The following is a 204,787-nucleotide window of genomic DNA, read 5'->3' as shown; positions in this document are numbered from 1 at the left end:
CCGGTCTTATCTCAATGTCCAGGAGTTAGTTGAGAGTCGGCGATCAGTTGAACATACCCATCAAGTTTTAGAAACATTCAATAAAATTCTGAGTGGCATGGAGAATGCCCAGCGAGGATGGCGGGGCTATGTTTTTTTAAAGGACGATCGCGAGTTAAACATTCTCCGCACTGGTATTCAAGAAACCAATCGCGCGATCGCCCAGACTCGGCAACTGACTCAAGATAACCTTGGTCAGCAGCGTCGTCTTGATCAACTTCAGCCTTTAATTGCTAAACGGCTGACTGTGCTACAGCAATTTGTTGACCTTGTACGGCAAAACAAAGCTGATCTCTCCACACAACGAACCCTCCTAAAACAAACTTTGATTTTGCAGCAGGACATTCAAACCCGGCTACAAGAAATGGAGGGAGTCGAACGAACCTTATTGCAGCAGCGGGCAGCCGCAGTTGATGCTAACGTCGAGCGGTCTGCCCAAGTGAATGGGATTGGCTACATTTTGAGTTTCAGCATACTGACTGGAGTATTTCTCTTGCTTCAAAAGCAAATTTATACTCGTAAAAATGCAGAAACTGCATTGCAGCAAGTAAATGAGCAACTGGAAACAAGAGTTCAGGAACGCACAATGGAACTCGCCGAGGCAAATGTCTCTCTTGCAGCCGAGTTGAAGGAGCGCAAGCTAGCAGAGCAGTCACTCCGAGACAGTGAAAGACAGCTTCGTTTAATTACCGACGCTTTACCCGTACTGATTTCCTACCTCGATTCAAAGCAGTACTATCGGTTTAACAATCGAACCTACCAGGAGTGGTTTAAGGTATCTCAAAAAGATTTGACTGGGCAATCTCTGAAGCATGTTGTAGGCGAATTAGCTTATCAAACCATTTGCCCTTATGCAGAAGCTGCTCTGGCGGGACAGAAAGTGGACTATGAAGTTGAGGTTCCCTACCGAGATGATGGAGCTCGCTGGGTACATGCAACCTATATTCCCGATTTTGGAGAACAGGGAGAAGTTAAAGGCTATTTTGCGCTGGTCAGTGATATTAGCGAAGCGAAGCGCAATCAAGCTGAACGCCAACAGTCAGAAGAACAGATTCGCCGTAGTGAAGAACGCTTGCACCTGGTATTACAGAACATGCCAGTCATGTTAGATGCCTTTGATGAAGAGGGAAACATTATTGAGTGGAATCGAGAGTGTGAGCGGGTGACAGGCTATCGTGCCGATGAAGTGGTGGGCAATCCCCAGAGTATCGAACGGCTCTATCCCGACCCGGCCTATCGCCAGCAGATGATGCAAGCATGGAGCGATCGCGGCAATAATTATCGCCAATGGGAATGGGACATTACCTGCAAAGATGGCAGCATCAAAACCATTTCTTGGTCTAATATCTCTGATAAATTTCCAATTCCCGGTTGGGCATCCTGGGGGATTGGTGTGGATGTAACCGATCGCCAACAGGCAGAAAAACAGTTGCGGCAAAGCGAACAGCGCTTGAGTTTAGCCATTGAAGGGTCTGGAATGGCAACATGGGATGTGGATATCCAGGCTGACAAAGCGCTGTGGTCAGAGCAACACTTTAAGCTGTTAGGATACGACCCCGCACCGAATGGTGAGGTGATGTTGGAAAAGTGGCGTAGCCGCGTTCACCCAGAGGACATGCCAAAGATTAGGGAAGCCTCGACCCGATCGCAACGGGAGCGATCTCCTTACAGCATGGAGCATCGCATCATTCGTGCCGATAATGGGGAAATTGTATGGGTTGCTGCATTTGGTCGCGCCGTTTTCAACGAAGCAGGTCAAGCAGTCCGATTTGTGGGCATTCTGATAGATATTAGCGATCGTAAAGTGGCTGAGGAAGAAATCACTCAACTAAACCAAGCGCTTAACCGCCAGGTCAAACAGCTAGAAACCTTGCTTGAGGTAATTCCCATTGGCATTGGCATTGCTCAAGATCCAAATTGCAACCACATCAAGGTTAATCCTGCCTTTGCCAAGCAATTAGGCATTCCCTCTACAATCAATGCCTCGCTCAGCGCTCCAAATAAGGAAGCTCCTACTTTTAAGATATATCGAGATGGCAAAGAACTTTCTGCCGAAGAGCTACCGATGCAATATGCAGCAGCTCACGGTGTTGAAGTTATGGACGTTGAAGTGGATGTGGTGCATGAAGATGGAAGAGTTATTACCCTGCTAGAGTATGCTGCTCCCTTGTTGGATGAGCAGAGTCAAATTATTGGCTGCGTTGGAGCATTTTTAGACATTACTGAGCGCAAGCTCGCTAAGGCAGCACTCCAACAGATAAACGAGAAACTAGAAATTAAGGTTCAGGAGCGCACTGCTGAGTTGAACCAAACGAATGCAGACTTAATTCGCTCTAACCAAGAATTAGAACAGTTTGCTTATGTGGCATCCCACGACTTACAGGAACCTTTACGGGCAGTTACAGGCTACACTCAACTGTTAGCCAAAGATTACGAGGATCAGTTAGATGAAACGGGTCAGCAGTATGCTGCTTATGTAATTGAGGGGGCAACGCGAATGCAGCAGTTAATTCAAGATCTGCTGTTGTATTCTCGCATTGGCACCCGTGATCTGGTGCTTGCCCCGGTAGATTGCAACGCTGTGCTGAAGCGGGTACTGGATAATTTGCAGGTGGCGATCGCTGAAAGTAATGCCACCATCACCTCCGATTCCTTACCCCTGATCACGGCGGATAAAACTCAGCTAACCCAGCTATTTCAAAACCTGATTGGCAACGCCATCAAATTTCGGCGAGAGGAACCGCCCCATATTCATATCAGCTCTACCTGGAGCAGTGACGCAGGGCGATCGCATCACTCCGAACTCCAAACTCCAAACTCCGAAACTCAAACTACCATTTCTGCTGCTGAATCAGCCTATCTGTTCACCATTCGCGATAATGGTATTGGCATCAAGCCTCGCTATCTTGAGCGCATTTTTGAAATATTTAAACGTCTTCACACCCGCCGCGAGTTTCCTGGCACGGGTATCGGTTTAGCAGTTTGCAAAAAGATTATTGATCGTCACAACGGGCGAATCTGGGCAGAATCTGAGCCAGAAATTGGCACCACATTTTACTTCACACTACCTCCGTCCCCTTATGGCCGACCGAACCTTGAACTCAATCGAGATTCTACTGATTGAAGACTCGCCTAGCGATGCCAATCTGACGATGCGAAGCCTTCAGCAAGCCAAAATTACCAATACGCTGCACTGGGTCGAAGAGGGTGAGGCCGCGATGGATTTTTTGTACCAGCGTGGAGAATATGCTGATGCGCCCCGCCCCGATCTAATTGTGCTTGACTTAAATTTGCCTGGAATGGATGGGCGAGAGATTTTGGCAGAAGTTAAAGCAGACTCCGATCTAAGGCGAATTCCAGTGGTTGTCTTGACCACTTCATCCAATGAGGAAGATGTGCTTCGTTCCTATGATCTCAATGCCAATTGCTATGTAACTAAGCCGTTTAATGTGCAGCAGTTTATGCAAGTAGTGCAATTGATCAGTGATTTTTGGCTAACTGCTGTAAAGCTACCTCCAGAGTGATTTGACGACCACAGCAATGACGATACCCATCAAAAACTCGTGCCATAAATTGATTTATGCACGAAGTCTAATGAAAATACGGATGCTCAAACCTTAAGATACAGTCATTCTAAAGCCGAGATCTCAAAAAAATCACAGGTTGTAGAACTTTTGACAAGCAAGTTTAATGGACAAAACATTAATGCATATCTTGTTGGTAGAAGATAGCCCAACAGATGCCGATTTGCTAAGACAGGTATTTTGGCGCTCAGGCAAAAAAGAATGGCAATTGACGCATGTTGAGCGGCTATCAACTGCGATCGCTTACTGTCATGAAAACTACTACGACGTGGTTTTGTTAGACCTTGGTTTACCTGATTCGGATGGGTTAGAAACGGTTGCCGAATTTCGTTCGAGTGTGCCTATCATGCCAGTCGTTGTGTTGACCATGATGGATGATGAGGAACTCGCGCTGCAAGTGATGGCGCGGGGCGCACAGGATTATCTTGTCAAAGATCAAATTACGACCCAACTATTGATGCGCTCGATCCATTATGCGATCGAGCGAGAACGGATCTTTCAGCAACTTAAGAACAGTGAACGCAAAATTTTGAGTGCCTGGGAACAGGAGCAAGAACTGAACCTGCTGAAGTCAAGTTTCATTTCCATGGCATCCCATGAGTTTCGCACTCCAATGACAACGATTCGCACGTCAGTAGAATTGTTGCAAAATTTTGATCGCAAATTGACCGAGGAAAAAAGAACCGACTACTTTGAACGAATCAAAGTGGCAATTGGTCAGGTGACTCATCTGTTAGATGAAATATTATTGTTGGGTAGTGGTGAAGCAGGAGGGCTACGCTATCAGCCAGAGCCTCTCGATTTAAAGAAGTTTTGCGCTGACCTGGTGGCAGACTTACAGTTTAGCCACAGCCATGAATACGTTATTACGACTGAATATGCAGGTGATTGCTCTGATGCGGTCATGGATGCTGCGCTGCTGTGGCACATTTTTACCAATTTACTCTCTAACGCTATTAAATATTCTCCGAAAGGGGGCAGTGTCCAATTGAGCCTGCTGTGTCAATCGGGCACTGCTGTTTTTCAGGTGAAAGATCACGGCATTGGCATTCCTTTAAAGGATCAAAGCCATTTGTTTGAAACGTTTTACCGCTGTAGCAATGTAGGTAAGATTCAAGGGACTGGGTTAGGGCTAGCGATCGCAAAAAAGTGTATTGACTTACATCAAGGCACTGTTCAAGTCAGTAGTGAATTAGGAAAAGGCACTACATTTACGATTGTGTTGCCAATGAAAAGCTCCAACGGTTGACAGAAGAGTTGCTCATAGCCGTTTTCTAAATCCCTGACCGCGTGAGGCTTTCGACCAAAGCAGCAATTCACCGTCTTTTCCTCCGGCTGCAAGCTGATGACCTTGAGGATGCCAAGCCATACAGGAAAATCCATTTGGTGCTCCTTCCAAAACCTGGACGACCTGTTGGGCATGTTGCCAAAGGCAAAGCAAGCCGTCCTCAGCGGCGCTTGCTAACAGAGTGGTTTTGGGTTGAAAAGCGATCGCCCGCACCACTCCCTCATGCGCTTCCAACACCTGACTTGCCCAACCCACGGATTCATCGGGCGATCGCTGCCACGCCACAACGGTCTCGGAACTACAGGATGCTAGTAACGGAGCACTTGTTTGCGACCAGGTGAGTTGCCGCACCTTGCCCGGAAATCCCTGCATGACCCAAGGATTAGGCTGCCCCCACTCCATCACAGATAACGTGTTATCTAAGTTGCCATCTGCGATGTACTTGCCATCGGGTGACCAGGCGATCGCCACACTTGCCGAGGGAATTTCCAACACTTCTGGCTCAGCATCCCAGTCTTTGGCATTCCAAACCCGTGCTCCTTGATTGCCACACGCTGCCAAAAATTGCCCCTTGGGATGCCATGCCAAATCCATGACGGAGGAGGCTTCAAAGTTTAATGTGGTAATGACCTCGTTGGCAGTCGCATCCCACACCTGCACATAGCGACCCAGGCTAAAAGCCAACTGATTTGCTTTAGGATTCCACGCTAGCCGATCCACCCAAACCGGCTTATTTTCTAACGTTGTAATGAGTGTGGGTGAATCTGACAATTGCCACAGTTTTACCTGTCCATTTTGTCCACTTGCCGCTAAAAACTTGCTATCTGGGGAAATGGCAAGGCAATCGATTGATTGTCCGTTGTCCGCCTCTAAAAGTGTAAGATTCTGCGTCTCTGGGGAAAGAAGGATGATTTCGCCTGCCGCAGAACTTGCACTTAAGACGAGACCATTTGGCGACCAAGCGATCGCTGTCACATAGTCTGCTAGTGATCCCTGCCAGCGGAGTTGAAACTCCTCCTGCGCTTTGGTGGTCATACTAGACACGCCCGAAAGTTCTCTCGCAGTTTGGCTTCATCTAGATTGCGACCAATAAAAATGAGTTGATTCTTACGGGTTTCGATTGCTTTCCACGGGCGATCGCGCTTGCCATCAAACACCATGTGGATTCCTTGAAATACAAAGCGGTTGTCTTCACCGCTCATATTCAAAATACCTTTCATCCGAAAAATGTTGGGTCCTTGAGTTTGCAAAAGCTCACCCAGCCAATCATTAAACTTCTCGCCATCCAAGGCACCCATTTCGACGATCGCCACAGAACCGACTGTTTCATCATGCTCATGGGCAGATTCATTCAAAAACTCTGGATCAATTTCCAACGCTCTTTCGAGATCGAATGCCTGTACACCCAAAATGGCATCCATTTCCACCTCAGCATTTTGAGTTCGATAGATTTTTGCCATCACATTCATGGCTCGAATCCGCTCTTCCAAAGCCATCAACTCTTCAGCTGTCACCAAATCCGTTTTGTTAAGCAAAATCACATCAGCAAAGGCAATTTGCTCTATTGCTTCATCCGCATCCCAGTGTTGACTGATATGCTTCGCATCGACCACAGTTACCACTGCATCCAAACTCGCTTGGGCTTGCACATCCTCATCCATAAAAAAGGTTTGAATAACTGGCGCAGGGTCAGCAAGTCCAGTAGTTTCAATGACGAGATGATCAAATTTGTCACGCCGCTTCATCAGGTTGCCAATAATCCGAATCAGGTCACCCCGCACGGTGCAGCAGATGCAGCCATTATTCATTTCAAAAATTTCTTCGTCTGCATCGATCACTAATTGATTATCAATACCCACTTCCCCAAATTCGTTGACGATTACAGCAACTTTTTTGCCATGCTCGTGGGTCAAAATGCGATTGAGTAGGGTGGTTTTTCCAGCACCTAGATAGCCCGTCAGTACGGTCACCGGAACTGAATTGTCGAGATCAGCAGCAACCATAATACCAATGCCCGTAGCTTAATATGAAAACCGTTCTCATTATTATACTGATCATGCTTTGAGGCGAGTGGAAAACTCTGATCGGTGACCACATCAACGAGATCAGTTCATTCAGTTAATACAAACCCTCAGCAAGATATATTTCTTTAGGCAGTATTTTTATCTCTGTTGATTTTTTAATCTGATTTTTGAGCTATCGACATTATTAGAAAACGGTGCAACAAAACCGGATTCAACTACCACATAGATTTAGAGCGCGACAGATTCAGGCTAACTGCAATTATTTCCAGTGATCTAAGTCACATATTTTGTCTTCATATTTCACATCCTCATAGTCTTGCTAATCACCCGAAGCGTTCCATAAAGAGACGATAGTGGGATCACTAAATTCAACACAAACCCATGATTTCAATTTGTCTTTTACCCACTGCCTTACCAGAATTGTTTGCTCAAACTACCTCTACAGGTAGACTCACACTAGCCGATCGATATGGCATTATGGCCACAATTACCAGTGCAAGCTCAACTCAAGAAGATTTGCATTTGGTTGACAGACTGCTTTATGGACTCCGTCGAGGAAGAATTCAGATTGTTGATGACCTGTCATCTGTTCTGGTAAAGCAGTTCTAATCGGTTACTGGTGTGAAAGAAATTAACTGTTGCATGTGTACTATGAATACTATGGAAGGTCCAACTAAGCAGCTGATCGGATTTCTGCAAGAAGAGTTAGCAATCCCCTCGGACAAAATTCCTGGTATTGTTCAACAGTGTCAAAACTTAAACCGACTACCAGTTGTTTTATGGCAGCAAAAGCTGGTAACTATCACACAACTGGAATGCTTGCTCAAATGGCTAGAAGGATTTCTTGTTTCAGCCACTCCATACAAACTTTAGTTACAGGCAACTTTGTAGGAAATCTGCTTACTGAGCAACGCAATTGCTATAAACCGACCTGTCGTTGATTGCAATGGACGCATCTTTGTTGACCATCGTTAGCAGGGTGCGATTAGCGGCAAATTTTAGTCCCTCTCTCGCATCTAATGGCAGCAACTTTAGAGTGGTTTTTGCATCTAGCTTCAGTCTGGCTTTGTCTGGTCTAACAAACACTTCAAAGGTTTTACCATCTTCGCACTGATATTTGAAATTTTCCTCTTGAGCACGGGCTGGAGAGGTTGCAATTGTAGTGAGCAATGTCAAAATCAGAGCGCTGGCGGTAGTGATTTTCATGGGGTTTCCTCTTCGTACTCTTAGTTGATACGGCTAGATTGCCCATCTTGGACTTCGAGCGTGGTACTGCAAGCCAGAAACTTCATCCTTTGTTTTGCTTTAGTAAAGATTGCATCAATTTTTGGAAAAAAGTCTGCTGATATGGCAGCAGAGTAGTAAGAGCGTATTATATTTCAGGAACATATAAAGGTGAAAGCGTTGGCGATCGCTAGCATTCACTGCCCTCAAAACACTTGCAAGGGTGTATATAGATTATTAATGGGAACTGAGAGTCAGAGATAGGTGAAACGTCAACTGCCATTGAGCTCGCGTTAAGCCTATGATCGCTGCGCCTTAGAAAAATCGGTATGGATTAGAGAAGCGCCATCAAATTGGGCATTGGTCAGGTTTGCACAACGAAACAGGGTGCCGGGGGCCTGATGAATCTGGTGCCAGGTTAGCTTTAAGGACTGAAGCGTTAGCCAAATTAGGACAAGGGTGAGGCAGCCCAACAACAGTCCTCCCGCAAAATGCTGCGTGCTAAGAAAACCGATTGCCATAGCGCCTGTTAAAAATGCTGCTCCGTATCCCATGACTGTGCCTGCCATAGTTGCCGCAATTGCCCCGCTTATCCCACGCCATCGGTTTAACACCAGCCCAGTGAACACGCTGCTCACCACTGCCCCCGCGATCGCCCATTGGGGATTTTTTTCCATAGCAATACCTGCGTAATAAAATCCGCTCACTGCCGCTGCTATCATTGCCGAGAGAACAAGAGCCCAGTGATTTGCCCTAGAACGAGGCGGCCAAACGATTCGCAGTCCTGAAATAATTCCCGCAGCGCATAGACTGATGTAGAGGGCAAGCACGTATCCCCAACCGCGATCGCTGGGAGTTTGCCCTAACGCACCTGATCCCAAAAGACTCATAGCGTGACCAGAAATCAAAAAAACAGCGATCGCAATTCCCATCCAAATCACTTGCTGCCGAGCTGTTTGTCCCGTTTTCATCCGTTCAAAGTTTGCGCCTATCAATTCCGCTCCACTAAAGTCACATCCACGCAAATCTGCCCCGCTAAAATCGGCTCCATTCAGCGATTGCCCTCGAAAAGACTGATTTCTCAAATCTTGATTAGTGTATGAGCGAGATCGAGAATGCATAGGCTCAAAACTCAAATAAATCTCCCTTCCATGAACTTTCTTTTTAAGATCGTTCCTACTCTGGTGGGTATCAGCATATTATCCTTACCGATCGCTGGATTTGGCTGGATGGTGGCTCAACGTCCACCTCAATCTGACTTGAAGAAAATGCTGTTTCCGGGGGTTGAATATCGCCGTGAGTTTCGCCAGTTGCCACGTCCAGTGATGATTCACATCATTGCCCTTGATCTGACTGCATCCGGAATTCAAGCACTGGTCACACCTGGAAAGCTTGCCTCGGATAATCGTGAACTCAATGCCCGTACTGCTTCAGAATTTTTGCAGGATTTTAAGCTGCAAGTTGCGGTGAATGCCAGTTTTTTCTATCCTTTTGCGGAAGAGTCACCCTGGAACTACTTTCCTCACAGCGGCGATCGCGTTAATGCCGTTGGGCTGGCTATATCAAACGGCAGACTATACTCACCTGCGGAGTCAGGCTGGGCAGCATTATGCTTGATGGCACACCGCGCCCAAATCGTTGCCAATGGAGAGTGTCCAAAAGACACAACGCAGGCAGTCGCTGGAAACGCCATGGTGGTAGCGGAGGGGAAACCGACCGTATCAAAGACAAAAACGGCAGACAGTGACGGTATTTATGCTCGAACGGCAGTAGCAATTGATCAGCAGGGAGAAAAACTTTGGCTAATCGTTGTTGATGGTAAGCAGTGGTTGTATAGCGAAGGAGTGACATTGGCAGAACTGGCGCAGATTGCAATTCAGATTGGAGCAGATGCTGCGGTCAATTTGGATGGAGGGGGTTCAACTACCCTCGTGGTTGAAACTCCAACAGGCGCAACTGTGTTGAACTCACCCGTTCATACCAAAATTCCGATGCGAGAGCGCCCTGTTGCTAACCACTTGGGATTTTATGCTCGTCCAGCGCGATCGCCCTAAGACGACTCCAGCTAGCGCACATAGCAGCAGTAAACGTTATCAACATCAAACAAGCTTGTAAATAAACAATACCTATGCCCACTGCGCCATAATTCAGCTATTCTGACAGGAGATTCTCGGCTCAGTACTTTCGGTGAGTGAAACGCGGTCTATTTCTAGTTTAGGGATTTGGAGTCAACGGCTTTTGGCGGCGGTCTTGCTCGGTGGGCAGGTAATCGTCCGCTTATTCACCGGGCGGATTCATCGCCGGAATACGCTAGCGCAAATGGCGCTCGTCGGTCCCGCTTCTTTGTTGATTGTGCTGATGACTGCTATTTGTATTGGTTCAGTATTCACAATTCAGGTTTCTAGAGAGTTTATTAGTTTGGGTGCAGAAAGTGCCGTGGGAGGTGTATTGGCGCTCGCGCTCAGTCGCGAGTTGTCTCCCGTGCTTACAGCCGTGGTGCTGGCAGGTCGGGTTGGATCGGCATTTGCGGCCGAACTCGGAACCATGCGCGTCAGCGAACAAATTGATGCACTGTATGTGCTAAAAACAGATCCGATTGAGTATTTGGTCATTCCGCGAGTGTTGGCTTGCTGCATCATGTTGCCGCTGCTGACGGTTTTTTCGTTATTCATTGGATTAGGCAGTGGCTATCTTGTGGCAACCAATGTATACGGTATTTCCCAGACCCTATTTCTGGAATCAATCCAAAATTTTCTCGAACTATGGGATTTGTTTAGTGCTCCAATTAAATCTCTTGTTTTTGGGTCAATGATTGCGATTATTGGCTGTAGCTGGGGGCTAACAACCACTGGAGGGGCAAAGGGCGTGGGACAATCCACTACTACCGCTGTGGTAACCTCGCTGCTGGCAATTTTCATTAGCGACTTTCTCCTATCCTGGCTTATGTTTCAGGGCGTGGGCACTTCCACAATTCCTGGAACGTGACTTGGCTATCTTCTGCTCGCTGACAGCTTGGTAACCCCATACAATGGAAAAGTCAATCAATATAAATTGTGACTACTGTGACAACTGTTCCTTCTCCCATCCCTGACTCAACGATTGAACTGTTGCCGAGTTTTTGGTTGCCGATCGCCTTAGTGTTTTTGGCGTTGCCGCTGTTTTTGGTGCAGGTTTGGGTAAGTGGCGCGATCGCCCTCTTTGGTCTGTTCCTGTTTATTCAGGCTGCTACTTTAAGACTGCGGTTTACCCAATCCGATTTAGATATTTATCGAGGCGACACCTTAATCCGTCGATTTCCCTACCAGGAGTGGCAAAATTGGCGCATCTTCTGGACTCCGGTGCCCATTCTGTTCTATTTCAAGGAAGTCAACAGCATCCACTTCCTACCCGTTTTATTTGATCCTAAAATGTTACGAACCTGCCTGGAAGCACGCTGCCCTCGCATTTCCTAACTGCCATTCTCTTTCGTCCTTTACCCAAGCATAAACTGGTTATGACTCCCAATGAACTCCCTGTTGATACTGCAAAAAACGAAGAATCACTGGGGATTCAAGAAGCCTCTATGCGATCGCTGATCGATGAAGAAGTCACCTCTTTACCTGAACCTGATGAAACGGCTGAAGCGGCGATTCCTGACGATACTGTGATTGCAAAAGTGCCGTTTGGCGGAGTTGCCCCCGTGAATCTGGAACAGCGGATTGCAGAGTTGCAACGCCAGGAAAAGTCGTTGCAGCAGTATATTGCTCAGTTACAAGGACTGAAGTCTGAATTGCAAGGACAGGTGACAGCGACTCAAGGGGCGCTTACTTCTTTGCTTCAAGACGGCTTAAAAGATCTGGAACAGCGGAAGCGAGATTTGCAAATTACCGTAGAGCAGCTAGAGCGCCGTCAAGAACGGATTCGAGCTGAAATGCGAACCACGTTTGCCGGAACCTCTCAAGACCTTGCCATTCGGGTGCAAAGCTTTAAAGAATACCTGGTCGGCAGCCTCCAAGATTTGGCACTAGCCGCTGACCAATTGGAGCTAACCAAGTTTAAAGAACCCGAAAAGCTCCCCATAACCGTAGTCGCAGCGCCCGCCCAGCCGCCTACGCCCAAATTTGCCGATGAAAGCTTTCAAGCTCAAACCAAAAAGATCCGCAGTTTGATCGATCAGTACCGCAGCCGCCCCGATTATTACGGCCCGCCGTGGCAGCTACGACGCACGTTTGAACCGGTTCATGCAGAACGGGTTTCTAATTGGTTTTTTACCCAGGGTGGGCGGGGTGCCCTGCGCACTATGGGCAGTCGGCTGCAAAATATTTTGATTACCTCTGCCATTGTTTCGATATTGCAAGAGCTCTATGGCGATCGCCAAACCACGCTAGTATTAGCCGATTCTCCCGAACGATTGGGTGAATGGCGCAGAGGCTTGCAAGACTGTTTGGGCATTACTCGCAGCGATTTTGGTCCCGATCGCGGTGCCGCATTGTTTGAAGATCCCTTCGTGCTGTCTCAAAAAGCCGATCGCATGGTCAAAGACGGTTTGCTGCCGCTTGTGGTGATTGACGAAACCGAAGAGCAGATTGATTTAACCCTGTTGCAATATCCGCTCTGGTTAGCCTTTGCGCCCAATCCTCAAGCTCCTAGCTACTCCAATTACTGATCTTAAAAAGACAAAGGCTAGAAACTCAGAACCAAAAACGGGGTAATATCGGGTAAGTTTTTCTGAAAAATGCTCTCAAGTTCTAACTCCTAACACCCTTCTTATGGTTCTTTGGCTGACGCTCAACGGTTTGTTATTGCTAGTTGCCTATCTACTGGGATCATTACCTAGTGGCTATTGGGCGGGTCGGTTGGTGAAAGGGTTTGATATTCGGGAGCAAGGATCTGGCTCCACAGGTGCGACGAATGTGTTGAGAACAGTGGGCAAGCTGCCAGCGTTGATTGTGCTGCTTGTCGATATTCTCAAGGGATCAGCCGCGATCGCCCTGTTTCGCTGGTTGTATGGGTCTGAATTTGTCCAGCCATTGGTGCCAATGACTGTTGACCCATCCGTGTGGTTGCCCTGGATAGTCACTCTGGCAGGAATGGTAGCGCTGTTGGGTCACAGCAAATCGTTGTTTCTTAACTTTACGGGTGGCAAATCGGTAGCAACCAGTTTAGGCGTGTTGCTCGCTCTGAACTGGATTGTTGGATTGGGAACGCTGATAGTATTTTTAGCGGTTTTGGGTGTGACGCGGATTGTGTCAATTAGCTCAATTATGGGCGCGATCGCGGTGTCTGGGCTAATGGTCGCCAATCACCAACCGCTACCTTCTCTTCTGTTTGGAATTGCTGGCGGCGTTTATGTGATCTGGCGACACCGCACCAACATTCAGCGTTTGGTGGCAGGCACCGAACCCCGTCTTGGACAAACTTTGCCCGAAGTGACCACTCCACCCCAGCCCTAATTCACAACTCCTGGTTTTTCTTATGGCGCTTAAAATTATTGAGCATTTCGACAGCAGCTTTTCTTTAGAATCTGAGGCAAAAGCAGCACTATTTGCCCTCTTGACGGCGGAAACCTTTTTGCAAGAAATTTCTCAAACGGCTGGCTGTTCATCGGTCGAGTTCACACAGCTCTTGTTTCAGCCCATTCCTTACACGGCTGCCACGCCTAAAGGAATGCCGGCTGAATTTGAACCTTTCCATACTTCTACCGATCACATCATCATTAATGTGCCGCCCAATTTTATGTTTAAAGCAAAGATCTTCAAGCCCAGTCGGCTTTGCGCCATTTACCGAAAAGCAACATAGCGACTGACACATAGCATTGCTGTTATCAAGGGTGGCCGTATAAACGGTGCAGCAGTGCTTGGAAACTGTTAGGGGGCTATTGAATCGATACCTTGAGGAGCGCGATCGAGATCTTGATCTAGCCAAGAACTAGGATCTTCCTTTGGTTCTAAATGAGTCATCACATAGATTCCAGGTAAGGCGCGAATAATTGCCAGTTCGATCTCCTCGCACAGATCATGTCCAGTGTGAACGCTCCATTCACCGGGCACCAATATATGAAAGGTGACAAAGCTCCGGGAGCCAGCATTGCGGGTTTTCAGCGCGTGAAATAGAATACCTTGACGCTTGTAAGGTTCTAAAATTTCTATGATTTGGGCTTGGTCAGCGATCGAAATGGCGCTATCCATTAACCCAGTCCCCGTCTCTTGCAAGAGCCGAAACCCTGCCCAAACAATGTTGACCGCGACCACTAGAGCAATGATTGGATCAAGGATTAGCCAACCCGTCAATTTAACTAGCAAGATGGCGATCGCTACTCCGACGGATGTCCAGACATCGGTTAGCAAATGGTGGGCATCTGCACGCAGGGTAATGGAACGCAATCGTTTTCCGGCACGCAGCAATATCCAGGCAACGCCGCCATTGACTACGGTGGCAACAAAAGATAATGCTAACCCCAACCCAACTTGTTCAATCGGTTCCGGGTGAAATAGCCGTCCCCAAGCTGCGATCGCAATACTAATTGCCGCAATCACAATCAAAATGCTTTCAATGCCGCTGGAAAAATACTCCGCTTTGGTATGCCCAAAAGGATGATCTTCATCGGCAGGCTGCGCGGCATAGGAGAGTGCCCAAAACGCCACGACCGCTGCCACCAGATTTACCCCCGACTCCATCGCATCCGACAGCAGCCCCACAGAACCCGTCAGCAAATAAGCCCCTGTTTTCAACCCAATGGTTAAAATTGCAGCGGCGATCGACAGAAGAGTATAGCGACGGGCAGCCTTGGCACTCATAGCAGTCCTATTGATATCACTCGATGCTAGTTAGTTCACTGATTTAAAGCTTAGAATCGCTCTCCATGCTTATCATTGGCTCAGTCTGGTTTTTGTCACTCTGTTGTGCAGATTGATACTACAGGTGATGGACTGAAAGAGTCGTAAGGATGGCTGATAGGTTCTACACATCTTCTCCCAACTGCCGCAGTCGCTCCGCTAGTTGATCCGCCCGTTGCCGCTCTGTCTCCGCTTCGTTCATCGAGCGATCGCCCTTGCCATCATACCAGCTCAAAATTTCTCGCTGTAGCGGATCGTCGGGTAACTGACAGCGCCCAAGCCCTAAGCCAATCTCCGGCATCCAAAACGGCTCTCCCACTTGAAGCTTATAAAAACCGTCTACCAGTTTATAAACTTCAAATGGCAAATGTCCATCGCGCCGCCAAAACTGCGGATTGTAGACGATGGTGTACAACACACCTAACTTGGCATAAATTTCCAGCTTGTCGTCGTATTCACCGCCCGGAGTTTGAGAGACGACTTCCAACGTTAAGATGGGTGAAATTCCATTTTCCTCCCACAGAACGTAGCTCTTGCGTGATTTGCCACCCTTGCGCCGCTCTACTCCTAGACTCAAAAAGCCGTCAGGGACAATAGGAACCCTAGGATGTGCCCCGGTAGTGTGATATACGCCCATATCGACGGCAAAGAACCAATCGTTCCGATGTTTCCAGATGTATTCCAGCAGGAACAGCAACACATTGGGGACAAAATTTTGCTCCTCATTATCCACGGGAAAATCATCCGAATCGATTAATTCATCGCTGCTTGGCAATGTATGTTGCAGGTCAGATGACAGCATAGCCGCGTCTCAATAGTTAGGTTTATTCTAAAAGATTTTTGAGACCCTCCCGTACTGCTTTTGCTAAGGCATTTCTAATGCAACCGCGATTTACATTTCGTTCAACGATCGCTACTTGATTGTTCCACTGCTGCGATTATTCGGTATTAGCTTAGTCAGAAGAAAGTAAAGAACTGCGGCAGCAATGATGCCGTTGATTGGCTTAATGCCAGACGAGTAATAGGCGATCGCAGAGGCTACGATATAGGCGGTAATGCCAGACCAGTTAAAAGCAGGCTGTGGCTCGTCTAACGCCGGAAACTGTCCGCGTCGGTATAACCAGTAATCTGCCATCACCACCCCACCAATCGGCGGAATGAACGTTCCCAACAAAATTAAGAAGTTGATGAACTGTTTGCTTTCATAGATTCCACCCAAAGTCAGTACAAAGGCGATCGTGGCACCAATTAAAACGAAGAATGTGCGCTTTTGGGTGCGGAACATATGGCAAAATGCGATCGAGAACGCATAGATAGTATTGTCCTGAGTGCTCCACATATTGAGGAATAGCAGGATAAATCCAGGAATCAAAAGTCCCTGCTTTGCCATGACTGACACCATGTCAAAGTCCTGATAAACCAAAGCGCAGAAAGCACCCCCAAAAACAACAAAACCGTTGGCAATGAAGAAAGCCGCTAAGGTTCCTAAAGTTGCCGTTCGAGGCGAGTCTGCAAACCGACTCCAGTTAGTGGCTTGAGTTGCACCAGAGATGAATGTGCCAACGATAATAGTTAGGGCGGCACCGACACCCATTTGTGTGGTCGGTTGAATGGCTTGAGCGCCCGCAAAGCCGCCTGCCTGACCCACTGAGATCGATAGACTCCACAGCATCAAAATAATAATTGCAGGAACGGCGATGCGGCTATACCAATCCATGGCTCGATAGCCAATGTAGGCAGTAATGCAAAAGAAATACGTGAAAAATAGGATGATCAGCCAGTTCCAAGATTGTGGTACACCTGCCAGCTTATTCAGCAAATCCGCGATCAGCCCTGATCCCCAAGCATACCAGCCGATTTGGGTAAAACCGAGAATAAAATCTACCCAGCGAGACCCCACGCTGCCAAAGCTAAATCGCGCCATCAATACTGTAGAAAGTCCAGTTTTGGAAGCAATGTAGCCCAGTGCTGCGGCGTAGCCGCCGAGAATCAGGTTGCCCACCACTAACAGCCCGATCAAGTCAGGAAAAAAACGGAAGGCTGGACCAACTAATCCACCCGCAAAAAATGTCCCAGAGTAAAGCGTGAAGCCTAACAGCATAAACGCCATTGACAGCAGCGATCGCCTTGCTTCTGAGGGAACAGCCGTTAATGGATAGTCTTCGTTTGCTTGCGATTGAGCAACGGCTTGCGAATCATTGACCACACTCATCTTCCAGGCCTCCTTGATGAATTAGCTGATCGATGGAATGTATTCTGAGCCAGAAGCTCCGCAATAAACCGTGTTCTAAGCAACCGTCTAAATAGAGATTTTAGATGGATGAGTAGGCAAACGAAGGGAGTTTGTAGAACTTAGCTAGAAACCGGCTCTGTGGCAATCCAGGCTCGGAGGATTTCGGCAACTGTCCAAGCTTGAGCAATGCAGCCGCGCGGTTGCATGGGGGCATCTCCATCACAAATTTCGCCCAGGCTGCCAACGCCATAGTCAATCAGGTGATTCATCATCGGTTCTAAAAACTCACGCGCTTGAGCAGGGTTGTTGTAAACCCGCAAATGCGCGATCGCAAAGGGTCCCAATAGCCATTCCCATACAGTGCCTTGATGATAGGCTCCATCCCGCTGAATGGGAGAGCCACGATAGGTGCCTTGATAGCTGGGATGATTGGGAGCCAGCGATCGCAGCCCGTGAGAGGTGAGTAATGTTTGGGCGCAAGTATCCACTACACCTTTTTGTTGAGCCGCCGTGAGTGGACTTTCGGGGAGGGAAACGGCAAAAATCTGGTTGGGGCGCAGGGAGTCATCATCGCCCTCTGGACTATCAAGCAGATCGTAGCAGTATCCCAAATCAGCGATCCAGAAGCGGCTAAATCGGGCAAGGGCGCGATCCGCGATCGCCTCATATTCCTGATGGGGTTTGCCGACGCGACGCGCTAATTTTGCGATTGTTCGCAGCGCGTTGTACCAGAGAGCATTCACCTCCACAGGCTTGCCAATTCGGGGCGTGACGACCCAATCGCCTACCTTTGCATCCATCCAAGTGAGTTGCACCCCCGCTTCTCCGGCATACAGTAAGCCATCCGCTGGATCAAGGTGAATGTTGAAGCGAGTGCCGCGACAGTGCCAATCGATAATATCTGCCAAGACAGGAAAGAGTTCTTGAACCAGATCATCATCTTCGGTATCGGCATAGTAAGCGCGCAGGGCTTCAAAGTACCATAGGGTCGCATCTACCGTGTTGTATTCTGGCAGTTCTCCCGCATCAGGAAAACGGTTAGGAATCATGCCCTGATCGGCGTAGCGGGCGTAAGTTCGCAGGATGGAGCGGGCAATTTCAGGTTGCCCAGTGGCGAGGGTCAGTCCCGGCAGGCTAATCATGGTATCTCGACCCCAATCGCTAAACCAGGGATAGCCTGCAATTACGGTTTTTCCATGAGGATCTGCGGGAGATGAACGGTTAACGATAAATTGATCGGCTGCTAGCACTAACCGATTAGTAATGGCATCTTTAGATTCAACCGCACGGTTAGAGCGCCACAATCCCAGTAGTTTGCTGTCATGAATGCGGCGATTTTTGAGAGCAATTTCCCCATTCAGATCGGGCTTGCGTTCAGTGCTAGCTGCGATCGTTAAAGACTCGCCGACTGCCAAAGTCGCGTGCAGAGTTGCGACATGGAGATGATCTTCGCGATCGCCCAATCCCCGTTCTCGCTCCAGGGCTAGATCAAAGCCATAATACCAATCATGGGTAGGAGTCACCTCAGCGCGATCGCTCAGCAGTGTCAGTTGAGTGGCTTCGGGAAACGCCGCCACGCATATCCCGTGATCTAAGGGCACCACCGTCATCTGCCACCCCCCTCGCTGAGTTCGACTGTGATGGTCTCGGTAATTGACCAGCGCCTTAAGCACTAGCTTCAAAGGTTGTGACGCACGAAGCACCTGATATTGCACATAGGTCGTATTCGCCCCCATCTGCATCCAAATCCGTTTTTCAATCAGCGCATCGGCACAGGCATATCGCCAAGTCGGAATCGAGCCTTCCAATGCAAAGCGTTCAATCTGACGAAACCCTTGCGGTTCTACAGAGCCACCCGTCCACCGATTTGTATGAAGTGGATAGTAACGAGACTCATCTTGATTAGTTCCACTACTATATTGCACCGTTTCGTCTAGCTTCGTCAGCATCAGCGTTCGCCCTACGGGTGGATTCAGCGCCGCCACCAGCAAGCCGTGATAACAGCGGGTCAGTATTCCTGCCACGGTGCCCGATGCATATCCGCCAATGCCATTGGTCACCAGCCACTCCCGCGACTCTGCCAAATCTAGCCGTCCGCAGATTTCTCGCCCAAATTGAAGTTCCATCGGCATGATGCCTTCTCCGTGCACTCAACCGCCCATCCTAAACTATCGCCCGTCCCGATTATCCGCAAATTAGAACTTCAAGAAGAATTATAGGAAGGAGCCAAGAGAAAAGAGCCGAAATATCAACCTTGCTTCCGCTTTTTACCAATTTGTACCTTCTCTAACAAGAAAAAGTGTACATTCACTGGATAATGGTTCAGTTGTTTCGGTAAGCCTAGAAAGAACATGGGTCGCGCTAATAAAGTTGTGCTGGCATACTCCGGCGGAGTTGATACTTCGGTGTGCATTCCTTACCTAAAGCAGGAGTGGGGCGTAGAAGAGGTGATTACGCTAGCGGCGGATTTGGGACAGGAATCTGACATGGAGCCAGTCCGCGAAAAGGCTCTTAAGTCGGGCGCTTTAGAGTCTTTGGTGATTAATGCGACCGAGAGCTTTGTGAAGGATTATGCGTTTCCAGCAATTCAAGCCAATGCGCTGTACGAGAATCGCTATCCGCTATCCACGGCGCTGGCTCGTCCTCTAATTGCAAAACTGCTGGTAGATGCAGCCGAAAAATATGGTGCGGATGCAGTGGCTCATGGCTGCACAGGCAAAGGGAATGACCAGGTGCGGTTTGATGTTTCGATCGCGGCGCTCAATCCAAACCTGAAGGTGCTCACTCCAGCGCGGGAATGGGGCATGAGCCGGGAAGAAACGATCGCTTACGGTGAACGGTTTGGCATTCCGTCACCCGTGAAAAAATCGTCGCCCTATAGTATTGATGAAAACCTGTTGGGACGGGCGGTGGAAGCTGGCATACTGGAAGATCCCTGGATTGAAGCACCAGAAGATGTTTATACGATGACGACGGCGATCGCCAACACGCCCAACGAGCCAGAATATATAGAAATTGGCTTTGAAAAAGGCATTCCCGTTAGTATCAACGGCGCAACACCTGACGCGATCGCTTTGATTACCCAACTGAACGAAATGGCTGGCAAGCACGGTGTAGGTCGGCTTGACATGATCGAAAACCGCCTGGTAGGAATTAAATCGCGCGAGATTTATGAAACGCCTGCGATGTTGTTGCTGATTGATGCCCACCGTGACTTGGAAAGCTTAACGCTGACGGCGGATGTCGCTCAATATAAGCGCGGTATTGAGCAAACCTACACCCAACTCGTCTATAACGGGCTTTGGTACAGCCCCCTCAAAGATGCGTTAGATGCGTTTGTGCTAAGCACTCAAGAGCGGGTGACTGGAACGGTGCGGGTGAAGCTGTTTAAGGGAACCCATAGTGTGGTGGGGCGCAAGTCTGCTCACTCGCTGTATACACCTGATTTGGCAACCTACGGCAAAGAGGATGTCTTTGACCATCAGGCGGCGAAAGGGTTCGTCTATGTGTGGGGTTTGCCGACTCGCGTTTGGGCAGAAACAGGACGTAAGTAACATGAGCGATAGCCCCTCGGTCATCTTTTTAGATGCAGTGGGAACGCTGTTTGGGGTGCAGGGCAGCGTCGGTGAGCAATACGCCAAAGTGGCCGGTCGTTTTGGCGTAGATCTTCCTGCTGAAGCACTAAACCAGGCATTCTTTAAAAGCTTTCAGGCGTCGGGTTCTCCGGCTTTTCCGGCGTGCGATTCCTCGGAGCTAAAAGCTAAAGAATATGCCTGGTGGTTTGACATCGCGGTGGAAACCTTTCAGCACGTCGATGCCCTGCACCAATTTTCTGATTTTGAGGCGTTTTTTGCAGAGTTGTTTGCCTATTTTGCCGCGATTGACCCGTGGCAAGTGTATCCCGATGCGCCCATCGCCCTGAAACGCTGGCAGCAATTAGGCATTTCCCTTGGTGTTCTTTCTAATTTCGATTCCCGAATTTATTCAGTTCTGCAAGGGTTAAATCTAATGGATTTTTTTGAATCCATCACCATTTCAACTGAAGCCGGCACCGCTAAGCCAGACTCTCGAATTTTTGAGGTGGCATTGCACAAACACAAGTGCCAACCGCAAGACGCTTGGCATATTGGCGATAGTTTTACAGAAGACTATCAGGCAGCACAGAACGCCGGGTTGCGGGGCATCTGGCTGAGAAGAGCAAAGGGAACATAAAAAACCCTCTCCCTAGCTAAGAAGAAGGTCAAAGCAGAAAACAGGTTTTTAAGCACAGCTTTAAGCGCTGATGGTTGGCTCGTAGAGTAAATCGCGGGCTTTTGCCATGGTGGTCGCTAAACGATCCATTTCTTCGCGAGTATGCAAAGCGTTGACGGTAATCCGGACGCGGGGCTTGGCGATGAACCAAATAGGCGAAACCCAAACGCCATACTCCAATAGTTCTCTGGCGTAGATTTTAGGGTTAATTTCCGGGGGCAGCATGACGGGCACTACATTCGTTTCACCGATCGCCAGAAAATCGTGGGCTTTGAGACGCGATCGCAGATATTGCGTGTTCTCCTGCAACCGGGTCACCCGTTCAGGCTGATCGCGCACAATCCGAATGCATTGCAAAGCAGCAGCAGTCAGCGGTGGAGCTAAAGAGCAAGTGCCAATGGAGGTCGGCGATACACTCAGTAGGGGTTTGAGTTCTGCAATGTGGGTGCTGATTGCTGCTCCTACGGATGCACCAAACTTTGAAAACGTTGTCATAATCAGCGGAATCACCCCGCGATTGATCGCATCTTGGGGCTTTAAATTGAAATACTCATAAATGCCGCGTCCAGTGGCACCCAGCGCTCCGGTAGCATGGGCTTCATCCATGACCAATACGCTACCGGGATAGTTTGACAGTACGTCAATCATTTCGGGTAAAGGCGCAATATCGCCGTCCATGGAAAACACCGCATCGGAGACGACCATGATGCGATCGCCGGGACGAACATACCGCTGCAACTTACGAGCCAAATCCTGGACATCGCAATGGCGATAGGCGCGCACCCGCACCCGTGGGCTATGTCCAAACAGTTTTCCAGAGCGGGTTCCGGCATTGGCGATCGCTGAGACAATACAGCCGTGGTTCAGAACATCAGTCAAAATCAGCGTTTCGCGAGTGTGCTGAAAGCCTGGGACAGGAATTGCTAAGTGGCAGAAGGCATCCATCAATGCCTGCATTGCCATCCACGCATTCAAAAATAGCTGCGTGTGGGGTAAATGCTTAAAGGCAGACACTTCATCTTCTAACTGACGGTGTAAATCAATTCGACCGCTGAGAACTGAGCAGGAACTATTAGAAGTTCCATACTGCAAAATGGAGTCGATCGCCGCTTGTTTAACCGACTCGTCTTGAGTTAATCCCAAAACATCATTGGTGCAAAAGGTTAACACTACTTGGCGTTTGCCTGTAGCGTTCTCAATTTCAACCATATTTCCGTTTTTGCGATGGCAAATGTATTCATCAGGGTCAAGCCCGCTTTCATACCATCGTTGAACGTATTCTTTTACAACTTGCACAATAAACTCCTCTCACCTTTCTAGATAGCCTACCGCCTCTAGCTGAATAGTATAAGTTTCTCTGTCAATTACTTCTATGTACACCTATGCACTGTAGATGCTTAGAGATTGTCTGAAACTTGCTGTGCAGTTTGATTCTAACGCCCTCAATCGAAGTTTCAAGGTAGGTTCATCCACTATCCTGCACTTGAATAAAAGACGGCTGCGATCGCTTTTTGTGCCTACTCAGATAGAGCATTTTGGAAATTACTAGATGCTTGCAATAGATTACCGCAATCCCTAAGTGAGGAATGTATATCCTGATCAATGAAGTTAGAAGCTAAGGGACAGGAGCTAGGCAACAGAAGGGAAAGACAGAAAAACAACTCAAAACTCCGCACCCCAATTTACTACGTATTCCTACATTTGCTCTTGCACAACCTGGGTGAAGGAAGGATGATTTGGGAGGTAATTTTTTCCTGTGCAAGCATGACTAAGCTAACTCGGCGGAAGGTGTTGCTAACTGGATTGGCAGCGGGTACTGCAAGCGCGATCGCGACTCAACAGCATTCCATCCAAGCAGCTGAACCTCCTACACCTAACAAGAACAACGGAGAACCAAAAGGACCACCCGCATTATTTGATTATGATGGCGATCCGAATAGTCCTCCTAAAGTTGAAGATGGCTTAGTGCAGCCGACTGTTCCCTACGATCGCACCCTATCCAAGCTGATGATTCAGTGTTGTGATATTGCTTACGATCAATATGCGGCTGGCATCGCAAACCCTGCCTATGATGGCTCAATCAAATCTCTGAAAAGCTATACGCCTCTGTTGGATGGCTATACTGAGGTTGCAGCCTTTAAAGCACAGGAAGAACTACTAGGATTATCGCTTCAGGGCACTGTGATTCCTAAAATTTTGCAGCAATTGCCCCTCGACGCAATCGAACGCCAACTGCCTCAGGAAATTCGCGACAGACTTCCCAGAGCATTGCAGCGAGTCGCTAACCCTAGAAGTGTCTATTTGGGCTTTGCCTTAACCTCTAAACAGGGCAACATCATTGTGTTTCGCGGTTCTCAAACCTCTGATGACTGGATTTCTAATCTTCAAGTTAGACAAGTGGACTATGTGCAAGCGGGTGCAAAGGCTGCCAAAGTTCACAGAGGATTTCAGTCGTTTTATACCAATGTGCAAACGCAAGTGCAGGCGGCAGCCAAACTGTTGAATCCTGCCGCACCTTGCTACCTAACCGGGCATAGTTTGGGGGCTGCCCTCGCGACCTTTGCCGCTTCGGATTTATCAAGCTCTAGGATGAAACCCCAATTGCGGCTCTATACTTATGCATCTCCCAGGGTGGGCAATCTTGCATTTGCTGAATTTCTGAGTGGGGCAGTTCCTAATATGTATCGGATTTTCAACCTGGCGGATTCCGTGCCAGCAGTGCCTCCTTCTAAAACCCAAAATTCAGATTTTCGCCATGTTGGGCAAAACTGGTCTTTTCTCTATTACACCGGCGATGTTGCACCCAATCACTTTACTAGTGTGTATCGGGCGGCGATCGCCAAACAAGTGGAAACCAACATGCTGCCAGACTTCCCTGTGTGACTTTGGGTAAATCGGTCTAAAAACCGGGAGGTCGCAACTTTGGCTTTATCTCTCTTTTTGGGGATGTGAGTTATGGCAGAACAGAAAACACTGAAGAGGCACCGAACTTACTGAGGCTGTCAACCATGAATCAGTTAGAAACTATTGCGATCGCGGGCATTATCAGGTCTACTGGGGGGCGGTGGGCTTCATGAATTCAGCGACGGCGCAATCCTGCACAGCGTTGGCAGTTGTAGATGGTAAGGGAACTCAGGCGCAAAAATCAGTCTCCCCTCCAGGTACTGGCATCACTCGGAACAACTGGAGTACGGATTTTGTGGTGCCCAGCAGCCAAAGTTTTAGGCGTTATGTTGTTCGCATTGTGCCTAAAAATGGGGGTGAATATGATATTGCCATGTTTCTAAAATACAATAACGACACCGCAGATAAGGCTTTCGTGCGGACTCTGAAGCTACCCGAAGGCAAGCCTTACAACATTCAGGGGCCAGCGAGGCCTAATGCCACGCCTTATCAGGTAAATGCCAGCGTGGGTGGATTACGGGCGATCGGCAATACCTACACCGTTTCAGCGTTGGGCTGTTACTAAACAAGACCACTGGATAAAACAACCGCCTTGCCATCCAGTCATTCCTGATTCTGCATTTGTAATTGCTGAATGAGTTTCTGCGTCAGCGGATGCTCCGATAGCTGCGCCGTTTGCCCCGCCTGAATCACTTGCTGCAACAAGAACCGGAAGTTTTGCCGCCCCGTTTGGGTATTGGGATGGTTGTCTCCCAGTTTCTCGACCAGGATTGCCAGCGCTCTGAGGTACAGCGGTTCTGCCTCGCTGGTGCGTCCTTGGGATTTGTAGAGTAATGTCAGATTGTTGAGGCTGGTGGCGACATCGGGATGGTCTGCGCCCAACTGCTGTTCCCTGATTGCCAGTGCTCTGAGGAACAGCGGTTCTGCCTCGCTGGTGCGTCCTTGGGATTCGTAGAGTCCTGCCAGATTGTTGAGGCTGGTGGCGACATCGGGATGGTCTGCGCCCAACTGCTGTTCATAGATTGCTAGCGCTCTGAGGTACAGCGGTTCTGCCTCGCTGTAGCGTCCTTGGGATTGGTAGAGTCCTGCCAGATTGTTGAGGCTGGTGGCGACATGGGGATGCTCTGCTCCTAATCTGGTTTCTGCGATTTCTAAACTGTGTTGATACCAGGGTAGTGCCTCGGCGTAGGCTGCCTGTCCTTCATAGAACTGAGCAATTCGGGTAGAGGGTTTAATTACATCAGCATCGGTGAGCCAGGGATGGAGAGTGTCGGCGACTTCCTTCAGGTGGGGAATGACCGGGGCAAATTGCTCAATCTGCGATCGGGTTGGGTTTATTGGCATCTGATCTGCCACAGCTGACATCACCCGGCAGAATGCTTGCTTCATCTCTTCATCTACTGCCATTTCCGCCCGTTTTGCCGCAAAAAACTCGCGCAGCAGTTGGTGCAGTTGGTACGTGCCTTGTCCGGTGCGTACCAGCAGATGTAGGGAGACCAGCGACTCATCCCGCCGATCTTCTAACGCTTCTGGGTCTTCCTCCGGTAAACACGCTTCTACCAACGTCCAGGGAATCTCTGCCAGGGCAAACAGACTCAGCAATGCTGTCAACTGTTGCGCTAGCTCATCCAACACGTCCCAACTCAATTCAAAAGCGGCGGTGACTCCCAGAATTGCGGGCATTTCCGGGACGGCATCTTTCAGCGCTTTCGCGTTCAGCTTTTTGTCCTGCAAGCGTTGCCACAGGGTTGCCAACGATGTATCCGGTTTTCGCGCCAGATATCGCCCGACCAACTCCAAGCCCAGTGGCAAGTAGCCCAACCACTGACAAATTCGCTTGGCTTCATCAATTTGCTGGTCGATTCGTCCATCAAAAACGATCGCCCTTAGCAACTCGATCGCCTTCTCCTCCGACAGCACCTTGATTTCAAAATCCTGTACGGGCGATTGCAACCGCCAGCGAGTGGTCAGCAAAATTTTGAAGCGCGGGTCTACTGGCAGCAGCGGTTTGATGGCACCATAATTCTGGACATCATCCAAAATCACCAGCGTTTTCGCGTCTTGCCAGTTGCGCCAGTAAAACTTCACCTTCTCTGCCAGTTCAAAATCATCGTGTGGTTGCGGCATCGGCAGCGATCGGGCAAACAGCACAATTTGCGTTGCCACGTCTTCCCGTGCTTTTAACCAAACCACGCCACCCGGATAGGTTTTCTGCGCCAAATGTTCCCATGCATACTGCACTGCCAATTCGGTCTTGCCAATCCCGCCCATGCCAGAGATTGCCGAAATTGCCACAGCATTCTCTCCCTGCAATACCTTGTGCAGATCGATTAATTCCTGCTCTCGTCCAACGAAAATATCCGTGCCGCGTTGGTCAAGATTGTGTGTGGAGTTTAACTTTGCCTGTTCCCGTTCAGGCGGCTCCAGTCAATCTGTCGGCTTTACACCGTGGTAGTTGTGCGTTGTGAAAGTAATCGGTGAATCCTTAATCCCTTGAAGAATCGGTCCTTCAGTCCCGATATTTTGAAACCCGTCCCGCGCATTCTGCTGGACATTCTCCGCATTCACATCATCCATCTGCACGAGCACCTGATGGATTTCCTGAGCGATCGGCTGCACCATACCCACAAATTCAGGATTCTCCATTTCCTTTTGCAGGTAGTCCTGGATTTGCTTTAGTTCTGGCTCCGAACCTTTAGCTGCTGCTTCTAAAACCTTCTCGGTTCCTGGTTTGCCCTTAAAGCAGCGATTCCATACCGCCTGTCCCAACTTTTGAATCGGTGCAGATGCCGCTTCTGATACCTTTTCGCCCAGTTTACTCCCCATGCCTTCGTAGAGTTTATCTAAAATAATTTTTGCGATCGGGGTCGCCAACGCCAGGGTAATGACTTCCAGCATAAATTTATGGGTAATGAAAGAAAACTATCTCTGTTGTAGCCTCCGAAGTATAAATTTTCCACCCGATTTCAGGTTACTTTTGGAGATTTCGATCTGGAATTCTCGATCTAACTGGAAATTTGAGATTTGATTTGGCAACAGTCTTGCCCAAAACTAGAACTGTCTTGCTTAAAACCAAACTGTCGTAGTTCAGGATAGGAAAACTCCTGTTTGAAACCGCAACGGTCTCATTTGTAACCGGAACGTTTTAGCTTAAAACAAGAACTGTGTCGTTTCAACCAGAAACCAGCTCACTTAAAACAGGAGTGTTTTCACTTGAAACAAGACGATTGCTGTTTCAACCCGCATTATTCCTATTTGAAACAGGAATCGTCCTACCTGAAACAGGAACGTTCTCACTGAAAACAAAAACGTTCCCGCTTTAAACAAGAACGTTAACCATGAATTAAAACAGGAAGTAGCGCTGTGCCATGGGGAGGATGGTGGCGGGTTCGCAGGTGAGCAGTTGCCCATCGGCACGGACTTCATAGGTTTCGGGATTTACTTCCATGTGGGGTAGCGCATCGTTGAGCTTCATGTCGCGCTTGGTCAGTTGGCGAATGTTGGAAACCGCGATCGCTTTTTTCTGCAAGCCCAGTTCATCAGGAATCCCTTTTTTGAGCGCCGCTTTGGACACAAAGGTGAGGGACGTGTGGGCGATCGCGCCGCCATAGCTAGCAAACATGGGGCGCATATGCACGGGTTGGGGCGTGGGAATGCTGGCGTTGGCATCGCCCATTTGCGCCCAGGCAATCATGCCGCCTTTGATCACCATTTCGGGTTTAACGCCAAACATGGCAGGTCGCCAGAGGCAAAGATCGGCGAGTTTGCCCACTTCTACGGAGCCCACATGGTCAGCGATGCCGTGAGCGATCGCGGGATTAATTGTGTACTTGGCGATATAGCGTTTGGCGCGGAAGTTGTCGTTGCGGCTGGAATCTTCTGAGAGGTTGCCCCGCTGCACTTTCATTTTGTGCCCAGTTTGCCAGGTGCGGATAATTACTTCGCCGATGCGCCCCATTGCCTGAGAGTCAGAGGAGATCATGCTGAACGCACCGAGATCATGCAAAATGTCTTCGGCGGCAATAGTTTCGCGACGAATCCGGGATTCGGCAAAGGCAACGTCTTCCGCGATCGCCGGGTCGAGGTGATGGCAGACCATCAACATATCCAGGTGTTCGTCCAACGTGTTAATTGTGTAAGGACGGGTGGGATTGGTGGAAGAAGGCAATACATTCGCCTGACCGCAAACTTTGATGATGTCGGGCGCGTGTCCGCCGCCTGCGCCTTCGGTGTGATAGGTGTGGATCACACGATTTTTGAAAGCGGCGATCGTATCTTCCACAAAGCCAGATTCATTCAGCGTATCGGTGTGGATAGCAACTTGCACATCATACTCATCGGCAACGCTAAGGCAAGTGTCGATCGCCGCTGGAGTCGTGCCCCAATCCTCATGCAGCTTCAATCCCATCGCCCCCGCTTCTACCTGTTCCACAAGTCCTTCTGGTTTGCCGCTGTTGCCTTTACCCAAAAAGCCTAGATTCATCGGAAAGGCATCGGCAGCCTGCAACATCCGATGCATATACCAGGGTCCCGGTGTGCAGGTGGTGGCGTTGGTGCCTGCTGCCGGTCCGGTGCCGCCGCCAATCATGGTGGTAATGCCAGCAGCGATCGCCACTTCAATTTGTTGAGGACAGATGAAGTGAATGTGAGTATCAATGCCGCCCGCTGTCAGAATCATTCCCTCTCCGGCGATCGCCTCGGTGCCGGGACCAATAATAATCGTCACATTGTCCTGAATATGAGGATTTCCCGCTTTGCCGATCGCGTGAATTTTGCCATCTTTAATCCCCACATCGGCTTTGACAACGCCCCACCAATCCAGGATGAGCGCGTTGGTAATCACCGCATCTACCGCCCCATCTGCATTGGTGATTGGCGACTGTCCCATGCCTTCCCGAATCACCTTACCGCCACCAAACTTCACCTCATCGCCGTAAGTGGTGTAGTCTTGCTCCACTTCGATGATTAACTCCGTGTCGGCGAGCCGGACGCGATCGCCCACGGTTGGTCCAAAGGTTTCCGCATAGGCGCGGCGATTCATCCGATAGCTCATGGAGTGCCCTAATTCAATATAGAAAAATTTGTAGCCGTTTAGTTGTACCAGAATCGTCGCGGAAAATACTAATGCGATCGCAATTTGATTACATCGCTGTCAAAGCGCTCAAACATGAGCTTAACCAGACACTTGTTGCAGTTCTATCAGCATTTTGCGGAGACTTTCGAGCCAGTGGGGAGGATGAGTGCCGAGGAGGGCAGAGATTTTTTTGAGAGACAGGACGGAAAAAGCGGGACGAGGCGCGGGTAGGGGATATTCTTCGGTGGTGATGGGGATGACACGCTGCACTTGCAGCGGAAAGCCCATTGCTTGGGCTTCTTCGATAATGGTGACGGCAAAATCATACCAACTGCACACGCCACTGTTGGTGTAGTGATAAGTGCCTGCGGTTTCGGTGGTGAGTTGGGGGGCAAGGTGAGCGATCGCCAGTGCCAAATCCTTTGCCCAGGTAGGCGCACCAATTTGATCAGTAACAACGCGCAGTTCATCCCGTTGAGCACCCACCCGCAGCATCGTTTTCACAAAGTTGCCCTTACCTTGAACGCCGTAAACCCAGGCTGTGCGGATGATCATGTGTTTTGGACAGGCTGATCGAATTGCCGCTTCTCCTGCCAATTTAGAAGCGCCGTATACGCCTAAGGGATTGGTCGGAGCGGTTTCCAGATGAGGGCTGCTGCTTTTGCCGTCAAACACATAATCCGTGGAAATGTGAATTAATCCGGCTCCCACACTTTCCGCTGCTTCTGCCAAAATGCCAGTCGCTTTGCCATTCACCAAGGTTGCCAGATCGGGTTCGCTTTCTGCCTTATCCACTGCGGTGTAAGCCGCCCCATTGACGATAATAGTGGGCTGCAATTGCTCCACGATCGCGCGAATGGTGTCGGGGTTTGCTAGATCCCACTGGGTGCGATCAATGGAAGTCAATTCACCCAGGTGAGCTAAGGTCTGTTTTAGTTCTGCTCCAACCTGTCCATTTGCGCCTGTTAACAGGATTTTTGCCATAGAACATCACCAAATTGATAAGGGGGCTACGCTCAAAACTGACTTAACCATATTGCAAAGCAAATGAGAATAGGTAAAGAGATAAAAAGGAAGGAGATAGCCAAAATAAAGACTTTGCCAAGCTTGAATCTCCTACAAGTTGATGGCGGCATTGTATTGTTCAACAATCTGATCGATGACCGCTTGAATCGTCAAGCCGTCGGTGATGAGTTCGATCGCGTCGTCGGCTTTGCACAGGGGGGCAAGAGCGCGAGTGCTGTCTTTACGATCGCGATCGCAAATTGTCTGCTCCAACTCATCTAGGCTGACATCACCCATGCCCTGATTTTGTAAATCGCGCTGGCGACGACGGGCACGCTCTTGCACAGACGCAGTCAGAAAAATCTTCAGTTCTGCGTCGGGAAACACATTGGTGCCAATATCTCGCCCTTCGACCACAATTCCACCTTGCTTGCCATAGAGTTGCTGTTGCCGTACCAACGCCCAACGAACCGCAGATTGAGCGGCGATCGTAGAAACTTGGGAAGTGACTTCTAGGCTGCGAATCGCTTGAGTAACTTCTTGCCCATTGACGAAAATGGAGAGAGTGCGGAGTGCAGAGTGTGGAGTGTTGTTTTCTCCCTCTTGACCCCTCATCCCTGACTCCTGATCCCTAAACTCAATGTGACACTGGCTGACCAGTTCAGCGATCGCGGGTTCGTCGTCAAGAGCGATCCCTGACTGCATGACGAGCCAGGTGAAAGCACGATACATGGCTCCGGTGTCGAGATAAAACAAACCGAGGTTTTGGGCGACCTGTCTTGCTACAGTAGATTTTCCGGCTCCAGCGGGTCCATCAATCGCCACGATTGGTTTGCGATCGCTCAGCAGCACATTGTCGATTAGGCGAGTGGAGCCAATCCGGGCTCCCACTGCTAATAAGCCTGTGTCCTCAATTTGGGTTAGGGGAGTCATAGTCATTGGGTGAACCAGTTCAACGTATTCGGGGATCAGATCGGGTGCAGTTGTTAACACTGCCTTAACCGCCCCGATTAGTTTACTACCTAATCGCTCTCCAGCTTGAAAGGCGTGGGTCGCTTGCTGCAATGCCCGATAAATGGTAGCCGCTTGCTCTCGTTGAGTGTCAGTTAAATACTGATTGCGAGAACTGAGAGCAAGTCCGCTGGATTCACGGGCGATCGCACACGCCACAATTTCTACAGGCAAGTTCAGATCCTTAACCAATTGGCGAATGATGGCAAGCTGTTGGGCATCTTTCTGTCCAAAATAAGCACGAGTCGGCTGCACTATATTCAGCAGTTTAGTCACAATTGTTGCTACGCCTTGAAAATGCCCCTCTCTAGAACGTCCGCAGAGTTCGCTAGTCATCGCTAAAGGAGGAAGCACCTGAGTCAGGGAAGTAGATGCTGCTCCCATTTCTTCTGCATTGGGCACAAATAAAGCATCGACGTTGGCTTGTTCGCAGAGAATTTGGTCTTGTTTTAAGGTGCGGGGATAGCGCTGCAAGTCTTCAGTGGGTCCAAATTGCAGTGGATTTATAAAAATGCTGACGACAACAATTTTATTCTCTCGACGGGCGCGCTGAATGAGACTGAGATGCCCTGCGTGAAGAGCGCCCATGGTAGGCACAAAACCAATTTCTAGGGGCATTTTCCAACTATCGGAATCGCTGACTGGCTCCAGGTCATGCCGCCTAAAACGATAGGATTCCAAGTAGCAGCGTAAGCCAGATAGGGTTGTGAACAGACGCATTAAATGGTTTCCCCGAATGAAGTTGCGATCGCGACCTGATAAATCTTGGTTCAACGAGCCTGAAAAATTCTTGAAATTGCCTTTTTGTCTGACTCAAGGCCAACCGCAACCATCCTCATAAACTGTAGCCAGATTTTCTCTAGACAGCTATAACTTTTTTGACGCTGGATACGGCTAGTTCAAAAATCCAGTACCACTTTAAAAAGTCCGGCAATACAAGTCACCGCTTAGAATTGACCGACTTAAAATTGGTGTAAAAATAGTCGGGTTCTGTACGGCTCAAGTTGTGAAATGACGTTAGGATCTCGCCTGTACGTTCCTAAGCAACTATTTTATGAATCTTTCGACCCAACTGCTTCATATTCTTGGCTCTGGTGCATCTGCCTACATTTCTGCCCGGAACATGCGCGATTTGCAAACTCGCCCCAACACGCTTGCAGCCCTGCAAATGGCAGAATCTGGTTCTGTTCCTTTTCTAGAAGCGCTTGGTGCGCGGGCTGCTGCCGAAGGAGACGCTTGGCTGGCAGAACGGCTGGCTCGTCACGCCACGGATGAGCGTCGCCATGGTCAAATTTTTGCCCATGCGTTGAAGCAGTTAAATAAGCAACTGATTGACTTCAAATCTATTCCACAAACGACAACTGATGGAACGCCGGATGAACGTCGCCGCAGCCCATTTTTTGAGGCTTATTTCAGCGATTACTCCAGTGAAGAACTAAAACCCGAAAACATTGATTGGACCGTATTTTTTGCCAGCACTTACATCCTTGAACTAGATGCCAGCAAAGACTTTGTTCGGATGGCAAATGCCTTACCTGAAACCGAGCCCGCCAGTGTCAATTTGAAAAAAGGCATTCTCAGTGTTGCCCAAGATGAAACTGGACACGCTGCCTATCTGCGAGAAGCGCTGGAGCGGCAGTTGTCTCCGGCGGTGGTGGATGAGGCGATCGATCTGTGGCGCACCCGCAAAGTCAATGCCCTAATCGCTATGGTGGGTGGTTTCCTGCAAAAAGGAGGCAAAATGCCTGACCTAACGCAAGAAGGAATGCTCGATCGAGCTGAAGCGACTCCAGAGTTGGTGGGAGTTGGGGGTTAGGAGTGCGGGATCAGGAGTTCGGGGTGCGGAGTTCGCCATGTTTCCAAAGCTGCTGCGGTAAAATAAAAGGGAATTATTAAGGTTTGTAACGTATGCGGGTGATGGAATCAGCAGTGGCGGTGCCGGGGCAGTTTTGGGAATGGCGGGGTCAGCAGATTTATTACGTGAAGGCGGGAGAACGACACAGTGATCGCCCGCCTTTGCTACTGATTCACGGCTTCGGTGCCTCGACCGATCACTGGCGTAAAAATGTTGTTGGGTTAAGCGACGAATTTGAGGTGTGGGCGATCGACTTACTGGGGTTTGGGCGATCGGCAAAACCTGACTGGCAATATAGCGGCGATCTCTGGCGCGATCAACTGCACGACTTTGTGACTGAGGTGATGGGTCAACCTGCGGTGCTGGTGGGTAATTCGCTGGGTGGCTATGCAGCGTTATGTGTGGCAAGTCAGCGTCCGACTTCTGCGGCTGGGTTGGTGTTAGTGAACAGTGCGGGACCGTTTACTGACTTGAAAGCTACCCCGCCCAAACCTGATCCGGTTCGGGAAGTGATGGGTGCGGTCATACGCAGTTTGTTTCAGCAAGACTGGGCAAGCTACTTGCTATTTCAATATGTGCGGCAAAAGTTTTTGATTCGCAGAACGCTAGAAAAGGTGTATCTCGACCAGAGCGCCGTGACTGACCGCCTGGTGGAGGAAATCTATCAGCCTTCTTGCGATCCGGGTGCGCCGAAGGTTTTTGCATCGGTCTTTCGTACGCCCCAAGGTGAGAAGGTGGATGTGCTGCTCGGTCAGTTGACTTGTCCGTTATTAATGCTGTGGGGTGAGGGTGATCCGTGGATTAATGCGCGCGATCGCGGTGCCAAGTTTCGTGAGTACTATCCGCAGTTGACGGAATATTACTTGCAGGCAGGGCATTGTCCCCATGATGAGGTTCCTGATCAGGTGAATGAGCTGCTGCGATCGTGGGTGAGTGCGCTTTGAGGGCTTTACCATTTAAGGGTTTTGCCACATAGCGGCAACCCTGCGCCATTCTTTCACCACAAACGGCGGCACAGCGATCGCAACCTTGCTTTTAACAGCAGGCAATTCTAGCTTTAACGGTGCGTCTGATGTCAACCCGGTAACGACATCCAGGGCATCGTATTCACCCACATTTGTAGGAAATGGCGAGATCTGCGGCAAGGTATCGGTAGCCATCCAAGTTTGCTGCGGACTGGTAATTTGCAAATCTGCCGGATGTTCCAGTTCCCCGGAACCAGGAAAACCCACAACGCGCAGATGAATACTTTCCACCTGTCCCCCATGAACCCGCTTGAACAAAACGAATTGCCAAGCTCGATCGCTTTGATCTCGCAGGGTTTGCAGCGATCGAAACATCGTGTAGTTATCACTTTCAGGGTAAGTGTGCACCGACGCGATCGCCGGAGGGCTAAAGCTCAGTAGGAGACTCAGCACACAGATCATTTGCAAAAACTGTCTAGCACGGCTTTTCATTGCTTTACTCTGGACGCTCTTTTCTCTGACTCTATCGAAAAGCCAAAATAATGCGTAGACGGCAAAGACCTTTGGTAAGATCAAAAGTTTGCACGGAATTACGAAGCCGCAAGGAGATACCCCATCATGGCGCGAATGTATTATGACGCAGATGCCAACTTGGATCTGTTATCGGGCAAGACCGTTGCCATTATCGGCTATGGTTCCCAAGGACACGCCCACGCATTGAATTTGAAAGACAGCGGCATCAACGTGATTGTGGGCTTGTATCCCGGCAGTAAATCTGCTGGCAAAGCCAAGGATGCCGGAATACCCGTTTTGAGCGTGGATGAAGCCTCTAAACAGGCAGATTTCATCATGATTCTGCTGCCTGATGAAGTGCAGAAGACCGTTTATAAGCAAGAAATTGAGCCAAATTTGACCGAAGGAAAGGTGCTGGCATTTGCCCACGGCTTTAACATTCACTTTGCCCAAGTCGTGCCTCCTAGCCATGTGGATGTGGTGATGGTGGCTCCCAAAGGTCCAGGTCATCTCGTGCGCCGCACTTATGAGCAGGGTGAAGGCGTTCCGGCGCTGTTTGCGGTGTATCAAGATGCATCCGGTCAGGCACGCGATCGCGCGATGGCCTATGCAAAAGGCATTGGTGGCACCCGCGCAGGCGTGTTGGAAACCACCTTCCGCGAAGAAACCGAAACCGATTTATTTGGTGAACAGGTTGTACTGTGCGGTGGTTTAAGTGAGCTGATTAAAGCCGGATTTGAAACCTTGGTGGATGCTGGCTATCAGCCCGAACTGGCGTACTTTGAGTGTCTGCATGAAGTGAAGCTGATTGTGGACTTGATTGTGGAAGGTGGACTGGCAAAAATGCGTGACAGCATTTCCAACACCGCAGAATATGGCGATCTCACCCGTGGTCCTCGCATTGTCACCAATGAAACACGTGCTGAGATGAAGAAAATTCTGCTGGAAATTCAAAACGGGCAGTTTGCGCGGGAATTCGTGCTGGAAAATCAGGCTGGCAAGCCAGGGTTTACCGCCATGCGCCGCCGTGAAGCGGAACACCCAATTGAAGAAGTGGGCAAAGATCTGCGCGCTATGTTTAGCTGGTTGAAGAAGGCATAAGAATTATAGAGTAAGGGGTTGGGAGTACGGAGTCTATAAGATAGGGAGCAGAGCAGAACAGAGAAGTCATAAACCTAAACTCTACAGTTCACACTCCGTACTTTAAACTCCGCACTCCGTACGTTTCTTTCCGCACTTCGCACTTTCCCTCGTTATCCAAGAGCAAGGCTTAGTTTCATGACCGATGCGGCAGATAAACCAGTGCAATCCCAGTATTCCGTTACCATCTGGGAAACGATCGCGATCGCCTTAGCTGGCGTTTCCCTGGTGGCGATTGGGACAGCGGGGTTGGTCTACAAATTTTTTAGTAATGCGGCTAATCCTCAGCGGGCGACTTTGATTGCCCGTAGCCTGATGGATTATCAAATTCCGGGGGGTGCCCAAGGAGCGTTTGGGTCAAATTTTGGCGGGGCAAAGGTGGCGATCGTCACTAGCCCTGGATTTCCTAGGGATGGCAACTTAGTCTCACCCGCCAAATTGGCAGAACTCAAAGGGGTTGAGTTATTTATTGCTAGAGTGCCGCTAGATGTGGAAACTCCCGTTGGTAGCGTGGTTGTTCCTGATGTTTATGCTGCTAAACCTACTGATCCTTACGATCTTTTTTCGTCGCCTGATTTTTCTTTCTCTTACCGCTCTGGAGAAGATTTTCGGGCAACCACTGAAACAATCGAAGACAGGAAATTCTGTGGTTCTGTGGTGCCCGTTCGGATTCAAACGGGTGAGCTTATTTTGAGCGAGCAGCTTCCAGGTATCCCGGCAGCTAAATATGACGCGATCGCGACGTTTGAGAATAGTAAACGTCAAGTAACAGTGACCGCGATCGGGCTAAACGCGAAGCAAACCTCTAATACTGTTTTTAATTCTCTGAAATGCAAGTAGATATCCCTGATAGGTTGCTTGAGCTATTGTTCGCGATAACCTGATACTGGCTAGCCGTCATGAAGTTGCCGGAAGACAACCCTGGAAACACTACTGTTAATACTCAGGAAACGGGTGGCATTTGCGTTTATTAACTAGATGAATACCTCTCCACGTCCGATTTACTTAGATTGCCATTCCACTACGCCCGTTGATCAACGGGTTATGGCAGCAATGATGCCCTTTTTTACTCAATACTTTGGAAATCCTGCAAGTGTGAGTCATCAATATGGGTGGGAAGCCGAAGCAGCCGTGCAGCAAGCTAGAGAACAATTGGCAGCGGCGATCGCGGCAACACCAGAAGAAATTATCTTTACGAGCGGAGCTACGGAAGCCAACAACCTGGCAATCAAAGGCGTAGCAGAGGCCTACCTTGATCGCGGCAAGCACATCGTTGCTGTGGTGACTGAGCATAACGCGGTGCTAGACCCCTGCCGCTACCTGCGATCGCTCGGATTTGACATCACTTTTTTGCCCGTGCAGTCGAATGGATTAATTAGCCTAGCTGACCTGGAAAACGCCCTGCGTCCCGATACGATTTTAGTGTCGGTGATGGCAGCAAACAATGAAATTGGCGTGTTGCAGCCGATCGCTGAAATTGGCGCATTGTGCCATCAACGTGGAATTTTGTTTCATACGGATGCAGCTCAGGCGATCGGCAAAATTCCGCTAAATGTGAATGCAATGAAAATAGATTTAATGTCACTCACTGCACATAAAATTTACGGTCCGAAAGGCATTGGTGCGCTGTATGTGCGTCGCCGCAACCCACGAGTGCAGATTGCGCCTCAACTACACGGTGGCGGACATGAACGCGGACTGCGATCCGGCACGCTTTACACACCGCAAATCGTTGGTTTTGCCGCAGCGGTGCAGTTAGGTATTGATGAGATGGGTGCAGAAGCGGCGCAAACGTCCTACCTGCGCGATCGCCTGTGGCATCACCTCAGCCAGCTGGACAAGATTTACCAGAACGGGCACCCTACTCAGCGCCTGGCCGGAAACCTTAACATCAGCGTGGATGGTGTGGATGGGCAAGCACTACTGCTGGGATTGCAGCCTCATGTTGCCCTGTCTTCTGGCTCTGCCTGCACTGCCGCAAAATCGGCTCCTTCCCACGTCCTTCAGGCAATCGGACGATCGGATGCGCTTGCTTATGCCTCTCTGCGATTTGGAATCGGCCGATTCAATACGGAAGCTGAGATTGATCAAGTGGCAGAATTCGCGATCACAACGATCCAAGCCCTGCGGCAAACATCGATAGTCTCTTAACGAGGTGATGAGTTTAGGGAAACTCAAAACTGGTATGTGAAAAATTGGTATATGATTGTAAGTCCTTGCTTTTGTAAGCTGCCTTTAACAAAAGTTAAAAACTTGTCGTCTGTGGGTCGTCAGACCATTTTTGAAGCAGTGTGATACTTTTTTAGCCCTACTTACTACAGAAGCCGTCTAGTCCACAAGGAGATTTTCATGCCTCAACTGTACGAAACAATGTATATCCTTCGCCCTGATGCAGGTGAAGAAGCGGTCGGTCAAGCGATCGAAAAATATCAAACAATTTTGAAAGATAATGGAGCCGAAATCCTCGAAACCCAGCACCGCGGCAAGCGTCGGTTGGCATACGAAATTAATCGGCATCGGGAAGGCGTTTATATTCAAATGAACTACCACGGAAGTGGTAAAGAAATTGCCCCCCTAGAGAAGGCAATGCGTTTGAGTGATGATGTGATCCGTTATCTCACGGTGCGGCAAGACGCTCCAAAAGTAGAAGTCGTTGAAGAAGTAGAAGAGTAGCATTCACTCTAAAATATTTGCCCTACCGTTTGAAAATATTCAAGCCGTAGGGCTTTTTAATTGCTTCACAGGGCTAGCTTTATGCTAATTTGGGCTTTTCCAACGCTTTAACTGTTGAACTTCTTCAAAAGTTGATTGAAAAGAACTATAAATCAAGTATCAATTGCGATTGCAAGTGATACATTAGCTGCAACTAAAGGTGATACACCGTCGATTGTTTCTTGGCTTTTCTTCTGAGAAACTAGACGAATTATTTTCAAGCATTAACAACGGAGTAATAAAGCTGTGACTGAATCTATTGGAATAAATGTGATTGATCCTCAAGCAGAAGTGGCTCGCCTACGGGAAGAGTTACAAATGCGAGACAGCTTAGTGCAGCAGCTCTCCCAAGAACTGTTTCGGCTGGTAAAGGGAAATGCAGCCTTCATGCCAAGTTCAGAAGTATCTGAGCGGCATTTGGTGGAGGTGCGTGCTTTACGAGAGCAGTTAAAGGGTGTGGAGGAGCAAGTTTCGTTTTATCAAGGGCAAATTAGCGATCGCGATGGTGAGATCTACCAGCTTCGCCAGTCTGTACAAGAGTTGAGCGATCGCTCACGCATGTTGGAACAGGTTGTAGAAGAACTACCCAAAATCTATCGGCAAAAGTTTGCAGAGCGGCTTGCTCCAGTGAAAGAAAAAGTGGTTCAAATTCAGCGAGAAAACCGTCAACTACACGCCGAACTGCAAAGCGTTAGCTATCGCTTAGCCGTGCGAAACCGCCGCCAAACTCACTTGGATCTACCCAGCTTTCCTCGTCCAGGAATTGTAATGCCGAGCTTTGGGAATGCCTAACGTCCTGATTTTAGTCGATTCAGATCAAGCTCAGCCTTCAGGCTTTTCTGCGGCAACACAAATGATTGATGCGCTGCAAATAGCCATCAGGGATAACCAAGCAACTTCCAACACTACTGCTTTAGATCAGTCATCTTGGCAAGTGGAAGTTCGAGTTGCAACAACGTTGACACCCAATCAGTTTAGCCATGAGGGGTTAGGAGACTCGCTTCTCTGTCCGCTAACTTTGGCAGTACCAGAATGGTTAGAGTTTCCTGCACAGTCTGTTTATCAAGCCTGTCAAGATATTGAGGGTCTGAGACAGCGGGTTTTGCAATGGCAGTACAAAGTTGGAGAGGGCAATGGATGGTTGCCCATTGTGCTAACCGGCAAAGGACCTTTGTATGGTGAAGTAATTGGCGTGAAAGGCGCAGTTCCAGTGGGATCTGACCTCAACGCATCCCATTATTTTCAACCGATTCATTTGGTTGACGTGCAGCGGCAGGCGCTATATGGTTTAGCCCAGCGATTGCTGCGATCGCTGGCCGTGCCTCCTGCGGTTTATCTGCTGCAATTTGGCTTTCATGGAGAAACACTTCAGTTTGATCGGCTGATACCATTTCCCGCAGCCCCCGCGATCGCCAGCATCAATCTTCAAGAACCTGACCTTTTTGATTGCCATTGGCGCTGCCTCACCAACCAGCCCATTCTCGATCTCACTATTTCTGCTGTTTAAATGGATTGGACTCCTACTGCGGAATGTGCAAGAGGCTCCAGTTTGCAGCAAGTCCAGTGACCCAATCAACGACTAGTCAGTAATGGGTATGGCTCCCGCTTGACAATCACGTAGCCAGCGTCGAATCGCCTGGGCGGTTAACTCCTGAGTTGTCTCTCGGAGTGGACCGGCGTATCGATTATCTGTGGGATAGAGACCCCTACGAGAATACAGGATTGCGACTTGCCAACCTGAGGTTGGAGTGCGGGCTAGAAATAGCCAGTGGTAATGCTGATAGGAAGTGGGCTTTTTGCTGTCGTATTCCCGTTCTAAAACGGTGAAGAATGCTTGCTGCAATCCACCCTGGTTCGCATCAGTCGTGGTGCTGGTTACTACAGGCAAAGGCTCAATATTCGGCTGGGTTGCTGCGATCGCATAAGTAGGAAACTGATTACTTCGCTGATGGCTGAGACGGTTAATATAGCTTGGCAAATCACGAAGGAGTGCTTTTGTCAGCGGTTCTAGTTCCGTTGGGCAGGTGGTGGCTGGGCGAATGAGTGAAGTTCCAGTTCGAGGCTGGGCGGTGGCTAATGACTGACTATGGGCAGCAGACTGAACCGCAACACTGCTCAGGGTTAGGGCGATCGCACCCCAAAGATACTGACACCCACGCTGATTGATCATAAAACTCTTTGAAGGGTGTTTTCACATTTAGTCGTTTGTTTGTTGCATTGTGGCTCAAGCCAGCCTGCACAAGCAAGAGAAAACAATCATTTAGAAGTGGGCGATCGCGGAGGTGACAATTCACCCGATACTAAGTCTGTACGCTTGGAAAAACCCCGCCTAAACCTATGCAGTTTGAGTTTGTTCCGGTTGAGCAATTTTATTTTGCCCTTACGTTAGCAGTCAAAACCTTAGAAGAACTGACTACTCCAGGCTTAGCCGAAAAAGTTGGCATTCGATTAAAGCAGGAATATGGGCAATCGTCTACCGTTGCTGCTGCAACCCAAAACACTTATAACTACGTGTTTAAGGTTCAGGGCATCGACAATAGCCCAAATTCTGGCTTAGTTGTGACTATTGCTGACTGGCAAGGAAACCTGCGACTGAGCAGCGATTATGGTTGGACGTTGGATGGAGAACGCAAACCTGTTCGCACTGAAAAATTTAGCCAGCGCCCAGAATTTGCTCAGGAAGTGCAGCAGTATATTCAAGATTGGCTACAGGTGTCGCTGGTGGAAGCGTAGGAACAGGAGTTTGAACTCTACTACATTTATTCGGCAATCTTTTCAAGGATGACTTGATGGCTTTGATGAAGCAATTTGATTTTCTTGTTGAAAATTTTGAGAAATGCATCGATCGCAACTTTTGGCGGATCTTCTGTGATCTCTGGGGCAAACACAAACCCATAATCATCAAAGATGATGAATCCACCAATTTTCACTAATCGCCAGGTTAGCAAGGCATCTTCTAAAACGTCGCTGGCGATATGAGAACCATCAATATAAGCCAGATGATAAGTGTTTGGAATGAGCGATCGCAGCACTATTTGAGACTTACCTACCACCTTCCTAACTTTTTCAGGATCACCTGTTTTCTCAAGATTTCCATCAAATCGCTGTTCAATCGTTTCCAAGACCGTTTTATCCACTATTGCTTCATGTTCAGCGCTACCCTCAAACGTATCAATACAGGTGATTCGAGCGGTAGGATCAGTGGCGATGTTTTCTAGCATCCAACAGGTTGAGCGTCCTTCCCAACTGCCAATTTCTAAAATTCGCAGATCTAAAGATCCTTTCAACACCTGTAGAAACTGTTCCCAAACTAACAAGTTATGACTAAACCAATCTTGAGAAAACTGGTAGCCTTTCTGCCGATTATGCAAGGTGTATTTTACGTAGGTAAGCTCAGAAACTGCTTGGGTTAAATTTGCATCCAAATCAACTGATTTTTGTAAGTAAGTAAACGCTTCATCTAGTTTATTTTGAGCTTTTAGTACAGTTGCAACATTGTAGTGAATTCGGGCTAAATCTGATTGAGCGAGATTGGGGTTTACTTGAATGGCTTTCTTAAAAAATAGGGCGGCTTCGTCAAGATTACCTTGCTGTTGTTGAGCAGAGCCTAAATTGTTGTAAGACACTGCTAGAAACTGGCTAACTTGAGGCGCAGTAGCAGGATTTTCTTCTACACCTTTCTCACACAAGAAAAGAACTTGCGAGTATTTTTGCTGCATTAAAAGCTCTTGGGCAATCGCTTGCCAGTTCATCCAATGCATCGGCACGCGATCGCCCTGAAACTTGCCAACTTTTTCAAACAGATACTTTAGTCGCTCCTCTTCCAGCTTATTTGCTAACAAATGTAGCTCCCGATCTTCGGGCTTTATAGGTTCCGGCTGACAGAGTTCTGGAGGCGTTTGAAATTTTTTGATCTGGCGATCAAGATTGTTGTTGGGATAACGAATATACTCTGTGGTATCTAAATTGATGCGATAGATTTTGAAAAACTTGAGCAACCAGGAATAGTAGGGGATATCTTCTCGCCCAATGCGCTTATATACGGCAGCTTCAGGATAACCTTCTACAAATTCATGACAGGCTTTCCATAGGCAAAAGTTGATTGGCGCACCGTTTTCGATCGCCGATTTCCAATAGGGATGCAGCTTATCTTGGGTTGCAATTCCAGTTTTTACAATCCCTACAGGTTCGGGCGGCAACTCTATTTTTAGTGGAGGATTACTGCCAGGAATTGTAAAAGCATTGGGTGTATTTAGATCTGCCTGATGTCCTAATACTTTCAAGCAAACAAACACATGTTCTGGATAAAAAAGGTCATCTCCATCCATAAAAAAGATGACTTCCCCCTTTGCAATTTTGGCGCCAATGTTTCTTGCCGGTCCAGCCCCTAAGCTTTTTGCATGTTCAATAAATTGATAGTTACTTTTCTCACAAATGTAATCTCGAATGACGGCTGAAGATTCGTCTCCAGAGCCATCATTAATCAAAACAATTTCGGAGGTGATTTGCCGCTCTGGATCGGCATGTTCATAAAAGAAATTGATGCTGGCTTCAATGCTTTCTAAAGTTCTGACAATCACCTTTTCGCAATTGTAGACTGGGACAATAATGGAAAAAGATTTCATCATAAGGCTATTATCCAAAACCAAAAGAATTTGCTTGAAAGCTGAGGGCTAAGGGTGCATCCCATCGTGAGTTTGCCCTTATTTCCTATGAACGCTCAGCCGAACGGTGAGGAATGCAAAGGTGGAATCCACCCAATAGAAACCCAAGTGCTGAAATTTTAACTGTGAAACTGGGAATGTAAAGTTGGAGAATTTAGAATCGTTATCCGATGGGCAACACTTGCACATGATCGCCGACCGAAATTTGAGTTTCCTCTAACGGGATAACCGCCAGTCCGCTCGTTCCCGCCAAATTAATTAAATTTCCAGAGCTATGGCTACCCGTCGCTAGTTCAAACTCAAACTCCCCATCTACCAGCCGCAAATTGCCCCATAGGTAAGATTCACGCTTCCCGTCTGATTTAAGGGTGCTTAGCGATCTTGCCTTAACGAATTTTGGCTCCCAGGGTGAGGGCAAACCAGATAATTTTCGCAAAGCAGGCAGCACAAATCGCCAGCAAGAGACTAGGGCAGAAACCGGATTGCCGGGAAGACCAAAGTAAAGCAATTGTTTTTTTGAGGTTGGGGAGTCGAGTGAGGGAGTCTCTTTTCCTCTGCCTTTCTCGTGATCGAAGGTCGCTACAGTCAGTGGTTTTCCAGGCTTCACGGCAACGGCATGGATATGGATGGTGGCTCCTAGCGCTGCCAATATTTCATCGACGTAATCATAGTCGCCAACGGAAACGCCACCGGAGGACAGAACCATGTCAGCCGCCGCGATCGCCTGTTGAATAGCCGTCTTCAATGCTTCTGGCTGATCAGGAACGCTTCCCAACATCAGTGGTTCTGCTCCAGCTTGGGCGACCACTGCCGCAAGCGCGTATTGATTGGAATCCACAATTTGCCCTGGTTGTAAGGGCTGATCAATGCCGACTAGTTCGCTACCGGTGGAGAGAATGGCGACTTTGGGACGGCGATACACGTTGACCTGGGCACACTGGGCAGCGGCTAACACGGCAATTTCAGGAGCTTGCAACCGCAATCCGGGAGGTAACAAAGCATTACCTGCCTGATAAAACGCGCCGCGATCGCGGACAAAAGCATGATGCTGCGGGCTGGCAAAGATAGTGACGCGATCGCCCTCTCGCTGCGTCTCTTCTTGAATCACAATTGTATCCGCCCCTGTTGGCATCACTGAACCCGTCAAAATCCGGGCTGCCTGACCTGGCTGAATCGGTGTCTGCGGCTGATAGCCCGCTGGAATCTCTTCCACAATATCCAAGATCACAGGATTTTCGGCCGAACAAGTCTGCACATCGTCGTACCGCACGGCATAACCATCCATTGCAGAATTATTCCAGTGAGGAAAATCCAGAGAACTAGTCACTGTTTCTGCTAATATTCGCCCCGATGCATTCAGCAAACTTAGCGTTTCCACATCGTAAGCGCGATCAAAGGGCTGCACTAAATTTAAGATAATTTGTTCGGCTTGATTGACTGGCAGCATGGTCAGAGTTGAGAACTAGGAGTTAAAAGCCAAGAAAACTTTACCAGGTGTACGTTCGCACATTAAAGGCTCTTGCTCCTGACAATTACCATGAATTTTTCTAAAAAGCGTTCGGACTAATGCTATGACCTGTTGTATTGACTTGCTGTCAGCCTTGCCCACCGCTAAGCCCCAGGAGTTGTTTTCATGCCCCCTTTCTCCAAACGAATCGCGATCGGTTTTACTTGCTTATCGGTCAGCGTTACATCAGCATTCTTTGTCAAAACTATCAATGCTCAAGTGCCGCCGTCGGGAACCTTCACAGCGATGCAAGCCTGCCCTGCAACACAAGCCATCAACGGTAATAATCCTGGCAACGTCCAGCTTACACGGGGCACCAGTTATACTGCCATCGGCTTCAACAGTCCGCAGCGCCAGTTTGTGCTCGTAGCAGTGCGGGGGGCAACTCCCGAGCGACGCTGGGTCAGGGCGACCTGTGGTGAGTTTCAAGCGCTTGATGGCAGCCCTGTAACGCCAACCCCATTACCCAGCGCATCGCCGACTCCAGAACCGACGAACCCATCCAACTCGTCACTGCTACCGTTCTTTGATACAAAAACGAATCCGGTTGCAGTGGACTTTCCCAGAGGCGAACAGAAGGACATTTCGCCGCGTCCACCGCAGCTAAATGTGTTCGATCGCAAGATTTTGGAACTTTGCGGCGCTGGGTTTGATGCACCTGTGAGCGACGTTAAGTTTCGGCAGTTGATGACGTTTTATCCAGATGTCGTTCGTAAGCTGAAGCAGGCAACGGGCGGTGAACTAAAACCTAACCGCAACTCTGATAGCCAATTTTTGGATGATTTAACCGCCATCTGGTAAGAGCAGAAGGGCTTTAAGCACATTTTCTGCGGCGAGAAGGATGGTAAGAGCATCGGCGGGCTGCATTTTGTCGGTCGTTACCTGGAGTTGCAGCAGAACGGCATTGGCGGACGCATTCTCCGCGCTGGAAACGGCAGAAAGGCAATCCAGGAAGTGGTGGATGGTGAAATTTATACTTTTGGTGTGGCGATCGTGCAAAACGGTCGATTGATTGCAGACAATCCTGTCAAAGGCTATCCCTACACTCTCAATGCCCAGGAAATGTTGCTGGAAGCTACGCGTGGATTCAAGCTGTTTAAGTCCGACTCCAGCGAATCTAAGGGTTGTCTGCTGACGATCGCAGTACCGGGTACTACACCGCATCAAGCCGTGTTTGTCAAAAAAGCGGGCGCGATTCGCACGTTTTACCCTGACGCGACTCCCGACACAAACCGCAATGGATCGTGCGATCAACTACCCCGGTAAGAAACCATGCGAAAAAAAGAGACGAATGGCGCGATCGCAGTCCAGGCGATCGCAGGCACCTATGTGGTCCTCCTGGGCATTGATTTAGCAGAAGCGAGTAGTGCAGGTGTGCTGGGGTTTGCGATCGAGCGCATCGACCACACCGAAGACGAACGTTACTGGCTCAGGGGCTTCCGCACCTTTGAAGAGACTGATCCTAGTTTGCCGCCGGGTAGCCTGGTTTCGTCTCTAGAACATCCCATTCAGGCGTTTTTGTGGGGCGACTTCACCGCCAAGCCCAACCATGAGTACACGTATCGCGTTGTCGCTCTGCGCGGCAAACCCCGAAAGTTAGAGCAGAGCGACACCGTAGCAGTGAGGCTTAACACTGAAGATGAAGCGACGGGCACCCATGCTGTGTACTTCAACCGAGGTGTAGCGGGTTCGCAGGCGTATGCTCGCAAGTTCAAAAATCTGTCGCCGGACAAAGTGCCCAAAGGCAAAGCCTGGGAATGGCTGTCTCGCGGTCTGGTCGAAGCGCTGCTGGCATTTATAGCGGTTCTCTGTCGGATGAGGTGCAGTTGGGACAAAGCGGGGAAGGGATTTGAGGCTCTAGTTTGCACCTCACGGGAGCCGGAAACGCTATATTAAACAGGCAAAAGGCAGTCAGTATGAACTGCGGGCAGCGCTCTATGAGTTTCAATATCTCCCTGTACTGCAAGCGTTTGGTGCCGCCCAGAAAACGGGAGCCGCTGTCAAAATCATCGTGGATGCCAAACAAAATAGCCAGAACTATCCCAATCTGGCAAACCAGGCGGCGATCGCTGAAGCCAACATCAAAGCGCTCACGCTTCCCCGTGCTGCTAACCCCAGCTACATAGCGCACAACAAATTCATCGTTTTGCTTAAAGACCGTAGGCCTATTCAAGTCTGGACGGGTTCCACCAACATTACTGATGGCGGCATCTTTGGACACTCTAACGTTGGGCACGTTGTCCGCGATCCCGCTGTTGCTGCCCAATACCTTGCCTACTGGGAAGAGCTGAGCCAGGATCCTACGGCTGCCAAACTGCGTCCCTGGAATGACCAGCAAACGCCTATTCCATCCGGTTTGCCACCAACTGCAACGACTACAATCTTCAGCCCCCGTCGATCGCTCGAAGCGCTGGAATGGTACGCCGATCGCATGGAAGCAGCAAATACAGCAGTGTTCCTCACGGCTGCCTTTGGCGTGAACGATCTGCTGGCAGCGGTTTTAGCAAAAGACAAAGACTACTTGCGCTATGTCTTGCTCGAAAAAGAAGACGGCAACGTAGAAAGTTTGCGCCGCGACCCCGACAACCGGATTGCCGCTGGAGCCGCCGCGAAAGGTAGCACTTTCGATCGCTTCCTCAAAGAAAAAACGACGGGACTCAACACCCACGTCCGGTACATTCACACCAAATATATGTTGATCGATCCCCTCAGTGATGATGCGATCGTCATTACGGGTTCTGCCAACTTCAGCAACGCCTCAACTAAGAACAACGACGAGAATATGCTGGTGATTCGAGGCGATCGGCGCGTTGCGGACATCTATCTGGGTGAATTCATGCGACTCTTCATCCACTACTACGCTCGCTATGTCGCTACAGTGCAAACGGTAGAACCCGACGAAGCGCGATCGTTCCACCTCAAACCTAATGATTCCTGGCTCAAAGGCTACTACAAACCCGGTTCACCTAAACAAAAAGAGCGCCTGTATTTCGCAGGTTGAGAAGCGATAAAGATCCCTAACTTCCTAATTCAGCAACGGCTAATTTTCGTAGAACGCTATAAGGTGTGTCATCAATATACTTAAACTGGCATCAGAAAAACTAAGAAATGAACCCAAAAGAGAACAGGCGATAACTCAACGATATGCACTGCGAGAAGACCAGTGGGCGCGGATCAAAGAGTTATCACCAAGACGTCAGAGCTGTGTAGGAACTACTACAAAAGACAATCGATTGTTGATCGAAGAGGTGCTGTATTTCTACAGCAGATACAGTGCTTGCCAACAAAGCTGACGATGCGGACAAGCGGGTGGTTGAGACACTCCAAGCCCAGCGGTTTATCTCGCTGCTTCCGTCATGTGGCTTAATTGATACACTCCTTACACTATCTAAATGACGGTTAATTTTGCATGTTTGCGGAGGAATTAATAAATTTGTGCAAAAGAACTTGGAACATGAAGGCTGGATTTCCTATTATAGCTCTAAACACTTGTGTTAGGACGTAAGATAGAGGAAGGGAAAGCGTTAGATAATACCCACGCCTGTCCCCTATAGTGAAGACCTGCGCCAAAAAGCGATTGCGGCGGTTGAGCGTGGAGCCCGCAAAAGCGAAGTCAGCCGAATGCTGAACATCAGCCGCAACACGCTCGACCTATGGCCGAAGCGACAGGAACAAACTGGCACCTGCCAAGCAATCACTCATTATAGCCCTAAGCAAGGATATTAGGACAATACTTAAACGCGGCATCGACACAATTACGAAAGGTGTCAAACTCATCCCACCGTTGCCGCATCCAATTTTTGAGCACAAACCACCACTGCTCAATCTTGTTCAAGTCAGGAGAATAGGCGGGAAGATACCAAATCTCACATCCCGCCTTTGCCACAATTTCATTGATGTATTGAGAGCGGTGAAAACTGGCATTGTCAATCACAAGTGCATTCCCGGGTTGCAATTGAGGCAGGAGGCAGTGCTCTAACCACATCTCGAACAGGTCTCGGTTGCAAGACCCTTCAAAGGTCAAAGGCGCAATCAGGTTTCCCTCGCACAAGGCGGCAATCCAACTGACTCGTTCGGTACGTTTGCCCGACTTAAGCGCATAGAAGCGTTGACCCACCTCGCAGTAGCCATAGGGATACTCCTCTCGGTTATCAATGCCTGCTTCATCCACATACACCACCCCAGTGACTGACCTTGTCTTCAACTGCTCTTGAAAGGCTTGACGCTTCTGCTCATCGCGCTCTCGGTAGCCGTACGTCTTTTTTTTCGACTCAAACCCAGTTTTCGCAGCGCGTGACTGATGTTCTGCTGCGTCACCCCTTCGCCCCATAACTTCGCCATCTCCCCTTGAGTCTTGCCGCCATGGGCTTGGGCAAACTTACTAAATCGTTGCCAGTCCGTAATTTTATGTCGATTTCCCCGCTGATAATGGGTGACCGCTTGGCAGGTGCCAGTTTGTTCCTGTCGCTTTAGCCACAGGTCGAGCGTGTTGCGGCTGATGTTCAGCATTCGGCTGACTTCGCTTTTGCGGGCTCCACGCTCCACCGCCGCAATCGCTTTTTGGCGCAGGTCTTCACTATAGGGGGCAGGCATTGTATTATCTAACGTTTTCCCTTCCTCTATCCTACGTCCTAACACAAGTGTTTAGAGCTATAATAGAGCATTCATAAGAAATTCACGATAAGTTTAGTGTTTACACAGTCCCACTTTTCCCTACATAGCATCAAATGCAGTGTGCTCCAGTAGTTTCACGCAATTCAAGCGGATTAAAGAGTTGTGAGGTTTGTGTAAAGATGGTACATCACAACTAAGGTAATTACCTAACCCATGACGCACTTGAATGCCTATCAAGGAATTACTGGTAGAGAATCGTTAATGCCCAAAGTTGTGATTTAATACATGCAAAAGGAGCTAGCAGTTTCAATCTAGCTCCCCTAATATTTAGCCCCACACTATGGCATATAGCAATTGTAAAGTTGCTATGTATTCTTAAAAGGCTGGCTTATGGCGAATTAAATTCAGAAATTCTTCGCGGGTTTTTTGCTGTTCTTGAAACACGCCCACCATTGCACTGGTGACCGTCCAAGCGCCAGGTTTTTGTACACCTCGCATTGTCATGCACATGTGACTAGCTTCCATCACTACTGCCACGCCCTGCGGTTCAAGAATCAACTGAACTGCTTCTGCTATTTGACGAGTTAAACGCTCCTGCACCTGCAAGCGCCGAGAATACATCTCTACAATCCGTGCCAATTTGCTTAGACCCACCACTTTTTGGTTAGGAATGTAAGCAACGTGAACTTTGCCCATAAATGGCAACATGTGATGTTCACATAGGCTAAAAGCATCAATATCTCGTACTAAAACCATCTCATTGTGGCCTTCGTTGAAAATAGCCCCGTTCACGAGTTCTTCCAACGATTGCTGGTAGCCGCTGGTCAAAAACCGCATCGCCTCAGCTACCCGTTTTGGCGTTTTGAGCAAGCCTTCTCGTTCTGGATCTTCACCTACCCCTAGCAGCATGGTTCTCACTGCTTTCTGCATTTCGCTCTGTTGTTCGTCTGATGGAATATGCAGTTTTGGCTCTTGGGCACCATCTAAGGTGTTGCGATCAGGACGGAGTTCTAGATTTTTAGGAATCTCAGCAACAAGGCGATTGGAGTCACTGTTGGAACCGTTGGAAGCAGTAGTCATAATTGAACCAGAATTTGATGATGTGAAAGTGGATAAATTAACAGGAATCAGTGGTTGCTAATTCGGTTGAGTCAGCAAGCAAACTAAAACGTGCCAGCGTTGGGCATGAGCATGATCTCCTCTACGACTGCTTGCTCTGGTAAAAGAGCAGTGTAGAGAACCGATTGGGCAACAATTTCGGGTGTCAACATACGCGAACGGTCAAAATCCGCTTGAACAGTATCGGTATCCCAAATGGAGGTGTTAACTGAACCTGGAGAAATGGTAACGACTCGAATACCATTGGCTCGCTCTTCGATCGCAAGGGTTTTAGAGAGTGCCACCAAGCCAAACTTGCTGACGCAGTAAGCGCCCCAGTTGGAAAACACTTGATGACCTGCAACCGACGCAATGTTAATGATAGTTCCTCGTTGACGCTGGCGCATTCCAGGTAGCACTGCCTGAATGCACTGAAACACGCTCGTCAAGTTGAGGTCTAAAACCATTTGCCAATCTGAGAGAGGTGTATCTTGAAGCGACCCTGTGTAACCCATCCCAGCGTTATTAACCAGGATGTCGATCACACCAAAATCTTGAGCGATCGCGGCAAGCTGTTCACTCACATGAGAAACATCTGCCAAATCTACAGAATAGGCTTTTGCAGTCACACCGTGGTTCATAGCTGCTTTAGCAACTTCTTCCAATTTAGTTTGACTACGACTTACAAGAGCAACATGAATACCACTTTCGGCAAACGCAAGAGCTGTTGCTCTACCAATGCCACTACTTGCCCCAGTAATCAGGGCACGCCGTTGTTGAGACATGATGAAATACTAATGTCCTACGTCATGTAAAAGCTGTTCAGTTAACCACTCAAACATCTCTAGCTTGAGACAAAATCATTAGTACATCGTGAACCACTGATTGAAACCATATGAAATCTGTGAACTAACAAGCTATGGACTCTGGTATGCATCTGTCTGTCCACAAAAGTCTTGAACTTAAGTGGTGCTTCAACTCAGTGCAATCTGGCTGACTCACTGTCAAAACCGTACGCCTGCTACTGATAGATAGAATGCTTTCACTCTTCTAAGGAAAAATGAACCTGGAAAATGAGAGGTTGTAAACAAATGTAACTTTGCTAGTATACCACTCAGGTCTATAAGCTGTGTAGATACGATTTTTGTTTCTAAGCAGATAGCTCTGTAAATACACCCATCGCCCGAAACTTTTGGTAACGCAGATCCTGGCGCTGTTGGATAGTCATTCGGCTGAGTTCATCTAAATGCTTAATTAAAGAAGTCTTTAAAGTTTCTGCTGCATTTAATGGATCGGCATGGGCACCCCCAATCGGCTCAGGTAGAATCTCATCGATAATTGCTAAAGCTTTTAGATCGGTAGAGGTGATTTTGAGCGCGTCTGCTGCCTGAGGAGCTTTGGCAGCATCCCGCCAAAGAATGGCTGCACAGGCTTCAGGGGGCGCAACACTATAGATAGAATGTTCAAACATTAGTAGGCGATCGCCGACTCCAATTCCTAATGCTCCACCAGACCCGCCTTCGCCAATCACAGTGCAAATAATCGGAACTTCAAACCGAAACATTTCTCGCAGGTTCAATGCGATCGCTTCACCTTGACCAAAGGCCTCTGCATCCAAACCAGGCCAAGCGGCTGGAGTATCAATAAAGGTCAAAATTGGCATGCCAAAGCGATCGGCGTGTTCCATCAAACGCAGAGCCTTCCGGTAACCACCAGGGGATGCCATGCCAAAGTTTCGAGTGATATTGTCTTTGGTATCGTGTCCTTTTTGCTGCCCCAACATCACAACGGGACGACCTGCAAACCGAGCTACTCCTGCCACCATTGCTGGATCGTCAAACCCGCCGCGATCGCCATGAAGTTCCATCCACTCATCACTCATCGCTTGGATATAATCCAACGTACCAGGGCGACGGGGATGACGAGCAACCTGCAAGCGTTGCAGTGGAGATAGATTACTAAATATCTCTTGCCGAAGTTGCACAGCCCTTGACTCTAGATGACGAATCTCACCCGACACATCAACGTCATTCTCCTCTGCAAGCTCACGGATTTGGATAATCCTAGATTCCAATTCCGCTAAAGGTTTTTCAAAATCCAAAAGAATCAGTTTGCGTTCAGTCGTTACCATAGTCAATAAAGACAGTAGAAAATATGAATGGAACTAAGTAGGAAAATCCAGATCCAAAAAGAGTTTAGAGCTCAACAATTAGATTAAGAGCAAAAAGAAAGGATTTGCTTTAGCTGAGCATTTCATCATCTCATCAACTTCGGCAGATTTCTTAAGCTTCATTCTTATGATTCTAGTAACGGTCTGAAGCCATGCTTTACAGATGCATAACCAATCTGATCCATTTTTTCTACGGTAATGCGATTACGTCCCCAGGAAAAGTTGGTATACCACTTTTCAAATTCCAAGAGCATTGATTCCGCAAAGCACGCAAAGAGTTGACGACCGGGTACATCCATATTGACAATTTTCATGATTTTCCAGTCAATATCCAGTGAATGCTCCACAATTCCTCCGCTCAAAACATGAACTCCGGATCGTTGCACTTTGGTGGCCAGATTTTTAGGGTAGCCACCGTCAATTAACAAGCAAGGCTGTTTTAAAACTGTTGGGTCAATTTCAACACCTTTGGGCATACTGGCAACCCACACAATGATGTCCGCTTGGGGTAAAGCATCATTCAGATCCATAATTTTGCCCCGCCCCAACTCTGCCTGGAGATCATTCAAGCGCTCTTGATTACGCGCAATCAAAAGGATCTCGGCGACATCTGTGCGCTCGTTTAGCCAGCGACAAACTGCGCTGCCAATGTCGCCAGTTGCTCCACAAACTGCAACGGTTGCTTTAGAAAGCTCAATGCCTAGAGTGGGAGCCAATTGTTCGAGTTGGCGACAGATAACATATGCGGTGTGGGTGTTTCCGGTAGTAAACCGCTCAAACTCCAACTTGACGTTTCGTACCTGTTGAATTTGTTGTAGATTAAAATTTTCAAAGATGATAGAAGAAAAACCACCCAAGGCTGTGATGTCGATGCCATGCTTTTGAGCATGAGCCATTGCATTAATAATCTTGCGGGTAGCTGCTTTAATCCGGCGATTTGCTAGCATTTCTGGCAAAAAGCAAGATTCTACATACTTCCCGTAAATCTTCTGTCCGGTAATGCTTGTAACAGTGATGTCGTCTACAATTTGGGGCGGAGCGCTGCACCAAAAGTCGAGTCCTTCATTGGCATATTCTGGGTATCCCAGTTCATTTGCCACGGACTGAGCATGTTCCAGGCTGGTAAGGTGACCGATAAGACCAAACATTTAGACAGTTTTCTTGAGGGTAATTGTGATTAAAAATGAACCGTTAAAATTTTGGTAGTGTAAATAACTTATAAAAACGGCGGCATGAATCAAGGTATATCAGATTACATGCAAGTTTGGCTATTTAAATAGAGGCTACCTAAATTAAGTAACTGAATTACTAATGAATCCTATAAATACATTTGTAGGATTCAACTAAAATATAGCTGCCGCTATGAAAGTACTGAAGTTTAGCTGAAAATCTGTTGTAGAAATCAATATTTGGGATGAGCGATCGCCCATCCCAAACATCACTCTAGCTAAACTGCTGCTAAGCCCATTGCAGATAGACGCATCACATCGCGGTTTGTGAAACCGATATTGCTAAGCGCTTCGCCATACTGAATCATAAAGTCTTCAACCAATGCTTCTTTTTCCATTCCAAGAACACGAGCATCATCTTCAACTTGATTGAGCATTTGCCAAACAATAGGAAGATTTTGTCGATTGGCAGCCTCTAATTCTGCTTTTGATTCTTCAAAATGAGCCTTTAGCCATTCTTCCCCAAAATTTAGATGGCTATATTCGTCCTTAACCACGCCTTCAGTAATTTTCCGCGCAAAGTCATCAGCTACTGGAATGTAGATGTTGTAAGCTGCGATCGCAAAACATTCGATAATCAGCGATTGAATCAGCAAACAGGTTACGATGTTGCCCTGACTAGCAGCGTCTTGGAAATTGCGATGTAGTTGGGAGAAAAACCGACCGGCAAACTCCATATCTGGAGTCACACTTAGGTTTCGCCCACACGCTTCAAAGCCTTTCTTATGACGACTTTCCATTTTCGCTAGGCTGTGCAACTGATCCTTACTGTCAGGAAGGAAGTCGGCTAGCTTGGTGTAGTTCTCATGGGCTTCTTGTTCGCCCTCAATTACAATTGCGTTAATTCGACTGTAAGCGTCTTGGTAAGACTCGCTCCGGAAGTCGATTGCGGCACTAGCCTCAAGCTGCGGCATAGATTACTTTCTCCTCAGAATGCAGCCGATGTTACTCGGCATTGGAATAGTAAGCGGGAAATCAAGCTGGAAAATGAATGACTGAAGCATAAAGCGTAACAGATACCTTTATCTACTCGCTTGTATCACTCTAGCGTTTTCCTGATGCGACGTGAATACCAATGATATTCTCACCAGATAGCAACCAAACCATTTAGAACTTCCGAAAAACCTATCGCCCAATATCTTCCATCTAATATAGAAGAATGGTTTCTGTTAACGCGATCGCGTTAAACGTTTCTCAAATTCTATCTAGCTCTTTCCACGCTCACATATTTAACCCGATAGTGACTTCAAAAAAATCACACTATTGACAGCAATTTACCCGCATCCACCGTTCTTCTAAATGAGTTTGCTAATTCATCGGCTCCTAAAAGAGAATCCGCAGATTAATTGACTCTGCTGTAAGATCAAATGCTGGATGCACAGTCACATTTTGTGCAAACTGCAATCAATTATCTTTATACCTCCTCATGGCTATTGCTGCTCGTCGTTACCATATCACTACCTTCGGTTGCCAGATGAATAAAGCCGACTCCGAGCGCATGGCTGGCATCTTAGAAAATATGGGCTTTGCGTGGACAGAGGAACCCAACGACGCTGATTTGATTTTGTATAATACCTGTACCATTCGAGACAATGCAGAGCAAAAGGTCTACTCCCATCTAGGGCGACAGGCAAAACGCAAACACGAAAATCCTCACCTAACCTTAATTGTGGCGGGATGTGTTGCCCAGCAAGAAGGAGAAAAATTGCTGCGGCGTGTACCTGAGCTAGACCTGGTTATGGGACCTCAACATGCCAATCGCTTGCAAGAATTATTAGAGCAGGTTTTAGCAGGTAGCCAGGTTCTTGCAACAGAACCAGTACATATTATTGAAGACATTACTAAGCCTCGTAGAGACAGTGCAGTCACAGCTTGGGTTAACGTCATCTATGGCTGTAATGAGCGCTGTACCTATTGTGTAGTGCCAAATGTTAGAGGCGTTGAGCAGTCACGTACACCAGCCGCCATTCGCGCTGAAATGGAGATTTTAGGGCAGCAGGGCTACAAAGAAATTACACTTTTGGGACAAAATATCGATGCTTATGGGCGTGATTTGCCAGGTTCCACTTCAGAAGGACGACATCAGCATACCTTCACCGATTTGCTCTACTACGTCCATGATGTTCCTGGAGTGGAACGAATTCGCTTTGCTACTAGTCATCCTCGCTATTTTACTGAGCGTTTGATTCACGCCTGTGCAGAATTACCAAAGGTGTGTGAGCATTTTCACATTCCCTTTCAATCGGGAGACAACGAAGTGTTGAAGGCAATGGGGCGAGGGTACTCTCAGGAGAAATATTGCCGCATTATTGACACGATTCGCGATCTGATGCCGGATGCTTCGATTAGTGCGGATGTGATCGTGGGGTTTCCGGGTGAAACAGAGCACCAGTTTGAGAATACACTCAAGCTGGTTGAAGAAATTGGCTTTGACTTGATCAATACTGCTGCTTATTCTCCTCGTCCTGGAACTCCTGCGGCGCTGTGGGAAAATCAGTTGAGTGAAGGGGTGAAAAGCGATCGCTTGCAGCGATTGAATCACCTGATGTCGATTAAGGCTATGGAGCGATCGCAGCGCTACCTAGGGCGAATTGAAGAAATCTTGGTAGAAGAGCAGAATGAGAAAAACCCGGCTCAGGTAATGGGTCGAACTCGCGGTAATCGGTTGACCTTCTTTCCGGGTGAGATTCAGGATTTCAAAGGGAAGCTTGTGAAAGTGCGAATTACCGATGTGCGAGCGTTTAGTCTAACGGGTGAAGTTTTAGCACCAGTTCTTCTTTAAAGGGCAGGTAAATCACTGGAGGCCAACTTTCGCGAAGCAGTTCTGTGATGAAGCTAAGAATGGACATCTTGAGAAACTGATTTTTAGCGCTGTGGCAGACAGCGCTCGCGTTGACATCCGGCTTTAGCGTTGAGTATGTCTACCAAAAAGCAACTTTCCCCATATCGATGCCAGATATCTGATGGTCGATTTGATAGAGAAATCTGGCGAGAGACTTGCTCCTTGCCAAAGGTAATCTGTTTTTGCTGGGACAATTCTAAGCGATCGCCTTAAATGCATTGCAACAGTGATGCGAGTTGCCCTATTCCTATTGCTAATTCGGTTATTATTGCCTGTACTGTCTTTTATTTAATTATTCTTCTTGGCTGTAAGGCCATGTCCGTTGTCACCTCCTAAAAACTTTCTAGCGATCGCGATTTGCAGGTTAGTTTAGGTATGGTCTGCAAAGGAGGTATTGGCTGAGGCTATAAAAATTAGTTGTCAGATCTTTATATTGTTTCAAGCTAAAATCTTCAACAGTTCTTTTTTGATTCCATTAGTTTTGCTGTTTCTTTAAGAGAACGTTGTGTCCCTCCGAGCATCAATGCCTTCTGAACCACACAAAAATCATCTTCTGATTATTGAAGACGACAAAGGACGACGCGAGTTTATTCTTACTTCGCCACTTTATTCAATTGGCCGAGATCCTAAGTGTGATATCCGGTTAGTTTCTCAGTTTGTCTCTCGTCGTCATGCAACCTTGGTGCAGCTACCTAACGAAGATGGCAGCTTTTATTACCGAATTGTGGATGGAAATGCCAAGGGGAAGGTAAGTGCAAATGGGTTGCTAATTAACGGGCGTAAACTACAAGCTCAAGATTTAAAAAACGAAGATGAAGTAGTATTTGGCCCCCAAGTTCGGGCTATTTACTACTCTCTGCAACGAGATGCTGTGCTTACTGTGCCACCAGATGAATGGGACATAACCTTAATCAGCCCAAATATGGTGGGCGATCCAGAAGATTATGATTAGCACTAGAAGCAGCCAATGTTAACCTGCAACCGCTTCTATTAGTTTCCAGTGGTTAGATTCTGAGATCGCTTGACTAATTTGACTAAACACTTGATGGCAGTGATTATCGAGATGAAGAGGCAACTCTTCATTTTTAACTACAATGCTCAGACGAATTTCGCTATCCGTTGCTGTCGTTTTATCAATTAGGACTTCAGTAGTTACCAATTGATGAAAAGCAACGTTCCCTGGAGTCTCACGTGCCATGAGATAATCATCAGTCTGATAAATAACGTCAAAGTGACAAGACTCCAACGTTTCCTTCATCAGCGTCTGAAAGACAGCTACCGGGGTCGAAATTTTGAATATGCCAGTGTAGCGCGCCATGGATTTCTGACTTTCAACAATTAGACCTTGCCATGATAGCGTTCATTCTGTCGTTAGCAAAATGGCAGATCAACTAAATTCCACGCAAGTATATTTTTTAACTGAATTATTAAACGTGATACCAAATTTATGTCAGGTCGATTAATTGTGTTTGAGGGTGTCGAGGGTGGCGGTAAAACGACCCAATTGGAGCGATCGCGGCAGTGGTTGATCGATAGCGGTTGGCTTGCCTTTCTGCAATCAAACGGCTGGGTACAGCAGCTTGTTGTAACTCGTGAACCCGGCGGCACTAATTTAGGACAAGGGCTACGGCAACTGCTATTACATGCGACTCAAGAACCCATTCAGGATCGAGCAGAGCTACTGCTATATGCGGCAGATCGCGCTCAGCATGTAGAAGGAGTTTTGCGACCTCAGCTCACCCAGAAAAACTTAATTTTGTGCGATCGCTATACCGACTCGACCATTGCCTACCAAGGCTATGGGCGGGGTTTAGATCAAGTGTTAATTGAGCAGCTGAATCAGATTGCTACCAACGGTTTACAAAGCGACCTCACCCTTTGGCTTGATCTCGATGTAAAAATCGGACTTGCCAGAACCCACCAACGTGGCAAAGCCGATCGCATTGAACAAGCTGATCTCAACTTTCACGAGCGCGTACAGCAAGGTTTTACCGCGCTTGCCCAAGCCCATCCCCACCGCATCGCTAGAATTAACGCAACTCAGCCTGAAGCAGCCGTCTTTCAAGAAATTCAAACCACTTTAAGTGATCGGTTAACTGAGTGGTATGGGAAGAAAGAATAGGTTACAGGGATTGGGGTCAAAGGGCAAAGGAGAATTGGTGCTCAAACGATGGCTGTGAGAGGTACAAGATATAAATGAACTAAAAACTTCTCACCTCATCCTTCCGCCTTGCTTATGTCTCCTTTTTCTCATCTAATTGGGCAATCACAAGCCATACAAATGCTGACGCAGGCGGTGTCTAAGCAGCGAATTGCACCCGCTTATCTGTTTGCTGGCTCGGCCGGAATTGGGCGGGGGGTAGCGGCGGAATGCTTTATTGAGTTGGTGTTTAGTCAAGGCAAATCTTCCGGTCAGAAAGCAATTCTCCGCAGCCGCATTCAGCAGCGCAATCATCCCGATTTACTCTGGGTAGAGCCGACCTATACTCATCAGGGAAAATTATTTTCGCCAGCAGAGGCAGAAGCCGCCGGATTGAAGCGCAAAACAGCACCGCTGATTCGGCTGGAGCAAATCCGAGGAATCGCTCGATTTTTGGCGCGATCGCCCCTAGAGGCAGAGCGCTCAATCGTGGTGGTTGAGCAGGCAGAAACGATGGCAGAAGCGCCTGCTAATGCGTTATTAAAAACGCTAGAAGAGCCAGGACAAGCCACATTGATTTTGATTGTGCCTGGAACAGAATCTTTACTGCCAACTTTAATCTCTCGCTGTCAAAAGATTCCGTTTTATCGTCTCCCCTTAGATGACATGTTGCGAGTGCTGCAAAGGGCAAATCAGGCGGATATTTTGCAGCAGCCTGAGATTTTGCAGTTGGCACAGGGTAGTCCAGGCGCAGCGATCGCTCATTGGCAAAAGCTTCAAGAGCTGCCAGATGATTTATTGCAAGCCTTGCGTCAACCGATTCGCTCCCATCGAGATGCCCTGAGCCTTGCCCGCCAGATTGCCCAAACCCTAGAACCCGAAGCACAACTATGGCTGATTGATTATTTGCAGCAAATTTGGTGGCAACAGATAACCAACGGGATACAGCTAGTGACTCAATCCGCGCTATCTCCGTTGCAACACTTAGAAAAAGCGCGTACCTATTTACGGCGGAATGTTCAACCTCGGCTCGTGTGGGAAGTTACTTTAATGGCAAAAGTTGGCACATAAAATCCGCTGCCGACGAACTGCCCGTCTCAGTAAAATGGAGAGATTCTTTTTGAAAAAACAATCCGTTTGTAAATCGCTATGACGGCAGATTTAGACAATCCAGATGCAAAGCAAGACTTTCAATCAGCAAAAAATGCCTTCGACCGAGGAAATTACCGGGAGGCTGTAGCAGGTTTTGAGCGGACCTTAGCGCTTGTGAATCCCTATTCAATCTTGGGCGGCGAGGTGCAGATGTGGCTCGTGACAGCCTATCAAGCTAAAGGGCAAATGAGTGACGCGATCGCCCTGTGCAAAAAATTAACCAATCATCCCGATTTGAAAATCCGCAAGGAAGGAAAACGCATTCTCTACATTTTGGAAGCGCCTAAGCTGAAATCTCGCCCGGAATGGCTGACTCAAATTCCAGATTTGACTGGATTGTCGGAAGGTGAAACGCGCGACCGCACTGCCAACGGCACGGCAAAAATATCACCAAAACCGCAAAAGCCCAAACCCATCATTGAGTCTGTAGACCGCAGCCAAGTCAATACAAAAGATAACCAATTTGTGTGGGTCGCGCTAATAGCCGTTTTAATCATATTAGGCAGTGTGTTGTGGGCAGGATGGAGTGCCTAAACATTCAATTTTTGGGGTTCAGAGTAAAATACGCCGAAGTAAGCGATCGCACTGCATCAGTCAGCAACCGGAGAACTGCCCGTGCAAATAAAAAAATGGTTAAGCTTTTTCTCAGTTCTTTTGGTTCAACGCATGGGAACAGCGATTCGTGAAACGTTAGCGAAGCTTTCCACAAAACTCCCTGCGGGAATTGCGACAACGTTATCAATCATTCGGGCTAGCTGCCTCCCATTGCTTCTGTCTATCTCGCTGTCTGGCTGCATTGACTACGACATGGCAATCCACTATCGCAGCCCCAACCAAGGGGAGTTTGTGCAGCATATCCAAAGCGATCGACTGCAAACACTCACTAGTGAATTGCAGCAGCACTGGATTAAAGCGATTGAGCAAACCACGCAGAAGCTGGGAGGGAGACTACAGCGCGACCCTAACGGACTTGAAGTGGTCATTCCCTTTAGCAGCAGCGCTGACCTGGAGAAAAAGTTTAATCAGTTTTATAACGGTTTGGGTCAGTCTGCGCTGATCGAACCCAACAGCGGTATTCCGGCTATCACTGGGCATTTAGCTATTCAACGCAGCAATTTCATCTTAGTAGAGCGCAATCGATTACGGTATGACATTGATTTGCGATCGCTCGGTGTCCGTTCTGTCGCTGGTGATGTATTGGTCAGCCCTACGTCCTTGATTAACCTTGAATTTAAGTTAGACACACCCTGGGGATCTCGCAATAATGCCGATCCGACCACCCTCAAGCCGCGATCGCTGAAGGATGGAAAGAAACTCATTTGGGCGTTGATCCCCGGTGAAGAAAACTTAGTAGATACGACCTTCTGGATGCCCAACTTCATCGGTTTGGGAAGCATTGCTATCCTGCTTTTCGTGCTTTTAGGCAGATTTCTCAAATATCCTCAAACGTCTGACATCCTAAATCCACCGCCTCAGCAAGCCTCCCATTAGCCTTACTCCAGCTTTCTCTTGCCCTTTCAATTAGCGCTCTAATGCGACGTTTTCCTGACCTGCAACGCATTCTAACTCTAGGTTTGACTGGTCCTGTTGTGGCTTTAAACATTTGGCTAATCACCCAAGTGTTTCGCTACTTTGAAGGGCTGATTACTCTCCTAGTTGCTTCAGCAATCCTGGCATTTTTGCTGAATTATCCCGTGCGGTTATTTCAGAAAATCCGCCTTTCGCGTAGCCAAGCAGTCACAATTGTTTTGTTTCTAACGGTTACGGTTCTAGTGATTGCAGGCGTGACATTGTTACCCGTCATTGTGGATCAAACAACTCAGCTTCTCAATCGAATTCCAAATTGGCTGCAAGCGAGTGCCAAAAACTTGCAGACGCTAGACCTTATGGCAAAACAACGCAATCTACCATTAGATCTACAAGGGTTTAGTCAGCGGATTAACGATCAAATTCAAAACCAGTTAAATCCGTTGGCACAGCAGGCGGTAGGGTTGGCATTAGGAACGTTGAATTGGGCGTTAAACAGTACTTTTGTGTTGGTTTTGGCGTTTTACATGCTGTTGGATGGCAATCGTCTCTGGCGAGGCGCAATTAATCGTTTGCCTCAGCAGTACGGGGTCGCGATCGGCAACTCGCTACAGAATAACTTTCATAATTTTTTTATTAGCCAAATTTTGCTAGCAGTGTTCATGATGGTGGCGCTGCTGCCTATTTTTATTGCCCTACAAGTGCCGTTTGCTTTGCTGTTTGTGGTACTAATTGGGATTTCTGAAATTATTCCTTTGGTGGGTCCGGCACTGGGAATTGGATCGGTGCTGCTACTGCTGCTGCTGCAAGACCCTTGGCTGATGGTTCAGGTGGCGATCGCTGCCACAATTTTGCAACAAGTTCGGGATAACATCCTCGCCCCCAAACTACTGGGCGATTTTACCGGGCTCAATCCCATCTGGATTTTTATTGCTCTGCTCATCGGGTTGCAGATTGCTGGTTTTCTAGGCATTGTCGTCGCTGTTCCGATCGCCGGAACCATTAAAGGCACTCTAGATGCCATGCATGACAATTCTGCACTGTCACTTCAAGGAAAGAGCAAAAATGGTCAAGTGGAAACTGGAGGATAAGGGCGGAGTGCACAGTGCAAAGGGTAAAGTTGTGAGTTCTTTAATCGCCATTCGCCATTTCACCGCGCTTTAAAGAATTGATCAATCTCAAACATTTGCTACCTGTCTCTGGTAAAACTTTTATCAGCAGGATTGAGTGAAATTAAACATCTAAGACACATGAAACAAGTTAACTTTGTCATCATTTTTGTGATTTGCCTTGCATTGGTTCTGTTTGGCATTGAAAATACTGAGCTTGTGCCCATTCGCATCGTTAAAGATATTCAGTTCCAGGCACCTTTGTCGATTGAGTTGATTTTGGCAATGGGAATTGGGGCAGTGTTGGCATGGGTGTTTAGCGTGTGGACTCGGCTGCAACGCATGGTCGAAGTCGGTAAGGACATCCGTGTTCGTGAAGACCGGATTCAAGCCCTAGAAAAAGATGTAGAGCATTATAAAGCCGAAATTGAGCAGCAGCGCCTGTTGCCAGCGGCTCAATCTGATTCTCAAACAACTGAAGCTGAATTCGTGAGTTAGTCCCGTTTGCAGAGCTTAACTGATGGCTTATGGTAAAGAGTCATTAGACTTTTAACGGAACAATTGCGATCGCTGTTTCATAGGCTAGGATTCAACCATGTCGGCTGTTGATTTCATTACTCCATTGAATTTGTGGAGTTTGTGGGTGCCCTTAGTGCTGTTTAGCTTCATTTTGATGGCTGCCTTCTGGTTTGTGCGAATCTCTCTTCGATAGGTCGTTATAATTCATGACCGTTTCTTTAGCTGAGGATGCGATCGCCCTCTTGATCGATATGGCAGAACAAGGGGAAATTGACCCTTGGGATGTGAAAGTGATTGAGGTGATTGATCGCTTTCTCAATCAACTACCATCGGTTGTCAGTGGGCAAGAACCCTACGAAAAAAGTCTGTCTTCTTCGGGACAGGCTTTTTTGTATGCTTCCATGCTGGTGTTGCTAAAAGCCGATAATCTCATCCAGGCCGACCCAACGCTCAATGAAGAGAGTGACCCAGAAGATGAAGTGATGCTAGAAGATACCAGCAGTGGCTTGCCGCCTCATTTAGAGCGCCGGATTCGTCGCCGTGCCGTTGCTCAACCACCCCAACGTCGTCGAGTTACCCTAACTGATTTAATTGAGCAGTTACGCACGATCGCCAAAGCTTTAGAAGATCCATCTCCTCGGAAACGCTTTCAACGTCCAGCCATTCAGTCTCGTTCGCAAGCAGTACGGGCGATCGCTCAACTTGCCCACCAAGAAAACCTGTCTGAAATGGCGGCAACTCTAGAGCAGTTTTTTGACGAACACGCTACTACCCTCATCTCTCAAGGCTGGCTCGATTTTGAACTACTGTTAGACCTCTGGGCGCAGGCTCAACCCCCTGCCAATCAGCAGTCTGATGATCCGCATCCTCCCAAGCGCGATCGGGTTGGCATCTTTTGGGCGTTGCTGTTGCTCTCAGCCCAATCCAAGGTGGAGCTTTCTCAGGAAGAATTTTATCAAGATCTAAAAGTTCGCCCCTTCACCTTTAATGCTGACATCCTTCCTACAGATGGGTTAGCTTAGGTGGAAACAAGGGCATCTCACGTTCTACAATGCTTCATTGATGAAGCATTTAGGTGATTAGACGGTTAAAATTTAAGGGCTGAGGATTGAGAGGAGTATTATGAAAGCCATGATTTTGGCGGCGGGCAAAGGTACACGTGTTCGTCCGATTACCTACACGATTCCCAAGCCAATGATTCCGATCTTGCAAAAACCAGTGATGGAGTTTTTGTTAGAACTATTGCGGCAGCACGGGTTTGACCAGATCATGGTAAATGTTAGCCATTTAGCCCATGAAATCGAAGGATATTTTCGAGATGGGCAACGGTTTGGCGTACAAATTGCTTACTCGTTTGAAGGCTATATTGACCAAAACGGTGAATTGCAGGGAAAAGCCATTGGATCGGCTGGAGGAATGCGCCGAATTCAAGATTTTTCTCCTTTTTTTGACGATACGTTTGTGGTGCTGTGCGGTGATGCACTGATTGATTTGGACCTGACAGCTGCCGTGAAATGGCACAAGGAGAAAGGGTCGATCGCCACAATCATCACCAAAACCGTTCCCCGCGAGGAGGTATCTAGCTACGGAGTTGTAGTGACCGATGAAGACGGTAAAATCAAAGCTTTTCAGGAAAAGCCAAAGGTTGAAGATGCGCTCAGCACCAACATCAACACGGGAATCTATATTTTTGAACCCGAAGTGCTGGATTACATTCCCTCTGAGGTGGAGTTTGACATTGGTGGTCAGCTTTTTCCGAAACTAGTGGAAATAGGCGCTCCTTTTTACGCCATTCCCATGGATTTTGAATGGGTCGATATTGGAAAAGTGCCCGACTACTGGCAGGCAATTCGGTCGGTCCTGTTAGGAGAAGTGAAAAATGTGCAAATCCCTGGACGTGAAATTGCGCCGGGAGTATATGCGGGGTTAAACGTTGCGATTAATTTAGATAAAGTCAACATTCAAGGTCCGGTTTACATTGGTGGCATGACCCATATTGAAGACGGTGCAACGATTATTGGTCCAACAATGATTGGTCCAAACTGCTGGATTTGCAATGGAGCAATTGTGGAGAATAGCGTAATTTTTGACTATTCTCGTTTGGGATCGGGTGTGCGGCTGGAGAATAAGTTAGTCTATGGTCGCTATTGTGTAGATAAGACAGGAGCCACGATTGATCTACAGGCGGCATCTTTAGACTGGCTGATCACCGATCGCCGTCAAGAACCGCCATCTCATCCGCCTATAGAAGGGCAGGCGATCGCTGAACTGCTAAAAACTGATGGCAGAATTATTGGCGTTTAACTATTCCCGGTTTGTTGCATCTTAAGTTTTCATTTCACACTGCTTAGCTTGCATTTTGCCGATACCAGTCAATTGTCGCTTTCAAGCCATAGCGAAGATTGGTTTCGGCAATTAAATTGAAAGCAGTTTTGGCGCAATTAATGTTCAAGCAGCGTCGGGGCTGTCCATTGGGTTGCTCCATTTCCCAAGCCATTGGGCCGCGAAACTCCATCAGTTCACAAACCAGTATAGAGTTCGGCTGGTTTCTTTCGATTCAGCCTAATGCCACCGGTGTGGGCTGCTAAATGAATCACACTATCTTGTTGGTCTACTGCGCGATGACAATGTGCCAGTTGACGCAGATCGCAGCACTTAGCCTTTCAGTGCTGCCAGTATCACGCGAAGAAATTTGCCTAAGCTAGGATTGGCGATTAAATTGGCATAGTGCTTAGCAACTTGGCGTAGATTTTTGTGGTCGGCGAACCAAGTAGGGGTAGGGAAAATCCGAAAGGGAGCGCGCAGTACGGTTTTTTGGGGATGATCAAACAGGTAGGCATTATGAACGATGCCGCGTCCAGAGCGAACATCATCTAGAGAATTGCCGGGAAATGCGCCCCAAGTTGCACCTGCCAACATGAACATCATCCCTGTCCAAACATTAATGCCGATCGCACCATACTTTAACTGGGCGATCGCTTTATATAGCTCCGGTTTGTAGCGTCGTTGTGTATTCGAATCAACTAGCAGCACACAGGATAAATTACCCCAGACTGATTCATTTACAAAGGGGATGGCTTTTGCCAGAAAATCCTTGGCATCGGTGGCTTCCAAGGTGACTTCTGCCAGCACACCGCAAAAGGCTTCTGTTCTCAAAGCATATTCATCCGCGTGAGGCGGTACAGCGGGAATCACTGTCCAGGGAATGCTGTCTTCGATGCAGGTTCCCAAAGCGGTCGCTTGGGGATAGTGCGCCAAAAATGCCTGATAGCGATCGTGGGCACCGGGATAATAGGCTTTGCGCGGTGGAATGGCGGCGAGAGCCTGGTGCAAGTAGTGCAAAAACTCGTCTCGTTGCGGCCAACCACTAGCAGTAATCACGACTTTTGCCGCGACACAGTTAAAGCTGGCATTGTGGGTAACCATGCTAGCAACCTGGCGAGCTTGAAAGGCAATATCCCCCACAGACCAGATTCCGGGGACGATCAAAATAGGAGTGACGCATCCCAACTCGGAGGTGATGGGTTTAGTGAGGATGGGATTTTGAGCCGCCCTGCGTTGCTGTTGTTCCTCTGGGGTGCTGCCCCAGACGATCGCGTCGTGGGTATGGTGCGATCCAGTGATGTGAATCGCTTCAATCTGCGCATGTTGGCACAGGTAGCCTCCTAATTCCGCATCGCCATACACTACTGCCAGAAAGCCCGCTTGAATCAATGGATGCAAGGCTTTTTCTAAAAATTCACCCCCGTAAGCGTTGACTGGGTTCATTTTTAGTAAGACTACTTGATTCTCGGCAAACAGTTTATGTAGGCTATCTAATGCGGAGATCGCTGAAACATTTCCTGCGCCCAGCACAAGCGATACTGCACCATGCTGGAGATTGGACTGCGCGATTTTCCGATAAATTTGTCCTTGCGTGGCAGGCTGATCCGGTTCTATCCACACTTCTCCCTGAAAACCCAACCACATTAATTGATCTAGCAAATTATCGGGAAACACCTGAGCCACCCACTGCCCATCAGCACGACGGGCGATCTCAGGTGGCTTTAGTTGTCCGTTGGCTTCTAAAGTTTTAATTAGCCCTTGCAAGGTCAGTAAAATTGCCACGGGTCCCGTGAGCCAGTCTTCCCCTGCCAACGCTGACTGTGGATCGATACCTTTAGCAATATTTGCTGCGATCGCCCAAGGCTCCGCCACCGTCATCACCCTATCTACACATTGACGTAGGTAGGCGATGCGGTCTGAAATCGATGTTTGCACCCAAGCCTGTTTGTGGCTAACAAGGGTAGCGATCGCCTGATTTACCTGGATAAAAGGCGTTGGAGTAGGAGAAGAATGTGAAGGGCGATCACTCAAAGCATCAAACCGTTAATCTTGGGTAACTATCACCGACCAGCGAATGTATGTCCAAAGCAGCGCAGCACTCGCCGCAATTTTCAGCATTTCTAGTAGCCAGTATCCTGCATGAAGCTGATTCATTTCCACAGATATTTCAGTGGAAGGATTTAACCAGTTAAGACTAATTCCTAAAGCACCCATTTGAGGGGTTAGACCATAGGTATCAATCAACGAAATAGTGAGTAATACGACTGAAAGGATAATGCTTAAAAACCCAGGACGATAGAATGGATGACAAACATATCGAGACATTAAAACGCTGGTAAAAATAACAGCAGCGCACAGCAATTCAACGCGATTAAAAATCCAGAATAAGGAGTAACCTGCTGTTGCAAAATCAGGGCTAGTCATCATGCCAGAAACGTAGAGACTGGGCATAACAATGCCATCCAGCATGAGACTAATACTCAGCCAAAACGCTAAGGTTAAAAAGAGTGCAACCTTCCATGGCGATCGCTGCGAAGAAGGATAAGAAAGCGTATTCATAAACATCCTAAAATGCCACACTTTTAGTATAAAAACTGATTTGAACAAATCGAAACTAAGGAAACAAAACCATATAATCAAGTCGCAAAAACTACTTTCCCCTTTAAACTGGTCAAGCCCGACAGAAAGGCTGTCAGGCTATCAGGAAATATCAAAATAAATTTAGCAACTAAGGGTTTACAAAAATCCTACGCCAAACCAGCGAGAAATATCTTATTTCGTCCCTCCTTTTTGGAAAAACTGATAGGTGAAATGCAATCAGTTGTGAAATTCCAGTAAGAACAGTCCGATATAAATCGGATAAAAGACGTGACTCTTAGATCACGAAAAGTGGAGCAATATGAGAAAAACAATGAACAACCTGTCTATCTCACTAGGGGCGCAGTGGCTTTTAGAGAGGAGGCACAGGCTCAAAAGCCGATGGGTTAAAGAGTGTTTGTAGTTACTCTCTGTGCCTATTCAAAGAATAGCATCAACAGCATAAAAGGCTAGCTGTTTTAACTGAAGTTAACTCATCTATGCATAACAACACAAACACTAATATTGAAACAGATCGAGAGTTAGTAAAAAGTTTTAAGTTGAGTTTAAGAACACTGCATTTGAGCGAAAAGCGATTTTTGTACTCCGTACTTTGCACTTTGCATTTCTTACTTAGGCAAAGGCTTGCTGCTGAAACTCTAACAGTTGTTTAATGCCGAGTTCTGCAAGATCTAAAATTTGGTTAAGCTGTATCCGGCTGAAAGAACCTGCTTCTGCGGTGCCTTGCACTTCGATCAAGTTCAGCTTTTCATTCATGACGACGTTAAGGTCAGTGTCAGCAGCCACATCTTCCTCATATTTCAAGTCAAGCAGCAGTTCGTCGTTGAGCAAGCCTACAGAAATAGCAGCGACTTGATGGATTAGGGGCGATCGCTCTAGTTCACCCGTTTGCACTAGCTGATCGATCGCATCTTTGAGTGCCACAAAACCGCCTGTAATTGCCATGGTGCGAGTTCCGGCATCCGCTTGCAGCACATCCGTATCGATAATGATGGTGCGCTCTCCCAATGCATCCATATCCAATGTTGATCGCAGGCTTCGCCCTACTAACCGCTGAATTTCCTGGGTTCGTCCTGATAGGCGCATAAACTCTCGCTCTTGGCGATCGCTCGTCGCCGTAGGCAGCATCCGATATTCCGCTGTCAGCCAACCTTTCCCCTGCCCAGTCAAAAATTTGGGAACTTTGGGTTGAATCGTTGCTGTGCATAGCACCTGAGTATCTCCACACCTTGCCAACACAGACCCCGCCGCAAATCGGGTGAATTGTCGCTCAAAACTAACTGGACGGAGCTGATCTGCCTGCCGACCATCGGGGCGCTGCCAAGCCATGACTGTTGCCTCAAGAATTTCACAGCCAAGGATAGCAGGTATGGCAGGGAATCGGCGTTAGGGATCACGGGGCAGGGCTAGATGTTACAGAAAGATGAAAGCACACGAACCGTAAGCAGGTTAGTTTTTATGATTAGTGCGATCGCAAAATTAGCAGTTTGAAAACTCAACGCCTCACCCTACTCAGGGCACGATTAGCACCGGGCAGGGAGACAAGTTAATCACTCGGTTGGTCACGCTGTCGGCTGCGCCTTCCTCGGTTAGCCCAATGCCACGGCAGCCCATCACAATCAGATCAGCTTCAATTTCATCCGCCACATCGCAAATGGTAAAAGCCGGTTTTCCTTGCCGTTCTACCACTTCCGATTGAATGCCTTGTTGAGAGAACATGGCTTTGGCGCTTTCCAATAGTTCCGCGATCGCTTCTGGCGAAGACATTACCTCTGAACCACCTGCTTCTGGCTCCTCCACAACCGACAAAATAATCAAGCGGCTCTTATGAAAATTCACGACCTGCGCCACGGTTTCTGCTGCCTGTCGGGATTCACGACTCTGATCAATCGGAAAAAGCACAGTCTCAAACATTTTTGTAGTCTCCAAAAATTAAAGATGCAAAAATTAAAGGGGTGAAGGGCAGGCAATGAAAGGCCCATAGCGGTTTGGGTAGCTTTTTCCTGACCCTGAATACCCAACACCTGACACCTAAACTCTAATCCCTAATCCTTCACTTCCTCCTCTGAGTGTCCCAAATCATGAAAAAATATGGGTTGAGCAGAAGACTCATTCAGGAGGTTGGTTCGGTGTCCAAAAAGACTTTAGCAAACTTATCGTCCGCTGATTTATCTGGCAAGCGCGTTTTAGTTCGAGTAGATTTTAACGTGCCTGTCGATGATCAAGGCAAAATTACAGACGACACGCGCATTCGTGCGGCGCTGCCTACTATTCAACATCTCACTTCAAACGATGCCAAAGTGATTTTGGTCAGTCATTTTGGTCGTCCCAAAGGCGATGATTTTGCTGCTCGTGTGACTGACAAATTTCGGCTGAATCCCGTGGGAGATCGCCTTGCAGAAGTGCTTGGCAAACCCGTTGTCAAAACCGATGATTGTATTGGTGATGATGTTGCAGCAAAAGTTGCAGCAATGAACAATGGCGATGTGTTGTTACTAGAAAATGTTCGCTTCCATCCTGAAGAAGAGAAAAACACACCGGAATTTGCTAAACAGCTTGCCGCGATCGCTGACTTATATGTGAATGATGCATTTGGTACTGCTCACCGCGCCCACGCCTCCACCGAAGGGGTCACCCATTACCTGAAGCCATCAGTCGCCGGGTTCTTGATTGAGAAAGAACTGAAGTATTTGCAGGCGGCGGTGGATGCTCCGGTTCGTCCCCTTGCGGCAATCATCGGTGGCTCCAAAGTTTCCAGCAAGATTACGGTAATCGAAGCGCTGCTAGACAAGGTAAATAAGCTATTTATTGGCGGCGGCATGATTTTTACCTTCTACAAGGCTCGCGGTTTAAGCGTGGGTAAATCATTGGTGGAAGAAGAGTTTTTGGAGTTGGCGAAAACGCTAGAAGCAAAAGCCAAGGAAAAGGGTGTGGAATTGCTCCTGCCTACCGATGTGGTCATTGCTGATAAGTTTGCGCCGGATGCAGACTCTCAAACGGTGAGCGTGGAAAGCATTCCCGATGGCTGGATGGGATTAGATATCGGTCCTGATTCGGTGAAGGTATTCCAAGCTGCGCTGGGAGATGTGAAAACAGTGATTTGGAATGGCCCAATGGGCGTATTTGAGTTTCCTAAGTTTGCCGTGGGCACAGACGCGATCGCTCAAACGTTGGCAGGGCTAACCAAAACGGGCACTACCACCATCATCGGCGGTGGCGACTCGGTTGCAGCCGTTGAAAAAGCAGGATTAGCCGAGCAAATGAGCCATATTTCCACGGGCGGCGGCGCTAGTTTAGAACTGCTGGAAGGCAAAGAATTGCCTGGAATTGCAGCCTTAGATAATGCGTAGGAACGAGAACTAGGTCGCTCGCTAAAGCTGCCCTCACCGTTCGATTGACTCCAGCATGAACGCTCAATCGAACAACGCTCACCGAAGCCCTCTCCCATTGGGAGAGGGCACTCAATATGTCCGACAGCCCTTCCTCTGAAAAGAAAGGGTGTCTGAGGATGGATTAACTGCGCATCACGAGTTGCACATCGCATTTTAGTAACTAATTTGCAATGTTACTGAAGCCTCAATCTCTTGCTCTCCACCGATTACAGGGCTGGGAGATGCGGCTGCTTTCAGTTCCATTCTGTCTCCACTCAGCGGACGTGGCGGCGGCGTAACAGCACCATTGATTTGAATGCCGACAATATCTTTACGGGTCAGATTCAGCACGCCCAACACTGCATCCGCTTGAGCTTGAGCATCCTGGGTGGCTTCTTTCAGGGCGATTTTTTGGGCACCTGCGATCGCGCCCTCAGTCGCAACAAAGCTCACCCCATCCACCCGCGTTGCACCCACTTTCACAGCATCGTCCAGTAGCGCCCCAGCTTTTGACGTTTCTACCCGAAAACTAACGATGTTGCTGGCACTGTATCCCGTTAGGGTCTGGTTGCCATTGTCATAGCGATAGGTAGGATTCAAGTTGATTCCAGTGGTTTCTAGCTTTTCAACCTTGCGTGATCGCAGCAAATTGACTACAGCATTGGAGCGCTGAGCAACAACTTGTTGGACCTCATTGGCAGTTTTTCCTTGAGCTTCCACCCCCAGCCGCACCTGAGTCAACGTCGTTTGAACAAATTCGGTACCGCGCCCGCTAACAGTCAAGGTTCGCGTCAGTTTTTCTTGAGCAATCGCAGGTGGGATCAAGCTTAGACTCATAATTCCAAACGTGATTGTCAAAGGCTTCCAAGATCGCCAGACTAATTTTTGAGCGGCAAGTATGGGTAATTTCATTGAGTAATCTCCTCACAGATTAATTAGATTGTTCGTATATAGTTACTTTGGCATCGGCAGACTCATAGATAGAGTCTGGTTACAGTTTTGGAACATCCTCTCAGCCATCAACCTTTGAAAAGCTACCAAATTTTGTGGAGTCCGAAATTTATTAGCGTTTTAATACAAGGACAAGCGATCGCCCTTATTTCAGGCGTCTTCAGGTTGCCTACATTGCCTTACCACTTGCGGTTCAATAGGCAACAGCGCAGCGATCGCCTGATCCATAAACTATATATTTTTCAAACCGAGGGCTACGCCACCAAAATTATGCAATTAAACAATTGCTAAAAAATACAGCAATACCGCTGCAAGAAAGGGAAATCGCGCAGCGGTATTGCTGTATCTGTCACGTTGAAATCTCTTGTCTCAAACGTAGCTTTCTAAATTAAATTGTTGGAACAATACCCGGAAAAACTAATCCCAATATTTTATACAGCACCGAGTTGATAAAAGTGAGTGCGATCGCCCCCAAAATTGCGCTAATGATGCCCTGCCGTAAACGGAAACCTTCAATTAACCAGGCAGCCAAGCCAAAAATGATTGTGTTGATCACCAACCACAAAAGTCCCAAGGTGGCAATATTGAGAATACTAGAGCCACCCAGCCAGCCCAAACCCCAGTTTAATAAGCCAAATACAGCTCCAGCCAGCAATGCCTTACCAACGCTATCTATCTCAATCCCCAAGAAAGGAATTTTAGAAATCAATAGCAGGGCGATCGCCGTAACAATAGCACCAATAATAAATGGAACCACAAAGTTCATAGTATTCTCCTCTCAATATGTGAAATTACATTAGAAGGGCAGTCGACGAAGGTCAAGTACATTTAAAGGTCTGTGAGGAAAATAGTTAAATGTGCCTATCATCTGCTAGAAATCCCCATCAAATGGTAATTCAATAACACCGCCACGGTAACAGCCTCGGCACCTTAGTCTTGTTGATGCAATTTAAAGTAGATCAGTGGTGTCCGCTTGTCGAAAAGAGTCTAAGTCGCGACTGCATGAATCGCTTTCTGTTAGACGAACGTATTTACAGAACTGTTTTAGCAGACTGATGCTTAAGAGCATTGCAGCAGTTTCTTAATGGGTTTTACTATAAAAAGAGGGCGATCGCGATTTCACAAGGCGGATATTTTTAGGAAGCACAATAAATTTATTCCTTACAGACACTATTGGTAAAGCCGTGTGCCTCCCAATCCGCTCTGAACCCATTGAATAAGTCTGTTCTTAGGAGTATGAAATAGCTGGGTTAGGGAATCCTGATGAAAGACAGCCAGGGATAATTGCAGAGGAATGCCCGATGAATGCCGAGGAAATTTTAAAACAATACGCCACAGGAGAACGAAATTTTCCAGCCGTAAACCTGACTGAAGCTAACTTGAGTGGAGTTAACCTTAGCAAAGCAAACCTTCGGGGTGCCAATCTCACCGTGGCAAACTTGTGTGGCAGCAACCTTAGCGAAGTCGATCTCAGCCAAGCCAAGCTGAATGTGGCAAAACTAAGCGGCGCGAATCTGACCAAAGCCAACCTGTATGAAGCCAACCTTAACGTTGCCAACTTGACCTTAGCAGACCTTAGCAAAGCGGAAATGCGCCAAGCGTCTCTTGTGCGAGCCGAAATGTCACGGGCTGATTTAAGTGGGGCAAACCTGAGTTATGCCAATTTATCTGGGGCCGATTTAAAGGATGCCAAGTTGAGAAATGTCAATTTGAGCCATGCCAATCTGAGCCGAGCAGACCTGAAATGGACAACATTTACAAACGCCAATCTGGCGATGGCAAATATGCATGGGGCCGACCTGAGCAGTGCTGATCTAAGCGGTGCCGACCTCAGCCATACAGAACTGCGCCAAGCCACCCTGAGTCGGGCAAACCTTCAGGGTGTCAATCTGAGTGGAGCAAATTTGCGCTGGGCAGACCTCAGCGGAGCTGATTTAAGTTGGGCAGACCTCAGCGGAGCTAGGCTCAGTGGTGCCAATCTTACGGGAGTGAACCTGAGTAATGCCAATCTTTTGGGGACTATTTTGGTACATGCAGATCTTACCCGCGCCAGCCTAATTGATGTGGATTGGGCGGGAGCCGACTTGAGTGGCGCTACTCTCAGCGGCGCTAAATTATATGGGGTGTTGCGGTTTGGCGTTAAGACGGAAGGGATGATTTGCGAATGGGTGGATCTCAGTCCCAATGGAGATCAAAGCAAAATTCATAAGCTAACTGCCGCAAGCATGAATGCTTTTTTTCATGAGACACCGCCAACGGTTCGCCTAATGATGGATGCGACCTTTGACCAAGAGGCTCATTATGCTTTAGCGATCGCCTATCGCCAGTTAGCAACGCACTATCAAGTGCCAATGGAGCCACCTAATATTCAGATTGGACGACGAAGAACAACGCTAACGTTTGAAATGCAAGATGATACTCAGCTATTTATGACGGCCTATCTAGCAATCTGCCCGTTCAATGATGCCGTTCATATGCAGAGTAATTTACTAGCCGTATTGGATATTCTTCAATCTGCCAATGGCGGTAATAAGCCAAAAGACTCTGTCTTGGGCAGTTGGGTTGATCGCACGTTGAATACTATCAGAAGCAGCGCCGAGCCAATCACGTTTTCATCGGAACTAGCCACTCTCCTTGCTAAGGTGAAATTCTTTAAGTCACCCACTCAAACAACTTTAATCACCTCTACGAATCAATCTCTATCTATCTACAACAATCCTCATTTTGGCAAACGGTTAAAGCAAGAGTCAGGCAATTCTCTACTCGCGATCACCGCCGAAGAGAAACAACCTGGATTACCTACCATTGGGCTATTGGCAGAGTTTATTCATAGCTTTCAGGAAATAGAAACAGAGCGATCGCCCCAAGCTGCTACAGGTAGTACTGAACTGTCGTAACAATTTGGCTGCATTTCGTTCGCAGGGCAGCTTTGAGATAGAGCGTCGTTTTGACGATAAAAGTCTTATAAACGTGCCCTCAAGGTGAAGGGTGAGTTAACTCGTTATTAAAGATAGACTGAGAAGCAATGCAGTTGTTGCGGTCATCAATTTGGCACCTGACTCAATTACACAATGTTCAAGACTGCATGTGTCAAAATTGAAGTTCACTTATTTCAGAAGAGCGATCGCTTGTGATTGAGGTAGAAGTTCATCAGCAATTACGCGCCTTTCTGCGGCAGCAGGGTGAACCCTATTGGCACCATCATTTGACGATGGCGCGGTTGGTGGCACGAGCGCTGCGGTTGGGTCGAAGTGCGCTGATTCAAACTAGTGCGTTTTCTGGTTATCACGAGCGCTATCGTCTCAGCTACTTGGTGCCCATTTTAATGTGGCAAGCTCCGGTTGTAGTAGTAGCATCTGAAGCCGTTCAGCAGCGGTTACTCATGGTAGAAATTCCTCAGCTACGCCAGTGGATTCGCTTTCCTAAATCCATTCAAACGGGCGATCGCTTTCCCGCTGGAGATTTTCAAGGCTTGCTGCTGACGACTCCTGAAGCGTGGCTTAGCGATCGCCTCAATCCCCAAGGACGTTTTCCTCAGGGCATTCCCACCATTTTAGATGGTGCCGACGATTTGGAAAGCTGGGTGAGATCGCAGCTTACTCACCACCTCCAGCCCGCTGATTGGGATGCCCTCATGCTTGCTTGCCCCGAACAGCGCGATGTGATTCGGGATACGCGAGTGCAGTTGACTAAAGCCATCTTTCGGCGTCCTGCTAATCCTTACGATTGCTACTTAATTGAGCTGCTCGAACACGATTTGCTCCAAAGCTTTTTTCAAATTTTGTCGCCATCGATCTCAGCTACTTCCGAAACCCCTGTCGTCCCAGTTCATTTGCCCGCTCCATGGCAAGCATTTTGGGATGCCCTCCAGCGCCAAGAAGCTCTAACTTGGGCAACCTTGACCCGCCAGCAGGGTTCTTTTTCCCTTCATTGCGGTTTAGCAGATATATCAGCAAGGCTAGAGCCGATTTGGCAGCAACAACCGATTGTTCTGGTTGGCGGTGCCATAGACTTGGAAGCAGACGCAGCTATTTATCGTCAGCGTTTGGGTGTGGGTGATGTCACCTGTCTCAAGTTTTCCCCTGATCGCCAAGAAGAACTGATTCAGCTTTATTTGCCTGAAAAACTGCCCCTGCCCAACACTCCGCAGTTTCAAACGGCGTTAGTTCAAGAAATGCATACATTGCTCCGGGTTAGCTCTGGCACACCAGGGTTGACGGTTCTGTTGGTCGGCGATATGCCTCTGAAGGCACAAGTAGGCTCCCTTTTAGCAGGGGAATTTGGTTCAAGGGTTCAGGTCGAACGAACTTGCTTAGATGAGAATGGGGTGTTAGTCACGGGGTGGGATTTTTGGCGACAGCATCAGCAGGTGTTACCATCGCCCCACCTGTTGGCGATCGCTACACTGCCAATTCCCTCCCTTGAAGATCCGCTGGTTGCTGCACGAGTCAGTTATTACAAAAAATTGCGCCAGGATTGGTTTCGTTTATATTTGCTGCCTACTGCGTTAAGTGAACTTCAACGGGCGATCGCCCCAGTTCGCGAACGGCAAGGGGTGGTTGCCCTACTCGACAGCCGCGTCATTCATCGTAGCTATGGGCATCATGTGCTTGCAGCGATGAACCCGATGGCACGGATCAACTATGTTGATGCCAGCTTATTTTCTCGGTCAGACTATTCTGTTTTAGACTGAAAGTCTGAGACCAATCGTTTTAGACTGGATAGATAGAGTTGATAAACGGCTAACAGATCATGGGCGAAGCAAAACGACGGAAAGATAGCCTGGGCGAAGAATATGGACAATCCCCTAGAATTCTTCCTTGGCTACCTGTAACAAAAAATCAGGCAGGCGACTTTGTGAAATGGAGTAGTCGCGGAGCCTGGGGCGGAATTGTGCTACTGATTGCTTTGTGGCTAGGCGTTCGATTTATTGGTCCTGCTTTGGGCTGGTGGCAGGTCAATTAGCAGTTTGTAGGGGAGATATAACGACTGAGCTGACTACACTCCGCAGACCCTTGCATTCGTTAAACTTTTTTGGGAATGGCGATCGCACGGCTAGTACTACTGGCTCTATAGTGATTGGCTCCGTACTGATCGACATGTTGATAAATTGCCACAGGCGCAGTGATTCGGCAGGTAAAAAACTCTGTGGTAGCTCGATTATCTGGATAGATCAGCACCTTGGGCGATAGATCCTTGGGTGGAGTTGGCACTCGCCATTGCCAGTTTCGCTGAGTTGGCAATGCGTTGATGAAGCGATGATGTGACCAATCGCACGATTTTCCCAAAGCCCCTAGTTCTTTTAACTCGCGTCGCAAAATGGATGCAATCACAAACGATAGCGGTGAGCGATCGCCCGCTAGCGCCTCCATTACATCAGATAAAGATCCATTTGGCTGAGGAATTTGAAGTACATCTACGCCTACGGCACTCCCTTTAACCAGTGCTTTTTGAAGGTGCGCAGTGGTGCTAAGCATTTCTGGTACTGCCCAAACCATGCCCATGCCGTCCGTTCCCGATCGAAGTAAATAGGTGACTAGCCGGAGAGCAGATTTTAGCTTCAGTCCAGGCAATTTCATCAAAGCGTCTCCTGGATTGGCAGCACTAATAAACCATTGCCCATTACAGTTGGGGGTATAGGTTTCTAGCTCAGGCATTCCGCCTAGGCTAAACAAACTGCCTAAATCGCCGAGGGAGTCTGGCTCTGGCGGTTCATCATCGTTTATCCCAGACAGAGATCGCGGGTGATTTTCTGAATTTGGCAGCACCAAAGCGCTGACAATATGTTGACGAATTTTTTGACAAGTAGCGAGCGGGACCGTTTGAATAGGCATGGCAAAAAAGCGCCATTGAAACAACAGTGATGAACAAATAGGCAAACATGTTCATCTAATATTCCCAGTATGGTTCACCTGCTATCGATAAAATATTTCACGCTTTCAATACACTACTTCCAGAAGACTATTCATGGGTATTGCAAAATATCCTTCACATATCCTTCTCCATCTCTGCACCCTTCATCAATTGGGGATACACCAAGAGAAAAAATCCCATCCACGCCAGCACAGGTATGGCTACTATTGCCGTTATCCACATGCGATGGAACAGTCCCCAACTGCCTAGGATTAAGCTATTGCCCGTGAGTAAAATTGACCATGGCTGGCACCACCATGGCTTATAGCTCCACACCGTCGGCGGCTGGGTTGCTTGAGTTTTCGTAGGCTGAACTGTTTCTTCGGGTGTAATCATCTGAAATCCTTTTGTTCGGGCTGTTTAAGCAATTGTTTTTGGCGTTGTTTTTGGCTGAGAAGCCCCTACAATAAAGGGCATAAGTACATATACACAGGCACCTATAAATATGGCGAGTGGCGAATCTCAGGTGCAGAGTTCTTTGTCGGAACGGGAACTGCAAGTGATTGAATGGGTAGCCGCTGGCTTAACCAACCAGGAGATTGCCGAGAAACTAGAAATTAGCAAACGCACCGTAGATAACCACATCAGCAATATTCTGACCAAAACTGAAACAGACAACCGAGTTGCTTTAGTTCGCTGGGCGCTGCAATGGGGCAAGGTATGTCTAGATAATGTTAACTGTTGCGCATTGCCAGATGTAAACAATGGAAATGGCGCTGGTAATCACATAATGAATTAATAGTTTGAGCGATCGCCTTAGCCCGTTAAGTCTTTTCTAAAGGTTGCTTTAGTTACCCTCAAGTTCCTCTAATTTTTGCTTTCAGTCGCTAGATTAATGGTTTTAAAGTATCGTATCCGATTGGGTCAATTGCCTCTGGCAGTGTATCGAGAAGTTGCAGCTCATCTAAGACAGGTTGAAGGGGTGCAAACTGAGTTAGTCCCGCAGACATCTCAGCAGTTTGACTACACCTTGAGCCAAATCGATAGTTTGTGGATTCATTATCCTGATGACATATCGACAGCAGAACGAGTGAAGCAAATTTTGGCGTACTATAGCGATCGCTATGGTGCTTGGGAAACGGTTGAAACGGTTACTGCAACTCATGAACCTTCCCCAACTTAGAGTCCATCGTTATTTAACAATTATCTATCCGCATTTGACGCATCGTATTTGACGCACACTATGGGTTCCATTCAAGCAACACGCGGCACACGTGACATTTTGCCCGAAGAAATCCGTTATTGGCAGCAGATAGAGGCTGCCGCACGGGAAATTTTAGGCAGAGCCGCTTATCAAGAAATTCGCACACCGATTTTTGAACAAACCAATCTGTTTGAGCGCGGCATTGGTGAAGCAACGGATGTGGTGGGCAAGGAGATGTATACCTTCCAAGATCGGGGCGATCGCTCGATTACCCTACGCCCAGAAGGCACCGCCGGAGTGGTGCGATCGTTCATCGAACATAGCCTTAATGCGCAAGGCGGGGTTCAGCGGCTTTGGTACTGTGGCTCTATGTTCCGCTACGAACGCCCTCAAGCCGGACGACAGCGGCAATTTCACCAAATTGGCGTAGAAGTGTTAGGTAGTCCTTCCCCACGGGCAGATGTGGAAGTGATTGCCATTTTTGCCGATATTTTGCAGGCATTGGGGTTAAAAAACCTGGTGCTAAACCTCAACTCTATTGGAAATGCGAGCGATCGCCTCCAGTATCGAGAAGCGTTAGTCGCCTACCTGACACCCTACAAAAGCGATTTGGACGCTGACTCACAAGACCGCCTAACTCGCAATCCCCTACGGATTTTGGATAGCAAAGATGAGCGTACCCAAGCCATTCTGCTGAAGGCACCCAGCGTTTTAGATCACCTTAATCCTGATTCAAGTCACCGCTTTGAGCAAGTTCAGACCTTACTCACCGATTTAGAAATTCCGTTTCTGATTAACACTCGTTTAGTGCGCGGATTAGATTACTATACCCACACCGTGTTTGAAATTCAGTCGGCTGACCTAGGCGCACAAGCAACGGTGGGCGGAGGCGGACGGTATGACGGCTTAGTCACTGAGCTAGGCGGAGCCGACACTCCGGCGGTAGGTTGGGCGATCGGGATGGAGCGACTCGTCATCTTATTGCAGCAACTCCACAGTCTACCTGCTGCCAACGTAGATTTTTATCTGGTTTCTAAAGGAACACAAGCAGAAGGGCAAGCGGTTGTGTTGGCGCAAAAGCTACGACATGGTGGTTTTACGGTGGAATTAGATCTGAGTGGGAGCGCCTTTGGTAAACAGTTCAAGCGTGCCGATCGCAGCGGTGCCGCAGCCTGTCTGATTTTGGGCGATGATGAAGCCGCCAACCAAACGGTGCAGTTGAAGTGGCTGGCAACCGGAAACCAAGCGGCGATCGCCCAAACCCAACTTGTCGCCCAAACCGAAGAGTTGCGTCAGCAAATTCATGCTGCCAGAATTCTTCATTAACTTTTCTAACGGTTACCCTGTCGTTGTTTCAGCGCGTCCCCCTACAGACGTAGAATAAGCTCAATTCTTTTGTACTTGCTTTTTATAATTAAGGAAATTCACAATGGAAAATCTGATCAAACCTTACAATGGCGATCCCTTTCTTGGGCATCTGTCCACTCCGATCAGTGATTCCGATTTTACCAGAGCATTTATTGGTAACCTGCCAGCTTATCGCAAAGGGTTATCTCCGTTGCTGCGGGGTCTTGAAATCGGTTTAGCGCATGGCTACTTTATCATTGGACCTTGGGTTGTATTTGGACCTTTGCGCGACTCTGACGTTGCAGCGTTGGGGGGTCTAATCTCAGGGGGTGCCCTAATTTTGATCGCAACAGCTTGTTTGTCGATCTATGGATTGGCAACTTTCTCTGATGCCGATGACAATTCATCCAATAAGCTGCAATCGGCTGATGGCTGGAGCCAACTAACTGGTGGCTTTTTTATTGGCGCAATGGCTGCGGCGTTTGTAGCCTATTTCTTGCTACAAAACTTCTCCGTCGTCGATTCAATTTTCCGCGGCTTTGTCAACTAAAGTCGCACCATGATTGACTCAAAGATCTTCTCAAAATTTCTTTGAATAATGTTTGAACGCAACAAGTAAAAGTCTGGTAGATATATCTACCAGACTTTTTTATAGTCTACAGGCGAAACTTTTCGCGACCGCATTTTTTTGGAAACGCTGCATAAGTTGGCGATCTCGCTGGTCTTTCCTCTACTCTACGTGTGTGGACAGGATTCCAAAATGAGCCGTTTCAAAACTCTCAGAAATCATGGTAATTCGTGCCCTTGGTAAAGGCTTGAAGCCGAGCATCACCAAGCCTTTCATGGGTTGAATTGGTGTTTTGAGTCTGCGGCGACCTCAGACATTGACTCAAGCAGCTTTACTCAAAAAACACCTTGTTTTTGTCCCGACAGATTACTCTTCTTTGCCAACGACCTTATCTTTAAATGATTTTCCAGCGCTAAATGCTGGAACTTTTGTGGCTGGAATTTTGATGGGTTCCCCAGTGGAGGGGTTACGCCCTTCCCGCGCTTGGCGATCGCGGGCTTCAAATGTGCCAAAGCCGACTAACGTTACTTTATCTCCGCCAGCGACGGTGTCTAGAATGACATCCAACATTGCGGAAAGCACAATGTCAGCATCTTTTTTAGTGACACTTGCTTTTTCAGCAATTTTATCGACGAGTTCACCTTTATTCATATCCCAAAATCCTTAGAATGACTGCTGTGATTATACTTCAGGGCTTTGAAAGTGCAACAATTTTGCTGATCTCTGTGAGTACTTTAGCTGGTTAAACGGTTTGAATGATTCATCAAACCGTTACTTAGAAAGGATTCTAGCCAATGATACGGATTTTTCTTAAACGCAACATAGCTTTATAGAAATAGGTGTTTTAGCATTCTATTAAGAATCTTTTGAAGCATTGAAAACGCTCAAAAAAATAGCTTTTCCCCATTTCTTATTTATTTAATCAAAGTAGATCGATCACTGGGGTAAGAGTTTCAGTTAATGCTGCAAAATGTCTATCAAAAAGTCGGTCAAACCCGCCGGATCAATCTCTTGAAAAACTTTGGTATGAACAATATCAAACTTTGCGCCAATGCGCGATCGCAAATCATCATCCAAGGCAGATAGAAAGCCTCTGGCAATCAGGTCGTCCCCAATATGAGCGAAGCCAATTCCTAATTCGTTATCTGAATCGAGAGCATCCGCAGCATGAGCGATCGCCTTCGCAATTTTCATTCGATCCAACGGCTCACCATCAATCAGCACGATTATGATGGCTCCATTTTGCTTCGTCAGCTTAGCAGCCTTGCGGGTAAAGTAATCATCTAGAGCCAACTGCAATCCATCTAACAAAGAAAGGTTCTCTGGCGGGTAGTTCTCCTGAAAAATTTGGTCTAGCTGGGCTGGACTCACCTGCTCGTATCGTTTGAATGCACCCTGCGGGTAATTACTGGAAGACATGTAAATTGTAATTCCATCGGGGTCGTGCTCTTCGCACTTTTGCGCCAATGCCACAATTGCAGAGTGAGCCGCCGCCCAACGATTTTCATAGCCTGGAGGCATGGTAGAAATACTGGCAGTCGTTTTTGCGACAATGAGGGTGTAGTCGCGGTTTTCTAGCAAAGTATTGAGCATAGAAGTGTTTTCCTCAGAGCAGTGCAAAACGAAAGCCAGAAATCAGTGTATTTTAGACTGGCTCTTGGCTTTCAAATTCTAGATTTTCTGGCGCGCCGCTTCGGAATAGGCTTTCACTGAAAGCGCGATTTCTATCAGGATCAGCCTTGTGGCATCTCGGGTGCCTGCAATACTTTGGCATCAAATAGTTGAGCCATTGAGTTAGAGGAAGCCTGTTCAGCCAATCCAGGGCGTTGATCGCGCAGACGTGCCGTTAGCTCGATCGTCTTCGCATCATAAATCTGGGTCAAGAGTTTAGGATAAAAGCCAATACCAATGATGGGTACTAATAGGCAAGCGATGATAAATACCTCACGAGGCTCCGCATCCACCAGTTCTTCGTGAGCAGTTAGTTCTTTATTTTCAGGACCAAAGAAAATTTCCCGTAGGTTAGAAAGCAAATAAATCGGTGTGAGAATCAAACCCACCGCAGCTAGAAAAACCACAATCACTCGGAACGGCACACTGTAGGCATCACTGGTGGCAAAGCCGACAAACACCATCAGTTCTGCGACAAAGCCACTCATTCCTGGCAATGCAAGTGATGCCATGGAGCAAACTGTGAACATGGCAAAAATCTTCTTCATCTTTTGCCCGACCCCGCCCATTTCATCCAGCATTAGGGTATGAGTGCGATCGTAGGTAGCTCCCACCAAGAAGAAGAGGCTGGCTCCAATCAATCCGTGAGATACCATTTGCAGCACTGCTCCGCTTAACCCCAAATCGGTGAAGGATGAGATTCCAATAATCACAAAGCCCATGTGAGAAATGGATGAGTAAGCAATTTTTCGTTTCAGATTGCGCTGAGCAAAGGACGTGAGGGCAGCGTAGATAATATTCACCGTGCCTAAGACGACCAACACGGGCGCAAATACGGCATGGGCACCTGGCAGCATTTCGACATTCATGCGAATCAGAGCATAGCCGCCCATTTTTAGCAAAATGCCAGCCAGCAGCATGTGAACGGGCGCAGTGGCCTCACCATGGGCATCGGGCAGCCAGGTGTGTAGGGGAATAATTGGCAGTTTGACAGCATAGGCGACTAAAAAGGCGGCATACATCCACAGTTGGAAGTTGAGCGCCATGTCTTTTGCTGCTAGCGATCGCATGTCAAAGGTGACCGTATCACCATAAAAGGCCATTGCCAGGGCTGCAACCAAAATAAATAAAGAACTGCCAGCCGTATAAAGAATAAATTTTGTAGCTGCGTATTGGCGCTTTTTGCCGCCCCAAATCGAGAGCAGTAGGTAAATTGGAATTAACTCCAATTCCCAGGTGAGGAAGAAAAGCAGTAGATCTTGCACTGCAAACACTGCAATTTGACCGCCATACATTACCAGCAGCAGGAAGTAGAATAGGCGCGGCTTTAAAGTGACGGGCCAGGCAGCCAGGGTTGCCAGGGTGGTGATAAAACCAGTTAAAATGACCAGCGGCATGGATATGCCATCAACCCCAACTGACCAGCGCAGGTCGATTTGAGAAATCCAAGAATAGCTCTCGACTAATTGCAGTTCCGAACTGGAAAAGTCATAGAAACTGCCAAACATGTAAACAATGACAGCAAAATCAATCAATCCCACAATCAAGGCATACCAGCGAATGGTTTTGCCATCTTTATCGGGAATGAAGGGAATCAGGAGAGAGGCTGCGATCGGAAAGAGAATAATGAACGTCAGCCAGGGAAAATTCTCAGTCAACATTGTGATATAGCCGTTCTGTTTTGTTGTTGGTAACTTAACTGGAGAATCAAGATCTTTCGGAACGGTGAGGTTGAAGTCTCTTGCGTAAGGGCTTAGCATTCGGCATTCAGCCGCCGATTGAGTCGCAAGGTGATTGCCCGTAGCTGGCTTTCCGGAAGATATGCCAAGCCCTTACAGGAATCTGATAACTCAAGGAACAATTTGCAGGTGGGTTTATTGGATCACATTAAAGTAACCGACCTACGAAGTTGCTCCAGAGAAAATTACCAGTCCCAGCACGGCTGCAAACACAACCAATGCATAAAACTGGGCGCGACCATTTTCCAGGTATTTTAGGGTTTCGCCTGTCAGCAAGGTCACCAAACCAGTTAAGTTGACCACCCCATCCACAACTTTAGAGTCCACTTCCAATACCTGCCGAGCCAAACGGCGACTACCTAACACAAAGACATTGGAGTAAATATCGTCTATGTACCACTTGTTTTTGGAGAGACTATAAAGTGCAGGAATTTTTTCAGCGATCGCAGAGGGGTTAATTTTACGAGAAAAGTACATCAGCGATGCCAGTGTTAGCCCAATCAACCCAATCCCAACGGAACTACCACCCATGACTAAAAACTCAGTCAACTCCTCTTTGGGCAAGGCGTGAAATCCAGGTTCCAGCGTCTCCACGACCTCTCCGGGCGCATGGATGAACGCTTCAAAATAGTTGTTGAACGGTGTGCCCACCAATCCAATGAGCGCTGAAGGAATTGCCAGAATCACTAGCGGTAAAGCCATTGTCCAAGGAGACTCATGAGGAGTGCTGCCATGCGCATCGTGGCTGTGAGCATCGTGAACGTCAGGCTTAGCCATCGTCAACTCTTTAGGGTTCATCGCACCGGGACCAAAATTCAGCCCCACGGCTAGCAATTGTTCCGCATCGATTTGATTCAACACCGCTTTGTCTTTGCCACGAAACTCTCCCTCAAACGTAAGAAAATACATGCGGAACATGTAAAAAGCGGTGATTCCTGCTGTTAACCAGCCTACGAGCCAAAGAGCCGGATTAGCCGCAAAGGTTAATCCCAAAATTTCATCCTTTGACCAAAAACCAGCAAAGGGAGGGATACCAGAGATCGCTAAAACACCGATAAAAAAGGTGCTGGCGGTAATCGGCATGAACTTTCGCAATCCGCCCATCAAGCGCATATCTTGAGCGTAGGCGGCATTATGACCCACCACAGATTCCATGCCATGGATAACCGAACCTGATCCCAAAAACATCATGGCTTTGAAGTAAGCATGGGTCATCAGGTGAAATAATCCGGCACTATAGCCACCCACACCCATTGCCATAACCATGTAGCCCAATTGAGACATGGTGGAGTAAGCCAAGCCCTTCTTAATATCCATTTGGGTAATGGCGATCGTGGCTCCTAAAAAGGCAGTGACTCCACCCGTCCAAGCAATCACTGTCATTGCTGCGGGAATGTGTTCAAAGACGGGGAACATCCGAGCGATTAAAAACACACCTGCTGCCACCATGGTTGCGGCATGAATCAATGCAGAGATGGGGGTGGGACCTTCCATGGCATCGGGCAGCCATACATGTAGGGGAAACTGTGCCGATTTTGCTACAGGACCCAGAAACACGAGGATAGCAAGCAAAGCCGCTAATCCACCGTTGAGGGAACCGGATTGCACTAAATCTTGGAGGCGATCGCCAATCACTTCAAAATCAAAGCTACGAGTTGCCCAATATAGACCGAGAATCCCCAGCAGCAGCCCAAAGTCACCGACTCGGTTTACCACAAATGCCTTCTGACACGCATCTGCGGCGGCTTTGCGATCGTACCAAAAACCAATAAGCAAGTAGGAACACATCCCTACTAGCTCCCAAAATATATAAATCTGTACCAAGTTCGGACTGATCACCAAACCCAGCATGGACGAGCTAAATAGACTTAAATAAGCATAGAACCGCACATAGCCTGCATCATGAGCCATGTACCCATCGGTGTAAACCATGACCAGAAAAGCAACCGTGGTCACAATCACCAACATCAGGGCAGTCAGGTGATCAATGGTGTAACCCATATTGAGATGAAAATCACCCGCCGCCGCCCATTCAATCATCTGGGTATAAGGAGCATGCCCATTCAACTGGCTCCACAACAGCCCAAAGGAGAGCGTCATTGCGGTTCCAATCATGAACACAACAAAGCCAGCCGAAACCTGACGCAGCCTACTTGTTAACTTGCTAAAAGAAATAAGACCTAAACCGATAATCGTAGCGGCTGCCAATGGCAACACGGGAATCAGCCAAGCGTATTGATATATCGTTTCCATTCCTTATGTCCATGTAGAGTTCTTCACCAGTTTGGAAAAACCGTTTACATTGTGACACAAGCTCACAGATAAACTGTCAAGAGTAAACACAAGATTTCAGCATCCGCAGGATGATACCGTTTTGAGTTTTGTTCGTGTAGGGTTTTCGCAGGACATATTTTGAGTTGCAAGGCAAAAAAGTATTCGCCTTCAGAAAATCATTTGGCGCGTTTCAACTTCAAGCTGTATGGACATTAATCATTTGCAGCCTGGTTGGTACCATTCTCTTCTACAAAAGGAGAATCGAATCTTATTAATCAACTCTCTGGCAGCTTTCTGATAACTTTCTGGCAACGGCAATCATCGCGCGTTTTTTGCCCATGGGATCAAGTGCAAAGGTTTCAAACGCGATACAAATCTGTTTTTTCCATAGCATCCACCCATTAAACTGCCTAAATGAGGCTTGATCACTTGTGTTGAGAATTTAGGTTTGATACATTCAGTCCAATCCTCTCAGGCAGTTGAGTCATGAAGATTCTTCACGGCACCTGGATTCCCACAGAAAAAACAGACTTCATTCAAACGGGCGCATTTTATTTGTGGGTAGAAACTACGGAGGAACCGCGTAAACGCAGCAAGACAGTCTCCCCGCATCCTCGGCAGCTTTCTGGAAAAAGTTTGGCAGAATTCTTAGCGACTGAATTGGGGATTAAACCCGGCGCTACGACGACACGCCAACCGCCGCAACTGGAGATTTCGCCCCAATATTTTCTCTTGCCCACTACGCAGGATCAACCGCTCCCATCCCTAGAACTGGCGCGCTATTTGGAAACAGAGCTACCAGAAACCTTCGATTGGCAGTATTGGCAGGTTGATTGTTACAAAACGACGGCACGGGTTAAAACCGACTCATTTCACTATGCGTCGGTAAATAACGTGATTAAGCTGCTGAATGAATTACACTTTCTGACGCTGCACCAAGTGGCAGATGTGCAGTTGGGCGCTGACCTTCTGTTTTGGTATCACTACACGCAGACGTTTAAGCAGGTGATTTGGCGCGATCGCTACATTCCAGCGCTGAAATATCGATCGCTTTCCGCCCAGAAAACTTCCCCTGTTGCCAAATCCACCGCTAAATCTACGGCTAAATCCACTTCTACCCGCGCCAAAAAAGCCACAACCGCCAGCACTCCAACCCCAACACCCGATTTTGAACTCTATGCCGCCTGGGAAATTTTATCGGAGCAATATGAAGCCGAGATTGAGCAGTATGCAGAAGTGATGCCGTTGGTGTGCGCTGCCGGATTTACTACTCCACCGGATCAACCCACTCTGCATGATAAAGCGACCTTGCTCCGCCACTTTTCAGAATGCCTATTGACAGAACTGGTGACTCATTCGCCCTCAACAGCGGCATTTGATAAAAAAGTTGCAGATTCCCTGTTAGAACTTTGCCTGTCGCCCCAACACAGCACCACACCGAACCGGGCAGCAGAAACTCTAGAGTGGTATCAGCAGTGGAAAACTTGGCGCGATCGCATTCATCGCAGCCAAGCCGAAATGCCTTTTCATCTATGTTTTCAGTTAAAGTCACCCGATAAACCAGAGGAATCCTGGATTTTAGAGTTTCAGGTTGCCGCCAAGCACGATCCCTCGCTGCGAATTGCTTTGCTAGACTACTGGCGAATGCGATCGCCCCAACAAAAGCAGTTTCACAAAGAATTTGGCAAAGATTTTGAGCAAGTGCTGTTGATGAACCTGGGCTACGCTGCCCGCATTTATTCAGCTTTGTGGGCAGGGCTGGATACCGACCAACCGATCTCGATCACGCTGACCGCCGATGACGCGGCAACTTTTCTCAAAGAAACCGCCTGGGTGTTAGAAGAAGCAGGTTACAAGGTGATCGTGCCTGCCTGGTGGACTCCCAAAGGTTGGCAGCGAGCCAAAATTCGCCTCAAAGCCAGCGGACGTAAAATCGGCGGTAACAACAAAAGCAAAAGTTATTTTTCCTTCGACACGCTGGTGGATTATCAATATGAACTGTCCATTGGCGGGGAAGCCGTAAGTGAGCGGGAATGGCAGCAGTTAGTCAATGCAAAATCCTCGCTGGTGCAGTTTCGGGGGCAATGGATGGAACTAGACCCCGATAAAATGCAGCAAATGCTGGAGTTCTGGAAAAAACACAAGCAAGAACACCCTGAAATGGGCTTGCTGGACTTTATGAAGTTGACGGCAACGGGGGAAGATGGCTTTGAGTTTGAGGTGGATCATGATCAAACACTGGCAGAGATGCTGTCGCGACTGAATGATAAAAGCGCTTTGGAAGTGTTGCCAGAACCGCAACCGTTTAATGGCATCTTGCGGGAGTATCAAAAACGGGGCGTTTCCTGGCTGAACTATCTCGAAAGTTTGGGGCTAAATGGCTGTTTGGCAGATGACATGGGCATGGGCAAATCGGCGCAGGTCATTGCTCGCTTGGTGCAGGAGCGCCAAGATGGTGAGAAGATGCCGACGTTGCTGATTGCGCCCACTTCCGTGGTCGGCAATTGGCAGAAGGAGATTGAAAAGTTTGCGCCGCAGTTGCGATCGCACATTCACCACGGTAGCGATCGCGTTCAAGAGGGAGCAGCATTCAACGCGATCGTCCAGAATTGCGATGTATTAATCACCTCATTTACCTTAGTGCGGAGAGATGAAAAACTGCTAGGGGATATGCAGTGGCACCGGATTGTAATTGATGAAGCGCAAAATATTAAAAATCCGAAAGCTGCCCAAACTAAAGCAATCTTGAAACTTTCAGCCGCTCATCGACTCGCCTTAACAGGCACTCCCGTTGAAAATCGCTTGCTCGATCTTTGGTCAATCTTTAATTTTCTCAATCCAGGCTACTTAGGAAAAGAAGCTTACTTTCGCAAGTCATTTGAAATTCCCATCCAAAAAAATAATCAAGTGACTCGCTCGGCAGTGTTGAGAAAATTGGTTGAGCCATTCATTTTACGACGGGTAAAAACCGATCCAGCCATTATTCAAGACTTGCCCGACAAAGTAGAACAAAATCTATTTTGCAACCTAACAAAAGAGCAAGCATCGCTCTATGAAGCAACCGTTAAAGACGTGGAACGAAAACTGAATGAAGCGGAGGGAATTCAGCGGAAAGGGTTGATTCTAGCAACGCTGCTGAAGTTGAAACAGATTTGCAATCATCCACGGCAATTTTTGCAAGATAATAGCGAATTTACACCAGAGCGATCGCACAAGCTAGAGCGTCTCACTGAAATGGCTGCTGAAGCAATGGAATTAGGCGAAAGTATGCTGATATTCACTCAATTTACCGAAATTGGGGAGGCACTCGAAAAATATCTGCGTCATCTTCACTACAAAACTTACTACCTGCACGGCGGCACCAATCGGGTAAAACGAGAGCAGATGATTGCCGACTTTCAAGATCCCGAAACGGAACCCTCAGTATTCATCCTGTCTTTAAAGGCAGGTGGGGTTGGCATTACGCTAACGAAAGCGAATCACGTATTTCATTTCGATCGCTGGTGGAATCCTGCCGTGGAAAATCAGGCAACTGATCGCGCTTTTCGGATTGGGCAAAAGAAGAATGTGTTTGTCCATAAATTCGTCGCCATTGGCACCTTAGAAGAGCGGATTGATCAGATGATTGAAGACAAGAAAAAACTGGCTGGGGCGATCGTCGGGTCTGATGAATCTTGGCTAACGGAACTTGATAATGAATCGTTTAAACAACTGATCGCACTCAATCGAAAAGCCGTGATGGAATAAATCGTTATGCCTACTTTTAGCCGTACCTGGTGGGGAAAGAAATTTATCGATGCCCTGGAATCATTCACCGATTCAGGTCGCCTCAGTCGGGGTCGTTCTTATGCTCGTGGTAACAAGGTCAAAAGCTTTGAGATTGAGGATGGTATCGTCGAAGCGCAAGTGCGGGGCAGCGTTAATCCTTACTACGGAGTTTACAAAGAGCCGCTGTACACAACAGTGGTAGAGATTCAGCCGATTAGCGCCGCAAAATGGGCAGCCGCGATCGCCCTGATTGCCTCCAAAGCGAGCTATATCTCCAAACTGCTGCTCAACGAAATGCCGGACACGATTGAAGATGCCTTTCTTACCCTGGGGTTAAATTTGCTGCCCCGTAAGCGATCTGAATTTAAAACAAGCTGCTCCTGTCCAGATTATGGTGACCCTTGTAAACATGTGGCGGGGGTTTGTTATTTGCTTGCTGTCGAATTCGATCGCGACCCGTTTCTGATGTTTGAACTGCGTGGACTCTCTAAAGCAGCACTGCAAGCAGAACTCGCAAAATCTCCCCTCGGCATCGCCCTTTCAGCAGAACTTTCCACACAGGCAACCGATCCTGCGCCCGTCGAGTCTTACTACACGCAGCCCAAAACGATTACCCTTCCGCCTGACACCAGCCTGAAGGAATTTTGGCAAAGTCCCAAACGCTTTTCCACTCCAGAACCGTCCACCCAAGTCACAGTGCCAGCAATTTTGATTAAAAAGCAGGGTGATGCGCCCGCCTTTTGGCGTAAAGATGCTTCCTTCATTGCCACGATGGAAGAACTGTATGAACGGGTTAAAACCAAAAATCGGGATGTTCTTGATTAGAGATATTGAGCAATCGCTCAGAGAACATGAGAAAGCGATCTCATTCTTAGCCCTAATGAGTGGACTAGCTCATTAAAGAATTGCTTGAAAATGATTTAGAAACAAACTTGTTTAATTCTGTCCACAAAACTTCCCGCTTATAAATGCCTTCCATCCGGTGATGTAACTTTCCATCTTCAAAGAAGAGCAAAGTTGGCAAGGTTGTGATTCGATAATGACTCGCTAGCTTCAAATTCTCATCAGCGTTGATCCCCACCAATTTGAGCGAACTGCCGCACTCGGCTTGAAACCGAGACAGGATAGATTCAATCACTCGACAAGGACCGCACCAGGGAGCACCGAAATGCACCAAAACGGGAGAAGAGGAATCTAGAATTTCTTGCTCAAAGGATTGTTTTCCCATTTTTCTAGCTTTTATTTATTAATGAAATGTTGTTTCTAAAAATGCTTGGGATCATCCTACCAGTCTATGCTGCCTGTCGCGCTAATCATTATTGAGTGTGCCCACCAAAGAAGGAGAACAAACGCAGCAACGCCTAAATAAGAAATTCGCAAAAATTCCTCTAATTTAAGCGTTTGCTTACCCTGCGCGATCGCTCCAAACGGGATCACTGAAGTTCTGGCTTTGACTGTTTCAAACGCTGAGCCATAGCGAGCCAGCAGGCGGCGATCGCCGTGCCATACGCCGAATAAGTGGTGCAACACCAGCCCAATTGAGGTGATAATCGTAAACGTCGTCCCTAGCCACAGGGTGTGAGCAACGCACCAAATTACCTGCCCCACCATTTGCGGATGGCGAGTAATGCGAATGATCCCCGTTTCGTAGAGATGAACCTCAGGCTTTTGGATCGCTGCAATTTCTAACAGGTTGAATGTGGCAGGATAAAGAAATAGAAATGAAATTGCTGACAGACTCCAAACAATGGGCTGCACTCCGGCAACGCCTTGCACTTGCCAAAGTTGCAATCCATCGTAGCGATGATTAATGAAATAAATAATTAGCACCGCAGCTAGCGGCAAACTCACGAGTGCAAAAACCACACGGTACAGTCGTGCGCCAACTCTCTTTTCCGCCCAAGGACGCAGTGCCGCCAATCCGCTATGGGCGATCGCAAACATCACTAGCAAACCCAGCATGATGAAGTGACTGGGCGTTAACCAACTGAAGGACATTAGGGATCAAAACTAGAGGATAGGGATCAGTGTACAAGACCCACCCAGTCGCGATCGCTTAAATTGGGCGATCGCCTATCTTATGTCTCAGATATCAAAAGTAGGCTATCTCACTTGTAGCAAAAAAAATTGTCTGGCTTTGTGCACTATTTCTTTAATAACTGCTCTCGCAACTTTAAGGCATGAGCCAGACTAAGAACATCATGTGCCCATTCGGGCAATATCAAGGTCATGATAATTTCCTCGATGCTATTGATTAGGCACAACCCGATCGCTCCCCATATTGCTGCTGTCCAGCCATAGCCAAACAAACCCACCACGGCAACGACTAAAGAAATGCCCCAAACTTTAGCGGTATAGGTATGGAAGCTAGGAAACTTACCGAATTTGATCAGACTGACGATAAACAGCATGAGTTGAAATGTGATCGCGACTAGAAAGGGCGTTTGAAACACGAGGATAACCGTTGGATAGACCAGCCATGTGCTGACCGCAACGCAGAGATATAAACTAATATCCGCCCAGCTATCTGCCTGCCGCAGTTCGACTGTGCTGACTTTTAATTTGCGAGCAATGATGCCATCAAAAATATCCGATAGAACCGCGATCACATAGCCTATGAGGAAGCCAACATCTGTTTTGCCATCAAGCGCTTCTAGTAGCAGCAAAGGGGCGATCGCAAACCGCAAACCGACCAGCATCCAGGGAATATTTGCCAACTTCAAGCTGCTCACCTATCAAAGAATCTTTTGAAGCGACACGGCTATAACCTTAATGGTTGCTTGTCACGACTCCTATAATTCTGAAACTGCACACTTGTTTTTGCAACAGAGGCGATCCTTACTGGAACCTACCACATCAAAGTGGATATTCTTCATGGAGCTTGATTAAAGCAGCGTTGTGCGATATCGGTGGCGGGTAATGGCTTGCTAAACAAATAGCCTTGCATCGCATCACAACCAATGGATCGTAAGAATTTCTGCTGTTCTACCGTTTCTACTCCTTCGGCAATTACGTCCAAATCTAATCCATGACCCAAGGTAACGATCGCCTGGATCAGGGCAGCATCTTTGACACTCGTCGTTGAGTCTTTAACAAACTCTCGATCTATCTTGAGCGTGTGCAAAGGAAAGCGTTTGAGGGTCGCCAGTGAAGAGTATCCTGTCCCAAAATCGTCAATCGAAATATGCACACCCATTGCTCGCAGTTCATTTAATATTGCGGTCGTGACATGAATATCCTGCATGGCAATGCTTTCAGTGATTTCGACCTCCAAATATCGTGCAGCCAAACCCGTCTCTGCAAGCACCCGATTAATTAATTGAGCAAGGTTTTGACGCTGAAACTGTCGTGCTGAAAGGTTAACTGCAACCCGAATAGGGGGATATCCTGCGTCTTGCCATGCCTGGTTTTGGGCACATGCCGTATGCAGCACCCATTCCCCAATCGCTACAATTTGTCCGGTTTCTTCTGCTAGAGAAATAAATTGGTTTGGTGGAATCAGCCCTCGTTCTGGATGCTGCCAACGAACTAAAGCCTCTGTTCCTACAACTTGCCCCGTTTTAAGATCTACTTGTGGCTGATAATGCAGAAAAAACTCATTTCGATTTAGCGCTTTGTACAGATCATTCGCTAACACGAGTTGCTCTAGCGCCTGAGTATTCATATCCGCAGCATAGAGTTGAAAATTATTCTTACCCTGTTGCTTTGCTCGATACATAGCGGTGTCGGCATTTTTCAGCAATGTTTCCACGTCTTCACCATCATAAGGAGCGAGGGCAATACCAATACTCGTTGTAACGTGGAACTCTTGCTCTCCAAAATCAAAGGGAGCTTGGAGAGTTCTAATAATACGGGCAGCGATTTTGATTGCGTCATTGGCAGAGCAAACTTGAGGCAATATTAATGTGAACTCATCGCCACCCCAACGGGCAATGGTATCGCTTTTCTTGAGGCACTCAGCAATCCGATGAGAGACTCGTTGCAGCAGTTGATCACCAATTGTGTGCCCTAAAGTATCGTTAATTACCTTAAAGCGATCAAGATCAAGAAACATCACCGCCAGCATTTCGCCCTGCTGATGAGCATAAGCTAACGCCAGAGACAGCCGCTCATCAAATAAAAGCCGATTCGGTAGTCCAGTTAGGCGATCATGAGACGCTTGATGGCGAATCATATCCTCAACTCGTCGCTGCATCACTGCCATATATAGATGCGTACCCAGTGCTTGGGCTAGCTTAATCTCATCGGCAGTCCATTCTTGTGCCAGTCCTTTTTTGACTTCTCGCCACATTTCAAATGATTGCCGTGGGCGTATATTCCGCTCATCTTCGTTCCATTGTCCTGCCCAAAGGATTTCTGTATCAACTTCTTGGCGAAAAACGCTTAAGCAGCCGATACATTGCTGTCGATATTGCAACGGCACGATCAAAATAGAGCGAATGGTCGTGGTTTCAAAGGCAGGCGCTAGAAACTGAAGCTGGGGATTTTTGTAGAGATCATGAATGCTATGAAACTGTGGTGTTGTAGTGGGCTGATCAAATAGAGTATCGTCATATCGTTCTGATTTTTCCGAGAGAATATCGCAATACTCCAGCGGTTTCCCAGCAGAGACTCCCATCACTTGTTGCCAAAATTGGCTCTCTTCGATTCGTGCAAGGGTAGGCTGTGCGCCAGATGTATATAGTTGGGGCGCATTACCACTAATGTCTGCATTGATATAAAGTCTTCCACCATTTCCCTTAAGGGCTTTGACCGTCTCTTCTAACACCGATTGGCGAATTTTAACAACATCGTAAGGGGCGTGAAGCAGGCGACTAATGTGATTAATCGTTGTTTCGTAACAAAGTTGTTGACGTGCGTGGCTTAAAAGATTGGCTTGAGCAATGGCGATCGACACCTGATCAACTAAAAGCTGCACCACTTGCAACTGATCTTGAGAGTATTGACGGGGTTCTGCATGATGTGACACTAACAGACCCCAAAGCTGATTGTGATACAAAATGGGAACGACAAGCGACGAACAAACCCCCATGGCTGCAAGATATTCTGCATGGCAGGCATCCACAGGCGCATAGCGGATATGTTCTGTGCCTAAGCTTGCCCCTGTTTGTGGATCATCCAGGTGGCTAATCGTTTTACGTTGTGAGGTAACATCGACAATCACCCGTGAACGAGCTTTGATAAATAGGGTACGAGCTTGAGCAGGAATATCACTTGCAGGAAAATTAAGACCCTTTAGAGAAGGTAAACGATTTCCACTCATGGCTTCAGCAACCACTTCACCATTACCATCTGAATGAAAGCGATAGATTTTGACCCGATCAGTGTCAAGAAACGCACGAGTTTCGATTGCCGTCGCACTTAAAATTTCTTGCAGTTCAAGCGATTGCCGAATGCGATTAGTAATGCGATTAAGTGCACCTTGATAGTTAAAGGTTAGTGGAGACGGCTGAGTCCGATTCATGCGTTTCATAGCGGCACTACTTCTGTAAATGATTAAAACCTTTTCCTCAAAATACCCGATTAATGTGACGAACTATACTTACAGAAGGGAAATGCCTATTAGATACACTTAAGTTCAAGAAAGGTTACAGTTCGTGAATATAAGGAAGCTAGGTTCGCATTGGCAGAATTCATAGCCGTTTTGGGGCATCTCACCAATTCTGTATCTTACTAATTTTTACTATTGAAGCTTGCGCCAATTCTATCAGTAACTAGAAAGCTTAGCTCTGGCAAGCTCAGGCTTTTAGCCTGCAAAAGTAGTACATGAGTCTTAATTAAAGTTGCAAAGCAACCAAATTATTGCGATACACTAAGGAAGTTTTCTTAGAGAGTTTTGAATGGCACGATCAAACGGGGGAAAAGCTGAACGGCTTGTGTTAGAGTCACCTGCGATCGCAGACCTTGAAGACACAGAAGTATCCGCAGGTTTATCCGAAGCAAATATTGAAGACACAGAAGTATCCGCAGATTCATCCGAACCTATTGTCGAAACTCAATTAGCGGATGCTCAGGCAACAGATATTCAAACTATCGATGACTGTTTGAATGCGCTTAAAGCATTGCTAAACACAGTCGAAAAACTTCAGAAAGTGCGCCTTGAAGTAGGTGATGTTAAGCCCTTCCTGATCAGGATGCTAGACGGAGAGGTAATGTCGGGGGAAGACTTAGAACAGCTCAAAACTGGAGTCGGCGGTTTGTCTCGCTTAATCCGGGCTTACACTGATCACCAAACTGCTCTAGTCAAAGCACAGCCTGCAAGAGATCTTTTAGACCAAGTGTTGACTCATTCATCACTCAATCACCCACCACAAAACTAGCGCGATCGCTGGGTGAATTATGCAGTGAGAATCGCTTTCATAGTCACTAAAGCAGCAGGTGGAAGTTAGGGCGATTTTACAATCGCTGAAGTCACATAGAAAAAGAGATTTAAGGTGGTATGCTAGAAAAGCACAAATTCTGGCGGTGCCACTTTGCTATGACAGAATTTGATGTTGGGAGACAATTTTCATTCAGGCTATGAATGCACAGCAGTAGGAGATTGGAGAACTGTGGCTAAGAAGGATGGAACGCAAGTAGAACAACCTGCATCAAACGGCTTTAACGCTAGCGTTTTTCTTCAAGAAACAAAAGAAGAATTCGACAAGGTAGTTTGGCCTAGTCGGCAACAACTCATCAGCGAATCATTAGCTGTCATTCTTATGGTAGTCCTCTCTACAACAATGATCTATTTAGTTGATAACTTCTTTGGTTGGGCAGCTAGGCAGGTGTTTAGATGACTTTTACATCAGATGAATCCTCCCGTGTCACTCAGTTTAATAATCACAATACCGAGGAAAGCGAGGGTTCTTCAGGCTCTCAGTCATCTTCATCTCGCTGGTACGCAGTCCAAGTTGCTTCAGGCTGCGAAAAAAGAGTCAAAGCCAATTTAGAGCAACGTATTCAAACTTTAGATGTTGTAGAGAAAATCCTACAAGTCGAAATTCCTCAAACTCCTGCTGTTAGGATTCGTAAAGACGGAAGCCGTCAAAATACAGAAGAGAAGGTTTTTCCTGGGTATGTGTTGATCCGTGTCACGCGATCTTGGAACAACGATCTTCAGCAATGGGAGATGGATGATGAAGCATGGCTAGTCGTTAAGAACACCCCCAATGTTATTAATTTTGTAGGGGCAGAACAGAGACGACCGGGTCGAGGCAGAGGGCATGTAAAACCAATGCCATTGAGTCCTTCAGAAGTTGAACGGATCTTCAAGCAGACTCAAGAGCAAGAGCCAGTTGTTAAAATCGATATGGCACCAGGCGACAAGATTTTAGTTCTTTCGGGTCCCTTTAAGGACTTTGAAGGTGAGGTGATTGAGGTCAGCCCAGAGCGCAGCAAGCTAAAAGCGTTGCTGTCAATCTTCGGGCGTGACACCCCAGTGGAATTAGAGTTTAATCAAGTTCAAAAGCAGAGTTAACTAATGGCAAAAAAGGTTGTTGCAATGATTAAGTTGGCGCTTCCAGCAGGAAAAGCCAATCCCGCTCCCCCAGTTGGTCCTGCTCTTGGTCAGCACGGAGTCAACATTATGATGTTTTGCAAAGAATATAATGCTAAAACGGCGGATCAGCCTGGCATGATTATTCCGGTTGAGATTTCAGTGTTTGAGGATCGAAGCTTCACGTTTATTCTCAAAACGCCTCCTGCTTCTACTCTAATTAAGAAGGCGGCAGGTGTTGAGACTGGTTCTGGCGAACCAAACCGTAAAAAAGTTGGTTCGATTACGCGATCGCAGCTACAAGAAATAGCTAAGACCAAGATGCCTGATTTAAATGCCAACGACATTGAAGCAGCAATGCGAATTGTAGAAGGCACTGCTCGTAATATGGGCGTAACTGTTCAAGACTAGTTCACATTAGCGGGGGAGAGAAATATTCTCGTCAGCACCCCAGGAGATAAAAATGGGTAAGATTTCAAGACGATTACGAGAATTGCAGGCGAAAATTGAGGATCGTTCATACACCCCTCTAGAAGCGCTGCAACTTTTAAAGGAAACAGCGACAGCAAAATTCCCTGAATCTGCAGAAGCGCATATTCGCTTAGGAATCGATCCAAAGTATGCAGATCAGCAGCTTCGGACTACTGTGGCTCTTCCTAAGGGAACAGGTCAAGTCGTGCGAGTTGCAGTGATTGCTCGTGGTGAAAAAGTGAATGAGGCGACTGTTGCAGGTGCGGATGTTGCAGGTTCTGAGGAACTGATTGAGGACATCCAGAAGGGCATGATGGATTTTGATCTACTCATTGCTACACCCGATATGATGCCCAAAGTTGCCAAACTGGGTAAGCTATTGGGTCCTCGCGGTTTAATGCCTTCTCCCAAGGGTGGAACCGTAACCTTCGATTTGGCTCAGGCGATCGCTGAATTTAAAGCAGGTAAGCTAGAATTTCGTGCCGATAGGACTGGAATCGTTCATGTCTTGTTTGGAAAGGCAGGATTCACAGAGGAAGATTTACTCATCAACTTGAAAGCCCTTCAAGAAACCATTGATCGAAATCGTCCTTCTGGTGCGAAAGGGCGATATTGGCGTACAATGTATGTCTCTTCTACAATGGGACCTTCCATTGAAGTCGATATTAGCGCGCTGCGTGATCTAAAGCTTGGAGAAGCTGCTTAACAAGCATTATCTACAATTGAATCGTGCGAAACCAAAGACAGCAGGTGTTACCACTTAATCCCCTGCCGAGGCGTTAGTTAACTTTCACTACTAGTGTTACCCAACAAAAGTATTTGAACGCTCTGCAAAACCCCGGCTTACAGTCGGGGTTTTTGGTTTAATAGTACGCTCAACAAGCAAGTCAACTTTTCAAACACCCACTTAAAGGAGGTGAGAACGAATGGGTAGAACCCTAGAGGATAAGAAGGAAATTGTCGCAGAACTTCAGGCAACGCTGAGTCAATCTCAGCTTGCAGTTGTGATTGACTTTAAAGGTTTGTCAGTAGCTGAAATTACTGATTTACGTCAACGTTTGTTGCCAACCGGAGCAGTCTGTAAGGTTGCAAAGAATACATTGATGCGGATTGCGATCTCAGGTGACCCAACTTGGGAACCTATGACTCCGCTCTTGAAGGATTCTTCTGCGCTTCTCTTAATTAAAGAGGATGTAAGCGGTGCTTTAAAGGCATACCAAGAGTTCCAGAGAGTATCCAAAAAAACTGAGTTGCGCGGTGGCGCAATGGAAGGTCGCGCTCTGTCACAGGCAGATGTGAAGGCGATCGCGGATCTACCTTCCAAGGAACAGCTTATTGCTCAAATTGCTGGCGCTATCAATGGCGTGGCAACCAAGTTGGCGGTAAGCATCAACCAGGTTCCATCCGGTTTGGCTCGTGCAATTCAAGCAGTTGCCGACAAAGACAAAGAAGCAGCATAAGGAAAGTTTTGAATTAGTTGACATTCACAATTCAAACTTCCTTTCCCGTCAGCAAAGTATTAACAATCAAAATCAAGGAGATCAAAATGTCTGTAGTTACCGATGAAATCTTGGAAAAATTGAAGACTCTAAGCTTGTTAGAAGCATCTGAGCTAGTTAAACAGATTGAAGAAGCTTTTGGGGTAAGCGCGGCGGCTCCAGTTGGCGGTGGCATGATGATGGCTGCTCCTGGTGCTGCAGCACCGGCTGAAGAAGTGGAAGAGAAAACCGAATTTGACGTAGTTTTGGAAGAATTCCCTGCTGATAAGAAGATTGCTATCCTAAAGATTGTACGAACCTTGACTGGTCTGGGTTTGAAGGAAGCAAAGGACTTAGTAGAAGCCGCTCCTAAAGCAGTCAAAGAAGCGATCGCGAAAGAAGCTGCCGAAGACGCTAAGAAGCAGCTTGAAGAAGCAGGTGCCAAGGTTTCGATTAAGTAGGAATCTTACTCCAACTTTCAATAAGTAGAAAAAGAGGAGAATGTTAAAAACATTCTCCTCTTTTTGTTTTATCCAGCAATCGGATGTTGAGACTACTTTAACAATCTCCGTGCTTTGATTGCCTCGCCCACATTTTTCGGCTGGCAGTAGCCTCTTTTCTAGAGAATTTCCTAGGTCAAGCGGTTATTGGAGGGGAATTTTCCCATCGACCTTCTTCGATCGTGAGGGCTTTGTCCAAAAATGTTTCTGCTGTGGTTTTGGGGTGTTTGCCATCCGGCAGGCAACTCACTGCCATGTTGCCCATGACGTTGATAGTCGTGCGACAGAGATCGAGAAATCAGTCCATCGTAATTAAAATTTCGATGTATTCTCAGATTGCGATCGCGCTTGTGTTGGCGATCGTTTTAGATGTTGCCCTTCGTCTTAAAAATCCCAGCCTTTACAGCGATTTTCAAGTGAATAGACCGCAGTGATTGAACCAACTGAGCGCGTCATTTTCGGTGATGTAGTGGACCGCCTCCGTCATAGCTTGGTCGAGGGCTTCACGGGTACGAGCCGCTTTGGAACGCAGGAACTGCTTGAGTTTCGACCAGCACAGCTCAATGGGAGATAAGTCTGGTGAGTAAGGAGGTAAGAAGACCACCTGTGCGCCCACCGCTTCAATGGCACTGCGAACTGAATGAGCATGATGGACTTTGAAGGTTGTCCATGACCACAATTGCTCCTGTCCATAATTGTGGGGCAAGAACGTCGCAAACATAACTCAAAAAGGCTGATGTATCGACACTGCCCTCCAGGGTCATAGAGGCAATCAAACCATCGAGACTCAGTGCCCCAATGAGTGAAACGTTTGTGCCTCGATTGCGAGGAACTGTATCGACTGCTCGTTGTCCTCGTAAAGCTCGTGCAAACAAACGCACCATGCCTAGATGAATGCCGGCTTCGTCGATGAACACCCAGTTGCGCACATCCACCGGCTCTAGAGTGCGACGGTACTCATCTCGCTGCTCCCGCACTCTAGGAGAATCTTGCTCACTCGCGTACAGTGTTTTTTTACGGGGCAGCCTCAAGCGTTGCAGCGCTCGACACATGGTAGGTTGACTCACTTTAATTCCTTGATGTGCTTCTAATTGCTCACACAGTTCGTCTAGATGGATGTCAGGTTTGTGCTCAACCCACCCTTGCACTAGCTTCAATAGTTCTCCATCTATCGTGGGAGAAAGGGTTTCTCCCCTCTGTTTGGCTTCTCTTTGCCCACTGCTGCGATACCGACGAAGCACCCGTTTGACAAAACTTTGACTCACTTTGAATCGTTCGGCCAGTTGAGCTTGGGTTCCTTCTTTAGCCGTCCAGGCATCGATCACGCGCGTACGTAAGTCGGTGGAGTAAGCAACAGGCATTTCACTGCTTTAGTAGTTTTTCTATCGATACCTTACCAGAAAGAGCTGATTACCTGAAAATCGCTGTAAAGTGCCAAAGTTGCTAAATTTCTAGCAATTCTCTCTAGCTGCTACTAGCGATCAGCCTGCAAAGAGCTTTGGATTATTTGAGCGCTTCTACAACTGACGATACATTGAACTAATGTATCGAACAAAAGAGTATGGAAACAACTGAAGAGACAGCGTCCTTGAAACGAGTGTTTGGCTTAACCACACTCGTCATTTATGGCGTTGGTGATATTCTTGGCGCTGGCATTTATGCCGTTGTGGGCAAAATTGCCGGACTTTCTGGTGGTCTCGTCTGGGCTTCTTTCATGGTAGCAATGTCAGTTGCTGCGCTCACTGCCTTGAGCTATGCCGAACTGGGTAGCCGCTTTCCGGTCAGTGGAGGCGTTGCTTCCTTTGTGCATCGAGCGTTTCGCACCGACTGGCTCTCCGTCATCGTCGGTTGGCTGATGTTTTGCACCTGCATTGTTTCGATGGCGACCCTCTCCAAAGCATTTGCAGGCTACTTGATCACGTTTGCTCCTATCTTTCCAGCGTGGTTAGTTGTCCTGGCGCTGTTTTGTGGTCTGGCGTTGATCAACTTTCGAGGAATGGAGGAATCTTCAAGCCTCAACATTTTTTGTACGACGCTTGAGGTTTCAGGGCTTCTTGTCGTTATTTTTGCATCAGCCTTTTTTATCAGCGGTGGTGCAGCCAGCAATGCCGCTGCGACAGCCCCTGTAGTCAGTGGTCAGACAATCGGTTGGATTGCCATTTTTCAGGGCGCAGCACTTGCCTTTTACGCTTTCATTGGCTTTGAAGACATTGTGAATGTGGCGGAAGAAGTCAATAATCCTGAGCGCAATGTACCAAGAGCCGTTTTGTTATCACTCGGGATTGCTGGAGTTGTTTATATTCTCGTTTCCTGGCTTGCCACTCAAGTCTTGAGTCCTGCAGAACTTTCTGCCTCCGGTGCGCCGCTGCTGGATGTCGTTCGTCGGGCACAGCCGAATTTTCCAGGCGTTGTGTTTACTTTCATTGCTTTATTTGCAGTACTTAATACGGCTCTGCTGAACTTTATTACGGCTTCGCGGTTGCTTTTTGGGATGTCGCGTGATGGGTTGCTGCCTGCCTGGTTTAGCAAACTACACGCAACACGCGCAACGCCTTACCGCACAATTATTGTGATTTTGCCGATCGCCATTTTTCTATCGCTGTCAGGTACACTGCAATTTCTGGCGGGCACCACCGCAACGCTCATTCTTGCCATGTTTTGTTTGGTGAATCTGTCGCTACTCATCATTAAACGTCGGGAAGGTAATGCTGAAGGGTTTCAAGTGCCGTCATTCATTCCAGTATTAGCGTTTGTTTCCAACCTTGTGCTCATCGCCTTTGCATCAAAGGAAAGCCACCTCTTGGCAGCCGCCTTTACAGGTCTAGGGTTTCTTCTCGTCTTGGTGCGGAAAGCCTTCATGAAACAAGATGCTACCTAGTTCCAGTTGCGTGAATATTAGCATTCAGTTGGTTTGGGAATGAAGGTAGCGACAACAGTTGCCACAAATGACCACAGCGCAAACTGTTGGCTTCTACGTCAAACCCAAACGCACTGATCAAAAAGCTCCAGAGACAGTCCTGTGTTTTGCGATAATTCGGTCATTCTTGGCAAACGACCCATCTCAGCGAGGAACATATTGAACAGTTCAAAAGGCGCATCAAAATGCTAATGAAATTATGCTGTCATCACTGGAGTCAACCTCAAAATATCGCGGGAGTAGAGAAGCGGCGATCGCGGCAAGCGAACAGTGAAGGAGCAATCTCCTTGTAAGGCTGGGGAATTTGCAGTTACAGCGATCTCTAAATTTTTTCGATATAAATTTTTCTCTTAATAGTAAGCCCCGGCAAAATGCTGGGGCTTTTCGTTTCACTCATACAAAGGAGCTTATGCGCCAACGGCTTCTTTGGCAGCGTAGAGAACTTCAGCAGTGATCACTTCGATGCCGCGATCGCGGGCAAATTTCTCAGTGTTGCGCTTCACCTTGCCGCGCACAAAACCAGGGATTTTGTTCAACTCGGCAGTACCGTCCTTGCTCCAGTTCATGTCGGAATCGGCAGACATCCCCCGCGTAATCACTTCCTTAGTATCGTGACCACCAAAAATTTCCAGCAGGTGATCTTCCATGCCCAAAGTGAAGGAGTTGTAGATTAAATCCACAAGCTGGTTGGTGCCTTCATATCCAAGAAATGGTTTGTAGCCAATTGGGAAGTTTTGCACGTGAATTGGGGATGAAATCACGCCGCAGGGAATATCCAACCGCTTACCCACATGGCGTTCCATTTGGGTACCAAAGATGGCAGAGGGTTCCACACGGGCAACCGCATCGCCAACGATGCCGTGATCATCGGTGATAATCACTTCGTCGCAATAGCCGCTGACCTGCTCCCGGAACCACTCTTCGTCATATTTGCAGAAGGTGCCAGCCCAAACAACGTGAATTCCCATTTCGCGGGAAAGAATCTTAGTGATGGCGGCGGCATGAGTGCTGTCGCCATAAACCACTGCTTTTTTGCCCGTCAGATTTTGGCAGTCAATCGATCGTGAGAACCAGGCAGCTTGAGAAATATTCAGGGTTTGATTTTCGATGTAGTCATTGTAATCAACCGCCCCACCCTGAGCATTAATCACTTGCTGAATTTTGCGAATGCAGCGTGCCGTTTCCACCACGCCCATTGGCGTAATGTCGATGTAGGGCATGCCAAATTCTTGCTCTAGATATTCCGCCGTCATCATGCCGAGTTCGCGATAGGGCACCAGGTTAAACCAGGCTTTGGGCAGATTTTTTAGGTTGTGAACGGACGCACCTTCGGGAATGATGTCATTTACCTCAATGCCCAAGTCTGCCATCAGCCGTTTTAGCTCGGTGCAATCGTGGTTATTGTGGAAGCCCAGAGTGGAAATGCCGATGATGTTAACGGAAGGCTTCTCGGTTTTAGCTGTAGCGATGTCGCCTTTTTTCCGTGCTTTTTGAATGTAGAACTGGACGATTTGATGCAGGGTGCGATCGGCGGCTTGCAGTTCGTTGACGCGGTAGTGGTTTACATCCGCTAGCAACACATCGCCTTTCGCTTCAATTTGGGCGCGTTGGACAAAGTTTTCCAGGTCTTCTTGCAAAATGCTGGAAGTGCAGGTAGGAGTCAGCACAATCAAATCGGGATGTTCTTCGGCATCTTTGCGAACGATGTTGTCTACCACTTTTTCTTGGGAACCACGCGCCAACACATGGCGATCGACCACGCTGGTGGTAACTGGGGTAAAGTCTTTTTCCCGGGACAACATCGATCGCATGACGTTGAAGTAGTCATCGCCAATGGGGGCATGCATGATGGCATGGACGTTTTTGAAGGAGGTGGCAACGCGGAGAGTGCCAATATGCGCTGGACCTGCGTACATCCAATAAGCCAGTTTCATAAGGTGCCTTTTTTAGAAAGTGGGGAGTGAGAGCTAGAAGTTGGGGCTAAACAAGTCTCTGCTTATTGATTGTCTCAAAGACAGCGAGAATATCAACAAATATTTGAGGTTTTTCTGATTATTTAAGATCAATAAGCAAATCAGGTAAAACCTTTTATCTGAAGAGTTTATAGGAGTTTTGATTAGATTGAATATGAGGCATTCTTTGACATGATTCTTATTGCACTTAGTTTCTCTGGTGGAACGTAATCGAAAACTTGCAGGAATTTAGAGAGGAAGTTTTTTTATCGGTATAGGGCAATCTCAAAAGTTTTTACCCAAATATTGGCACGAAGGCATCAGAGAGTGTTTGTAAATAAGCATTGCGAAAGTATTTACGAAATCCGGTTAAAAAGCGTACTAATACGGAATTGAGTAGGGGAGTATCATTTAGCAAGATGAAAAAGGTACTCTGTCCATGCCTCGACCCCGCACTCAAATTAGCCCTCATCTAGACTACGCAGATCTAACTCAGCGGTATGTTCAGTGCCAAGATGCTGGCGAGAAAAACCGTTGGTTGGTGATTCGATTGCTCAGTCATCCAAAGACTCCGATGAGCATCGAACAAACCGCTGAGATTTGTGGACTCAGTTGTAGTGGAGTGCGGAAAATTGCCCGTCGCTACAACGCCGAGGGTGCGGTCGGACTAGTCAATCGGCAACGCTTGAACCCTGGGGGCAATCGGTTGGCTTTAAGTGATGAACAGCAACGGCTATTGCGGCAACGCTTACAGAGTGCCCCGGATGATGGCGGACTCTGGAGTGGACCGAAAGTTGGGGAGTATATCGAAACCTACTTTGGCATTTGCTTACACCCCTCAACAGCCTGGAAGTATCTACGACGTTTGGGGTTGAGCTTGCAGGTGCCGCGTCCGGTGCATCATCAAAGCGCAACCCTTGAGCAGCAAGCAGAGTTCAAAGCAGGATTAGCAGGTCATGTGGCGTGGTTGCGCTCGTTGTTTCCCAATCGGGAGATTGTAATTTGGGCGGAAGACGAAGCTCGATTAGGCTTGCAACCCATTGTCAGGCGGGTTTGGGCACCCATAGGAGAACGCCCATCAGCGCATCATTCTCGCCGCTATCAATGGGTCTACACCTATGGTTTTGTCCATCCTGCCACTGGAGCGAGCTACTTCCTTTTATTGCCCCGTGCCAATGTCTCCATGATGCAGATGGCGTTAGAGCTATTTGCGGCTCAGGTCAATCCCCATCGTCAGCAGTTGATCATTCTATTGGTTGATCAAGCCGCGTGGCATATGAGCCAAAAACTTCAGGTGCCCCCCGGCATTTTCTTCTACCCGCTATTGCCCTATACCCTCCAACTGCAACCCACTGAATGTGTCTGGTCTTTGCTGCGCGAAGCAATCGCTAATCAAGTGTTTGACAATCTTGATGCTTTAGAGGATGTCTTAGTCAAGCGGTGCCAATGGTTGATGCAGCATCCTGTGATAGTTCAAGGCAAAGTGGGCTTTGATTGGATTCAAGCAATTTAATCTGGTCAAAAAGTACTGCCTTCCGCAATTCCGTATAAGAAGTCAGAGTTGAGTGAGGTTAAGGCATGGGAGCACTTAAAACCTACAGCAGTGATTTAACCGATGCCGAGTGGCACAGAATTGAGCCTTTGTTACCCACAGGAAAACCTGTAGGACGATTGCGGGAAGTAGATTTACGGCAGGTGTTAGATGCTATTTTCTACCGGGTTGAAAATGGAGTGAAGTGGCGCAACCTACCGGCGGATTTTCCAGCATGGCAAACGGTGTATGGTTACTTTCGATTGTGGGTGCGTTTGGGGATATGGGAATCGATTAATCGGTAGTGCGTCAAATCTTGGTGGGTCGAGTAAAGTAGAGAGACCTTTACTCCCAAGCATGACCTATGGAATGTCGGCTCTGTGGTCATCCCAGTACCCATAAACATGGCAAAGCCCCAAACGGTAGCCAGCGGTATTTTTGCCCCCAATGCAAGCAGACGTTCAATAGAACTCTTGCGTGAATCAAGAAGAGAGCGAAAGTTCACAGTTGATGATCGCCGCAATCAGGTTGAAGCGCAACCCGAAGCGCTTGCGTCGATTTCGATAGCGTTCAGCCAGAATCCGAAAAATCTTGAGCTTGCGGTTGACATGCTCAGCGACTACTCGCAATCGGGCTAGATTTCGGTTGTGCTGCCGCTCAGCTTTGCTCAATTTGCCTTTACGGGGCTTTTTGGTTGGAGTGCAACTACAGGGGTGTAGCGTTGCCATACCCTGATAGCCTCTGTCCGCTAAACACAACTGCTCCGGCAGCATCGGCAGGCGATGGAGCTTGAACAAGCGAAAGTCATGGACTCGCCCTTTGCCAAAGGCTGTGCAGATAATCTGTCCAGTCGCTTGATTGACTACCACTTGAGCTTTTAGGGTATGCCGCTTTTTCTTGCCGCTGTAGTAGCCTCGCTGTTTTTTTGGGGACGCTCAATGGGGCTTTCAGTCACATCCACTGCCACTACGCTCCAAGTACTGGCATTCTGGTAGAGTTGCTTTTTGCCGGGTAGCCGAAACTGGTCTGAATTGGTCAATAATCCTTCCACCTTTTGAATCAATCGACATACGGCTGACTCGCTCATCCCCCACGTGGTGGCGATATGAAACTGTGTCCGGTATTCTCGCCAGTATTCAAGTACGACCAACAATTGGTCTTCTACGCTTAATTTGCACTGTCCACCCCGTTTTCCCCTGCGGTCAAGATCGGGACGCAATATTGCTACCATCTGCTCAAACGTTTCAAGGTGAACCCCACATCGACGTTTGAAAGCTCCGGGTTTAAGTTGGCTAAGTTGCTCGTAGGTCATAATATCCTCCTCCTTGACCTAGTTCTAGCTGCTTACATACATTCACGCAAGAGGTCTATTGAACGATTTGATACCCTGTACTATTATCGCCATGTGAGTGAAGAGCAAATCCGGCAAGTCCTACAGGCACATAGCGAGGGCAGCAGTCTGCGAGGCGTTAGCCGCACGAGTGGACTTGCCTACAATACCGTTGTGAGCCTGGTTCGTGCCGCTAGTCAGCAGGCTCAATTGGTGCATAATGCTGAAGTTCAAGCGGTCGAGACGCAGGAAGTCAGTGCAGATGAATTGTGGTCATTCGTCGCAAAAAACAAAAGCAATGTCTCCCCGGTGAATTAGAGGTAGGGGACTGCTGGATTGGTGTGAGTTTGGCTGATTCAAGTGGATTGATTTTAGCCGCACGAGTCGGAAAACATACTGATGACTTAATTGAAGAGTTGGTTGTCAGCAGTGAGGGAAAGACAGTCTGTAAACAATGGAATAGCGATGATTGGGGAGGCTATGAACGAGTATTGCCCCCCGAAATCCTGCACTACATTGGCAAAGACAAGACGCAACGGTTAGAGCGCACCAATGGCATTGTCAGGCAGCAAACTGGGCGTTGGCACCGCAGGCAGAACAAGTTTGGCAAAGTATGGGCACAAACAAAAGTAACGACCCGATTAGTGGTGAGCTACTTCAATTGGATTTGGTCACATAGTCGGTTGAAGACAACAGCAGCCCAACGAGCGGGATTGACATTGCAACCCTGGGCTTGGCACGACCTTCTAACCTATCCCACCATCATCTGAAGCACAACCGATTAATCAGGCTTTAGTCCACCAGGTCCGACGCTCAGCAGGACGAGTAGGAGAACCCAGTTTGGGCATCATTGATAGCCAGTCAGTCAGATTGGGAGAAAAAGGGGGGAACACATTGGCGTAGATGGCTTCAAAAAGATCAAAGGGCGAAAACGAACGATTGTTGTCGATGTCTTAGGAATGGTGCTCAAGTGTCATGTGGGGGCTGCCAACCAAGCGGATGTCAAAGCAGCGCCTTGGGTACTGTTTGGGGTGATTGAAACCTACGAACGAATCGTGAAGATCCTAGCAGACCAAGGCTATCGAGGAGATCTAGAAATTGATTTGTCAGTGGTGTATGGCGTTGAGTTGGAGGTGGTTGAACATCCAGGAAAGGGCTTTTCAGTCCAGCCAAAGCGATGGGTTGTAGAACGGACTTGGGCATGGCTCGAAAATTGTCGAGGACTCACGCGAGACTATGAACGGTTGAGCGAGAATCATCAAGGGATGGTGTACATTGCCATGATTCGGTTAATGCTGCGACGACTAGACAATAATCGCAGACGGTGGAAACAAGAAACTGCTTAACACTGATTTACAAACGTCCTCTAAGGGATGATTTTATTCTCCTGAGTAATTCAGGCAAGATTAGGCAATCTAAGCAGGAAGGTCAGAACAATCTGAAGGCTTTGGCGTAGCCCAACTAGGAGATTCGCGATGCATGTTTAGAGTTTATGAACTGGAACTAAGGGACAACTGTGTATTTAGCCTAGCGTTTTCTGCGGCTAGTGCCATAGCCCAAAATGCCACCCAGCAATCCCCGCGCGATCTTTTTACCAGGCGTGCCGCCAAAGGCTTGAGCCGCACCTTCTGCCAGATTCATCAACAGTGTTTCGCGATCCTTTGCTAATCGTGCTTCCTCTCTAGCTTGAGCTGTTGCTTCTTTTTTCAATTGCTTTTGTAATACCGCAGCTTGACGAGCTTCTTCTTTTGCCTGGACTGCTGCTTCCTTAGCTGCTTGTTTCTCTAACTCAGCCTGGGCTTTTGCTACTTTTGTTGCTTCTGCGACTTGAGTGGTTGACTCCGTTTTTTGTTTCAGCAGTTCATAGGCGGATTCGCGATCGCTGAGTTTTTCATAATGTCCATACAGCCCTGAGCTTTGGACAATGTGCTGACGTTGAGCAGGTGTAATCGCACCAATCTGGCTACCGGGTGGAATGACGAAAGCCCGTTCGACAATCGCGGGTACGCCATTCTCTTCTAAAAAAGAGACCAGCGCTTCACCGACGCCTAGTTCCGCGATCGCTTGCTCCACATTTAACCCAGGATTCGCCCGCAAGGTTTGCGCGGCTGCTTTCACTGCCTTTTGATCCAGCGGTGTGAAGGCGCGCAGCGCGTGTTGCACCCGATTGCCCAATTGACCCAATACTTTCACAGGAATATCCGAAGGGTTTTGGGTGCAGAAGTAGACACCGACACCCTTTGAGCGAATCAGTCGTACCACTTGCTCTACCTTGTTGAGTAAAGCATCAGGGGCATCCGTAAACAGCAGATGAGCTTCATCAAAAAAGAACAGGAGCCTTGGCTTTTCAACATCGCCGACTTCAGGCAGTTGCTCAAATAGCTCCGACAGCAGCCACAGCAAAAACGTGGCATAGAGTTTGGGCGCTTGCATCAGCTTGTTTGCTGCCAAAATATTGACCCTGCCGTGCCCGTTGTCATCGGTCTGCATGAAATCCATGAGGTTCAAGGCTGGCTCACCAAAAAAGCGATCACCGCCCTGCTGTTCTAACGTCAGCAAACCCCGCTGAATGGCTCCCACACTGGCAGCCGAGATATTGCCATATTCGGTTTTGAACTCCTTGGCGCGATCGCCGACATACTGCATCAAAGCACGGAGATCTTTCAAATCCAGCAGTAGTAATCCCTGATCATCTGCGATCTGAAACGCAATGTTGAGCACCCCTTCTTGCGTGTCATTTAGATTGAGCAACCGCGCCAACAGCAACGGACCCATTTCAGAAATGGTCGTTCTTAATGGGTGTCCCTGTTCCCCAAACACATCCCAAAATGTTACCGGACAAGCTTCATAGATAAAATCAGTGATTTCAAGCTGCTGAATTCGCGCTGCTACTTTAGTCGTTTTCTCACCCGCCCGACTGATACCCGACAGATCTCCTTTGATGTCGGAGACAAAAACAGGCACCCCGCTTTGGCTAAATCGCTGAATCATCGTTTGCAGGGTCACCGTTTTGCCTGTGCCCGTCGCGCCTGCAATCAGCCCATGCCGAGTTGCCATAGGCAACAATAGGACGCATTCTTTGCCGCCGTTTGTATTACTTTTGGCGATCGCCAGGGAAGCAGACATGAGGCATAGGCTCCTGAAAAGGATATCTCGTTTATTCTACATAGGCTTGCTTGCCCACTATCGCAACAAGGTGTTTATGTTCACCCTTGAGGTTCCAGTAGTGGAAAGAAGTGCCCGACAGGTCCTTGTCCTTTGCCGATCGCCAGTGAATATTTGAGGGCAGTGGTGACGTATTCTTTGGCAAGACAAGTGGCAGTGAAAGCATCTTTACCCAGCGCCAAATTTGCCGCAATCGCGGCCGAGAGGGTACAGCCAGTACCATGGGTATTTTTCGTATTAATTGTTTCCATCTCTAAGATTTGCAACGTCTGCCCATCCCACCAAACATCGACACCGCAGAGATTTCCAGTCATGCCGCCGCCTTTGACCAATACAGCCTTTGCACCAAGCTGATGAATTTTTTGTGCCGCAATTTGCATCTCTTCCAGAGTCTGAATCTCCATATTTGCCAGCATTTCGGCTTCGTAACGATTGGGCGTAAGAACGATCGCTAAAGGAATCAGGGCAGTCCGCAGGGTGGCGATCGCGTCATCATCAATCAATTGTGCTCCCGTGCGCGACACCATCACCGGATCAACGACTAAGTTTGAAATACGCAATGTTTGAATCTGTTTCGCTACAGTCGCGATAATCTCCTGATTCAGCAACATTCCTGTTTTCGCAGCCTGTACACCAATATCGCTGACCACCGCTTCCATTTGCGCCGCGACCGATTCTGGCGGCAATGCATCCACCCGCGCTACACCCAACGTATTCTGCGCCGTGACGCACGTGAGGGCGCTAGTCCCGTGTACTTTATGGAACGCGAAGGTGCGTAAATCTGCCTGAATGCCTGCACCGCCGCCACTATCGGAACCCGCGATCGTTAATGCAACAAAAGGAGTCATAAGAATTGGAAGTTTTAAGTTTTGTTTACGTAGCGTCCCCATGGGAGATATTTTGAGTTGGAAGTTTTGAGTTCAAAGATTCATCACCGTACCTCGAACTTCGTAGCCCGCACTTCGATCCTCTTCTCGACTTTCGCACAATCCGTCTGTTCTTGGCGTTAAGATCAGAGTAACTGTTAAGAATTGCAAATTACGATGAAACTCACCTGGATCGATCTAAATAGCTGGATATTTGAGCTAGCTGGAAAAACAATCTTGGTCGATCCGTGGCTGGTTGATCCGCTGGTATTTTATGGGCAACCATGGCTGTTTACGGCGCATCACACTACGCCATTAACCATTACGCCGGAGACACTGCCGCCGATTGACTTAATTTTGCTGTCTCAAGGTGTGGATGATCACTGCCATAGACCCACCATGGAAAAGCTCGATCGCGCCATTCCGGTCATCGCATCTCCCACTGCTGCCAAAGTGGTGAAAAGTTTGGGCTATCAGCAGGTGACGGCGATCGCTCCCTGGCAAGACACAGTTATTGCGGATAATCTGCAAATTACTGGCGTACTAGGTGCTGAAATTCAGCCTGGACAAGTAGAGAATGGCTATCTGCTTAAAGATTTGACAAGTGGCGAAGCGCTTTACTACGAACCCCATTTTTCACCTTTGAAGGATCTAGCAAAACTGGGACGAGTCGATGTGGCGATCGCTCCCGTAATTGCCCAAATCTTCCCTGTCTTAGGGCAAGTGATTATGGGTGCAACGGAGGCACTGCAACTGATTGAAACTTTGCGCCCTCGGTATTTTCTGCCCACCACGCGAGGGGATGTTCGCGCTACAGGACTTTTGCAGATGCTGATTAAATCAGTCGGCAGTGAGGCAGAATTTCGCGATCGCTTAATTGCCTCCGGTAGCCTAACCCAACTTCTGATCCCTCAACCGGGCGAAACCTTTGACCTTGCAGGATCGATTCAACCAGCGGCAGCAGTGTAGTCAACTACCTAGGATGAACACTGTTTAGCTCAGAGCTTTTAGGCTGGAGGCTGTAGAGAATCGCAAATCCAGCAATGCTACCGAATAAATTCATCATCATGTCGTAAATCGTATCGCTATAAAAAGCAGCGAATCGGGCTTGATCAATTGGGCTATCCTGAATTCGTAGAAAAAACTCTAAAAACTCATTGATGTTACCTAACAAACAGGTGAAGCCTACAACAAAAACTAGGTTTTGAAAACGGTTCAGCCGTCGCCAAACACCTGAAAGAAAGGGTAAAAAAAACAGCACTAGCACCGTTGCCCAACAGAAATGTTCTAGCCGATTAATTAAAGTAAAATCCCTTGGGATGAAGCCATTAATTCCGAACCATTGCACCAACGTTTCAGCAGGTGGATATAGCAAAATAGCCGTTAAATAAAACTGATGCTCGCGATTGGATAAAGCTGATTCTAGTCGAGTGAACCGAAATAGAAAAAACAGGCTATATAGGGTTCCAACCATGAGTCCCCAAGCAAAGAAGAGGTGAAACGAAAACAGCGTTAGGCTAACAGAAAAAACCAGCCAGAAAAAATTAGACTTTAAAACCTTCGGCATAACTTGCTAATTAGACAGTGCTTTGCAAGCAACACGGTCAACCTCAAATATTTCGCAACTTTACAGAACCTTCTTGAAGTGGCATTTCTTACGGGAATCGATTCTCCAGTAGGATGATGAGTGAGAAATCGAGAGCATCCTACCTTTGTAGCCCTCACCTAAGTTCAAATGACTACGCCTACCATGATTGACTCGACTCCTGAATCTGTGCGTGCCCTGTTCGATCGCATTGCTCCCATTTATGACCCACTAAACAACTGGCTCAGTTTGGGTCAGCATCGCATTTGGAAACAAATGGCGGTCAAGTGGAGTGGTGCTAAATCGGGCGACACCTGCATTGATGTGTGTTGCGGGAGCGGAGATTTAGCACAGATGCTAGCGGAACGGGTAGGCAATGGACAGGTCGTCGGCGTGGATTTTGCCACAGAGCAACTTGCGATCGCCCGTCAGCGGGTGCAAAACCGCCATCTCACCTTGCCAATCACCTGGATAGAAGGAGATGCCCTGAACTTGCCTCTGCCCGATAATCACTTCGATGCCGCCACCATGGGCTACGGGCTGCGTAACGTGGGCGATATTCCCCGTGCCTTGCGAGAACTTCAGCGCGTGCTTAAACCGGGAGCCACCGCTGCCATTCTCGATCTTCACCGACCCACAAATCCGCTAGTGAGAAACTTTCAGCAATGGTACTTGAACACCATTGTCGTCCCCCTTGCCAGCCACTATGGCTACTCCAACGAATATGCTTACCTCGCTCCTAGCCTCGATCGCTTTCCCACCGGGCAAGAGCAGCGAAACCTCGCCCTAGAGGTAGGGTTTTCCACCGTTACGCACTATCCCATTGCGGGGGGTACGATGGGAGTATTGGTGATCACGAAGTAATTTTGAGTACCGATAATCTTCAATGCCTCCTCTGGATTTTTCCACTCTTTGGCTGTTTGTTGCACCTCCTGTCGTTGGCGGAATTATTGGCTATTTCACCAATGACATTGCCATTCGGATGTTGTTTCGTCCCTATACCGCGAAGTATTTTTTAGGGCGAAAAATTCCATTCACTCCGGGCTTAATTCCCCGCAACCAAGAGCGGTTAGCAAAGCGTATTTCTGACACCATCATGGGTTCTCTGTTGACTCCTGATGAACTGCAAAAATTGGCGCGACGATTGCTGCAAACTGAGCGGGTGCAGGGCGCACTGCTCTGGCTGCTGAAACTAGCGTTGGATCAAGTGGAAGCCGATAAACAGCAGAAAACAGCAAAAATTTTGGCTAACGTTCTGCAAGATTTGTTTGGACAATCTTTACCTCGCCTGTTGAAAGTGTTGGCGCGACAGGAAGATTTTTTAGAGGCACAACTGAATCAGATTTTTGATAAGGTGCTGCTGGAGTTTCAGCTATCCGATGAGCAAGCCACCAAGCTGTCAGACTGGAGCTTGAATGTGGTGTTGCCTCCCGATGTTTTGCGGCAGGCGCTGATTGACTTTCTCACAGATCGCAACATTCAAGTGATTGATGAAGGGTTTCGAGAGAAAACCAGTGGCACCTATTGGGTTGTTGCAAATCTGTTCGGTAGCCGCAACGCTTTAGCCCGGCTCCGCACCTTTTGCCTGGATGAACGCGAAGAGTGCAACACCAGACTGAGAGAGCTAATGACCTCGCTGAATGTGCGATCGCGCCTGAAAGAATGGCTGCAAAACCTGTCTATGCAAAACTTGCCTGTGTCCACTGTGCGTCAATTGCGTAAAACTCTGCGTGATACGGTGCGCGACTATGTGCAAGAACAGGGATCAGATTTCCTAGAAGAATTAGGTAAATCTATCGAGTGGGACAGCCTTGCCAGTTTGATCTTAAGCCGCCTACGAACATCGCCTGTGGTGAATGAATCGCTGCAAACTGTCAGCTTGGAATTAGCGCTGATTTTGGAACGCTACCTAGAGCGAGATTTGGAAGTGATTGTGGCACAGGCTATTCCCATCCTCAACATTGATCAGGTGATTATTGATCGGGTGAAAGCGACCTCTGCTGCTGATCTCGAAGCAGCAATCAACGGCATTGTTCGAAGTGAACTACAGGCGATCGTCAACTTGGGCGGCGTTTTAGGGTTCGTGATCGGTTTGTTTCAATCCGCTTCACTGTTGTTGAGGTAACAGGAAGCAATTGGGTCAGTAGCTGTACAAGATTAAGTGCCATTGTCACCAGCTTGAACGTAGCCAAAACTCACAGTGAAGTCTGCCGCATGGCTTTCCACGCTTTCTCATATTGCTCCGTTGTCGCTTTAGATAAGGGCTGCAAAAACTCGCTGGCTTTGACCACTGTAGGATCGGGAAATAGCGCTGGAGCACGGCGCAGTTCTGTTGGCAAATCAGCAAGAGGTTTACCAAACAACATCGGAGATGCGCCCCAAGTGAGCAAAGAGATCTGCTGAGCGATCGCGGGTTGTAGACAAAAATTTAGCCACTCCGCCACGATGGGTGAAACAGTTGGTTTCACTGCCGGACGCACCCACATATCCGCCCACAGTGCGGTTCCCGATGTTGGAACGACAGCAACAACGTTGGGCGATCGCTGCCCACTTTGCAGCACATCTTCCGACCAGCCCACCGACACCCAGGTATCCTCTAACAAGAGCGGCTGGAGATAATGGGTAGAGCTATACAACTTTGCTTGCTGATTCAGCGCCCGTAGCTCAGCATCTAGAGTCGCCACCGTTGCTAGATTTTCAGTGTTGTAAGACTTGCCTAACTTTTTTAGGGTTAGCCCAATGACTTCTCGGGACTGATCTAATAAAGAAATCCGTCCCTTCAGCTCGGGTCGCCACAGGTCTGCCCAATCTGTAGGAGGTTGTAGACCTTGCTGCTTGAAAATATCTTGACGGTAAGCTAATACAGTGGTGCCCACCCGATAGGGTACTGCCCACACCTTACCGTTCGCATCGGGCTTTCCCGCCGCATCGCGAGTGACCAGCGCTCTCCACTGAGGATTTTTCAATAGCTCCGACCCGCCCTCTACCATGGCAGCATCTAAAGGAGCCAGCAGCCCTTGAGAGATCGCCCCAGAGAGCCAATAGTCGCCCAAGGTCACTAGATCAACGGGATCGGCAGTGGCAGATTGACCAATGAAGGGAACCCAACTTGGCACTGCGAATCCACTCGATTTTTCAGAATTATTCGGAGAACCTGAATCATTCCAGGCTTGCAACAGAGTAAAAAGCTCCTGTAATTGACGATCTGCAGCATACTCCAATTTCACTCCTGCCGTCTGCTTACGAAACTCATTCAGCATTTGTGGTGGAACAGACCCCTGTAAGGCGCGAATTTGCAACGAAGCCCCTTGTCCCGCTGCACAACCTTCTAAGATTACGCTCAGGCTACTGATCGCAGCTCCAATTAATAGCGATCGCCGACTAACTATAAATTGTTCTTCCGTCATTCCTATGTTGCCTGGTGAACCTGCACATCTTCCTCCCCACTATTTTGACATCATTACCTCTTCCATCGAAAAGCATCTTGGCTAAGCAATTTGCTTCAAATGAAATGCGATCGCGACCAACCTCCTACGTTGGATTTTGGCTTGGAGATTCAATTGTCCCCTTTACAGGTGTGTGTTGTTCCACGATGCTCTACTGAACCCGGAGGAGGGCGATCTCAATATTTAAGTGCCTACAATCGCCTTACCCCAATTAACAAGAATTGCCAGCGTCAGGTTTCTTTACATTGCCACTATGACGTTTTTTTGGAGGTTTCTTGGGGTCAGGTTTAGCTTGTTTACTCTCATGTGGAATTTCATTAGTTCCAGAAGGTGTTTTCCCTTTGTCCCGATTATCAACTTCATCAGTCAACTGACATTTCTCCTTTCTCAGAGTCTTAGGAGCTATCTCTTCTGCTAACTGCTCTATCTCTTTTAAATCATTTGCATCATTAGTGATCGCCTGAGATACCTTTTGATTTTTAAGATCCTTAACATTTGTAGGAAAAGGTAGCTGTGACTGAGCGAGTGCTTTTAGTAACGCGCTATCTATGACAGGTAGCTGTGGCAGATCGAGTGCCTTTAATAACGCGCTATTTATGACAGGTAGCTGTGACTGAGCGAATGCTTTTAGTAACGCGCTATTTATGGCAGATAGCTGTGGCAGATCAGTCAATTGTCGCATTTTGTCGTAGTAAGCTTGCTTATCAGCAAATGCCTCTTTATTAACAGCCTCAACAGCGATCGCATCCGTCTCCTCAATTGATCTCGGATTAATTTTAACCACCAATCTCTTCTTAGCCATTTTAAGAAATACCTGAGTCGGATACATCCAAAATGGTTGGTTTACCTGCTCATAAAACTCGTATCTCAATTCTAGATGCGGGGAAATAGTTTCTCCTTTTTCTCCAGTCCACCAATCTCTCTTCTTCTCTCCAGTGATAAAAATAACTGGACTAGATTCTGTTTTGGCAAAATCTAATACTTGTTTCCAAAGGGTAAGATCACCATATTTTCGTTCATCCTCTTTTGCTTTAGCATCCTCAAATCCGGGCGGCTGTCCACGACTGTATCTTTCTTCACCTTCTCTATAAAGTTTTTGAAGAGCCGTTCCATCGTAACGATTTCCAACCTTCCCATCGAATAAGGAAAGTATTTTATCCAAAATATAATCTTCATTGGGATCAATTGGTGGATGAGAATTAGCAATTTTTTCTATCTTTTCCCTCAAATATTTCTCAACTAAATCAACTGACTCAAGATAAGAGTCGTGCTCACCAAAAAAAGACTCTATCTCTGAGGCTATAACTCTTCCAGTTTGTTTAAGCTGTCCTCGTAGAGATTGAAAACTTTTTTGTTCATCCTTCCACTTTTTAACTATTTTTGAAGCCTCCTGAAAGGAGGACGCTTCTGACCTGATGGTGCTCTCGCGATTCTCAAGAAACTCATTGGCTACTTGATAAGGTAACCAAATTCTGTTTTGAAGACGTTCTAATACCAGTAAAAAATCTTCTGACGTAGTACGTGATACTCGATACAAATCTAGGAGAAAGTTGGTGTCAAAAACAAAAGTGGCATCTTCCCAGAGCTTGGCAAAGTCAGCTTCGGATGGGCGAAGTCTCCAAGAAAAAAGATTTTTCATACACTCTAGTTACTTGTAGACTTCCTAAACTTTGCTCATCACAGCACGGTTGCTTCAAGGCTACTGTCCTAATGAAGTGAAAGACGTTATGACCGATGGATCTTCTTCAGTTCACTCTAACTGGATTATTGAATACGTCGATGATTTGCTGTTTTGCCCAACTGAGATGATTAGTCTCACTTTTCTACAATTTTGGGAATAGAGAATCCCGGTTTCTCGCCTGAAATTCTTGTAGCTTGATCTGCCCTTCTCGCAACTCAGCGATCGCGCTGGCATAATTAGCTCAAGCACGATCGCGCCTTTGCTTCAACGATAGCTTCTGCATGGTTGACCTAACTGCGATCGCCGGGATTGAGAAACGGTTCTCCAAAGAGAAGCACGATCGCCCCAGCAATTCGTAATTTATTCGCCAACAAGCTAAAATCTGCCAAAAGCACGGAGTCTTGACAGATTTTACATGATGGTGCCACGTCCCCTGAAACGCCCATGGTCATCCCCTAAATGGCTACTGTATCTATTGGTAGGAATGGTGCTGATGGGTATTTTTTTGCGCCTGTCCAACCTGGAGCAAAAGCCCTACTGGTTGGATGAAACCTACACTCTGCTGAGGGTTTCCGGCTACCCAGCAAAGGATGTGGTGCAAGATTTGTATACCGGGCAGATGATTCACGCAGGGGATTTTGGCAAGTATCAATCCCTGGCAGCACCCAAACCCGCGATCTTCACCATCACCGGACTTGCCCAAGAAGAACCCCAGCATCCGCCGCTGTATTTTTTGCTGGCAAGGTTATGGTCACAGGGCCTCGGCAGTTCTAAACTTGCCATGCGTGGGCTATCAGTCATCGGTAGCTTGCTAGCATTTCCAGCGATTTACTGGCTTTGTCTAGAACTTTTTGCAACGCCGCTGGTAGGCTGGTTTGCGATGGCGCTGTTGGCAACTTCCCCCGTCATGCTGCGTTATGCCCAGGAAGTGCGTCAGTATGGTCTGTGGTTCGCCCTGCTCTTAATCGCCTGCGCCTTACTGCTGCGATCGCTCCGCAAACCGACTGCAATCACCTGGAGTCTCTACACGCTCACTGTGATCATCGCCCTCTATTGCCACCTGTTGACCTTGCTGGTGATGGCAGCGCATGGGCTGTATGTGCTGATCATGGAACGCTTTCGACCGACGCGATCGCTGCAAACCTATGCTGTCTCCATAACAGTCAGCCTGGTTATTTTTTCGCCCTGGCTCTGGCTGGTTTGGCGCAATCAAGCGGTTGTGTTGCACACTACTCAATGGGCACGCCAATCCTTTCCCCTGGAATTGTTTCTCCTGGGGCTGGGTACTCATCTATCCAATGCGTTTTGGGCGTGGCATCTCAGCTATTCCCCGATTGTGATCTATGCCGTGATTCCCGCCATTGCCTTGATTGGCTATGCGCTGTATTTTTTGTGCCGCCATACCCCTCCTCGAATTTGGCTGTTTGTCTTGCTGTTGCTAGGTACTACGACACTCCCGTTTCTCCTGGCAGATGTTTTTTTGGGGGGTAAACGGAGTTTGAGCGAACGCTATTTTTTGGTAGTCTACGGGGCGCTCTATTTGGCAGTGGCTTACCTACTTGCCTGCCGCACAAACCCAAAGGCACACCCCAAAAGAAGCAAGTTGTGGCAATTGGGGACTGTCCTGCTGCTATCGAGCAGTCTGGCATCTTGTATAACGGCTACGTTCAGTCCTACTTGGTGGGGGTGGTCGGAGTTTGATGTAGAAATTGCCGAGATCGTCCATCAAGTGCCTCAGCCGCTTGTGATTTCAGATATGCCTTTGGGAAGTGTTATGCCGATCGCTAGTCAGCTACATCCAAATGTTGCAATGATTCTGCTGGATGAATTGCAGCCAGAACAGCGCGATCGTCTGAAGATCCCCACTGGGTTTAGCCATATTTTTTTATATCAGCCGACCAGAGAACTATTGAAAACGATGCAAGCTCAGGACTACGAACCCAAGGAAGTTTATTCTTTTCAAGATCCAGGAACGACCCTGCAAGTTTCCTTGTACCAGCTTGGAAGTTAGCCCTAGCGTATATAGATTGCTGCCGAGTGTTCTACAAGGCTTGAGCCACAGCTTTTAGCTCAAAGATTTTTTCCAAAACCTCTTCTACTACCTTGTCAGGCGTGGAGGCACCAGAAGTAATTCCGATCGCGATCGGACCTTGAGGCAACCAGTTTTCAGCCACTTCCAAATCACGATGCAGCGGCTTGTGTTCCACTCGATTTCCTGCACCAATCCGGCTAGCACTGTCGATGTGATAAGAAGGAATGCCTCGCTCAACGGCAATTTCCTGCAAATGAGTCGTGTTAGAGGAGTTATACCCCCCCACCACTACCATCAGATCAAGTTTATCTTCCACCAGCCCAAACATGGCATCTTGGCGCTCCTGGGTGGCATCACAAATGGTGTTAAAGCTAAGAAAGTGATTGTTTAACTGATCGGGACCATACTTTCGCATCATGGTATGTTCCAGCAATTTGCCGATTTGTTCGGTTTCGCCTTTGAGCATGGTTGTTTGATTGGCAATGCCAATGCGCTCCAGATCGCGATCGGGATCAAAACCTTCCGAATGGGAACTACTAAACTTAGTGAGAAACTCCTCGCAATCGCCACCATTGAGAATGTAGTTTGCGACGTATTCTGCTTCTTGCAGGTTCAGCACAATCAAGTAGGTGCCTGCAAAGGAACTGGTAGCAACGGTTTCTTCGTGATTATATTTGCCGTGAATAATCGAGGTGTGGCTAGCTTTCTTGTGTTTTTCTACTGTGTTCCACACCTTAGAAACCCAGGGGCAAGTCGTGTCTACAATTTTGCACCCCTTCTCGTTCAAAAGCTGCATTTCTTGAACACTGGCTCCAAAAGCTGGCAAAATGACCACATCGCCGCCATCAACAACCGAAAAGCTTTTTTCTCCGTTCACCACTTCAATAAAACTCACATCCATATCGCGCAATCGCTGATTCACAGAGGGATTGTGAATAATCTCGTTAGTGATCCAAATGCGCTGAGTCGGAAAGTGAGTCCGGGTTTCGTACGCCATTGCCACGGCGCGCTCAACTCCCCAGCAAAATCCAAAGGCTTCTGCCAAGTGAATTGTCACTTCGCCGCGCTGAAGCTTGTAGCCATTATCTCGAATGTGCTGAATTAAGTTGCTTTGATACTCGTTCTGCATCTGCCCAGACACTTCGGCTTCATGCCCAAAGCCTTTGCGGTGATAATTGTCCGAATTGTTGAGCGATCGCTTAAACGCTTTAGTATCCATTCAACCCTTATCCTCACGGTGATTCATTCTTAGCTTTAATTTTCCCTCATCTTAGCCTCGTGTGATCCTGATAAACTTAATCCATTATTGAATAGACGGTGATCGGGACTATGCCGATTTTGCAAAAGAATTTCCTATTGTGCCTGGCAACTTTCGCTCAAGATTAATACTGCTAAGTTCTAAGCCGTTGAGTATATGGCTTTTTGGGTCGTTTTCTTGTTTGCATATTCAAGGATTAGTATGACTATGCTACAGCGGCGATTTGTCGTGGCAGCTATAGTTGCTAATCCTGTACCAACTTTTGACACGTCATTAGACACCCCTCGACCATGCACTCTGATAGCTCTAGTTTGCCGGATCAACCCACTATCTTAGGATTTGATCCCGGTCGTTTGAAGTGCGGCATTGCAGTGATGGGGGTTGACCGAATCCTAAAGTATCACCAAGTGGTTCCTTCCGCAGAGGCGATCGCCGAGATCACGACGCTGCGCCAGACGTTTCCAGTTTCTTTACTGATAATGGGAAACCAAACCTCCTCCAAAGATTGGAAGCTGAAACTTTCAGAGGCATTTATAGATCCACTGCGGATAGTGATGGTTGATGAGCGGAACAGCACCTTAGAAGCCCGCGATCGCTATTGGCAAATGTATCCTCCAAAAGGACTTCTGAGTCTAGTTCCCCAATCTCTTCGCACTATTCCTCGCCCGGTGGACGACATCGTAGCAATTCTCTTAATCGAGCGTTATTTAGAACGGCTCGTAGGCCAATGATTGATCACTCACACTTCGCCCCGAATCGTAAACGAATAATCGCCACCGGGTTCCAACTGATAATCTTTTTGCTCTAGAAACCGCCCTAATGGTTCCTTAATTAGGGCTCTGCCCAAAGATGGGTGCACAGACAATTCACCCAACCGAAAACACCATTCAAACTGCCACTCAAACTGATTCGCTCGAACTTCACCCGCCAGCGTGCCTTGCTGCCAAGAGTAGCGAGTGATCCGAACATAGGCAGTAGTTTGGGGAAGACGTTTAACCACAAAGTTCTAAAAAAAGGGCTGACTATCTAATCGGCGATGACTTTGCTAGTTGAGCCTCAGACTCGAATATCCACAATACCAAACCCTTAGGAATTTGCGTTAGCACCACTACGTTACCGTTGTTGCCCAATCGTCCGGCTACTCGTTGAGCAGTTTCTAAAGTGGGAAAGTACCGAAAGTAACTGTAAAAATTTCCTTGGTACTGAATGGCACTGATGGGGGATGACAAGTCAGGTAGGGTAATATGACAATTCTTAAATAGCTTGCGATTAATAATAGTCGCAACCTGACCAACAACGTAACCTTCAGGAGAATTATAAGCAGGCATAGGTTTGACGCGATCGCTCAATTATGAAATCTGAGAATAATAAAACTTTTCTTAAGACATAACCTCAGACTACAGAATGTCTAGCAACCGCATCAACAGTAAATTACACAGTTCATTCAGCTAGAAATCTGTAGCATGAGTCAAGTTTCTTAGAAAACATACGGATTAGGCAAGACAAGGCGAGGATTCTATTTTTAGCTAGTGATTGGAAAACCTTCTGTCATCCGAGAGAATGTTCTTCCAACCCCAGTGAAACCCACTCAGGTTGAAGTACAAAATCTACTAAGTTATGGCTTCTATTGCCCGCAAAAACTTATTTGAAGATATTCCCCGCTTTCTTGTTGCTCAAGCAGGCATTATGTTTGCTGTCAGTCTGGTAACAATTCAAGTCGGCATTCTGGATGGCTTTAGTCGATCGACAACTCGATTGATCGAGCAATCAGATGCCGACTTGTGGATTGCCTCCAAGGAAATGCTCCAGTTAGAAATCACTTTACCGATGCCGCTGCAACAACTCATTCAAGCGCGGGAAGTGGAAGGGGTAGACCATGCAGAAGCTGTTATTTCTCGTAATTCCCTTTGGCTGGATGCCAAGGGGAAAATCGTTCCGATCAGAGTGTGGGGCTTTAATCCAACGGGTCGGTTGTTTAGTAGTTGGTCAATGTCTCAGGGAACACCCAATGCTTTGAAAGAGGCCTACACCTTCATCACAGACAGGAGTAACCTCAATACGCTAAATCTCAAGAAAGTGGGAGAAACAGGCAAGATCGTACCTCTAAAAGCCAAGCTGGTTGGATTAAGCGAGTTTACTCAATCGATGGCATCTAGTACATCTATTTATTCTTCCTTGGAATCTGCGAATGCGTTTACTTCAGGATTAGGCTCCTCTTTAAATTGCACGATCAATTCTGGCGATGTGGACTGCAAAAATCCGCTCTCAACGGCTGATATTCCACCAAGTGAACCTCAACCTCAACCGCGCCGTCTAAATTTGGTAGATCAGATCACCTATGTACTGGTACAAGCAAAACCAGGACAAGATCTTCAGGTGCTGAAACGGCGCTTGGAGGCAAAGCTTCCTAACACTTACGCTTACACCAAGGAGGAAATGGCATCAATTACGCGCTCCTATTGGCGAGAACGGACTGGAATTGGTTTTATTTTAGGACTGGGCGCAGCCGTAGGGGTGATTGTGGGAATTGTGGTTGTCAGTCAGATCTTGTACTCATCGGTTTCAGATCATCTGAAAGAGTTTGGAACTCTGAAGGCAATGGGAGCGTCTGATTGGGTAATCTACGGCGTAATTACAGAGCAAGCGCTGTGGATGGCAATCTTGGGATACATTCCCAGTATGGCGCTGTGTTGGGGATTGGGTGCTTGGACGGTTGCCGCGAAGGGAATTGTAATTTTAATTACACCAACTACCGCGATCGCTGTTTTTGGACTCACCGTGTTTATGTGTGTTGGCTCTGCCCTGATTGCAATTCAAAAGGTAACTCATGTTGATCCTGCCATTGTCTTTAAAGCTTGACCGCTTGACAAGCGATCGCTCAATAACACACCTACTCAGACAAGGGACTCATCTGGTATTCTCGTTACATTAGTTAGTAAACCACTACTTCCGCTCAATTAATTTATGAAATAATCCAAATCGTGCGGACAACACGGATTATTGATTGAAGTTAAAATCTCAATCCTCGCTCATAAATTATTAAACATCAGCCACTTTTTGCTTTTGTCTACGCCTGTATCATCTACACGCACCCAGAGATTGAATCAATGACTGCTTCGCAAATTCATATTAACAAACTAGTTCAGCATCCAGAGTACTCTGTATCTACTGTGCAGGAGCGTTCCCTTCATACCGCAGGCACGTGGGAAAAGTCAGACAAACGAGCAGTGGTTGCAAAGGGTGTAAAGATGGCGTTTCGCTCTGGAACGGATTCTACCCCAGTTCTTCATGGCGTTGACTTGGAGATTCCTCGTGGTGAAATCCAATTGCTGATGGGACCTTCTGGTTCGGGTAAAACGACTCTTCTCTCTATTTTGGCTGGTATTTTGACTCCAACATCAGGAACGGTGTGTTTGCTGGGTCAAGAAATTACGCGCATGTCAAAAAATGAGCTATCGCGCTTTCGCTTGAAAAATATCGGCTTTATCTTTCAAGGATTCAATCTATTTCCAGCTCTGACTGCGGCTGAAAATGTAGAAGTGGCGCTGAGAATGAAGGGCATTCGCAAAAATGAAGCGCGCAAGCAAGCAAAAGACCTGCTGATAGAAGTGGGTTTGGATCAGCGCCTGAACCATCTTCCTCGTGATTTATCGGGTGGGCAAAAGCAAAGAGTGGCAATCGCCCGTGCTTTGGCAGACAACCCTAAACTGATCATGGCAGACGAACCGACTGCTTCCCTCGATTCTCATAGCGGACATGCGGTCATTGAACTGCTGCGTAAACTTGCAAAAGACAATGGACGCACTGTACTAATCGTTACTCACGATTCTCGACTGATAGATGTGGCAGACCGAGTGACCTATCTAGAAGACGGTCAATTGAAAGATCAGCTTGAATGATGGCAAGTTCTAAATTTTGAGGTATGACTGTTGAGCTGAAGTGGATTCAATCCTCAAACCTCATCACTCAGACTTGATCATGAAAGACAGTTCTATCGTTCGAGATCTTCAAGGTGGCTTAATTGTCTCTTGTCAGGCTCCGGCTGAATCTCCGATGCATCAGCCGCAGGTGATTACGGCAATGGCAGAAGCCGCGATCAATCAAGGAGCGATCGCCATTCGGTTAGATACACCTGCCCACGTGAAAGCAGTGCGGCAAAAGACTTCGCTTCCCATCATTGGCTTGTGGAAGCAGCAAATTCCAGATTTTGAGGTTTATATTACGCCCCAGTTTGATCACGCGGCGGCGATCGCTCAGGCAGGAGCTGACATTATTGCCATCGATGCAACTCTGCGATCGCGCCCCAATCACGAAACTGTTGAAACCATAATTGCTCGAATCCACACTGAGTTAGGCAAGTTAGTGATGGCAGATGTGGATACATTAGAAGCGGCGATCGCGGCAACTAATGCGGGAGCCGATTTGGTAGGTACTACCTTATATGGCTATACCGCCGACACCCAACACCTCAAACCTCCTGGCTTTAGTTTATTGGCTGAATTAGTTAAACAACTGCAAGTACCCGTTATTTGTGAAGGCGGTATAGCCTCTCCTCAAATGGCAAAACAAGCCTTGGATATGGGAGCCTATGCGGTGGTAGTGGGCACTGCTATCACGGGGATCGACCTTCAAGTGAAGGCTTATGCAACCGCTTTAAAGACTCAACATGACCTTGGTTGCTGTGTAGAACATTTTCAAGCCCATCAAATCTGTTTATTCGATGTCCCTATTCCAAGCTATTGCAATCTGATCGATACTCGGTTACGAGAATATAACCACAGCGTTTCAACCGCTCAGCCATTTTTTACCATTAAACGACAGCCGCATCCGCTCCATCTGTTTTTAATGGATGAACATCAGACAATTTTAGGTGGCTTGATTGGGTTCACTTCTAACTGGAACTGGCTAGAGATTGATTTGCTTTGGATCGATGAACCGCTGAGACGACAAGGATACGGCGATCGCTTGATGCGGCTAGCAGAACAAGCAGCCCAAAAACGCGGTTGTACCTCCGCACGGGTTAGCACTTTAAGTTTTCAAGCAAAAGGTTTTTACGAAAAATTAGGATACGAGATAGCTGGAGTGTTAGCTGACTATCCACCCGGTCACACCCACTACACGCTGCAAAAAACGCTCTCATAACATGGCAAGTATGTGGGTGAGGGCGCAACATGGGATGACTCATGGTTGGAAACTGCTCTTAAACCTGCTCCAAATGCTGGGCACTCACAAAAATTTAGAATGTGAAAGTGGTTCTAACGGTGCCAATCACCACATCTTGGTTCCGTTCATTGTGGTCGGGAGCCGTTAGCCACACCACACCCGGAGTAATCGAGATGTTGTCATTGACGCGGTATTGATAAAATGCTTCTACGTGAATGGAGGTGCTGGGATCTCGACCGATCGCCGCTCTAAGTCCGCTAGAAACTCCAGAAACTCGGGGTTCCATGCCAACAATTATGCCGCCGACGCTGCCATCTTTCAGCAAATCGGGAAATGCCAAGCCCACTGCCCAGTTCCAAATGTCGATATCACCCCGTGGTAGCAAACCTCGCGTTGCAAGAGTGCGGGTCTTGGTGTAACCCACCGAGCCATTGATCACAAACTTAGGACTGAACTGGAAAGATGCCCCTGCTCCATAGGCGTTGCTAGAAGTGGGAATATCCAGCCCTGTAAACGGATCTAATAGCAAAGGATTATTAGCTAGAGTGGATCGCAAGTTGGCGCGGTTGCTGCCTGTCGAACCATTAGCGGTAAAGTCAGTGTTGTAGGCATGAATGTAAGTCAAACCAACAGTGAATTGTTCCGACGGTCTTAAAGTCAGTTGAGCGATCGCGCCATAGGGTCCATTAAACAGTCCTCCACCTTGTGATGGAGAGCTAGCATCATTGGCTAGATACCCTGCACTGATCTCAATAAAATCATTCAATTGATACTGCAAACCGATCCCCGTACCATTGAGTAAGTAGTAAATAGGATTGCGAGTACCAAATTGGGTCAGTGCGCCGATGCCACCATCTCCATCCAAGAAAGGATTAATCGTATCGGTGAAGTCATCGATCGCACCCGCATTGGCTTCCAGCACTACTGTCAGCTTTTCACCTACGGGAAACTGGTAGAGCAACGCATCAATGCCAACTGAGTTATTGTTGTCATTATCAAAGGCTGCTCCCGCAAACCGTAGATCCCCTTCAGGCGTAAAAGTCGAGGCACCTGAAAGAGCATTGAGGCTAGTGGCTTGCAAGCGGGTTCTCAGTAAATCTGCACCCGTGAAGGTCGTGTCGAAGTCAAGCCGAACGCGATTACCCACAATCGTAGTTCTAGGAATATCGCGCCCAATTGCATCTTGTCCGGTAAAGGCGCTAACCACGCCAAACACAACTTCACCACTGATTTTTGTGGTGGTAGAAAACTGCTGCTTCTCCAGGGTTGCCGTACGAACCTCCAAACCTTCAACACGACCCCGCAGTGCCGACAACTCAGCCGCAAACTCTTCCTGAAGCTTTTTGACTATTTCCAAGTCTTCTTTTTTAACAAAATCCGCCGTTGCAGCGGCAATTAACTCCTGAATTTTATCTAGGCAGGCGTTTAAACCAGCGGCAAACTCGTAGCGGGTGAGTGCCCGATTGCCGCGAAAAGTTTTGTCGGGATAACCCACGATGCAGCCATAGCGCTCTACCAACGATTGCAGCGCTTGAAACGCCCAATCGGTTGGTCTAACATCCGTTAGCTGAGCAACAGAGGTGACTTGCTCTAGCCCATCTTCCGTGATTGGCTCAGCCTCAAACTGGGCCACTTCAGAGATGTCTAATACTGATGCAGCCGTTTTTTCTTGAGCCGATACTGACGAAATTGCGATCGCCGCCAACAAAGCAGGACTGAGCAGGAAAGAATTTTTAATTAATTTCAACATCTACTTACCTCACACCAACACATTAATTAGGTCTAACTGTCGAACTCCCCTTTCTTAAAAAGAAAGATCTCTTAAAAACAGCGGTTCAAGCTGTCCCTCAGAGCGATAATGATTATCATTCTAGGACGAGGTTGGTAAAAGCTCAACCTTTAGATTTAGAACAGACTTAATAAAAATATTTCTCAACTAAGATTTCTTATCAAGGGAAATCTTATCCTGTTCATTGAACCATAAATCATCTCATTGCTCACACAATTGAGTTTAGATTTTTCGTCCTGTTCTCCGAACATATCCCCCTGTAGGGGATTTAATCTAAAAAACTACCCATTGTTGCCTCTGATTCTCAATAAAAATTGGCTAAGTTCGCAAAAACCTAGACCCTCTGTAGCTTCAGTCAAATAAGCCGGACAGTGAGTCAGGCGATCTCGATATTCAATCACATTTGCCACTCCAACGGAAAGCGGAAAATGGCTTGAATTAAATAAGCTTTCGTCATTGGGGCTATCGCCAACAGTGACGACTTGAGTGGGTAGAATGTCAGGGAAATAGTCAGTTAGCACCTTCAGCAGACCTGTTGCTTTGTCCTGGTTTTGAGGCTTGATGTGTCCTTGAATACTGCTATAAGTGAAATCCCGGCCTGCTTGTCGGCAGCGATCGCCCAAGGCTAAAATTTCTGTGGTGGTTAATCCAGCTAGATCAAATGTCCAATCGGTGATGCGAAACGGGTTATCCATAGATGCTTGCAGATGGGGATAATCGGCTTGGAGGTCGCGGAACTGTTGAGCAAGCTGCTGACGGTGCAAAGCGCCATTTAGCAGATCTACTAAAAACTCCCCGTGACTGACGGTGTTGCTATAAAAAATTCCACCATTTTCTGCGATCGCTCCAGCAATGGGTAAATAGTGAGCTAAGCTGCTCACCCATCCTGCCGATCTCCCAGTCACAATCAGCACCTGCAAACCTGCCTCTGCTAGTGCTTCAAGCGCTTGCAGCATCTTTGGCGCAAACTTACCTGCTTCAGTCAAAGTGCCATCCATATCCGTCGCAATCAGTCGGGCAGCTTGAAAGCAATTTTTTTCAGTCTGAGATAAATGCGATAGAAGAGTAAAGACCATTGCGTTTATCCAATTTTCACATTTAGTTTCTCTCTGCCTATTTGTTGATGTCCACACTAGCGCGCACGAACAAACGATTCGCCGTCTATTAATACTTAATCAAACGCTACAAAAACAACATTTAGAATAGGGTGCAATCAATACAGTCTTTTTCTTAAAGTTTGCTACACCTAGTTAGGGGCATGTAGACCACACCCTTATTTTGGGCACTCTTTTAAATAGAATCAAACCTCCTGTAAAAACGCTATGTCTGTTCCTATTTTTCTAGTGGAACCTTTGCTGGCTCAAGCTCCTGGCAAAGCTGTCAAGCAAACTCCTACTGCATCCGCACAACCTGCAAAGTCTGCTGAGGCTGGCTCCAATATCCTGTGGCTAGGCACATCTGGCGGGTTACTTCTACTTCTGGTTGCTTTGGGGGTTGTTTCCAAGTTAAGCATTGATAAAGCTGCTAAACAGCTTAAGTTTGAAACTTTCAAGAACCGCGAACTTCAAAAGAAGCTGAAATTTGCCGTTGAAACCATTGGCAAAATGGAGCGAAATCCTGATCTCATTCACTCTCGCGAGTTTAATTTGGACTATTTGCGGATGCGGATGGATGAAGAAGTCTTTCACTTTGCAATTTTGAATCAAATTAAGATGAAAGTGAAAGACAAAATTACCATGGCATTGCGATCGTCTCAGCCGCATCAGGGTGAAGTTGGAATTGCCAGCGGTGGTCGGCAAGTAGACGAAGTATTTGATGTGGAATACGAACCCGGTGATCTGCCAAAAGGCACGAAGCGCGTGTTATTCCGGATTGAAATCAGAATTCTCAAATTGCCAACCCAGCCAACCTCTGTCACCATCAATCAAATTATTGATTGTATTGAAACGTTTCTTAGCCCTACTAGCGATCACGATAGCTGGCAGCCCACAATCCAAGGTCGTATTGCCAATATGCGCTGGGATCAAAAAGCAAAACCAACTCCACTTCTAGTGCTAGAGCAAACTCAAGAAGGCTCAAACGTCACGTTTAGAACGACTCGCATGGCGCAAGGTGCCTAAATTGGCAGGTAGCAGCATTGAACGAACAATGAACGGGGTGCAGAATACTTTTACTGGCTTTCACTAGGTGTGTAACAATCTGTCTTATTAACGGTTGCACAAATTAACGGGTAGAGCTAATTGGGTGAGAAACAGTTATTAAAATCTCCAGGGATGCTAATCGCCATGCTAGTGGCGGCGGCACTGGGAGTGGCAGGATTAGGAATCTATCTGGCATTACGCCCTTCATCCACCAGCCAACCCGGTTCTTTGAGTCCCTCTCCAACGGCTGAACAATCAGCTAATACCATCACCGCACTGGGGCGTTTGGAACCAGAGGGCGAAGTGGTTAAAGTCGCTGCTTCTTCTACTTCGGGTTCTGCTGTTCCGATATTTGGTACTCCGCGAGTCGCTCGTTTGCTGGTTCAAGAAAGGAGCCAAGTGAAAGTGGGGCAACCGATCGCAGTCTTAGATGTATACGATCGCTTGATGGCAGCAGCCCTACAATCTCAAGCACAAGTACAGGAAGCTCAGAGTCGATTAGCTCAAGTGCAAGTGGGTGCTAAGCGGGGCGATATTGAAGCGCAGCAAGCGACAGCAGAATCACGCAGAGCAACAGTTGCAAAACTGGAAGCAGAGTCGAGTACGGCTAAGTGGGAAGCACAAAGCTACCAAAATTTATTTCGCGAGGGTGCAATTTCTGAGCAGGAAGCGAGAAATCGCCAACTCAAAGCCGAAGCAACTGCACGAGATTTAGATCGAGCCAAGCGTGAGTATGACCAGGCACTGAAAACCCTTGCTAGCGTTGCTGAAGTGCGCCCAACGGATGTGCAGCAGGCGCAAGCGCAGGTGAATGTGGCAATGGCGGGCATGCAGCGCTCTAAGGCAGATCTAGAGGCAGCAGTTGTGCGATCACCCATTACGGGGCAAATCATTAAAGTACACGCCCGCGAGGGAGAACAAATTGGCGGCGATGGGCTGGTAGAAATTGGCAAAACCGATCGCATGTATGCCGTTGCTGAAATTTATGAAACTGACATTCAAAAAGTGAAACGGGGACAAAAAGCAGTCATCACCAGCCCAGCCTTTCCGGGCGAAATTTCTGGAGTCGTCGATCAAATCGGGCTTGCCATCCGCAAAAATGACGTATTGAACACTGACCCCGCTGCAAATACCGATGTGCGCGTAGTGGAAGTGAAAATTCGTTTAGATGACAGCCAGCCCGTTTCTGGGTTGACGAATTTGCAAGTTAAAGTCAACATTACGCCTTAGAGGAATTCATCATGTTTGCAATTCCCCTGGCTTGGTTGCAGCTCAAACGCGAGAAAATGCGCTTGCTGATTGCACTAGCGGGAATAGGGTTTGCTGTAATTTTGATGTTTATTCAGCTTGGCTTTCAAGATGCGCTGTTTGACAGTTCTATCGGCATGCACAAAGAGCTACAGGGAGATGTCTTTTTAATTAGCCCCCAATCTACTGCCATGATTGCGATGAAAAGTTTCTCGCAGCGGCGGCTCTACCAAACGCTGGGGTATGACGGCGTGGAGTCTATTAGTCCGATTTATTTGGATTTTGCCCTGTGGAAGAACCCAGAAAATCGTCGCACACGCGGCATTTTGGTGATTGGCTTTGATCCATCCAGACCGATTTTTAGTCGTGAATTGGTGTCTGATCTGACTCCGATTCGTCTAGCGGATGTGGTTTTGTTTGATGAAAAATCGCGGGAAGAGTTTGGTCCCATTGCCAAGTTGTTTGCAGAAGGCAAGCCCGTTGTGACAGAAGCCGCAGGTCGGCGATTAACGGTCGGCGGGTTGTTCTCTTTGGGCGCATCTTTTGGAGCCGATGGCAATATCATCACGAGTGACACCAATTTTTTACGCATTTTCAGCCGTCGTACCAGCGGCATGATTGACGTCGGCATGGTGACATTGAAACCGGGTGCTGATTTGAATAGTTTACTCAAACTAATGCGGCAAGATTTGCAGGATTCGCTGCAAGATGTGAAAGTCTTATCTAAAGCAGAATTTATTGAGTTTGAGCGCAACTACTGGAAAACCAGTACGGCGATCGGGTTTATTTTTACTTTGGGCACGGCGATCGGTTTTTTAGTGGGCACAGTCATTGTGTACCAAATTCTCTACACCGACATTACTGATCACTTGGCAGAGTATGCCACGCTGAAAGCCATGGGCTACCGTAATTCTTACTTGCTGACGCTGGTGTTCCAAGAAGCGGTGATTTTGTCAATTTTGGGCTTTATTCCAGGACTGCTGCTGTCTTTAGGACTGTATAACTTGACCCGGAATGCGACCGCTTTGCCGATCGCTATGACGACTGATCGCGCATTCTTAGTGTTGTGTTTGGCGATGATCATGTGCACTATTTCGGGGGCGATCGCCGTTCGTAAAGTTCAAGATGCCGATCCCGCCGACATTTTTTAGACCCCATCCGTTCTAAATGATGAGATCAAAAGTTTCTAATTCACCTTGTCAAAACGTACTCATAACGAGTATGATTTAGAGGTTCGGAACTTTCATCTACACAAGCTGCCGAAAAATACGACAATTTTGAAGGAGATGCTATGACAACCACTTTACAAGCCTCGCAAACAGCTTTAGTCAAAGCGCTCAATCGCAATCAAGCAAATGCTCTGGTTGCCTACCTCAACTATAAGAAATATCATTGGCTCACCTTCGGTCCACTTTTCCGCGATTTGCATCTGTTGTTTGAAGAACAGGGCGGCGAAATCTTTGCCATGATTGATGAGTTGGCAGAACGTAGCCTAATGATTGATGGCACACCTGTTGCGAATCCTGCCGATTATTTACCGACAGCTTCGATTCAAGGCTCCACAGCTGAGATGTCAGTGCGGGAAATGATTGAGGAGGCGATCGCGACTCATGAGCAAATCATTGACGAGATGCATGGAGATGCAGATGCAGCGGCCAATGCAGGTGATATTGGCACAGCAGATTTATATACTCGCTTAGTGCAAGTTCATCAAAAGCACCGCTGGTTTTTGAAAGAACTGCTGAAAAAGGGCAATGGCTTGACTGCATAACTATATGTGCTTTGAAGGCGATGATCGCCTTCAAAGCACATGAGTACATCTGGGTTAGATAGGTGCCAGACTTCGTCTGAACGCCCTTCGGTTTGAGCGCTCAAACCGAAGGGCTCTCAATTAAATGTTGTCAAAGTTTTTGCGCCAAATATCTACCCATATGTAGGTGAAGTCAACTTGCGGTGAAGGTACCGTAAGTGTAAGTTTGGTCTTCACCTGAAGCAAGGAAGCTTTGAAATAAAAGTGCGCTTTGGGCTGTTCAAAAAGTACTCGAAAATAATGCAATTATTCTTTAAGGGAACTTAGAAAGGTTTATGAGTTCCATCAATCAAGAAGCCTGGATGACTCAGGCAGACTACGCCAAAAAACTGCGTCCCTTACTTCCCCCCGAGGCCTTTATATCGAATCCAGACAAAGTTTGGATTTTGTTGATTAATCTAGCAATCTTGTTTGCAGGCTGGGCGATCGCCGATCATCTTGATCACTGGCAGTGGTATTTTCTCTGGCTCTATTTACCCTTGGCGCTAGTAATGGGTAATAGCGTAATTGTGCTTCTGTTTAGCACTCATGATGTTATGCACAACCGCACCATTAGCAATCTCTGGTTAAGGCGAGTCATCAGCATACTGGGTCTAACCTTATTGTGGATGCCGCCCACTTTGTGGAAAGCAGTACATAACCGTGAACATCACGGCAAGACTAATTCTGTGCAAGACCCTGATCGCAATTATCTGCACTCCCAACCCAACACGTGGGGAAAATGGATTCAGAATGCTTTCGTTCCTTCGGCTGAGGTGAATCCCATCTTATTGACGATTGGTATGGGTCATGCCTGGGGTATCCACACGTTTCGGAATCTAACTTCAGTGTTGCTGTTTAATGATGGCGAGACAAAGTATCCCGTTGTTGCCTTCACGGTCAGCGGCAAGGAGCGGCGGGCGATCGCCCTAGAGTTCTTGGGGATTTTGGGACTTCATATAGGTCTGCTAGCCTATTTAGAATTCAATCCTGTGAAGTTGCTGCTGAGCTATTTTTTACCTATTTGGATTGGCTACGCTGGCGTGATGTTTTACATCTACACGAATCACATGGCGTGTAGAATGACAAGTCTCAATGATGTTCTTGTGAACAGTTTGTCGATTCGAGTGCCCAAGGTGTTCGATTTACTCCATCTAAACTTTTCCTATCACACAGAGCATCATATTTTTCCGGGGCTAAGCTCAGATTACTACCCAATGGTTCAAGCATTATTGCAAACTCACTACCCAGAGCGGTTTAATTTGCTAGATGCTGGCAAGGCATGGCAGATAATGCTGCAAACACCTCGACACTATAAGGGTGAAAACATCTTCACCGATTGGTCTGGAGACAAGTCTGTGGTCTGTCCTATTTCAAGAGACGACCGTTTTGCTGAGGACGCTAAATTAGAGGTTGCGGCTAGTTAATGTGACTGAAGTTTGACTCGCTACATGGCGAACTGTAATTGAGAGCCTTGGTCTGTTTTGACTACTTCGATGCGAGACTGAAAAGCTTCTTTGAAGTGGGGAACGTGGGTGACGGTGAGGATGCAGGCAAAGTCGGAGGCGATCGCGTTGATGGCGGCAATCAGGCAATCGCGTCTTCGTAAAGCGTCGCAAATTCGCCAGTAAACCCAATGCTTTCTAATGTGAAAGTGCGATCGCTTGCCAGTTCACCATATCCCTGTAAAAACCACAGTCCGTTCTCTCCCCGACGAAAGCATTCCACTCGTTGACGTTTGGTACTTACTAGCGCATATTCTTGCAAGCTCTCTAGCTGGCGGTAGTCGGCAAATTTGTCGCCGCGATCGTAGGCTTCTGTCGATTCAGATAATACTTCCACAATTAGTTTAGGAAATCGCTTGTAAGCGGCTGTCTCTTGATCTCGCGGGTCGCAAGTGACCATCACATCGGGATAAAAAAAGCGATTGATCGACTCAACGCGTACTTTCATATCAGTGATGTAAACTCGACAACCGGAACCTCGCAGAAATTGCCGCAGTTCAGCCGCTAGGTTGAGCGAAATTGTGACGTGTGCATCCACCGCTCCCGCCATTGCATACACGTCGCCATCTCGATATTCGTGCTTTTCAATGCTTTGCGCTTCCTGTTTGAGATACTCATCAGGAGTTAGATGGGCAAAATCAGGGCTGGCAATCATGGGGTTTTCCTAAACGTTGACTCCTGAGTTTCTCCATTTTATGGTTTATTGAGTGGAGCAAGTGAGTGATCGCATGTCTATGGCACAAAAACACATCATCAAGAACTAGATAGGTAAAGCAGCTAGCGATCGTTGCAACTTGCAGCAATATATCTGCCTGTTTAGCAACATCGACACAAAAGACTTAAGTTTATCCACCCAAACTGAAGCATTATCCAGAAGTTTTCTGCGTAATTCCCTTATTTGGAATATTATGCAGAAATTTTCTGTATAAGTCCCTAATTTGGGGTGTTATACGGAAAATTTCAGTATATTGAGTTGTTAGCCTTGTTTTTAAGTACGATTTAATTACTTTAGTAGGGTGGGCACACTACCCATGCTCAGGTGAACAAATGAACTATCCCTGATTTATGGGCGTTTCAGAGATCCTCGATAAAACTGGAAATTTACGACCATGCTTTGAGAATTTCCTTTTAGGAAAATAAAGCAAGCTGAAACTGTAAAGGTCTATTTTCTCGTTGGTCGTTTCGCCATTTTATTAGTACAAACGCTCACCTTGACAGGGGAAGGTGGGCACACCTAAACCGAAGTGGAGCAAAGAATAATGAAATGGTATATGCAAGTTTGGAAAAAGTATGCAGTTTTTAGTGGACGAGCACACCGGACGGAGTACTGGATGTTTGTCCTCTTTAACTTGATCATTTCGTTTGGATTGGGATTGATCGAGGGGATTCTTGGGAGAGCTACCAACACTGACCAAAGTGTTCTTAGCGCTATTTATTCACTAGCTATCCTAGTACCGAGTATTGCTGTAGGTGTCCGTAGGATGCATGACACTGATCATAGTGGATGGTGGATAATAGTACCTATCGCAAATCTGATATTTGCAGTTACCAAAGGCACAGAAGGAGAAAATCGATTTGGCTCTGCTCCTAAGTTGTAGCAGCATTTAGATGAATAAGAACGAGAGGATAGATAGTGTAATCATAGTGTGATCGCAGATCTTTTAGGTTGTGTTGACGAAGGAAACCCAACAACTTCTTACTAAATCAATTCTGCCGCTTCAGTGATCGCCAGCTAACCCTTGCGTGTACCGGACGAACGGCATCCTCTGGCTTCGGTTCAAGGTTATCTGTCACCGGTGACGCTCTCCGTTAGCTGTCTTCCTTGATTCGAGGTTCCTGTTACCGAGCAGTTATCTGTTTGTGGCAGAGGTTGAGTTAGTGAAGGTTGCGTCAGTGAGGGCGATCGCATGAGTGGCGCAAAGTCTCAGCAGCTTTGGGGTGAGTATCAAAGGTTGAGTATTGAGGACGATCTCTTTTGTAGTTTAAGGTTCAGAGAGGTTTGCTGTAGAGAGGGCGATCGGTTGTGTTGTAACGGTTGAGTTCATTAAGTTTATTGCACGTCAGCCAGCTAACATAGTCCCTGAGGTGGACGGAGTCAGTAGAGAAGTCTGAACCTTTAGTTTTGGTGTATTACTTGCTTTTGGATGCCCAACAAAATCGTCTGTAGTTGGTTAGTGAATTGTTTTTATTCTCAACTTCAGATTTATTCAGTTACCTATTTCAGGCTTGCTTGATTTTTACATTTGTCTCGCAGTTGTTTTTTCTGTTGATTTCTCCATTGTTTATTTGATGTTTAACTGGTTTCATTTGTCAGGAAAATGAGTGACTAAATTGCCAACCGTTTGACTAACGGTGATTGCTTCTGTCTCAATGCAGCAACATACTTCTCCTCATCATAGGGAGTGTTGTCCTGCCAACAGCGCCACAAAATTCTGCCCCACTTGTAAGCCAGCGATCGAATCGCTTTTTGATGACTTTTGCCCGCTTGTTTTTGCTGTTCATAGAACGCCTGTGACCAAGCCGAAAACCGTCTTGCCTGGTTGACCCATTCCACAAACGTCTGCCTCAAGAAAATCGGACAAGACCAGCGCCAGTGAACCCATCTTTTCTTCCCACTTTCCTCCTTAACCGGAGCAATCCCCACATAACTCATGAAGGCTTGTGCAGAAGTGAAACGGGAACGATCTTCTCCAAACGCCACGAGTAATCGGGGTGCTAAATGGGGACCTGCTCCTGGCAACTCGGCAAATAAGGGCGCATCCGGGAGTGCCTCAAACAAGTGGGCAATGGTGTCATTAAAGCGGGTTAGTTGTTGGATGATGACCTTCAAAAGAGCAACCAGTGCCAGTGTCAAGGCTTGCGCGGGCACGACGATCGCCTCGTCTGGTGTCAAGGGTGGACCTGCATCTTGGATTTGTTGGATGCGACGGGTGATCGCGGTGCGCCTGACCACCGTATGAGAGCGAAAGAACAAGGTCAACTGCTGTGAGGTAGCCGCTTGAGCAGATTTGACATCCGGGAACTGTTGGAGGAAGTCACAGAACAGGCGGGTGTCCTTATCCTCAAACCAATCGAGGACTTGAGGGAAATAGGACTTGAGAGAGGCAGTGATGCGATTGGTCAATCTGACCTTCTCTTGCACTAACATCCGGCGCGACTCCACCCATTGTCTGAGGGCGCGGATTTGAGGACAGCCTGTCACCCAGCGTTCTAATTTCTCGGGATGCTTCTGCATCAGTTCGACCAAGATGCGGGCATCCACCGGGTCTGACTTAGCCCGAGAAGGTTGGAAGGCTTTGCGGTAGTTTGCCACCGTGCGAGGATTAATCGGAAACAACACTAAATTGTCATACTGACAGAGAGCATAGAGCAAGGGACCTCGTTTCTGTTCCAGGGCAACGGCAATTTTACCCTGACCGTAACGAAGCCTGAGCTGATTGACCCAATCTAAAATGTCTTGAGGACGGGTTTGAATGACGCTCTCTTGCCAGGTGCCAGAGGCACAGTCATAGAGGGCAATATCGTGTTTCCGATCTGCCCAGTCAATGCCGATGTAAGCGACATAATCATCAGTTGTCATGGTAGATTAAAGTCCATTGATTTTGATTGAACCGAGAGAACCTGCCGCCTCCACCCGCGAAAAGATTATGGAAACGGTTACAGCCTTATTCCCTGAGAATTCGTTATTTTGTGATAAGACAAAGGCAGAGAGTCGATTCGATATGTTAGTAGTCATCGAATGACTTCTAGTGCATAGTCGTCCTCTAGCCCTGGCAGGCTCTCCCGCTTTTTACTCTAAGCTTTTCTGTAATCGGTTTAGCTCAAGGATGAGGAGCGAACGATATGTTAGTAGACATCAGGGCTGTCACTCGCTGCATGGTCGTCTCCTTTTGCCTTTCTATTGGTCGTCTTCCCATAAAGTCGTTGCAGCGGACTTAAGGAAGCCGCTGGTGCTGAGTTCGAGGTACTTGCAGCCGCTGACCTCAGCCGTTACATTGCGAACTGTAATTGAGAGCCTTGGTCTGTTTTGACTACTTCGATGCGGGACTGAAAAGCTTCTTTGAAGTGGGGAACGTGGGTGACGGTGAGGATGCAGGCAAAATCGGAGGCGATCGCGTTGATGGCGGCAATCAGGCGATCGCAGCCTTCGGCATCCTGGGTACCAAAGCCTTCATCCACAATCAGCATTTGGAGTGCCGTGCCCGATCGCTGCGCCAAAAACCGTGCCAATGCTAGGCGAATTGCAAAGTTAACCCGAAAGGCTTCTCCGCCAGAATAGGTTTCGTAGGGGCGTGTTCCCTGAGTATCGGCAATTACAATGTCTAGCGTTTCGCTCCACTTAGTTTGTTTTAGCTTTGCCTTAGAACTAGTACCTGACCGTTGAGTCACAAATTGAATATGGAGTTGATTGGCGCTGAGCCGTCCTAAAATGCGGTTAGTTTCTACCTCAAGTTGGGGCAGAGCATTTTCAATCATTAATGCTTGAATGCCGTTTTTGCCAAATGCCTGCGCGACTTCTTGATAAACCCGCTGTTGATGGGTCAGGGTTTGAAGCTGTAGGGCGATCGCAGATTGTTGCTGGGTTAAAAGTGCAAGCTGTTGATGTTGCTGCTGAAGCCGACCCAACGCTGAAAGTTGCTGATCCAAGTCCCTCCGACGGATACTGATCTGCTCTTCTGTGGCTTGGATTAGATGGCAGCGATCAGGACTGGCTTGAAGTTGCTGCTGTAGTGTTTTGACTTGTGCTTTGGCGATTTTTAGACTGTTTTGACGCTTTTTTAAATTGGATTCTAAGTCTGTTAATCGGCGCTGAAATTGAGGGTACTGCTGCTGATACTTATACAGTTCTTGATAATGTAGTTGGTAGGGTTGAGCCTGTCTTAAAGCAATGCGCAAAGAGTTATGTTTATCTATGTCATATCCAATTTCGTTAAGCTGTTGATTAAACTGTGACAGAGCAGCTGCATAGTCTATTTTGAATCGCTCAATCTTGCTTTCTAGTTCAATCCGTTGAGCCTGAAGTTCGGGTTGCCGCTGGGCAAGATTGATCTGCCGCTGCCGCGCCTGTTTGATTTCTGACTGCTTGATTTCTGCCCATCGCCAGCGATCAACTTGCCCTCGTGCCAGGGCATGATCTTTTTCGTCATAGTTTAGCTGTTGCAGTCGATGATCAATTTCTGCTAGCTCTTCGTTGAGATCTGAAGCGTAGCTACCTATATTCAGCGTATGTTCCAACTTTGCCGCTTCCATCTGAAGCTGGCTTAAATTTGCTTGCCCCGAAATGGTGGATTGTAGTTGTTCTTGCAACTGCCCCCGGCGTTCCAATACGGTGGTGTAGTCGGTTAAGCCTTTATCTATTTCGCGGTATTCCTGCCGCAAAATTTGAATTTCTCGCTCCGAGGCGGCGAGTTGCTCTCGAATCACCCAAATTTCCTGCAAGACTTCCGATCGCGTGGTCTGGTGCTTTTTCAACACAAGGCTCCAGTGATGCTCATCTAACGGGCGATCGCAAAGTGGACAGGGGGGATAGGCGTGACTGGTCTCTTCAATATCGGCACTCGTGTTAATCGCATCTTGCTTTAGCCAGTAGATCTTCTGATCTACCTCTGCTAATTGGGTTTCGTAGTCGCGCTGCTGTTCTTGCAGCCTCTCCATGAAGTTGCGCCGCTCTACGCCTTTTTCCCGCACTTGCTGCAAATAGTCGCGCTGAGATTCTAGTTGAGCAATGCGATCGCTCACAGACACCACTGCCTGCTGCAGTTCGGGTTGGCGCTTTTGTTGATGGCTGAGTTGATGGGCGGAAGCGCGCAGTTCTTCTAACCGTGCCGATAGGCGAGTGTGGCTCCGATCAAGCTGTTGCTGAAGCTGTTGGCGACGCTGAAATAATGGGGCTGCCTGAAATTGAAGTTGGTCCAGCCGGGTCAAATCAGTCCGGGCTTGCTGCAACTCTTTCAGCGCTTTTTCGACCTCTGGGGCTTTTCGCAAACTGTGCTGAATTTCTTGCTCTTGCTGGGCGATCGCTTCAAGCTGCGCCTGGGTTTGCTGTAGGTGACGGTGCAACTCAGCAATTTTTTCCTGGTGTTGCTGCTGGTACTGCTGTTGCTGCGTTTGCACCAGTTGGTGGGTTTTGAATTTGGCAGAGAACTGTTCTTCTTGCAACTGCAAGGTTTGAAACTGAGCGTATCCAGCCGCGATCGCCTCAGCTTGGTGCAACAAGGCTTCTACTTCTTGCTGTTGCTGATGAGCGGCTAAAAGTTCTTGTTGAAGGCGCTGACAGTCTTGTTCTAAAGTTTTTTCTTGCTGCTGCTGCCAGGTGAGCTGTTGCTGCCAGGTCAACCGCTGCTGCTGGCAACCTTGAAGCGCTTGCAAGGTGGCTTTATCCTCGATCTGCTGGCGTTGCATCTCTGCTAAGGTTGCTTCCACGATCGCCTGTTCCGCAGCGATCGCGGTTTGCTGCTGCAATTGCTCCGCGATCGCCTCCAAGTTGCGTTCTAATAAATCAATTTGTCCTTTTAGCTGCCGTGATTGATCTTTCGCTTTTTCTGCCAACTCATCATATTGATTCAGCTTGAGTAAATCCGCCAGAATTTGTTTACGCTCTGTCGGGCGCTTCACCATAAACTCATCGGCTCGTCCTTGCCGCAGATAAGCCGAATTAATAAAGGTGTCATAATCCAGCTTCAAATGCTCCAAAATAAGCTGCTGTGTTGCACGAACTCCCTTCGCCGTGAGGGAACGAAAACGAAGGGAAGAAGAGTTCTGAGTTCTGAGTTCTGAGTTCTGAGTTCTGTTCCCTATTCCCTGTTCCTTGTTCCCTGCCTCTTCCATCGCCACCTGAAACTCCAGCGTGGCTCCTTGGGCGCGTTGACGAGTGCGAAGAATGCGATAGGTGTGTTGGTTCGTCGTAAAGATGAAATCGACTTGCACTTCTTGAGTGCCCATATGGATGACATCATCTTCAGAGGTAACGCGGCTTTCTCCCCAAATAACCCAGGCGATCGCTTCTAGCAAGGACGATTTTCCGGCTCCATTGGCACCACAAATGCAAGCTGTGTGCAACCCTTGAAAATCTAAAGTGGCTGCTTGATAGCTAAGGAAGTTTTTAAGAACGAGCCGCTGAGGAATCATACTGTAAGCAGTTTTGATGCTACTAAGTTTTAGCGTAGCAGTACGATTGAACTTTAGTACGGTCGATCTTTAATTTAGCTACACTTTTTGAAAGATTTTCCGCTAAATTTATTCAGTTTTTTGGATAATTAAACTCGATTTTGGCGATCGCTCTACTCAACTTTTTAGTTGGTAAAACGTGAGTGTGGTATTTCCATAGTTTTTTTGACGGCAGATTTCTAAGGTTGTTGGAATAGAGAAATCCAAGCCCTTTAGACGGTGTTCCACTGCCAATTCACCATTTTCAGACAACAAATTGTGGGCTGCAATCGCGTTCAGCACGGGTTGATATAACTCGCTGGCATAGGGTGGATCAAAATAAATGAGATCGAACTGTTGTCCTGATAAGGTGGGCAGTTTTTTAACCACATCGCCGCGAAGTAATTGAAAAACCTGCCCTTCTGCCGCGACCTGCTGCCAGTTTTGCTCAATCACAGAACAGGCGCGAGACGATTGCTCAATTCCCACGACGGTAGAAGCTCCGCGACACAACGCTTCTGCGCCCATGGCACCCGTGCCAGCACACAAATCGAGCCAGCGACAATCGGCGATCGCACTCTGCCAAATATTGAACAATGCTTGTCGCACCATAGATTGAGTCGGGCGAGTATCTTTGCCAGACAGCGTTTTAAGGGCACGATTGCCGTAGATACGGAGGGTCATTTGGCGACCGAAATTGGGTTGCCGACTATCGTCTGCCTACTTTCCACCAGCTTTACAAAATTTGCTAAGATTTGCAGCCCCGCCGTGGAAGACTTTTCGGGGTGAAATTGAACTGCCATCAGGTTGTCACGGGCGATCGCGGCGGTGACGGTTTGGCTGCCGTGGGTAATGGTGGCAGCTTGAAAAGCGGGGTCAATCGGCGCAACGTAGTAGGAGTGAACAAAATAAACCCAGGGATTAGCCGGAAGTTGCTGCCAAAGTGCGAGATTTGCCTGGGTGAAGTCTAGCTGGTTCCAGCCCATGTGAGGAATGGTGATACTGGGTTCGTGGGTGAAGCGTTGGACGGTGCCCGGAATGATGCCTAAACCGGGTTCCTGTCCTTCTTCGCTAGAGTCAAACAAAATCTGCAAGCCCAGACAAATGCCCAGAAAAGGCTTGCCGTTGACGATCGCTCGTTTAATTGGCGCTTCCAACTGGCGAGATCGCAAGTGTTGGACTGCCGGATCAAAAGCACCCACACCGGGCAACACGATCGCATCTGCTTGGTCAATTGCGCTCGGCGAATCGGTAATGTGAGGAGTTGCGCCTGCTTTCTCTAAGCCTTTGCAGGCAGAGTGCAAGTTGCCCATGTCATAATCCACCACAGCGATTGTCGGCATTTTTTTGCATCCTTTGTGACCTTCGTCAGTAAAATTGTAGTTTGAATGACAAACTCTTGACCTACCTTGCGGCGAACTGACCAGTCAGCGCAAGCGATCGCCTAGCTAAATCTTTTTCACACCAACGCCCAATGTCCATTCTGTTGACAACCTTTGACACCTGGAAACCGACTCAACCTTCAAACTCATCGGATGATTTAATTACCGAACTGGTGCAGCGTAAATTGTTGCCACCCCACACTCACTTATCTCGAAATATTCCTGTTGATTTTCAGCTTGCACCTGAAAAAGTTTTGGCTGTGGTTGATACAGTACAGCCCGATGTGATTGTTTGTTGTGGCATGGCAGAAAAGCGATCGCACCTCACCGTCGAAGCCAACGGCAGGCATCAAGGTGAAATTCTTTATACCAGCATTTCTTTAAAGACATTAGTCGAACAGACTCAAACTACAGCGATTAGTCACAATACCGGACGATTCGTCTGCAACTATCTATATTATTCAGTCCTCAAATATATTCAATCGCATCAGCTTAAAACTCAATGCTTGTTCGTGCATGTACCTCCGTTGAACCCAGAAAATTTGGATGCGATCGTACAAGATTTTTCCACCATCTTGAAACTGCTGCAACCCGTCACCTCTAGCTAAGCTCAATCGTTTTATCACTCCTATTTTATGCTGTCGTTTTTATCCGCTGTCGTGTTTGCCCAGGCAACACCTGCTCCTGTTTCTAACGAAGTCAAAGTGCTCCAGACCGTGCGCGTGTTGCCGGGAAAACTGGATTCTGTCTTGGTATTTAACAGCAACAGCCCAGAACTGGTGCAAACCGAAGGCATTTTGCTGTCTACCTTTCCGCCCACGGGCAAACGCACTCCTGCTGCCCATTTGAATGTGCGCCTTCAGGGACGCTTTGATGTATTCGCCCACCACATTGCCAAAGCCAAAGCCCCAGACGACTTGAGGACGCTGTATCTGGGTGTGCTGCTACACAATCCCGGCGGCAAACCTGTGACGGTGGATGTTTTGCAAGCCGCCAGCTATTTGAGCCAGCCCGATGCGCCTTTTATCGATTTGCCTGCCTATGTAGATAATCCCCTGGGCACGGTGTTTGCGGGACCGGGGAGTCGCGCCATGGTGGATATTTTGCGAGGGAAACGCCCGGAAGGTTTTCCGGCTCAGATTGTGATTCCGCCGAGACAAAGCCGGATGCTGCTGAATTTGCCGATTCCAGTGAAAGAACTACAGCCGCCAATCAATGGGCGATCGACCCTGATGCGTCTTTCTAGCAATGCCCCCGTTTATGCGGCTAGCTTAGCGCTGTTTGCTCCAACGGATGCAACTGGCACAGAACGCGCGCCCACGATCGCCGAATGGCAGGCAGTGGTAGAGTCTGGAAAACTAGCGGAACCTCGCGACAAAACGCCCACACCACCCGATCAAACAACAGGACAAATCATTTACGGACGTGTGGCAGGGGTAGCAAAAGGATCGCGCTGGATCGCTCAAGTGGTTGATCCTCCCGGTATTCAACTCAACAATCCGGCAACTTGGTCGCTCACCATCCCCCCAGCCGGACAAGCGTTTTCCTATGGGCTGAGTACCCTACTGCGGGGCACGTTGGGCACGGGGCAAAATCAAACCGCCCGAATGGTGGCGCGCTATCCCGATACGGCGTATCAAGCTCATGGCAATTATGCGATCGAATATAACCTGACGCTGCCCCTGCAAAATCTCACGAATCAAACCCAAACCGTCGCAATCATGCTGGAAACGCCAATCAAGGAAGATCAGCCCAAGGATGGAAATCTACGGTTTTTTGAACCCTTGCCCCGTCAAGTCTTTTTTCGGGGAACCGTGCGGCTGCGCTACACCGACGATCGCCGCCTTCCCCAAACCCGCTATGTGCATCTAGTGCAGCGACGCGGACAACAGGGCGAACCCCTAGCCGTGATGACGATGAAACCCGGCGATCGTCGCTTGGTTCAGTTCGATTTCCTTTATCCTCCCGATTCCACTCCACCGCAAATTCTCACGGTCAAAACCCTAAAGGAATAGCGGTTGAAGGATTGACTCAGTTGCGATCGCCCAAGCTCTCAAACGGCGACTTCAAAAACTTTGCTTTTGCTGTGCGATCGCTGAGTTTATCCTTGCCATTCTATCCTCGTCCTCACCTGGAACTGCTGTATCTCAAAGCCTTAGCCTTCTCAATTGCACTATCAACGTTAGGCAAAGGCTGTCCATGTTTCTCCGCTGTTTCAATCCACAGCTTTGTGACAACTTCCAATTCTTGTAATGTTTCAGACAAAGTTTCACCCTGAGCCAAACATCCCTTCAAAGCTGGAACTTCTGCAACATAGCCACCCTCATTACATGGGTAAATTACAGTGGGATAGTTCATGCTTGACCTTCTTCGTCTTCTTGAATTTCTGTCTGCTCCATCAATCCAATCACTCGCGTCACGTAATGGATTGTAGATGCTAATCGCACGAAATTTCTGCGAATAGATGTATCAACCAATTGGTAAATCTTACTGCAACATCTGTATGGGGACGAAGAGCTTGGCTTGTAATTGCTTTTCCCAAAGGGTAGCCAGGTTCATCATGCCAAGCAAGATACGTATGAATAACTGCTTTACTGCGATGTACTTTTTTGAAAGTCGTTATGTTCCTTCCAGACGCTTGTTCAACACATTCTCGTGCAAATAACAAAGACCTCGGCTCTGCAAGTTCTGCACAAAAGTCCTCTAGCATGCCAGAATTCTGATTATTTGGCATAAGCCAAAACCCAAGCCTAGGTTCGTCTACAGCACCATCAACTATAGTTCCATTAATGTTAGGAGTTTTCGAGAGCGTATAGCTATGGTTATTGGTCTCTAATTTGCTTTTGATGCTATCCCATCTACCTTCAAGAGAAGGTTTGTCAGCATCCAGCATAACGCCTATTACTTGGGGAGGATTGGGGCGTACGATTAGAGCATTTAATCTCTTCAAGACTCCTACGTCTGAACCACATTGGTAAATGCCGAAAGTTTTGGGAACACTATGGGCCGCGCACAGAGCCATGACCACATGGCAATCATTCTGTCCTTCAACAAGCAATACTTTATCTGAATCTTGTTCGCAAACGTCGTTCATACTACTTACCGCACTTCAACGTCCATGTCAATAGCATCAGTAAGGGTTTCAGATGTATATTCCGTTGCTCTAATAAGCCCGTCCTTAACATCAAGCCTAAAGAAAGCACCAAGGTCAGGATATTTATTCCAAGCACTGTCAAATCCTTCTATACAATCACGACTATGAGTTGTCGCAAAAACTTGAACATTTAGCTTCTCTGATAGTTGAAAAACGATATTCCAAACTTTAGGCTGCACACTCCAATGCAAACCATTTTCAAACTCATCAATTAAGAGAAGACCGTTCTGAGCACTTACAAGAGCAACAATAATATGAAATAAGCGAGTCATACCGTCTCCCATACTTTTGAGAGGCAGCGGCTCATCTATTCCCTCGATCCTGATTAGAGGAATACGCCCGTCATCTGAGCGCCCATTGCTAATATCTTCTACAAAAGAGACTCCAGAAACCCGATTATCAATTAAGCCAAGGGCAGAAATGATTTCCGAACCTAAGTCAGTTAAACCTATCAAATCCCACAAAGCGGCTAATCTGCGATTGGGCATGTTTTCTGTCGGGACGCTTTGCCATGGGTATTTGAACTCATCCTGCCTTTCGTATAACATTCTGGAGCTGATACGCCGAGTGTCTCTCACATCTCTATCTAATCTAAAAAGTCTTCTAGTCTTTTCACCTTCTTCTGCTACAAGAAAAACTTCAACATTCGATAGATCTTCATCAAAGAGACCCAACTGTACACCCGGAACGCGAATTTTTCTTATAGTGCCTTCGTCATCATTCTTATTTTGATAGGCGGCAACACCAATATGAAGCTTTGTATCTGAGAATACTTCTCCAAGTAAGATGCCTTGTTCTCCTACCTGGGGCAATTTATGTCTAAAAAAAAGATGGCGCACGGAATTGCCAGTGAAATTTTGAGATTGTGGTTGAGCTTCACTAACCCAAGTCTCTTGTCTCGACTTTACAAGATTAAAAAGGACTGTAGGAGAGGCATTGCTAGCATAAAGTTCGACTGCTTCAAGAAATGCACTCTTTCCAGCATTATTTTTTCCAACAACTAAGTTGACACGATTCAACCTTCCAACTTCAAGATGTTGAAAGAGCCTAAAATTACTTACCTGAATGGATTCCAGCATACAAGCTCTCCGTAATGCCTTCGATTAGCTTACAAGATACCTGGCTAAATAAAGAAACTAGGTGAATTCCCCTTACTGTCGTATAAAGATGTACGGTGCTTTAAAGTACGTAACTATTATTACCCTGGAAGCGAGACAATACGCCGGATGTTACTGGCGTATTGTCTCTCATGTTCTACTGAATCGCCCCACTGATGCCCCCTTATGAAGCTCAACCGCGCACCGTTGATTTTGTTGATTGTTGCTGTATTGCTAGGGGGTGTGGTGTATCTGCAAGAGCAAACGACTCCGCCGCCAGTCAAGTCAGAGGCTCAATTGCTGTTTGGGTTTCAGGAAGCAGATGTGCGATCGCTGAGCTTAAAAACGCCAGAGCGATCGCTGTCTTTTGTCAAAAATACTGCGCCCAGCCCTGCAATTTGGCAAATGACTTCGCCCAATCAAGCGCCTGCGAATGATGCATCGGTGGCGTATTTGCTTAACGCGATCGCGTCTGCAATGAGTGCCCCACCCCTGACAGTGCCCAGAGTAAAACAGGCAGAATTTGGGTTTGATACGCCCCTATCAACGGTGGAGCTAGCCTTAAAAGACGGCAAAACTCATCGGCTGATTTTAGGGAAACCTGATTATAATCGCACCTCGCTCTATGCTCAAATCGACCCCCAACCCGGCGCAGATTTAAAGATATTCTTGGTATCGTTGGATTTTGAGAATGCGGTCAATCGTTCGCTCGGCGAATGGCAACAGGTCACAACCGCACCAACGCCAAAAGCAACTAAACCATGACCATTCCAACCGCAACGCTGTTAATTTCTTGCCCGGATCAAAAAGGATTAGTCGCAAAAATTGCCAACTTTATTTATGCCAATGGTGGCAACATTATCCATGCTGATCAGCACACCGATTTTGCGGCGGGTTTGTTTCTCACCCGGTTGGAGTGGCAGCTAGAAGGGTTTAACCTGCCGCGTGAAATTATTGGAACGGCGTTTAACGCGATCGCGCAACCACTCCAGGCAAATTGGCAGCTTCACTTTTCGGACGCAGTGCCTCGGATTGCCATTTGGGTGAGTAAACAAGACCATTGTTTGTATGATCTTCTCTGGCGGCAGCGATCGCGAGAACTCAATGTATGCATTCCATTGATCATCAGTAATCACCCAGATTTAGGCGCGATCGCTGAGCAATTTAACATCGACTATCACTACATTTCTATTGCCAAAGACACTAAGCAAGCACAGGAAAAAGAGCAGCTTGAATTGCTTAAAAAATGCAAGATTGACTTAGTAGTATTGGCAAAATATATGCAGGTTTTAAGTTCAGAATTTATCATTCAATTTCCTGCCATTATTAACATTCACCATTCTTTTCTACCTGCTTTCGCTGGAGCTAACCCCTATCATCGTGCCTACGATCGTGGCGTGAAAATCATCGGTGCAACGGCTCATTACGCCACAGCAGACTTAGATGAAGGTCCGATTATTGAGCAAGATGTAGTGGGGGTCAGCCATCGAGATAGCGTGGAAGATTTAATCCGCAAAGGCAAAGATTTGGAGCGGGTGGTGTTAGCCAGAGCCGTACGCCTACATTTGCAAAATCGCGTGTTGGTTTATGGCAATCGTACAGTTGTTTTCGAGTAAGCGCATGATGGCACTAAACCATCTATTATGAAGGCGAACAAAGGACTCATTCGCGATCGCCCACTCAGACAAAACAACAGAGAGATAAAGCAAAATTTAGGATAAAGCGTATGGCCATACAGCTTAAAGTCATCCAAAACACCGTTTTTAAGCAGACGACTGAAGATGCGATTCAGCTACCCCCAGAGGATAAGGTTTCGATCGCAGCCGGCAGAATGTTGAATATTCACTCCTGGAAAGCGGTTGATAGAAGCTACTTAAAAATTGCATTGATGGGAGAGTTTTTAGGCAATCCGCCCCGCAACACTTGGTATGTCCACATTCCTCACATTCAATTAATTCAACCTCCTAGCCTCAAAATTATTCGCAACACTCCTTTAAAGCAGTCCACTGCCAATTCTGCACAGTTACCTGCACAAGATAAGGTGTCGATCGCCGCTGGCAGAATTGTCAATCTTCAGTCTTGGGCAACGGCACCCAACAATCATTACAAACTTTCTCTACTGTGGGATGCTTTAGGTAATCCACCCCGCAACACCTGGTATATTTACGCTCCAGACTTTGAATTTATTAATACGCAGCAAAAGATTCTTCCCATTTCTCAACCGGAACCTGAGTCTGGCGGCATTCCTCCCACTAAACAACTAAACGTTCCACACAAAAGCCAGCTTGACAATGCGTTGAACCCAACTGGAGCGTGCAACGTCACCACGTTTGCCATGGTGATGACCTATTTTCAAATTAGGGGCAACACGGGCGTAGGGCAATTGGAAGATGAGTTATATCAATATATGCTCAACCAGGGGTTAAGCCGCTGGGATGGCAACGATCTAGCTACCCTGTCGCGCAACTATGGCTTAAGGAATGACTTCACAATGCGGGGTCGCCAATCTGATATTCGAAAGGCGATCGCGGAAGGTCGCCCTTGCATTATCCACGGATATTTCACCACCTTTGGGCACATCATTGTGGTGCGCGGCTATGACCAGAATGGCTTTTTTGTGAATGATCCCTATGGCGAATGGACATCCTCTGGCTATCGTAATGATCAGTCTGGGCAAAACCTTTACTATTCCAACGCTCTGATTCAAGCCAAGTGTTCTCCAGAAGGTGAAAACTACATCTGGATTCATCGCCTCTCCAAGCCATAAAAAGTTGATCACAGTGCGATAGGCTTTTTTGTTAGTTGCTGGATAGCCAAATCATGGGACTATCTGGATCTCGAAGATGAACTTGGCACCTGGCACCTGTCTAGCTTAGAAAGCTACTCTTCTTCTCGCTGCACCGCGCGAATAATACGTGACAGTTCAGATTTCTCATCTATAGCAATCCGGGTCGGCGATCCACTAATGATCCGTTCAAAGTTACGGAATGAGTCCTTAATTTCGGGTCCGCGATCGCTAATCACATACTCCCGAATCCCTTTGTCGTGCCAAGAACCGCGCATTTTGAACACGTTGATAGCGCGAGACATTTCACCCCGAATTTCTACATATTGCAGCATCAAAATGGTGTCGGTGATGGTGGAAATGTGGGAGTCGGTGATGGAGTTTGACCCCATAAATTGATCGGTCGTGTTGGTAAAGAAGCCAGTAATTTCCTCTTGCTTGGCAAACCCCGTTACGCCAATGACAAACTGGCGAAAGGCGTTGTTGCTCACTCCACGGGCGATCGCTGAAAGCGAATCGATCGCAATTCGGGCTGGCTTAAAATCGGCAATCTCCTGCTTGATAATTTGTAGATGATCTTCCAACCCCGCTGATTCTGGATAGGCACAAAGAATTTTCAGGAAGCCCTGCTGTTCCAATTCTTCAAAATCAATTCCCCAAGAATAAGCATTCCGCGATAGCTGAGCGCGAGATTCTTCATAGGCAAACAAAATTGCCCGTTCACCCTTGACGCAGCTTTCTTCCAAAAACTTGCTGACCAGCATCGTTTTGCCCGTGCCCGTCGCGCCCGTCGCCAGGATAATCGAATCTTTAAAGTAGCCGCCGCCGCACATTTCATCCAAGGTTTTCACGCCAGATGAGACGCGAACATTCGACGATCTCTGTGTTAAGCGCATCGCTCCCAGCGGGAAGATATTGATTCCTTGGCGCGTCATCGTAAACGGATATTCACCCTTCATATGAGTGGTGCCGCGCAGTTTCAAGATTTCGATCGTGCGGCGGCGGCGTTCACCCTCCAGCACATTTCGCAAAATCACTACATTATCTGACACGAATTCTTCCACGCCAAAGCGAGCCACTTGGCCATACTCGTCCACCCGCTCTGTGGTCATGATGGTGGTCACACCCACTTGCTTCAGTCGCGCCACAATCCGAAAAATTTCTCGCCGCACGACAGATGCGGCATCATATTGTTGGAAAATCGCCGTGACGGAATCAATCGAAACTCGCTTGGCTTTATATTTGCGAATGGCATATTGAATCCGCTCGATTAATGCAGAGAGATCAAAATTGCCCACCACCTCATGCCCATCCGGATCGGGGGAAGCATCCAAAATAAACAGTTTGCCTTCATCGACAAACTTCTGAAGATTCCAGCCAAAGCTAAGAGCATTTTTGATAATATCGGCGGGAGATTCTTCAAAGGTGATAAGCACACCAGGCTCATCAAAATCAACGATGCCGTTATGTAAAAATTGGACGGCGAGTAAGGTTTTTCCGGTGCCAGATGTGCCGCTAACGAGAGTTGTTCTGCCAGCAGGCAAGCCGCCATGGCTGATGTCATCAAACCCTTCAATCATCGTGCGGATCTTGTCAACCCCTGTTGCCGTTGTTCCGCCATTGTTGTGTTGATTCAATTCATTCATAGTGATTTTTGAATTGACCTATCCATTGCATCTAGTTAATACACTGCCATTTCCACAAAGCCTATCAGTAAACCTTTTTCGTTATTCGTTAGCCGCTTCATCTTCCCGAAGCTCTTCGTAGAGGAGATCTAACCCGATCAATACCTTTTCGCGATCGGATAAATCGCCAATAATCTTACGAACCGGTGGCGGCAAAATTTTTGCGAGAGTGGGTGTTGCCAAAATCTTATCTTCTTCGGCTAGCTGCGGACTTTTTAAGACATCAATCACTTTGAGAGCATATACACCCTTAAATTCTTCTTCAAGAATATTGTTGAGGGTTTTTAGCGCCCGAATAGAGTTGGGTGTGTTTCCTGCAACATACAGTTTAAGGACATAGGTTTTTTTCAGTGGCATAATGCTTGGGTCAGTGACGGGCGAACAGGTCGGGAGGACGTAGCCTAAGTTTCTCTAGGAATTGAGCGGCGATACATTTCGCACAAGTGAGCAATGATGTCAATCAGCGTCAACCGATAATCCAGTACTATTTCCTCGCTGCGTCCCTCTAGTTTTAGTTGCTTAGAAATATCGTCGATTAGATCCATGTGAATTTCAACGATTTGGGGGACTGACATATCAGCAAAAAAGGATGTATTAATAAAGTCATCAATTTGCTGATTCAGCGTACCATCGTTTGTGAAATAGCAGAGGAGGATGTCTCGATACTCTGCTTTCAGCTTTTCTGATAATTTCTGCTGCTGATCCACGGGCAAACGGCGGAAGAAGCTTTGTGGATTGCGCTTGTAGTATACGCCCAAGTATCCCAATCGTTCTTTTAACTTGTCTATCAGGCGACGCTGCTGGAGCATAAGCAAGGTTTGAGTGGCTGAATCGATCGCGATTTCCGCCTCTACTGAACTACCAATTCGGCAATTCGGCGAAAGATGAATAAATCGGGCGATCGCTTGCTCCACCACGTCATCCGTCAGATTAAATTGGGTGGGCGTGGTATGAAATTCGGCTGTGTGATAGGTGAAGGGCGCTAGCGTGGAAGAATCGCGGTCATCCACGGAACTACTATTGAAAATTGGCATTTCATCCAGGTCAGTATGCAAAATCACAGCGGGTAAGACAATGACCTGACCATGCAGCCAGTGGATCAGGTGAGATAACTCTGAACCACTCTGTAAAATTAGGCAGTCAAGCTGTTGTCTTTCTTGGTCAATGAACCCGCAAAATTGGTCATTAGCAGTATGAACACAAACCCGATAGCGATCGTGATTTAAAGCGTTTAAAAGAGCTTGAGCTGCAAAATCAGGGCTCAGAAATAAACCAATAGATAGAGGAGAAGACAAGGTTTTTAGAAAGTCAACGGTATTAAGCCTAAGCAATAGCCAATATATAAGTCGTGAGGTTTTAAAGTAACCTCTGCGTAAGCTGCCTCATCTTCGTAAAGGCACAACTTTAATTAATTATAATTGTCTACCTGTTTTACTTAATTCGCCTTCATAATAAGGGCTAAGGTTAAAAACCTTGATGCATGTTTATCATGCTCCATTAAATTTTTCTGGTTCACCCTGCTAACAAAAAAGCAGCGTTTATTACTATTGTCTTTTCATACTCATTTTTTCCATTGGGCGGTTGGCTTTGACGGAGCATTCTTGAAAATAGAGTGCGTTCAAAAGCTTATAAATTAGAGGGTTATTGACTATATCGGGCTTTACCGTCCTTCACGGCGCGATTGATTATGCCTATGCCTAATATCTGCTTGAGTGAGTTGGTACGTTTTGTTCCAGTTTTTCCAAATACGGTAACGATTCAAGCAGCGTTAACAGCGCTGAGCCGCAGCCAATGCGATCGCCTAATCATTTTAGATTCGCGGCAGCAGCCTGTTGGTCTCGTCAAACTCCATCGCTTGTTACCCCAGTTGCTGCTTTCATCTGAAACTTCTGAGTTACCTTCACCGCTGGCATTGCCGCCAATCTTAACTTCACTCATTACCGCGATCGCTCCTTCAGTAATCGAGCCGATCATTTTGGTGCCAGCAGAGTGGCAACTATCCCAACTGATGATGCGGGTGCAACTTCACGACTCAGAAGCGATCGCCTTGATGAAAAGCACAGGTGAGGTTCTGGGGCTTTTGGATACCGAACAAGTATTTCAACTACTGGCTGAGCATTCTATCTCTCCTGCTCAAACCGAAGTAACCTCCACGCCCTATTTGTCTGCCTTTTTATCAACAGAATCATCAGAATCATCTGAGAGAACTCAAACAAACGCCCACTCAGACAATCAACAGCGCCAAATCATCCAGCTTACTCAGCAGTTGCTCGCTCAACGCGCCGAGCTAGAGCAGCGCATCCAAACTCAGCAAGGTGAAATCCAGCAGCTGCGGCAGCAAAACCAACCTGCAAGCCCAAAGCCTCCCCCACTCAGTAGCCGATTTGAAGCCGTTTCAACGCCAACGTCTCAAGTTGCATTATTCAAATCACTGTTGGCACTACTCGAACGCTTACCGCTGCCCCTAATGTTGCAAACGAACAGCGGCACTGTGTTAGCCCAAAACTCCATGTGGCGCAGTCAGGTCGGTGATTTGCTTGATCCGGCATGGATTCGTCAAGAAGCTTCTCATCTGTTGGGGGAACTGGGTGCAGACTCATCCCTACCAGAGCCGAACCTGTGTCACCTAGGAGCCTCTCCGGATACTTGTGTTTGTTCTTGCCCCCTAAAAGACGGACAGGAGCGAGTATTGCAGTTCATTAAGATTCCACTTTGCACTTTGCTTCCCGACTGGAACTTAGACTGGTCAGATCCCCTATCCCAAGCAGCCACAGCGTTTTTAGAAACCACATCATCTCAGGTCGGCTCGTTCCAATTGGCTAATCTAACGTCTGAGGGCAAGCTCTTCGCTACAGAAGCTAGTGGGTTCAACACCGCCAATCTATCTAAGTATGCGCCCCAGAGTGTTTTGGCAGAGCCATTTCAGACAGCGATCGAAACTGAGGCACTTTGGCTGGTGCAAGCCCAAGATGTGACGGAACAACAACAGCTAGCCCACGAACTAACTGCTAAGAATGCAGATCTTGTTCAGCTTAATCGGCTTAAAGATGAGTTTCTAGCCTGCATTAGCCACGAGCTAAAAACTCCTCTTACGTCCGTTTTGGGCTTGTCAAGCCTACTTAAAGACCAAACCTTGGGTGAACTAAATCCGCGCCAAGTGCGTTATGCCCAACTGATTTACCAAAGCAGTCGCCATTTGATGACGGTGGTGAACGATATTCTAGATTTAACGCGGATTGAAACAGGTCAATTGCAACTGTTGTTTGCCCCGGTTCAAATCTCTACGGTGTGCGCTCAGGCGTTTGAACAAGCGAAACAACTACGGTTATTGGAAAGTAAAGCAGAGGATCCGCCAACGGATGAGCAGCTAACGGCTCAATTTTCATTGGAGATTTCCTCCGAGCTAGATATTTTCATTGCCGATCAATTGCGACTGCGGCAAATGTTGATTCATCTACTGTCAAACGCATTCAAGTTTACAAAGCAGGGTAAATCAGTTGGGTTAAAGGTCAGTCGGTGGGGCGGGTGGATTGCATTTACTGTTTGGGATCAAGGCATTGGCATTCCAGCAGAAAAGCAGCACTTAATCTTTCAAAAATTTCAGCAGCTTGAAAACCCTTTAACACGACAGTTTGAAGGAGCGGGTTTGGGATTGGTGTTGACGCGGCGATTGGCTCGATTACATGGCGGTGATGTGACCTTTTTGTCTAAAGAAGACGAAGGCAGCCAGTTCACTGTTTTGTTACCGCCGCTGCCGCCCAATAAAGCGCCTTCCTATCAGGATGAGGGAAATGGCAATGCGTTAACTGCTGAATCGGGCGAATGGTTGGGGGGACGATCGCTGATCTATTCTCCACAGGAACGTTTGAGGGTAAATATTCAGCATGGATCTGCTGGTTCTGCTTGCCGCGATCGCTTAGTTTTGATTGTGGAAGGTGTGCCGCAGTTTATCGAGGCATTATCAGATCAACTAGCGGTTCTGGATTATCAGGTTGTCATTGCTCGCTCTGGCACAGAAGCATTGGAGAAAGCGCGCCGATTGCAGCCCTGCATTATTTTCCTCAACCCGCTGCTGCCCTTACTATCGGGTTGGGATGTGCTGACGTTGCTCAAATCCAACACAGAAACCCAGCATCTTCCGGTAGTGGTGATGGCAACGACGGTTGAAGAAGCAGAAGCCTATCGCTGTCATGCGAATGGATTCATGAATTTGCCCGTTCAAACAAAGGTGTTGGAACAAACCTTAAAAACGCTTTTAATCAAGACAGAAGAACCGCTTTCTCGCGATCGCCCCATCTCTAACCTAACAATTTTGCGGTTGTATTCTGACGACCCCAGCGATCGCGCTTCAACCCCTCTAAAGGATTTAGATCATCTGCTTCAATCCCATCGCTATCGTATTTTAGAGTCTGATGACTTGGAGCAAGCCGAGCTGTTAGCCCGCGTATGGAAGCCCCACGTAGTTTTATTAGATGGTTCCTTAGCGGCTCCAGCCGCTTACCTTAAACAATTCAGCCTCTCCCCGTCTTTGTCTGCGCTTCCACTGGTTACCCTAGATTCAGCAGTAACTCAAGCCGCCAGTCAAATTCCTGGCTTGATTGTATTTCCATACCTGGCAACAGCCACAACCTCTCTTTCTAAAGAGGTTATAGAGCCTGAAACGCTGCTGCAAGTCCTTCAGATTGCGGCTAGCTCATGGAGACCGTCAATTTTAGCGGTGGATGTTTCCACTGTGCTGTCGGTTGATCATACCGCTGCGCCAAATCAGGCAGCGTTAGAAGCCTTCCCCAAATCTCCTAAACAAATCGAATGGCTGCAAGCCCTAACTCAATATCTTCAAACAGCAGGACTACGCAGCGAAATCAAGCAGTCTTGGCAGGACGTTATGCAGCAAATTCAGTCTCAAACTGTCGATCTATTATTGATTTGCTGGACCGGTGATGCACCTCAATCTGACGCGATCGCGCTCCTCTCGTCCTTAGAATCCTTAGGCCCACTGCCCCCGATTCTCGTTCTGGATCATCGTCATCAAGCCTCCTCTAAGGTCGATCCGTTACCCGATAGGATTACTCAGCTTGCCACACAGGTGCTTATTGCCCCTACCAACATGACTGACCTATTAAAAGAAATCCACTTGGTACTGCGGAAAAGCACCATTGACGATTGATAGAGCAAAACTTTCCCCTTTCTTTACCCATCGCCCCGCAGCACAGATGCCTTTCCATTACCGGTTCCGTAAAGCCTGGGATAGGGCTTTAACAGATTTTTGCTTTGATATACCTGAAATACATCGACGATCACGCCGCCGCGCCAAATGGGAATTTCTCCAATCTGCTCAAAGCTTTGAAAATAGCCTGCATACTTAGTGGAGTTTAAGTGACGTTTGGGGGCAATGTATAGTCCATCCTTACCCACCCACTCTTCTGCCGTTGACCAAAACGCAAACCCTCGTAGGTCATCGTTAAAGCAGACAATAGGCGGATGAGCAAGCGACGCAAGTGCCATACCTACATATCCCGCGATAAAAATATCGTCTGCAAAAACAAAATCAGCTTGCTCTAGCGCACGGGTCAAATTATCAGATTCTTTAAATCCGCGTCGAACCTGCTGAATGTCAACTAGTTGCACCGAACCATCGGTTGTTGCCGGAATAAATCCACCTAAAACAGCGTAGGCACTTGGTTTTTGTAATATTCCCAACGTGAGATGGGGCAGCGCGATCGCAATCAACATGCCAATGATCAACGCTGACATCCCCAGCCACCGTCGCACTTCACGAAGCGACCACTTAGCAGCGCGATCGCCCAACAGCAGCGTCATTCCCCAAAAACCCGGCATTGCCCAGGTCGGCAAAATCGGGCGGTAGCCACCCATGAAAGTGAAGCTAAGGATAATGGGCAGGGAGATCCAGAGAATGAGAAGAGTGGCAAGTGACGAGTGCGGGGTGCGAGCTACGAAGTGATTTGGATTGCGCCATTGCTCCCAGGCTGTTTTCAAGCTGACCCACCAAAGTGGAAAGCCAAAGGCAGGAAAAAGATAGCCAATGCCGATGAGAATGGTGCCAATGAGTTCCAACAAACTGTAGCCGCGATTGGGAACAGCTCTGCCGGATTGATAGCGTAGGGAAACCCACTCGTGCTGGAAATTCCAGATAATAATCGGAGAAACTGTGAGGCAAAATAGCCCCAATGCCGCCAGCATCCAGGGAGATTTAAAGACGGTACGGTGCTGGCGACTGGTGAAGCAAAATCCGACTAAGCCCAGCCCTAAAACGACTCCATGATATTTACTGAGACATGCGAGCCCGACTAAAAGCCCGATCGCAGCGAGTCGCCAGCTTGGATAGTAAGTCGGTTGACGCAAAAACTCTTTGGCAGCAATCAGAAGAGTGGCAGACCAGAAAAAAATCAGTGGGCTGTCGGGTAAGGTCAATACGCCAAAGCCGACAAAAAAGATGGGAACGAGAGAGGCGATCGCAACGGTCAAAACTGCCGCTCGTTGAGAAAACAACTGCACACTGGTGAGATAGAGCAGAATCAAGGCTCCCGTGTAAAGCAACAGCGATCCAATGCGAATCGTAAATTGCGACACTTGTCCCGTTAGCCACGGACCTAAACCGGTTGATATCCCAACCATGAGCGGATGGTCAAAATAGCTCCAGTCTGGATGCTGAGTATAGAGGTAGTAGTAAGCTTCATCAAAACCGGGGGGTATCCAAACTGCGATCGCGCTCCGTACTAGCAGGCCACTCACCAACAGCCAGACAACTGGGTACGCCTCAAACCCCCACCCCTTGGCAAATTTTCCCATTCAGCTTCCTTCGTTTGCAGTCATCCCAGGCTAGTTGAATCCACTACCAATTCCGCCATCCACCCTTCGCTTGAGCCTGTTCACTCGATTGAGCAGGGCGATTATGCAGCAGGGATTGATAAGTCTGGCTGCTGCCCCACCGATCAATTTCTCGCGCTCTTAACACGGGTACTGGATGACTTAATTGAGCCGTGATCGCCTGTTTCAGCAATTCACCAATTTGATCCTTACTAATATCGTCATAGGCTCGTGCTTGAGCCAAAAAAGCATCTAAGTTAAGTTGACTGGCAAGCGTAGGAGACCCCCCTGCCAATTTCATCAATACGGAAGCAACGACTCTAGGATTCTGGGTCGCCAACAGCGCCGCGCGATCGCAGCTAAATTCTGCACAGCGAACCCACTCCATAAGCTGAGCTTGCAAGCTTTGGGCAACTGCTGCACCAGCACCCCAAGGAAGTTGTCCTGCAGCCAGCACCAATAGGTTTGCCAGGGTCAAATACACTCCATGCTCACACTTGAGATGCCCCAACTCATGGGCAATCACCGCCTGTATTTCCTCTGGTGTCAGCAAGTCAATCAACGAGGTATGCACCACAATAAACGGTTGCTCACCACGCATAGCAAAGGTGTAGGCATTCGGCGCAGGATGTTGGCGCACATACAGTTGAGGGGGTTCCAAATCCAACACTTTGCAAGCTTCTAGCAGCAGATTGTGTAAGTCAGGCAACTGCTGATCGCTGACCAAAATGCTGGAGGCGATATTTTCCAAGTAAAAAAACTGTCCCGCCAATGGACCCAGCAAATTCCGCACAATCACATCCAGACCAGGCAACTGCTTAAGATTTGCCGTAGCCTCTAGATCCAACGGATGGCGAAAATGATCGGCACGTAAACCAAGCAGCGGAGTTTTGAGAAAAACCATGAACCAATGCCAAAAATAGTACAAACTACTCGTGAAAAATACTGGAGGTGAAGCGATAGCGCTTCGCACGACGAAGTTGTTCGCCTCTGTTACTGCCAGTATAACGAGCCTAACGAGAGGTGATTGCCGAGACCACAAAATGGGTGGAACTCCTGCGCTCCACCCTTGCAATTTTAGGCTGGCTCCTAACTATGCTGATTTAGCATCGGTGGTTTAGACGGCAACACAACCGCGTCATTAGACCGGTCATCTAATTTAGCGTCTGATTTAATTCGGTGCATACGAGCGCCCAGCTTTTGCAGCTTGGACTCTATTTGCTCATAGCCCCGATCCATATGATGCAATCCTTGAATAGTGGTTTTGCCATTAGCTGCCAACCCTGCTAACACGAGCGCTGCGGATGCTCGAAGATCTGTAGCGACTACAGGCGCACCCGACAACATGGGAACTCCCCGAATAATGGCATGATTTCCTTTAATGCGGATATCTGCACCCATCCGGCTTAATTCCGGCACATGACCCAGCCGATTTTCAAACACCGTTTCTGAAATAATGCTGTCTCCTTCACTTAGCGTCAACAGCGCCATAAACTGCGCCTGCATATCGGTCGGAAAACCAGGATAGGGCAGTGTTTCAATATCGGTCGCTAGGATGTTTTGGGAAGGGATAACGCGAACACCATGACTGCCTTCTTTAACCACCTGCACCCCCATCGCCTGAAGCTTGGCAATCACTGCCGTCAAATGGTCAGGAATAACGGGAGACACCAAAATTTCAGAGCGAGTAATTGCGCCTGCAACCAAAAAAGTGCCTGCTTCGACCCGATCAGGAATAATGCTGTAATCGGCTGTGTGCAAACGAGACACACCAGAAATTGTGATTGTATTGGTGCCAGCCCCACGAATTTTTGCTCCCATCGCTCGACAAAAGTTGGCTAAATCGATCACTTCAGGTTCTTGGGCAGCGTTTTCAATGGTGGTTTCTCCATCTGCCAGGGTGGCCGCCATCATTAGCGTTTCTGTTGCACCCACGCTGGGGTAGTCGAGATAAATCTTGGCTCCCTTTAGCCGCTTGTTTACTCCTGTCACATAGGCATAGACGATTCCATGATCAATTTGCACTTCAGCCCCAAGAGCTTGCAACCCTCGAACATGCAAATCAACTGGTCTTGCGCCGATCGCACATCCACCGGGTAGAGGAATGCGGGCAACTCCTAATCGGGCTAGCAAAGGACCAATCACAAAAAAGCTGGCGCGTAACTGACTGACCAGCTCATAGGGCGCTTTAGATTGCCCAATTGTGGAAGCGTTGATGACTAAGCGATCGCCTTCTCGCTTAACCTTGACCCCCAATGCCGCTAGGATCTCACTCATGCAAGACACATCAACGAGGGAGGGCACATTGCGAAGGGAGCATTCCTCGGGACAAAGCACGGCACCCGCCATCAGCACCAGTGCCGAATTTTTAGCGCCGCTGACGTTGACCTGTCCACTGAGGGGCTGACCACCCCAAATCTCCAAGATGGAAACATTTTCTTCAGCAGGGGAATGAACATTGGGTAGGTTAGGAGAGAAAGTAATGGGTCTGTCCTCCGCGATTAACTGTGTGACAAATTCGGTTTTGATTTTACCGGAAACATTACAGTTGTCCCAGCTTTTTCCAAGTTTGTCATTCTCTCCCCATCGCATGTTGGCATGGTTAGTCAAAAAGTTTATCCGTTGAATGATTGACAGATAGTTTGAATTACCACATGATTAGAAATCGCGGGTTCATTCGTACTGTTAGCGGAACTGGCGGAATTGGTAGACGCGCTAGATTCAGGTTCTAGTGTCTGCAAAGACTTCCGGGTTCAAGTCCCGGGTTCCGCATTGATTTATAGAGTGAAGTGGGCAACCGGATAGTTGCCCATTTTTTTATTTGATTTCCCTAAAAACAGTTAACTATTTTTAATGTCTGTAGATGAATTTGATACTAAATTCTAATCATTCCAGCTTCATGTTAACTAGCTTGCAAAATCCGTTAGTGAAGCAGATCCGAAAGCTGCATCGTGCAAAGGAGCGGCGAGAGCAGCAGCTTTTTCTGTTGGAAGGGACTCATCTGATAGAAGCTGCCTGTCTTGTAAATCGCCCCTTGGTTACGGTATGCCATACGTCCGATTGGCAACTGCGCTATTCAGACCTATGGCAGCAGGTTGAACAATGCGCCCAACGATTGGAAGTCGTGAGTCCAGAAGTGTTGCGGGCGATCGCTACCACGGTAGAGCCAGATGGCATCATTGCTATTGTCGAGCGATCGTCTAGTGTTACGCCAACATTTCATCAGTTGGGGCTAGTGCTGGAAACCATTCAAGATCCCGGCAACCTAGGCACCATCATTCGCACGGCTGCCGCAGCGGGAGCAGACGGGCTATTGCTGAGTGCCGATAGCGTTGATATGGATCATCCCAAAGTGCTTCGAGCTTCTGCGGGGCAATGGTTCCGCTTGCCCATGGCAACTAGCCTCGATCTGCCCGACGCGATCGCTCCTTACCGCCAGCAAGGGTTTCAAATTGTTGCCACCTTGCCCGATGCTGACCGAACTTATTGGGACGTGGATTTCTGTAAACCTACTCTTTTGCTGCTCGGCAATGAAGGTGCCGGATTATCGCCTGCCCTCACCGCACTCGCCGATTACACAGTTCGGATTCCTCTGGCGGCGGGAGTGGAATCTTTGAATGTGGCGATCGCAACAGCTTTACTACTCTATGAAGCGAAACGACAGCAGGCTCTTGCTCAGTAAGTGGGAGAAGGGTGCAAGGGACAGGGCGCGGAGTGTACGGGGTGCGGAGTATACAGAGTGCGCAGGGAATCCTTTCAGCATTCAAAACTCCGAACTCCTACGGGCTTTTTGACGACTGACTGTTTTGGATAAACTGCTCTAAGTCAGCGATCGCATCTTCAAAACTGCTCAGGCTAAACTGGGCAGCTTCTTGTGTAGCTTGTTCAGAAGCACATAACGAGGATGGAGAATTTTGGGGGGGCAGGTTTTCTACAAGTTCAGCAGGTTCAAACGTTTGCTCTAATTGTGCAAGCGACTCCATGAATGCTTGCATAGCGGCGCGGCGACCTTCATGTTGCTGTTGTCCCATAGTTTTGGCTCCAAAACGATCTGAAGTGTTAAAAGAACGATCTGAAGTATTAAAAGCCAGATTTTCCCTTTTCATGTTCATGACACCCGTCCTGCAAACTAAGTTACGTTTAAGTTGCCCAATCCTATCTTCATTCTTAGCAAAGGTCTTGAGTGAAGCTAAGGAGTAAAACTTCAACCAAAAGCAAACGTCTTAAGTGAAGCTAAGGAGTAAAACTTCAACCAAATGACAAATCTCATTAAATAAGGTTGTCTGATGAGTAACATCCGACCGAAGATAGGGAGAATGACCAGGAGAGAAACGTGAGTGATCCATTTGATTACGATTTGCTGATTATTGGGGCAGGTGTAGGAGGGCATGGAGCGGCTCTACACGCTGTCAGTTGTGGTTTGAAAACGGCTGTTGTGGAAGCAGCAGACATGGGCGGCACCTGTGTTAATCGGGGTTGCATCCCCTCTAAAGCTCTGCTAGCGGCTTCTGGCAAGGTGCGTGAATTGCGCGATACCCATCATCTTGAGGCGTTGGGAATTGAGCTTTCAACTGTGTCGTTTGACCGAGCCGCGATCGCAAATCATGCCAACACTATTGTTACTAAACAGCGAGAAGCCCTAGTCGGCAGCCTCAAACGCATTGGAGTAGAGACGATCCAAGGCTGGGCGCGAGTCACTGCCATGCAAAAAGTGACCATTGCCACGCCCGATGGCGATCGCATTGTCACGGCTAAAGATATTATTTTGGCTCCCGGATCTGTGCCCTTTGTGCCGCCCGGTGTCGAAATTGATGGCAAAACCGTTTTCACCAGCGATGATGCGGTGCGGTTAGAATCATTGCCGCCTTGGATTGCGATCGTGGGCAGTGGCTACATTGGGCTGGAATTTGCAGATGTTTACTCGGCTCTGGGCTGCGAAATTACCTTGATCGAAGCGCTGGATCATCTGATGCCCGGGTTTGATCCCGATGTGGCAAAGTTGGCTCAGCGAGTGCTGATTACCCCACGAGATATCGAAACAAAGGTTGGTATCTTGGCAAAACGGGTGATTCCTGGATCGCCCGTGGTGATTGAACTGGCAGATGCCAAAACAAAAGAAGTAGTGGAAGTTTTGGAAGTGGATGCCTGTCTGATTGCCACAGGACGCATTCCCCATACTAAAGACCTGGGACTGGAAACGGTTGGCGTTGAACTCGATCGGCGCGGCTTTATCCCTGTCGATGATTATTTGGCAGTGGTCAAAGATGGGCAACCGCTGCCGCATTTGTGGGCGATCGGTGATGCCACTGGCAAAATGATGCTGGCGCATACCGCATCGGCTCAGGGAGTTGCCGCGATCGAAACGATTTGTGGGCGACCTCGCATCGTTGATTACCACAGCATTCCTGCTGCCGCCTTCACCCATCCCGAAATTGGTTTTGTCGGCATGACAGAGCCAATCGCTCAGGAAAAAGCCGCGACAGAAGGGTTTGAGGTTGGTGTGGCAAAAACTTACTTTAAGGGAAATGCAAAGGCGATCGCCGAAGGCGAAACTGAAGGGCTTGCAAAAGTCATTTTTCGGAAAGATACGGGTGAAGTGCTAGGTGTTCACATTTTTGGGCTGCACGCCTCGGATCTCATTCAAGAAGCCGCCAACGCGATCGCCAATCGTCAATCGGTTCATTCCCTTGCTTTCTTGGTTCATGCTCATCCCACTCTTTCAGAAGTGTTGGATGAGGCTTATAAACGAGCGGTAGGAACGCACTAAAAAACTAGGGGCTAGGTTTCAGGATCTGAGCTTCTGTATCCCTGCCCCAAGTTACGCTACGCTATCGAATAGCTTGCTACTGGCTAGCCTGAGTCTTTCCTTCAATTTCTCATTCTCTGTCCTCTAAATCCCTGTCTTCTGCTCTATGCAAATTCGTCGTCGTCCTCCCAACCCTGCTATTGCCGTAGAGTACTTGCGCTACCAAATCAAAGCAGATGATGCGGCTCCACAAAATATTTTGGAAGAAATTGTTTGGCATAAGGAAACTGAGGTTGACCAGTTGAGGGAAGCAGTGCCGCTTGTGGAGCTTCGCAAAAGGATGCTGACTGCTCCTCCCGTGCGCAATTTTTTAGCGGCTTTGCAGCAATCAACTACACAGCCTGCGGTAATTGCAGAGGTAAAAAAGGCTTCTCCCAGCAAAGGAGTGATTCGAGAGGATTTTGACCCAGTGGCGATCGCCCAAGCCTATGAACAGGGCGGCGCAACCTGCCTATCTGTTTTAACTGACTCAAAATTTTTTCAGGGCAGCTTTGAGTATTTAGCGGCAATTCGGGCTGCAACGAATTTACCGCTGCTATGCAAAGATTTTATTCTTTATCCTTACCAAATGTTCTATGCGCGAGTTCATGGAGCTGACGCCGTATTGTTCATCGCTGCCATCCTGTCGGATCAAGATCTGCCATACTTCATAAAGATTGCGCGATCGCTGGGGCTTACCGCCCTGATTGAAGTCCATACTCAGGAGGAACTGGATCGAGTCTTAGCGCTGGAAGATGTCGATCTGATTGGCATCAACAATCGAGATTTGCAAGATTTCTCTGTTGACTTGCAAACAACCTGCACGTTGTTATCTAATCGAAATCAGCAGATCCGCGATCGCCAGATTCTAATGGTCAGCGAGTCAGGGCTTCATACCTCTGCCGATTTAAACCGAGTGAATCAAGCAGGTGCAAGTGCAGTGTTAATGGGTGAATCGCTGATGAAACAGCCAGATCCAGGGATTGCTCTTGCCACGCTCTTGCGATCTTTAAATACTGAATCTGCGCTGCCCAAATCGGATTCTTAATTGTTTTGAAAAGAATTTGAGTTAGCTACCGTATAGCCCATTCAATCTAAATTTTTCTGTCCCTCCCCCTCATTTATTTTTGAACACTTCAGCAAGTTAGGTCACCCATGGAACCGATCCCTCTGCCATCGCACATTCACTATGAACTACTCCTACAGATGCTAGAACGTCAAACAATGTCCGCAGTGGCTCAAAAACCGGGTATCCATGATCAGGTGCAGCAGCTTATTATTACCTTGCGCAAAGCTGTGTCGCAGCAAAAACGGTTGGAGGAAGCCTGTGAGCGCCAGCACTTACCAATTGACTATCGGTGGTCGCTCAACGCAACTGCACAAAATGATCTAGTATCTAAAGATCTTCTCAGCTTGCACCCAGAATAATCTGACGAATGCAGTAGAATAGCAAGATTTCAATATGCTTATTTCTGCTTACTCATCAAGATCGTTTTAAGAAAACGATCTTGCGGCTCCGGTAAAAGGCTACTTACTGTCTTTGGGGGTTCTAAGTGACTGAACCAAGTTTAGTTCGCAGTTCGCGATCTATAGAAGAAAATAGCTTCCCAACCATCGGTTCCAGTATGCCGCCGCTCGCCAAATCTAATGACTCTGAGCAGCTTTGTTTGGATCTTGAGGAAATCTCACTGCCATTCAGATCCAGTAATGATGAATCTTTAGCGACTCCTCTTTTCAATCAAATCTCAATTTCAGAAAGTGAATTGGATCAGGGTGCTAAACCACTACCGCTTGACCCAGATATTTCACAAGATGAATTATCTGCCCTGAGATCATTGGTTCACGAGCAAGCTAAACGCATTCATGATTTAGAGCAGGCTTTAGATCAATCAGTGTCATCGGGAGCAGATCTCCGGCTTCAACTGGTTAACCAATGGTTTCTCGAGGCTCAATTAGCCTCAACCGAGGAAATCGCTAATATTCAGCAGCAAGCCATTACTCAGCTAAAGCGGCGATTATCCCAGCAGCAGCTAGCCCTAGAAGCTTATGAAAATCAAACTGAAGGTGAAACTCAGTCCTTTCAGGAGTTGTTGCTATCGCTTGAAGATCTGGCAGAAGGTCAGCAAACCAATTTAAAACGCTTGTGGCTTCGCATTCATAGCGATCGCGCTGAAACTCAAGCGCAACAAACCTATTTGGATTGGCTAGCTAAACTGTACCCCACACTTGAGGGTCAGCAAAATCTAGAAAGTTTTTCTCAATCGCTTGACGTAGATTTAGCTGATTCAACTATTTCACATGAGCAACTGCAACCAAATCTGTTGGAACTGGGGCAACATTTAACGAAGCGCCAAGCAGCTATTGAACAACTAGAAATGGAATTACACCGGGCTCACATTGCATTGCAAGAACAACAAGCAATGATTGATACCTTGCAACAGACCCATTCAGCGAGATCTCTTGCTAGTGATAGCCCTTTAGAGCAGGAACTGTTTACGGCGCAATGCAAAATTCAAGAGTTAGAAATTCAGCTATCAAAACAAACCACTACTCAAGCCATGCTTCAGCATTTTTGTCAGGAGCTTGAGCAAACGCGCGATCGCCACCAAACTCGTATTGCCGAATTAGAACATCAGACCGCAGATATGCAGGAGCAAATCCTCAAGCAAGCTCAGCAAGCCAGTGAATATGAAACAGCAATTCAACATTGGAAGGATCGCCATCACAATGGTCACGACTATTTAAGCCGTCTTAAAGAACTCATCGAAGTGCTGCCAAATTCTTCAGCTGAACTGTCAGAGATCTTAGTCATTCTTCAAACAGCAACGGCTGACGCTGTAGAAATAGAGGGCGATTGCTCTGCCCTATCCCTCAAAGGACCAAAAATGGATGTTCCTGATTTTCTGCTTCGTCGGCATCGCTATCGAGTGCGCTCCTAAAAAGCAAAGTCGGCGAAACTCGCAGCGTTAAGTGTAATTAATTTACCTTTTTCCTATCTTTTTTATTTACGTTGATCGCTATTCTTGATTTGCCTGACAACGGTTAACGCGGCATAGCTGACTCCTGCGGTGCCCTCACCGGGATGAGTGGAGTCGCCGACTAGCCAGAGAGATTGAATGGGAGTGCGGTTGGCAAAGCCGAAGGGTCCAAAGGTAGGGATACGCTGCCCAATGCCGCCAACACTACCGCGATCGCGTCCGGTATATCTTGCAAACGTTCGGGGTGTTGCTGCTTCTACCAGGTGAATAGTTTGCTCATTGAGCTTAAAAAACTGGCTGAGATGGGCGATCGCTTCATCAATGTATCGCTGTTTCAATGAATCATAATCAGCTTGCCACCACTGGCTAGTCTCGGTGAACGAAGAGGCGATGATGGTTGCCTTGCCGTTGGGTGCCCGACCATCGTCTGGTTCGCTGACGGAAACAAAGAGGGAGTTATTTTCGGCGATCGCCCCATCGTAATCATACAAAAATTGTAAATGAGGTGGACAGTCCGCCGGAATGGCGCTTTGTTCCACACCAAGGTAGATCACAAAAGCGCCCGATGAAGGTGGCAATTTTTCCACTCGCTGCTGATAACCTTTAGGAGCTTCATCCCCCAAGAGCTGCATCAGGTTTTGCACCGTCACGTTTGCCACAACATGATCGGCAGACTCCGTCCACATTTCGCCCTTCTGATTGCGAATGGTAACCCCAGTAACGCCGCCATTTTGGGTATGAATTTGCTTGACCGTATGGCGCAACAATAACTTGCCTCCATCTCGTTCAAAGGCTGCTAGCAGGCGATCGCTCAAGGTCTGCATACTACCTTGCAAGTGAAATAGTCCATGCGGCTCTTGAGAAACTGCTAATGCAGTTGCTGCGTAAAGCAAAGCGGTTTCGTCTGTATCCACCTGGGAATATAGTTTAAGCTGCATATCGAGGAAGGTTTTAAGGCGGCGATCGCCTTCTAGTCCATATCCTCGTAGAGCATCCCCCACGGTCGAAAAGGTATGGGGCAAGGTTAGAAGTGTATTGGGGCGTACCGCTTTCACCAGTTGTAGCAAATCCCAAGTACTGCGCGGCGGCAAGACTGGATCACGCCCTTGAAACGCCCAGCTATAGCGAAATAGATCGGCAAGCAATTGCCAGAATGGTTCACTGCCAGGAAACTGCCGCTGTCGTTCTGCCTTCCATTTCTCCGGGTCACGCCACACGCTAATGGGTTCTGTCTCTCCTGGCAAATAGACTGCGCAAGCAGGATCGCAAGGGGTTGCAGCAGGTGGATCAATCTCTAATTCGGCAAAAATGCGATGGTGAATCCCTCCTGGTTCTAAACCTGCTACTTGAGTTGCACCCACATCAAAGGTGAAACCTTGTCGCTTAAATGTAGAAGCACAACCACCCGGCATCAATGCCTGCTCTAACATCAGTACGGAGTAGCCACGCTGAGCAAGCAATGCTCCTGCTGTCAAACCACCGATACCTGCACCAATTACTAGAACCCGCTTGCCAGTCATGCAATACTTTACATTTGTTTACCTTCTTTATCTTAAAGTTTCCTTCTAGTCAAAGCTAGGGATTTGTTAAGTCTTAGAGTAAAAGCGGCGGCTCCCAGCGATCTCTCTTTTGTATCAATAGATTTCATCGGCCAAGCCCAACTTGAAAGCAGATCTTCATAACGCAACCCGACGAAAAAGATTGGGTAGTGCACTAAAGGATTGTGGGGTAGGTAACGACATCCTGCCAGGTCCAAGGCTGCTCAGCCAGTTTTGCTCGTTGAGCCGCAGTTGTTTTGAATCGACTATGCCGCCAAATCCAATTGAAATAGCTGACTACTAAGCGTGTTGTCACTTTCGTTTGCTCCCACCGTTTGCCGAACTTGTTTTGCCTGCGGTGCCATCGAGCAGTTTGTTGTCGGACGATGCCGTTGGTTCGCTCTAAGCGCTGCGTTTTGTCTTTGCCAACATAGTGCAGAATTTCAGGCGGAAGGACTCGTTCATAGCCTCCCCAGTCATCACTGTTCCACTGTTTGCAAGCCGTTTTTCCCTGTGTACTAATTACCAATTCCTCAATAAGTTCGTCTGTATGCTTGCCCACTCGTGCCGCTAAAATCAGTCCACTGGAGTCCGCTAAACTCAGACCTATCCAGCAGTCTCCCACTTCTAATTCATTGGAAAGACATTGCTTCTGTTTTTTTGCACGAAAGACCACATCTCATCCGCACTCACCTCTGCGGTTGCCACTTGCTTGACCTGGTCGTTATGAATTAGCTGAGCCTTGGCACTCGATGCCCGAACAATACTGACCACGGTGTTGTATGCCAAGCCTGTAATTCGGCTAATCCCTCGTAAGCTGCTGCCCTCACTATGAGCTTGTAGCACCTGCTGAACTTGTTCCGGACTCACTCGTCGCCAGTAGTACAGCGTGTCAAAGCTCTCACAGAAGGTTTGCTGGCAGTGAGGGCAGAAATAGCGTTGGTGTCCATTGGGCAGCTTGCCATGCTTATGACACTTAGGATGACCACAAAGTCGGCATTCCATAGCTTCTTGAGGGGAAAGAATTGATCCTACTTTACCAAGCCCACAATCCTTTAACGCACAATCAAAGATTGTGGCTAGGAGAGTAGTAAAACTAGCTATATTAAGCGGTTTAACTGTACCTTACGGCAACGGGTGTCACGCTCAGACATTATCGTTTTCCAAGAAGTTAGAGAACCCTACCCTATTGGTGCAATTTGGTACTTCATCCACCACTACAATGCATCCTTACCTGTTTAGTACTGTCCCAGAATCTCAATTGATCAGCAGATATAAGTTCTAGGCTCTCCATAAGCTAAACGGCTACCGATTTAAGCCGGGACAGTGGGTAGGAAGGGAGTTCTAGCTTTGGCAGCAGCTTTGCCGCGCCGCGCTTGCGGGAGGACTGGCATCTGTTGAACTAGCCACTCGAAGAGGTCAGGAGAGGGTTTACCAAAAAGACGTTCAGCCGCTGTCGAGCCATCAGAGCGTTGGAGGTGGAAGTTGTGGATCGTGGTCATCACCCGTAAGCGTCGGGTCGATAAACCTCGGCGATTGTGATGAATCTGACTCAGGTAGCCGTTGCGTCCTTCAACCGGAGAAGAGGTTCGTTGGAATTTAGTCACCATCGAGGTTGCCCAAGTTTGCCACTGGGTGAACTGCTCACAAGACATCGCCGTGGTGATAGGGTGGCGCATTAACGCGGCTTGAGCGTGTTGGGCCGCGATTTGGTAAGCAGCCTTAAGGGTTGGGTTTTTCGTGCGAACACTTTGCTGGTGCCAGTAGTGGACCGGCAACAGGTGTTGCTTCACCCAATCGCCCGTGGATCGCTCACAGTCTCGAACGCTCAAGCTTTGCTCGACCCACTTCCACCAGAGGTCAACCACGGCTGCCAAGTCGTGCCGTTGACGCTCAAACTTGGAGAGACTGCCCGGTTTATCTGACAGTTGATCGGTTTGTTTCAGGGTGCGCAGGGTGGTCGCTTGCTGCTGGAATTCAGATTCAACCATTTTGCTCGTCTGAGGAATGCCCAACCGAATCGCAAAAGGATGGAGCGTGGTCGTCAGTTGATGCAAGATGGATCGGTATTGGGTTTGAGCCTGCTCTAACCCACTTTGCTGGACTTGCAGTTGCTGCTTTAAGGAGGCATTTGCTGTCGAGTCATCCAACTCGCGCAGTCGTCGGTTGACTCGAAACAGGTGTTCAGACAACTCACTGCCTATCCCTTGCGACAGTTCCCGCAACGCATGAAACAGATCGGCGATACTCGGACACCCCAGTTCATCAAGCGCAAGTTTGACCAAGGCTTTGGCTCGGTCACTGACACAGTAATGGATGTTCAACCCTAGTTTGCTCAACGCTTGCTGGGTATGCTGTTGCCAGGTTTCGTAGCGATAGTCTTGGGACATCTCCTCCACCAGGATGAAGCCACTGGGTAAGTCCAACAGGACTAACACTACCTGGTCAAGGAACGTTTCATCGACGCTGACACACGCTTCAACCGGCGTTTGAGGGTGCTCCAACTGAGACTGTTGCAGACGTTGATAGTCCAGAATTTGCGTCTCCATCTGGGTACGAATCTGGCGCAAGGAGCTAACGGAAACCCCCACCTGTTGTTCTAGTCCCAGCAGTCGGAAGAACTCAGCTAAGCTCTCACAGCCCACTCCTCGCTTGAAGCAGAAGATAAACACCGTGGCAACCACCAGCCGTTTTAACCACTGCGCTCCGATGGCACTCTCCCACACCCTTGACTCTGGATACTGATGCCGACGCGTCATGGCTTGCTGATGTCGATGCACACTACTCTTGGAAATTCCGGTTGCCTGAGCAATGGCTCGAATCGTCAGGGGTCCTTTTGCAGAAAATGCTTGGAAGACTTTTTGACACCGTTCTCGTATATTGAGTCTCATCCGTTCCCTCATTTAACTCTTGAGGGTAGGATACTTGCCCTCGCGCTTAGTCACAGGGTTTTTCCATGATGAGGCCAATTCTACCTGCTCAGGGCATTGCTGTCCCGCTTTATGTTGGTAGCCGCTAAACTAATGTGCTTTGGAACGCACCAGAAAAAAGCAGTTATTAGTTCAAATGATTTTTGAGGGTATTTCAGAAAAAGGCAAATAACTGTTTAAGCTTAGTGGCAGAATAAAATTCTATTGAAAAGACCTGAAGCGGTTCATGTGTTTGTATTTCAGACCTTGGTTAAAGCCCGACACTAAGTCGTTAAATTGGACAAATAGCTTCTTCATGAATAGTCTAGGAATCTTTTAACCGTCGTAGCAACCAATCTAAGCGCGTCTTTGCAAGCTCGACGTTTTCTAGGGCATCTTTTGTCAATTCGCCAACGGGCAGATCGTGGCTTAGGTTGCTGGATTGAGGCTGATCGCGGTTTTTAAGCTGATTTACCGTGAAGCGCATCCGGCTAGAAAGACAAATGGCTAATGCGTGATAGAACCGTGCGGCAAAGCCAATATCCAACTTAAGACGCTCCGCTAGTTTCTCTCTAGGAATACATAAAACCAGAGCTGCCTCCTTAGCAGAAACCGTTGCTGAAGGTGGGCGCGTGTCAATGAAAGACATTTCCCCAACGATATCGCCGCTAAGAAGATTAGCGATTTCGCACCCTTGGGTTACGGCGGTAGTGACGCTGAGTATTCCTTCCAGCAAAATAAAGAGACTGTCAATGGGAATTCCTTCCTTAATCAGCACCGTTCCCGCGGGTATTTTTTCACGAGTTCCGGTAGCTAACATCCAATCAATATCATCGTCATCCAGTTCTCCTAAAAGGAATAACACTGTTTTCATTGACATGGTCTCATTTTCCCAAGCCTATTGGTTTCGATGTGCTTCCGCGATTCTTTCTGTTTTAATCGATTCTACAGGTGTGGGCTGGGTTGCTGGTGATAACTTTGGCGATCGCACAGTATTTTGGCGGATGTTTAGTACTTTATACCAAATTAAATTGGAGCCATTACAGATCAGATAAACTGAGCGATGTAGAGGTGAGAGTCTAACAATGGCTGGAGTAAGCGCAATCGCAATTAAAGAAAGTCTCGAGGAGCTAGGCACCCGTTTGCGAGCGGTTGAACAGCCGATACTCAAAGAGCGATTGCAAGTGTTGTACTGGCTCAAACAAGCGCACGCACCGAGTGTCAGTCAGATTGCGATTGCAATTGGCAGGCATCGGGGCACGGTGCAAAAATGGTTAGCCCTGTACCGAGCGCAAGGATTAGAAGCATTGCTGGTGGTTAAACCCACTCCAGGAGGAGGCAACCGGGTGATTCCAATGTGGGCGGAGGTTGCCTTAGCCAAGCGATTGCAGGAACCGAGCAATGGGTTTAGCAGCTATGGGAAGGTGCAGCAGTGGCTGTTAGAGAGTTTAGGGGTAGAAGCCGAGTATCATGCGGTCTACCAGATGACGCGCTATCGACTCAAAGCGAAACTCAAGGTCGCCCGTCCTCAAAACATCAAGCAGAACCGAGTCCAGCGAGAGGCATTTAAGCAAACCTCGCAGACGACCTCGACTTATTGAGTCAGTACTATCGGCAGGTGCGCCAGGATGAGCGACCGATTCGTTACTTCGCACAAGATGAGAGTCGCTTTGGACTTCACACGCTCATCGGACGATTAATTACGGCAGTTGGGGTTAAACCCATCGGGGCGTGGCAATGGATATTCAAAGCATTCTGGCTATACGGTGCTGTGGAACCTACCACAGGAGAGTCCTTTTTCTTGCAATTCTCCCATGTCGATACCGCATGCTACCAATGGTTCTTAGATGAGTTCTCCAAGGCTTACCCCGATAGTCTCAACATCCTGCAAGTGGATAACGGACGGTTCCACAAAGGCAAAGACCTTATTGTGCCAGAGAACATTATCTTGGTGTTTCAACCGCCTTACTGCCCAGAGTTAAATCCTATCGAGCGTTTATGGGAACATCTCAAGGCGGATCTCAAGTGGGCTGCGTTCAAAACGCTTGACCAACTGCAATCCAGGGTTGATCAACTCTTAGCCCAGCTAACCCCTCAAGTGATTGCTTCCCTTACAGGCTACCCCTTTATCCTCAATGCACTATCTGTCATTGACACCATTTAAATTGGTATTAGACAACAAAAAACCGAGAAGTATAAAACTCCTCGGTTTGATCAGTGAGAAAGGTTAACTTAGACGGCTGTCAAGTTCGTCGCCGTGAGACTGTTGGTCTGCACTCCGCTGAGGACAGCCAGAACGTTGCCGCTATCTGTTTGACTGACTAAAACATCCGTGGCGTTTGTGCCGCTGCCTTGAGCAAATGTCAGTCTGCCAAAGGTTAAGCCACCCGATAGAGCAATGCGATCGCTAACTGGCACACTGTTTTGCTATTCGTGCAGGAGGTTTATTGTATCCACCAGCAGGTGTCGTTTAAGCCACAACATCTCCGGTGTACCACTTCAAGGTTGCCAACAAGTCACCATTCTTGCTGATCGTGGTGTCGAACTCACTCTTAGTGATGGTCAACATGTCGCTAGCCACCAATCCAGAACTGCGTGTGATCTTATCGTTGGAGTCAAAGCCGAAGATGGTGACTGACCCTGCACCCGCATTCAGCGCAATGGTATCCACACCGTTGCCTGTCCATCCTTTGATCACGGTATCGTTGCCGATTCCCGCGTTGATGGTGTTGATGCCGCCACCACTGACGTAGATCAGGTCATCGCCTGCACCGGTGGTAATGGAATTATTGCCCATATGGGCCCAGATGATGTCATTGCCAGCACCCGTAGCAACCTGGTTGTTTCCTTCCCGCGCAAACACCGTGTTATTGCCATCACCTGCATTAATCCAGTCATCGCCCAGATCGGCGTAGATGGTGTCGTTTCCTGAGCCAGTGGAAATGTAATCGTTGCCGTCATTGGCAAACACCGTGTTGTTGCCGTTACCCAACAAAAACACATCATTGCCGCCTTCTGCATAAGCGGTGTTATTGCCATTGCCAGCAATCAGAGTATTGTTGCCGAGCAGACCATGCAGAGTGTTGTTGCCTTCGCCTCCATTGATTTTATCGTTGGCATCGGTACCAACGAGTACATCGTCTCCAGCCGTGCCGTTGAGGTTAAAGGTGGGGTTCACCTCAAACTGACTGACGATCGCGGGGGTTTGGCTGGTAATCGCCGTGGGATTTGCCAACAGTTGGCTTTCGCTATAGAGCGGAATGCCGTAGGTGGTGACCGTCAGCTTTTGGGTTGCCTGATCGATGTTGACCTCCGTCCAGCCATAGGTATGGCTGGAGAGATAGTCACCTTGAAGCAAGGTGGCATCGATTGGCGACCCTTGCAAACCAATGGGGTCATAGCCAAAGGCATTGGTTTGGGCAACAAGTAACTGTTTGATAAAGTCATCCTTATCGTTGGGCAGGCTGTCACTGTCAGGGGCGATCGGTAGAGTTTGATAGAAGCCAAACTGGTCTGGTGTAATCAGGTTGGCACCCAACGAGAGCCTTGCCACCGTCGGACCAAACAAGCCATCAAAGAATGCCGCAGGACCCGTCACCACTTCAAACGCACCCGTTTGAATTTGAGCTTGACCGGGGGCAACCTGATAGGTCAAGTTGTTGACCAGCGTGCCGTGAAAATCTCCAGAGAAGAAGACCACATTAGCGATGTCGTTGTCATCCACAAACTTGAGGATCTCGGTGCGCTCGGCAGCATAGCCTTCAAAGCGATCTTCCGCATTGATTACGCCAAAGTTTTGAATCGGTTCGGGCACTGCAATAAACTTCCAGGTCACACCATCGGTTTGTGCTTGCAACAGGTCTTGCTTCAAGTCATTGACTTGCTGGCGACCTAGTAACGTGCGAGTCGGATCAAAGGCGTTCACCAAAAACGGTACAGGATTTGCCAAACTTGCCGGAGCTAGTTGAGCATCGCGGAAAGAGCGCGTATCTAAAACGAACATTGCCGCATCGCTGCCGTAGGAGTTGGCGCGGTACAGCTTTCGTTCGCCCTCCGTGCGAGCATCTCCGGTTGCACCATAAAACTCGTTGCGAATCGGATGATATTCCTGGAACGCTTGCAGGGCATCTTCAAAAGCGCGGGTGTCGTTGACAAAGGCAACCGCATCGGTAAACAAATCTGGCTCAGTGGGATGCACATCGCTGGCATCGGGTGAGTTGCCTGGAGCAGCGCCTCCTGCAACGTTGTCCACGACTTCGTGGTCGTCAATCGTTGCCAAAATAGAGGTTGAGGCATACAGGTCGCGGAGAGTGTTCAAACCGAAGCGGCTGGATACATTTTCCTCGTGCTTGGTGCGGAACTGATCCAGGGTACGTGCTTGCACCACACCGGGTAGCGCTGGCGTTTCAGTATCGGCGTAGATGGTGTCGCCCAGTTTGAGGAAGAACTCTAAACCACGCGCATCCGCATTGGATAGGGAAGGGAAAGGAGGAGCCTGCTGCCAGTCGCCCGTTACGCCAAAGGTCAACCCGGTGTAAGTGCCCAAAGGCGCTGAGGTTTTAAGTTGTCCACTGGCAGTTGCGCCAGCCGCATCGATCGCGCGATAGAAGTATTCGGTGTTGGCGTTAAGTCCATCCACTTCCACTTTTACGGGCACCAGCGGATTGAAAACGGTGGCGGTTTTAGTACCCGCGATCGCGCTGAAGTCGGCTGTGGTGGAATACTCGAAGGTGACTTCTCCAGTGAAGTTGCTGCGAGTCCACAAAACGGTGGAGGTTTGGGTGGTGTCCCCGCTACCTACGCCGTTTAGCAACGACTGCGCTTGGGGATTGCGCGGATCAAAGCTAGTGGTGTCGATTTGTAGCGGAGTGGCAAGCGCGTTAGCGATGTTCTCCCAGGGCACAAACTTGAAGTTGTTGCTGATGTTTTCCAGTTCGCCATCGTCTTCGACTAGCACCGTCGGATCGTTGAAGCCGTCTTGGGTGACGAACAAGCCAAAGGGATAGTTGGGACCCAGCGGCACGTTGATCACGGCAGCACCATCGGACTCTTGCACACTGTCGATCGCGCCATTCGCACCGACTGCAAACCGTCCCAAAAAGTCGTTGTTGCCCTCGCGAGAGTAAACGCCGAAGGTGTTGTCGCCCTGGCTGGAAACCAGCAAGTAACCGGCTCCGTCTGCGCCATAGTAAATAGTCAAACCTTCCACATCGTCCGTCAAGTTCTTGCCGCCAAGTTCCTTAACCACATCAATTAGAGCGCCATTGCTGCCGCCGTTGGGTTCTGCCAAGTATTTCCAGATGCCCACATTTTCTTGACCGATGTAGAGGAAGCCTGTTTCTTGGTCAACCACCATGCCTTCGAGTTGAGGATCGGTATCAGCAGGCGCATACACTGGAATCGGCACTGTGAAGCTGCGGACGCGATCGGCGGTGATTGTGCCGTTGCCTGCATCCACCAGCTTGTATTGCGATACATCTCCGGTTTGGCGACGGGTGACAAACGCATAGGCGTCGCCCGTTACGGGGCTGGTGTAGCCAGCGATGCCGTAAGCGCTGCGGGTAGATGCAGAGTAGGGCGGCTCAAACTGAGTGGATTGGAACAGGGTGCCAATGCTGCTGTTGGTAATATCAGTGACGTATTCACCGTTTGCGCCATTCGCATCGATTTTGAAGATGACCAGTTTATCGTTGTTGCGATCGCTGGCGATCGCCAAATCCACCGTTTGACCACCCAGCTCAAACCCATAGAGTAAATCCACGTTGTTGTAGCGGATGTCGCCAGGGTTCACCGATTGCAGCAGCTTGCCCGACAGGTCATAAACCTGTAAACCGCCATTCTTGATCGCCGTTAGCACCAAGCTATTTTCAGAATTGGTTGGGTTGACGTAGATTGCCGGATCGTCGGAATCCCCACGCTGGCTGAAAGGTAGTTCTGGATTGTTGAAGTTGGCTGGGGTTTCCACACGGGGCGTAACCGTGGGAATCAAGTCTGCGCTCAGTGCCAAAATTTGGGTGAACTGAGTAGCGCTAAAGTTGTTGTCGCTCACCAACACAATCGAGCGGCTGCCATCGGGCAAGGTGGGACCAAACTCAATGCCTTCAATGTTGTCTAGACCTGTGGGAATGTCCAGGTCATCCAGATTCAGCACTAAGCGCTTTTGCACGGGCTGAATTGCCGCCCGGTCGTCTGCGCCGAGACTATTGAGCGATTCAATCGAACTAATGTCCGTGGCACCTTGAGTGCTGATTTCATAGATTTTGATGGTGTTGCCTGTGCCCGGAGCACCTGTGGTAAAGGAACGCTCCACTGCCAACAAAGTGCCGCGATTATCGATCGCCAGCAAATCTACTAAGCCATTGGTGCTAAAGCTGCCAGCTACGGGAGGCGCGATCGCAACCTTATCTATTTCATACAGGTATTCTTTCTCTGGCTGACCCGCAAACAGGTTGTATTGAATGATTCGGGCGGGGCTAGTGCTGGTAGGGCTGGTGATCGGACCATCCTGAAGCAGCGCATTTTCTGTAGCAGTGAAGATGAATTTTTGATTGGGCGTAATGGTCAGACTTTCAAATGCCAGATTGTTGCGAATGCCGGAAAGTTGAGTATCGCCTGCATCCACTACGCCGCTGCCATTCGTATCTTGAAACTTGGGCAGGAATTTTTCGGGGATTAGAAGGGACCCGACTTCTTGCCCGGTTGTCAGGTTAAATTCTTTAATGAATGGATCGGTCACGCGGCTGGCTCCCAAATCGGGGCGCACTTCCCCTTCAGAAGAAATGAACAGTCTGCCGTTGTTGGTCAGCAGAATATCTTCTGGATCAAGACTGAACCGGGCAAAGAAGTTGCCGCTGGTATCCTTAAGCGGGGTGACATTGGTGAAACTTACGCCGTTGGTGCTGAGCTTTGTGGGGTCGCCAGTAAAGGTATAGAACCGAGCAGGACCGTTTTCGGAGCGATCGTCGGAAATAGCATAGTACTGGTTTTTGGCAGCGTCATACTGCAAACCAGACAAGCCACCGACTGGAACTGCCGCGCCGTTGATTGCACCAGCTGCACCCGTGGGAACAAAGCCCGTTTTGATGATAGTTTGTCCGAGAAACTCTGGTTCGTTGGCAATCGTTCTGCCTGCTTCCGTGGCTGCGATTTTTACATCTACCCAAACCAGGCTGTGATCCGATGCGGGTGTGGTGGCAGCGCTTTGGCGATCGCCTACCAAACGAAACAGTGGATCGGTGGTCACAGGCCAAAACACCTGTGAATCGGCAATCTGCAAATCGCTGGAGGGCAACACATAATCGGCTCTCAGGTTGCCGGGGTTGAAGCCCGTATCGCCAAAATCCGCCGTGTCAAAATTCGGATTGCTCTGATGCATCCAGTTCTTACCCTGATCTAAATTGGACTGTTCCTGTCCACCCAGGCTAGAAGGGACGCTGTTAGTGTTCAGACTGGGATTCTGTAGCAGTTGCAGGATAGCGTTGTCGTAGCTGTCGCCATCGTTGGGGTCGGCATTTTGGTCGCCCATGATTACAAAGCGAGATCCGGCTGCGATCGCGCCCGTTCTGCCCTGATCGTCGTAAATGTAGCCACCTTTGCCAGCAGAAATATAGTCTGACCAGAAGCGGATCTCATCGTGGTTTCGCTTGCCGTTGCGGTCTTCAGCACCGTCAAACACTGGTGGCGTGGGATGGCTGACCAGCGCATGAACCACTTCCCCATCGACTAAAATCGGCACGTCCCAATGGCTTTTGGAAGAGAGGCGGAGGATTGCTTGCTCTTCAGCCGAATAGAACCCGTTTAGATTCTCGCTGACGGGCGTGGCGGGATTATCTACCGTGGGGTCATTGGTCAACAAGTTACCGGGCATATCCTTCCACAAAAAGTTTTGGAAGGTGCGGACGTTAGCAGTGTCAATTGGATATTTAGACAGCACCAACATGCCAAATTGACCGGGAAACTGACCAAAACCAAAAGAATCATCGCCGTATCCAGCCGTTTCAGGCGTAGTGACGATCGCACCATTGTTGTTCAAGTCAAACCCAGTTGCAACGCCAGTATTGGAAGGTGCAATATATGCATAAGCATATTCCACAGGAGCCGCGCCGTTTTGGCTGACCGACAGATAGTTTTGCTGCAACAACCGCACGGGAGCCAGCGGATCGGCTGCAACGTAGTCAAACTCATTGATTAACAGCACATCGGGGTTAGTGCGCTGGATGGTTTCGGCAACCGCTTTTGCCTGGGCGTTGGCAGGTGTGGATAAGTCGGTCACTAACTGATTCGCACTGTTGCGGTTTAGAGAAGCGTTGAACTGGGCAAAACGAATGGTAGACGGCATAAAACTCCTACAGGTGGGGGAACTGAAGATTGGTCGTCGAGGGCGTGAAATTCACACAGGGGCTAAAGGTAAGAGAAAAAACTGGGCGATCGCGAGTCCCGTAGGGAGTCCTGTGGAAAACTTCGCTAACGTTTCCCGAATCGCCCATGCAAAATCGAGCCGGGGAGGACAATCTGCCCGTCCCCAGCCCAATCCAAGGCGCTAAACTGTCATGAAATCGTTTGCCGAGAGGCTGCCAACCGAGACTCCCTGCAAAATTCCCAGGGTATAGTTGACTCCGTTGCTAGTGGCGTTAACCAGCACGTCATTTAGGTTGCTTCCCGTGCCTTGGAGCAAGCTAAGCTGCCCAAAGGAAAGACCACCCGGCAGTCCAATCTTGTCTTGCCCATCGGTGAAGTCGGTGATGGTGCTAGTGCCAGCGAAGGAGTCAAGCACGAAAGTATCTGCACCATTACCACCCGTCAGGATATTGATGCCTTGCCCACCAAACAACTTGTCATCGCCATTACCACCCAGCAGGGTATCATTGCCGACGTTGCCAAACAGCATGTCTTCCCCACTGCCGCCATTGAAGTTATCATCGCCGTCATTGCCCGTCAGGGCATCTTTCCCATTGCCGCCATTAACGGTTCGACCCACTTGCAGCATGACGATCGCCTGACTGGTGAGGCTGCCATCACTCAAAGTGTATTTGAAGTTAGCAGGGCCACTAAAGCTAGAGCCGGGGGTAAATACGACGTTACCGCCGTTCAGGGCAACAGTGCCACCCACCACATCGCTAAATCCATCGGGGAGGATAGACAGGGTTGGGTTGGCATCGGGATCAGTGTCGTTGGCTAGCAAGGTCGCGATCGAGATCAGCTTCGCCATACTCTGGTTAGCGGTAAAGCCGCTGTCATTATTGGCGATCGGAGCTTCATTGACATTCGTAACTGCCAGCGTAAAGTTGGCGCTGGCATCAGGAGTGATGCCAACCGATGCATCATCGACGGCAACGGTGACGGCATAGCTAAACTTGTCTTCAAAGTTAAGGCTGGTATTTGCCTTCAAGAACAGCGCACTGCCATCCAACTCAAAGAAGCTAGAATCTGTACCGCTAAGGCTAAGAACATTGGTGCCGAAGCCATCATCGGTAAGGTTAACGGTAGCTACTTGAATGCGGGTAGTCGTGCTGGTGTTTTCTGCCAGCGTCGCGACCGGGTTGGAAAAGGTGACGGCCGTAGGCGCTTGGTTGGTCGGAGTTAGGTTTAAGCCAACCACCAGTGGATCATGGTCAGACGAGGCAAAGGGATCGACGTTGTAGAAACTGGACTGCTGAACAGCGGACTTGAATTCCAAGTTGTAGTCGAGGGCAAGGGGTTCATCAGCATTGATATGCCACTTTGCTGCACCTGTTACCTGACTGTTCAAACTACCGCTTGCCAACGCATGATCCAGTGAACCCCACTGTCCTTGAAATTGGTAAGAGTAGGATTCAGATCCAAATAGGCTGGTATATCCAGCATCTGTCAGGGTCGTGATCGGATTCTCCAATCGGTAGGCGTTGAGGTCACCCATGATCAAGTAATCCGAATCAGCCGTGCCCGTGGGATTGGTTGCTAACCAGGCTGCCAGGTCTTGAGATGCACGAGTACGAGTCCCGTTCGAGAAACCCTGCCCGTCACCGATATCTGCATCACCCACGCCGCCTGCACTGGAACTCTTGGACTTGAAGTGATTAATAACAGCGGTGAAAGTAGCATTGGTGGGTAAGCCGTTGTTGAGTTGCTCGAATGTCACCGCCAATGCAGGGCGCTGAACTCGATTAGCATCATCTTGGGCGAAGGCTCCAGTGGTCAGTGCAGCCGCACTGGTTCCGGGCGCAACACGCGCCGCGCTGGTCTTGTAGATAAAGCCGACGGTAATTTCGTCACCGCCAAAGGTGCCGGAGGCATTTAGGGCGGAAGCTGGAGGCGTGACAAAGGCGTAAGTGCCAGGAGCGGTTGCGGCATTTAGGGCATCGACTAGAGTTTGCACCGCGCTAGTGGAACCGTAGCCGTCATTCTCGATTTCGTTATAGCCGAAAACATCGGCGTTCAGTCCTAGAATGGCTTCAACTGTCTTGGGAAGCTGACGGTTATACTCCGCCAAGCTGTCAGCCCCCCGTGAAGTGGGGAATCCACCGCCCATGCCATCGCCGTTAAAGAAGTTGAGCAGGTTGAAACTGGCAACCTTGAGGGTGCCACCTACGTCAGGCGCGGTGTTTTCGCGGACGTTAGTCGAGTCAAAGTTGGCAGGAGTTTTGGTCTGAACCCGGTAGCCTTCAAAGCGTTGATCTAGAACACCGGTGATGCTGGCGATCGTGTCTCCAGCCCGGAGCGTATTCGTCGCACTTAGGGGCTGACCATTGCGGGCATGAATCACCGCAGCAGGATTTTGGGTGTTGCTGCCGTCATCCAGAATGATGTAGTTGTCAAGCAGGTTTGCTCGATAGTCAGCGTAACCAGTCACACTGGGCGCATTCACCTGGGTGTATTGATCTAAGCGATCGCCTGCCGACAAGCCCACCTGTCCAAAGCGACTGAGGGTAAAGTTATTGGTCACAGTCAAGGAACCAACCGCCGCACCGACATTGACCAACATACCTTCGTAACGCTCTAGCACCGAAGCATCGGCAACGGGAAGGGTAACATTGGTGATGCTGGGTAAGCTGCTGCTACCCAAATTCAGGACGCTCTTCGTCGAGACGGTGCTGGCGAGAGAGAGTTGGGTCAGACTACTGTTGATGGTGCTACCGGTAATGCCCGTAGCAGAACTGGTAAACTCACCCACCAGTCCTGTCACACGAACTTTATCGCCTACAGCGCCAGAGAATAAACCAGTCGGATCAAAGACAAAGATACCTTCGGAAGTCCCGAAGTCGGTATCCCAATCGGTATCTTCTTCTTGAACATAGAAGCCGTTCAGCCCAGAGCTACCAAGGAACGAGCCGACCACAACCCCTTCGATTGCCTGGGTGCCACCAAAAGCCGAATTGAAGGTGAGTCCGCTGCCCTGAATTTGGTGGATTTTGGACACTGCGATCGCGGTGTCATTGTCATTAATAGTGACGGTGGCAGTGTTGCTGGAGCCTACACTGTAGTTGACAGAAGTTCCCAGAGTGACGCTAACATTTTCAACCGCTTCGATGATGGTGTCGTCGTTCGCGCTAATCCCAATAGTGACAGAGCTTTGCCCCGCTGGAATTTCAATTGAATTAGTGGCGAAACTATCAGGGGTGCGGTAGTCACTCCCGCTAGTAGCGGTTCCGCCAGTTGTGAAGTTGACCGTGAGTGGATTGGTAATGTCACCTGTACGGGAAATGGTGAATAGCCCAGAGATGGTGCTGCCTTCAGTAGTGGAAGCAGGGTTCGCAGCGATCGCCACCGTTGGAGTGAGTGGAGGCGGGGTCGGTCTAGAACTCAGAGAAAAATCATCGATCGCCAGACCATCATCTGAACCACTCACATTGAAGTCTTGCCAACGGAACCAAAATGTTTCGCCTGCGGCAATATTCAACCCCGAAATGACGGTACTGAGGGTTGTACTGTTCGTGTTGCCGTTTAGCGAACCAACTGTACTACCGGTGGTAACGGGCGAACTAAAATCTAAAGCATCTACATCAACCCAAGTGCCCGTTGTTAAAGATGTAGCATTCAGACTGTATTGGAAATCGAGGCGATCTGCTACTCGCCCTAAGGTTACGTTTCCTAAGCGCCATTGCTCCCCGCGGTAGCTAGTCGTGAGTGAAGTAATTGAGTTCCCAGTGTTATTGGTGAAACTTGTTCCAAATAAGGGCGTGAGACTGCCGGACAGTAAGCCGCCTAAAGCTCTCTCAGTTTCACCTGCGATGCCAAAGCTGTAGGTGTCACCCGCGTTGTTACTTCCCGTACCAGCGGTGTAAGTAGCGTTGGCGTTCGTTCCGGTCTCTACAAATACCCATCCAGAAGGAAGAGGGGTAGTGTCAGTGGGGCCAGTTCCACTGCTAACTAAGGTGTCAAAATTCTCGGAGTATGAACCAGTAAAAATTGTAGCCATTGTGTTGGTGGAGGATAAAGGTTGTGTGGAAACAAAAAAGGAATGCTACCCATAAAAAAGCTGGGAAAAGTTTGCCTCGCCCAGCTTTAATAAAAGGTGTGCAATAAATTAGAATCTTCTGCTCAGGTAAAAACCTTTCTAAGCTTTGTTTAAATGCATCTGGCTAAACCATCAGATGCGTTTAGCCAGAGCATCTTTACCCGGACAACCACTCGGTAAATTCTGATGGTCTAAAAATCATGAATAAAAATTATGAAACAGACCGGTGGGAGTGATGGAATGGAGAAAGATAGTTGCCTGAACTCAGAAAATCCACAGAATCGGCGGTGATTATTTAGCCACCGATTACCATAAATCCCACAAGAACTTTAAGAACTCTTCAACGCAGCGTTAAAAGCCAGTAATTTCACTGAACTTTTATACCTATAGGAAGAGCAAAGACAGGGAAAAGGACGAGAGGAAAAGACTTGTTATTAAGATTTATAAATTGCCTGGCTTCAACAACATGGTTTTACAATGTCTACAAAATAAAGCCACTCAGCGGATAGATGAATATCTGTCAGTAGTTATATAAACTAATTAAGTTGTTTACTGGCACCGTAGATAGGAATGATTGAACCCATGGATGTCAAACTAGTCTTAGTGGTTTTGACGGTGGTTTTTACCGTTACTTGTTTATTTTTTGGCACGAAAAACGGCTTTTACGATTCGGATAACTATCATGGCAATGGCTCAGCCCACTAGCATTAATTGCTGGTTACGACGGTAAGTAACACGATTAAGTAGAGGCGGCGATCGCCACCCTGGAGAGACAAAACAAAAGTGATTAAGCTGGAATGCCTAACTTATGGGGTAGGTCACGCAGGGGAAGGAGTATGCCTACTGCTGCGGATTGGCACCTACCGCATACTGTTAGATTGCGGCTTGTCAGATCTGTCACTTTTAATTGACTCGACGGGCAATCCTCCGGCTGACCTGGTGCTGTGTAGCCACGCCCACGCTGATCACGCACGCGGATTGTTAGAACTGCATCGAGCATTTCCTCAACTGCCAATTTATGCGAGCGAGGTGACCACTCAGTTATTGCCGCTAAACTGGTCAGACCAATCTGCACAGGACATACCGCAGTTTTGCCATGCACTACCCTGGCGCACACCCATAGAATTTTTAGATGGACTCAGTGCCGAAATCTATCCATCTGGACATTTGCCAGGGGCGGCTGTAATTCTGCTCTCCTATACCGCTCCGTCGGAAAAAAATGCGACCTCTCGTTCCTATACTGTGCTTTATACGGGAGATTTTTTCTTATCCAACACCCGGTTGGTGGAAGGACTACCGCTAGAAGAGCTGCGTGGACTTCAGCCAAATGTGTTGATTGTGGAAGGCAGCTATGGCACGGCGCGTCATCCCCATCGTCGCCATCAAGAAAACCATCTGGCTGAACGAATTGACCAGGCGATCGCCCAGCAACAATCAATTCTGCTACCCGCTTCCTTAGGTTTGGGGCAAGAGCTGCTGCTGCTGCTGCGGAGCCACCATTATTTCACGGGGCGAGACATTGATATTTGGGTTGATGGAACCGTTGCAGATGGCTGTGATGCCTATCTAGAAATCTTGCCTCATCTGCCAACCTCAGTCCAAAATTTTGCCCGTCATCAACCCCTCTTTTGGGATGAACGGGTACGTCCACGCGTACGCCGTCTCACTTCAGAAAGTTGTGCCAAGTTGGGGCAATCTACCTGCATTGTGGTGACTGACGAAACGACAGATTTGCGTCAGTATTATCGAGCGAATCCGGAAGCATGGCTGGTGTTGTTGCCAGTGGAACCTTATCGCCCAGTAGCCAATCGCCCAGCAGAAATACTGCCAGTGTTACCCGCGTTTCTGACAACCGAAACTTATTTGTTGGCACAACATTGTGATGGCACAGGAACCACCCAACTGATTCACAACCTCCGCCCTCAGCATGTGCTGTTTGTGCATGGACCTGCCGCCTATTTGTCAGACTTAACCGGCCTGGATGAATTACATAATCGGTATCATCTCCATTCGCCTGCTAGCGGCACTAGAGTCGAACTGCCAATTGGTGAAACCTTTTTACAGCCAGCCCCTCCCGATACGAGCTATGAAGGCGAACTGACTGAACTAGATGCCATGGTGACGATTACATTGCCCGATGAGATCGCAGCTGATCCACGGTGGCGAGGTTTAGCAGACACTGGCTTGATCGAAGCCCGCTGGCAAGGTGATGAATTGGTGCTGCGCGGCTTGCCCCAACGGGAACTATTGCGCCCCCAAGAAAGCGATCGCCTGTTGGATTGGGTGGATGCAAACTCTCCTTTACAAAACTGCTGTGGCAACTGTCGCCACTATCGAGGGCAACGATGCTGGAATGATGCCTCACCTCTCTTTGAGTTCAAAGTTACGCCAGAAGGATTTTGCCCTGCATTTGAGCCGATGCAAATTGGAGAAAGAGCTGTTGAGCCCTGAACTGATAGTGGATAGTTAACAGACTTGTGAATAACTCCGCTAACTGAACTGAAATTCGATAAGATGAAACAACGCGGAATGATTCCGACATTTTGATTAAAGCTGTGAGTACCATATCCATGACTGCTGAGGTTTTGGTAGAAAAAAAGAAATTAGCAAAGCCGCCGCTGGAGATTCACCAGTTGGGCGATCGCGTGCTGCGGGTGCCTGCGAAACGCATTGCCAAGGTGGATGCAGAAATTAAGCAACTGATTCGAGAAATGTTGCAGACCATGTACAGCGCTGATGGCATTGGGTTAGCTGCGCCTCAAGTTGGGGTCAACAAGCAACTCGTCGTCGTGGATTGTGATCCGGACGACGCTGCAAAACCACCGCTGATTTTAATCAATCCGACGGTGACCAAAGCGAGTCAGGAGATTGTGTTAAACCAGGAAGGGTGTCTCAGCATTCCCAACGTTTATCTTGATGTAAAACGCCCAACAGAGATCGAAGTGTCTTACAAAGACGAAAACGGTCGTCCTCAGCGACTAGCAGCAACCGGATTACTTGGGTGCTGCATTCAACACGAAATTGATCACCTAAACGGTGTCTTGTTTGTTGATCGTGTGGAGAATGCATTGGAGTTAAATCAAGAACTAATGAAGCATGGCTTTTCGGGAAAGGCTGTTAAACCTGTAAGCTGAAAGGATGATAATTTACAAACGGTTCGATTTTATTGATGAACTGTTTGAAATTTTCATGTGGATAGCCTGATTTTTAGCCAATTGTGATGTTTCGGGATTAGTCTGTAGTGACTCCAAAAAGCGGCATACTTCTAGCGGGTTCTTGCATTACGGCGATCGCGTCGGTTGGTTCAGTTTTTGAACTATCCTCTGGGGAACCCGAACTGGGTGGTTTGGTGACTGGGATTATTTTGGCATTGAGTATTCCTTTAACAGTTGTCTGTTTCTTGGCAGCCGTTCGAGATACTAGAGCCAATCAAAAATAAGCTCTCTGCTGCCGGATGTGTTGCTTTTTGGAATAGACCCATTACCTCGGCACACTTCCCTCATAATGTCGGGCACTCAATACATTGCATTTCTTCGATTGCTTTCTAGTAGAGGCAACACAGAGCGCAGACTACCCCACTATCTGCTGTCTAGCTCTGAATCAATGGCAATAGGGCGCGATCTACGCTGCGAGATTACGCTAGATGCATCTTTATATCGCTCAGTTTCTCGGCGACATGCAGAAGTTGTGCCCATTCTGGGGTTCGAGTCGCCTCATGGGGAGCGATTTTGGCAAGTCTGTGATTTAGATAGCAGTAACGGCACATTCGTGAATGGCGAACGCTTGCAAGGATGTCAGGTTTTGCAGGTCGGCGATCGCATCATGCTGGGGCAAAACGGTCCAGAATTGGTGTTTGAATATCAACCCCAAGCAGAAGGGCAACCGCTAAACAGCTTTGGAGTGGCGCTAGGTACATTTCCACCTGCGCTTGACCCCACTCTGCCGCCCCAAAAAACCGTTAAATCGGAAGACGTAAGTCTAACTCAGTTATTTCCAATCCTGTCTACCGGACGTGAACTAACCCATAAAGCCTATTTGGTGCCTGCAATGGTCACCATTACGTTTGTAGTGCTGTTGTTTTTGGCGATCGGCAATCCGGCGGTGTTTAACCTGCTGCTGGCGGCATATTTGGCGATCGGGGCGTTGTATTTCATCTATCAGCTTTGCGGTAAGCAAAAGCCCTGGTGGTTACTGGTGGCTGTGGCTACCATGACTGCGCTGGTTTTAATCAGTCCTGTGCTGGATCTGTTCACTTTAGTGTTTCATCACCTCTTGCCGGGTGACTTATCTAGCACGAATGCCGCGACCAATTTTTGGTTGCTGCTGGTGAAAATGTTTTTTGGCGCAGGGCTGATGGAGGAGTTGCTCAAAGCAGTGCCTGTATTTATCGCCTTGGGCGTGGGTTTGCGACTGCGATCGCCGTTTAAATCACGCATTGGCGTATGGGAACCCCTAGACGGAATTTTGCTGGGCGCTGCTTCTGCCGTGGGGTTTAGCTTAATGGAAACCTTGGGAGTGTATGTTCCCGCAACCTATAAGTCATCCCTTTTAGCCGGACAAGAAGCCGCCCAATTAGCAGGCTTACAACTCCTGATTCCCAGGGTATTAGGCTTGGTCGCCGGGCACATGGCCTACAGCGGCTACTTTGGCTACTTCATTGGGCTAAGCGTGCTGCGGTTTCGGCAGCGATGGTTGATTTTGAGCGTTGGACTGTTCACTGCTGCTGGCTTACACACACTCTGGAATACAGCAGGAATGCTGAGTCCAGTGTTTCTGGCATTCGTCGGCGTGTTGTCCTACGCATTTTTGGGTGCCGCAATTCTCAAAGCACGGGCGCTTTCTCCCACGCGATCGCAAAACTTCGCCACCCGATTCATGCGATGACCTATCTTTTACAGTGGATGGATTGAAAGTATATATGCAACCAGATTATTGAGGTGTTTTGGCTACTCTGCTTCCCCAATCAACGTAAATGCTGCCCAGTCGAGAGGACGCGGATAGACTTTCATCGTCTCTAACATTGCCTGTCGTAGTGCCTGTGCCTTATTGGGCTGTTGCTGCAATGCTTGGTAAAACGCCACCATCAGATTTGCAGTAGATACATCGGAAACTGCCCACAGGCTGACCACGACACTAGGCACGCCAGCAGAGATAAACGCACGCGATAATCCAATCACACCATCACCAGTAATTCTGCCGCGCCCGGTATCGCAGGCACTCAGCACCACCAAGTCTGCGACGAGGCGCAAATCCAAGATTTCGTTGGAGGTTAACAAGCCATCGTTGCCTGAGTCAGAGGCAAGGGCGCGACTTCCTGGGGAAGGCGCGAACGCTAAGGCTCCTGGAATGCCCACATCTCCTAAATCTTGACCATACTCCAGTAGCCCATGGGTTGCAAAATGTGCCCGTCTCGCTTTGGGAAGGTCCTGAACAATCTGGCGTTCAGTGGCTTGACTGCCAATTAGCGCCTTCGTTTTTAGCAATTCTGCAATCTGTTTTGCCTCTGTTTCAGAGGAGGGCAAAGGAGGTAGGGCTTCAGTACCAATTACAGGCATCGTGGGATTGCCAACAATCAGAGATCGGGACATAGGTTGACTGCTTTTCTGCGTCAATCGCTGTTTGCGGGTGAGGTCGAGGACTTGAATTGCAGGGGCGGTGAGTAGGGTGTGTTGCTCAATCAGGTAGGTGCCCTTTGCTGTTTGCAATGCGGGAAAAGGTACAAGAAACAGAGATTCCTGGGGAATGAAAACAATCCGAGCATCTGGTTTCTTGGGTAACAGATCAGCGATCGGCTGAATCAACAGTTGATGGAGCCGCTGCATCGCTGGATTTCGCGATCGCCGAGGGGTATTGGCATCGCTTTCAACGGTCTGTGGAGGAATTTTTTGGGCAGTATTTAATAGCCGATTGCAGTTCGTAGTGGGATAAAGACATTGGCGACTAATACTAACCAATTGAGCCAAGCTAAGATTCTGCTGCCAAAGTGGTTTCAAATCAACACGACGAAAAGCAACTTGCCCAGAGGGCTGTATGACCCAAATCAGCAATTCTGATTCACGGGCGCGCTGCTTGCCGCGAAACTTAAAGTCGTCATCGGGCACGATCGCGTATTCCACCAGGGTTGCATTTTGCTGACGGGCAACCGCTTTAATTTGAGCGATGGTGAAAGGAGAGGCAAGGGGATTGGCGAGTGCGACCTGTGGTGTGCGGCGTGCAGCGTGGGAGGTTCTTGCTTCTTTTCCGCTTGTCGCTTGATTCTTGACCCCTGATCCTTGCTTTTTCGCTAGTAACTCTACAAACGCTCGTGCCCGCCCCTGTTCGGCAACTTCTAAAGCGGCTTCATATTTTTTAGCGGCAATGAGGACTTGCTGCAATAGGCTATAGGTATGCACTTGCGTATCAAAAATGGATACACGGTAGAGGTCGCTGAGTCCAGGGCGGAGGGCATCTAATTGGGTCACGGCTGATCGCAAGGTAGTTTCGGCTTCTGCCAGGTTACCTGCTCCAAACAGGGCATGTGCCAGATTATTTAATGCTGTGCCTATGGCTTCTGGGTTGTTTAGCGATCGCCCAATTTCTAAACTTTGACGATGATGGGCGATCGCTTTGGGAAAGTCTTTTAAGTCTTCATATGCCAGTCCTAGGCTGCCTAACGCTTCTCCAGCTAAATGGCGATTGTTGAGTTGCTGGGCGATCGCCAAACTTTGCTGGTAATAGCGAATAGCATCGTCGCGTTTCCCCAAGCTGTGGTGGGTAGAACCCAGGTTAATCAGGGTGCTAGCTTCTCCCGCTGCGTTCTGGGTGGCTTTGTGAATTGACAGGCTCTTCTGAAAGGTAGTGATCGCGTCTTCATCTTTGCCTTGGTTTGCGTAAACCGCCCCCAGGTTGCTCAATGCGATCGCGGTTCCAGTCAGATCTTTAGATTCCTCAGCCAGCTTAAGACTCTGCTGATACGCGATCGCGGCGCTGTCATAGTCACCCACCGCTTCAAAGGCGTTGCCTAGATTGAGCAGCACTTGCCCTAAGCCGGAGCGATCACCCAATTGCCGCATCAGCTTTCCAGCTTGTCGATGGGCTTGAATTGCCGGGGCGTAGCTGCCTAGCATTTTGTAGGCGATACCTAAGTTGCCGAGTGCCTTTGCCTCTCCCGGTTGATCATTCAGCGATCGCGCGATGGGCAAAAAAGTTTCTAGCACTGTCACCGCATCTTGGTAGCGTTCTAAAGTGACGTAGCCCATGCCCAGGTTCGCAAGTGCCGTGCCCTCACCCTGCCGATTTTGCACCTGTTGATAAGCTCTCTGTGCCCGCTGCCACGCTGCGATCGCTTGCTCTGTTTGCCCTGCTTGATAATGGCGATCGCCTGCCTGCAAAAACTGATCAGCAGGGATTTCACCTTCACTTCCCTTAAGAATGGGAGTTGGGAGGCTTGGTTCAGCATCAAGTATTGCTGGACTGATAATGATTAAACCAGTCGCGATCGCGCCTAAAACAGCTTGAAAACGATTCATTGAGATCGCTGCTCAACTAATCGCAGCAGCCCAGCTAACTCAACCGATGGATGGATGAAATAGTTGCTTTGGTTTGGCTTGGCATCTTCGCCCAAAATCTTTAAAATCTGAGCTTCATCGCTGGTTGAGGTACAGGGATTGGTGGAGGATGAGTTGGGCGATCGCCCAGTATTTTCAGAAATAGAATTAGATGATGTCGCGGCACATTCCGAATCTTGCCGTTGAACAAATGTACGCTGTACGGTTTGTTGAGCTGTTGAACTCACAGTATTTCTAGGTGAACTCACAGTATTTCCAGGAGCTTCAGCTTGAGCGGTCGTTTGTACCTGAGTTGGAGTTTGCACTTCAGGAACTGGCGTCGGTGTAGGACGAATACCAATCACTCGATTCTGCACCGAAACCGTCAAACTGCCATCTCCAGTGATTGTCCGAATAATGGCTCCAACTGTGCCACTTTCATTATCTGGAATGGTTGCCAACGAATAGGTTTCATTTTTAACCAGGCTAAATGGATTAGCAACAAAGGTGGAAAAATTGTCGGCCGGGTTGGCTGGAATAAACGGATCGCCACCACCCGCAAAGACGTTTGCTCCGATTGTAAACGGCGCATCGCCACCCTGTAGAGTCACTCCAGGGGTTAAAGTTGTTCCTGCTCCTCCACCTGCATAGCGAATGGTGATATCCCCCAAGAAGGAGCTGATGCTAATAGGGGTATTGACGATCGCTTGCTCGGTGAACTCACTACTATTGACGATCGTATTGACAACATTTGCAGTCGTGCTTCCTGTTTTGTGCACCAGAAAGGGGACTAGAGTTGAATCAACTTCAGAATAGTTTTCTAACCCAGTTCTGAAACCAACATCAAAGCCTGTCAAACTATCAAGCGTTCCTGTTGCCTTGAACAGTTTGCCTGCGGTGATGTCAATGTCTCCGGAAAGCGCACCAAAATCAGAACTTGACCGGATTGAGTGAACGACCACATCCCCTGACGTGGAGGTCAGCTTCACATAATTCGTGTCAACAGGTCCATTGATTAAGATTCCATTGGGAGCGGAAATGTCAATGTATTCAGCCCGGATGCTTGGTACGGAAAGATTTGCAGGATTGCCAACTGTGACTCGACCACCGGAGGCTGACGGAGCGCTACCGTTGAAGAGTGTGCCTGCGGCAGGAATGGAAAACGGCGGATTGGGGTTTGGGTTGGTGGCGAATGCTGTCTCTTCCAGAACTGGTACGCCTGCCCGCAAAATCACGGCGCGGTAATCTCCTAAAATTCTGCGATCGCTCCCCACAGGCGCAGCCGCAAATATCGGATCAGGCCCCGTAATTTCGATATTTCCCGTCGTGATGTTGCCTGTCGCTTCCACCTTCAAGGACACCCCTGTGTAATTTCCAAAAGTGACATCTCCATTGGCGCTGATAATGGGGTCGTAAAGACTGATAAATGTACCTGGAGTCCCGTCTAATTTCCGAATAGAAAAACTGCCGCTGGCATAATGAGCATCGCCAGAAATAATCCCATCGCTGATCATGCTTAGATTTCCCACGCTTTGGAACGCTGGCTGGGCATGATTCAGCGCCAAAATATCAATTCCTTGGTTGCCTTGAATGGTTAAGTTCTTACCCGATTTAATTGTGACTGGAGTAGCAACGCTATCTCGTACAGTGACGGTATTTTTCGCTAATAGATTCAGATCGCCCGTGGTGCGAAGTTGGCTTTCTACCAGGGTCAAGTTTTTAGCGGCTGACAGAGTTGCCGTTGCAGCCGTCACATTTTTGGCAACCACATCTCCAGCGCTCACAGGAATGCCCAAGCCGGTTAGCGTCACTACTCCATTAGCAACCGTCAAACCAGTGGCATTGGTCAGCGTGCCGCCCGTCAGCAATTGGGGCAAAGATAGGGGTGGAGTCGTCAATGGGTTGACCGTATTTTTCACAGCTAACGGCAAGTCATAGCTCAAAACGCTGCCTGCCTGACCCACGCGGACATACTGATTGCCAGGAACCGTCGCAACAGTCACCGTTCCACCCGGAGCCGCAAGAGTGCCCGTGCTAACGACGGTTCCACCGAGCAACGTCAGGTTTTGTCCTGTTCCGACCGCCAAGTTACCCGCGTTGATAATCGCGCCGGGTTGTAGAGCCGAAAAAACAAAGGCGTTGGGTTCGCCCACCAATGCGCTGTAGTTGTTCACTCCAGTGGCGTTAAACCATTGACTAGGCACTCCAGTAATCCCAGGACGAAAGCCGATCGCGTTAGCGGTGGTTGCAGTGAAGGAACCGGGCACATTCAGCGACGCATTAGCACCAAAAATAATGCCCGCTGGGTTCATCAAAAATAGGTTGGCGTTGCTGCCCGTCACCTGGATGCGTCCATTAATGATCGAGGCTTCGCCGCCTGTGACTCGTCCAAGAATGTTAGCGATCGCGGGATTTGAGAGAAAGTTAGCAATCTGTCCGGCGTTCAATCCAAACCGCTGAAAGCTATGGAACAGGTTGGAGCCAGCCTGGGTGCCACCTGTAATATTGAAGGCGTTACCAGCCTGGTTCACCCCCGTATTGGTTCCATCGGGAGCGCTGGTAATTTGCGCCCAAACGGGAGATTGTCCTGGCGCAAAGAATACCGCAGCTAGCAGTAGTTGTACGAATACGCTTCCATTCCGCTTCATTTTACTCATCTCTCACCTCTCGATTGATGATTTGTCACCTCTTCCGTAGATAACCCCAATGCCACTGCAACTTTTTCCGCACTCGACCCCATTTTAGGCAGTCGAGGAAAGCATCCCGTCTGGCTTGTTCCGCCTTTTGCTTTGCTTGTTCAGCGGCTTTACGATAACACTTCGCGATCGCGACTCTACCCAACCGCAATCGATCGCAACGTCCTTATTTCACTTCTTTACGTTGCTCTGAATCCTCACCCAAAATTTTCAAAATTTGAGCTTCGTCGTTGGCAGTCGTACAAGGATTACCGGATGTATTGAGCGATCGCGTTTCGGATGGGGTAGAAGATGCGATCGTGGTGGCTGGCTGGCAAGCATTCTGAGCTTGATCATCTACTCTTCGTTGAATAACTTGTCCTGTATCTCCGGTTTGCACTCTTGTTGCAGTGGCAGTGCTGCTTTGAGTGTTGGGAGTCTCAGAATTAGTAATATTGGTAGCATCAGGATTATTGATGACCGGATCAACTGGTTTAGGCACTGGATCGAAAACGCGGTTTTGAAAAGCCCCGTAAAGACTGGAATCTGTACCTTCTCCCGTAGCGACCCCTGCTGCTAGTCCGCTGGCGTTAGCAGGAAATTCATTGGTGCCGTAAATTAACGCTCGACTCGTATTGAATGTAAAAGCAAAATTATTGGTGACTGGATTGTAAGCCGATAACGGATAGGCTGAAGAAGGGATGAATTGAAGATTTTCGTCAAACACAGGTCCCATACGGAATGGTTGCTGACTACCACCCAAAATCGTGAATCGACTAACAAACCCATCAATGTTGTATGTGCGATCGACGAGCGTCTCTTTCTGATCGCCATAACGGATGACAATCGGCGATTTAAGCTGCCCTGCTGGAACATCCGAAGGTCTAGAGATTAAACTTAAAAGCAGGTTACCACCGAAAATACGAACGCCTGGAGAGGTAAGGGGAAAACCATCTGGGGTAGCGTTTAACAGTTGAGTACGGTCAAATCCTTGACCTACCAGATAATCAATTAGAGCTGGATCGTTGATGATGCCATCCCCGCCACCGAAACCCTCGGTGAGAGAACCAACCGCTCGAAAAGAGCCACCTGCGGTGATATCGATTCCCCCTGCCCCTGTATCGATCGTATTGAGTTGAATATCTCCTCCAGAAACTAAACGAACATAGCTGGAGTTGCCAAAACCATCAGTATCGATGTTTCCAACCACAATGTTTCCACCCGCGACTAGTTCTACGGGAGCCGGAACAGCGCTTATTGGTAAAAAAGTACGGCTAGTCGAAATATCCGTTGGTATGCCTGTAGTGTTTTGGGCAATAATATTGCCGCCTGCAGTTATGGTGATAGCACCCGGTGCAGAAGTTGAACCAATATTGCCTTGAATGATAATGTTGCCACCTGCATTTAGCGTAAGTGGGTAGGGTGTCAATCCTAGGTTGTCGATTGTGCTGGTAAAAGTGATGTCTCCAGTACCACCGTTTGTGCTGACAACAATGCTAGGCGAACTGGTGACTCGAACCGCACCGTCAAAAATAATATTTCCACGCGCAGTTGTTACGGAAGCGCCGAGATTAATTTCGGGTGCTGTGAAAGTCAAGATGCTGGGAATCAAATTGCCGCTAGCGTTAATCTCGGTATTAATATCAATGTTGGTGGTTGCCGCGATCGCCACATTGCCTGTACTTAACGCCTGCACAATGCGATCGGCTGAGATAAAAAATGTGCCGCCTGGATCGCTAGCTAGAATTTCACGATCGCCGTCTAATTGATTGTTGGCCGCTCCATTGGCTCCAGTCACAACGCTGGCTGGATCAAGCAACAACTGCCCTGCTACACCCGTTGGAGCTTGCACATTCACGCCGCCATCAAAAGTCAGGTTTTGTTTCCCAGACACTTCAACAAATCCACCATTGCCGGACTGTAAACCACCACGAGCGCTGATGGTGCCATAAAACTGCGTTGTGTCATCCGCCCAAACGATCGCCCGTCCCCCGTTTCCAGTTTGCACCGCATCAACTCGAATCACAGAATCAGGGCTGACGTAAGTATGTTGAGCATTGAGAACAGTGCCTTTGCCTTGATAATCGCCACCTATTAATACTGTGCCACCGCCGTTTGTGCCAGATGCATCAATCGTCGCACCAACCAACCCGACTTTTTGACCCAGTATCGCAACTGTGCCACCCGCCACACCAGCGGCATTCAGTTGATTGCCGGCGATCGCGGTTCCTGCTTGAGATGGAATTGCCGTATTGGAACTCGTCAGCCGGACAACGCCATTGGCATCAACCGAGACTCCTGTGGCGTTGCCTAAATTGCTGCCTGTGAGCAAAGCAGGCAAAGATAGTGGCGTAAGAGTCGTGGGGTTGAGGACGGCTTTTGTGGCTACAGGTAAATCTAAACTCAGTAGGCTGCCATCTTGAGTGACGCGAACGAGTTTTTCGCCCGGAACTGCCGCAATAGTGATTGTGCCGTCGGGAGCAGTGAGCGTTCCAGTGTTGATCACGGTGCCGCCCAATAGCGTCAAGCTTTGACCTGTTCCGACTGCCAGGTTACCAGCGTTAACAATCGCTCCGGGTTGCGTTCCTAGAAAGGCGAAACTGTTAGGTGTGCCCACCAGCGCAGCATAATCGTTGTTGCCAACGGCGTTAAACCAGTTGCCGCCAATACCAATGCCGTTCGCAGTGGTGGCGGTGAAAGAACCGGGCACATTTAGACTGGCGTTGGCACCAAACACAACGCCAGCAGGATTCATCAGGTATAGATTAGCGTTGCTGCCTGTGACCTGGATTTGTCCGTTGATGATGGATGCGTCGCCGCCTGTGACTCGTCCGAGAATGTTGGAGATCGCGGGGTTCGACAAAAAATTCGCAATTTGTCCGGCGTTGAGTCCGAACTGCTGCAAACTGTGGAATAGGTTAGAGCCTGCTTGAGTGCCACCCATGATGTTGAAGGTGTTGCCCGCCTGGTTCACCCCGGTGTTGGCGCCATCGGGGGCGCTGGTGATTTGTGCCAAAGCGGGAGTATGGCTAGCAGCCAGCAGAAGAGACGCGATCGCGGCAACATATTTCATATAAAACCAGGATGAGTGACGGACAGGTGAATTACAGGAAATTGGCTAGAGAAATTTCGGGAATGGTGCGATCAGTGGTTACGTGCGATCGCGTAAACCCATGCGATATTCAAACCCTGCTAACTAATTAAATCCCGTAAATACCCTTACTTTCTTAGGTATTACTAACTCTTGACAATTACCCTCAAAAGTTAATTGCAATCAACAAACCTAGAGTTGTGTAGCGACACTCACAAAGCGAAACTGTTGAAATGGGCGATCGCCCTGGTTTTCTAAGGAGCAATTCAGGAAGGTGTTACGTCTAGGTTTACAACAGACTGATACATCCACTCAATTGAAGGACGCAGCGTAAATGTTTGAGAGATTCATGTTTGGCTTCATGCTACTTACGTTGCCTGTAGCGATTTATCTTCAATGTTTTACCGAAAGTGTGTTTGTCTTGAATCCCTTAATCGATACCCAGTTACCTAAAGGATTTACCCAAGCCGGGTTTGACAGCATTCAAACTGGAATGACAAAAACCGAGGTTTTGAAGCGTATTCCGGCTCCAGCTCAGGGCTTAGAGACGAATAGCTGGGGCTATGGAAACGATGGTGCTGCTGCCTGGGGTGACTACGCCTGGTTTAGCTTCCAGGTTGACTTTGACAAAAGCGGCAAAGTTACTCAAACCTCTCAAATGAAATTTCACGATTAACACTATGCCAGTTTGAAATTGAAACGCGACATGGATATTTAGTCCACACTCACCCTCACTCTGCATCTTGAGCCAATATGCAGTATACTAAGCGTAGTCGTTACGAGTTTATTTAAAGTATGGCTACTGTAACCACTGAAAACTCAGCTATTGAAAACGTCGTGATTATTGGTTCGGGTCCCGCGGGCTATACGGCAGCGATTTATGCAGCGCGGGCAAACTTGAAGCCATTTATGTTTGAGGGATTTCAGGCGGGCGGCTTGCCCGGTGGACAACTCATGACTACGACGGAAGTAGAAAACTTCCCCGGCTTCCCTGAAGGAATTACGGGTCCGATGCTGATGACGCGGATGAAAGAGCAGGCGATTCGGTGGGGGGCCGAGTTGGTGACGGAAGATGTAACGGAGGTGGATTTTAGCCAACGTCCGTTCGTCATCAAATCAGAAAGTTGTGAACTTAAGGCACACAGCGTCATCATTGCCACAGGTGCAACGGCAAAGCGACTCGGATTAGCAGGAGAGCATCAATTTTGGAGTCGGGGCATTTCTGCCTGTGCGATTTGTGATGGGGCAACTCCGATTTTTCGAGCGGCTGAGCTTGCCGTCGTCGGTGGTGGCGATTCTGCTGCCGAAGAAGCTGTGTACCTGACCAAATACGGTTCCCATGTGCATCTGTTAGTGCGGAGCGAAAAGATGCGTGCCAGTAAAGCGATGCAGGATCGAGTGTTGCAAAACGATAAGATTACGGTGCATTGGAACACCGATATTTTGGATGTGTTTGGTGAAGCGGACCACATGAAAGGTGTGAAGCTAAGGGATAGAGGCACAGGAATAGAAAGTGAACTGCACGTCAAAGGTTTGTTCTACGCGATCGGTCATACGCCTAACACTGCTTTATTCAAAGGACAACTAGAGCTAGATGAGGTGGGGTACATCGCCACCCAGCAGGGTTCTGTCGAAACGAATATTGAAGGTGTGTATGCAGCGGGTGATGTACAGGATCACGAATATCGGCAGGCAATCACCGCAGCAGGAACCGGCTGTATGGCGGCAATGGTAGCAGAGCGTTACCTGTCGGCAAACAGTTTGGTGCAGGAGTTTCACCAAACCAAAGAGGCAGAAACTCGTCCCGCTGATGTGCCAACCAAGAAAACTGAGGATGAGCAATCCTCAGAGTTTAACCCCGATGCAACTCGTCACTCTGGCGGCTATGCGTTGCGGAAGCTATACCACGAGAGCGATCGCCCCATTTTGGTCTTTTACTCCTCGCCGCAATGCGGTCCTTGCCATACTCTCAAGCCCATGTTCAGTAAAGTGATTGATGAGTATGACGGCAAAGTTCACTACATCAATATTGACATTGAGCAAGATCCTGACATTGCCGAAGCTGCTGGAATTGTCGGTACCCCAACAATTCAGGTATTTAAGCACAAGGAAAAAGTGGGCGAGTTAAAAGGCGTGAAGCAGAAGAGCCAGTATCGCGAGGTGATTGAGGCAAATCTGTAGAGCGTAGAGGTTCGGGGGCAGGGATGAGCTTTCTGTCATCCCTACCTGACACCCGACACCTAGTTCCACCGGGGATGAATACGCGGATGAAGCAGGCGAGCGACTGGCTCACCATCTTTTAAGTGCTGCTGAACAATTTCGATCGCATCCTCTGGTTTGACTCGACAGTACCAAATGTTATCGGGCAACACGCGCACTGTTGCCCCCATATTGCACTGTCCTTGACATACACTTGCAATCACTTCCACATCAACAACTGGATTTTCTTGAAATGCCCGTAAAACCGACTCTGAGCCGTTCCGGATGCAGTTGATATGTAGACAAACAAACACTTGCGTCATGGGCTATCCCAACAATCATTTGCCAAAGCCTTTCCCCCGGTGCTCTGAAGAGGTACCGATGCAATGCTTGACTTGTGCCAACAGAGTGTCGTGATCTAAGCCCTGACCAATCAGCACCAACTGAGTTTTAGGTTCGCCTTTCCAATCGTCATCGTCCAGTGAAAACCGCTTGCCACTCAGGTGAAAGATGTGGCGTTTAGGGCTTTCTTGAAACCAAAGAATCCCTTTAGCTCGGAATACACTGGCGGGTAACTGATGATCTAAAAAGTGCTGAAACTTTTTGATGTCGAAGGGGCGATCGCTCTGAAATGACACTGATGTAAACCCGTCTTCTTCCAGATGGTTGGAGTGATGGGCGTGATCATGATGAGCATGGTCATGAAGGCATTCGTCATGATCGTGATCGCAATTAGAATGATCTGCGTGATCAGGTTCAGCATGGTCGTGTTGATGATCGTGATGATCATGAGCAGTTTCTAGTTTCGGTTCCTTAGCCGCTGGTTGCTCATTCTCAAAATACTGATCTGACTCAAATAAACCCACGCTGAGAATGGCAGGTAGCGGCACCTTTCCCTTCACCGAGCGCAAAATTCTTGCGCCTTCTTTCATTTCGCGCAAACGAGCTTCTAAATGGGTTAGCTTCTCTTCATCCACCAGATCCGCTTTATTTAGCAAGATAATATCACCGTAGGTGATCTGGCTAACCGCTGCCTGACTGTTAAACAAATCCAAGCTGAAATTTTCAGCATCCACCACGGTAATAATGGAATCTAACCGAGTCATGTCTCGCAGTTCGGTTCCCAAAAAAGTCATCGCTACAGGCAATGGGTCAGCCAATCCTGTGGTTTCTACCACAACATAATCAATGTTGTCTTGGCGTTCTAAAACCTTGTATACCGCCTGCACCAAATCATTGTTAATGGTGCAACAGATACAGCCATTACTCAACTCCACCATGTCATCGCCTGTGGCAACGACTAACTCATTGTCAATGCCAATTTCACCGAATTCATTAACCAATACAGCCGTTCTTACCCCTTGCTGATTGGTCAGAATGTGATTAAGCAGGGTCGTTTTGCCACTGCCCAAAAATCCAGTAATGATGGTAACAGGCAACCCAACTTTGGGCGCATTCATGACTGAAGTAGGAGTTGATGCAGATTGCATAGTATCAATAACCGAAAACGTCAGAAGATAACAAAGAGAAATAAGTAGTAAAGACTAACGATAGTGCTTTAGTCAAAATACTGCTTCCATTATTGCTGATCTTATTGTGGTCTGACGGTTCACAATTTATCTTTTGTCCTCACCTTAGCCCCTAGTTCCCTATGCAAATCGACTGGCAAATTGCCAAAACCTACGAAGACATTCTCTATCACAAAGCAGATGGGATTGCTAAAATCACCATCAACCGACCCCACAAGCGCAACGCCTTTCGCCCAAAAACGGTCGTGGAACTTTATGATGCATTTTGGAACGCCCGTGAAGATACTCGGATTGGGGTAGTTTTGTTTACCGGAGCCGGACCTCACACGGATGGTAAATATGCCTTCTGCTCTGGCGGCGACCAAAGTGTTCGGGGAGAAGCAGGGTACGTTGATGAAGCTGGAGTGCCCCGGCTGAATGTTTTGGATTTGCAGAAGCTAATCCGCTCTATGCCCAAAGTCATCATTGCGCTAGTGGCAGGATACGCGATCGGTGGCGGTCATGTGCTACACATTCTCTGTGACCTGACGATCGCGGCTGATAACGCCATCTTTGGGCAAACAGGCCCCAAAGTCGGCAGTTTTGATGGTGGCTTTGGGGCTAGCTATCTGGCGCGGCTTGTGGGACAAAAAAAAGCGAGAGAAATCTGGTATTTATGCCGTCAATACAATGCGGCTGAAGCGTTAGACATGGGCTTAATTAATTGCATTGTTCCCACAGAACAACTAGAAGCTGAAGGAATTCAGTGGGCGCAGGAAATTCTAGCCAAAAGTCCGATCGCCATTCGCTGCCTCAAATCGGCGTTTAATGCTGATTGCGATGGTCAAGCTGGATTACAGGAACTTGCAGGCAACGCTACTCTGCTCTATTACATGACTGAAGAAGGAGCCGAGGGTAAAAAGGCATTTTTAGAGAAGCGATCGCCCGACTTCCGTCAATATCCCTGGTTACCCTAAAACCAATTATCTTGAAAAGCTCACGCAGTTGGCTTCGCTCAAGCCATGAGCACGCCATTTTAATTTGAGAAGGCGACAACCAAACCCGTCGGCACCTCCCCATCCTAACAAGAGGTGTCGACGGCAGTAGGTGAATGTGTAGCACCATGATTTAAGGCATAACGGCCTTGAGAGTTTTAAGACTTCAGCCAAAAATGTCGATCGCACGCTCAGTCAAATTGCGCTTAGCTCAAATGAGGAGCAAAACCCCACCTTGATAGGATTTCAACGACCTACTCCTTATGCAAAGTGTTTAAATTCTAGTGGCCTCTAATGGCTAAACCCGACGGGATGATGTTGCACTGCTGAGCATCATCGGCACAGGTTGAGACACCTCTTGGCTAGGGGAGACCTTACGAAAAGCATTGGCTTCAACACTTCCTTGCACTTCTAAAGCTTTTTGTTGCCAGATTATAATATCTCCCAGTCCATTCCAGGGTAAAAGAAAAGGAGAATCCGATAGACTACAGGCATTCCACTGACTTTTGACAGAGACATTTAGCTTTTGGCACTGCCCTCCACGTCGTCCTTCAGGAAGGTAGTAACGACAGTTGCGACAGAGCGAGATTGACGATTCAGGAGAGTTCATAAAAGTTTTTTAAAGTGAGCAAGAAGTGATGATCCCCATTTTCAGCTAACGATTTTTTACTTTTCGAGCATCTTTTCACTTTGAATTCACAGCAGTAATGAACTTTGAGCGATTCAAGACAAAAAGAAATTTTTAGATTCTTTTCAGATTTGGAAGAACCGAATCTAAATTTGTATGTGTTTTTTGTAAATCTCTTGATTTACACCAAAAACCTACAGGGATCAAGAAAATGTAAAAGCGGTTTTTTGAAAGAACCTTATTA

General features: G+C 48.0%; 181 protein-coding genes, 1 tRNA gene, 5 pseudogenes and 1 other annotated feature. Of the genes and pseudogenes, 103 read left to right on the top strand and 84 right to left on the bottom strand.

The window, feature by feature from the left end; all coding sequences use genetic code 11:
* The 3 genes from JOY44_RS18850 to JOY44_RS18840 all read left to right on the top strand — a co-directional run.
* Nucleotides 1–3,163 (top strand): PAS domain S-box protein (locus tag JOY44_RS18850; protein WP_171575114.1); only part of this gene is annotated, 3,163 nt, incomplete at its 5' end.
* Entirely contained in the window at nt 3,135–3,563 is a 429-nt protein-coding gene (locus JOY44_RS18845) for a response regulator (RefSeq protein ID WP_245404934.1), read from the top strand. The genes JOY44_RS18850 and JOY44_RS18845, both read left to right, overlap by 29 nt.
* A 166-nt stretch (nt 3,564–3,729) precedes the next feature.
* Nucleotides 3,730–4,872 carry a hybrid sensor histidine kinase/response regulator gene (locus JOY44_RS18840; RefSeq protein WP_171575112.1) on the top strand — a complete coding sequence of 381 codons (1,143 nt, stop codon included), beginning with the start codon at nt 3,730–3,732 and terminating at the stop codon, nt 4,870–4,872.
* A gap of 12 nt (nt 4,873–4,884) precedes the next feature.
* Here the strand turns inward: JOY44_RS18840 and JOY44_RS18835 are convergent, their stop codons facing one another.
* Nucleotides 4,885–5,946, bottom strand: a complete 1,062-nt coding sequence (locus tag JOY44_RS18835) for a WD40 repeat domain-containing protein (protein ID WP_171575111.1) — start codon at nt 5,944–5,946, stop codon at nt 4,885–4,887.
* The gene (locus JOY44_RS18830; protein WP_171575110.1) at nt 5,943–6,914 is read right to left on the bottom strand and encodes a CobW family GTP-binding protein; all 972 of its coding nucleotides are present in this window, start codon (nt 6,912–6,914) and stop codon (nt 5,943–5,945) included. The genes JOY44_RS18835 and JOY44_RS18830 overlap by 4 nt, the downstream gene beginning before the upstream one ends.
* 402 nt (nt 6,915–7,316) lie before the next feature.
* On the opposite strand from JOY44_RS18830, the gene JOY44_RS18825 reads away from it, so the two are divergent.
* Both JOY44_RS18825 and JOY44_RS18820 read left to right on the top strand, forming a co-directional pair.
* Complete coding sequence (locus tag JOY44_RS18825; protein WP_171575109.1) at nt 7,317–7,544, top strand: hypothetical protein; 228 nt, start codon at nt 7,317–7,319, stop codon at nt 7,542–7,544.
* Nucleotides 7,545–7,577: 33 nt separating this feature from the next.
* Nucleotides 7,578–7,808, top strand: coding sequence for a DUF2949 domain-containing protein (locus JOY44_RS18820; protein ID WP_307822075.1), 231 nt, complete (start codon nt 7,578–7,580; stop codon nt 7,806–7,808).
* Between the two features lie 27 nt (nt 7,809–7,835).
* Here JOY44_RS18820 and JOY44_RS18815 read toward each other — a convergent pair whose 3' ends face one another.
* Entirely contained in the window at nt 7,836–8,141 is a 306-nt protein-coding gene (locus tag JOY44_RS18815) for a hypothetical protein (protein WP_171575108.1), read from the bottom strand.
* A gap of 317 nt (nt 8,142–8,458) precedes the next feature.
* Complete coding sequence (locus JOY44_RS18810) at nt 8,459–9,280, bottom strand: pentapeptide repeat-containing protein (protein WP_203032147.1); 822 nt, start codon at nt 9,278–9,280, stop codon at nt 8,459–8,461.
* A 30-nt stretch (nt 9,281–9,310) separates the two neighbouring features.
* Here JOY44_RS18810 and JOY44_RS18805 point away from each other — a divergent pair, with 30 nt between their 5' ends.
* From JOY44_RS18805 to JOY44_RS18780, 6 genes are all read left to right on the top strand, one after another.
* A complete protein-coding gene (locus JOY44_RS18805; protein WP_171575106.1) occupies nt 9,311–10,213 on the top strand; it encodes a phosphodiester glycosidase family protein in 903 nt (300 codons plus the stop codon).
* Nucleotides 10,214–10,346: 133 nt separating this feature from the next.
* Nucleotides 10,347–11,144, top strand: a complete 798-nt coding sequence (locus JOY44_RS18800; RefSeq protein WP_171575105.1) for an MlaE family lipid ABC transporter permease subunit — start codon at nt 10,347–10,349, stop codon at nt 11,142–11,144.
* Between the two features lie 77 nt (nt 11,145–11,221).
* Nucleotides 11,222–11,611: a DUF3119 family protein gene (locus JOY44_RS18795; RefSeq protein WP_171576110.1), complete on the top strand. Its 390-nt coding sequence runs from the start codon at nt 11,222–11,224 to the stop codon at nt 11,609–11,611.
* Nucleotides 11,612–11,652: 41 nt separating this feature from the next.
* Nucleotides 11,653–12,804 carry a DUF3086 domain-containing protein gene (locus tag JOY44_RS18790; RefSeq protein WP_171575104.1) on the top strand — a complete coding sequence of 384 codons (1,152 nt, stop codon included), beginning with the start codon at nt 11,653–11,655 and terminating at the stop codon, nt 12,802–12,804.
* Between the two features lie 103 nt (nt 12,805–12,907).
* Entirely contained in the window at nt 12,908–13,591 is a 684-nt protein-coding gene (gene plsY / locus JOY44_RS18785) for a glycerol-3-phosphate 1-O-acyltransferase PlsY (RefSeq protein ID WP_171575103.1), read from the top strand.
* Between the two features lie 22 nt (nt 13,592–13,613).
* Nucleotides 13,614–13,937, top strand: coding sequence for a hypothetical protein (locus JOY44_RS18780; protein WP_171575102.1), 324 nt, complete (start codon nt 13,614–13,616; stop codon nt 13,935–13,937).
* Between the two features lie 68 nt (nt 13,938–14,005).
* Here JOY44_RS18780 and JOY44_RS18775 read toward each other — a convergent pair whose 3' ends face one another.
* From JOY44_RS18775 to JOY44_RS18760, 4 genes are all read right to left on the bottom strand, one after another.
* Nucleotides 14,006–14,935 carry a cation diffusion facilitator family transporter gene (locus JOY44_RS18775; protein WP_171575101.1) on the bottom strand — a complete coding sequence of 310 codons (930 nt, stop codon included), beginning with the start codon at nt 14,933–14,935 and terminating at the stop codon, nt 14,006–14,008.
* A 163-nt stretch (nt 14,936–15,098) separates the two neighbouring features.
* Nucleotides 15,099–15,776, bottom strand: a complete 678-nt coding sequence (locus tag JOY44_RS18770) for a Uma2 family endonuclease (RefSeq protein WP_171575100.1) — start codon at nt 15,774–15,776, stop codon at nt 15,099–15,101.
* 111 nt (nt 15,777–15,887) lie between these two features.
* Nucleotides 15,888–17,186: a cytosine permease gene (gene codB, locus JOY44_RS18765; RefSeq protein ID WP_171575099.1), complete on the bottom strand. Its 1,299-nt coding sequence runs from the start codon at nt 17,184–17,186 to the stop codon at nt 15,888–15,890.
* Between the two features lie 140 nt (nt 17,187–17,326).
* Complete coding sequence (locus tag JOY44_RS18760; RefSeq protein WP_281063313.1) at nt 17,327–19,339, bottom strand: amylo-alpha-1,6-glucosidase; 2,013 nt, start codon at nt 19,337–19,339, stop codon at nt 17,327–17,329.
* 219 nt (nt 19,340–19,558) lie between these two features.
* Here JOY44_RS18760 and JOY44_RS18755 point away from each other — a divergent pair, with 219 nt between their 5' ends.
* Both JOY44_RS18755 and JOY44_RS18750 read left to right on the top strand, forming a co-directional pair.
* On the top strand, nt 19,559–20,761 hold the full coding sequence (locus JOY44_RS18755) for an argininosuccinate synthase (protein ID WP_171575098.1): 1,203 nt from the start codon (nt 19,559–19,561) through the stop codon (nt 20,759–20,761).
* A gap of 1 nt (nt 20,762) precedes the next feature.
* Nucleotides 20,763–21,419, top strand: coding sequence for an HAD-IA family hydrolase (locus JOY44_RS18750; protein ID WP_171575097.1), 657 nt, complete (start codon nt 20,763–20,765; stop codon nt 21,417–21,419).
* A gap of 60 nt (nt 21,420–21,479) precedes the next feature.
* Here the strand turns inward: JOY44_RS18750 and JOY44_RS18745 are convergent, their stop codons facing one another.
* Complete coding sequence (locus JOY44_RS18745; RefSeq protein WP_171575096.1) at nt 21,480–22,754, bottom strand: aminotransferase class I/II-fold pyridoxal phosphate-dependent enzyme; 1,275 nt, start codon at nt 22,752–22,754, stop codon at nt 21,480–21,482.
* A gap of 468 nt (nt 22,755–23,222) precedes the next feature.
* Here JOY44_RS18745 and JOY44_RS18740 point away from each other — a divergent pair, with 468 nt between their 5' ends.
* Nucleotides 23,223–24,341, top strand: a complete 1,119-nt coding sequence (locus JOY44_RS18740; protein WP_171575095.1) for a lipase family protein — start codon at nt 23,223–23,225, stop codon at nt 24,339–24,341.
* A gap of 190 nt (nt 24,342–24,531) precedes the next feature.
* Nucleotides 24,532–24,927 (top strand): hypothetical protein, encoded by a 396-nt coding sequence (locus JOY44_RS18735; RefSeq protein ID WP_171575094.1) that lies wholly within the window; start codon nt 24,532–24,534, stop codon nt 24,925–24,927.
* A gap of 38 nt (nt 24,928–24,965) precedes the next feature.
* On the opposite strand, the gene JOY44_RS18730 is transcribed toward JOY44_RS18735, so the two are convergent.
* The 5 genes from JOY44_RS18730 to JOY44_RS18710 all read right to left on the bottom strand — a co-directional run bounded on the left by JOY44_RS18730 (nt 24,966) and on the right by JOY44_RS18710 (nt 32,226).
* The gene (locus tag JOY44_RS18730) at nt 24,966–26,687 is read right to left on the bottom strand and encodes a tetratricopeptide repeat protein (protein WP_415881128.1); all 1,722 of its coding nucleotides are present in this window, start codon (nt 26,685–26,687) and stop codon (nt 24,966–24,968) included.
* A 102-nt stretch (nt 26,688–26,789) separates the two neighbouring features.
* Nucleotides 26,790–27,260, bottom strand: coding sequence for a hypothetical protein (locus tag JOY44_RS18725; protein ID WP_171575092.1), 471 nt, complete (start codon nt 27,258–27,260; stop codon nt 26,790–26,792).
* A gap of 445 nt (nt 27,261–27,705) precedes the next feature.
* Nucleotides 27,706–29,415 (bottom strand): urease subunit alpha, encoded by a 1,710-nt coding sequence (gene ureC / locus JOY44_RS18720; RefSeq protein WP_171575091.1) that lies wholly within the window; start codon nt 29,413–29,415, stop codon nt 27,706–27,708.
* A gap of 120 nt (nt 29,416–29,535) precedes the next feature.
* Nucleotides 29,536–30,420 (bottom strand): dTDP-4-dehydrorhamnose reductase, encoded by an 885-nt coding sequence (rfbD, locus tag JOY44_RS18715; protein WP_171575090.1) that lies wholly within the window; start codon nt 30,418–30,420, stop codon nt 29,536–29,538.
* Between the two features lie 132 nt (nt 30,421–30,552).
* Nucleotides 30,553–32,226, bottom strand: a complete 1,674-nt coding sequence (locus JOY44_RS18710) for a bifunctional pantoate--beta-alanine ligase/(d)CMP kinase (protein WP_197985561.1) — start codon at nt 32,224–32,226, stop codon at nt 30,553–30,555.
* Nucleotides 32,227–32,506: 280 nt separating this feature from the next.
* Here JOY44_RS18710 and JOY44_RS18705 point away from each other — a divergent pair, with 280 nt between their 5' ends.
* Nucleotides 32,507–33,268 carry a ferritin-like domain-containing protein gene (locus tag JOY44_RS18705; protein ID WP_171575089.1) on the top strand — a complete coding sequence of 254 codons (762 nt, stop codon included), beginning with the start codon at nt 32,507–32,509 and terminating at the stop codon, nt 33,266–33,268.
* 92 nt (nt 33,269–33,360) lie between these two features.
* Complete coding sequence (locus JOY44_RS18700) at nt 33,361–34,251, top strand: alpha/beta fold hydrolase (RefSeq protein WP_171575088.1); 891 nt, start codon at nt 33,361–33,363, stop codon at nt 34,249–34,251.
* A gap of 12 nt (nt 34,252–34,263) precedes the next feature.
* On the opposite strand, the gene JOY44_RS18695 is transcribed toward JOY44_RS18700, so the two are convergent.
* A complete protein-coding gene (locus JOY44_RS18695; protein WP_171575087.1) occupies nt 34,264–34,764 on the bottom strand; it encodes a DUF3122 domain-containing protein in 501 nt (166 codons plus the stop codon).
* 126 nt (nt 34,765–34,890) lie between these two features.
* Between JOY44_RS18695 and ilvC the strand changes: the two genes are divergently transcribed.
* From ilvC to JOY44_RS18665, 6 genes are all read left to right on the top strand, one after another.
* Nucleotides 34,891–35,886, top strand: a complete 996-nt coding sequence (gene ilvC, locus JOY44_RS18690) for a ketol-acid reductoisomerase (RefSeq protein ID WP_171575086.1) — start codon at nt 34,891–34,893, stop codon at nt 35,884–35,886.
* A gap of 177 nt (nt 35,887–36,063) precedes the next feature.
* On the top strand, nt 36,064–36,765 hold the full coding sequence (locus JOY44_RS18685) for a hypothetical protein (protein ID WP_171575085.1): 702 nt from the start codon (nt 36,064–36,066) through the stop codon (nt 36,763–36,765).
* Between the two features lie 138 nt (nt 36,766–36,903).
* On the top strand, nt 36,904–38,076 hold the full coding sequence (locus JOY44_RS18680; protein ID WP_171575084.1) for a cysteine desulfurase family protein: 1,173 nt from the start codon (nt 36,904–36,906) through the stop codon (nt 38,074–38,076).
* A 198-nt stretch (nt 38,077–38,274) separates the two neighbouring features.
* Nucleotides 38,275–38,598, top strand: a complete 324-nt coding sequence (gene rpsF / locus JOY44_RS18675) for a 30S ribosomal protein S6 (RefSeq protein ID WP_171575083.1) — start codon at nt 38,275–38,277, stop codon at nt 38,596–38,598.
* 285 nt (nt 38,599–38,883) lie between these two features.
* Nucleotides 38,884–39,429, top strand: a complete 546-nt coding sequence (locus tag JOY44_RS18670) for an Npun_F5560 family protein (protein ID WP_171575082.1) — start codon at nt 38,884–38,886, stop codon at nt 39,427–39,429.
* Nucleotides 39,422–40,144, top strand: a complete 723-nt coding sequence (locus JOY44_RS18665; RefSeq protein ID WP_171575081.1) for a hypothetical protein — start codon at nt 39,422–39,424, stop codon at nt 40,142–40,144. The genes JOY44_RS18670 and JOY44_RS18665 overlap by 8 nt, the downstream gene beginning before the upstream one ends.
* A 72-nt stretch (nt 40,145–40,216) precedes the next feature.
* Here the strand turns inward: JOY44_RS18665 and JOY44_RS18660 are convergent, their stop codons facing one another.
* On the bottom strand, nt 40,217–40,807 hold the full coding sequence (locus JOY44_RS18660; RefSeq protein WP_171575080.1) for a hypothetical protein: 591 nt from the start codon (nt 40,805–40,807) through the stop codon (nt 40,217–40,219).
* 167 nt (nt 40,808–40,974) lie between these two features.
* Between JOY44_RS18660 and JOY44_RS18655 the strand changes: the two genes are divergently transcribed.
* Nucleotides 40,975–41,370, top strand: a complete 396-nt coding sequence (locus JOY44_RS18655) for a hypothetical protein (protein ID WP_171575079.1) — start codon at nt 40,975–40,977, stop codon at nt 41,368–41,370.
* Between the two features lie 26 nt (nt 41,371–41,396).
* On the opposite strand, the gene JOY44_RS18650 is transcribed toward JOY44_RS18655, so the two are convergent.
* Nucleotides 41,397–43,265 (bottom strand): glycosyltransferase, encoded by a 1,869-nt coding sequence (locus JOY44_RS18650; protein ID WP_171575078.1) that lies wholly within the window; start codon nt 43,263–43,265, stop codon nt 41,397–41,399.
* A 199-nt stretch (nt 43,266–43,464) separates the two neighbouring features.
* The gene (gene glp, locus JOY44_RS18645) at nt 43,465–44,748 is read right to left on the bottom strand and encodes a gephyrin-like molybdotransferase Glp (RefSeq protein WP_171575077.1); all 1,284 of its coding nucleotides are present in this window, start codon (nt 44,746–44,748) and stop codon (nt 43,465–43,467) included.
* 186 nt (nt 44,749–44,934) lie between these two features.
* On the opposite strand from glp, the gene JOY44_RS18640 reads away from it, so the two are divergent.
* The 5 genes and pseudogenes from JOY44_RS18640 to JOY44_RS18620 form a co-directional block, all read left to right on the top strand.
* Nucleotides 44,935–45,609, top strand: coding sequence for a hypothetical protein (locus JOY44_RS18640; RefSeq protein WP_171575076.1), 675 nt, complete (start codon nt 44,935–44,937; stop codon nt 45,607–45,609).
* 15 nt (nt 45,610–45,624) lie between these two features.
* Nucleotides 45,625–46,074 (top strand): annotated as a pseudogene (locus tag JOY44_RS18635) (EndoU domain-containing protein); the annotation flags it as partial.
* Between the two features lie 6 nt (nt 46,075–46,080).
* Nucleotides 46,081–46,704 (top strand): hypothetical protein, encoded by a 624-nt coding sequence (locus tag JOY44_RS18630; RefSeq protein WP_171575075.1) that lies wholly within the window; start codon nt 46,081–46,083, stop codon nt 46,702–46,704.
* Nucleotides 46,700–47,809, top strand: a complete 1,110-nt coding sequence (locus JOY44_RS18625) for a phospholipase D-like domain-containing protein (RefSeq protein WP_307822073.1) — start codon at nt 46,700–46,702, stop codon at nt 47,807–47,809. Before JOY44_RS18630 ends, JOY44_RS18625 begins: the two co-directional genes overlap by 5 nt.
* A gap of 530 nt (nt 47,810–48,339) precedes the next feature.
* Nucleotides 48,340–48,513, top strand: a pseudogene (locus tag JOY44_RS18620) (helix-turn-helix domain-containing protein); the annotation flags it as partial.
* A gap of 4 nt (nt 48,514–48,517) precedes the next feature.
* On the opposite strand, the gene JOY44_RS18615 reads toward JOY44_RS18620, so the two are convergent.
* The 6 genes from JOY44_RS18615 to JOY44_RS18590 form a co-directional block, all read right to left on the bottom strand.
* Nucleotides 48,518–49,401 (bottom strand): IS630 family transposase gene (locus JOY44_RS18615; RefSeq protein ID WP_197985559.1). Its coding sequence is split into 2 segments (ribosomal slippage): nt 48,518–49,072 and nt 49,075–49,401, totalling 882 coding nucleotides; the frame shifts between segments, so codons are not numbered across the junction.
* A 396-nt stretch (nt 49,402–49,797) separates the two neighbouring features.
* Nucleotides 49,798–50,502, bottom strand: coding sequence for a GTP cyclohydrolase I FolE (folE, locus tag JOY44_RS18610; protein ID WP_171575073.1), 705 nt, complete (start codon nt 50,500–50,502; stop codon nt 49,798–49,800).
* Between the two features lie 83 nt (nt 50,503–50,585).
* On the bottom strand, nt 50,586–51,305 hold the full coding sequence (locus JOY44_RS18605) for an SDR family oxidoreductase (protein WP_171575072.1): 720 nt from the start codon (nt 51,303–51,305) through the stop codon (nt 50,586–50,588).
* Between the two features lie 365 nt (nt 51,306–51,670).
* Nucleotides 51,671–52,651 (bottom strand): acetyl-CoA carboxylase carboxyltransferase subunit alpha, encoded by a 981-nt coding sequence (locus JOY44_RS18600; RefSeq protein WP_171575071.1) that lies wholly within the window; start codon nt 52,649–52,651, stop codon nt 51,671–51,673.
* Between the two features lie 164 nt (nt 52,652–52,815).
* Nucleotides 52,816–53,838: a long-chain acyl-[acyl-carrier-protein] reductase gene (locus JOY44_RS18595; protein ID WP_171575070.1), complete on the bottom strand. Its 1,023-nt coding sequence runs from the start codon at nt 53,836–53,838 to the stop codon at nt 52,816–52,818.
* A gap of 299 nt (nt 53,839–54,137) precedes the next feature.
* On the bottom strand, nt 54,138–54,833 hold the full coding sequence (locus tag JOY44_RS18590; protein WP_171575069.1) for an aldehyde oxygenase (deformylating): 696 nt from the start codon (nt 54,831–54,833) through the stop codon (nt 54,138–54,140).
* Between the two features lie 512 nt (nt 54,834–55,345).
* Here JOY44_RS18590 and miaB point away from each other — a divergent pair.
* A complete protein-coding gene (miaB, locus tag JOY44_RS18585) occupies nt 55,346–56,701 on the top strand; it encodes a tRNA (N6-isopentenyl adenosine(37)-C2)-methylthiotransferase MiaB (RefSeq protein ID WP_171575068.1) in 1,356 nt (451 codons plus the stop codon).
* Nucleotides 56,702–57,284: 583 nt separating this feature from the next.
* A complete protein-coding gene (locus JOY44_RS18580) occupies nt 57,285–57,713 on the top strand; it encodes an FHA domain-containing protein (protein WP_171575067.1) in 429 nt (142 codons plus the stop codon).
* Between the two features lie 18 nt (nt 57,714–57,731).
* Here JOY44_RS18580 and JOY44_RS18575 read toward each other — a convergent pair whose 3' ends face one another.
* Complete coding sequence (locus tag JOY44_RS18575) at nt 57,732–58,079, bottom strand: hypothetical protein (RefSeq protein ID WP_171575066.1); 348 nt, start codon at nt 58,077–58,079, stop codon at nt 57,732–57,734.
* Nucleotides 58,080–58,208: 129 nt separating this feature from the next.
* Here JOY44_RS18575 and tmk point away from each other — a divergent pair, with 129 nt between their 5' ends.
* The 8 genes from tmk (at nt 58,209) to JOY44_RS18535 (ending at nt 65,512) form a co-directional block, all read left to right on the top strand.
* Nucleotides 58,209–58,883, top strand: coding sequence for a dTMP kinase (gene tmk / locus JOY44_RS18570; RefSeq protein WP_171575065.1), 675 nt, complete (start codon nt 58,209–58,211; stop codon nt 58,881–58,883).
* Between the two features lie 114 nt (nt 58,884–58,997).
* The gene (locus tag JOY44_RS18565; protein ID WP_171575064.1) at nt 58,998–59,972 is read left to right on the top strand and encodes a DNA polymerase III subunit delta'; all 975 of its coding nucleotides are present in this window, start codon (nt 58,998–59,000) and stop codon (nt 59,970–59,972) included.
* A 78-nt stretch (nt 59,973–60,050) separates the two neighbouring features.
* Entirely contained in the window at nt 60,051–60,587 is a 537-nt protein-coding gene (locus tag JOY44_RS18560) for a hypothetical protein (protein ID WP_171575063.1), read from the top strand.
* An 81-nt stretch (nt 60,588–60,668) separates the two neighbouring features.
* Nucleotides 60,669–61,544, top strand: coding sequence for a DUF3153 domain-containing protein (locus JOY44_RS18555; protein ID WP_171575062.1), 876 nt, complete (start codon nt 60,669–60,671; stop codon nt 61,542–61,544).
* An 83-nt stretch (nt 61,545–61,627) separates the two neighbouring features.
* Nucleotides 61,628–62,671, top strand: a complete 1,044-nt coding sequence (locus tag JOY44_RS18550) for an AI-2E family transporter (protein ID WP_242541805.1) — start codon at nt 61,628–61,630, stop codon at nt 62,669–62,671.
* Between the two features lie 159 nt (nt 62,672–62,830).
* Nucleotides 62,831–63,187: a LapA family protein gene (locus JOY44_RS18545; RefSeq protein ID WP_171575060.1), complete on the top strand. Its 357-nt coding sequence runs from the start codon at nt 62,831–62,833 to the stop codon at nt 63,185–63,187.
* Nucleotides 63,188–63,414: 227 nt separating this feature from the next.
* The gene (locus JOY44_RS18540) at nt 63,415–64,230 is read left to right on the top strand and encodes a segregation/condensation protein A (protein WP_171575059.1); all 816 of its coding nucleotides are present in this window, start codon (nt 63,415–63,417) and stop codon (nt 64,228–64,230) included.
* A 100-nt stretch (nt 64,231–64,330) separates the two neighbouring features.
* Nucleotides 64,331–65,512 carry a sugar phosphate nucleotidyltransferase gene (locus JOY44_RS18535; protein ID WP_171575058.1) on the top strand — a complete coding sequence of 394 codons (1,182 nt, stop codon included), beginning with the start codon at nt 64,331–64,333 and terminating at the stop codon, nt 65,510–65,512.
* 43 nt (nt 65,513–65,555) lie between these two features.
* On the opposite strand, the gene JOY44_RS18530 is transcribed toward JOY44_RS18535, so the two are convergent.
* The 5 genes from JOY44_RS18530 to JOY44_RS18510 form a co-directional block, all read right to left on the bottom strand.
* A complete protein-coding gene (locus tag JOY44_RS18530) occupies nt 65,556–65,723 on the bottom strand; it encodes a hypothetical protein (protein ID WP_171575057.1) in 168 nt (55 codons plus the stop codon).
* A 140-nt stretch (nt 65,724–65,863) separates the two neighbouring features.
* A complete protein-coding gene (locus JOY44_RS18525; protein ID WP_171575056.1) occupies nt 65,864–67,564 on the bottom strand; it encodes an aldehyde dehydrogenase family protein in 1,701 nt (566 codons plus the stop codon).
* Between the two features lie 12 nt (nt 67,565–67,576).
* Nucleotides 67,577–68,092: a DUF4149 domain-containing protein gene (locus JOY44_RS18520; RefSeq protein ID WP_171575055.1), complete on the bottom strand. Its 516-nt coding sequence runs from the start codon at nt 68,090–68,092 to the stop codon at nt 67,577–67,579.
* Nucleotides 68,093–68,743: 651 nt separating this feature from the next.
* Nucleotides 68,744–69,460, bottom strand: coding sequence for a ribonuclease PH (gene rph / locus JOY44_RS18515; RefSeq protein WP_171575054.1), 717 nt, complete (start codon nt 69,458–69,460; stop codon nt 68,744–68,746).
* Nucleotides 69,461–69,643: 183 nt separating this feature from the next.
* Nucleotides 69,644–70,045, bottom strand: coding sequence for a universal stress protein (locus JOY44_RS18510; protein WP_171575053.1), 402 nt, complete (start codon nt 70,043–70,045; stop codon nt 69,644–69,646).
* 215 nt (nt 70,046–70,260) lie between these two features.
* On the opposite strand from JOY44_RS18510, the gene JOY44_RS18505 reads away from it, so the two are divergent.
* On the top strand, nt 70,261–71,481 hold the full coding sequence (locus tag JOY44_RS18505) for a phosphoglycerate kinase (protein WP_171576105.1): 1,221 nt from the start codon (nt 70,261–70,263) through the stop codon (nt 71,479–71,481).
* Between the two features lie 195 nt (nt 71,482–71,676).
* Here the strand turns inward: JOY44_RS18505 and JOY44_RS18500 are convergent, their stop codons facing one another.
* Together JOY44_RS18500 and JOY44_RS18495 are read right to left on the bottom strand one after the other, a co-directional pair.
* Nucleotides 71,677–72,414: an SIMPL domain-containing protein gene (locus tag JOY44_RS18500; protein ID WP_171575052.1), complete on the bottom strand. Its 738-nt coding sequence runs from the start codon at nt 72,412–72,414 to the stop codon at nt 71,677–71,679.
* Nucleotides 72,415–72,841: 427 nt separating this feature from the next.
* Nucleotides 72,842–73,219, bottom strand: coding sequence for a phage holin family protein (locus JOY44_RS18495; protein WP_197985558.1), 378 nt, complete (start codon nt 73,217–73,219; stop codon nt 72,842–72,844).
* A gap of 535 nt (nt 73,220–73,754) precedes the next feature.
* On the opposite strand from JOY44_RS18495, the gene JOY44_RS18490 reads away from it, so the two are divergent.
* The 3 genes from JOY44_RS18490 to JOY44_RS18480 all read left to right on the top strand — a co-directional run bounded on the left by JOY44_RS18490 (nt 73,755) and on the right by JOY44_RS18480 (nt 77,418).
* Nucleotides 73,755–75,350, top strand: a complete 1,596-nt coding sequence (locus JOY44_RS18490; RefSeq protein ID WP_171575050.1) for a pentapeptide repeat-containing protein — start codon at nt 73,755–73,757, stop codon at nt 75,348–75,350.
* 233 nt (nt 75,351–75,583) lie between these two features.
* Nucleotides 75,584–77,146: a helicase C-terminal domain-containing protein gene (locus tag JOY44_RS18485; RefSeq protein ID WP_171575049.1), complete on the top strand. Its 1,563-nt coding sequence runs from the start codon at nt 75,584–75,586 to the stop codon at nt 77,144–77,146.
* A gap of 59 nt (nt 77,147–77,205) precedes the next feature.
* Nucleotides 77,206–77,418 carry a DUF2839 domain-containing protein gene (locus JOY44_RS18480; protein WP_171575048.1) on the top strand — a complete coding sequence of 71 codons (213 nt, stop codon included), beginning with the start codon at nt 77,206–77,208 and terminating at the stop codon, nt 77,416–77,418.
* Between the two features lie 59 nt (nt 77,419–77,477).
* Here the strand turns inward: JOY44_RS18480 and JOY44_RS18475 are convergent, their stop codons facing one another.
* Both JOY44_RS18475 and JOY44_RS18470 read right to left on the bottom strand, forming a co-directional pair.
* Complete coding sequence (locus JOY44_RS18475; RefSeq protein WP_171575047.1) at nt 77,478–78,287, bottom strand: hypothetical protein; 810 nt, start codon at nt 78,285–78,287, stop codon at nt 77,478–77,480.
* Nucleotides 78,288–78,441: 154 nt separating this feature from the next.
* Complete coding sequence (locus JOY44_RS18470; RefSeq protein WP_171575046.1) at nt 78,442–78,702, bottom strand: DUF6737 family protein; 261 nt, start codon at nt 78,700–78,702, stop codon at nt 78,442–78,444.
* A gap of 109 nt (nt 78,703–78,811) precedes the next feature.
* Here JOY44_RS18470 and JOY44_RS18465 point away from each other — a divergent pair, with 109 nt between their 5' ends.
* From JOY44_RS18465 to JOY44_RS18450, 4 genes are all read left to right on the top strand, one after another.
* Nucleotides 78,812–79,105 (top strand): helix-turn-helix domain-containing protein, encoded by a 294-nt coding sequence (locus tag JOY44_RS18465; RefSeq protein WP_171575045.1) that lies wholly within the window; start codon nt 78,812–78,814, stop codon nt 79,103–79,105.
* Between the two features lie 96 nt (nt 79,106–79,201).
* Nucleotides 79,202–79,489 carry a hypothetical protein gene (locus JOY44_RS18460; RefSeq protein ID WP_171575044.1) on the top strand — a complete coding sequence of 96 codons (288 nt, stop codon included), beginning with the start codon at nt 79,202–79,204 and terminating at the stop codon, nt 79,487–79,489.
* A gap of 60 nt (nt 79,490–79,549) precedes the next feature.
* Complete coding sequence (gene hisS / locus JOY44_RS18455) at nt 79,550–80,836, top strand: histidine--tRNA ligase (RefSeq protein WP_171575043.1); 1,287 nt, start codon at nt 79,550–79,552, stop codon at nt 80,834–80,836.
* A gap of 103 nt (nt 80,837–80,939) precedes the next feature.
* A complete protein-coding gene (locus JOY44_RS18450) occupies nt 80,940–81,407 on the top strand; it encodes a photosystem I reaction center protein subunit XI (RefSeq protein WP_171575042.1) in 468 nt (155 codons plus the stop codon).
* Between the two features lie 384 nt (nt 81,408–81,791).
* Here the strand turns inward: JOY44_RS18450 and JOY44_RS18445 are convergent, their stop codons facing one another.
* The 4 genes from JOY44_RS18445 to JOY44_RS18430 all read right to left on the bottom strand — a co-directional run bounded on the left by JOY44_RS18445 (nt 81,792) and on the right by JOY44_RS18430 (nt 87,088).
* Complete coding sequence (locus JOY44_RS18445; RefSeq protein ID WP_171575041.1) at nt 81,792–82,076, bottom strand: HU family DNA-binding protein; 285 nt, start codon at nt 82,074–82,076, stop codon at nt 81,792–81,794.
* Nucleotides 82,077–82,382: 306 nt separating this feature from the next.
* The gene (locus tag JOY44_RS18440; RefSeq protein WP_171575040.1) at nt 82,383–83,018 is read right to left on the bottom strand and encodes a hypothetical protein; all 636 of its coding nucleotides are present in this window, start codon (nt 83,016–83,018) and stop codon (nt 82,383–82,385) included.
* A 140-nt stretch (nt 83,019–83,158) separates the two neighbouring features.
* Nucleotides 83,159–84,757 (bottom strand): photosynthetic/respiratory NAD(P)H-quinone oxidoreductase subunit D1, encoded by a 1,599-nt coding sequence (gene ndhD1, locus JOY44_RS18435; protein WP_171576103.1) that lies wholly within the window; start codon nt 84,755–84,757, stop codon nt 83,159–83,161.
* A 240-nt stretch (nt 84,758–84,997) separates the two neighbouring features.
* Nucleotides 84,998–87,088 (bottom strand): NAD(P)H-quinone oxidoreductase subunit 5, encoded by a 2,091-nt coding sequence (locus JOY44_RS18430; RefSeq protein ID WP_171575039.1) that lies wholly within the window; start codon nt 87,086–87,088, stop codon nt 84,998–85,000.
* Nucleotides 87,089–87,595: 507 nt separating this feature from the next.
* Here JOY44_RS18430 and JOY44_RS18425 point away from each other — a divergent pair.
* Both JOY44_RS18425 and JOY44_RS18420 read left to right on the top strand, forming a co-directional pair.
* A complete protein-coding gene (locus JOY44_RS18425; protein WP_171575038.1) occupies nt 87,596–90,856 on the top strand; it encodes a DEAD/DEAH box helicase in 3,261 nt (1,086 codons plus the stop codon).
* A 6-nt stretch (nt 90,857–90,862) separates the two neighbouring features.
* The gene (locus JOY44_RS18420) at nt 90,863–91,702 is read left to right on the top strand and encodes an SWIM zinc finger family protein (RefSeq protein WP_171575037.1); all 840 of its coding nucleotides are present in this window, start codon (nt 90,863–90,865) and stop codon (nt 91,700–91,702) included.
* A 64-nt stretch (nt 91,703–91,766) separates the two neighbouring features.
* Here JOY44_RS18420 and JOY44_RS18415 read toward each other — a convergent pair whose 3' ends face one another.
* The 4 genes from JOY44_RS18415 to JOY44_RS18400 form a co-directional block, all read right to left on the bottom strand.
* Nucleotides 91,767–92,105 (bottom strand): thioredoxin family protein, encoded by a 339-nt coding sequence (locus JOY44_RS18415; protein WP_171575036.1) that lies wholly within the window; start codon nt 92,103–92,105, stop codon nt 91,767–91,769.
* Between the two features lie 56 nt (nt 92,106–92,161).
* On the bottom strand, nt 92,162–92,875 hold the full coding sequence (locus JOY44_RS18410; protein WP_171575035.1) for an NnrU family protein: 714 nt from the start codon (nt 92,873–92,875) through the stop codon (nt 92,162–92,164).
* A 146-nt stretch (nt 92,876–93,021) separates the two neighbouring features.
* On the bottom strand, nt 93,022–93,600 hold the full coding sequence (locus tag JOY44_RS18405) for a CDP-alcohol phosphatidyltransferase family protein (RefSeq protein WP_242541804.1): 579 nt from the start codon (nt 93,598–93,600) through the stop codon (nt 93,022–93,024).
* 149 nt (nt 93,601–93,749) lie between these two features.
* Entirely contained in the window at nt 93,750–96,350 is a 2,601-nt protein-coding gene (locus tag JOY44_RS18400) for an EAL domain-containing protein (protein ID WP_197985556.1), read from the bottom strand.
* A gap of 367 nt (nt 96,351–96,717) precedes the next feature.
* Between JOY44_RS18400 and JOY44_RS18395 the strand changes: the two genes are divergently transcribed.
* The 8 genes from JOY44_RS18395 (at nt 96,718) to JOY44_RS18360 (ending at nt 101,237) form a co-directional block, all read left to right on the top strand.
* Nucleotides 96,718–97,197 carry a hypothetical protein gene (locus tag JOY44_RS18395; protein ID WP_171575034.1) on the top strand — a complete coding sequence of 160 codons (480 nt, stop codon included), beginning with the start codon at nt 96,718–96,720 and terminating at the stop codon, nt 97,195–97,197.
* A gap of 231 nt (nt 97,198–97,428) precedes the next feature.
* Complete coding sequence (gene secE, locus JOY44_RS18390) at nt 97,429–97,656, top strand: preprotein translocase subunit SecE (RefSeq protein WP_171576100.1); 228 nt, start codon at nt 97,429–97,431, stop codon at nt 97,654–97,656.
* Complete coding sequence (gene nusG / locus JOY44_RS18385) at nt 97,653–98,336, top strand: transcription termination/antitermination protein NusG (RefSeq protein WP_171575033.1); 684 nt, start codon at nt 97,653–97,655, stop codon at nt 98,334–98,336. Before secE ends, nusG begins: the two co-directional genes overlap by 4 nt.
* 3 nt (nt 98,337–98,339) lie before the next feature.
* A complete protein-coding gene (gene rplK / locus JOY44_RS18380; RefSeq protein ID WP_171575032.1) occupies nt 98,340–98,765 on the top strand; it encodes a 50S ribosomal protein L11 in 426 nt (141 codons plus the stop codon).
* Nucleotides 98,766–98,817: 52 nt separating this feature from the next.
* Nucleotides 98,818–99,531, top strand: a complete 714-nt coding sequence (rplA, locus tag JOY44_RS18375) for a 50S ribosomal protein L1 (RefSeq protein ID WP_171575031.1) — start codon at nt 98,818–98,820, stop codon at nt 99,529–99,531.
* Nucleotides 99,532–99,544: 13 nt separating this feature from the next.
* Nucleotides 99,545–99,695: a sequence feature (ribosomal protein L10 leader region), on the top strand.
* A 56-nt stretch (nt 99,696–99,751) separates the two neighbouring features.
* Nucleotides 99,752–100,285: a 50S ribosomal protein L10 gene (gene rplJ / locus JOY44_RS18370; protein WP_171575030.1), complete on the top strand. Its 534-nt coding sequence runs from the start codon at nt 99,752–99,754 to the stop codon at nt 100,283–100,285.
* A gap of 86 nt (nt 100,286–100,371) precedes the next feature.
* Nucleotides 100,372–100,764 carry a 50S ribosomal protein L7/L12 gene (gene rplL / locus JOY44_RS18365; RefSeq protein WP_171575029.1) on the top strand — a complete coding sequence of 131 codons (393 nt, stop codon included), beginning with the start codon at nt 100,372–100,374 and terminating at the stop codon, nt 100,762–100,764.
* Between the two features lie 230 nt (nt 100,765–100,994).
* Nucleotides 100,995–101,237: a hypothetical protein gene (locus JOY44_RS18360; RefSeq protein ID WP_171575028.1), complete on the top strand. Its 243-nt coding sequence runs from the start codon at nt 100,995–100,997 to the stop codon at nt 101,235–101,237.
* On the opposite strand, the gene JOY44_RS32885 is transcribed toward JOY44_RS18360, so the two are convergent.
* A complete protein-coding gene (locus JOY44_RS32885; protein WP_415881117.1) occupies nt 101,216–101,524 on the bottom strand; it encodes a transposase in 309 nt (102 codons plus the stop codon). The two genes, JOY44_RS18360 and JOY44_RS32885, sit on opposite strands and share 22 nt — an antisense overlap.
* Nucleotides 101,424–102,164: an IS630 family transposase gene (locus JOY44_RS18350; RefSeq protein ID WP_171575026.1), complete on the bottom strand. Its 741-nt coding sequence runs from the start codon at nt 102,162–102,164 to the stop codon at nt 101,424–101,426. The genes JOY44_RS32885 and JOY44_RS18350 overlap by 101 nt, the downstream gene beginning before the upstream one ends.
* A 200-nt stretch (nt 102,165–102,364) precedes the next feature.
* On the opposite strand from JOY44_RS18350, the gene JOY44_RS18345 reads away from it, so the two are divergent.
* Nucleotides 102,365–103,681, top strand: coding sequence for an APC family permease (locus tag JOY44_RS18345; protein WP_171575025.1), 1,317 nt, complete (start codon nt 102,365–102,367; stop codon nt 103,679–103,681).
* Between the two features lie 446 nt (nt 103,682–104,127).
* On the opposite strand, the gene bchB is transcribed toward JOY44_RS18345, so the two are convergent.
* Nucleotides 104,128–105,654: a ferredoxin:protochlorophyllide reductase (ATP-dependent) subunit B gene (bchB, locus tag JOY44_RS18340; protein WP_171575024.1), complete on the bottom strand. Its 1,527-nt coding sequence runs from the start codon at nt 105,652–105,654 to the stop codon at nt 104,128–104,130.
* Between the two features lie 457 nt (nt 105,655–106,111).
* Here bchB and JOY44_RS18335 point away from each other — a divergent pair, with 457 nt between their 5' ends.
* The 3 genes and pseudogenes from JOY44_RS18335 to JOY44_RS31520 all read left to right on the top strand — a co-directional run.
* Complete coding sequence (locus JOY44_RS18335) at nt 106,112–107,185, top strand: IS630 family transposase (protein WP_171571797.1); 1,074 nt, start codon at nt 106,112–106,114, stop codon at nt 107,183–107,185.
* 65 nt (nt 107,186–107,250) lie between these two features.
* Nucleotides 107,251–107,508, top strand: coding sequence for a transposase (locus JOY44_RS18330; RefSeq protein WP_171575023.1), 258 nt, complete (start codon nt 107,251–107,253; stop codon nt 107,506–107,508).
* Nucleotides 107,509–107,567: 59 nt separating this feature from the next.
* A pseudogene (locus JOY44_RS31520) lies at nt 107,568–107,675 on the top strand (transposase-like zinc-binding domain-containing protein); the annotation flags it as partial.
* A gap of 10 nt (nt 107,676–107,685) precedes the next feature.
* Here JOY44_RS31520 and JOY44_RS18325 read toward each other — a convergent pair.
* Nucleotides 107,686–108,515, bottom strand: a protein-coding gene (locus tag JOY44_RS18325; protein WP_415881116.1) for an IS5 family transposase whose coding sequence is annotated in 2 segments (ribosomal slippage) — nt 107,686–108,125 and nt 108,125–108,515 — 831 coding nt in all. Because the reading frame shifts where the segments join, the coding sequence is not laid out codon by codon here.
* Between the two features lie 39 nt (nt 108,516–108,554).
* On the opposite strand from JOY44_RS18325, the pseudogene JOY44_RS18315 reads away from it, so the two are divergent.
* Nucleotides 108,555–109,303 (top strand): annotated as a pseudogene (locus JOY44_RS18315) (IS1 family transposase); the annotation flags it as partial.
* Nucleotides 109,304–109,402: 99 nt separating this feature from the next.
* On the top strand, nt 109,403–109,879 hold the full coding sequence (locus JOY44_RS18310; protein ID WP_307822071.1) for a transposase: 477 nt from the start codon (nt 109,403–109,405) through the stop codon (nt 109,877–109,879).
* 181 nt (nt 109,880–110,060) lie between these two features.
* On the opposite strand, the gene JOY44_RS18305 is transcribed toward JOY44_RS18310, so the two are convergent.
* Both JOY44_RS18305 and thiD read right to left on the bottom strand, forming a co-directional pair.
* Nucleotides 110,061–111,659 (bottom strand): helicase HerA-like domain-containing protein, encoded by a 1,599-nt coding sequence (locus tag JOY44_RS18305; RefSeq protein WP_171575019.1) that lies wholly within the window; start codon nt 111,657–111,659, stop codon nt 110,061–110,063.
* A gap of 80 nt (nt 111,660–111,739) precedes the next feature.
* The gene (thiD, locus tag JOY44_RS18300) at nt 111,740–112,546 is read right to left on the bottom strand and encodes a bifunctional hydroxymethylpyrimidine kinase/phosphomethylpyrimidine kinase (protein WP_171575018.1); all 807 of its coding nucleotides are present in this window, start codon (nt 112,544–112,546) and stop codon (nt 111,740–111,742) included.
* 195 nt (nt 112,547–112,741) lie between these two features.
* Between thiD and JOY44_RS18295 the strand changes: the two genes are divergently transcribed.
* On the top strand, nt 112,742–113,533 hold the full coding sequence (locus tag JOY44_RS18295; RefSeq protein ID WP_171575017.1) for an MBL fold metallo-hydrolase: 792 nt from the start codon (nt 112,742–112,744) through the stop codon (nt 113,531–113,533).
* 4 nt (nt 113,534–113,537) lie between these two features.
* On the opposite strand, the gene JOY44_RS18290 is transcribed toward JOY44_RS18295, so the two are convergent.
* Nucleotides 113,538–114,131 carry a hypothetical protein gene (locus tag JOY44_RS18290; protein WP_171575016.1) on the bottom strand — a complete coding sequence of 198 codons (594 nt, stop codon included), beginning with the start codon at nt 114,129–114,131 and terminating at the stop codon, nt 113,538–113,540.
* A gap of 168 nt (nt 114,132–114,299) precedes the next feature.
* On the opposite strand from JOY44_RS18290, the gene ubiE reads away from it, so the two are divergent.
* The gene (ubiE, locus tag JOY44_RS18285) at nt 114,300–115,013 is read left to right on the top strand and encodes a bifunctional demethylmenaquinone methyltransferase/2-methoxy-6-polyprenyl-1,4-benzoquinol methylase UbiE (protein WP_197985553.1); all 714 of its coding nucleotides are present in this window, start codon (nt 114,300–114,302) and stop codon (nt 115,011–115,013) included.
* Between the two features lie 22 nt (nt 115,014–115,035).
* Nucleotides 115,036–116,274, top strand: coding sequence for a DUF445 domain-containing protein (locus tag JOY44_RS18280; protein WP_197985552.1), 1,239 nt, complete (start codon nt 115,036–115,038; stop codon nt 116,272–116,274).
* Between the two features lie 70 nt (nt 116,275–116,344).
* Here JOY44_RS18280 and JOY44_RS18275 read toward each other — a convergent pair whose 3' ends face one another.
* Nucleotides 116,345–117,556: an extracellular solute-binding protein gene (locus tag JOY44_RS18275; protein WP_197985551.1), complete on the bottom strand. Its 1,212-nt coding sequence runs from the start codon at nt 117,554–117,556 to the stop codon at nt 116,345–116,347.
* Between the two features lie 250 nt (nt 117,557–117,806).
* Complete coding sequence (locus JOY44_RS18270; RefSeq protein WP_171575015.1) at nt 117,807–119,234, bottom strand: PIN-like domain-containing protein; 1,428 nt, start codon at nt 119,232–119,234, stop codon at nt 117,807–117,809.
* Nucleotides 119,235–119,769: 535 nt separating this feature from the next.
* On the opposite strand from JOY44_RS18270, the gene JOY44_RS18260 reads away from it, so the two are divergent.
* Complete coding sequence (locus JOY44_RS18260) at nt 119,770–121,287, top strand: glycosyltransferase family 39 protein (protein ID WP_171575013.1); 1,518 nt, start codon at nt 119,770–119,772, stop codon at nt 121,285–121,287.
* Between the two features lie 31 nt (nt 121,288–121,318).
* Here JOY44_RS18260 and JOY44_RS18255 read toward each other — a convergent pair whose 3' ends face one another.
* A complete protein-coding gene (locus JOY44_RS18255) occupies nt 121,319–122,527 on the bottom strand; it encodes a 4-hydroxy-3-methylbut-2-enyl diphosphate reductase (RefSeq protein WP_171575012.1) in 1,209 nt (402 codons plus the stop codon).
* A 329-nt stretch (nt 122,528–122,856) separates the two neighbouring features.
* On the opposite strand from JOY44_RS18255, the gene JOY44_RS18250 reads away from it, so the two are divergent.
* Nucleotides 122,857–123,297 carry a pre-16S rRNA-processing nuclease YqgF gene (locus tag JOY44_RS18250; protein ID WP_171575011.1) on the top strand — a complete coding sequence of 147 codons (441 nt, stop codon included), beginning with the start codon at nt 122,857–122,859 and terminating at the stop codon, nt 123,295–123,297.
* A gap of 8 nt (nt 123,298–123,305) precedes the next feature.
* On the opposite strand, the gene JOY44_RS18245 is transcribed toward JOY44_RS18250, so the two are convergent.
* Both JOY44_RS18245 and JOY44_RS18240 read right to left on the bottom strand, forming a co-directional pair.
* Nucleotides 123,306–123,566, bottom strand: a complete 261-nt coding sequence (locus JOY44_RS18245; RefSeq protein WP_171575010.1) for a DUF3146 family protein — start codon at nt 123,564–123,566, stop codon at nt 123,306–123,308.
* A 22-nt stretch (nt 123,567–123,588) separates the two neighbouring features.
* Nucleotides 123,589–123,894: a hypothetical protein gene (locus JOY44_RS18240; protein WP_203032053.1), complete on the bottom strand. Its 306-nt coding sequence runs from the start codon at nt 123,892–123,894 to the stop codon at nt 123,589–123,591.
* A gap of 289 nt (nt 123,895–124,183) precedes the next feature.
* Here JOY44_RS18240 and JOY44_RS18235 point away from each other — a divergent pair, with 289 nt between their 5' ends.
* The 3 genes from JOY44_RS18235 to JOY44_RS32195 all read left to right on the top strand — a co-directional run bounded on the left by JOY44_RS18235 (nt 124,184) and on the right by JOY44_RS32195 (nt 127,708).
* Entirely contained in the window at nt 124,184–125,425 is a 1,242-nt protein-coding gene (locus JOY44_RS18235) for an FtsX-like permease family protein (protein WP_171575008.1), read from the top strand.
* A 248-nt stretch (nt 125,426–125,673) separates the two neighbouring features.
* Nucleotides 125,674–126,465 carry an ABC transporter ATP-binding protein gene (locus JOY44_RS18230; RefSeq protein WP_171575007.1) on the top strand — a complete coding sequence of 264 codons (792 nt, stop codon included), beginning with the start codon at nt 125,674–125,676 and terminating at the stop codon, nt 126,463–126,465.
* Between the two features lie 79 nt (nt 126,466–126,544).
* Nucleotides 126,545–127,708, top strand: coding sequence for a putative N-acetylmannosamine-6-phosphate 2-epimerase (locus JOY44_RS32195; protein ID WP_171575006.1), 1,164 nt, complete (start codon nt 126,545–126,547; stop codon nt 127,706–127,708).
* 94 nt (nt 127,709–127,802) lie between these two features.
* Here the strand turns inward: JOY44_RS32195 and JOY44_RS18220 are convergent, their stop codons facing one another.
* On the bottom strand, nt 127,803–129,479 hold the full coding sequence (locus JOY44_RS18220; protein WP_171575005.1) for an iron uptake porin: 1,677 nt from the start codon (nt 129,477–129,479) through the stop codon (nt 127,803–127,805).
* A 320-nt stretch (nt 129,480–129,799) separates the two neighbouring features.
* Nucleotides 129,800–130,594, bottom strand: coding sequence for an HAD-IIB family hydrolase (locus tag JOY44_RS18215; protein WP_171575004.1), 795 nt, complete (start codon nt 130,592–130,594; stop codon nt 129,800–129,802).
* A 246-nt stretch (nt 130,595–130,840) separates the two neighbouring features.
* On the opposite strand from JOY44_RS18215, the gene JOY44_RS18210 reads away from it, so the two are divergent.
* The 6 genes from JOY44_RS18210 to JOY44_RS32425 all read left to right on the top strand — a co-directional run bounded on the left by JOY44_RS18210 (nt 130,841) and on the right by JOY44_RS32425 (nt 136,305).
* On the top strand, nt 130,841–131,638 hold the full coding sequence (locus JOY44_RS18210; protein WP_171575003.1) for a hypothetical protein: 798 nt from the start codon (nt 130,841–130,843) through the stop codon (nt 131,636–131,638).
* A 120-nt stretch (nt 131,639–131,758) separates the two neighbouring features.
* On the top strand, nt 131,759–132,889 hold the full coding sequence (locus JOY44_RS18205) for an ABC exporter membrane fusion protein (RefSeq protein ID WP_197985550.1): 1,131 nt from the start codon (nt 131,759–131,761) through the stop codon (nt 132,887–132,889).
* Between the two features lie 11 nt (nt 132,890–132,900).
* A complete protein-coding gene (gene devC / locus JOY44_RS18200) occupies nt 132,901–134,058 on the top strand; it encodes an ABC transporter permease DevC (protein ID WP_171575002.1) in 1,158 nt (385 codons plus the stop codon).
* 140 nt (nt 134,059–134,198) lie between these two features.
* Complete coding sequence (locus tag JOY44_RS18195; RefSeq protein ID WP_171575001.1) at nt 134,199–134,678, top strand: Dps family protein; 480 nt, start codon at nt 134,199–134,201, stop codon at nt 134,676–134,678.
* A gap of 314 nt (nt 134,679–134,992) precedes the next feature.
* Nucleotides 134,993–136,123 carry a fatty acid desaturase family protein gene (locus JOY44_RS18190; RefSeq protein WP_171575000.1) on the top strand — a complete coding sequence of 377 codons (1,131 nt, stop codon included), beginning with the start codon at nt 134,993–134,995 and terminating at the stop codon, nt 136,121–136,123.
* 47 nt (nt 136,124–136,170) lie between these two features.
* Nucleotides 136,171–136,305 carry a hypothetical protein gene (locus JOY44_RS32425; protein WP_281063311.1) on the top strand — a complete coding sequence of 45 codons (135 nt, stop codon included), beginning with the start codon at nt 136,171–136,173 and terminating at the stop codon, nt 136,303–136,305.
* Here the strand turns inward: JOY44_RS32425 and JOY44_RS18185 are convergent.
* The gene (locus tag JOY44_RS18185; protein ID WP_171574998.1) at nt 136,284–136,856 is read right to left on the bottom strand and encodes a Uma2 family endonuclease; all 573 of its coding nucleotides are present in this window, start codon (nt 136,854–136,856) and stop codon (nt 136,284–136,286) included. The two genes, JOY44_RS32425 and JOY44_RS18185, sit on opposite strands and share 22 nt — an antisense overlap.
* Nucleotides 136,857–137,460: 604 nt before the next feature.
* Between JOY44_RS18185 and JOY44_RS32190 the strand changes: the two genes are divergently transcribed.
* On the top strand, nt 137,461–137,799 hold the full coding sequence (locus JOY44_RS32190) for a DUF805 domain-containing protein (protein ID WP_171574997.1): 339 nt from the start codon (nt 137,461–137,463) through the stop codon (nt 137,797–137,799).
* Nucleotides 137,800–138,527: 728 nt separating this feature from the next.
* On the opposite strand, the gene JOY44_RS18175 is transcribed toward JOY44_RS32190, so the two are convergent.
* From JOY44_RS18175 to hisH, 4 genes are all read right to left on the bottom strand, one after another.
* Nucleotides 138,528–139,781 carry an IS110 family transposase gene (locus JOY44_RS18175; protein WP_171574892.1) on the bottom strand — a complete coding sequence of 418 codons (1,254 nt, stop codon included), beginning with the start codon at nt 139,779–139,781 and terminating at the stop codon, nt 138,528–138,530.
* Nucleotides 139,782–140,191: 410 nt separating this feature from the next.
* A complete protein-coding gene (locus JOY44_RS18170) occupies nt 140,192–143,329 on the bottom strand; it encodes an AAA family ATPase (protein ID WP_171574996.1) in 3,138 nt (1,045 codons plus the stop codon).
* Nucleotides 143,330–143,485: 156 nt separating this feature from the next.
* Nucleotides 143,486–144,031, bottom strand: a complete 546-nt coding sequence (gene rsmD / locus JOY44_RS18165) for a 16S rRNA (guanine(966)-N(2))-methyltransferase RsmD (protein WP_171574995.1) — start codon at nt 144,029–144,031, stop codon at nt 143,486–143,488.
* A complete protein-coding gene (hisH, locus tag JOY44_RS18160; protein ID WP_171574994.1) occupies nt 144,028–144,690 on the bottom strand; it encodes an imidazole glycerol phosphate synthase subunit HisH in 663 nt (220 codons plus the stop codon). The genes rsmD and hisH overlap by 4 nt, the downstream gene beginning before the upstream one ends.
* A gap of 131 nt (nt 144,691–144,821) precedes the next feature.
* Here hisH and JOY44_RS18155 point away from each other — a divergent pair, with 131 nt between their 5' ends.
* Both JOY44_RS18155 and JOY44_RS18150 read left to right on the top strand, forming a co-directional pair.
* The gene (locus JOY44_RS18155) at nt 144,822–145,337 is read left to right on the top strand and encodes a peptidase C15 (protein WP_171574993.1); all 516 of its coding nucleotides are present in this window, start codon (nt 144,822–144,824) and stop codon (nt 145,335–145,337) included.
* A gap of 27 nt (nt 145,338–145,364) precedes the next feature.
* The gene (locus tag JOY44_RS18150; RefSeq protein ID WP_171574992.1) at nt 145,365–146,744 is read left to right on the top strand and encodes a DUF3370 domain-containing protein; all 1,380 of its coding nucleotides are present in this window, start codon (nt 145,365–145,367) and stop codon (nt 146,742–146,744) included.
* Between the two features lie 112 nt (nt 146,745–146,856).
* Here the strand turns inward: JOY44_RS18150 and JOY44_RS18145 are convergent, their stop codons facing one another.
* The 3 genes from JOY44_RS18145 to JOY44_RS18135 all read right to left on the bottom strand — a co-directional run bounded on the left by JOY44_RS18145 (nt 146,857) and on the right by JOY44_RS18135 (nt 148,962).
* A complete protein-coding gene (locus JOY44_RS18145) occupies nt 146,857–147,087 on the bottom strand; it encodes a type II toxin-antitoxin system HicB family antitoxin (RefSeq protein WP_171574991.1) in 231 nt (76 codons plus the stop codon).
* 79 nt (nt 147,088–147,166) lie between these two features.
* The gene (locus JOY44_RS18140) at nt 147,167–147,823 is read right to left on the bottom strand and encodes a DUF3226 domain-containing protein (RefSeq protein WP_171574990.1); all 657 of its coding nucleotides are present in this window, start codon (nt 147,821–147,823) and stop codon (nt 147,167–147,169) included.
* Between the two features lie 5 nt (nt 147,824–147,828).
* On the bottom strand, nt 147,829–148,962 hold the full coding sequence (locus tag JOY44_RS18135) for an AAA family ATPase (RefSeq protein WP_171574989.1): 1,134 nt from the start codon (nt 148,960–148,962) through the stop codon (nt 147,829–147,831).
* Between the two features lie 204 nt (nt 148,963–149,166).
* On the opposite strand from JOY44_RS18135, the gene JOY44_RS18130 reads away from it, so the two are divergent.
* From JOY44_RS18130 to JOY44_RS18120, 3 genes are all read left to right on the top strand, one after another.
* Nucleotides 149,167–149,745: a DUF4340 domain-containing protein gene (locus tag JOY44_RS18130; RefSeq protein WP_171574988.1), complete on the top strand. Its 579-nt coding sequence runs from the start codon at nt 149,167–149,169 to the stop codon at nt 149,743–149,745.
* Nucleotides 149,742–150,596, top strand: a complete 855-nt coding sequence (purU, locus tag JOY44_RS18125) for a formyltetrahydrofolate deformylase (protein WP_171574987.1) — start codon at nt 149,742–149,744, stop codon at nt 150,594–150,596. The genes JOY44_RS18130 and purU overlap by 4 nt, the downstream gene beginning before the upstream one ends.
* A 110-nt stretch (nt 150,597–150,706) precedes the next feature.
* On the top strand, nt 150,707–151,747 hold the full coding sequence (locus JOY44_RS18120) for a C39 family peptidase (protein ID WP_197985549.1): 1,041 nt from the start codon (nt 150,707–150,709) through the stop codon (nt 151,745–151,747).
* A 113-nt stretch (nt 151,748–151,860) separates the two neighbouring features.
* Here the strand turns inward: JOY44_RS18120 and kaiC are convergent, their stop codons facing one another.
* From kaiC to JOY44_RS18105, 3 genes are all read right to left on the bottom strand, one after another.
* Complete coding sequence (gene kaiC, locus JOY44_RS18115) at nt 151,861–153,411, bottom strand: circadian clock protein KaiC (protein ID WP_171574986.1); 1,551 nt, start codon at nt 153,409–153,411, stop codon at nt 151,861–151,863.
* Between the two features lie 81 nt (nt 153,412–153,492).
* Nucleotides 153,493–153,810 (bottom strand): circadian clock protein KaiB, encoded by a 318-nt coding sequence (gene kaiB, locus JOY44_RS18110; RefSeq protein ID WP_171576094.1) that lies wholly within the window; start codon nt 153,808–153,810, stop codon nt 153,493–153,495.
* A gap of 41 nt (nt 153,811–153,851) precedes the next feature.
* Nucleotides 153,852–154,745 (bottom strand): circadian clock protein KaiA, encoded by an 894-nt coding sequence (locus JOY44_RS18105; protein ID WP_171574985.1) that lies wholly within the window; start codon nt 154,743–154,745, stop codon nt 153,852–153,854.
* A gap of 422 nt (nt 154,746–155,167) precedes the next feature.
* Here JOY44_RS18105 and JOY44_RS18100 point away from each other — a divergent pair, with 422 nt between their 5' ends.
* Complete coding sequence (locus JOY44_RS18100) at nt 155,168–158,617, top strand: ATP-binding protein (protein ID WP_207211196.1); 3,450 nt, start codon at nt 155,168–155,170, stop codon at nt 158,615–158,617.
* Nucleotides 158,618–158,640: 23 nt separating this feature from the next.
* Here JOY44_RS18100 and JOY44_RS18095 read toward each other — a convergent pair whose 3' ends face one another.
* The 3 genes from JOY44_RS18095 to murA form a co-directional block, all read right to left on the bottom strand.
* A complete protein-coding gene (locus tag JOY44_RS18095) occupies nt 158,641–160,260 on the bottom strand; it encodes an ArnT family glycosyltransferase (protein ID WP_171574983.1) in 1,620 nt (539 codons plus the stop codon).
* 43 nt (nt 160,261–160,303) lie between these two features.
* Nucleotides 160,304–161,182, bottom strand: coding sequence for a M48 family metallopeptidase (locus tag JOY44_RS18090; RefSeq protein ID WP_171574982.1), 879 nt, complete (start codon nt 161,180–161,182; stop codon nt 160,304–160,306).
* A gap of 185 nt (nt 161,183–161,367) precedes the next feature.
* Nucleotides 161,368–162,888: a UDP-N-acetylglucosamine 1-carboxyvinyltransferase gene (gene murA / locus JOY44_RS18085; RefSeq protein ID WP_242541803.1), complete on the bottom strand. Its 1,521-nt coding sequence runs from the start codon at nt 162,886–162,888 to the stop codon at nt 161,368–161,370.
* Between the two features lie 78 nt (nt 162,889–162,966).
* On the opposite strand from murA, the gene JOY44_RS18080 reads away from it, so the two are divergent.
* Nucleotides 162,967–163,050, top strand: a tRNA-Leu gene (locus JOY44_RS18080).
* 127 nt (nt 163,051–163,177) lie between these two features.
* Entirely contained in the window at nt 163,178–163,960 is a 783-nt protein-coding gene (locus JOY44_RS18075) for a TrmH family RNA methyltransferase (RefSeq protein ID WP_171574981.1), read from the top strand.
* A gap of 97 nt (nt 163,961–164,057) precedes the next feature.
* Here the strand turns inward: JOY44_RS18075 and JOY44_RS18070 are convergent, their stop codons facing one another.
* Nucleotides 164,058–164,309, bottom strand: a complete 252-nt coding sequence (locus JOY44_RS18070; RefSeq protein WP_203032051.1) for a hypothetical protein — start codon at nt 164,307–164,309, stop codon at nt 164,058–164,060.
* A 302-nt stretch (nt 164,310–164,611) separates the two neighbouring features.
* On the opposite strand from JOY44_RS18070, the gene lpdA reads away from it, so the two are divergent.
* From lpdA to JOY44_RS18050, 4 genes are all read left to right on the top strand, one after another.
* Entirely contained in the window at nt 164,612–166,045 is a 1,434-nt protein-coding gene (gene lpdA, locus JOY44_RS18065) for a dihydrolipoyl dehydrogenase (RefSeq protein WP_171574979.1), read from the top strand.
* A 145-nt stretch (nt 166,046–166,190) separates the two neighbouring features.
* Nucleotides 166,191–167,111, top strand: coding sequence for an indole-3-glycerol phosphate synthase TrpC (gene trpC / locus JOY44_RS18060; RefSeq protein ID WP_171574978.1), 921 nt, complete (start codon nt 166,191–166,193; stop codon nt 167,109–167,111).
* A 107-nt stretch (nt 167,112–167,218) separates the two neighbouring features.
* Nucleotides 167,219–167,491, top strand: coding sequence for a DUF5340 domain-containing protein (locus JOY44_RS18055; RefSeq protein ID WP_171574977.1), 273 nt, complete (start codon nt 167,219–167,221; stop codon nt 167,489–167,491).
* Between the two features lie 125 nt (nt 167,492–167,616).
* Entirely contained in the window at nt 167,617–169,002 is a 1,386-nt protein-coding gene (locus JOY44_RS18050; protein WP_171574976.1) for a hypothetical protein, read from the top strand.
* A 62-nt stretch (nt 169,003–169,064) separates the two neighbouring features.
* On the opposite strand, the gene crtD is transcribed toward JOY44_RS18050, so the two are convergent.
* Together crtD and JOY44_RS18040 are read right to left on the bottom strand one after the other, a co-directional pair.
* On the bottom strand, nt 169,065–170,561 hold the full coding sequence (gene crtD, locus JOY44_RS18045) for a C-3',4' desaturase CrtD (protein ID WP_171574975.1): 1,497 nt from the start codon (nt 170,559–170,561) through the stop codon (nt 169,065–169,067).
* 193 nt (nt 170,562–170,754) lie between these two features.
* Nucleotides 170,755–171,584 (bottom strand): IS1 family transposase gene (locus tag JOY44_RS18040; protein WP_171572121.1). Its coding sequence is split into 2 segments (ribosomal slippage): nt 170,755–171,240 and nt 171,243–171,584, totalling 828 coding nucleotides; the frame shifts between segments, so codons are not numbered across the junction.
* 96 nt (nt 171,585–171,680) lie between these two features.
* On the opposite strand from JOY44_RS18040, the pseudogene JOY44_RS31505 reads away from it, so the two are divergent.
* Nucleotides 171,681–171,821 (top strand): annotated as a pseudogene (locus JOY44_RS31505) (IS1 family transposase); the annotation flags it as partial.
* Nucleotides 171,822–171,892: 71 nt separating this feature from the next.
* Here the strand turns inward: JOY44_RS31505 and JOY44_RS18035 are convergent.
* Both JOY44_RS18035 and JOY44_RS18030 read right to left on the bottom strand, forming a co-directional pair.
* The gene (locus JOY44_RS18035) at nt 171,893–173,470 is read right to left on the bottom strand and encodes a DUF6399 domain-containing protein (RefSeq protein ID WP_171574974.1); all 1,578 of its coding nucleotides are present in this window, start codon (nt 173,468–173,470) and stop codon (nt 171,893–171,895) included.
* A 343-nt stretch (nt 173,471–173,813) separates the two neighbouring features.
* The gene (locus JOY44_RS18030; RefSeq protein WP_171574973.1) at nt 173,814–174,362 is read right to left on the bottom strand and encodes a cyclic nucleotide-binding domain-containing protein; all 549 of its coding nucleotides are present in this window, start codon (nt 174,360–174,362) and stop codon (nt 173,814–173,816) included.
* Between the two features lie 4 nt (nt 174,363–174,366).
* Between JOY44_RS18030 and JOY44_RS18025 the strand changes: the two genes are divergently transcribed.
* Genes JOY44_RS18025 through JOY44_RS18015 form a run of 3 tightly spaced genes read left to right on the top strand, consistent with a single transcriptional unit; the run spans nt 174,367 to nt 175,652 of the window.
* Entirely contained in the window at nt 174,367–174,543 is a 177-nt protein-coding gene (locus tag JOY44_RS18025) for a hypothetical protein (protein WP_171574972.1), read from the top strand.
* 30 nt (nt 174,544–174,573) lie between these two features.
* Nucleotides 174,574–175,089: a helix-turn-helix domain-containing protein gene (locus JOY44_RS18020; protein ID WP_171572405.1), complete on the top strand. Its 516-nt coding sequence runs from the start codon at nt 174,574–174,576 to the stop codon at nt 175,087–175,089.
* Entirely contained in the window at nt 175,086–175,652 is a 567-nt protein-coding gene (locus tag JOY44_RS18015) for an IS630 family transposase (RefSeq protein WP_171572406.1), read from the top strand. Before JOY44_RS18020 ends, JOY44_RS18015 begins: the two co-directional genes overlap by 4 nt.
* Before the next feature lie 68 nt (nt 175,653–175,720).
* Here the strand turns inward: JOY44_RS18015 and JOY44_RS18010 are convergent, their stop codons facing one another.
* Complete coding sequence (locus JOY44_RS18010; protein ID WP_171574971.1) at nt 175,721–175,906, bottom strand: hypothetical protein; 186 nt, start codon at nt 175,904–175,906, stop codon at nt 175,721–175,723.
* A 52-nt stretch (nt 175,907–175,958) separates the two neighbouring features.
* Nucleotides 175,959–181,826 carry a phytase gene (locus JOY44_RS18005; RefSeq protein ID WP_171574970.1) on the bottom strand — a complete coding sequence of 1,956 codons (5,868 nt, stop codon included), beginning with the start codon at nt 181,824–181,826 and terminating at the stop codon, nt 175,959–175,961.
* Between JOY44_RS18005 and JOY44_RS18000 the strand changes: the two genes are divergently transcribed.
* Entirely contained in the window at nt 181,813–182,031 is a 219-nt protein-coding gene (locus tag JOY44_RS18000) for a hypothetical protein (protein WP_171574969.1), read from the top strand. The genes JOY44_RS18005 and JOY44_RS18000 overlap by 14 nt on opposite strands.
* Here JOY44_RS18000 and JOY44_RS17995 read toward each other — a convergent pair.
* A complete protein-coding gene (locus JOY44_RS17995; RefSeq protein ID WP_171574968.1) occupies nt 182,028–185,882 on the bottom strand; it encodes an ExeM/NucH family extracellular endonuclease in 3,855 nt (1,284 codons plus the stop codon). The two genes, JOY44_RS18000 and JOY44_RS17995, sit on opposite strands and share 4 nt — an antisense overlap.
* 621 nt (nt 185,883–186,503) lie before the next feature.
* Here JOY44_RS17995 and JOY44_RS32420 point away from each other — a divergent pair.
* The 5 genes from JOY44_RS32420 to JOY44_RS17975 all read left to right on the top strand — a co-directional run bounded on the left by JOY44_RS32420 (nt 186,504) and on the right by JOY44_RS17975 (nt 190,805).
* Complete coding sequence (locus JOY44_RS32420) at nt 186,504–186,626, top strand: hypothetical protein (RefSeq protein ID WP_281063310.1); 123 nt, start codon at nt 186,504–186,506, stop codon at nt 186,624–186,626.
* A gap of 78 nt (nt 186,627–186,704) precedes the next feature.
* Nucleotides 186,705–188,372 (top strand): MBL fold metallo-hydrolase, encoded by a 1,668-nt coding sequence (locus JOY44_RS17990; protein ID WP_171574967.1) that lies wholly within the window; start codon nt 186,705–186,707, stop codon nt 188,370–188,372.
* A gap of 119 nt (nt 188,373–188,491) precedes the next feature.
* A complete protein-coding gene (gene def / locus JOY44_RS17985) occupies nt 188,492–189,055 on the top strand; it encodes a peptide deformylase (protein ID WP_171576092.1) in 564 nt (187 codons plus the stop codon).
* 107 nt (nt 189,056–189,162) lie between these two features.
* A complete protein-coding gene (locus JOY44_RS17980) occupies nt 189,163–189,360 on the top strand; it encodes a hypothetical protein (RefSeq protein ID WP_203032050.1) in 198 nt (65 codons plus the stop codon).
* A 98-nt stretch (nt 189,361–189,458) separates the two neighbouring features.
* The gene (locus JOY44_RS17975; RefSeq protein ID WP_197985546.1) at nt 189,459–190,805 is read left to right on the top strand and encodes a PrsW family glutamic-type intramembrane protease; all 1,347 of its coding nucleotides are present in this window, start codon (nt 189,459–189,461) and stop codon (nt 190,803–190,805) included.
* Nucleotides 190,806–190,867: 62 nt separating this feature from the next.
* On the opposite strand, the gene JOY44_RS17970 is transcribed toward JOY44_RS17975, so the two are convergent.
* From JOY44_RS17970 to JOY44_RS17960, 3 genes are all read right to left on the bottom strand, one after another.
* Complete coding sequence (locus JOY44_RS17970) at nt 190,868–193,429, bottom strand: CHAT domain-containing protein (protein WP_171574964.1); 2,562 nt, start codon at nt 193,427–193,429, stop codon at nt 190,868–190,870.
* Complete coding sequence (locus tag JOY44_RS17965) at nt 193,426–196,104, bottom strand: filamentous hemagglutinin N-terminal domain-containing protein (protein ID WP_171574963.1); 2,679 nt, start codon at nt 196,102–196,104, stop codon at nt 193,426–193,428. The genes JOY44_RS17970 and JOY44_RS17965 overlap by 4 nt, the downstream gene beginning before the upstream one ends.
* 205 nt (nt 196,105–196,309) lie before the next feature.
* Complete coding sequence (locus JOY44_RS17960) at nt 196,310–199,195, bottom strand: filamentous hemagglutinin N-terminal domain-containing protein (protein WP_171574962.1); 2,886 nt, start codon at nt 199,193–199,195, stop codon at nt 196,310–196,312.
* Between the two features lie 379 nt (nt 199,196–199,574).
* Between JOY44_RS17960 and JOY44_RS17955 the strand changes: the two genes are divergently transcribed.
* Complete coding sequence (locus JOY44_RS17955; RefSeq protein ID WP_203032049.1) at nt 199,575–199,889, top strand: hypothetical protein; 315 nt, start codon at nt 199,575–199,577, stop codon at nt 199,887–199,889.
* Nucleotides 199,890–200,008: 119 nt separating this feature from the next.
* The gene (gene trxB, locus JOY44_RS17950) at nt 200,009–201,394 is read left to right on the top strand and encodes a thioredoxin-disulfide reductase (RefSeq protein ID WP_171574961.1); all 1,386 of its coding nucleotides are present in this window, start codon (nt 200,009–200,011) and stop codon (nt 201,392–201,394) included.
* A 59-nt stretch (nt 201,395–201,453) separates the two neighbouring features.
* On the opposite strand, the gene JOY44_RS17945 is transcribed toward trxB, so the two are convergent.
* Entirely contained in the window at nt 201,454–201,735 is a 282-nt protein-coding gene (locus tag JOY44_RS17945) for a (2Fe-2S) ferredoxin domain-containing protein (RefSeq protein ID WP_171574960.1), read from the bottom strand.
* A 15-nt stretch (nt 201,736–201,750) separates the two neighbouring features.
* On the bottom strand, nt 201,751–202,902 hold the full coding sequence (locus tag JOY44_RS17940) for a CobW family GTP-binding protein (protein WP_171574959.1): 1,152 nt from the start codon (nt 202,900–202,902) through the stop codon (nt 201,751–201,753).
* A 161-nt stretch (nt 202,903–203,063) separates the two neighbouring features.
* On the opposite strand from JOY44_RS17940, the gene menB reads away from it, so the two are divergent.
* A complete protein-coding gene (gene menB, locus JOY44_RS17935; RefSeq protein WP_171574958.1) occupies nt 203,064–203,897 on the top strand; it encodes a 1,4-dihydroxy-2-naphthoyl-CoA synthase in 834 nt (277 codons plus the stop codon).
* 316 nt (nt 203,898–204,213) lie between these two features.
* Here the strand turns inward: menB and JOY44_RS17930 are convergent, their stop codons facing one another.
* Nucleotides 204,214–204,525, bottom strand: a complete 312-nt coding sequence (locus JOY44_RS17930; RefSeq protein ID WP_171574957.1) for a hypothetical protein — start codon at nt 204,523–204,525, stop codon at nt 204,214–204,216.
* Nucleotides 204,526–204,787: the final 262 nt, after the last annotated feature.

It is taken from the genome of Leptolyngbya sp. Cla-17, from assembly GCF_016807185.1.
In the GTDB taxonomy this organism is placed as follows: domain Bacteria; phylum Cyanobacteriota; class Cyanobacteriia; order Leptolyngbyales; family Leptolyngbyaceae; genus ULC077BIN1.
This window is presented reverse-complemented; position numbering and strand designations above follow the sequence as displayed.

What these genes read in the sequence shown, in the direction of transcription:
- JOY44_RS18840 (WP_171575112.1), top strand. Translation starts at nt 3,730, where the DNA reads ATGGACAAAACATTAATGCATATCTTGTTGGTAGAAGATAGCCCAACA.
- JOY44_RS18835 (WP_171575111.1), bottom strand. Translation starts at nt 5,946, where the DNA reads ATGACCACCAAAGCGCAGGAGGAGTTTCAACTCCGCTGGCAGGGATCA.
- JOY44_RS18830 (WP_171575110.1), bottom strand. Translation starts at nt 6,914, where the DNA reads ATGGTTGCTGCTGATCTCGACAATTCAGTTCCGGTGACCGTACTGACG.
- JOY44_RS18825 (WP_171575109.1), top strand. Translation starts at nt 7,317, where the DNA reads ATGATTTCAATTTGTCTTTTACCCACTGCCTTACCAGAATTGTTTGCT.
- JOY44_RS18820 (WP_307822075.1), top strand. Translation starts at nt 7,578, where the DNA reads ATGTGTACTATGAATACTATGGAAGGTCCAACTAAGCAGCTGATCGGA.
- JOY44_RS18815 (WP_171575108.1), bottom strand. Translation starts at nt 8,141, where the DNA reads ATGAAAATCACTACCGCCAGCGCTCTGATTTTGACATTGCTCACTACA.
- JOY44_RS18810 (WP_203032147.1), bottom strand. Translation starts at nt 9,280, where the DNA reads ATGCATTCTCGATCTCGCTCATACACTAATCAAGATTTGAGAAATCAG.
- JOY44_RS18805 (WP_171575106.1), top strand. Translation starts at nt 9,311, where the DNA reads ATGAACTTTCTTTTTAAGATCGTTCCTACTCTGGTGGGTATCAGCATA.
- JOY44_RS18790 (WP_171575104.1), top strand. Translation starts at nt 11,653, where the DNA reads ATGACTCCCAATGAACTCCCTGTTGATACTGCAAAAAACGAAGAATCA.
- plsY (WP_171575103.1), top strand. Translation starts at nt 12,908, where the DNA reads ATGGTTCTTTGGCTGACGCTCAACGGTTTGTTATTGCTAGTTGCCTAT.
- JOY44_RS18780 (WP_171575102.1), top strand. Translation starts at nt 13,614, where the DNA reads ATGGCGCTTAAAATTATTGAGCATTTCGACAGCAGCTTTTCTTTAGAA.
- JOY44_RS18775 (WP_171575101.1), bottom strand. Translation starts at nt 14,935, where the DNA reads ATGAGTGCCAAGGCTGCCCGTCGCTATACTCTTCTGTCGATCGCCGCT.
- JOY44_RS18770 (WP_171575100.1), bottom strand. Translation starts at nt 15,776, where the DNA reads ATGCTGTCATCTGACCTGCAACATACATTGCCAAGCAGCGATGAATTA.
- codB (WP_171575099.1), bottom strand. Translation starts at nt 17,186, where the DNA reads ATGAGTGTGGTCAATGATTCGCAAGCCGTTGCTCAATCGCAAGCAAAC.
- JOY44_RS18760 (WP_281063313.1), bottom strand. Translation starts at nt 19,339, where the DNA reads ATGCCGATGGAACTTCAATTTGGGCGAGAAATCTGCGGACGGCTAGAT.
- JOY44_RS18755 (WP_171575098.1), top strand. Translation starts at nt 19,559, where the DNA reads ATGGGTCGCGCTAATAAAGTTGTGCTGGCATACTCCGGCGGAGTTGAT.
- JOY44_RS18750 (WP_171575097.1), top strand. Translation starts at nt 20,763, where the DNA reads ATGAGCGATAGCCCCTCGGTCATCTTTTTAGATGCAGTGGGAACGCTG.
- JOY44_RS18740 (WP_171575095.1), top strand. Translation starts at nt 23,223, where the DNA reads ATGACTAAGCTAACTCGGCGGAAGGTGTTGCTAACTGGATTGGCAGCG.
- JOY44_RS18735 (WP_171575094.1), top strand. Translation starts at nt 24,532, where the DNA reads ATGAATTCAGCGACGGCGCAATCCTGCACAGCGTTGGCAGTTGTAGAT.
- JOY44_RS18725 (WP_171575092.1), bottom strand. Translation starts at nt 27,260, where the DNA reads ATGCTGGAAGTCATTACCCTGGCGTTGGCGACCCCGATCGCAAAAATT.
- ureC (WP_171575091.1), bottom strand. Translation starts at nt 29,415, where the DNA reads ATGAGCTATCGGATGAATCGCCGCGCCTATGCGGAAACCTTTGGACCA.
- rfbD (WP_171575090.1), bottom strand. Translation starts at nt 30,420, where the DNA reads ATGGCAAAAATCCTGTTAACAGGCGCAAATGGACAGGTTGGAGCAGAA.
- JOY44_RS18705 (WP_171575089.1), top strand. Translation starts at nt 32,507, where the DNA reads ATGAATCTTTCGACCCAACTGCTTCATATTCTTGGCTCTGGTGCATCT.
- JOY44_RS18700 (WP_171575088.1), top strand. Translation starts at nt 33,361, where the DNA reads ATGCGGGTGATGGAATCAGCAGTGGCGGTGCCGGGGCAGTTTTGGGAA.
- JOY44_RS18695 (WP_171575087.1), bottom strand. Translation starts at nt 34,764, where the DNA reads ATGAAAAGCCGTGCTAGACAGTTTTTGCAAATGATCTGTGTGCTGAGT.
- ilvC (WP_171575086.1), top strand. Translation starts at nt 34,891, where the DNA reads ATGGCGCGAATGTATTATGACGCAGATGCCAACTTGGATCTGTTATCG.
- JOY44_RS18685 (WP_171575085.1), top strand. Translation starts at nt 36,064, where the DNA reads ATGACCGATGCGGCAGATAAACCAGTGCAATCCCAGTATTCCGTTACC.
- JOY44_RS18680 (WP_171575084.1), top strand. Translation starts at nt 36,904, where the DNA reads ATGAATACCTCTCCACGTCCGATTTACTTAGATTGCCATTCCACTACG.
- rpsF (WP_171575083.1), top strand. Translation starts at nt 38,275, where the DNA reads ATGCCTCAACTGTACGAAACAATGTATATCCTTCGCCCTGATGCAGGT.
- JOY44_RS18665 (WP_171575081.1), top strand. Translation starts at nt 39,422, where the DNA reads ATGCCTAACGTCCTGATTTTAGTCGATTCAGATCAAGCTCAGCCTTCA.
- JOY44_RS18660 (WP_171575080.1), bottom strand. Translation starts at nt 40,807, where the DNA reads ATGATCAATCAGCGTGGGTGTCAGTATCTTTGGGGTGCGATCGCCCTA.
- JOY44_RS18655 (WP_171575079.1), top strand. Translation starts at nt 40,975, where the DNA reads ATGCAGTTTGAGTTTGTTCCGGTTGAGCAATTTTATTTTGCCCTTACG.
- JOY44_RS18650 (WP_171575078.1), bottom strand. Translation starts at nt 43,265, where the DNA reads ATGATGAAATCTTTTTCCATTATTGTCCCAGTCTACAATTGCGAAAAG.
- glp (WP_171575077.1), bottom strand. Translation starts at nt 44,748, where the DNA reads ATGCTGCCAGTCAATCAAGCCGAACAAATTATCTTAAATTTAGTGCAG.
- JOY44_RS18640 (WP_171575076.1), top strand. Translation starts at nt 44,935, where the DNA reads ATGCCCCCTTTCTCCAAACGAATCGCGATCGGTTTTACTTGCTTATCG.
- JOY44_RS18630 (WP_171575075.1), top strand. Translation starts at nt 46,081, where the DNA reads ATGCGAAAAAAAGAGACGAATGGCGCGATCGCAGTCCAGGCGATCGCA.
- folE (WP_171575073.1), bottom strand. Translation starts at nt 50,502, where the DNA reads ATGACTACTGCTTCCAACGGTTCCAACAGTGACTCCAATCGCCTTGTT.
- JOY44_RS18605 (WP_171575072.1), bottom strand. Translation starts at nt 51,305, where the DNA reads ATGTCTCAACAACGGCGTGCCCTGATTACTGGGGCAAGTAGTGGCATT.
- JOY44_RS18600 (WP_171575071.1), bottom strand. Translation starts at nt 52,651, where the DNA reads ATGGTAACGACTGAACGCAAACTGATTCTTTTGGATTTTGAAAAACCT.
- JOY44_RS18595 (WP_171575070.1), bottom strand. Translation starts at nt 53,838, where the DNA reads ATGTTTGGTCTTATCGGTCACCTTACCAGCCTGGAACATGCTCAGTCC.
- JOY44_RS18590 (WP_171575069.1), bottom strand. Translation starts at nt 54,833, where the DNA reads ATGCCGCAGCTTGAGGCTAGTGCCGCAATCGACTTCCGGAGCGAGTCT.
- miaB (WP_171575068.1), top strand. Translation starts at nt 55,346, where the DNA reads ATGGCTATTGCTGCTCGTCGTTACCATATCACTACCTTCGGTTGCCAG.
- JOY44_RS18580 (WP_171575067.1), top strand. Translation starts at nt 57,285, where the DNA reads ATGCCTTCTGAACCACACAAAAATCATCTTCTGATTATTGAAGACGAC.
- JOY44_RS18575 (WP_171575066.1), bottom strand. Translation starts at nt 58,079, where the DNA reads ATGGCGCGCTACACTGGCATATTCAAAATTTCGACCCCGGTAGCTGTC.
- tmk (WP_171575065.1), top strand. Translation starts at nt 58,209, where the DNA reads ATGTCAGGTCGATTAATTGTGTTTGAGGGTGTCGAGGGTGGCGGTAAA.
- JOY44_RS18565 (WP_171575064.1), top strand. Translation starts at nt 58,998, where the DNA reads ATGTCTCCTTTTTCTCATCTAATTGGGCAATCACAAGCCATACAAATG.
- JOY44_RS18560 (WP_171575063.1), top strand. Translation starts at nt 60,051, where the DNA reads ATGACGGCAGATTTAGACAATCCAGATGCAAAGCAAGACTTTCAATCA.
- JOY44_RS18545 (WP_171575060.1), top strand. Translation starts at nt 62,831, where the DNA reads ATGAAACAAGTTAACTTTGTCATCATTTTTGTGATTTGCCTTGCATTG.
- JOY44_RS18540 (WP_171575059.1), top strand. Translation starts at nt 63,415, where the DNA reads ATGACCGTTTCTTTAGCTGAGGATGCGATCGCCCTCTTGATCGATATG.
- JOY44_RS18535 (WP_171575058.1), top strand. Translation starts at nt 64,331, where the DNA reads ATGAAAGCCATGATTTTGGCGGCGGGCAAAGGTACACGTGTTCGTCCG.
- JOY44_RS18530 (WP_171575057.1), bottom strand. Translation starts at nt 65,723, where the DNA reads ATGGAGTTTCGCGGCCCAATGGCTTGGGAAATGGAGCAACCCAATGGA.
- JOY44_RS18520 (WP_171575055.1), bottom strand. Translation starts at nt 68,092, where the DNA reads ATGAATACGCTTTCTTATCCTTCTTCGCAGCGATCGCCATGGAAGGTT.
- rph (WP_171575054.1), bottom strand. Translation starts at nt 69,460, where the DNA reads ATGGCTTGGCAGCGCCCCGATGGTCGGCAGGCAGATCAGCTCCGTCCA.
- JOY44_RS18510 (WP_171575053.1), bottom strand. Translation starts at nt 70,045, where the DNA reads ATGTTTGAGACTGTGCTTTTTCCGATTGATCAGAGTCGTGAATCCCGA.
- JOY44_RS18500 (WP_171575052.1), bottom strand. Translation starts at nt 72,414, where the DNA reads ATGAAATTACCCATACTTGCCGCTCAAAAATTAGTCTGGCGATCTTGG.
- JOY44_RS18495 (WP_197985558.1), bottom strand. Translation starts at nt 73,219, where the DNA reads ATGAACTTTGTGGTTCCATTTATTATTGGTGCTATTGTTACGGCGATC.
- JOY44_RS18490 (WP_171575050.1), top strand. Translation starts at nt 73,755, where the DNA reads ATGAATGCCGAGGAAATTTTAAAACAATACGCCACAGGAGAACGAAAT.
- JOY44_RS18480 (WP_171575048.1), top strand. Translation starts at nt 77,206, where the DNA reads ATGGGCGAAGCAAAACGACGGAAAGATAGCCTGGGCGAAGAATATGGA.
- JOY44_RS18475 (WP_171575047.1), bottom strand. Translation starts at nt 78,287, where the DNA reads ATGCCTATTCAAACGGTCCCGCTCGCTACTTGTCAAAAAATTCGTCAA.
- JOY44_RS18470 (WP_171575046.1), bottom strand. Translation starts at nt 78,702, where the DNA reads ATGATTACACCCGAAGAAACAGTTCAGCCTACGAAAACTCAAGCAACC.
- JOY44_RS18465 (WP_171575045.1), top strand. Translation starts at nt 78,812, where the DNA reads ATGGCGAGTGGCGAATCTCAGGTGCAGAGTTCTTTGTCGGAACGGGAA.
- JOY44_RS18460 (WP_171575044.1), top strand. Translation starts at nt 79,202, where the DNA reads ATGGTTTTAAAGTATCGTATCCGATTGGGTCAATTGCCTCTGGCAGTG.
- hisS (WP_171575043.1), top strand. Translation starts at nt 79,550, where the DNA reads ATGGGTTCCATTCAAGCAACACGCGGCACACGTGACATTTTGCCCGAA.
- JOY44_RS18450 (WP_171575042.1), top strand. Translation starts at nt 80,940, where the DNA reads ATGGAAAATCTGATCAAACCTTACAATGGCGATCCCTTTCTTGGGCAT.
- JOY44_RS18445 (WP_171575041.1), bottom strand. Translation starts at nt 82,076, where the DNA reads ATGAATAAAGGTGAACTCGTCGATAAAATTGCTGAAAAAGCAAGTGTC.
- JOY44_RS18440 (WP_171575040.1), bottom strand. Translation starts at nt 83,018, where the DNA reads ATGCTCAATACTTTGCTAGAAAACCGCGACTACACCCTCATTGTCGCA.
- ndhD1 (WP_171576103.1), bottom strand. Translation starts at nt 84,757, where the DNA reads ATGTTGACTGAGAATTTTCCCTGGCTGACGTTCATTATTCTCTTTCCG.
- JOY44_RS18430 (WP_171575039.1), bottom strand. Translation starts at nt 87,088, where the DNA reads ATGGAAACGATATATCAATACGCTTGGCTGATTCCCGTGTTGCCATTG.
- JOY44_RS18425 (WP_171575038.1), top strand. Translation starts at nt 87,596, where the DNA reads ATGAAGATTCTTCACGGCACCTGGATTCCCACAGAAAAAACAGACTTC.
- JOY44_RS18420 (WP_171575037.1), top strand. Translation starts at nt 90,863, where the DNA reads ATGCCTACTTTTAGCCGTACCTGGTGGGGAAAGAAATTTATCGATGCC.
- JOY44_RS18415 (WP_171575036.1), bottom strand. Translation starts at nt 92,105, where the DNA reads ATGGGAAAACAATCCTTTGAGCAAGAAATTCTAGATTCCTCTTCTCCC.
- JOY44_RS18410 (WP_171575035.1), bottom strand. Translation starts at nt 92,875, where the DNA reads ATGTCCTTCAGTTGGTTAACGCCCAGTCACTTCATCATGCTGGGTTTG.
- JOY44_RS18400 (WP_197985556.1), bottom strand. Translation starts at nt 96,350, where the DNA reads ATGAAACGCATGAATCGGACTCAGCCGTCTCCACTAACCTTTAACTAT.
- JOY44_RS18395 (WP_171575034.1), top strand. Translation starts at nt 96,718, where the DNA reads ATGGCACGATCAAACGGGGGAAAAGCTGAACGGCTTGTGTTAGAGTCA.
- nusG (WP_171575033.1), top strand. Translation starts at nt 97,653, where the DNA reads ATGACTTTTACATCAGATGAATCCTCCCGTGTCACTCAGTTTAATAAT.
- rplK (WP_171575032.1), top strand. Translation starts at nt 98,340, where the DNA reads ATGGCAAAAAAGGTTGTTGCAATGATTAAGTTGGCGCTTCCAGCAGGA.
- rplA (WP_171575031.1), top strand. Translation starts at nt 98,818, where the DNA reads ATGGGTAAGATTTCAAGACGATTACGAGAATTGCAGGCGAAAATTGAG.
- rplJ (WP_171575030.1), top strand. Translation starts at nt 99,752, where the DNA reads ATGGGTAGAACCCTAGAGGATAAGAAGGAAATTGTCGCAGAACTTCAG.
- rplL (WP_171575029.1), top strand. Translation starts at nt 100,372, where the DNA reads ATGTCTGTAGTTACCGATGAAATCTTGGAAAAATTGAAGACTCTAAGC.
- JOY44_RS32885 (WP_415881117.1), bottom strand. Translation starts at nt 101,524, where the DNA reads ATGTTTGCGACGTTCTTGCCCCACAATTATGGACAGGAGCAATTGTGG.
- JOY44_RS18350 (WP_171575026.1), bottom strand. Translation starts at nt 102,164, where the DNA reads ATGCCTGTTGCTTACTCCACCGACTTACGTACGCGCGTGATCGATGCC.
- JOY44_RS18345 (WP_171575025.1), top strand. Translation starts at nt 102,365, where the DNA reads ATGGAAACAACTGAAGAGACAGCGTCCTTGAAACGAGTGTTTGGCTTA.
- bchB (WP_171575024.1), bottom strand. Translation starts at nt 105,654, where the DNA reads ATGAAACTGGCTTATTGGATGTACGCAGGTCCAGCGCATATTGGCACT.
- JOY44_RS18335 (WP_171571797.1), top strand. Translation starts at nt 106,112, where the DNA reads ATGCCTCGACCCCGCACTCAAATTAGCCCTCATCTAGACTACGCAGAT.
- JOY44_RS18330 (WP_171575023.1), top strand. Translation starts at nt 107,251, where the DNA reads ATGGGAGCACTTAAAACCTACAGCAGTGATTTAACCGATGCCGAGTGG.
- JOY44_RS18305 (WP_171575019.1), bottom strand. Translation starts at nt 111,659, where the DNA reads ATGTCTGCTTCCCTGGCGATCGCCAAAAGTAATACAAACGGCGGCAAA.
- thiD (WP_171575018.1), bottom strand. Translation starts at nt 112,546, where the DNA reads ATGACTCCTTTTGTTGCATTAACGATCGCGGGTTCCGATAGTGGCGGC.
- JOY44_RS18295 (WP_171575017.1), top strand. Translation starts at nt 112,742, where the DNA reads ATGAAACTCACCTGGATCGATCTAAATAGCTGGATATTTGAGCTAGCT.
- JOY44_RS18290 (WP_171575016.1), bottom strand. Translation starts at nt 114,131, where the DNA reads ATGCCGAAGGTTTTAAAGTCTAATTTTTTCTGGCTGGTTTTTTCTGTT.
- ubiE (WP_197985553.1), top strand. Translation starts at nt 114,300, where the DNA reads ATGACTACGCCTACCATGATTGACTCGACTCCTGAATCTGTGCGTGCC.
- JOY44_RS18280 (WP_197985552.1), top strand. Translation starts at nt 115,036, where the DNA reads ATGCCTCCTCTGGATTTTTCCACTCTTTGGCTGTTTGTTGCACCTCCT.
- JOY44_RS18275 (WP_197985551.1), bottom strand. Translation starts at nt 117,556, where the DNA reads ATGACGGAAGAACAATTTATAGTTAGTCGGCGATCGCTATTAATTGGA.
- JOY44_RS18270 (WP_171575015.1), bottom strand. Translation starts at nt 119,234, where the DNA reads ATGAAAAATCTTTTTTCTTGGAGACTTCGCCCATCCGAAGCTGACTTT.
- JOY44_RS18260 (WP_171575013.1), top strand. Translation starts at nt 119,770, where the DNA reads ATGGGTATTTTTTTGCGCCTGTCCAACCTGGAGCAAAAGCCCTACTGG.
- JOY44_RS18255 (WP_171575012.1), bottom strand. Translation starts at nt 122,527, where the DNA reads ATGGATACTAAAGCGTTTAAGCGATCGCTCAACAATTCGGACAATTAT.
- JOY44_RS18250 (WP_171575011.1), top strand. Translation starts at nt 122,857, where the DNA reads ATGCACTCTGATAGCTCTAGTTTGCCGGATCAACCCACTATCTTAGGA.
- JOY44_RS18240 (WP_203032053.1), bottom strand. Translation starts at nt 123,894, where the DNA reads ATGCCTGCTTATAATTCTCCTGAAGGTTACGTTGTTGGTCAGGTTGCG.
- JOY44_RS18235 (WP_171575008.1), top strand. Translation starts at nt 124,184, where the DNA reads ATGGCTTCTATTGCCCGCAAAAACTTATTTGAAGATATTCCCCGCTTT.
- JOY44_RS18230 (WP_171575007.1), top strand. Translation starts at nt 125,674, where the DNA reads ATGACTGCTTCGCAAATTCATATTAACAAACTAGTTCAGCATCCAGAG.
- JOY44_RS32195 (WP_171575006.1), top strand. Translation starts at nt 126,545, where the DNA reads ATGAAAGACAGTTCTATCGTTCGAGATCTTCAAGGTGGCTTAATTGTC.
- JOY44_RS18220 (WP_171575005.1), bottom strand. Translation starts at nt 129,479, where the DNA reads ATGTTGAAATTAATTAAAAATTCTTTCCTGCTCAGTCCTGCTTTGTTG.
- JOY44_RS18215 (WP_171575004.1), bottom strand. Translation starts at nt 130,594, where the DNA reads ATGGTCTTTACTCTTCTATCGCATTTATCTCAGACTGAAAAAAATTGC.
- JOY44_RS18210 (WP_171575003.1), top strand. Translation starts at nt 130,841, where the DNA reads ATGTCTGTTCCTATTTTTCTAGTGGAACCTTTGCTGGCTCAAGCTCCT.
- devC (WP_171575002.1), top strand. Translation starts at nt 132,901, where the DNA reads ATGTTTGCAATTCCCCTGGCTTGGTTGCAGCTCAAACGCGAGAAAATG.
- JOY44_RS18195 (WP_171575001.1), top strand. Translation starts at nt 134,199, where the DNA reads ATGACAACCACTTTACAAGCCTCGCAAACAGCTTTAGTCAAAGCGCTC.
- JOY44_RS18190 (WP_171575000.1), top strand. Translation starts at nt 134,993, where the DNA reads ATGAGTTCCATCAATCAAGAAGCCTGGATGACTCAGGCAGACTACGCC.
- JOY44_RS18185 (WP_171574998.1), bottom strand. Translation starts at nt 136,856, where the DNA reads ATGATTGCCAGCCCTGATTTTGCCCATCTAACTCCTGATGAGTATCTC.
- JOY44_RS32190 (WP_171574997.1), top strand. Translation starts at nt 137,461, where the DNA reads ATGAAATGGTATATGCAAGTTTGGAAAAAGTATGCAGTTTTTAGTGGA.
- JOY44_RS18175 (WP_171574892.1), bottom strand. Translation starts at nt 139,781, where the DNA reads ATGACAACTGATGATTATGTCGCTTACATCGGCATTGACTGGGCAGAT.
- JOY44_RS18170 (WP_171574996.1), bottom strand. Translation starts at nt 143,329, where the DNA reads ATGATTCCTCAGCGGCTCGTTCTTAAAAACTTCCTTAGCTATCAAGCA.
- rsmD (WP_171574995.1), bottom strand. Translation starts at nt 144,031, where the DNA reads ATGACCCTCCGTATCTACGGCAATCGTGCCCTTAAAACGCTGTCTGGC.
- hisH (WP_171574994.1), bottom strand. Translation starts at nt 144,690, where the DNA reads ATGCCGACAATCGCTGTGGTGGATTATGACATGGGCAACTTGCACTCT.
- JOY44_RS18155 (WP_171574993.1), top strand. Translation starts at nt 144,822, where the DNA reads ATGTCCATTCTGTTGACAACCTTTGACACCTGGAAACCGACTCAACCT.
- JOY44_RS18150 (WP_171574992.1), top strand. Translation starts at nt 145,365, where the DNA reads ATGCTGTCGTTTTTATCCGCTGTCGTGTTTGCCCAGGCAACACCTGCT.
- JOY44_RS18145 (WP_171574991.1), bottom strand. Translation starts at nt 147,087, where the DNA reads ATGAACTATCCCACTGTAATTTACCCATGTAATGAGGGTGGCTATGTT.
- JOY44_RS18140 (WP_171574990.1), bottom strand. Translation starts at nt 147,823, where the DNA reads ATGAACGACGTTTGCGAACAAGATTCAGATAAAGTATTGCTTGTTGAA.
- JOY44_RS18135 (WP_171574989.1), bottom strand. Translation starts at nt 148,962, where the DNA reads ATGCTGGAATCCATTCAGGTAAGTAATTTTAGGCTCTTTCAACATCTT.
- JOY44_RS18130 (WP_171574988.1), top strand. Translation starts at nt 149,167, where the DNA reads ATGAAGCTCAACCGCGCACCGTTGATTTTGTTGATTGTTGCTGTATTG.
- purU (WP_171574987.1), top strand. Translation starts at nt 149,742, where the DNA reads ATGACCATTCCAACCGCAACGCTGTTAATTTCTTGCCCGGATCAAAAA.
- JOY44_RS18120 (WP_197985549.1), top strand. Translation starts at nt 150,707, where the DNA reads ATGGCCATACAGCTTAAAGTCATCCAAAACACCGTTTTTAAGCAGACG.
- kaiC (WP_171574986.1), bottom strand. Translation starts at nt 153,411, where the DNA reads ATGAATGAATTGAATCAACACAACAATGGCGGAACAACGGCAACAGGG.
- JOY44_RS18095 (WP_171574983.1), bottom strand. Translation starts at nt 160,260, where the DNA reads ATGGGAAAATTTGCCAAGGGGTGGGGGTTTGAGGCGTACCCAGTTGTC.
- JOY44_RS18090 (WP_171574982.1), bottom strand. Translation starts at nt 161,182, where the DNA reads ATGGTTTTTCTCAAAACTCCGCTGCTTGGTTTACGTGCCGATCATTTT.
- JOY44_RS18075 (WP_171574981.1), top strand. Translation starts at nt 163,178, where the DNA reads ATGTTAACTAGCTTGCAAAATCCGTTAGTGAAGCAGATCCGAAAGCTG.
- JOY44_RS18070 (WP_203032051.1), bottom strand. Translation starts at nt 164,309, where the DNA reads ATGGGACAACAGCAACATGAAGGTCGCCGCGCCGCTATGCAAGCATTC.
- trpC (WP_171574978.1), top strand. Translation starts at nt 166,191, where the DNA reads ATGCAAATTCGTCGTCGTCCTCCCAACCCTGCTATTGCCGTAGAGTAC.
- JOY44_RS18055 (WP_171574977.1), top strand. Translation starts at nt 167,219, where the DNA reads ATGGAACCGATCCCTCTGCCATCGCACATTCACTATGAACTACTCCTA.
- crtD (WP_171574975.1), bottom strand. Translation starts at nt 170,561, where the DNA reads ATGACTGGCAAGCGGGTTCTAGTAATTGGTGCAGGTATCGGTGGTTTG.
- JOY44_RS18035 (WP_171574974.1), bottom strand. Translation starts at nt 173,470, where the DNA reads ATGAGACTCAATATACGAGAACGGTGTCAAAAAGTCTTCCAAGCATTT.
- JOY44_RS18030 (WP_171574973.1), bottom strand. Translation starts at nt 174,362, where the DNA reads ATGAAAACAGTGTTATTCCTTTTAGGAGAACTGGATGACGATGATATT.
- JOY44_RS18025 (WP_171574972.1), top strand. Translation starts at nt 174,367, where the DNA reads ATGGTCTCATTTTCCCAAGCCTATTGGTTTCGATGTGCTTCCGCGATT.
- JOY44_RS18020 (WP_171572405.1), top strand. Translation starts at nt 174,574, where the DNA reads ATGGCTGGAGTAAGCGCAATCGCAATTAAAGAAAGTCTCGAGGAGCTA.
- JOY44_RS18000 (WP_171574969.1), top strand. Translation starts at nt 181,813, where the DNA reads ATGGTAGACGGCATAAAACTCCTACAGGTGGGGGAACTGAAGATTGGT.
- JOY44_RS18005 (WP_171574970.1), bottom strand. Translation starts at nt 181,826, where the DNA reads ATGCCGTCTACCATTCGTTTTGCCCAGTTCAACGCTTCTCTAAACCGC.
- JOY44_RS17995 (WP_171574968.1), bottom strand. Translation starts at nt 185,882, where the DNA reads ATGGCTACAATTTTTACTGGTTCATACTCCGAGAATTTTGACACCTTA.
- JOY44_RS32420 (WP_281063310.1), top strand. Translation starts at nt 186,504, where the DNA reads ATGGATGTCAAACTAGTCTTAGTGGTTTTGACGGTGGTTTTTACCGTT.
- def (WP_171576092.1), top strand. Translation starts at nt 188,492, where the DNA reads ATGACTGCTGAGGTTTTGGTAGAAAAAAAGAAATTAGCAAAGCCGCCG.
- JOY44_RS17970 (WP_171574964.1), bottom strand. Translation starts at nt 193,429, where the DNA reads ATGAATCGTTTTCAAGCTGTTTTAGGCGCGATCGCGACTGGTTTAATC.
- JOY44_RS17965 (WP_171574963.1), bottom strand. Translation starts at nt 196,104, where the DNA reads ATGAGTAAAATGAAGCGGAATGGAAGCGTATTCGTACAACTACTGCTA.
- JOY44_RS17960 (WP_171574962.1), bottom strand. Translation starts at nt 199,195, where the DNA reads ATGAAATATGTTGCCGCGATCGCGTCTCTTCTGCTGGCTGCTAGCCAT.
- JOY44_RS17955 (WP_203032049.1), top strand. Translation starts at nt 199,575, where the DNA reads ATGCTACTTACGTTGCCTGTAGCGATTTATCTTCAATGTTTTACCGAA.
- trxB (WP_171574961.1), top strand. Translation starts at nt 200,009, where the DNA reads ATGGCTACTGTAACCACTGAAAACTCAGCTATTGAAAACGTCGTGATT.
- JOY44_RS17945 (WP_171574960.1), bottom strand. Translation starts at nt 201,735, where the DNA reads ATGACGCAAGTGTTTGTTTGTCTACATATCAACTGCATCCGGAACGGC.
- JOY44_RS17940 (WP_171574959.1), bottom strand. Translation starts at nt 202,902, where the DNA reads ATGCAATCTGCATCAACTCCTACTTCAGTCATGAATGCGCCCAAAGTT.
- menB (WP_171574958.1), top strand. Translation starts at nt 203,064, where the DNA reads ATGCAAATCGACTGGCAAATTGCCAAAACCTACGAAGACATTCTCTAT.
- JOY44_RS17930 (WP_171574957.1), bottom strand. Translation starts at nt 204,525, where the DNA reads ATGAACTCTCCTGAATCGTCAATCTCGCTCTGTCGCAACTGTCGTTAC.